Source organism: Alteromonas sp. HB246098 (assembly GCF_054890645.1).
Genome location: NZ_JBTZUG010000002.1, coordinates 288,358 through 457,575 on the forward strand (window position 1 = coordinate 288,358; position 169,218 = coordinate 457,575).

At 44.1% G+C, this 169,218-nt stretch carries 149 protein-coding genes, 8 tRNA genes and 1 rRNA gene; 105 read left to right on the forward strand and 53 right to left on the reverse strand.

Going from position 1 to position 169,218, the window contains the following annotated elements; translation table 11 throughout:
* Positions 1-486: 486 nt before the first annotated feature.
* The 3 genes from ACYTPF_RS07125 to glsB all read left to right on the forward strand — a co-directional run bounded on the left by ACYTPF_RS07125 (position 487) and on the right by glsB (position 4,233).
* Entirely contained in the window at positions 487-1,446 is a 960-nt protein-coding gene (locus ACYTPF_RS07125) for a chemotaxis protein CheV (RefSeq protein ID WP_461851718.1), read from the forward strand.
* A 223-nt stretch (positions 1,447-1,669) separates the two neighbouring features.
* Positions 1,670-3,148 carry an alkaline phosphatase gene (locus tag ACYTPF_RS07130; RefSeq protein WP_461851719.1) on the forward strand — a complete coding sequence of 493 codons (1,479 nt, stop codon included), beginning with the start codon at positions 1,670-1,672 and terminating at the stop codon, positions 3,146-3,148.
* A 176-nt stretch (positions 3,149-3,324) separates the two neighbouring features.
* Positions 3,325-4,233 (forward strand): glutaminase B, encoded by a 909-nt coding sequence (gene glsB / locus ACYTPF_RS07135; protein ID WP_179984083.1) that lies wholly within the window; start codon positions 3,325-3,327, stop codon positions 4,231-4,233.
* On the opposite strand, the gene ACYTPF_RS07140 is transcribed toward glsB, so the two are convergent.
* The 12 genes from ACYTPF_RS07140 to ACYTPF_RS07195 form a co-directional block, all read right to left on the reverse strand.
* Positions 4,230-5,666 carry a lipocalin-like domain-containing protein gene (locus ACYTPF_RS07140; RefSeq protein ID WP_461851720.1) on the reverse strand — a complete coding sequence of 479 codons (1,437 nt, stop codon included), beginning with the start codon at positions 5,664-5,666 and terminating at the stop codon, positions 4,230-4,232. The two genes, glsB and ACYTPF_RS07140, sit on opposite strands and share 4 nt — an antisense overlap.
* Complete coding sequence (locus tag ACYTPF_RS07145) at positions 5,663-8,662, reverse strand: FtsX-like permease family protein (protein WP_461851721.1); 3,000 nt, start codon at positions 8,660-8,662, stop codon at positions 5,663-5,665. The genes ACYTPF_RS07140 and ACYTPF_RS07145 overlap by 4 nt, the downstream gene beginning before the upstream one ends.
* 48 nt (positions 8,663-8,710) lie before the next feature.
* Positions 8,711-9,472 (reverse strand): ABC transporter ATP-binding protein, encoded by a 762-nt coding sequence (locus ACYTPF_RS07150; protein WP_461851722.1) that lies wholly within the window; start codon positions 9,470-9,472, stop codon positions 8,711-8,713.
* A gap of 384 nt (positions 9,473-9,856) precedes the next feature.
* Positions 9,857-10,558 (reverse strand): VC0807 family protein, encoded by a 702-nt coding sequence (locus ACYTPF_RS07155; protein WP_179984079.1) that lies wholly within the window; start codon positions 10,556-10,558, stop codon positions 9,857-9,859.
* Positions 10,559-10,604: 46 nt separating this feature from the next.
* Positions 10,605-11,144: a rhomboid family intramembrane serine protease gene (locus tag ACYTPF_RS07160; RefSeq protein ID WP_461851723.1), complete on the reverse strand. Its 540-nt coding sequence runs from the start codon at positions 11,142-11,144 to the stop codon at positions 10,605-10,607.
* 20 nt (positions 11,145-11,164) lie between these two features.
* Entirely contained in the window at positions 11,165-12,331 is a 1,167-nt protein-coding gene (locus ACYTPF_RS07165; protein ID WP_461851724.1) for a glutathionylspermidine synthase family protein, read from the reverse strand.
* Between the two features lie 2 nt (positions 12,332-12,333).
* Positions 12,334-12,939, reverse strand: coding sequence for a DUF1190 family protein (locus ACYTPF_RS07170; protein ID WP_461851811.1), 606 nt, complete (start codon positions 12,937-12,939; stop codon positions 12,334-12,336).
* 73 nt (positions 12,940-13,012) lie between these two features.
* Complete coding sequence (locus tag ACYTPF_RS07175) at positions 13,013-13,429, reverse strand: DUF350 domain-containing protein (protein ID WP_118493211.1); 417 nt, start codon at positions 13,427-13,429, stop codon at positions 13,013-13,015.
* A gap of 16 nt (positions 13,430-13,445) precedes the next feature.
* Entirely contained in the window at positions 13,446-14,099 is a 654-nt protein-coding gene (locus ACYTPF_RS07180) for a YjfK family protein (protein WP_461851725.1), read from the reverse strand.
* A gap of 11 nt (positions 14,100-14,110) precedes the next feature.
* Positions 14,111-15,166 carry a potassium channel family protein gene (locus tag ACYTPF_RS07185; RefSeq protein WP_179984074.1) on the reverse strand — a complete coding sequence of 352 codons (1,056 nt, stop codon included), beginning with the start codon at positions 15,164-15,166 and terminating at the stop codon, positions 14,111-14,113.
* Positions 15,167-15,314: 148 nt separating this feature from the next.
* The gene (locus tag ACYTPF_RS07190) at positions 15,315-15,995 is read right to left on the reverse strand and encodes a PspA/IM30 family protein (protein ID WP_461851726.1); all 681 of its coding nucleotides are present in this window, start codon (positions 15,993-15,995) and stop codon (positions 15,315-15,317) included.
* 24 nt (positions 15,996-16,019) lie between these two features.
* Positions 16,020-16,409, reverse strand: coding sequence for a DUF2170 family protein (locus ACYTPF_RS07195; protein WP_118493217.1), 390 nt, complete (start codon positions 16,407-16,409; stop codon positions 16,020-16,022).
* A gap of 291 nt (positions 16,410-16,700) precedes the next feature.
* On the opposite strand from ACYTPF_RS07195, the gene ACYTPF_RS07200 reads away from it, so the two are divergent.
* The 6 genes from ACYTPF_RS07200 to secF all read left to right on the forward strand — a co-directional run bounded on the left by ACYTPF_RS07200 (position 16,701) and on the right by secF (position 22,854).
* Positions 16,701-16,985 carry a DUF6471 domain-containing protein gene (locus tag ACYTPF_RS07200; RefSeq protein ID WP_269917425.1) on the forward strand — a complete coding sequence of 95 codons (285 nt, stop codon included), beginning with the start codon at positions 16,701-16,703 and terminating at the stop codon, positions 16,983-16,985.
* A gap of 322 nt (positions 16,986-17,307) precedes the next feature.
* The gene (gene queA / locus ACYTPF_RS07205; protein ID WP_461851727.1) at positions 17,308-18,354 is read left to right on the forward strand and encodes a tRNA preQ1(34) S-adenosylmethionine ribosyltransferase-isomerase QueA; all 1,047 of its coding nucleotides are present in this window, start codon (positions 17,308-17,310) and stop codon (positions 18,352-18,354) included.
* Between the two features lie 175 nt (positions 18,355-18,529).
* Entirely contained in the window at positions 18,530-19,642 is a 1,113-nt protein-coding gene (tgt, locus tag ACYTPF_RS07210; protein WP_118493223.1) for a tRNA guanosine(34) transglycosylase Tgt, read from the forward strand.
* Positions 19,643-19,666: 24 nt separating this feature from the next.
* The gene (gene yajC, locus ACYTPF_RS07215) at positions 19,667-20,002 is read left to right on the forward strand and encodes a preprotein translocase subunit YajC (protein WP_461851728.1); all 336 of its coding nucleotides are present in this window, start codon (positions 19,667-19,669) and stop codon (positions 20,000-20,002) included.
* 55 nt (positions 20,003-20,057) lie between these two features.
* Positions 20,058-21,902 (forward strand): protein translocase subunit SecD, encoded by a 1,845-nt coding sequence (secD, locus tag ACYTPF_RS07220; protein ID WP_461851729.1) that lies wholly within the window; start codon positions 20,058-20,060, stop codon positions 21,900-21,902.
* A 10-nt stretch (positions 21,903-21,912) separates the two neighbouring features.
* Positions 21,913-22,854, forward strand: a complete 942-nt coding sequence (gene secF / locus ACYTPF_RS07225; RefSeq protein WP_269917421.1) for a protein translocase subunit SecF — start codon at positions 21,913-21,915, stop codon at positions 22,852-22,854.
* Positions 22,855-22,928: 74 nt separating this feature from the next.
* Here secF and ACYTPF_RS07230 read toward each other — a convergent pair whose 3' ends face one another.
* Entirely contained in the window at positions 22,929-23,825 is an 897-nt protein-coding gene (locus ACYTPF_RS07230; protein WP_461851730.1) for a LytR/AlgR family response regulator transcription factor, read from the reverse strand.
* A gap of 100 nt (positions 23,826-23,925) precedes the next feature.
* Between ACYTPF_RS07230 and ACYTPF_RS07235 the strand changes: the two genes are divergently transcribed.
* Positions 23,926-25,212 (forward strand): acyltransferase family protein, encoded by a 1,287-nt coding sequence (locus ACYTPF_RS07235; protein WP_461851731.1) that lies wholly within the window; start codon positions 23,926-23,928, stop codon positions 25,210-25,212.
* A gap of 148 nt (positions 25,213-25,360) precedes the next feature.
* On the opposite strand, the gene suhB is transcribed toward ACYTPF_RS07235, so the two are convergent.
* The gene (gene suhB, locus ACYTPF_RS07240; protein WP_461851732.1) at positions 25,361-26,137 is read right to left on the reverse strand and encodes an inositol-1-monophosphatase; all 777 of its coding nucleotides are present in this window, start codon (positions 26,135-26,137) and stop codon (positions 25,361-25,363) included.
* A gap of 370 nt (positions 26,138-26,507) precedes the next feature.
* Here suhB and trmJ point away from each other — a divergent pair, with 370 nt between their 5' ends.
* The 22 genes from trmJ to der all read left to right on the forward strand — a co-directional run bounded on the left by trmJ (position 26,508) and on the right by der (position 49,787).
* Complete coding sequence (gene trmJ, locus ACYTPF_RS07245) at positions 26,508-27,257, forward strand: tRNA (cytosine(32)/uridine(32)-2'-O)-methyltransferase TrmJ (RefSeq protein WP_179984066.1); 750 nt, start codon at positions 26,508-26,510, stop codon at positions 27,255-27,257.
* Between the two features lie 6 nt (positions 27,258-27,263).
* Entirely contained in the window at positions 27,264-28,088 is an 825-nt protein-coding gene (cysE, locus tag ACYTPF_RS07250; RefSeq protein ID WP_461851733.1) for a serine O-acetyltransferase, read from the forward strand.
* 169 nt (positions 28,089-28,257) lie between these two features.
* Positions 28,258-29,712 carry a flavin-containing monooxygenase gene (locus ACYTPF_RS07255; protein ID WP_461851734.1) on the forward strand — a complete coding sequence of 485 codons (1,455 nt, stop codon included), beginning with the start codon at positions 28,258-28,260 and terminating at the stop codon, positions 29,710-29,712.
* A gap of 50 nt (positions 29,713-29,762) precedes the next feature.
* Complete coding sequence (locus ACYTPF_RS07260; protein WP_461851735.1) at positions 29,763-30,683, forward strand: alpha/beta fold hydrolase; 921 nt, start codon at positions 29,763-29,765, stop codon at positions 30,681-30,683.
* Positions 30,684-30,911: 228 nt separating this feature from the next.
* Positions 30,912-31,397, forward strand: coding sequence for a Fe-S cluster assembly transcriptional regulator IscR (gene iscR / locus ACYTPF_RS07265; RefSeq protein ID WP_179984062.1), 486 nt, complete (start codon positions 30,912-30,914; stop codon positions 31,395-31,397).
* Positions 31,398-31,415: 18 nt separating this feature from the next.
* The gene (locus tag ACYTPF_RS07270) at positions 31,416-32,582 is read left to right on the forward strand and encodes an IscS subfamily cysteine desulfurase (protein ID WP_461851736.1); all 1,167 of its coding nucleotides are present in this window, start codon (positions 31,416-31,418) and stop codon (positions 32,580-32,582) included.
* Between the two features lie 464 nt (positions 32,583-33,046).
* The gene (sufB, locus tag ACYTPF_RS07275; protein ID WP_269917414.1) at positions 33,047-34,483 is read left to right on the forward strand and encodes a Fe-S cluster assembly protein SufB; all 1,437 of its coding nucleotides are present in this window, start codon (positions 33,047-33,049) and stop codon (positions 34,481-34,483) included.
* Positions 34,484-34,486: 3 nt separating this feature from the next.
* Positions 34,487-35,248: a Fe-S cluster assembly ATPase SufC gene (gene sufC, locus ACYTPF_RS07280; protein ID WP_179984059.1), complete on the forward strand. Its 762-nt coding sequence runs from the start codon at positions 34,487-34,489 to the stop codon at positions 35,246-35,248.
* Positions 35,245-36,501, forward strand: a complete 1,257-nt coding sequence (sufD, locus tag ACYTPF_RS07285; protein ID WP_461851737.1) for a Fe-S cluster assembly protein SufD — start codon at positions 35,245-35,247, stop codon at positions 36,499-36,501. Before sufC ends, sufD begins: the two co-directional genes overlap by 4 nt.
* Complete coding sequence (locus ACYTPF_RS07290; RefSeq protein WP_461851738.1) at positions 36,498-37,715, forward strand: aminotransferase class V-fold PLP-dependent enzyme; 1,218 nt, start codon at positions 36,498-36,500, stop codon at positions 37,713-37,715. Before sufD ends, ACYTPF_RS07290 begins: the two co-directional genes overlap by 4 nt.
* Positions 37,716-37,724: 9 nt before the next feature.
* A complete protein-coding gene (locus tag ACYTPF_RS07295) occupies positions 37,725-38,081 on the forward strand; it encodes a HesB/IscA family protein (RefSeq protein ID WP_025255915.1) in 357 nt (118 codons plus the stop codon).
* Between the two features lie 51 nt (positions 38,082-38,132).
* The gene (sufT, locus tag ACYTPF_RS07300) at positions 38,133-38,666 is read left to right on the forward strand and encodes a putative Fe-S cluster assembly protein SufT (protein ID WP_179984056.1); all 534 of its coding nucleotides are present in this window, start codon (positions 38,133-38,135) and stop codon (positions 38,664-38,666) included.
* 54 nt (positions 38,667-38,720) lie between these two features.
* Complete coding sequence (locus tag ACYTPF_RS07305; RefSeq protein WP_461851739.1) at positions 38,721-39,131, forward strand: SufE family protein; 411 nt, start codon at positions 38,721-38,723, stop codon at positions 39,129-39,131.
* Positions 39,132-39,408: 277 nt separating this feature from the next.
* Positions 39,409-39,840, forward strand: coding sequence for a nucleoside-diphosphate kinase (gene ndk, locus ACYTPF_RS07310; RefSeq protein ID WP_012519000.1), 432 nt, complete (start codon positions 39,409-39,411; stop codon positions 39,838-39,840).
* 306 nt (positions 39,841-40,146) lie between these two features.
* On the forward strand, positions 40,147-41,265 hold the full coding sequence (gene rlmN, locus ACYTPF_RS07315) for a dual-specificity RNA methyltransferase RlmN (RefSeq protein WP_179984055.1): 1,119 nt from the start codon (positions 40,147-40,149) through the stop codon (positions 41,263-41,265).
* Positions 41,266-41,289: 24 nt separating this feature from the next.
* Positions 41,290-42,477: a type IV pilus biogenesis/stability protein PilW gene (gene pilW / locus ACYTPF_RS07320; protein ID WP_461851740.1), complete on the forward strand. Its 1,188-nt coding sequence runs from the start codon at positions 41,290-41,292 to the stop codon at positions 42,475-42,477.
* Between the two features lie 6 nt (positions 42,478-42,483).
* Positions 42,484-43,566 carry a RodZ domain-containing protein gene (locus ACYTPF_RS07325; RefSeq protein ID WP_461851741.1) on the forward strand — a complete coding sequence of 361 codons (1,083 nt, stop codon included), beginning with the start codon at positions 42,484-42,486 and terminating at the stop codon, positions 43,564-43,566.
* 8 nt (positions 43,567-43,574) lie between these two features.
* Positions 43,575-44,693, forward strand: a complete 1,119-nt coding sequence (gene ispG, locus ACYTPF_RS07330; RefSeq protein WP_461851742.1) for a flavodoxin-dependent (E)-4-hydroxy-3-methylbut-2-enyl-diphosphate synthase — start codon at positions 43,575-43,577, stop codon at positions 44,691-44,693.
* 82 nt (positions 44,694-44,775) lie between these two features.
* Complete coding sequence (hisS, locus tag ACYTPF_RS07335) at positions 44,776-46,059, forward strand: histidine--tRNA ligase (protein ID WP_461851743.1); 1,284 nt, start codon at positions 44,776-44,778, stop codon at positions 46,057-46,059.
* Between the two features lie 12 nt (positions 46,060-46,071).
* The gene (locus tag ACYTPF_RS07340; protein ID WP_461851744.1) at positions 46,072-46,692 is read left to right on the forward strand and encodes a YfgM family protein; all 621 of its coding nucleotides are present in this window, start codon (positions 46,072-46,074) and stop codon (positions 46,690-46,692) included.
* Between the two features lie 44 nt (positions 46,693-46,736).
* Positions 46,737-47,996: an outer membrane protein assembly factor BamB gene (gene bamB / locus ACYTPF_RS07345; protein WP_461851745.1), complete on the forward strand. Its 1,260-nt coding sequence runs from the start codon at positions 46,737-46,739 to the stop codon at positions 47,994-47,996.
* A 345-nt stretch (positions 47,997-48,341) separates the two neighbouring features.
* Positions 48,342-49,787 (forward strand): ribosome biogenesis GTPase Der, encoded by a 1,446-nt coding sequence (gene der, locus ACYTPF_RS07350; protein WP_461851746.1) that lies wholly within the window; start codon positions 48,342-48,344, stop codon positions 49,785-49,787.
* 458 nt (positions 49,788-50,245) lie between these two features.
* Here the strand turns inward: der and ACYTPF_RS07355 are convergent, their stop codons facing one another.
* Together ACYTPF_RS07355 and xseA are read right to left on the reverse strand one after the other, a co-directional pair.
* Positions 50,246-51,424 carry a hypothetical protein gene (locus ACYTPF_RS07355; RefSeq protein ID WP_461851747.1) on the reverse strand — a complete coding sequence of 393 codons (1,179 nt, stop codon included), beginning with the start codon at positions 51,422-51,424 and terminating at the stop codon, positions 50,246-50,248.
* Entirely contained in the window at positions 51,425-52,777 is a 1,353-nt protein-coding gene (gene xseA, locus ACYTPF_RS07360) for an exodeoxyribonuclease VII large subunit (RefSeq protein ID WP_461851748.1), read from the reverse strand.
* A 100-nt stretch (positions 52,778-52,877) separates the two neighbouring features.
* On the opposite strand from xseA, the gene guaB reads away from it, so the two are divergent.
* The 4 genes from guaB to ACYTPF_RS07380 all read left to right on the forward strand — a co-directional run bounded on the left by guaB (position 52,878) and on the right by ACYTPF_RS07380 (position 58,867).
* Entirely contained in the window at positions 52,878-54,347 is a 1,470-nt protein-coding gene (gene guaB / locus ACYTPF_RS07365; protein ID WP_461851749.1) for an IMP dehydrogenase, read from the forward strand.
* Positions 54,348-54,417: 70 nt separating this feature from the next.
* The gene (gene guaA, locus ACYTPF_RS07370; RefSeq protein WP_269917397.1) at positions 54,418-55,995 is read left to right on the forward strand and encodes a glutamine-hydrolyzing GMP synthase; all 1,578 of its coding nucleotides are present in this window, start codon (positions 54,418-54,420) and stop codon (positions 55,993-55,995) included.
* Between the two features lie 214 nt (positions 55,996-56,209).
* The gene (locus tag ACYTPF_RS07375) at positions 56,210-57,832 is read left to right on the forward strand and encodes a methyl-accepting chemotaxis protein (RefSeq protein WP_461851750.1); all 1,623 of its coding nucleotides are present in this window, start codon (positions 56,210-56,212) and stop codon (positions 57,830-57,832) included.
* 132 nt (positions 57,833-57,964) lie between these two features.
* On the forward strand, positions 57,965-58,867 hold the full coding sequence (locus ACYTPF_RS07380) for a histone deacetylase family protein (protein WP_461851751.1): 903 nt from the start codon (positions 57,965-57,967) through the stop codon (positions 58,865-58,867).
* A gap of 102 nt (positions 58,868-58,969) precedes the next feature.
* Here ACYTPF_RS07380 and ACYTPF_RS07385 read toward each other — a convergent pair whose 3' ends face one another.
* The 6 genes from ACYTPF_RS07385 to folD all read right to left on the reverse strand — a co-directional run bounded on the left by ACYTPF_RS07385 (position 58,970) and on the right by folD (position 65,318).
* Positions 58,970-59,986, reverse strand: a complete 1,017-nt coding sequence (locus tag ACYTPF_RS07385; protein WP_179984041.1) for a phospholipase A — start codon at positions 59,984-59,986, stop codon at positions 58,970-58,972.
* A 26-nt stretch (positions 59,987-60,012) separates the two neighbouring features.
* The gene (locus ACYTPF_RS07390; RefSeq protein ID WP_461851752.1) at positions 60,013-60,861 is read right to left on the reverse strand and encodes an MBL fold metallo-hydrolase; all 849 of its coding nucleotides are present in this window, start codon (positions 60,859-60,861) and stop codon (positions 60,013-60,015) included.
* 38 nt (positions 60,862-60,899) lie between these two features.
* Positions 60,900-62,618 (reverse strand): proline--tRNA ligase, encoded by a 1,719-nt coding sequence (locus tag ACYTPF_RS07395; RefSeq protein WP_461851753.1) that lies wholly within the window; start codon positions 62,616-62,618, stop codon positions 60,900-60,902.
* A gap of 193 nt (positions 62,619-62,811) precedes the next feature.
* Positions 62,812-63,531: a tRNA (N6-threonylcarbamoyladenosine(37)-N6)-methyltransferase TrmO gene (tsaA, locus tag ACYTPF_RS07400; protein WP_461851754.1), complete on the reverse strand. Its 720-nt coding sequence runs from the start codon at positions 63,529-63,531 to the stop codon at positions 62,812-62,814.
* 249 nt (positions 63,532-63,780) lie between these two features.
* The gene (locus ACYTPF_RS07405; RefSeq protein ID WP_461851755.1) at positions 63,781-64,359 is read right to left on the reverse strand and encodes a DUF1415 domain-containing protein; all 579 of its coding nucleotides are present in this window, start codon (positions 64,357-64,359) and stop codon (positions 63,781-63,783) included.
* A 104-nt stretch (positions 64,360-64,463) separates the two neighbouring features.
* Positions 64,464-65,318 carry a bifunctional methylenetetrahydrofolate dehydrogenase/methenyltetrahydrofolate cyclohydrolase FolD gene (gene folD, locus ACYTPF_RS07410; protein WP_118493308.1) on the reverse strand — a complete coding sequence of 285 codons (855 nt, stop codon included), beginning with the start codon at positions 65,316-65,318 and terminating at the stop codon, positions 64,464-64,466.
* Between the two features lie 496 nt (positions 65,319-65,814).
* On the opposite strand from folD, the gene ACYTPF_RS07415 reads away from it, so the two are divergent.
* From ACYTPF_RS07415 to ACYTPF_RS07480, 14 genes are all read left to right on the forward strand, one after another.
* Positions 65,815-65,891, forward strand: a tRNA-Pro gene (locus ACYTPF_RS07415).
* Positions 65,892-65,915: 24 nt separating this feature from the next.
* Positions 65,916-65,992: transfer RNA gene (locus ACYTPF_RS07420), tRNA-Arg, on the forward strand.
* Between the two features lie 89 nt (positions 65,993-66,081).
* A tRNA-His gene (locus ACYTPF_RS07425) sits at positions 66,082-66,157 on the forward strand.
* Between the two features lie 6 nt (positions 66,158-66,163).
* A tRNA-Leu gene (locus ACYTPF_RS07430) sits at positions 66,164-66,248 on the forward strand.
* Between the two features lie 42 nt (positions 66,249-66,290).
* A tRNA-Pro gene (locus ACYTPF_RS07435) sits at positions 66,291-66,367 on the forward strand.
* 167 nt (positions 66,368-66,534) lie between these two features.
* A tRNA-His gene (locus ACYTPF_RS07440) sits at positions 66,535-66,610 on the forward strand.
* Positions 66,611-66,616: 6 nt separating this feature from the next.
* Positions 66,617-66,701, forward strand: a tRNA-Leu gene (locus ACYTPF_RS07445).
* A 42-nt stretch (positions 66,702-66,743) separates the two neighbouring features.
* Positions 66,744-66,820, forward strand: a tRNA-Pro gene (locus ACYTPF_RS07450).
* Between the two features lie 360 nt (positions 66,821-67,180).
* Positions 67,181-68,485 carry a trigger factor gene (gene tig / locus ACYTPF_RS07455; RefSeq protein WP_118493310.1) on the forward strand — a complete coding sequence of 435 codons (1,305 nt, stop codon included), beginning with the start codon at positions 67,181-67,183 and terminating at the stop codon, positions 68,483-68,485.
* A 98-nt stretch (positions 68,486-68,583) separates the two neighbouring features.
* On the forward strand, positions 68,584-69,213 hold the full coding sequence (gene clpP / locus ACYTPF_RS07460) for an ATP-dependent Clp endopeptidase proteolytic subunit ClpP (protein ID WP_461851756.1): 630 nt from the start codon (positions 68,584-68,586) through the stop codon (positions 69,211-69,213).
* A 75-nt stretch (positions 69,214-69,288) separates the two neighbouring features.
* The gene (gene clpX / locus ACYTPF_RS07465) at positions 69,289-70,563 is read left to right on the forward strand and encodes an ATP-dependent protease ATP-binding subunit ClpX (RefSeq protein WP_269917387.1); all 1,275 of its coding nucleotides are present in this window, start codon (positions 69,289-69,291) and stop codon (positions 70,561-70,563) included.
* A 335-nt stretch (positions 70,564-70,898) separates the two neighbouring features.
* Positions 70,899-73,250, forward strand: a complete 2,352-nt coding sequence (gene lon / locus ACYTPF_RS07470; RefSeq protein ID WP_179984033.1) for an endopeptidase La — start codon at positions 70,899-70,901, stop codon at positions 73,248-73,250.
* Positions 73,251-73,571: 321 nt separating this feature from the next.
* Positions 73,572-73,844: a nucleoid-associated protein HU-beta gene (gene hupB, locus ACYTPF_RS07475; protein ID WP_012518978.1), complete on the forward strand. Its 273-nt coding sequence runs from the start codon at positions 73,572-73,574 to the stop codon at positions 73,842-73,844.
* A gap of 312 nt (positions 73,845-74,156) precedes the next feature.
* Positions 74,157-76,049 carry a SurA N-terminal domain-containing protein gene (locus ACYTPF_RS07480; protein WP_461851757.1) on the forward strand — a complete coding sequence of 631 codons (1,893 nt, stop codon included), beginning with the start codon at positions 74,157-74,159 and terminating at the stop codon, positions 76,047-76,049.
* Between the two features lie 218 nt (positions 76,050-76,267).
* Here ACYTPF_RS07480 and ACYTPF_RS07485 read toward each other — a convergent pair whose 3' ends face one another.
* Positions 76,268-76,438, reverse strand: coding sequence for a hypothetical protein (locus ACYTPF_RS07485; protein ID WP_014950143.1), 171 nt, complete (start codon positions 76,436-76,438; stop codon positions 76,268-76,270).
* 226 nt (positions 76,439-76,664) lie between these two features.
* Here ACYTPF_RS07485 and dapE point away from each other — a divergent pair, with 226 nt between their 5' ends.
* Positions 76,665-77,840, forward strand: a complete 1,176-nt coding sequence (dapE, locus tag ACYTPF_RS07490) for a succinyl-diaminopimelate desuccinylase (RefSeq protein ID WP_461851758.1) — start codon at positions 76,665-76,667, stop codon at positions 77,838-77,840.
* 70 nt (positions 77,841-77,910) lie between these two features.
* Here dapE and olsF read toward each other — a convergent pair whose 3' ends face one another.
* The 3 genes from olsF to ACYTPF_RS07505 all read right to left on the reverse strand — a co-directional run bounded on the left by olsF (position 77,911) and on the right by ACYTPF_RS07505 (position 81,625).
* Positions 77,911-79,629 (reverse strand): bifunctional ornithine lipid synthase OlsF, encoded by a 1,719-nt coding sequence (olsF, locus tag ACYTPF_RS07495; RefSeq protein WP_179984030.1) that lies wholly within the window; start codon positions 79,627-79,629, stop codon positions 77,911-77,913.
* A 194-nt stretch (positions 79,630-79,823) separates the two neighbouring features.
* Complete coding sequence (locus tag ACYTPF_RS07500) at positions 79,824-80,621, reverse strand: UDP-2,3-diacylglucosamine diphosphatase (RefSeq protein WP_461851759.1); 798 nt, start codon at positions 80,619-80,621, stop codon at positions 79,824-79,826.
* Positions 80,622-80,719: 98 nt separating this feature from the next.
* Entirely contained in the window at positions 80,720-81,625 is a 906-nt protein-coding gene (locus tag ACYTPF_RS07505; RefSeq protein ID WP_461851760.1) for a LysR family transcriptional regulator, read from the reverse strand.
* A gap of 104 nt (positions 81,626-81,729) precedes the next feature.
* On the opposite strand from ACYTPF_RS07505, the gene ACYTPF_RS07510 reads away from it, so the two are divergent.
* The 4 genes from ACYTPF_RS07510 to ACYTPF_RS07525 all read left to right on the forward strand — a co-directional run bounded on the left by ACYTPF_RS07510 (position 81,730) and on the right by ACYTPF_RS07525 (position 85,458).
* On the forward strand, positions 81,730-82,623 hold the full coding sequence (locus tag ACYTPF_RS07510; protein ID WP_461851761.1) for a bile acid:sodium symporter family protein: 894 nt from the start codon (positions 81,730-81,732) through the stop codon (positions 82,621-82,623).
* 20 nt (positions 82,624-82,643) lie between these two features.
* Positions 82,644-83,468, forward strand: a complete 825-nt coding sequence (locus ACYTPF_RS07515; protein ID WP_461851762.1) for an SDR family oxidoreductase — start codon at positions 82,644-82,646, stop codon at positions 83,466-83,468.
* 107 nt (positions 83,469-83,575) lie between these two features.
* Positions 83,576-84,706, forward strand: a complete 1,131-nt coding sequence (locus ACYTPF_RS07520; protein ID WP_461851763.1) for a phosphotransferase family protein — start codon at positions 83,576-83,578, stop codon at positions 84,704-84,706.
* On the forward strand, positions 84,706-85,458 hold the full coding sequence (locus ACYTPF_RS07525) for an SDR family oxidoreductase (RefSeq protein WP_179984023.1): 753 nt from the start codon (positions 84,706-84,708) through the stop codon (positions 85,456-85,458). Before ACYTPF_RS07520 ends, ACYTPF_RS07525 begins: the two co-directional genes overlap by 1 nt.
* A 173-nt stretch (positions 85,459-85,631) precedes the next feature.
* On the opposite strand, the gene rpsT is transcribed toward ACYTPF_RS07525, so the two are convergent.
* Positions 85,632-85,895: a 30S ribosomal protein S20 gene (rpsT, locus tag ACYTPF_RS07530; protein WP_461851764.1), complete on the reverse strand. Its 264-nt coding sequence runs from the start codon at positions 85,893-85,895 to the stop codon at positions 85,632-85,634.
* 447 nt (positions 85,896-86,342) lie between these two features.
* Between rpsT and murJ the strand changes: the two genes are divergently transcribed.
* From murJ to ACYTPF_RS07585, 11 genes are all read left to right on the forward strand, one after another.
* Positions 86,343-87,902, forward strand: a complete 1,560-nt coding sequence (murJ, locus tag ACYTPF_RS07535) for a murein biosynthesis integral membrane protein MurJ (protein WP_461851765.1) — start codon at positions 86,343-86,345, stop codon at positions 87,900-87,902.
* A gap of 116 nt (positions 87,903-88,018) precedes the next feature.
* Positions 88,019-88,939 (forward strand): bifunctional riboflavin kinase/FAD synthetase, encoded by a 921-nt coding sequence (ribF, locus tag ACYTPF_RS07540; protein ID WP_179984021.1) that lies wholly within the window; start codon positions 88,019-88,021, stop codon positions 88,937-88,939.
* A 269-nt stretch (positions 88,940-89,208) separates the two neighbouring features.
* Positions 89,209-92,028, forward strand: a complete 2,820-nt coding sequence (gene ileS / locus ACYTPF_RS07545; RefSeq protein WP_461851766.1) for an isoleucine--tRNA ligase — start codon at positions 89,209-89,211, stop codon at positions 92,026-92,028.
* Positions 92,021-92,569 (forward strand): signal peptidase II, encoded by a 549-nt coding sequence (gene lspA, locus ACYTPF_RS07550; protein ID WP_461851767.1) that lies wholly within the window; start codon positions 92,021-92,023, stop codon positions 92,567-92,569. Before ileS ends, lspA begins: the two co-directional genes overlap by 8 nt.
* A gap of 14 nt (positions 92,570-92,583) precedes the next feature.
* Positions 92,584-93,051: an FKBP-type peptidyl-prolyl cis-trans isomerase gene (gene fkpB / locus ACYTPF_RS07555; RefSeq protein ID WP_179984018.1), complete on the forward strand. Its 468-nt coding sequence runs from the start codon at positions 92,584-92,586 to the stop codon at positions 93,049-93,051.
* Positions 93,052-93,053: 2 nt separating this feature from the next.
* Positions 93,054-93,998: a 4-hydroxy-3-methylbut-2-enyl diphosphate reductase gene (ispH, locus tag ACYTPF_RS07560; RefSeq protein ID WP_461851768.1), complete on the forward strand. Its 945-nt coding sequence runs from the start codon at positions 93,054-93,056 to the stop codon at positions 93,996-93,998.
* A gap of 435 nt (positions 93,999-94,433) precedes the next feature.
* A complete protein-coding gene (gene pilV / locus ACYTPF_RS07565; protein ID WP_179984016.1) occupies positions 94,434-95,084 on the forward strand; it encodes a type IV pilus modification protein PilV in 651 nt (216 codons plus the stop codon).
* Entirely contained in the window at positions 95,081-95,938 is an 858-nt protein-coding gene (locus ACYTPF_RS07570) for a PilW family protein (RefSeq protein ID WP_179984015.1), read from the forward strand. The genes pilV and ACYTPF_RS07570 overlap by 4 nt, the downstream gene beginning before the upstream one ends.
* Positions 95,935-96,498, forward strand: coding sequence for a PilX N-terminal domain-containing pilus assembly protein (locus ACYTPF_RS07575; RefSeq protein WP_179984014.1), 564 nt, complete (start codon positions 95,935-95,937; stop codon positions 96,496-96,498). Before ACYTPF_RS07570 ends, ACYTPF_RS07575 begins: the two co-directional genes overlap by 4 nt.
* A gap of 8 nt (positions 96,499-96,506) precedes the next feature.
* Positions 96,507-100,574, forward strand: coding sequence for a PilC/PilY family type IV pilus protein (locus ACYTPF_RS07580; protein ID WP_461851769.1), 4,068 nt, complete (start codon positions 96,507-96,509; stop codon positions 100,572-100,574).
* 2 nt (positions 100,575-100,576) lie between these two features.
* Positions 100,577-101,041: a type IV pilin protein gene (locus ACYTPF_RS07585; RefSeq protein WP_179984013.1), complete on the forward strand. Its 465-nt coding sequence runs from the start codon at positions 100,577-100,579 to the stop codon at positions 101,039-101,041.
* Between the two features lie 48 nt (positions 101,042-101,089).
* Here ACYTPF_RS07585 and ACYTPF_RS07590 read toward each other — a convergent pair whose 3' ends face one another.
* From ACYTPF_RS07590 to ACYTPF_RS07605, 4 genes are read right to left on the reverse strand one after another with little or no spacing between them, the layout of a single operon-like run.
* Positions 101,090-101,431, reverse strand: coding sequence for a type II secretion system protein (locus ACYTPF_RS07590; protein ID WP_232091205.1), 342 nt, complete (start codon positions 101,429-101,431; stop codon positions 101,090-101,092).
* Positions 101,418-102,350, reverse strand: a complete 933-nt coding sequence (locus ACYTPF_RS07595) for a hypothetical protein (RefSeq protein WP_461851770.1) — start codon at positions 102,348-102,350, stop codon at positions 101,418-101,420. Before ACYTPF_RS07595 ends, ACYTPF_RS07590 begins: the two co-directional genes overlap by 14 nt.
* Positions 102,340-102,984: a potassium:proton antiporter gene (locus ACYTPF_RS07600; protein ID WP_461851771.1), complete on the reverse strand. Its 645-nt coding sequence runs from the start codon at positions 102,982-102,984 to the stop codon at positions 102,340-102,342. Before ACYTPF_RS07600 ends, ACYTPF_RS07595 begins: the two co-directional genes overlap by 11 nt.
* The gene (locus ACYTPF_RS07605; protein WP_461851772.1) at positions 102,978-103,532 is read right to left on the reverse strand and encodes a GspH/FimT family pseudopilin; all 555 of its coding nucleotides are present in this window, start codon (positions 103,530-103,532) and stop codon (positions 102,978-102,980) included. The genes ACYTPF_RS07600 and ACYTPF_RS07605 overlap by 7 nt, the downstream gene beginning before the upstream one ends.
* A gap of 78 nt (positions 103,533-103,610) precedes the next feature.
* On the opposite strand from ACYTPF_RS07605, the gene ACYTPF_RS07610 reads away from it, so the two are divergent.
* Complete coding sequence (locus ACYTPF_RS07610) at positions 103,611-104,003, forward strand: type IV pilin protein (RefSeq protein WP_179984011.1); 393 nt, start codon at positions 103,611-103,613, stop codon at positions 104,001-104,003.
* A gap of 72 nt (positions 104,004-104,075) precedes the next feature.
* Here ACYTPF_RS07610 and ACYTPF_RS07615 read toward each other — a convergent pair whose 3' ends face one another.
* A complete protein-coding gene (locus ACYTPF_RS07615) occupies positions 104,076-104,660 on the reverse strand; it encodes a GspH/FimT family pseudopilin (protein ID WP_461851773.1) in 585 nt (194 codons plus the stop codon).
* A 458-nt stretch (positions 104,661-105,118) separates the two neighbouring features.
* On the opposite strand from ACYTPF_RS07615, the gene nadE reads away from it, so the two are divergent.
* Positions 105,119-105,955 (forward strand): ammonia-dependent NAD(+) synthetase, encoded by an 837-nt coding sequence (gene nadE, locus ACYTPF_RS07620; protein WP_461851774.1) that lies wholly within the window; start codon positions 105,119-105,121, stop codon positions 105,953-105,955.
* Positions 105,956-105,957: 2 nt separating this feature from the next.
* On the forward strand, positions 105,958-106,296 hold the full coding sequence (locus ACYTPF_RS07625) for a P-II family nitrogen regulator (protein ID WP_012517511.1): 339 nt from the start codon (positions 105,958-105,960) through the stop codon (positions 106,294-106,296).
* 66 nt (positions 106,297-106,362) lie between these two features.
* On the opposite strand, the gene ACYTPF_RS07630 is transcribed toward ACYTPF_RS07625, so the two are convergent.
* Together ACYTPF_RS07630 and ygfZ are read right to left on the reverse strand one after the other, a co-directional pair.
* Positions 106,363-106,878 carry an FKBP-type peptidyl-prolyl cis-trans isomerase gene (locus ACYTPF_RS07630; RefSeq protein WP_461851775.1) on the reverse strand — a complete coding sequence of 172 codons (516 nt, stop codon included), beginning with the start codon at positions 106,876-106,878 and terminating at the stop codon, positions 106,363-106,365.
* A gap of 65 nt (positions 106,879-106,943) precedes the next feature.
* Positions 106,944-107,990 carry a CAF17-like 4Fe-4S cluster assembly/insertion protein YgfZ gene (ygfZ, locus tag ACYTPF_RS07635; protein ID WP_461851776.1) on the reverse strand — a complete coding sequence of 349 codons (1,047 nt, stop codon included), beginning with the start codon at positions 107,988-107,990 and terminating at the stop codon, positions 106,944-106,946.
* A 187-nt stretch (positions 107,991-108,177) separates the two neighbouring features.
* On the opposite strand from ygfZ, the gene ACYTPF_RS07640 reads away from it, so the two are divergent.
* The 3 genes from ACYTPF_RS07640 to ACYTPF_RS07650 are packed head-to-tail and all read left to right on the forward strand — an operon-like array spanning position 108,178 to position 109,838.
* Positions 108,178-108,429 (forward strand): FAD assembly factor SdhE, encoded by a 252-nt coding sequence (locus ACYTPF_RS07640; RefSeq protein WP_461851777.1) that lies wholly within the window; start codon positions 108,178-108,180, stop codon positions 108,427-108,429.
* Positions 108,430-108,478: 49 nt separating this feature from the next.
* A complete protein-coding gene (locus ACYTPF_RS07645) occupies positions 108,479-108,946 on the forward strand; it encodes a hypothetical protein (protein WP_461851778.1) in 468 nt (155 codons plus the stop codon).
* 13 nt (positions 108,947-108,959) lie between these two features.
* Complete coding sequence (locus ACYTPF_RS07650; protein WP_461851779.1) at positions 108,960-109,838, forward strand: MaoC family dehydratase; 879 nt, start codon at positions 108,960-108,962, stop codon at positions 109,836-109,838.
* Between the two features lie 238 nt (positions 109,839-110,076).
* Here ACYTPF_RS07650 and nadB read toward each other — a convergent pair whose 3' ends face one another.
* On the reverse strand, positions 110,077-111,762 hold the full coding sequence (gene nadB, locus ACYTPF_RS07655) for an L-aspartate oxidase (RefSeq protein WP_461851780.1): 1,686 nt from the start codon (positions 111,760-111,762) through the stop codon (positions 110,077-110,079).
* Between the two features lie 197 nt (positions 111,763-111,959).
* Between nadB and rpoE the strand changes: the two genes are divergently transcribed.
* The 10 genes from rpoE to ACYTPF_RS07705 all read left to right on the forward strand — a co-directional run bounded on the left by rpoE (position 111,960) and on the right by ACYTPF_RS07705 (position 121,349).
* Positions 111,960-112,538, forward strand: a complete 579-nt coding sequence (gene rpoE, locus ACYTPF_RS07660) for an RNA polymerase sigma factor RpoE (RefSeq protein ID WP_012518957.1) — start codon at positions 111,960-111,962, stop codon at positions 112,536-112,538.
* A gap of 99 nt (positions 112,539-112,637) precedes the next feature.
* Positions 112,638-113,216 (forward strand): sigma-E factor negative regulatory protein, encoded by a 579-nt coding sequence (locus ACYTPF_RS07665; RefSeq protein ID WP_461851781.1) that lies wholly within the window; start codon positions 112,638-112,640, stop codon positions 113,214-113,216.
* A 124-nt stretch (positions 113,217-113,340) separates the two neighbouring features.
* Complete coding sequence (locus ACYTPF_RS07670) at positions 113,341-114,510, forward strand: MucB/RseB C-terminal domain-containing protein (RefSeq protein WP_461851782.1); 1,170 nt, start codon at positions 113,341-113,343, stop codon at positions 114,508-114,510.
* A gap of 44 nt (positions 114,511-114,554) precedes the next feature.
* Complete coding sequence (locus ACYTPF_RS07675) at positions 114,555-115,004, forward strand: SoxR reducing system RseC family protein (RefSeq protein ID WP_461851783.1); 450 nt, start codon at positions 114,555-114,557, stop codon at positions 115,002-115,004.
* A gap of 292 nt (positions 115,005-115,296) precedes the next feature.
* Positions 115,297-117,093, forward strand: coding sequence for a translation elongation factor 4 (gene lepA, locus ACYTPF_RS07680; RefSeq protein WP_179984001.1), 1,797 nt, complete (start codon positions 115,297-115,299; stop codon positions 117,091-117,093).
* The gene (gene lepB, locus ACYTPF_RS07685) at positions 117,093-117,995 is read left to right on the forward strand and encodes a signal peptidase I (RefSeq protein WP_179984000.1); all 903 of its coding nucleotides are present in this window, start codon (positions 117,093-117,095) and stop codon (positions 117,993-117,995) included. The genes lepA and lepB overlap by 1 nt, the downstream gene beginning before the upstream one ends.
* Positions 117,995-118,681, forward strand: coding sequence for a ribonuclease III (gene rnc / locus ACYTPF_RS07690; protein WP_269917351.1), 687 nt, complete (start codon positions 117,995-117,997; stop codon positions 118,679-118,681). Before lepB ends, rnc begins: the two co-directional genes overlap by 1 nt.
* Before the next feature lie 19 nt (positions 118,682-118,700).
* Positions 118,701-119,612 carry a GTPase Era gene (gene era, locus ACYTPF_RS07695; RefSeq protein ID WP_179985237.1) on the forward strand — a complete coding sequence of 304 codons (912 nt, stop codon included), beginning with the start codon at positions 118,701-118,703 and terminating at the stop codon, positions 119,610-119,612.
* Between the two features lie 169 nt (positions 119,613-119,781).
* Positions 119,782-120,420: a pyridoxamine 5'-phosphate oxidase gene (gene pdxH / locus ACYTPF_RS07700; RefSeq protein WP_179983998.1), complete on the forward strand. Its 639-nt coding sequence runs from the start codon at positions 119,782-119,784 to the stop codon at positions 120,418-120,420.
* 101 nt (positions 120,421-120,521) lie between these two features.
* The gene (locus tag ACYTPF_RS07705; RefSeq protein ID WP_461851784.1) at positions 120,522-121,349 is read left to right on the forward strand and encodes a TatD family hydrolase; all 828 of its coding nucleotides are present in this window, start codon (positions 120,522-120,524) and stop codon (positions 121,347-121,349) included.
* Between the two features lie 37 nt (positions 121,350-121,386).
* On the opposite strand, the gene ACYTPF_RS07710 is transcribed toward ACYTPF_RS07705, so the two are convergent.
* Positions 121,387-122,082, reverse strand: a complete 696-nt coding sequence (locus ACYTPF_RS07710) for a hypothetical protein (RefSeq protein ID WP_461851785.1) — start codon at positions 122,080-122,082, stop codon at positions 121,387-121,389.
* A 138-nt stretch (positions 122,083-122,220) separates the two neighbouring features.
* Between ACYTPF_RS07710 and serB the strand changes: the two genes are divergently transcribed.
* Positions 122,221-123,204 (forward strand): phosphoserine phosphatase SerB, encoded by a 984-nt coding sequence (gene serB, locus ACYTPF_RS07715; protein WP_461851786.1) that lies wholly within the window; start codon positions 122,221-122,223, stop codon positions 123,202-123,204.
* 211 nt (positions 123,205-123,415) lie between these two features.
* On the opposite strand, the gene ACYTPF_RS07720 is transcribed toward serB, so the two are convergent.
* Entirely contained in the window at positions 123,416-125,941 is a 2,526-nt protein-coding gene (locus ACYTPF_RS07720) for a PilZ domain-containing protein (protein WP_461851787.1), read from the reverse strand.
* Between the two features lie 189 nt (positions 125,942-126,130).
* Here ACYTPF_RS07720 and radA point away from each other — a divergent pair, with 189 nt between their 5' ends.
* Positions 126,131-127,498: a DNA repair protein RadA gene (gene radA / locus ACYTPF_RS07725; protein ID WP_461851788.1), complete on the forward strand. Its 1,368-nt coding sequence runs from the start codon at positions 126,131-126,133 to the stop codon at positions 127,496-127,498.
* A 126-nt stretch (positions 127,499-127,624) separates the two neighbouring features.
* On the opposite strand, the gene ACYTPF_RS07730 is transcribed toward radA, so the two are convergent.
* Together ACYTPF_RS07730 and ettA are read right to left on the reverse strand one after the other, a co-directional pair.
* Positions 127,625-128,032 carry a PilZ domain-containing protein gene (locus tag ACYTPF_RS07730; protein WP_461851812.1) on the reverse strand — a complete coding sequence of 136 codons (408 nt, stop codon included), beginning with the start codon at positions 128,030-128,032 and terminating at the stop codon, positions 127,625-127,627.
* 148 nt (positions 128,033-128,180) lie between these two features.
* A complete protein-coding gene (gene ettA / locus ACYTPF_RS07735) occupies positions 128,181-129,848 on the reverse strand; it encodes an energy-dependent translational throttle protein EttA (RefSeq protein WP_075177085.1) in 1,668 nt (555 codons plus the stop codon).
* A gap of 300 nt (positions 129,849-130,148) precedes the next feature.
* On the opposite strand from ettA, the gene lpxD reads away from it, so the two are divergent.
* The 10 genes from lpxD (at position 130,149) to ACYTPF_RS07785 (ending at position 138,837) form a co-directional block, all read left to right on the forward strand.
* Complete coding sequence (gene lpxD, locus ACYTPF_RS07740; protein ID WP_461851789.1) at positions 130,149-131,177, forward strand: UDP-3-O-(3-hydroxymyristoyl)glucosamine N-acyltransferase; 1,029 nt, start codon at positions 130,149-130,151, stop codon at positions 131,175-131,177.
* Between the two features lie 154 nt (positions 131,178-131,331).
* On the forward strand, positions 131,332-132,588 hold the full coding sequence (gene glyA, locus ACYTPF_RS07745; protein ID WP_014950092.1) for a serine hydroxymethyltransferase: 1,257 nt from the start codon (positions 131,332-131,334) through the stop codon (positions 132,586-132,588).
* A gap of 98 nt (positions 132,589-132,686) precedes the next feature.
* Positions 132,687-133,136 carry a transcriptional regulator NrdR gene (gene nrdR, locus ACYTPF_RS07750; protein ID WP_012517538.1) on the forward strand — a complete coding sequence of 150 codons (450 nt, stop codon included), beginning with the start codon at positions 132,687-132,689 and terminating at the stop codon, positions 133,134-133,136.
* A gap of 50 nt (positions 133,137-133,186) precedes the next feature.
* A complete protein-coding gene (gene ribD, locus ACYTPF_RS07755; RefSeq protein ID WP_461851790.1) occupies positions 133,187-134,326 on the forward strand; it encodes a bifunctional diaminohydroxyphosphoribosylaminopyrimidine deaminase/5-amino-6-(5-phosphoribosylamino)uracil reductase RibD in 1,140 nt (379 codons plus the stop codon).
* A 20-nt stretch (positions 134,327-134,346) separates the two neighbouring features.
* Positions 134,347-135,009: a riboflavin synthase gene (locus ACYTPF_RS07760; protein WP_014950090.1), complete on the forward strand. Its 663-nt coding sequence runs from the start codon at positions 134,347-134,349 to the stop codon at positions 135,007-135,009.
* A gap of 20 nt (positions 135,010-135,029) precedes the next feature.
* The gene (gene ribBA / locus ACYTPF_RS07765; RefSeq protein WP_461851791.1) at positions 135,030-136,130 is read left to right on the forward strand and encodes a bifunctional 3,4-dihydroxy-2-butanone-4-phosphate synthase/GTP cyclohydrolase II; all 1,101 of its coding nucleotides are present in this window, start codon (positions 135,030-135,032) and stop codon (positions 136,128-136,130) included.
* A gap of 244 nt (positions 136,131-136,374) precedes the next feature.
* Complete coding sequence (gene ribH, locus ACYTPF_RS07770) at positions 136,375-136,848, forward strand: 6,7-dimethyl-8-ribityllumazine synthase (RefSeq protein ID WP_025255832.1); 474 nt, start codon at positions 136,375-136,377, stop codon at positions 136,846-136,848.
* Between the two features lie 12 nt (positions 136,849-136,860).
* Positions 136,861-137,283, forward strand: a complete 423-nt coding sequence (gene nusB, locus ACYTPF_RS07775; protein ID WP_014979773.1) for a transcription antitermination factor NusB — start codon at positions 136,861-136,863, stop codon at positions 137,281-137,283.
* Between the two features lie 49 nt (positions 137,284-137,332).
* Positions 137,333-138,298, forward strand: a complete 966-nt coding sequence (thiL, locus tag ACYTPF_RS07780; protein ID WP_461851792.1) for a thiamine-phosphate kinase — start codon at positions 137,333-137,335, stop codon at positions 138,296-138,298.
* Positions 138,299-138,336: 38 nt separating this feature from the next.
* Positions 138,337-138,837, forward strand: a complete 501-nt coding sequence (locus tag ACYTPF_RS07785; protein WP_179983984.1) for a phosphatidylglycerophosphatase A family protein — start codon at positions 138,337-138,339, stop codon at positions 138,835-138,837.
* A 235-nt stretch (positions 138,838-139,072) separates the two neighbouring features.
* On the opposite strand, the gene dxs is transcribed toward ACYTPF_RS07785, so the two are convergent.
* Genes dxs through ACYTPF_RS07800 form a run of 3 tightly spaced genes read right to left on the reverse strand, consistent with a single transcriptional unit; the run spans position 139,073 to position 142,148 of the window.
* Positions 139,073-140,953: a 1-deoxy-D-xylulose-5-phosphate synthase gene (dxs, locus tag ACYTPF_RS07790; RefSeq protein WP_461851793.1), complete on the reverse strand. Its 1,881-nt coding sequence runs from the start codon at positions 140,951-140,953 to the stop codon at positions 139,073-139,075.
* A gap of 32 nt (positions 140,954-140,985) precedes the next feature.
* Entirely contained in the window at positions 140,986-141,876 is an 891-nt protein-coding gene (locus ACYTPF_RS07795) for a farnesyl diphosphate synthase (RefSeq protein ID WP_461851794.1), read from the reverse strand.
* Positions 141,877-141,905: 29 nt separating this feature from the next.
* Positions 141,906-142,148 (reverse strand): exodeoxyribonuclease VII small subunit, encoded by a 243-nt coding sequence (locus ACYTPF_RS07800; protein ID WP_461851813.1) that lies wholly within the window; start codon positions 142,146-142,148, stop codon positions 141,906-141,908.
* 400 nt (positions 142,149-142,548) lie between these two features.
* Here ACYTPF_RS07800 and pomA point away from each other — a divergent pair, with 400 nt between their 5' ends.
* Positions 142,549-143,310 carry a flagellar motor protein PomA gene (pomA, locus tag ACYTPF_RS07805; RefSeq protein ID WP_012518934.1) on the forward strand — a complete coding sequence of 254 codons (762 nt, stop codon included), beginning with the start codon at positions 142,549-142,551 and terminating at the stop codon, positions 143,308-143,310.
* Positions 143,310-144,239, forward strand: a complete 930-nt coding sequence (locus ACYTPF_RS07810) for a flagellar motor protein MotB (protein ID WP_179983981.1) — start codon at positions 143,310-143,312, stop codon at positions 144,237-144,239. The genes pomA and ACYTPF_RS07810 overlap by 1 nt, the downstream gene beginning before the upstream one ends.
* 102 nt (positions 144,240-144,341) lie before the next feature.
* Here the strand turns inward: ACYTPF_RS07810 and ACYTPF_RS07815 are convergent, their stop codons facing one another.
* Genes ACYTPF_RS07815 through ACYTPF_RS07835 form a run of 5 tightly spaced genes read right to left on the reverse strand, consistent with a single transcriptional unit; the run spans position 144,342 to position 148,777 of the window.
* On the reverse strand, positions 144,342-145,598 hold the full coding sequence (locus tag ACYTPF_RS07815; protein WP_461851795.1) for a class I SAM-dependent methyltransferase: 1,257 nt from the start codon (positions 145,596-145,598) through the stop codon (positions 144,342-144,344).
* A 2-nt stretch (positions 145,599-145,600) separates the two neighbouring features.
* Positions 145,601-146,344, reverse strand: a complete 744-nt coding sequence (locus ACYTPF_RS07820; protein WP_179983979.1) for a DUF1365 domain-containing protein — start codon at positions 146,342-146,344, stop codon at positions 145,601-145,603.
* The gene (locus ACYTPF_RS07825; protein ID WP_461851796.1) at positions 146,341-147,606 is read right to left on the reverse strand and encodes an NAD(P)/FAD-dependent oxidoreductase; all 1,266 of its coding nucleotides are present in this window, start codon (positions 147,604-147,606) and stop codon (positions 146,341-146,343) included. The genes ACYTPF_RS07820 and ACYTPF_RS07825 overlap by 4 nt, the downstream gene beginning before the upstream one ends.
* An 11-nt stretch (positions 147,607-147,617) precedes the next feature.
* The gene (locus ACYTPF_RS07830; RefSeq protein WP_461851797.1) at positions 147,618-148,337 is read right to left on the reverse strand and encodes an SDR family NAD(P)-dependent oxidoreductase; all 720 of its coding nucleotides are present in this window, start codon (positions 148,335-148,337) and stop codon (positions 147,618-147,620) included.
* Positions 148,334-148,777 (reverse strand): nuclear transport factor 2 family protein, encoded by a 444-nt coding sequence (locus ACYTPF_RS07835; RefSeq protein WP_461851798.1) that lies wholly within the window; start codon positions 148,775-148,777, stop codon positions 148,334-148,336. The genes ACYTPF_RS07830 and ACYTPF_RS07835 overlap by 4 nt, the downstream gene beginning before the upstream one ends.
* 257 nt (positions 148,778-149,034) lie before the next feature.
* Between ACYTPF_RS07835 and ACYTPF_RS07840 the strand changes: the two genes are divergently transcribed.
* The 3 genes from ACYTPF_RS07840 (at position 149,035) to ACYTPF_RS07850 (ending at position 151,076) form a co-directional block, all read left to right on the forward strand.
* On the forward strand, positions 149,035-149,610 hold the full coding sequence (locus tag ACYTPF_RS07840; protein WP_179983975.1) for an LON peptidase substrate-binding domain-containing protein: 576 nt from the start codon (positions 149,035-149,037) through the stop codon (positions 149,608-149,610).
* A gap of 118 nt (positions 149,611-149,728) precedes the next feature.
* Positions 149,729-150,340 carry a sigma-70 family RNA polymerase sigma factor gene (locus tag ACYTPF_RS07845; protein WP_179983974.1) on the forward strand — a complete coding sequence of 204 codons (612 nt, stop codon included), beginning with the start codon at positions 149,729-149,731 and terminating at the stop codon, positions 150,338-150,340.
* Entirely contained in the window at positions 150,333-151,076 is a 744-nt protein-coding gene (locus tag ACYTPF_RS07850) for a ChrR family anti-sigma-E factor (protein WP_461851799.1), read from the forward strand. The genes ACYTPF_RS07845 and ACYTPF_RS07850 overlap by 8 nt, the downstream gene beginning before the upstream one ends.
* Before the next feature lie 127 nt (positions 151,077-151,203).
* Here the strand turns inward: ACYTPF_RS07850 and ACYTPF_RS07855 are convergent, their stop codons facing one another.
* Entirely contained in the window at positions 151,204-151,968 is a 765-nt protein-coding gene (locus ACYTPF_RS07855; protein ID WP_461851800.1) for an outer membrane protein assembly factor BamD, read from the reverse strand.
* Between the two features lie 185 nt (positions 151,969-152,153).
* Here ACYTPF_RS07855 and rluD point away from each other — a divergent pair, with 185 nt between their 5' ends.
* The 4 genes from rluD (at position 152,154) to dld (ending at position 158,570) form a co-directional block, all read left to right on the forward strand.
* Entirely contained in the window at positions 152,154-153,137 is a 984-nt protein-coding gene (gene rluD / locus ACYTPF_RS07860) for a 23S rRNA pseudouridine(1911/1915/1917) synthase RluD (RefSeq protein ID WP_461851801.1), read from the forward strand.
* Positions 153,138-153,149: 12 nt separating this feature from the next.
* On the forward strand, positions 153,150-153,905 hold the full coding sequence (gene pgeF / locus ACYTPF_RS07865; protein ID WP_461851802.1) for a peptidoglycan editing factor PgeF: 756 nt from the start codon (positions 153,150-153,152) through the stop codon (positions 153,903-153,905).
* 250 nt (positions 153,906-154,155) lie between these two features.
* Positions 154,156-156,732, forward strand: a complete 2,577-nt coding sequence (clpB, locus tag ACYTPF_RS07870; protein ID WP_269917330.1) for an ATP-dependent chaperone ClpB — start codon at positions 154,156-154,158, stop codon at positions 156,730-156,732.
* A gap of 134 nt (positions 156,733-156,866) precedes the next feature.
* Positions 156,867-158,570, forward strand: coding sequence for a D-lactate dehydrogenase (gene dld, locus ACYTPF_RS07875; protein ID WP_461851803.1), 1,704 nt, complete (start codon positions 156,867-156,869; stop codon positions 158,568-158,570).
* On the opposite strand, the gene ACYTPF_RS07880 is transcribed toward dld, so the two are convergent.
* The 5 genes from ACYTPF_RS07880 to xdp1 (ACYTPF_RS07900) all read right to left on the reverse strand — a co-directional run bounded on the left by ACYTPF_RS07880 (position 158,567) and on the right by xdp1 (ACYTPF_RS07900) (position 167,357).
* Entirely contained in the window at positions 158,567-161,353 is a 2,787-nt protein-coding gene (locus ACYTPF_RS07880) for a tetratricopeptide repeat protein (RefSeq protein WP_461851804.1), read from the reverse strand. The genes dld and ACYTPF_RS07880 overlap by 4 nt on opposite strands.
* A 105-nt stretch (positions 161,354-161,458) precedes the next feature.
* The gene (locus tag ACYTPF_RS07885; RefSeq protein WP_461851805.1) at positions 161,459-162,346 is read right to left on the reverse strand and encodes a PEP-CTERM sorting domain-containing protein; all 888 of its coding nucleotides are present in this window, start codon (positions 162,344-162,346) and stop codon (positions 161,459-161,461) included.
* 201 nt (positions 162,347-162,547) lie between these two features.
* Positions 162,548-165,361 carry an XrtA/PEP-CTERM system TPR-repeat protein PrsT gene (gene prsT, locus ACYTPF_RS07890; protein WP_461851806.1) on the reverse strand — a complete coding sequence of 938 codons (2,814 nt, stop codon included), beginning with the start codon at positions 165,359-165,361 and terminating at the stop codon, positions 162,548-162,550.
* A 105-nt stretch (positions 165,362-165,466) separates the two neighbouring features.
* Positions 165,467-166,261 (reverse strand): exosortase-dependent surface protein XDP1, encoded by a 795-nt coding sequence (gene xdp1 / locus ACYTPF_RS07895; protein WP_461851807.1) that lies wholly within the window; start codon positions 166,259-166,261, stop codon positions 165,467-165,469.
* Between the two features lie 160 nt (positions 166,262-166,421).
* Positions 166,422-167,357, reverse strand: coding sequence for an exosortase-dependent surface protein XDP1 (gene xdp1, locus ACYTPF_RS07900; protein ID WP_461851814.1), 936 nt, complete (start codon positions 167,355-167,357; stop codon positions 166,422-166,424).
* A gap of 387 nt (positions 167,358-167,744) precedes the next feature.
* Between xdp1 (ACYTPF_RS07900) and pssA the strand changes: the two genes are divergently transcribed.
* Positions 167,745-168,548: a CDP-diacylglycerol--serine O-phosphatidyltransferase gene (gene pssA / locus ACYTPF_RS07905; protein WP_136782349.1), complete on the forward strand. Its 804-nt coding sequence runs from the start codon at positions 167,745-167,747 to the stop codon at positions 168,546-168,548.
* 573 nt (positions 168,549-169,121) lie between these two features.
* Positions 169,122-169,218: ribosomal RNA gene (locus tag ACYTPF_RS07910) — 16S ribosomal RNA — on the forward strand; the annotation flags it as partial.

Here is a 169,218-nt window from a genome sequence, read left to right on the forward strand (position 1 = left end):
CACCGAATTTCTATCAAATTTAGAAAATAATAATTCAGTTGTTTGAAGAAATGAGGCGTACGAGCCTAGTCGTTTACCGCTAAAAAATTGAAAGAAGCCTTACGAGAACTGTGCGCGAAAGTAATTAGAAGAGGCACACTTGAAGTTGTTCGCCTATATTTAAGCTACCTTTTGTTGATAGTGATGTTTTGCGAGTGCATTTAGCTGAACCCTGCGCGCTTTCACGTAGTTGCGTAAAGTGGTTAGGATAAGGCGCAAACGCTAGCAAATAAAAGCTTACAAAACGTGAGGTTGCTGCGAAGAGTGTTTTACTGTTAAAGCATTAATTCTGTTGCTTTTTTCAGCTGTCTATTAGCTAAAAGGGTAATAGCTTTGTAATGAGGGTCGGGGTAACTTTAGCGATAAGTTATTGTAGCTAGGCTAAATTGATATAACGGTATTGATTCGGCTATAGGTCTTTGATTGTAAATTGAAAAAGTGGGCGTTATGAGTAACAGTGTATTGTCGTCGGTTGATCAGAGAACCAAGCTTGTAGGGGAAAACAGGCTTGAGCTTTTGATGTTTCGGCTTGGAACCCGCCACATCTTTGCCATGAACGTCTTTAAAATTAAAGAGGTTATTAACGTACCCAAACTCAACATTATGCCTGGCTCCCACAACAACCTCAAAGGTGTAATGAACTACCGCGGCAGCTCTATTCCAATTATAGACTTGCGTCAGGCAATAAAAATGCGCGGTGCAGCCACTGAAGCTACGGCTAAAAACGTAATTATCACTGAATACAATAGAAGTGTGCAGGGCTTTATTATTGGCGAAGTTAAAAACATCGTAAATACTTCCTGGGGTACCATACAGCCGCCCCCAAGCGGCATTGGTAAGTCTAACTATTTAACCGCCATAACTCAGGTGAATGTTGAGGGTAAACAAGAGCTGGTTGAGATAATTGATGTCGAAAAAGTGCTCGCGGAAATCATCGATTACGACACATCCATCTCCGAAGAAGTGTTAGATCAAGGTATTGTTAATCACTTTTTAGGTAAGAAAGTGTTGATAGTTGATGATTCCAGCACGGCAAGAAAACAAATTAAAGACACCTTAGAGCAGTTAGGTATCAGTATTATTGAGCGAAAGAACGGCGCAGAAGCCTTGGCGCTACTAAAACAGTGGGCCGATGAAGGTAAAAAACCTACCGATGAAATCTTGCTTATGTTCACTGATGCAGAAATGCCGGAAATGGACGGTTATAGGCTTACCTCAGAAGTACGAAACGACCCGCGTATGAGCAACCTGTTTATCGCATTAAACACCTCATTAAGTGGCAGTTTCAACGATGCTATGGTTGAAAAAGTAGGTTGTAATAGATTTATCTCTAAATTTCAGCCCGATATGCTTGTAGACGTGGCGCAGCAGCGCATGCGTGAATACCTTGCTGCTCAAAGCAAATAGATTTCCTTTCTTAAAAACCCTTCAATTAGACGAGGTGACTAAAATGGTCATCTCACCACAAGCTTATTTTATCCAAAAGCTTTGAGCATATTGTCTGCCTGATTTACACTATTACCTTTTATCGCTTTATAAACACTAATGAATCATTCGCGATAATATCGATTTTGCGGTAACTGCGGCTAATAACGTCAGCAGGTATCTTTACTTACTCAGGGAAGTTTAAATGATTAAACAATTTGTTCGCACATCATTGCTAAGTTGTGCGTCTATTGCTGTTCTTGCAAGCTGTGGTATCACTGAATCTAAGACTGAATCAGCAAACGTAAACAGTAGTCAAATCAAAGGCGTGCCGAAAAATATCATTATGGTTGTTGCCGACGGCATGGGGCCTGCCTACACAACCGCTTACCGTAATTATGTAGATGACCCGTCAACACCGGAAGTAGAGACGGTTGTATTTGACGATATTTTGGTGGGTAACGCGTCGACTTACCCCGCTCGTGTATCGGGTTATGTCACCGACTCAGCCGCTGCTGCAACAGCACTTGCTACCGGCGTGAAGTCATACAATGGTGCAATAGGTGTAGACGTTAATAAGCAGCCGGTAAACTCGGTGATGTACCATGCTAAGAGCAAAGGTATGCGAACTGGTTTGGCGGTTACATCTCAAATTGTTCACGCAACACCAGCATCATACATTGCGCACAACGAAAGCCGTAAGAACTACAACGAAATTGCTGAAGATTTCTTTGATGTGCGCGCAAACGGCGAGTTCGTGGCAGATGTAATGTTAGGTGGTGGCACTTCTTACTTTGAACGTGAAGACAGAGATATTTTGGCGCAGTTCATTGATGAGGGCTACGAATATGCCGATTCATACAACCGCTTGGCGTCGGTACCAGCAGGAAGTAATGTACTTGGCCTGTTTGCTCCTGTGGCGCTACCTGCGGTACTTGATGATAAGCGTAAAAACCGTCTTAAGTATTTAACTCAACATGCTATCAAGCACTTAGAAAACGACAACGGCTTTTTCCTTTTAGTTGAAGCAAGCCAGGTAGATTGGGCAGGCCACGCGAATGATATCGCTTCTGCCATGGCTGAAATGCACGACCTAGCGTTAACCATGGAATATCTGCGCGACTATGTAAAAGCTAACCCGGATACACTGGTTGTACTAACTGCTGATCATAGCACCGGCGGTTTAACAATTGGCGCAAATGGTGATTACCGCTGGAGCCCTGAACACCTTAAGTCTATGTCTGCCTCAGTAATGACGATAGCGCTGAATATGGCTAATGAAGAAAATCCTGGCGAGTATGTTGCGCAGAAGCTTGGGCTTTCGTTAAGCGAAGAAGAGTTAGCCACGTTAAATAGTGTATCGAATCAAGATGATGAAACGCGCTTTATGGCGGTGAAAACCTTCCTAGATTCAAAAACAAATACAGGGTGGACTACAGGCGGCCATACCGGTGTAGATGTTGAAGTGTTTGCTTTTGGCGCTGGCTATCAGTCGTTTATGGGGCAAATTGACAATACCGATATTGCTAAAACCATTTTCAGTTTTATTGATAAAAAACAGCCTATGAAAATCGATAATGACGCAAATGAAGTATCAAGAAAGGTGACCACCAACATTGAGCTTACGTCAGACGAAGATGATGACGGCTTATGCGATTTCAAAGAAGACTGGCGCTGTAACTAAACGTCGGGTAAACGGGCGAGCTAAGGCTTTTGTAGCAAGTGTAATATTGAAGCAACACATAGGCAATAGAACTTAACTAAAATGGAAGCGCCGGCGTTTTTTAAACAGGCGCTTTTCTTTTATTTACAAAAAAGATATTAGCAAAAAAGAGGTCAAACGAGAGAATGGAAAGCGAAATGCTATCGTTACTGCAGGATATTTATGACGAAGTCGAGCCTATGCTTGGCATGGGGAAAGTCGCAGACTATATCCCGGCGTTAGCCACGGTTAATCCTCGTCAGTTTGGTATTTCTATTTGCGATATCAATGGGCACATCACGTCTATTGGTGACGCTAGCGTTCCCTTTTCAATACAAAGCATCTCAAAAGTTTTTAACTTGGTTTTGTCCATCAATCACTACGGTGAAACCATGTGGGAGCGGGTCGGGTGTGAGCCATCTGGGCTGCCGTTCAACTCCTTAGTGCAGTTAGAATACGAACATGGTATTCCGCGCAACCCTTTTATTAACGCAGGCGCGCTGGTGGTAAGCGATATGGTGCAATCGCGCTTTGCATCACCTTTTATTGCCATGAGAGATTTTGTAAGACGGTTAAGCTGCAATGGGGAAATTATAGTTAATAAAGAAGTTGCTGATTCGGAGTTCGAACACCGTTCTCGTAACGCGGCAATGGCCTATTTGATGAAAGCCTATGGCAATTTTGAAAATGATGTCGAGGATGTGCTTCGTAATTACTTTCATAACTGCGCATTAGAAATGAGTTGTGAAGATTTAGCGCGATCTACGAGCTTTCTTGCTAACGCGGGCTTTTCAACCTGCGCGAATGAGCAGGTATTAACGCCTTACCAAACTAAGCAAGTGAATGCATTGCTTGCAACTAGCGGTATGTATGACGAAGCGGGCAGCTTTGCTTTTAAGGTGGGGTTGCCGGGCAAAAGTGGGGTAGGCGGTGGTATTGTTGCCGTGGTACCTGGTCGATTCACTATTTGCGTATTTTCTCCTGCTCTTAACAGCGTAGGGAACTCTCAGCTAGGCGTGGCGGCGCTAACTTCACTAAGTGAACGGATAAACTGGTCTATTTATTAGTAGCCCGTCAATTCCATAAAGCCGCTCCCCGAGTGGGAGCCCTCTACTTCAACTCGTCCCTCATAGTAGGGAAATAAACTGCTATTCCACTGTTTTTCTTTGAACGCGCTAACGGAAATATCAATATTTTTTGTCGGTAACTGTATGCGCCAAGAGGTGGGAACGGAACGCACTGAACTATCATGTTCGTTTCCCTGCTTGCCATCTTGTTTAATTAACTCATAGCCTATTGGCGTAATAGATAGGTTGGCTTGCTCGACGGTCTCTTTCATTCCATTTTTATTTATGAAGCTGGCCGTTGTGAATACTTCAGTGTTTTGAGTTTCGTTTTTCTCTTCGCGGTCAGTATTCGCATGCATTCGAAACGCCATAAGTTTGCTTCCGTCGTTTAAGTGCAGTGAAAACCAGTCCCATCCTAATGCCTCACTGTTGGCCAAATGGCTTGTCCATTCGTGATCAAACCAGCCTTTACCCTCAACCTTTATGTTATTGCCTTCTATATTCATTGTTCCCTTCGCATCGATGAAGGGCTGACTGTAATAGTAAGACCGAAGACGTTCGTCTTGCGTTTTTTTGCTATAGCCATTATCGCCTTGCTTTATAAAAAGGCCCGAAGTGTCTAAGTTGAGCGCAACCTTAACGGCTTTATTCATTGGAACTACTTCATTATTTAACTGTGTATTTGCAGGTAAAGCTCTATCAGCAGTACCGTTTCGAGAGCCATCCTTTCTAGGTAGCGCGCCTTCAGAAGGTTTGGAGGTTGCATTAGGTAGCTGATTTGTATCGCGTGTATGTTGTTGACCAAAAGCAAAGCTCAATGTGGAAGGAAACATGGCTCTTCTATCTGCCGTGGCTTTTGATACTGGCTCAGTCTGTGCTGCCTTCCATACCCAATCATCTATAACCGCAGTAAAGGGGGCTGGTTTGACGTAAGCGTTGCCTACGCCGCCATTCGCAAATCGCTCTTCAAAATAGTGGTGTTCTAGGGTGTGCAGTGAGGCATGTCCCATCCATTGTTGTCCGTTAGCCCAATTTCGCACGACTGGCTCATAAGTACTTTTACCGGAGGCTGCATCAGTATTGAATCGAAAAAGCGTATACTGCAAACCGAATTCCTGACCGTCTTCGCTACTTAATACAAAGGTTAGGTACCACCATTCTAATTGGAAGTCGGGGTGGCTTTTATGATCTTCAGGAAGCTCAACATACGTGTTTCTTTCTACTGAAGTAAAGGCATCGCTAGATTGCATCTCGCCAAAGAAACCACGAGGTGAAGAGGCTTTTGGCGACTCACTACTTTTGCTTTGCTCTTTTGTATTCAAACTGTCATTGCAGGCAGACAAGAATGAGCAAGTGAGAAAAAGCAATAAACAGCTAAATTTGCTGAAAGGCCAAGGAGAATAGTGGCTATTGCGATTTAATCTATACCTCATAGCTGCACTTCCTGTCTTAAGTCAATTTTGGGTTTGAGTTTCCCTAAAGGTAATAAAAGTACCAGTGAAACGATAAGCAGAGAAAGACCCACACTGGACAGAATAACGTCTACTTCAATTGAAAGAGGGTACACCCAGTTAAACGCGTATCGATTGACTAAATTTATAAAGACGTAAGCTAAGTAAATGCCAAAGGGTATGGCAAGCAGTGCTGAAACCAAACAAAGTAACAGGTACTGCATAAATAGCGATGTCTTAACTTTTAGCTGGCTCACCCCCAATGCTCTTAGCACAGACAGTTGCGCCGAACTGCCTATAGTCAAAACAGTAAGGGACACCGCGAAGGCAATGCCCGCAACGAGCAACGTCGTTATATTCAGGCCGTCGGTCAACACAAAGGTGCGGTCAAACGTATTCATGGAGGTATCTAAAAGCGCTTGCCTGCTATACAGGGTTATGTCGGCTTCATCTCCAATGTGAGCTTTTAGCTGTTGTGTGAGCTTATCTTTTTTGAAGGCAGCGTCGCTACTTGCCGTGACCTCTTGGTTGCCGGTTGGCTTGGGATATATAGCCAGTACGCCGGAAAATAAGCTATTTCTCACTGAAATGTTATTCTGGTTAAATAAAGGAAGTGGCGCTAATATCTGCCCATTAATATTGCCATAATCAGGATATATACCAAGCACTTTCCACTCAGGCCGTATTGAAAAAATTTTTGTATTTGAAGGTTCATCGGCAAAGTCGTCGGCAGAACTGGTTCTCGCCCCCTTAGCTTTGTTAGTTGCTGAATTCGTAGATTGGCTAACGTTTGAACTACTTTCACTTAACCCTTTTCGAAACCTTATATTAGCTATATTCAGCGTGTCGCCTAATTCTGCATTAAGCGCGAAGGCTAGTTGCTGATTAATAAATATTCCTTTCCCTTCCACAAACGCACGCCAAGCTGTACTAAGGTCGTTATTCATTACATTATCGAGGACCAGGCCCTTTTTACCTTTTTCATGAACAGGGTAACTACTAATAGAAACGTAAGTTGGGGTGGGGGTTATTACTTCATTTATTTTTTCTGTGCCGAATAAACTTATCACGTCACCCTCAGCTTTTAGCAAAGGCGTCACCGCCAGCGGTGATAGTGAATTGGCTGACAGTGATTCTACATTACTGAGTGGCGCGTCGGTATAAAGGTAGAAAGGCGCGTAAAGTCTTTGTTCTAACCATTGTTCCGTTGCACTTCTAAAGCTGTCGGTCATGGTATTCATGCCGATATTTGCTGTTAACGCGATAAAAAATGCGCAAACAGCAAGGCGTGTTTTACTAGACAGTAAATGCATATTAGCAATCACGTAATGAAATACGGGCCATTGTCTTGGCGCAAACGTGGTGAGTAGCTTTGCTACGATAGGTAGCCACAGAAGCACGAGTACGCAGCTGGTGAGGAGTAATAACGCGACAAAGAGTAGTGCAGATGCCGTAGAGGTAATAAAGGCTTCAGCAATAAATAGAAAAACCAAGGCAGCTGCTGATACAAGGCCTACAGTCCATTGCCGCATCATTTTCTTTTTAGCGGGCCGCACAGTTAACGAATTTGAAAGCTTAACTATAGAAGTTAAAGAGAAAACGACTAAGGACGTAAAAGTCGTTATTAACGCGAATCCAAAAATAAAAAGCAGGTTTACGTCAGGGGTAATGAATACGGCATTAAACAACGACGTGAAGGTACCGCTTATTACCGGTGATAACCATGACGCGGCTTGAAAGCCTATGAACATGCCAATTGGTATACTTATCATGCAGTAAACCATAAGTTCAGTAAAAAGAGCGCTACTTAAAACTCCTTTAGATATGCCAAGTTGGCGAAGCCTTATAACGTTAGGCAGCCGTGTGCGGTACATTAAGTTTAGCGCGTTCAGCACTATAAAAAGTGATACCACGCCCATAAGCGCACTCATTGCCCACAGGTTCAATCTAAAGCTATCCGGTAACGAGCCAGTATCATTGCCGCTGTCGTTACTTGATTGTTTAACCGCTACCCCAAGTAATGCTTCTATTGTTTCAAGATCTATTTCGGAAAGCGGCGAGAGAGCCACTAGGCCAGCGAGCGGTACAAAACTTTTTTGCTGCTTTGAAATATCATTAGCGTCAGGCTGGGTATTATCTTTGCTGAGGGCATTGTCTTTACTATCTTTACTATAAGAAGGGCTTATTCCTCCTTTATAAAAGTCATCAATAGAGACCAAAATCGTATCTTGCGGCACAAGACTACTTACATAAGCGTTAACCGTTGCTGGCCATTGCGGGGGATGCGTCGAGGCTTTATGGTTCTTATTTAGCGTATTGTGACAGCTTAGTTTGGCATTTGTAACAGGGTGAAGCAGCCCGTTTACAGAAAAGGAGGTCGTAGAATTAGCACGCAATATTCGAGCAGCAGAAGCTGGCTTACTTTCTCCAGCTCTCAAAGAAAGAGACGATAACAAAGGGTCTTCATCAGTAGCTCGAAAGGTACTTCCTAGAAGAGGCTGGGTATCAACGCCAAGCAACTTGAGGGCAATGGGTGTTGCTTCCTCACCACTGCATGAAAGGGTAATGCTGCTTTCAGATATAGCTATAAGCTGAGTAAAGCCATGCCTGCGAAGGATGGCATAATCTTCCTTTGTAAAGCCTTCATGAGTAAAGCGCTGATGCGCTGCCTGCTCTTTTACAGAGCGCTCATGTGCAGAGTACTCATGTGAAGAATGCTCATGTTTAACGCTGCCTTGTGAGTGTTTACCTTGTTCAAGCTGTGCATTGCTGCCGACCGGGGTGATGATACTGCCAGCCAAAAGCCCTTGATTCGACTGCAATAGTTCACCCTGTGTTGCGCCTTCGTTTATCAGCAAAACGGTAACAAGCCCGGCATTGGCCAAAACTATTGCGACCATAATGAGCAAGGGTTCCCACGGTCTATGCCTTGCCATAGCAAGAAGACTAGAGATACTCAGAAGTAATGTGCGCAACAAGGCAGCTTCTCACTCTTTAATGGCGTATTTGTAACAATATTCATATCGCTAAATATCTCTACCGTTACGCTTATTTACGTAAACTGGTGGTGAAACAGTGCCATGTATTACATTTCCAGACTCTATGCTTTCAGGCCTGACATCTTCTAATACGCCTTTATGCAGTCGCAAAACAGAATCCGCTTTTATCGCAACGTCTTGACTGTGGGTAACTACCACAAGGGAGGTGTTAGCTTGTTTACAGGTTTCAAAAAGTAAGTCTGACACTATTTCGCTAGTGGTCTCATCCAAGTTGCCGGTGGGTTCGTCGGCTAAAATAAGCGAGGGGCGATGTACGAGCGCTCGGGCTATGGCACAGCGCTGCTGTTCCCCTCCAGATAATTGGCTTAGCGGTTTTTGCGCTAAGGGTAGTATTCCAAGTTCATCCATTAACGCTAATTGATAGTCTTTATCAAAATTACCTTTTAGCTTTGCGGTAAAGGCAATGTTGTCCCATACGTTAAAGCAGTCGAACAAGTTAAAGCTTTGAAACACAATACCTAAATGCTGCTTGCGAAAATTATCGATATCCCTAGCTTTAGATGTATTATCGAGCTTGCTATAGCCAGCAATCGACAATCCGTTTACTGCAATGTCTCCGCCGTCGGGAGTCTCAAACCCAGCAATAAGCGACAGCAAGGTAGATTTACCGCAGCCAGACGCCCCCTGAATACTCACCGATTCACCTGTCTTTACGGTAAGGCTAAGGTTGTTTATAAGCTCAACCCCTGTCTTTGAAAAGGATTTCTTTAAGTCTTTTATTGTCAACATAGCTCAGGATTAAAGGTTCAGAGTTAGAGATTCAGGGTTAACACTACGGTGTTCAAAATACAGGGTTAAAGGCTCAATGCTATAGCGTAAAAATATGGGCCTAATCGTGGTGTCAATAATCATAGGGCACACAGTAGGTCGAATTTCAGGCTCTCGCGGCTAAAATATACTAAATGCCCATACACGCTAATAAAATTAATTGTTTTTCTATCTGAGAGTATACGTATAGTTCAGGATTTTTGGTTAAAAAACGAGAGGGGAATTCAATGTTCTATTGTTCCTAGGTGTCTTGTGACACCAGAAGGTGTCTTAACTTACGCCATGGGGCAGGGGCTTTGAACTAGAAATTAAAAAGGGGCTGTAAGCCCCTTCTAGTTTGTATCGTTACTGGTTAATGAAGTTATCGAGCTCTTCGCCAGTGATTTTCTTGATTTGTGCAAATAAATACCAAAGCGCGGCAATAAGTAAAATCATGCTCGGGATCACAATGACAGGGTAGCTAAGCGCTGTCATTCGACCCAGCTCTTCAGTGTAGGCCGTTGTGCCCGGTTCACTGACCAATATCATTTTTGCCAAAATATAATTAAGCGCTGAAGAGAGGAAAAACGAACTCGCGACAATATAAGAGCTTACCGCCACCTTCTTTTTAAACTCTGGCTGCTTTCCCTTGGCATCTAGTACCTGATTGAGGTGAGGCCAGTTTATGATCTGGTCGTTAAGAATAAGCATTTTTACCAAGGGTTTGTTAGTGTACTGGGTCACTAACACCGCTATACCGATAATGCCCGGAATGGCCGCTTCTTTTATCGCAATATACTCTGCTGGCAGTTTGAGTAAGCTAAACCCGCCAGTAAGTAACACGCTGATAATCCCAAGAACAGAAAAGCCGTTTACCTTTCCTGATTCTTTTAGGTCCCATAGACCGTAACCAATAGGGAAGCTAAGTGCGGCTACAATACTCCATGCTGGCCCTAGGTAATCTTCTGAACTTGCATAGCTCATCAATACCACAGGAATAACAATGTTAAACGCGAGGTTGCCGAAAAAGCCTTGATTCTTTTGAGTAGGTTCTTGTACTGCTGACATATCTTTTAATAACGTCTTATCTTAAAGTCAATTATACGGAAAGTAATTAGCGTGCCCAGTGCCATGCGGCAAATAAGCCGCCAATAAAGCCAAACAGATGATATTCAAAGGAAATAAATTTTGATGTGGGAAGTACACCAACCAGCATTCCACCATATAGTGCCGCAACCACAAGTGAAATAAGCAAATAACGAACTTTATTACTTCTAAAGCCAGCCAACACTAAAAAGCCGAAATAACCATATACCATTCCGCTTGCGCCTATATGTGTGGCGGTTCTACCAAACAGCCATACGCCTAAGCCGCCTATAAGCAGTGCACTTATCGTTGCGATGAGAAACGTACGTTTTCCCCATTGCATAGTAAGCCACATGAACAGCAAAAGAGGCACCAAGTTGGCCATCAAGTGCGTCGGTGTTCCATGAAGAAAAGGTGCTGTAAAGATATAAGGCAGACTTGATAGGGTACGAGGCACCACACCAAACTGATTAAGAGCATTGCCGGTAAGTAAATTTGCTACTTCTACTACGATTAAAAGTGCGCCCAACGTTAGCAGAACGCGAATTTGAAATGAAAGCGGCTTCATAAAATGGCCCCTTAAATAGATTACAAAATTATATGGGGAAGGTAGCGAGAAAGGTCCTGTGTGATCGCTGAGGCATCTTCTCTTACCGAAATACCCGCTGGCATGTCATCTACTAACCAACTACCTATAAGCGTATGATTACCTTCAAAAACGGGCAATGGTTCAAAAGCTTGAACAATAAAACCTTCTTCGCCGTAAGGGCCATCACTCAAAACGCTCTCAACACCACTTTCAATAATTGATACGTTGGCACCCTCTCTAGAAAATAGGGGCTTTTTAATCCACTTTCCGGACAAACTATTTGCGTTTATTTCGTCTGAAAAATAAGCGGGAAGTAGGTTAGGGTGGCCTTCAAACTTTTTCCAAAGCTGGGGAAGCAGCGCTTTATTTGAAATAATTGATTTCCACGCGGGCTCTAACCAATTTACTTGGGCGTCTTCTAATACGTCGCCAAACTCTTCGCGCAGCATAAATTCCCAAGGGTAAAGCTTAAAACAATCAGTAATAGGAGCATCTTGAAGATCAGTAAAAACGCCTGTGTCTGCTAATCCAATATCTTCGATAAACACAAAGTCAGCTATAAGCCCTGCTTCTTTAGCGCAGTCTTGAAGGTATTGCACAGTACCGCGGTCTTCAACGGTATCTTTACAGCACGCCATATGCAGTTGATTTATGTTGTAGTGCAAGGCAATTTCACGAAAGCGATGGACTAACTTTTCTTGCAAGCTGTTAAACTGATCGGCATGCAGAGTAAGTTTGCCTGCATCGACATTTTGCGAAAGCCACAGCCATTGCCAAAAACCGGATTCATACAAGCTGGTGGGCGTATCTGCATTATTTTCTAGCAGCTTAGCTGGCCCTTTGCCACTGTAGACAAGGTCAAGGCGAGAGTATAAACTTGGGTCTCTTTCGTTCCAGCTATTACGCACTAAATCCCAATGCTGCTCGGGGATGCAAAAGCGAGTAAGTAATTCCTCACTATTCACCACATCTTCGGTAACCGCCAGACACATTTGATGTAACTCGGCAGTGGGGTCTTCAATGTCGTTTTCAATTTGTGAGAGTGTGAATTGGTAGTAGGCACTTTCATCCCAGTACGGTTCGCCGTACATGGTGTGAAAATGGAAACCAAACTCATTGGCCAACTGCTGCCAGCCCTTACGAGGCTGGCAAGGCATTCTAAACATTCTTATCCGCCCCAGCCGCCTTTACGGCTGCTGCTACCCCAAGATGACTTAGCGCGCACACTGCTGCCAAACCCGCCTCGTTTCATAGTGCGGTTCACCGTTGGTTTTGGTTTGTAAACGCTTTTATTTACCCGGTAATTTCTTTTTCGAATATCGCCATCGAACACATAGCCGTCTGCCGTTATCCAGCGTGAACGAAACGGTGAGTTATATGAATAGGAAGTATATAAGGGTTGCGAGTAGTAGCGACTTGGTGAAAGTAAAGAGCTCACCATGTAGCCTGCCATGAAAGGCATGAAAAAGCTGCCGCTACTATTATTCACATATTGGCACTGGTTAGGGCCAAATTCATGTTCGCAGTCGTACTCAGAGCTAAAGCGCGGACTGGTGCGCATGGCCTCGTCCACCGCTGTCTGATAGGCAGCTTCACAGCGCTCTACCGCATCTGGGAAGTCTTGCTTACAATCTTCTAGCGATGTGTAAATAGTGGCATCTTCTTTTTCCCCGCCACAACCACTGAGGATGACGCTAGCCACGCCTAACGCTAAAGGCTTAACGTTAAAACCTTTACGCATACTATTAAGGTTAATGTGCTTAGTGCGCTTCATAACAGGCCGCTCACTTTGCTGGTTATCAACAATTTGACGTTCTATGTTGCTTTTATCAGTCATTGCTGCCCCCTTAATAGGTCATGCAAGCGGCGTTTAGTAAGCCTACGGCAATGGACATACTGGCCAGCATTACACCTGCAGAAACTTCATTATTGTTAATACGTTCTGCAATTTTAGGCATAAAGCTGAAACGTAATATGGCAAACGCCAAAGACTGAGCAACAACCGCAACGAGCGCCCAAATAGCAAAATCTACCACAGCAACAGAGTTTGAGGCCGCGCTGCCAAGCGCTATAGCAAAACCGATAATAGCCCCGCCAAATCCAATAGCTGCAGCTACATTTTTTTCTTCTTTTACCAGCTTCCATTCATCATGAGGTGTAACTAAGGCGTACACCAATTTGAAGATAAACAAGAAAACAATCGATAGGCCGAAGTACAGCGCAAAGTTATCCAGGCCGGCCAAAGAGTGCATAATGGTATCCATAGTTATTCCTTTTTTATTAACCGTTTATTGTGATGTCTGCAGGCTCAACATCGAAGCCTGTAGAAATCACTAAGCATCTGTCTAAATTGTTACCCACTTGTTTTTCTTCACCAACAACAAGCAAGGTCTCAACTCTATCGTTACTGATAGGACGTTCATACAACATCATAAACTGATCTGTTTTACTCACATCACCATCTTCTTCGTAGGTCGTTTCGGTTACCGCAACTGGCGGTGATTCGTCGCCCACAGCCCCCCATACACGAGTATATACCTTGCCTTCAAGTTCGTAGGTAGGCTGACTGATTACGCTCTTTAAACATTCATTCCACTGAGCTGTGTTGCCAATGGTTTTTGTCTCATAAAAGTACCAAAGTTTCACGTCAGTAATGTGGTTTTCTGATAGGCCACCATCGGTCACCACCTGTAAAAAGCCATCATCGTCAGTGTAAAAACGAAGCAGAGTGCCGCCAGTATCTAAGGGGGCTTCACCTACCGCTTGAATTAACTGAGAACGTGCAGCGCCTTCAATGGTTAACTCGGGCTCTAGTAGGGAAAGTTTTAAGTTATCTAACTCGAAAGAACCACCTAAATAAAGCCCCATTATTTCTGGCGACTTAGGTTCTGATTTCTTATTAGGTTCTGATTTTTTAAATAGTTTACTAAACATGTTTACGCCTCTTAATCAGCGTCCAGTGACGACCAGTTTATTGCATTAATGCGTCGCTCAGCGATGTAAAACAAGGTGTCACCTGGGTTTAACGTAGCGTCTAACGGTGGGTTCACCACCATTTCTTTCACAAGGCCATTGGGTGCATAACCGATAAAGATGGCGTCGTGTTTGCGCTTTAAATTGATAAATAACTTGGCAACGGAAATCGCTTGGCAACTTTGCGGTATTTTTACTGAAAATTGTGCTTGTCCTTCATCAATACTTAGCAAGTCGTGATGAAGCATACTGGAACCTGGATCAAATGCAGCTTTAACAAGCATTTCTATTGCAACACTAGGTGTGCATTCCACTTTAGGACAGTGGTCCTGAAGCAAATTTACTAAGCTGTCATCGTCGAAATAGGCCACTTGATGAGCATCAGGATTACGCTTGGTACAATAAAGCGCAGTAGTCATGGTGACATCATCTTGCGGGTTATCGATAACAATAGTTTTGGCAGAGCTTACACAAGCGCGGTCCATATCTTCGTCTTTGTTGAACGAATCTACTTTTACAAATTCAATGACGCCGGGCATGGGGTTGGTAATATCAGCTTTTACGCAAAGTACAATGTCAGGACGTTCAGACATTGCATCCCGTTCTTGAAGAATCAAGTCAAGCAGCATCATGGTGCGCTGCTCATTCCAACCAATCACCAAGATATGTTCATTAAGCATCAAGCTATTCATACCCAACAATCCTTTCTTCCACGTTAAAGAAACCCAAGCTGCAATTCGGCCAATTACCATGGCGAAAATACTCAAACCAAGCGGTATGACATAAAGCGCAACAACTAATTTTCCCGCTGGAGTGACGGGAGAGAGATCGCCATAACCTACCGTTGAAGCGGTGACCGCTAACCAGTAGACAAAATCGGTTTTAGCAATTAAGTCGTGTTCGCCTGCAGCGAAAAGAAGCCAATAGCTTGTTACTGCGTAAAACGCGGTCGCACCGACAATGGTGTACCAACGTGATTCTGCAAAATATTGCAGCATTATTTTTCGCAGTTTTATCCATGGAGACATAAAAGAAACAGCCCTTGTTATGCGTGCCCTTACTCTGCCTTGAAGTACTTGATTTGTCTAGGTTAGCGCTTTGCTTAACAGTAATTTACGCAGGAAATTATTGTAACAAGAATTAAAAATGGGAGCGCGTAGCTCCCATTTTTCTAACTTACTTGCCTAGAATTCGCGCTAGCTCGTCATCGGCCGAGGTTTTACCCCCTTTAATGCCTGCTTCGGCTAAGCGTTTTTCTAAATCGCTGCTCGATTCGTTGTTCGCTAACTCTTCTGCAGCTTGCAATTCAGCATTGCGCATCTTTTGCTTATCTTGAATACGTGACAGTGACTCTGTCGCCGTTTTCATTTTACTATTCGCACCCATGTGGCGTGAAGAAACCGCTACCTGCGCCTTCTGAACGCTTTCAGTGGCTTTTACCATATCCACTTGCTGCTCTAAGCGACGCAAGTTCGCTTTAGCTTGCTGAATATTATTAGCCAACTGCTTTTCAGACTGTTTGAACTGATCAAGGTAGGTTTGTTCTTGCTCACGTTCTTCTTTCAGCTCTGACACTTTCTGAGCACAGTCAAGAGCAAGCTGACGATCGTTATCTATCGCTTTACGCGCATGCTCTTCGTACTCGGCTATTGACGAGTTAAAGCTATCTACTTTTTGTTGAGAAAGTTTACATTTCGCCAAAATCTGCGTTCGTGCATGATCAGACTTGCGTAGTTCTTCTTTGGCTTCTCTGATTTCTTGTTCCAAAATTCGAATCGCCTGACTGTCTGCAACAGACTGCGCAGCTTCGGTAGCACCACCTTTTACTGCAGTAATTAGTTTTTTCCACACTGACATTCGCTTCTCCTTAAGAAGTAAATTTTAGTTAAGGTGTGTTTCGTAGGCATCTAAGAAAGATGCAACATTTTGAAACAAGGTTTCCACTTCAATAACAATACTTTCGGCTTTCGACTGGGCACTTAGTGCACCAAAGGCGGTGTAATATTCTTCGCCACCAATATTTGAAATACCTACCGTGGTTAGAGGAAACACCATATGGGTAGACAGTATTTCATGGTCAAGCGCAGGCTTATCTTTTACTTCCGACGCGGCGAACAAGAGACTTTCTACCAAAATTTGCTCACCGCTAATTGCAAGCCATGCATCAATGCCGTCTTGATTAGCAATAAGTAAGCAGTTTTCCTCATGTGTTACCACAAAGTCATCGTGCTCTTTAAATAAGGCTTCGATGCTTTCCAGTTCCCAGCTCATACCTTTCTCCTTTAGTTATTAAAGCGATAATGTTGAAAACGAATGTCGTATGCTCGGTGCTTTGTAACGCATTGCTTAGCTTACATCGGTGTTGAAACACAAAACCTAAAACCTAGCATTACCAAAAGAACAACCGCAGTTACTGTAACGACTATTTACGTCTTCGCCAATATCTTGACTTGCAGTGTAGACCTGTTGTGCCATAATCGTCAACATTAAATGCATGCTATAAGTGTAAAAAAGTGTGTTTTTGTAAAATATATATCACATTTGTGTGGTTTTGGAGGCTGGGTGAACACAGGAAATACGCAGAGTGCAAAGAATGCATGGCGACAAACGGTTGCAAGAGTCGTGAAATCTGAAATGTCTGTGCGCGGCGTAAAATATCAAGCGCTAAGCCAAAGGCTAGAAGAAGTTGGTGTGGATCAAAGCGCTGACAATTTAAGGAATAAAGTGAATAAAGGTATTATGGGGGCCGATTTATTGCTTCAGATTTTATACGTGCTTAAAGCTCGACCTTTAGATGCCGCGCTTTTAGAAGAAATCTTAACTGATCTTAGTGTTTCGAAAGAGTAGAATAGGGCAGATAAAAAAGTACCCAGCAAATGCCGGGTACGAACGATAAGGAATGTTATGGGAGAACATCATCACTATCTGGAGCAGATATTAATCGTTTAAGCATTTGCTCGCTAGTACAAAATTCAACTAGTGCGTATTTTGAACGATAAGTGGGTATTAATATCTATACTTATAGGCTGAGAGGTAGGATTTCTAAGACTTTGGTCGACATTGGTTTCTGTGAAATTCCGCAACTTTAGTATAGTTACCTCCTCTTGATATTGTGTTAAACCATAAAGAAAGCCACATAAATTGCGTTTAAATTAAGAATCTATTATCTATGAAACTATCTGAATTCAGCTTTTCGCTTCCGGAAAGCCTAATTGCAAAATATCCCACCGAAAACCGTTCAGCCAGTCGCCTTTTGCAGCTAGATGGTAAAACAGGCGAAGTACGCCACAGTATGTTTGCTGATATGGTCGAACTTTTAGATGAGGGCGACTTGCTGGTTTTCAATAATACCCGAGTTATTCCCGCACGACTTTTAGGTAAAAAAGAAACGGGCGGACAAGTAGAAGTGCTGATTGAACGCATTACCTCAGATAATACTGCCTTGGCGCATGTGCGCGCGAGTAAGGCACCTAAGCCGGGAACTAAGCTTATTCTTGAAGAAAAAGTAAACGTGACGGTTACTGGTCGAGACGAGGCGCTATTTATTTTGCAGTTTGACCACGATGAAACTGTGCTAACGCTGCTGGAAGCGCATGGGCATATGCCGCTACCTCCTTACATCGACCGTCCAGACGAAAACTCAGACAAAGAGCGCTATCAAACCGTTTACAATCAAAAGCCAGGTGCCGTAGCTGCACCTACAGCTGGGCTTCATTTCGATGACGCTATCTTAGAAGCGCTAAAAAAGAAGGGCGTTAACCTAGCGTTTGTTACCTTGCACGTTGGTGCCGGAACGTTTCAGCCTGTGCGCGTTGACAATATTCTAGAGCATAAAATGCACGCGGAGTTTGCCGAAGTCCCCCAAGAAGTCGTTGACGCTGTTCTAACCACAAAGGCCAACGGTAAACGGGTTATTGCAGTGGGTACAACCTCTGTACGCTCTTTGGAGTCAGCGGCAAAGGCAAGTGCAGAGCGCGGTGATGAAGAGGTTATTGCACCATTTAACGAAGATACTGAAATTTTTATCTATCCAGGCTTCGAATTTAAAGTTGTAGACGCCATGTTCACTAACTTTCACCTTCCAGAGTCTACGCTAATGATGCTAATTAGTGCATTTGCCGGTAAAGACAATGTGATGAATGCCTACCAAGAAGCGATAGGTAAAGAGTATCGATTCTTTAGCTATGGTGATTCTATGTTTATTGAGCGCTCCTGAGCACATTATAAGTCTACGCTTCTTAGCGCTTAGATTGGTGTTTTTCAGGCCTTTCTAGTTTTGTTACAGATAAACATAGATACGGGGCATGATCTCAGCCAAATTACTGGTATAATCGCCGCCAATTTATTTTTATACCCAGCGCAGAAGCGCGTAAAAGTGGGAATGCTTTCACATGCAATTTGAGTTGTTAAAAACCGAAGGCCGAGCACGTCGCGGTCGTTTGGTGTTTGAACGCGGTGTTGTCGAAACTCCAGCGTTCATGCCAGTAGGTACTTACGGTACTGTTAAGGGAATGACCCCTGAAGAACTAAAAGACAGCGGTGCACACATCTGTCTTGGAAATACTTTTCACCTAATGCTACGCCCTGGTACTGGCATTATACGCCAGCACGGCGATCTGCACGACTTTATGAATTGGGACAAGCCGATTCTCACTGACTCGGGCGGTTTCCAGGTATTTAGTTTGGGTGACTTGCGTAAAATTACCGAAGAAGGCGTAACGTTCCGCTCTCCAATTAATGGCGAAAAGATTTTGCTTACGCCTGAAAAGTCGATGGAAGTTCAGCGCGATTTGGGCTCTGACATCGTAATGATTTTTGACGAGTGCACGCCGTACCCTGCTACTGAGCAAGAAGCGCGGGTTTCAATGGAAATGTCGCTGCGCTGGGCAAAGCGCAGTAAAGAGGCACACGGCGACAACCCAGCGGCACTGTTTGGTATTATCCAAGGCGGTATGTACGAAGGGCTGCGCGATGTTTCACTTGCTGGCTTAGAAGCTATTGGCTTTGACGGCTACGCTATCGGCGGCCTTTCAGTAGGCGAGCCAAAAGAAGACATGATCCGCATTATCGACCACACTGCGCCAAAAATTCCAGAAGACAAGCCTCGCTATCTTATGGGCGTAGGTAAGCCAGAAGATTTAGTTGAGTCTGTGCGTCGCGGTATCGATATGTTTGACTGTGTTATGCCTACGCGTAATGCGCGAAACGGTCATTTGTTTGTGACAGAAGGCGTTATCAAAATTCGCAACGCGAAGCACAGAAATGATACCTCACCATTAGATGAGAATTGTGATTGCTACACTTGTAAAAACTATTCTCGCTCTTATTTACATCATTTGGACAAGTGTAACGAAATATTGGGTGCGCGCTTAAACACCATCCATAACCTTCGTTACTATCAGCGTGTTATGCAGGGTCTTCGCGATGCGATCGACGCAGGTACGCTTGACGAGTTTGTACAAGAATTTTATGAACAAAAAGGGTTGCCGGTTCCGGCACTATAACAACGATAATATTTGGGGAATTTTATGAGCCTATTTATCTCGAACGCTTACGCACAGTCTGCTGGTGCACCGCAAGATGGCGGCATGGAAATGATCATCATGCTAGCTGTATTCGGTTTAATCTTTTACTTCTTGCTTTACCGCCCACAGGCTAAGCGCGTGAAAGAGCATAAAAACCTAGTTTCTTCGCTAGGCAAAGGTGATGAAGTATTAACACAAGGTGGTTTGGTAGGAAAAATCACTAAAGTGTCAGAAGAAAAAGACTTCATTGAAGTTGCACTTAACGAATCAAACAACATCGTTGTTCAGAAGTCTTCAGTAACTGCTGTGCTGCCGAAAGGCACCATGAAGTCACTGTAAGTAACAATAGCCGGGGCCGGGACGCTTCCCGGTACTGGCACGAAAGGATTATCCAGTGCTAAACAAAAACTCTATTTGGAAAGTACTGAGTGCACTCATTGTGGTTGCAGTGTGTGCACTTTATGCGCTTCCTAACATTTACGGTGAAGACCACGCCGTACAAATCTCAGCAGGCCGTGACGCCGTGGTGACAGATGCCACTGTGGAACAAGTAAAAGCCGCGCTAAAAGAAAAAAATATCTCTCCCAAACGCGTAGAGTTTGAGAACGAACAAATATTAGTTCGCGTTTCTGATTCTGACACACAGCTTGTTACGCGTGAAACGTTAGAAAAAGTGCTTGGCGACGACTACTACGTGGCTATGAACCTCGCCCCAGACACGCCAGAGTGGCTTGAAGGGTTAGGTGGCGCGCCAATGAAGCTAGGTCTTGACCTTCGCGGTGGTGTGCACTTCTTGATGGAAGTGGATATGACGGAAGTGATTACCAAGTCTCTTGAAGATGCAGAAAGCGGCTTCCGTACTTCACTGCGTGAAGAAGGCATTCGTTATCGCGGTGTAAAACAGGTTGACGATCATATCGACATTACTTTTCGTGATGAAGACGCGTTAGACAAGGCTGAGTTCTTTTTGCGTAACCAAAGTCGCGACCTTACCTTTAACCAGGTGGACGACTTAACGCTTCGCGCTATTTTCGCTGAAAGTAAGCTTCAAGAAATTCGCGACAACGCGGTTAAGCAAAATATTACCATTATTCGTAACCGTGTTAACCAGCTTGGTGTTGCTGAGCCGCTGGTTCAAAAGCAAGGTGCTGACCGTATTGTTGTTCAGCTTCCTGGTATTCAAGACACTGCTCGTGCGAAAGAAATTCTTAATGCTACAGCAACACTAGAATTTCGCATGGTAGATCAGAAGAACGACATCCGTGATGCACTAAACGGCCGCGTTCCTCCTGGCTCTCAAGTGATTGAAGATCAGCAAGGCATTCCACAGCTGCTTGAAAAGCGTATTATGCTTACCGGTAGCCATATTATCGATGCTAATAGTGGTGTTGATGAATATGGTCTTCCAAACGTAAACATCTCGCTTGATTCTGAAGGCGGTAACAAAATGTCTCGCTCAACCCGTGGCAATATTGGTAAGCCAATGGCTACGGTCTTTATCGAGTACAAATCTACCGGTGAGAGAAATGATGACGGTAAGCTAGTATTTGAAAAGCATGAGCAAGTCATTTCAGTTGCCACTATTCGTGCACAACTGGGTAGCAAGTTCCAAATCACAGGTCTTGATTCACCAAAAGAAGCCCGTGACCTAGCTTTGCTACTTCGTGCTGGTGCACTGATTGCGCCAATTCAAATTGTTGAAGAGCGTACGGTTGGACCAAGCTTAGGTAAAGAAAACATTGAGCTGGGTATGCAGGCTATTATGTATGGTCTGGCAGCGGTGCTTGTTTTCATGTTGATTTACTACAAAGCGTTTGGTGTTGTAGCGAACATCGCACTTATTACTAACCTAGTCATGATTGTAGGCATTATGTCGATGATCCCAGGCGCAACGTTAACGTTACCAGGTATGGCGGGTATTGTACTGACCGTTGGTATGGCGGTAGACGCAAACGTGCTAATTTTCGAGCGTATTCGAGAAGAGCTTCGTGACGGTCGCAGTCCGCAACAAGCTATCCATCAAGGTTACGACAGCGCGTTCTCCACCATCTTGGATGCGAATATCACTACTTTCCTTGCTGGCCTAATTCTGTTTGCAGTGGGTACCGGCCCAATCAAAGGTTTCTCTATTACGCTAATGATTGGTATCGCAACGTCTATGTTTACCGCAATCCTAGTTACGCGCGTTATTGTTAACGCAGTATGGGGTGGTAAACGTCTTGAGAAATTAGCGATTTAAGGAGCGTAAAATGCAGTTATTAAAATTATCCGAAACCGTTAATTTCATGCGCCTTCGCATCCCTGCGATGGTGCTGTCGACAATTCTTATTATCGGCTCATTCGTTTCTTTAGGTGTAAATAGCCTTAACTGGGGTTTAGACTTCACAGGCGGTACGCTTATAGAAGTTGGCTATGAAGACGCGGCCGATTTAGAAGGCATTCGTGTTCAGCTTAATGAATCGAACTTCGAAGACGCCATAGTGCAAAATTTTGGCAGTAGCCAAGACGTATTGATTCGTATAGCGCCACGTGATGGTGTTAAAGCTGCGACTATTGGTGAGCAGGTACTTGCTGCTTTGCGCGCGGACGGTACAGCGGTTGATATGCGCCGTATCGAATTTGTGGGCCCTAACGTAGGTGAAGAGCTTACCGAGCAAGGTGGTTTAGCGATGTTAGTGGCACTACTGTGTATCTTGGTATACGTAGCCATGCGATTCGAATGGCGCTTTGCATTAGGCTCAGTATCAGCGCTAGCTCACGACGTTATACTTACGCTGGGTTTGTTTTCAGTACTTCAGATCGAGTTCGACCTAACAGTACTTGCAGCGGTACTAGCGGTAATTGGTTATTCACTTAACGATACCATCGTTGTGTGTGACCGTATTCGTGAGAACTTCCGCAAAATTCGTAAAGGTGAGCCTGTTGAGATTATCAATATCTCGCTAACGCAAACCCTAAACCGTACTATCATCACCTCATTAACCACGGTGTTGGTATTGGTTGCATTATTCTACAAGGGTGGTGCGCTTATTCACGGATTTGCAACAGCGTTGCTGTTTGGTGTAGTGGTAGGTACTTACTCATCGGTATACATCGCAAGTTCAGTAGCACTTGCATTGGGTATTAGTAAAGAAGACCTGATGCCACCACAAGTGGAAAAAGAAGGCGCAGATTTAGACCCTATGCCTTAGTTTTACACGCTTGAAACGTACAAAAACCGCATCTACGATGCGGTTTTTTTATGCTTTATCAAAAGTGGAATTTACTATTGATTGGGGGCTAATGCTTGTTTCAGATCATCTTTATATCGCCTGGAAAGCGCTACTGATTGACCGTTATTGAGCATTATTGTTCCATCCCCTGTTTCTTCATAACTTATAGACACAATGGCAGGTATTCGCACTGCGTGCGACCGGTGCACTCGCATAAAGCCTTGATGCGCTCCTTCTTTACAAAACCGGCCAAGGGTATAACGCAAGGGGTAAACGCCCACGTGAGTATGAAGGTTAATGTAGTTTCCTGAGGCTTCTACTCGCTGTATGTCAGTGACTTGAACTAAAAACTCCTTATTGAGCTTTTTCACTAATAAATAGTCGGGTAAGGTGCTGGCCACGTAGTCACTCGTTATCTGTGATGTGTCGCGTGTAATAGGTGATGCTTCACCAATTAAGCGTTGATAGCCAAACCGTGCAATATAGTAAAAAGTAATCAGAGTAATATAGCCCCATACATCCTTTCGATATTCGTAGATGAACTCATTGAGCCATATCCCAAAGTCATAATTGCGTTCAGAGAATAAATAGACGAGCTTTCGAAATGCTACCATTAATGATACATGGGCTACCGAAAATAAACTGGCGAAAGCAAAATGCCACCCAAGCCATGTCGCTCCCACTTTTACTTTCTGATCGAGTTTACGTATAGCGATAATTAATGGGATGACGAGCAAAGCGGTACTCAAAGCACTCGAGTATTCCCAAACGTACGGCTCCCAAAGTGCTACGCTGTTATTGTCGCTTCGAGAAAATTCAGTCCAACTAGACGCAGCATTGATCGAATTGTTTATAAACAAATAGGCTGCAAGCAAAACAAATGCAGCGTACTTATGTTTTGATTCAGAATCCCTAAGAAACTGACTCCATTTTTCATCCCAGTTATTCACCGCTTAACCCTTTTTACCTTAATTCTCGTCACTTAGGCGTTTGCTGTCGGACGTCTATCACATTAGATGCAGCATGTTAGTTAAGCACTATTGAATAGGAGTGAGGACATTGACGCAAGCATATGTTGATCAGGAAGCAACGTTTGTTAATAGAACTTCTAAGGGGGAGGCGAGAGAGACGGCCGTGGTCGAGAGTCCTGTCACTCAGCGTTATTTCGAGTTGGATGCGCTGCGTGTCATCGCATTTGGTGTACTCATTTTTTATCACATCGGAATGTATTACGTTTTAGAGTGGGGCTGGCATATAAAAAGCGACGTGCAATTTCCACTTTTACAAGATGTGATGATATTGACCAACCAATGGCGTATGTCTTTATTATTTTTGATCTCTGCCATGGTATTTACCGTCGTGCTGCGCCGCGCTTATGGCCAAACGACCTCTCGCTGGCGTGTATCTCTTTCACTACTGGGGAAGAGGGCGTTGCGGATATTAATTCCTCTTGTATTCGGTATGTTTGTTATCGTCGCGCCACAAGTTTATGTAGAGTGGACAGTAAGCGGAGCACTAGCCATGCCGTTTAGCGAGTTCTACGTTGCTTACATTAATCCAAACACTGACTTGTTTATCGACAAACAATCGGTAATTGGTTTACTGACGTGGAATCACCTTTGGTTTTTACCTTACCTTTTTGTGTATAGCGCTTTCATATTGCTGTTTTTCCCGCTTATCAGATTTGTGGAAGTAAGGGCGTTGAGAGTACTCGATAGTTTGGCGCTGTTTAGCGTGTTAGTGGTTGCAATCATGACTGCCATATGGCTGGAGCTACGAGCAGCATATCCCACGTCGCACGACTTGCTTGATGATTGGTATAGTCATGCAAAGTACTTTTTTGTGATGCTGGTAGGTATTGTGGTTGTGCTTAGACCCGCATTGTATGCTGCAATTATGAAATCCCGTCACGTAAGTTTAACCATTGGGATAGTACTTTACAGCGTCATAATTTTAGACCGTCACGACTTGCTAGGCCCTACAGGGCAGTTAATGGAGTCGTCGCCTGGATTTCGTGTTTTGGTTGGTGTAATCGTTGTACTTAATCACTGGGCATGGTTGGCAGCAATATTGGGGTTCGGTCGAAAATATTTGTCTAACCCGAGTAAGGTGGTGAGCTATTTGAACAAAGGCGTATTGCCCTACTATATGGTGCATCAAACGATAATTGTGGTGGCGGCGTTCTTTTTGAGCTCCCGTGTATCGTCGACACTCGGAGAATTTATTTTAATAACGCTAATAACCGTTGTGGGGTGCGCACTGACATACGAAGTCGCCAAGCGCTTTTTAATACTTAGATTTTTGTTTGGCCTAAAGTTAAACGAAAACTATAAGTGAGAAAAAGAAAAAGGCACTATGTCACGTCATTCGTGTCATAGCGCCTTTACTGTTTAACTGTGCTTGGTAAATCGGCTCAGTTTATGTGCTTACGAGCGATTTATATGAGCTGCTTCTTATTTAAGGTGCTTCTTACTTAAGGTGCTTCTTATTTCAGGTGCTTAACTAGGCCTTGAACAACCTTCACGCTACCAGCAACAATTTCGCCTTTGTGAAGTGGGTCGTTACCGCCTTTGAAATCTGTTACCAAACCGCCAGCTTCACGAACAATAAGCTCACCTGCTGCGACATCCCAAGATTTAATACCACGCTCCCAGTAACCGTCGTGACGGCCAGCCGCAACGTAAGCAAGGTCTAGCGCTGCACTACCTGCGCGGCGAATGTCACCCACTTCGTGGAAAATTTTGTTTAGGCTAAGTGCATACTCGCCAAACTGAGATTTGTTTTTGAAAGGTAGGCCAGTAGCAATAATGGTTTCAGTAAGGTCACGTGGTTTAGAAGCACGGATACGATAGCCATTTAGCTGTGCGCCTTGACCACGGCTCGCGGTAAATAATTCACTGCGAATTGGGTCGAAAACAACCGCTTGGTCTAGACGACCTTTGTGAAGAAGTGCAATTGAAACGGCAAAGTGAGGGATGCCTTTTACAAAGTTAGTGGTGCCATCTAGCGGATCGATAATCCACTGATAGTCTGTTTCTGTGCCCAGAACCTCACCCGCTTCTTCGCCTAGGAAGCAATGGTTCGGGTAAGACTGCTGAATTTTGGCAATAATTGCTTGTTCCGCTTCTTTATCAACTTGAGTAACGAAGTCGTTTAAGCCTTTTGACTCTGTCGCTACTTCATTATGTTTTTCAAAACCACGAACAATAACTGTTCCAGCCGCACGCGCAGCGCGCACCGCAATATTCAGCATAGGATGCATAGATAAACCACCAATTGTAAAAGACCAATGAAACAAACCAGCTGTATAAAAAATAGCTAGTTGTTTACGAAAACGGGCGGAGTCTACCAGAATCTATGCGCGTTGCAAATGAATTCCCACCAGCGAAACAATTAATGATATCCCGTATTTTTTACAGCGCTGATTAGAATTATCCTCAATAAGAGCCGTGGGGAAGGGGCAAACTGGCCGGTTCAAAAAATTATATAGCATGCAATGTAGCTTAAGGGGACGTGAGCTGCTCATAGCCTTCTATACTGCCGCTATGATAAACTTGAACTTATTTAAGATTGTAGGGTGATACGCGTTCGCGAATATCATCTAATTATAAAAGTACGTAGGTATCACACGCATGCTCGAAAATATTCGCATCATTTTGGTTAACACTTCTCACACTGGAAACATAGGCTCAACAGCGCGTGCTATGAAGACCATGGGCCTGAGTAGCCTTTATCTTGTTGATCCAGTAAATGAACCTGATGGTCAAGCGAGTGCCCTAGCAGCAGGTGCGGGCGATGTGCTGGCAAATGCTAAAATAGTAGGAACATTAGAAGAAGCTGTTAAAGACTGTGGCTTAGTGGTAGGAACGTCAGCGCGTTCGCGCACTCACTCGTGGCCTATGCTTGGCCCCCGTGACTGCGGAGAGAAGCTTGTACAGGAAGTAGAAAAGTACCCAGTAGCCTTGGTTTTCGGCCGTGAAAACAGTGGTTTGACGAATGAAGAATTGCAGCAATGTCACTTTCACATGTGCATTCCCGCTAACCCTGAATATAGCTCGCTTAACTTAGCGGCTGCAGTTCAAACACTGTGTTATGAAATTCGCATGGCGTATTTAAATCGCGAAACTTATCCAAGCGTTGAAGAAGAATACCCGCTAAATGACGATTTAGAGCGTTTTTATACCCATTTGGAAACAACGCTTGAAGGCACGTCTTTTATACGTAAAAGCCACCCAGGTGTGGTAATGACTAAGCTACGCCGCTTGTTTAACCGCGCACGTCCTGAATCTCAAGAGCTTAATATTTTACGCGGAATATTGGCGTCTATCGATAAATCGGTTAAAAGCGCTAACTCCACCGAAAATAAAGACGAGAAAGAGTAAGCAGTTATGTTTGCCCGTATTAAAGATGATGTAAAAGGCGTTTTTCACCGCGACCCTGCGGCTAGAAATACCTTTGAAGTATTAACCAACTATCCTGGCCTTCATGCTGTGTGGCTACATCGAATTAGCCACAAATTGTGGAAGGCAGAATGGAAATGGTTGGCACGCACATTATCAACGTTTAGTCGTTGGCTTACGGGCATTGAAATTCATCCAGGGGCAACGTTAGGACGACGGGTATTTATCGACCACGGTATGGGCGTCGTTATCGGTGAAACCGCCGAAATTGGCAATGATGTTACCCTATACCATGGGGTGACTCTTGGTGGTACTAGCTGGAAAGCCGGCAAGCGTCACCCAACCCTTAAAAACGGCGCAGTCGTGGGGGCGGGGGCTAAAGTCTTAGGGCCGGTTACCATTGGTGAAAATGCCAAAGTAGGGTCCAATTCTGTAGTTGTTAAAGATATTCCAGACGGCGCTACAGCAGTTGGCATTCCCGGTCGTATTATTATTTCTAAGCAAAAAGAGTCGAATGCCACGGTAAATCCTCAGCGCGATAAAATTGCTCAGAAATATGGTTTTGATGCCTATGCAGTCGCGCCAGATAACCCTGACCCAGTGGCTAATGCTATGGGAATTATGCTAGAGCACATGCATCAAATGGATACGAAAGTGGAAGAGATGTGCAAGGTCATTCAGTCATTGGGTGGCGATGTGTGTACCGATAATTTACACAACATCAGTGCTGAAGATTTCGCAGATACGGGCTTTGATTTAACAGAAACTCAAGAGCGCGAAAAAGCCCATTCATCCTTCGACCCAGCAATTTAAAGCTTAAGCCCTATTTAATTCTAATAGGGCTACAGATATTCTGCCTCTATACTGCAACAGTAACAGTAAATAAAAAGACTGCTTTTACAATGATTTAACATCTGTGTTGACTAGTGTAAGACTCCAACATACATTGTGGTAACGTTAGTTATGGCTTTTCAGGGATGTTATGGAGAGCGAGTTACCACTTTTAGACGTTTTGATCGTAGGAGCGGGTATTTCAGGTATTGGCTGTGCATATCACATTCAAAATAAATGCCCTGACTTGTCCTATTCGATTATTGAGGCCAGGGGCGATCTAGGCGGAACTTGGGATTTATTTAAGTATCCAGGAATACGGTCAGATTCCGATTTATTTACCTTTGGTTACGACTTCAAACCGTGGAAAGAGAAAAAAGCTATAGCTGATGGCGCGTCAATTAAAGCCTATGTTGATGAGACCGCTGCTGAAAATGGGATTAAGGAACATATACGCTTTTTGACACGTGTCGTGGATATAGACTGGCAAAGCGATAAGAAATATTGGCGAGTAACGTTATCGTCAGAAAAAGGCGGACAGCAAGAACAAATCGCTGCAAGATGGATATTTAACGCATCAGGTTATTACCGATATGACAAAGGTTATACCCCAAACTTTAAGGGGCAATCCCGCTTTAAAGGTCTAATCGTACACCCCCAGCATTGGCCCGAAGACCTAGAATACGAAAATAAACGCGTAGTGGTGATAGGTAGCGGTGCTACAGCGGTAACGCTAGTTCCCGCATTAGCAAAAAGCGCGTCGCACGTGACTATGCTGCAAAGAACGCCATCCTATATATTGCCTGTCCCCGTTGATGATCCGGTCGCAGAATATTTACATGCATGGTTTAGTGAAGATACAGCGGTTAAAGCTGCGCGTCGGTTTAATATAGCGAAACAGCGCTGGGTGTACGGGTTTTGTCAGCGCTTTCCGCATCGTGCGCGCAAAATAATACGCATTCTTAATGCAAAGATGCTACCAGCAGGGTACCCAGTAGATACTCACTTTAACCCACCTTATAACCCTTGGGAGCAGAGGCTTTGCGCAGTTCCAGGTGGTGATTTATTCGAATCAATTTCAAGTGGAAAAGCGTCTGTTGAAACGGATACGATAGATACATTTACCGAATCGGGAATTAAACTCAATTCGGGGCAGCATGTAGATGCCGATATTATAGTAACGGCAACCGGCTTAAATCTTCTGCCATTAGGTGGATTAGTTCCTAAAATAGATGGCAAAGCTGTTACGCTTTCAGAGTGCGTTACGTATAAGGGTATGCTGCTTAGTGGCGTGCCTAATTTTGCGATTGCGGTTGGTTATACATCTTCTTCATGGACCTTAAAAATAGGTTTGTTATGTGAGCATTTTACTCGTCTATTGAACTATATGAAGCAACAGGATTATGTAGCATGTATACCCGTTGCCACGCAGAATATGGAAACACAGCCGTTACTTAACTTCGGGGCCGGTTACATTCAACGTTCATTAGATAAGTTACCCCGACAAGGGATGCATTATCCCTGGTCTATGTCGTTTAATTATGCAGAAGATGTAAAGATTTTCCGAAAAGGGCGGGTAGACGATCCTGCTCTTAAATTCGAATAGAGTTTTGAGCGTTCTGCGATACCCTGTATTTACTAAACGAGAATATTTATATGAGCTTAGCCCAGCATAATGAGAAATTTGTAACGCTTAATAACGGTGATACATTCTGTTATGCCGAACATGGTAGTGAAAACAGTGAGACAATCGTACTTATTGTCGGATTGGGTCTTCAATTAGTTTACTGGCCAAAAGCACTAATAGAACGCTTAGTGGCCAGTGGTTTCCGTGTTATTTGCTTCGACAATCGCGATGCTGGAAAGTCGGTGCGCAGCAACACACCGCATCCTTCTCTCCTTCAGCAACTAAGAGGCAAGGCTCCTAAAGGGGCTTACGGGCTGGAGCGTATGGCTGAAGATACTGCCCAGCTTTTGGAGGCGCTAAATATCGAAAGCGCACATGTTGCTGGAATGTCTATGGGAGGGATGATTGCGCAAACTCTCGCGAGCCTTCATCCAGAAAAAGTGCAATCTATGACATCGATTTTCTCTACCACTGGAAGTCGAAAAGTCGGTCAACCGTCTTATTCAACGCTATGGCGTTTAGCAAGAGCAAAGGCACCAGCATGTGAAAATGATGCGGTTAGAAATTATGAAGCAATGATGACTCATATAGGTGATGCGGCAGCTGAAGATGCCATAAACCAATGGCACCAATATGCGAAATTAGCATGGCAGCGCAATGGTGGTAAGAGTGATGCAAAAGCCCTGTTTCGGCAAATTGGTGCAATCATGAAATCAGGTGATCGAACACCAATGCTTAGAAACGTTAAAACACCAACGTTAGTGATACACGGAGACGTCGACCACATGGTTCACCCAAGTGGTGGCGCTGCAACTGCTAAAGCTATATCTGGTGCTAAGCATCAGGTTCTGCGAGGGTTACGCCATCAAATTGATAATATTCAGTCACATCGAATAGCAGACAGTATTCTTGCTCATATCCACTTAAATGCTAATGGTAAGCGGGCATAATAAACGTGAATTTTTGCGTATGAAATATATATTCTTTGAAGAGCGCAATCATAAGTAAAAACACCGCTAAAAAATGCTTTGTGTTACAATGCATCAGAGCTTATATCTCTAATAAACAAAAGCGATTACACGCATCAATAATACCTGACTAAATTACTAGGTCTTATACTTGACCATTTTAGTCGGGTATGTGAAAATTCCCGCACTACAAAACGGCGGGAGAATTCAATGAAACTCACTTCAAAAGGGCGCTATGCGGTTACCGCAATGCTTGATGTCGCTTTGCATTCAAAGCGTGGTCCAGTGCCTCTTGCCGATATTTCAGAACGACAAGAAATTTCCTTATCTTATTTAGAGCAGCTTTTTTCTCGACTGCGTAAAGAGCAGCTAGTAGACAGTGTTCGCGGGCCCGGTGGCGGTTACCTATTAGGCCGCGAAGCGAGTGACATTGCAATAGGCGAAGTCATTCGCGCCGTCGACGAGTCTATTGATGCTACGCGGTGTCAAGGGCAAGCTGATTGCCAAGGCGGTGATCGTTGCTTAACCCATAGCTTGTGGCAAGACCTAAGCGACCGTATTGCCGCATTTTTGAACTCGATTACGCTTGGTGAATTAATGGCTAAGCGCGATGTGCAGGAAGTGGCCGGTCGTCAGGACGGTAATGCATCACTTCGTCATATCACTAAAGATATCGAAGTAAGTATTCAACTTTAAATTGGTATTGAGTAACGCATGGCTTTATCAACACCCATTTACTTAGATTACGCAGCAACGACCCCGGTAGACCCAAATGTGGCTGAGGCGATGGCAAAATGCTTAACGTTAGAAGGTAACTTTGGTAACCCGGCTTCTCGTAGCTATCGCTTCGGCTGGATGGCTGAAGAAGCGGTAGATGTTGCTAGAAATCAAATTAGCGACGCGCTGAATTGCGACCCTAGAGAGATTGTTTTTACCTCGGGCGCAACTGAGTCAAACAACCTCGCCATCAAAGGTATTGCGCAAGGCTATGCCGACAAAGGTAAGCATATTATTACCGTAAATACCGAGCACAAAGCGGTATTAGATACCTGTGAGTATTTACAGAGCCAGGGCTTTGAAGTTACGTATCTTGAAGTTCAGTCAAACGGGTTAATTGACTTAAAAGAGCTAGAAAACGCGTTGCGTGAAGACACTATTTTAGTATCGGTCATGCACGTTAATAACGAGCTTGGCGTTATTCAAGACATCAAAGCCATTGGGCAACTTTGTCGCGAAAAAGGCGTGTTTTTTCATGTGGATGGTGCGCAGAGTGTTGGCAAGATAGCGATTGATTTGGCTGAGCTTCCGATAGACTTACTGTCGATATCAGCCCATAAAATTTATGGCCCGAAAGGGATGGGGGCTTTATATGTGCGTCGTCGCCCTAAAATCAATTTAGTGGCACAGATTCATGGCGGTGGACACGAGCGCGGCATGCGTTCGGGTACCTTAGCCACCCATCAAATCGTGGGAATGGGTGAAGCTATTGCACTGGCGTCATCAAAAATGGAAGAGGACAGTACGCGCATCTTAAAACTGCGTGAATCGCTGTGGCAGGGTCTTCAACAGCTTGGTGATATTTACCTAAACGGGCATGCCACGCAGCGCATCCCCGGCATATTGAATGTGAGCTTTGCGGATGTAGATGGCGAAAGCTTGATGATGGGCTTAAATGACATTGCCGTATCTTCAGGGTCGGCGTGTACGTCAGCGAGTCTAGAGCCTTCTTATGTACTAAAAGCCATTGGCCGTAGTAATGAGCTGGCTCACGCAGGTATACGATTTAGTGTAGGGCGTTTTACGACCCAAGAAGACATTGATTACGTAGTAAACAAAGTCGTTGATGTAACCACGCGACTGCGACAAGCGGTTTTAGCATAAGCGCTAATAGTCGTTTAGCTAGGTGTTTGACTAAGCGCTAGAAACAGAGCTTAGTGTAGAGTCGGATCAACCATTAGAGCGCAGATTTGAGCAAGCGTTATTGCTTGGGACAATGCGTAGGTTGTGTTAACACATTCTATTGATTTTAGGGAATGTGGACGAAAATTAATGCGAGCTTGAAGGAAATTGAGCTTCAAGCAGCGTTTAGAACATGTGAGTGGCCATAAATTAATGGCTGAATATTTGAGTGAAATAGTCGGGTATTATATACTACGGCACCAAAATTTTAGGCTGTCCGCAATGTAACTGGCAGTTTCAGCAATTCTTTGGGGGCTAAACCCAGATAAATAAAGTTGTTGAAGTTGAAGATTTGCATAAATTACCAAGACCGTGGGGTGATTTATTTGCTAGTTAAGTAGAAAGCGCTGTGGCAGCAAATGCAGGCAAACAAGTGAGATCCCAACATGAGTGAACAGATCGAACAGGCGTTAGAAAGAAAGTACGATGCAGGTTTCTATTCAGAAATCGAATCTGAAACGTTTGAGAGCGGCCTGGACGAGTCGGTTATCCGCCGCATATCAGCAATGAAAAACGAGCCTGAATGGATGCTTGAATGGCGTTTGAAGTCTTACCATGCATGGCTAGAGATGGAAGAGCCAGACTGGGCGCACGTCGACTATCCAAAAATTGACTATCAAGCGATCTCTTACTACTCGGCACCAAAGAGTATGAAGGATAAACCTCAGTCGTTAGACGAGGTGGATCCAGAGTTACTGCGCACATACGAAAAGCTGGGTATTCCGCTACACGAACAAGAAATGCTGGCGGGCGTTGCTGTAGATGCGGTATTCGATTCGGTATCGGTAGTTACAACATTCCGTGAAAAGCTTGAAGAAGCAGGCGTTATTTTCTGCCCAATTTCTGAAGCAGTTCAGAAGTATCCTGATCTTGTTAAAAAATACATTGGCTCAGTAGTTCCGCGTACTGACAACTATTTCGCCGCGCTAAACAGCGCCGTATTTACTGATGGTTCATTTGTTTATATTCCAAAAGGTACACGTTGCCCAATGGAGCTTTCTACTTATTTCCGAATAAACGAAATGAACACAGGTCAGTTCGAGCGTACCTTAATCGTCGCTGATGAAGGCAGCTATGTAAGTTACCTTGAAGGTTGTACAGCGCCACAGCGTGACGAGAACCAGCTTCACGCAGCAGTGGTAGAGCTTGTTGCGATGGACGATGCCCAAATTAAGTACTCAACGGTACAAAACTGGTACCCAGGCGATGAGAACGGTAAAGGTGGCATTTACAACTTCGTTACTAAACGTGGTGTAGCGCATACCAATGCGAAAATATCTTGGACACAGGTTGAAACGGGCTCTGCGGTTACGTGGAAATACCCAAGCTGTGTTCTTAAAGGCGACAACAGTGTGGGTGAATTCTATTCAGTAGCGCTAACGCGCGGTCGTCAGCAGGCTGATACCGGTACTAAGATGATTCACGTGGGTAAAAATACCAAGTCGACCATCATCTCTAAAGGTATCTCAGCAGGGAACAGTAACAATGCTTATCGCGGTCTTGTTCAAATGGGCCCGCGCGCAGACGGTGCACGTAACTTTACCGAGTGTGACTCGCTACTTATCGGTGATAAATGCGGCGCGCACACATTCCCGTATATCGAAAGTCGTAATCCTTCAGCCATTGTTGAGCACGAAGCAACAACATCGAAGGTGAGTGACGAACAATTATTTTTGTGTCAGCAACGTGGCTTAGACACAGAGAAAGCCGTTTCTATGATTGTTAACGGTTTCTGTAAAGAAGTATTCAAAGAGCTGCCAATGGAATTTGCCGTAGAAGCCGGCAAGCTGCTCGAAATTAGTCTTGAAGGTTCAGTGGGGTAATCAATGCTTAGTATCAAGAATTTACATGCCAGCGTGGAAGAGAAAAACATCATTAAGGGTCTTAACCTTGAAGTTAAACCTGGTGAAGTACACGCTATCATGGGTCCCAACGGAGCCGGTAAAAGTACACTAGGTTACGTACTATCTGGCCGTGACGGTTATGAAGTAAGCGAAGGCGAAGCCAAGCTTAATGGCAAAGACCTACTTGAACTTGAAGTAGAAGAACGTGCCCGCGAAGGCCTTTTCCTTGCATTCCAATATCCAGTAGAAATTCCTGGCGTTAGCAATATGGAATTCATGAAAGAGTCGGTAAACGCTATGCGCGAAGAGCGTGGCGAAGAGCCTCTATCGGCTGCTGAGTTTCTTAAAAAAGCTAAAGAAGCCTGTAAGCAAGTTCAGCTTCCACTAGACTTCCTAAAGCGTGGTGTGAACGAAGGTTTCTCTGGTGGAGAGAAGAAGCGTAACGAAATCATGCAAATGATTTTGCTAGAGCCAAAGCTTTGCATTCTAGATGAATCTGATTCAGGCCTTGACGTTGACGCGTTACAGGTTGTTGCAGATGGCGTTAACAGCCAGCGCGACGGTGAGCGCAGCTTCATCGTTGTAACCCACTATCAGCGTCTTCTTGATTACATTAAGCCTGACTTTGTGCACATTCTTGCTGACGGCAAAATCGTGAAAAGCGGCGACGCTTCACTTGCACTAGAAGTAGAGAAGAGCGGTTATGCATTTTTAGGTAAAGCGTACGAGGAGGCTGAGGCATGAGTCAATGGCTAGAACAGGTCATTGATAGCGCACAGCGCGACGATTATTTATCGCCCGTGCGTCAACAGGCCTTAACACAGTTAAAAGCTGACGGCTGGCCAGCGCGCAGAAGCGAGAGCTGGCGTTTTACGCCGCTCACGCCTGTAGAAAAGCGTGAAGCGAAACAAGCTGTCCAAGCAGACAGCCTGCCAGTTCCAGCAATAGAAAACCTGAATGCTATCGACTTGATTTTCGTTGATGGTGTATTGGTAACGCAAGTAAACACCTTGAACGTGCCTGTTGGCATGACAATTACGTCGCTCAATACCGACGATACAGCTACGCAGCAAGCTATTAGCAGTGTTTACGGTCAAGTTAAGCCAACCCGTCATATGTTTGGTTTGGTTAATGACGCGCTTTGCCAACACGGTATATTTATTAGTGTTGAAGCCGGCGTAAAAATCGACACGCCAATTCGCATCGTGAACATGGCTTCACAAAATGTCGACGCTCATACGCGTGTAGTAGTGAAAGTAGCAGAAGGCGCAAGCGCGACTGTTATTGAGCAAGGTTTCGGTGATACTGAAAGCCTAACCACTGCGTTTGCTGAATATGATTTGGCGGATGATGCTCACCTAGAGCACTATCGTTTTGCCATGTTTACTGGCAAAGCCAAGCAACTAGGCGGTAGTCACTTTAAACTGCATAACCGCACTACGCTTAACAGCACTATGGTGGGCTACGGTAGTGAGCTATCTCGTTTAGACGTAGATATTCACCATGCTGGTGAATTTGCTGACGCGAAAATGAACGCTATTTATCTTCTGGCAGAAGGCGAGCTATTTGACCTTCACTCAACCATTGAGCACGCTATGCCAAATGGTACAACAGAAGAAAACGCGCGCGGTATAGTTGGCGATAAGGCCCGGGCGGTATTTAACGGTCGTATTCATATTCATCGCGACGCACAAAAAACACTCGCTGAGCTTAACAACCGCAATCTATTGCTATCTCGCCGAGGCGTTATTAATACTAAGCCTGAGCTAGAGATTTACGCCGATGACGTAAAATGTGCTCATGGTGCGACGGTGGCAGAGATTGAAGAAGAAGCCCTATACTACATGCTTACTCGTGGTATTCCGCGTAGTAAAGCACTGGTTATGCTGAACTTCGGTTTCATTCAAGAGCTTATTAACGATGTGCCAAACGTAGCGGTACGTGAGTGGCTTGCGCCTATCTTAAGCGAGCGTTTCGCCCAGATGGAGGTGAAATGAGTTTAGACGTTGCAGCACTTCGTGCCCAGTTTCCTATTTTATCGAAAACGGTAGACGGCAAACCGCTGGTATACCTCGATAACGCGGCAACAACACAAAAACCACAGGCGGTGATCGATGCCTTGGTAGATTTTTACACGGGTACGAACGCAAACGTGCACCGCGGAGCGCATCATTTATCAGATGAAGCCACGCGCCGCTACGAAAATGCACGTACCAGCGTTGCTACGTTTATTAACGCTAACGTTCGCGAAGAAGTCATTTGGACTGCCGGTACCACTGAAGCTATTAATATCGTCGCTAATGGTTTAAGTCAGCTACTTGCTGAAGGCGATGAAGTGATGGTGACCGAGCTGGAGCACCACGCTAACTTAGTTACTTGGCAGCAAGCTTGCCGCCGCTCGGGAGCAACGTTAAACGTTGTGCCTATTTTCGATAGTGGTGAGCTTGATGTTGAAGCATTTGACAGGTTGCTATCTAAAAACACTAAGCTGGTGGCTTTTCCCCATGTATCGAATGCGTTAGGTACAGTTAACCCAATTAAGGCACTTACTCAAAAAGCGAAAGCAGTTGGCGCATGGGTATTAGTAGATGGCGCTCAGGGCATTGCCCACGGCGGCGTTGACGTACAAGATATTGGTTGTGACTTTTACGCATTTTCAGGGCACAAACTTTTCGGTCCAACGGGCATAGGTTGCTTGTGGGGCAAAAAAGAAGTGCTTGAAACCTGGCCAGTATGGCAGGTAGGCGGTGAGATGATCAAAGATGTGACTTACCATGAAGCTACATGGGGTGCATTACCAAACCGCTTAGAAGCTGGCACGCCTAACATTGCTGGCGCCATAGGTATGGGTGCAGCAGTAGATTGGTTTAGTGCCCTTGATATTAATGCGCTGCACGCGCATGAGCAGAAGCTACTTGCCTACGCTACCGAGCAAGCAGAAGCGCTTGACGGCATGCGTATCATCGGTACTGCTCCTAAAAAAGTAGGGGTGCTCAGCTTCTTACTTGATGGCGCTCACCCCGCAGACGTTGGCTTTATTCTGGATAGGCAAGGCGTTGCAATTCGTACCGGCGATAACTGTGCACAGCCGTTAATGAAACGCTTTGGTATTCCGGGCACCGCCCGTGCGTCGTTCTCAATTTACAATACGCTTGAAGAAGTAGACAGCTTATTCGCTGCGCTTAAGAAAGCAAAAATGATGTTGGCCTAAGGAGGCATTATGAGTGTTGAAACTTTCGTACCTAGTACAAAGCTCATTACGCTAACTGACAGTGCCGTTAAGCATTTCGAAAGTAAGCTTAAAGACAAGCCTGGTCAGTTAATTCGTTTATCAACCAAAGTAAGCGGCTGCACGGGTTATGCTTACGTGCTTGATTTCGCTGATGGCGCACAAGCAGGGGATGAAATTGTAGAGATTTCTCCTATTGTAAATGTGGCTGTCGCAGCTGATGCAACAGACCTTTTGCGTAATACAGAAATTGATTACGTGACTGAAGGTGTGAATGGCATCATCAAGTACAACAACCCTAACGTGGTTGATGAATGTGGGTGCGGCGAAAGCTTCAACGTGGGCTAACGCCTGCGTACATCCCCCACAACCAGTATTACCAAGAGTACAAAGTCGTTTATGAAGCAAAAAATGGTGACCACCGAGCGTGAATGTAAGGCACGTTTGGTTCCTGCAGGCAATCCCACCGTTATACCCGAAGGTGAGTTTGTTAATATCACGCAAGAGCTAGGTGGTAATTACACCGTAACCTGGCGTGGTAATATGTACCGTATTGACGGTACCGACGCTGGTGCAATTGGCCGTAAAGCCATGACGCTAAGCTTTGACGCTCCCGAGGATGGGAACATCAGTGAGCAGCAAGTGTGGGATGCTTTAGAAACTATCTATGACCCAGAAATTCCAATTAACCTTGTATCGCTCGGCCTTATCTATAAGGTGGATATTGACCAAGCATCTGGTGCCGTAAATATCGATATGACACTTACAGCACCGGGCTGTGGCATGGGTCCAGTTTTAGTAGGTGATGTTGAATATCGCGTAGCTATGGTGCCTCATGTTAAAAACGTGAACGTGGAGTTGGTTTTCGACCCAGCTTGGTCACGAGACATGATGAGTGAAGAAGCACAGCTTGAAGCGGGTTTGTTCTTTTAAGCGGTTGATATACCGCCTACCTATAATTCTTTTTACACAATTACGGAAATTTCAATGCAACTACCTAGCAGTGACGAAATTATTGATGATTTAGCGTTCTTCGACGATTGGGAACAGCGTTATCAGTACATCATTGACTTAGGAAAATCTATTCCGGGTTTACCAGAAGATGCTAAGACGCCTGAACGTCTAGTAAAGGGATGCCAAAGTAGCGTGTGGTTGGTAGAGTCTTACGACGGTGCTAAAATCAATTTTGATGTTGACAGCGATGCCGTTATTGTTCAAGGGTTACTAGCGCTAGTACTTGCCGCCTATAATGACAAAACGCCAAAGGATATCTTAGCGTTTGATATCGACGGCTATTTTGAAGCGTTGGATCTCGAGCGTCATATCACCCCAACCCGAGGCAATGGTTTACGCGCTATAGTGGGTAAAATTCAAGAGCTTGCAAAAGCTAACGCCTAAAGCCTTATCGTTGGGTCAGTTAATCCAACTTCACGTTAACCTCCGATAGCATCCACAGTGAGTGCAGATATTATTGCTTTAAAATATCTGCCTTCGCACAATAATGTATACATTGTCATCATATTGTCATAGCTATTGGGTTAATCTGGCACTACATTACAAGTAAAAACAATACGTTACGCCTGATTTAAAAAGGCGCTGGTCAAGCCGTTATTAATTGCCTATAATTCGCGGCCAAAATTTAAAGATACATACACTATTTGTTTGGAGAGAGAACATGGCTCTTGAGCGTACTTTTTCGATTATCAAGCCTGATGCGGTAGCTAAAAACGTAATCGGTGCAATTTACAACCGTTTCGAATCTGCAGGTCTTCGCATTGTGGCATCTAAGATGATCCACATGAGCAAAGAGCAAGCAGAAGGCTTCTATGCAGAACACAAAGAGCGTCCTTTCTTCGGCGCACTTGTAGACTTCATGACGTCTGGTCCAGTTATGGTTCAAGTACTAGAAGGCGAAAACGCTGTTCTAGCTAACCGTGAAATCATGGGCGCAACTAACCCAGCTGATGCAGCTGCAGGTACACTGCGTTCAGACTACGCTGCGTCAATCGACGAAAACGCAGTTCACGGTTCTGACGCGCCTGAGTCAGCAGCACGTGAAATTGCTTACTTCTTCTCTGAAGAAGAAATCTGCCCACGTACTCGCTAAGATTACGTAGGTAGAAAGAATGGGGCCAAAAGGGCCCCGTTTTTTTTTTGAGCATGCTTTATGCTGCTTTTCTCGGGGCTCATTCAGGCAAGCTAAACCACGTTTCTCGCGCATTACCAAACTTAACGTTTCTCTGCGTTAAATCGACTTTTTCTCATATCTCATCTGTGGTAAAATCCGCACAAATTTTAATCAGCGTATTTCTTTTTCTTTAATGCCGGTCAAGGCATAAACGATTCGCTGGTTTTTACACCATATTCAGCAGTTAGAGGGGCATCCCTCGAAGGTAAAAGGGTCATCTTATTCATGGCAAAAACTAACTTATTAAACTTAAATCGCGAAGGCTTGCGCAATTTCTTCAAGGAAATGGGCGAGAAACCATTTCGTGCCGACCAGGTAATGAAATGGATTTACCAGCACGGCGTCAGCGATTTCGAGGAAATGAGTAACCTCAATAAAAACCTTCGCGCGATGCTGATTGAAAATTGCGAGATTAAAGCTCCTGAAATTGCTTACTTCCAAGAAGCGAGCGACGGTACTATTAAGTTCGCACTTACCCTTGAAGGTGGTCAGGAAGTTGAGTCTGTTTGGATCCCCGAAACTGATCGGGCGACGTTATGTGTATCGTCACAAGTGGGTTGTGCACTAGAGTGTACCTTCTGTTCAACGGCGCAACAGGGGTTCAACCGTAATCTAAGTGTGAGCGAAATTATTGGTCAGGTATGGCGCGTAGCTACCTTCCTTGGTCTTTCTAAAGACTCAAGCAAACGCCCAATCACCAATGTAGTGATGATGGGCATGGGTGAGCCGCTGCTTAATCTTAAAAACGTAGTGCCGGCCATGGACATTATGCTAGATGATTTTGGTTTCGGTCTATCTAAGCGCCGCGTTACGCTAAGTACTTCTGGTGTTGTACCTGCACTTGATATGCTGGGCGATCAGATTGATGTAGCACTTGCTATCTCGCTTCACGCGCCCACCGACGAACTGCGTAATGAAATTGTACCGGTTAATAAGAAATACAATATCGAAGCATTCTTAGCAGGGGTACGCCGCTACCTAGCTAAATCTAAAGCTAATCAAGGTCGCGTAACCGTTGAGTATGTAATGCTATCGAATATCAATGACAGCACTGAGCAGGCACATCAGCTGGCTAAGGTATTAAAAGATACCCCTAGTAAGATAAATTTAATACCTTTTAACCCATACCCAGGTTCGCCATACACTTGTTCTAGCAACTCACGTATCGACAGATTCTCAAAAGTGCTTATGGATTATGGGTTTACCACTGTTGTACGTAAAACCCGAGGCGATGATATTGACGCGGCGTGCGGTCAATTAGTGGGCGATGTAGTAGACAGAACGAAAAGATTGTTAAAAAAACAGGTGAAGGGCGAAGCAATTTCAGTAAAAATGGCCCAATAATCATTAAGATAATAGGGTAAGACTATGATTGCAGGATTGCGAACTTCACTTAGAATTGGATTATTAAGCGCGGTAATACTTACTGCTGGCTGTGTTAGCAACAGCCAACCAGGCATGTATGGTGGTGACTTTGACCACGAAGAAGCCGCCAGGACGCGGATGTCTCTTGGCCTTACTTACCTCCAAAATAATAATTACACGCAGGCGAAAAAGAACCTCGACAAGGCGCTTGCGTTTGACCCTCACTCTGCAGATGTTCAGTACGCTATGGCGTATTACTACCAGTTGGTAGGCGATAACCTGCGAGCAGAAGAGTATTACAAAACTGCCATTGAACTAGCGCCTGACGATGGGGATATTGCCAATAGCTATGGTGCGTTTAAGTGCCAAAATGGCGAATACGATAAAGCCAAGGCTTATTTCTTTAAGGCAATTAACAACCGTCTTTACGCAAACGCGGCGCAAACATACGAAAACCTAGCCTTGTGCGCGCAAAGCCAAGGGAAACTTGATCAAGCAATCGGCTACTTCAAGGACGCTTTACAGCACCAACCAGCACGAGGTAAGAGTCTATTCTTGTTAAGTGAACTGTATACAGTGTCAGAGCAGTGGGACCTAGCCGAAATAACACTTCAAAAATACCAACGTGTTGCCAAGGTTACACCGGATTCATTGTGGCTGGCTTATGAAATAGCTAAAGGCAAGAAAGATTTGGAAAAGGCGAAAGGGTATGGCGATATGTTGCTTTCTCTGTTCCCTGAAAGTGAACTTACGAAGCGATATTTGGTTCAGCGCGACTCGCTTCAAAAGAAAGTCGTAATAAAATCCAAGGCTTCTTCTCCTGAGAAAAAGGCAGTACAACCCGTTGTTGAGCAAGAATCTGAAAAAGCCGTTCAAAAGCAAACTGGCGAAAGTGCAAGTGAGCCGTTGGCTTCTAATACAACCGGGGTTGAACAATCAAGCGACACCCTAAGTGGTAAGCAAAAGCAGGTTGCCATGGTAGAAGCCGAAGATACAGAGCAAAATACTGAATTATCTGCGCCTGACGACAAATTCCATGTAGTAAAAGAGGGTGAAAACTTATATCGTATTTCTTTATTGCACAATATCAAAATGGCAACACTGCAAGCGTGGAATAACCTTGAAAATACTGGCGCTATTATTGCTGGTCAGACGCTTTGGTTAGTACCACCAGGTATGCAGGAGGAATAAGGTTTAATGGTGTCAGAAGAAAACGCGAATCAAGAAGTTACTTCGCAACAACAAGAAAATACGCCAAGTCCAGGGGCAATGCTTAAAGCACGTCGCGAAAAGCTAGGTTTGTCTCAGCAAGATATTGCCGATAAGTTGTTTCTAAAGGCTAAACAAATCAATGATTTAGAAAGTGATGTAATTGATGAGAACTCGTCAGTTACCTTTACTAAAGGCTACGTAAGAAATTATGCCAAACAATTGGGAATGAACTCCCATGAGGTTATTGAGGCATTTGAACGCTTCCACAACCAAACATCAGTACCTTCATCGGAAAAACTACAGAGTTTTTCAAAACGTGTCGCAAAACAGACACACGATGACCGCTGGATGATGGTTACCTATGCGATTTTACTTCTCATCATTGCTGGCGTTGTCGTGTGGTGGTATCAACAGCCAAGCGACGACACCGTTGCTGAACTGCCCTTAAATGAGGCCGTAAAGAGAGAGGCGGCAAACACGCCAATTTCTTCAAATGCCAGAACAGCAAATGGAAATTTAGGCGGTGCTGAAACTTTACAAGGTGAGTCGGCTAAAACACTATCAACGGGAAGTTCAGAGAAAGGCTCATCTCAAATCAATAATGTCTCAAATACAGGCTCTGATGACGCTGAATTGGCAGGCGCAAACAGCGATGTAAATGGGCAGGATAATGGTCTTAACCAAAATGGCGACCTTGACGATGGTGCCATTTCTGCTCCTGACAGTGCAGTTGATAGCAGTAACAATATTACTGCACTCGTAAAGGCGGCAGGTAGCGATAATGAAACATTAGCTGATACCGCTCTTAACACTCAAACTGAAGCTTCGCCTATCTCAATGGTTTTTACCTTTGACGATGACTGTTGGGTTAATATTAAAGACGCCTCGGGCGAAGCGATCGCCTACGGTGTAAAGCAAAAAGGGCGTGTAATGGAGATTGAAGGCGTTCCGCCTGTTGAAGTTACGCTCGGCGCACCGGATAATGTGCGCATATCAGTTAACGGCGAGGCTGTTGATATTTCTCCATATCAAAATGGTAGAACAGCTCGCTTTGTACTTCCTTTATAGGTAATTAGATGTTTGCAGAAAGCCCTATTAAGCGCCGAAAGTCTACGCGTATTAATGTAGGTAACGTTCCTATTGGTGATGGTGCTCCCATTGCTGTTCAATCTATGACAAATACCCGCACCACTGATGTGGCTGCGACTGTCGATCAAATAAACCGTATTGTTGCTGTGGGCGGCGAAATTGTTCGCGTATCGGTACCCACTATGGAAGCTGCTGAAGCCTTTAAAGAAATTAAGCAACAGGTAAGTGTACCACTTGTTGCAGACATTCATTTTGACTACCGCATTGCGCTTAAAGTAGCTGAATACGGCGTAGATTGTTTGCGGATAAACCCAGGTAATATTGGCAATATGGAGCGTGTACGTTCGGTTGTCGATTGCGCAAAAGATAAAAATATTCCTATCCGAATCGGTGTTAATGGCGGTTCTTTAGAAAAAGATTTACAAGAAAAGTATGGCGAGCCCACACCAGAAGCCCTTGTCGAGTCGGCTATGCGCCATGTGGACATTTTAGATAAACTCAATTTTGACCAGTTCAAAGTAAGCGTTAAAGCATCGGATGTATTTCTTGCTGTTGGCGCATATCGCTTGCTGGCGCAAAAAATAGATCAACCTCTGCACTTAGGTATTACCGAAGCTGGCGGCCAGCGTGCCGGCGCGGTTAAGAGTGCGGTTGGGCTAGGTATGCTTTTAGCTGAAGGTATTGGCGATACACTTCGTGTTTCGTTAGCGGCCGATCCAGTGGAAGAAATTAAAGTAGGCTTCGATATATTAAAGTCACTGCGTATCCGCTCACGGGGAATCAATTTCATTGCTTGCCCAAGCTGTTCTAGACAAGAGTTCGACGTTATCGGCACCGTAAACGCGCTAGAGCAACGATTAGAAGATATTCTTACCCCAATGGACGTGTCTATCATCGGTTGCGTGGTTAATGGTCCTGGCGAAGCCGAAGTGTCTGATCTAGGCCTTACTGGTGCGCGCAATATGAGCGGTCTTTACGAAGATGGAAAACGCGTAAAAGAGCGCCTTCCAAATGATGATTTGGTCGATAAGCTAGAAGCTAAAATTCGCGCCAAGGCATCGCGTATGAGTGAACAAAATAAAATTCAGGTATCAGTCAAAGACTAAGGCATTTTTTGTTCATTGTTGTTTACTCCCAAAGCCCCTATAATGCGGGGCTTTTCACTATTTAGCAGTATGAGAATTTCACGTGGCTAAGACTATTCAGGCAATTCGAGGCATGAATGACTGCCTACCGGAGATTTCCGGTACATGGCAGAAGGTAGAATCTGTACTTCGTCAAACGGTGGCGAGTTATGGTTACCAAGAAATACGCACACCCATCGTTGAAAGCACCGACTTATTCAAACGTTCTATCGGAGAAGTGACCGATATCGTTGAGAAAGAAATGTATACCTTCGAAGATAGAAATGGCGACAGTTTAACGCTGCGTCCAGAAGGTACGGCAAGTTGCGTGCGCGCGGGTAACGAACATGGTTTATTGTACAACCAGCAGCAACGCCTGTGGTACATGGGGCCCATGTTCAGACACGAACGCCCACAGAAAGGTCGCTATCGCCAGTTCCATCAGTTTGGTGTAGAAACCTACGGCATGGACGGCCCTGACATCGATTTAGAAGTTATTCTTCTTAGCGCACGTTTTTGGAAAGCGTTTGGTATCGAAAAGCATGTAAAGCTTCAAATAAATACGTTAGGTTCAAATGAAGCACGCGCTGCATATCGCGATACGCTGGTTGAATTCTTAAAAGCGCGTGCAGACCAGCTCGACGAAGATTCACTGCGTCGACTTGAAACTAATCCACTTCGTGTACTTGATTCAAAGAACCCTGACGTTCAGGCCGCTATAGCTGACGCGCCAGCGCTAATCGATCACCTAGATGAAGAATCTAAAGCTCACTTTGATACGCTGTGTTCGCGCTTAACCCAAGCAGGCATCGAGTTCGAAATAAATCCTCGCTTAGTACGCGGGTTAGATTATTACAACCGTACTGTGTTTGAATGGGTTACCGATAGCCTAGGTGCACAAGGTACAGTATGTGCTGGCGGTCGTTACGATGGCTTAGTAGAGCAGCTTGGCGGTAAAGCTACACCTGCGGTAGGCTTTGCTATGGGTATCGAACGTTTGGTACTGTTGCTGACTACACTAACCGAAGAAGGTCAGGATACGAGCTTCGCCGACGTATATGTAACGGCAATGGGTAATGAAGCGCAGTCTTATGCTATTGAAGTGGCAGAACACCTTCGAAATACCCTTCCTAACACTCGCATTATGATGCATTGTGGCGGCGGAAACTTTAAGAAACAGTTGAAACGTGCAGATAAAACCGGCGCACGTTTAGCGCTGCTTTTAGGTAATGATGAAATGCAGTCTCGCGAAGTGGGTGTTAAACCCCTACGCGACGGTCAAGAACAAATTACGGTCAGTTTTGATGCCTTATCTGATAAGGTTGCAGAGATGCTGAGCGCAAAATAAATAGAGGACATCATGGAACAGTTCGCAACAGAAGAACAACAAGTAGAAGCGATTAAGCGTTTTTGGAAAGAGCACGGTACAGCTATTATCGTCGGCGCTGCGCTAGGTTTAGGCGGCCTATGGGGCTGGAGAGCGTATTCTGAAGCTCAAATTGAAAATAAAGAAGCTGCATCGGTTGCGTATCAAAATGCGGTAGAAACATTTGGTACCGAGGGAAGTGACGCAAAAGTTAAGGCCTTCATCGAAGAAAATAAAGATAGTGGTTATGCTAGCATTGCCAGTCTTCTTGCAGCTAAGCAAGCGGTAGAAGCAGGCGATTTAGACGCTGCTGCTTCGCATCTAAATAGCGTGGTTACCTTTGCTGAAAACGATGAAATGAAGGTGTTAGCGTCGCTTCGTTTATCTCGGGTGCAAATTGAAATGAACCAGCTTGATGCGGCGTTGTCTACGCTTAGCAATGTTACTAACGACGCATTTGCAGCAGAGGTTTCTGAACTAAAAGGCGACGTGTATCAAAAACAAGGCAAGTTTGACGATGCTCGTTTAGCTTATTCAAATGCGTTAGAAAAAAATGCCAACAATCCGCTTTTACAAATGAAGTTAGATAACCTGTCGGTTTCTGCTGCACAGTAAGCGATGCCCACTGGGCTGGTGTAAATAATAAAGAGGTACGCAATTTGTTTCACAACACGTGTGGCCGTAAAGGTCGATTTGCTCGCACGATAGGTATGGCATTGGCAGTGTCTATCACAATGTCTGGCTGCTCTACTATTTCAGACTGGTTTGCAGATGAAGAAGAACTAGAAATTCGTCGTTTAAAGCCGATTGAAGCTAAGTTTACTCCTGAATTAGTGTGGAACCGTGATATTGGTGATGGCGTTGACCATTATTTCTCACGTCTACGCCCTGTATACGCTTACGACAAGCTTTTTGCTGCTGATCGCCATGGCGCCGTTGTTGCGATGGAGCCAGAAACAGGAAAGGTGTTGTGGCAAAAAGACTTCGCACAGTTTCGCTCTGAAGGCATGTTGAGTTCGATAACCAAGCTATGGCAAAGTGGTGAAACAGCGCGTATTGGCGGTATTTCTGTTGCAGATAGACATGTATTCATAGGTACCGAAAATGGTTACATAGCGGCAATGGACGCAGAAACGGGTGAGCTTGTATGGGAAGCTACGGTACCTGGAGAAATTCTTGCAGCCCCAGCTGCCGATGAAGGGATCCTCGTGGTCAACACAGGCGCTGGAAGTTTGTTTGGTTTTAATACCCGAACTGGCGAGCGAATGTGGAGACACGAGGGCGATACGCCCCCATTAACGCTTCGCGGTATCTCAGGCCCCATTGCTTCAAACGGCGGCGCTATCGTGGGTACCCCGACCGGTAAAATTCAAGTAAACCTTATTGAAACCGGTGTGCTCGCTTGGGAAACAGTAATTGGAACGCCTTCTGGCGCGACAGAACTTGAGCGTATTGTCGATATTGATACTACTCCAGTACTTTATGGCGGAACTATATACACCGTTTCTTATAACGGCACATTGGCCGCTGTAGAGCTTCGTTCAGGTCGGGTTATTTGGAAGCGTGAATACGCATCATTCCGCAATCTGAATATCGATGGCAACAGTATTTTTGTTGTAGACAATAACTCTAATGTTTATGCCCTTGATAGACGAAATGGCGTAGAGCTATGGTCTCAAGGACTGCTTAAACAGCGTTCGCTAACTGCAGCGACCCCGGTGGGCGAACATATTGTAGTGGGTGATAATTGGGGCTTCCTACACTGGATAGAACAAGAATCTGGTGAAGTAGTGGCTCGACTAGATGTGGGCGGCGACGATGAAGACGATGCTATTTTCGCAGCACCGCTGAATGTTGACGGTAATATTATTGCTGTAACAAGAAATGGCGAAGTAGTCTCGGTACGCGCGCCAAACTAGTACTTCATAATTTAATACATCCTTTTAAGGGCGTTTTAGGTGTGACCTAAAACGCCCTTTTTATTTATTATTCTATTCGTAGTTTTGCTTGAATATCTTTACCGTGGTGTAGAATCACTATACCTGCGGTAACACGCTGCGATTAGAAACATTTTAATTCTCGCTGAGTGGGCAATTATCTATGCGGATTGGTATTAGATAGTGAACAAGGTATAATGCGCCCATTCTTAAAAGCCTCATCACATATTCTTAATCGTTAGAGAATAAACTTCCCAAACGTTGCTTGATTACATGGTGTGTGTGGCTTGTGCTTTTTTAGCTTTCATGACCCTTAGGATCTGATAAATGTTACCCGTTGTTGCTTTGGTTGGCCGCCCTAATGTTGGCAAATCAACCTTGTTTAATCGCCTTACTAATACCCGTGATGCACTTGTTGCAGATTACCCTGGGTTAACTCGCGACCGTAAATACGGTCAAGCGAAGTTTGAAAAGCGCCAGTTCATTGTTGTTGATACCGGCGGTATTACAGGTGATGAAGAAGGCATTGATGCCGAAATGGCGCAGCAGTCTTTATTGGCGATCGAAGAAGCCGATGTGGTTTTATTTTTGGTTGATGCAAGAGCAGGAATGCTGCCCGCCGACCAAGGTATTGCTGATCACCTCAGGCGCATAAACAAGAAAGTATTTGTTGTAGCCAACAAAGTTGACGGTATTGACGGCGATAGTGAAAGCGCAGAATTTTACTCTTTAGGTTTAGGTGAGATAAAGCAAATTGCAGCGGCACATGGCCGTGGCGTAAGCCAGTTACTGCAGGATGCTCTGAAACCACTAGAAGCCGACTTCCCAGACATGGAAATTGTCGACGAAGTGCCAGATGAAGAAGAAGATGCCGAAGCTCAGCGTCAGCGTTTACAAGAGTTGCCTATTAAACTAGCTATTGTCGGCAAGCCAAACGTAGGTAAATCAACTCTAACAAACCGCATCTTAGGTGAAGAGCGAGTTGTTGTGTATGACATGCCGGGTACAACCCGTGACAGCGTTTACATCCCTATGGAAAGGGACGAGCGTGAATACATCCTTATAGACACTGCAGGTGTAAGAAAGCGCAGAAAGATCAGTGAAGCCGTAGAGAAGTTCTCTATTGTAAAAACCCTTCAAGCGATTGAAGAAGCAAACGTGGTGTTATTAGTCATTGATGCCAGAGAAGGTATTACTGATCAAGACTTAAGCTTACTGGGTTTTGTTTTGAATTCTGGGCGCTCGCTAGTTGTGGCAGTAAACAAGTGGGATGGGTTAAGCACAGACGTGAAAGACGACATAAAGCGTGAAATGGACCGTCGCTTGGGCTTTGTCGACTTTGCGCGTATCCATTTTATTTCAGCGCTTCACGGTTCTGGTGTGGGTAACCTATTCGAATCTGTGCAAGAAGCTTATATGAGTGCGACCAAACGTATTAATACTGCGTTGCTTACTCAAATTATGGAAATGGCACAGGACGACCATCAGCCACCGCTTGTTCGCGGTCGTCGGGTGAAAATGAAGTATGCTCATGCCGGTGGCTATAACCCGCCTGTTATTGTTATTCACGGCAATCAGGTGGATGACCTCCCAAGCTCTTATAAACGTTTCTTAATGAACTATTTCAGGAGAGCGCTAGAGATTATGGGCACGCCTATTAAGATTGAATTCAGAGAGGGTAATAACCCGTTCGAAGGTAAAAAAGCTAATCTGACCTTGGCGCAGCAGCGCAAACGTCGCCGTATGATGTCTTACTACAAAGACAAAAAGTAAGCTTCAAAAGCGTCTTAAATACTCAGGCGTTATTTCTCGTTCAGTTGAAGTAGCGCCTTTATTCTCTCCTTTTCTCACTCTCGTTGAGTCATAATTACAACTTAGTTGTAGACTTTACGCTGCCCTTTATTTTTAGACGTTTCACTTCTTCTCTCACAACAACGCCTCGCCCCTTTAAAATTAAAGCATTCTTTAGTTGGCAAGTGTTGGAGTCATTTTTGCAAGCTGATGTAATTCGATTTAGGGAAAATGCACTGTAGTTAACTGTATTTGGACGTCATTTTGTCAGTAGAAAAGTTATTTAAAAGCACCTCACCACTTCAAAAAAATCAAATATACAACTGGTTTGACAGATACAAACCTCAGGAACAGCAAAAAGTCTATATCCTTAGTAGTGAATTCGAAAAAAGACCAAAACGAAATTTATCGTTTACTAAACGTAATAGAGTGAAAAAAGCCTAGCGCTGACCTTCCAAGAGCAGGGTGCGAACCTTTTTCATCATTTCAGACTCTCGTGGTACTTTAACCCTAACGATCAACTGGTTGACAATAGTGTCTGAAAAATCAGGAGGGAAAGTGGTAGACACTTTAACTATCTTGTCCTGTTGTCTAAATACATAGGTTGTTGCGAAAATTGTTGGCGATGTTTCTGAATTTGCACTTAAACCTAGCCTCCACCCAGAAAGTTTATCGTTCACTGTATAAGGAGAGGCAGGACTGACTTGAGATAAAATTAAGTGCTGTAACTCTGCTGTAGCCGATGCTTTCTTAAAGTCGCTTTCTAATTCCTGTGGCAAAAGTTCGCTTTCATCTGAAGAAAGCTGCGCCAAAAATGGGTAGACGGTAACGTCGACCAAAGCGTCTTCGAAGTTTGAATGTATATAACGAGTGATTGCACCACTAAAAGGGTCCGAGTAAAGCTGGGTGTCTAGTTTAGTAAACTCGCCAACGGCATCTGGAACCTTGAGTGCTAAGTTGTAATTACTTGCTTCAAGGGCAGCAAACAAGAACTCGCTGGTAAATATTTGTTTATGCTTTACGTGTTCAAGCCAGCGAGATACCAGTAAACGTACAACATTTTCGGTGCTTTGCTTTTCAATAACATTGCTATTACTGGTTTCTATACCGCTATCAAACGCTGAAGAATCAATTTCAATGCCCCGCCACTGTAGCGTAAATTCCGCGAATTGCTTCGCATTTTGCTTGTGCACATTGGGCGCAGCACCCACGTTAGCAATAAGCAGTTCGTAGTCGTTTCCCTCAGCGTAGGGTAAGAGGTTGTTAAATTTTCCGGTTTCACTGAGTTCTTTGATGAAATTTTCTGGAGAAATAGCATCTTCTTGGCATAAAGTGCTGTCGCTTACGAAATCAGGTTCGAGGTTATTTGTTTCTCGCTGTTCATTACAGGTTTCAAGTAAATCTTCACTTGGGTAGGTAGAGAAAACAGCAACGCTTTGGTCTACTGAAGATGCCCATACGTGATTAGAAAAATCGACTATCAACAATAAGCAAAGGGGCAGCATAGGTACTGGCTTGGTGAAACTCTGAAGCAGTTTGCAAAACAAGACTCTGGCCCGCAGCTGCAAAGAATAAAATATGATGTTTTTTGCACTAACGGGCATAATATTAAAAGCCATCTATTGCCGCTGAATTTTCGTCACTGTACTGGTTATTTCACCGTCAGTCACTCGTGTTTTTATCTCATCACCTATTTCAACTTTTTCCACGCTATTCACCGCTGCTTTTTCGGTAAGCGTGATGCTGTAACCTCGGGCAAGTGTTGAAAGAGGGCTTACGGATTGTAAGAGGCCTACTTTACTGCCAAGTTCACTTTTCTTACCTTTAATAAGTGCATTTATACCTGAAATAAGCTTGGTATTCGCATAGTTAAGTTTATCTTTTGCTCGCGCTACCCTTGCCGACGGTGATTGATGGTTTAATCTAGACGCTAGCGTATGCAGTTGCTTCTCTGCTTTTGCTAAATCACTTTGCATTTTATGGGTCATGCGAAGCTGTAGCCGGTCTAACGTTTGCCACTGCGACTGTATACGACTTTGTGGGTGCAATGCATTTAAACGTTGTTTCTTTAAAGTGAGCTGCTGCTTATTAGTTTGAATGTACTGATGTACTGCTCGTGCTAAGCGTTGTTTTTGCTGACGCAACGTTTGGTAAAGAGCAGTAGAGTCCTGACTTAAAATTTCTGCGGCTGCGGATGGAGTAGGAGCGCGAACATCAGCTACGAAGTCGCTTATTGTGAAATCTACTTCATGACCCACGGCGCTAACAATGGGGAGGGAACTTGCGGCAACTTCCCTTGCTAGGCTCTCATCATTAAAACACCATAAGTCTTCTAATGAACCACCGCCTCGTGTAAGTAAAAGTACATCAACTTCGGCGCGTCTGTTAGCCGTTCTCAATGCATTTATAAGCTGTAGCGGTGCAGTTTCACCCTGAACCATTGAAGGGTAGACGACGACTTCGGTCTGTGGGCTTCTACGTTTTAATACACTCAATACATCGTGAAGCGCAGCGCCACTTGATGAGGTTATTACGCCGATGCGATTAATACGCTCAGGTAACGGGCGCTTATTAGCAGTATCGAACAAGCCTTCATTATTAAGTTTGAACTTTAAGGCTTCAAACGCTTGCTTAAGCGCGCCTTCACCGTCGCTTTCCATGTGCTCGACAACAAGTTGATAGTCGCCGCGCGCTTCGTAGAGGCCTACTGATGCGCGCACTAAAATTTTATCGCCCTCTTTAGGGCGAATACGAACGTTGCGATTTGCGCCTTTAAACATAGCCGCGCGCACTTGGGCTTTGTTGTCTTTCAGCGTGAAATACCAGTGTCCTGATGCTGCCGCAACGAAATTAGATATTTCAGCAGACAGCCAGATAAGGCCAATTTCGCCTTCCAATACGGTTCTGGCTAAGCGATTTAGCTTGGTAACTGTTAAAATTTGTCGAGACGTAGATGGCGAATTTGTAAACATAAAAAAAATCACTAGGTTTAATACATTTAGAGTTTACCTGAAAACTAAAAAACACTACAATTGCGCCGCAATTAACCCTCAACTGAATAGGTGTTGTTGCATGCTACGTATCATCCAAGAAGCCCTGACGTTCGACGATGTGTTGCTGGTTCCCGGCCACTCGACCGTCCTCCCTCACACTGCAAACTTACAAACCCGTCTAACCCGTGGTGTAACGTTAAATATTCCAATGGTGTCTGCTGCCATGGACACGGTTTCTGAAGCCCGCCTAGCGATTGCGCTAGCCCAAGAGGGTGGTATTGGTTTCATTCATAAAAACATGAAGCCTGAAGAGCAAGCTAAACACGTACGCGAAGTTAAAAAATACGAAAGCGGTGTGGTATCTGACCCGGTAACGGTAGATAAAGATGCGACTATCGGTGACGTTATATCACTTTCTAAACGCCTTGGTTACTCTGGCTTCCCAGTAACTGACAAAGACAATAACCTAATTGGTATTGTGACAGGCCGTGATCTTCGCTTTGAAAAGCGCTTAAACCTTCCTATTAGCAACGTAATGACCAAAAAGGATGATTTGGTTACCGTAAAAGAAGGTGCAAGCTCTGACGTAGTGCTAGATTTAATGCACGAACACCGCATTGAAAAAATTCTTGTTGTAGACGATGCGTTCAAGCTTACAGGTCTTATCACCGTTAAAGACTTCCAAAAAGCAGAAAACAAGCCTAATGCGTGTAAAGACTCACTAGGTCGTCTTCGCGTAGGAGCGGCGGTAAGCGTTGGTGCTGGTACTGATGAGCGTATCGCCTTACTTGTTGATGCAGGTGTAGATGTTCTACTAATCGATACTTCTCACGGTCATTCGCAAGGCGTTATTGACCGCGTTAAGAAAGTACGTGCTGACTATCCTGATGTACAAATTATTGCGGGTAACGTGGCTACAGGCGATGGTGCAAAAGCACTAGCCGACGCAGGCGTAGATGCAGTTAAAGTGGGTATTGGCCCTGGTTCAATTTGTACTACTCGTATTGTAACCGGTTGTGGTGTACCTCAAATTACCGCGGTATCTGACGCAGTAGAAGCATTAAAAGATACAGATATCCCTGTTATTGCTGACGGCGGTATTCGTTTTTCTGGAGACATCGCCAAGGCATTAGCTGCTGGAGCAAGCTGTGTGATGGTTGGCAGCATGCTTGCGGGTACTGAAGAAGCGCCAGGGGAAGTTGAGCTTTTCCAAGGTCGTTACTACAAGTCCTATCGCGGCATGGGGTCACTAGGTGCAATGGATCAAAGCCACGGTTCGTCAGACCGTTACTTCCAAGATTCTGATAACGCAGAAAAACTTGTACCAGAAGGTATTGAAGGCCGCGTAGCGTACAAAGGTCCAATTGCTAATATTATTCATCAGCAAATGGGCGGCTTGCGCTCAGCCATGGGCTTAACGGGCTGCGCAACGATTGAAGAGCTAAATACCAAGGCACAATTTGTGCGCGTAACTTCAGCCGGAATGGGCGAGAGCCACGTTCACGATGTAAGCATTACCAAAGAAGCGCCAAACTACCGTTTAGGTTAAGGCGACCGACGACTGCGAGGCTGGTAATACACCAGCCTTTGTTCTTTTATTTAACGGGTAAAAATAAAACATGACCACAGATATCCACGACCAACGCATACTTATTTTGGATTTTGGCTCGCAATACACGCAGTTGATAGCACGTCGTGTTCGCGAAATCGGCGTTTACTGCGAGCTTTGGGCTTGGGATGTGACCGAAGAGCAAATCCGCGAATTTAATCCTCAAGGAATTATCTTGTCTGGTGGCCCAGAGTCAGTAACAGAAGAAGGCTCACCGCGAGCACCTGAGTATGTGTTTGAAGCCGGTGTGCCCGTGCTAGGCGTGTGCTATGGCATGCAAACTATGGCGCACCAGTTAGGCGGTGGCGTACTGGGCTCAGACAAGCGTGAATTTGGTTATGCACAAGTAGAAGTGATTAAACCAAGCCCTCTGCTAGATAAAATTGAAGATGCTATTGGCGATAACGGTGCGGCACTTCTTGATGTATGGATGAGCCATGGCGATAAAGTAGCAGCTATTCCTGAAGGCTTTGAAACCATTGCGCAAACGGCTTCATGTCCGCATGCGGCAATGTATAACGAAGAAAAGCAATTCTACGGCGTACAATTCCACCCAGAAGTGACTCACACACGCCAAGGTATGCGTTTACTTACTCACTTTGTAATGGATGTTTGTAAGTGTGAAAAGCTGTGGACGGCTGGCGCAATTATTGACGATGCTATTGAGCGTATTAAAGAAAAAGTAGGTGACGAGCGCGTCATATTAGGTTTATCGGGAGGTGTAGACTCTTCAGTAACGGCTATGTTACTTCACCGTGCTATTGGCAAAAACCTTACCTGTGTATTTGTAGATAACGGATTGCTGCGCCTTAATGAAGCCGATCAGGTGATGGAAATGTTTGGTGACCACTTTGGTTTAAACATTATCCGTGTCGACGCTGAAGGCCGTTTCCTTGACCGCTTGAAAGGCATTGAAGATCCTGAGCTTAAGCGTAAAGCTATCGGTAACGAATTTGTTCGTGTATTCGATGAGGAAGCGAGCAAATTAGAGAACGCTAAATGGCTAGCACAGGGTACTATCTACCCAGACGTGATTGAGTCAGCGGGTTCAGCAACTGGTAAGGCGCACGTAATTAAGTCGCACCACAACGTGGGCGGTCTTCCTGAAGATATGGAACTGGGTCTTGTTGAGCCACTGCGTGAACTATTTAAAGATGAAGTCCGCAAAATAGGCCTTGAGCTAGGTTTACCATACGACATGCTTTACCGCCACCCGTTCCCTGGACCGGGTCTAGGTGTTCGTGTACTTGGTGAAATTAAGAAAGAATATTGCGACCTACTACGTCGCGCTGACGCTATCTTTATTGAAGAGCTATATGCAGCTGATTTGTACCAAAAAGTAAGCCAAGCGTTTACCGTATTCCTTCCAGTGCGCTCGGTTGGCGTAATGGGTGATGCGCGTAAATACGATTGGGTTGTAAGCCTTCGCGCAGTAGAGACCATCGACTTTATGACAGCTCACTGGGCTCACTTGCCATATGATTTCCTAGGTAAAGTGTCGAATCGCATTATCAATGAAATCGACGGCATTAGCCGTGTGGTTTACGACATCTCTGGTAAGCCACCTGCTACGATTGAGTGGGAATAATCGGGTGTAAATATACCAAAATGAAAAAAAAGAGCTTTCGGGCTCTTTTTTTGTATTTACCTTAGAAAGAATAAGTTAATAAGCAACCTGTCAGCACTGCGTATATTTTTATATATATTGATATGTTGCCTTATACCTAACTTGTAACCATACCGTCGTAAAACTATCATTTAATGGCGGTGTCCTCCTTCAAAATTATACTAAAGGTTAAGCCGTGTTCAATTACACAAGCATCAGTCGTTTGGTGATGACGCCCGTTCTCGCCAGTCTTTTCATTCTTGTATTACTCAATGGTGCTTCAATTTTGAAATCATTTTCTTTGCTTAGTGCATTTGATGAGCTAGAGAATACGCTGGTTCAAGCTGAGCGAGACGTCAATACAACGCTTAGTACGTTCAAAACACAAGTTCAAGAATGGAAGAATGTCTTGCTACGCGGACATAAAAAAGAAGATAGAGAAAAATATTGGGAACGATTCAAGCAGCGTGAAGCTGATATAACTCGTCAGTTCGACCTGATGCTTTCAAGTGATGTGGTAAGTGATAGCGTGAAGTCTGATATCAGGCAATTTAAAAAAGCGCATGCCGTGATGGCCGAAAAATATCGAGAAGGTTACAACGCGTTTGTTACCTCAGGGTATGATCCTAAAGTTGGCGATAGCTTTGTGCGCGGTATTGATAGGGAGCCCGCTAAGCTTTTATCAAGCATAGCATCGGAAATTGAAGCGGATTCAGCCAATGCAATAGCTGAGCTTAAAGCCAATACCCGCAGTATGCTTTGGATCATATTATTGGCCGCTGTTGCACTGTCTGTGCTTTCAGTTGTGTACGTTGTTGCTCGCCTGCGTTCTCAAGTTATCAAGCCAACGAAGGCTGTTGCTGCGTGTATATCGAACTTAGCTAATAGCCGCTATGACTATGCATTAACTTATACAAGTGAGCACGAACTAGGTATGTTGGCCGATTCCGCCCGCGCTTTGCAATACAAGTTAAAAGATTCGGTTTCACAGCTTCAACAGGCTGAGCGAGAAATGGAAAAAGCGTTTGGCACCCTGGGTAATGTTAGCCAATCTATTATGGAGGGCGCCAATGGACAACGTGATGCGTCGCGTTCGCTTGATAGCAGCACAGATAAACTGAAAGAGATTGTACAGAATTTAGTGGCTATTACTGACCAAGTTGCTGTAGCTACCAATAATTCTGAAAAGAACGTAGCAAGCTGTTACGCCACATTTGAAAGTGCTAACGCAGGCTTTAAACAGCTAGCTAAAACGGTAACCGAATCCAGTAATATTGTTTCTGAACTTCAAAGTCGAAGCACGAATATCCTTAAAGTGGTGAACGTCATTAATGAAATTGCCGACCAAACTAATTTGTTAGCACTTAACGCAGCAATTGAAGCTGCAAGGGCAGGTGAGCACGGGCGAGGGTTTGCGGTAGTAGCGGATGAAGTTCGGGCACTTGCAGCTAAAACGCAACAATCGACTAAAGAAATTAACGATATTTTGAGCAGCTTTGAGGCGGAAGCAAAAGGTGCGGTAGCGGCCATGTCATCGGGCAAGCAGTTATCTGATAACAACGCGGCAGAGGCCGCTACGGCACTTGAAACCCTCAATAATGTAGTGAGAGATATCCAAGAAACCGCGAGCGTAGTGGTGGCGCTTAACGAAGCGGCAGATGAGCAAGAAGCGGTGCTACAGCAGGTGGAAGCAATTATAAGCAACGTAGTGACATCGTCAGAAAAATATCATCAGCTTGCGCAGCGTGATGACATGTCTCGCTCAATGAAAAGTATGTCAGAAAACGTGGAAAAGGTGGTGAACAGTTTGACCCGCTAACTGTGCTTTGTCAGTATTAATCGCAGATGTGGAACTAAAATGTTTTGGAGTAAGCGTCAAGGTGGCTTTTAAAACCATGCCGCTTATTCCTTGTTCCATGAGCCATGTATTGAATAAGTTGCACTAAAAATAATGACCACGCCACTCGTTTTTCACCGCATATATAGCCAGTTAGACCTTCCCGAACGACACCGCTTTCCCATCGAAAAATATGTGGGTATTCGCGACGAGCTGGTAAGGCGTGGTGTTGATAAAGCGCGTTTTACTACCCCGTCACCCGTTGATTTATCTGTTCTTACGGCCTATTACGACTCAAGCTATGTCGATGCACTTACTACTGGCGCATTAGATAAAAAAGCTATGCGCCGTATAGGCTTTCCTTGGTCGCAGCAATTAATTGAACGTACCCGAACCGCCGTCGCAGGTACTTGTTTAACGGCAAACCTTGCATTAGAGCATGGCAAAGCCTTGAATTTAACTGGGGGGTATCATCACGCGTTTGCGGACTTTGGTTCTGGCTTTTGTCTTTTCAATGATTTGTATTTAGCGGCAAAAACCATGCAGCAAACATCATCTATTGATAATGTGCTCATTATCGATTTGGATGTGCACCAAGGAGACGGCACAGCCAAGCTTGCTGAAGATGATCGCGATATCTTTACCTTATCCATTCATGGTGAAAAAAACTTTCCATACAGAAAGCAGCATTCGGATATTGATATTGGGCTTGCCAAGGGGACGGAAGATGACGAGTATTTGTCTACGCTTGAAGAGGCGCTTACATTGGCTAATAGGCAGTTTCAACCCGATGCCATTATCTATGACGCGGGTGTGGATGTTCATGTGAACGACGATTTAGGGCATTTACATATATCCACCCAAGGTGTTTATGAAAGGGACAAGACTGTATTTGCTTTAGCTGACCGTTTAGGTGTGCCAATTGCGGCGGTCATTGGGGGAGGTTATCAAAGAGATATTGCTGCGCTGGTAGATGTGCATATTCAGCTTTATCGAGCTGCGGGTGTAATTGACTAGCTGCTGCGAGTATCTATTGAACAATGAAAAGCGCGCTCAAAACGTGTCGATAAAAAACAAATCGTTTTGAGGGCGCTTCGTAATTAAGCGTACTTATCTGTTTTACAAAAAGTGCAGCTGAAAACCAATACCGATGCGTTCTTGTGAACGGTTGTAGTCGATAAGAGAGTCGCCATAGCCATTGAAATACTGCAGCAGTAACTCATAGCGGTCAGATATCGGGTAGGTGAAATCTAGCTGAATACTGCCTTTGTTTTCGTCAAAATCCAGGTTGTTTCTCAGCAGCGCAAGTACTTTAAAAGCACCAATTTTTCTGCCGTAACCAAATTCCATTCTGCCGTAGTAGTCTTGAATGTCTGGGTTATCGTCTCCCGTCGGATCAAGCGGGTCTGCTTTTTCGTCTTCAGGAATACGATACCAAGTCTTAAAGTAATAAATATCGTCGTTGTCGCTGAACACTATTGACGCGAAAAGGCGGTTCCAACTGCGAGAGCGCAGACCACTTTGGCCGTTCGACATATGATTGAAACCGACTTGGAAGGTATTAAATTTGTAGCCAAGTACCGAATAATCAGCGGTTTCTTGCCAGAAAACTTCTGGCTCGTAATTGGTTTCGCGAAAGGGCTTTGACGCTTCACTATTATAAAGCTGCCAGAAAGAGGTTACCGTAAAGCCGAAGTACAAGCCGTCAAAGCCTGTATCTTCCATGTACAGGGGGAGCTTAGCGCTCACTTGAAACTTAGCTTCTTTATTATCTACGTTTTCTTCTGTTAACTCTTCATTGCCGAAAGTGTTAGGGTTAGAAACGTAAGTAATAGGAAGTAAATAATTTTGTCTATGCTGAGTAATAGCAAAAACGTTGTCTAGTGCTTCTTTATCACCTTCTAGGCGTTCATCTAGCGCGCTCTCTGTGGTTGTGTCACGTTTGATGATATCTATAACCTCAATACCACTTTCTTCTTGAGACCGCTGCTCATCTGCCTTTTCAACAACGCTTTCCTGTTCGCTGTTCTCGATAGGTGATGTTTGTTCGCTTACCACTTCTTGTGATTCTTGAGCGCATACTGACGTGCAAGCAGCAAACGCTGCCAATATTATTAAAGGCTTTAACACAGACACCTTAAATTCTCCGTTACAAGGGGTTGTTATATTTTATTGAAGTCCAACGTTTGGCCTTCTGAAGACGCAAATACATGTAAAGTAGACGCCGCCACTGTGACGTATTCATTACAATGTTTCACGACATCATCTATAGCGTCATCTGTGCGTTCTGGATCATGACTGTATAAAGCTAATTGCTTAACATGACTTGCCATAGCGAGTTTGACCGCTTCTTCAGCAACGGAATGACCCCACCCGTTTTTAGCAGGCATGTCTGTTAACATGTACTGTGCATCATGAATAAGCAAGTCTGCGCCGTTAGCAAACTTCGCAAAATCTAGAAAATCTGTTTCTTTTTTATAAGGAGGGTAGAGTTCGTTATCGGTGATATAAGCAACTTTGGCACCGTCGGCTTCAATACAATAGGCGCTACCGCTGCCTGGGTGGTTCATGGCCAAGCGGGTGATAGTCGCACTTCCAATAGTAAATGTATTCTCTGTTGCAGGATACTCAATAAGTCTTATGGAAGACTTTAACGCGTTTTTCGGAACGGGGAATAATGACCCTTCCATTTGTTTTAAAATTTGATCTGGTTCGTTGAGCTGAGTAAGACCCGGATAAATGTTTATTTCACGTGATTCTTGGTAAATAGGTGCGAAAAAAGGAAAACCTTGAATATGGTCCCAATGGTTGTGACTTAATAAAAGGTGAATAGGCGTTGTCTTTTTAATTAAGCGGTCGCCAAGTAAGCGAATACCAGTACCTGAGTCGAGAATGATATCAGTACCGTCCTCGAGCTCAACGTGAACGCATGCGGTGTTACCACCATAACGAACGTAAGCTGCCCCCGGAGTGGGTATTGACCCTCTTACGCCATAAAAAGTTAACCGCATACGCCCTCATCTACTTATCTAATGAGCAAGTTCAGGTTTTAGAGAGCGGCTACAAAGTCTTTTGCTGCGCTAAGGTCTAATAACTGTTTCTCGCCAGTACGTCTATTCTTATATTCAACCTGTTGATTATCCAGGTTTCTTTCACCAATAACAATGCTGTGAGGTATGCCAATTAATTCCATATCATTGAACATAACACCCGGGCGCTCTTTTCTGTCATCAAATAACACTTCTACGCCTAGTGCAATAAGCTCTTCGTATAGCGCTTCTGCAGCTTCTTTTATACGATGAGATTTATGCATATTCATTGGTATTAATGCAATTTTAAACGGCGCAATAGGATCTGGCCACTTTATGCCGAATTTATCGTGATTTTGTTCGATAGCAGCAGCAACAATGCGCGATACACCAATGCCGTAACAGCCCATGGTCAGCGTTTGATGCTTACCTGATTCACTTAGCACACCGCAGTTCATGGCTTCTGAATACTTGCTGCCAAGTTGGAAAATATGACCCACTTCGATACCGCGCTTAATATCAAGTATGCCTTTACCGTCTGGAGCCGCATCGCCAGCGACGACATTGCGAATATCTACACCAGTAATATCATCAGACCAATTTACGTTGATGTTCATTTTACCGCCAGCGCCAGAGCCTGTTGTAAAATCTGCTAGCGCTACAGCACTTGCATCCACGTAAGCTGGGATTGGAAGGTTAGTTGCGTCTGCAAAATAGGGTACTACACCAAGCACTTCTTTCGCTTTGTCGAATGACGCTTCAACCAGCGGGGTAGCAACACCTTCAATTTTCTCTGCTTTAATATCATTTAATTCGTGGTCAGCGCGCAGCACTAATGCAACCCAGTTGTCTGCTTGTACTTCTTCGCCTTTGTCATCTGTTGCGTTCGCCGCTTTTACCACAACAACTTTTACTGTATTGGTTATATCGGCATCGATACTTTTAAGTATTTTTTCGAAATCTTTGCCTTTTGCATCTTTCGTTTCTACAGAGGCACCGGTAGCTTGTGCTTTTTCTGGTGCCACAGCGGCGGCCATTTCAACGTTAGCCGCGTAGTCGCTGCCTGATGAGAATGCAATGGCGTCTTCACCAGAGTCAGCTAGCACGTGAAACTCATGAGAATGATTACCACCAATTGAGCCTGAATCGGCTATTACTGCTCTGTAATCAAGACCCATACGAGAGAAAATGTTGCAGTAAGCGTTATACATTTGCTGGTAAGTCTCTTCCAGGCAGCTTTCTTCTAAGTGAAAGCTATATGCATCTTTCATCGTAAACTCACGACCACGCATAATGCCGAAACGCGGGCGAACTTCGTCGCGGAATTTTGTCTGGATTTGATACAGGTTTAGTGGAAGTTGCTTGTAGCTGCTTATTTCATTGCGTACAAGGGCTGTAACCACTTCTTCGTGAGTTGGGCCTAATACAAAGTCGCGCTGGTGACGGTCTTTAACGCGAAGCAGTTCTGGGCCGTATTCTTCCCAGCGTCCTGACTCTTCCCATAGATCAGCAGGCTGAACAACGGGCATAAGCACTTCAATCGCGCCTGCTTTGTTCATTTCTTCACGAACAATATTGGCTACTTTATTAAGTACACGAAGACCTGACGGCAGCCACGTGTAAAGACCTGAGGCAAGCTTTCTGATCATACCAGCTCTCAGCATAAGCTGGTGGCTGATAACCTCTGCATCGGCAGGTGTTTCTTTCTGCGTGGCAAGCAAATATTGACTAGTGCGCATGTAAAGCAGGTATCCTGTTTTCAAAGTATTTATGACTGTGGGTGTGCTGGCCTTCTGCGATAAGTTGTACACATTATGCAATTTATGGAATTGTTGCTAAATGCTTTAACCAAAGAATGAGCATCACACGTTTGGCGGTATTCTAATTAACTGTGAGCCATTTCGCCACAGACTGTTTACACTAAAAGTGCAATTAACCTAAATGAATAAGCTCAGTTACCCATACCACACTATTTTTCACCTTAAAGCCTACATCAACATCGTATAGGGTAACGCGATAGGTTTTCTCGTCGTTATCTAACTTTTGTTTATAAGCTGGGCGAGGGTCTTGCGCCAGTACCGCCTTAACTAAAGAGGTAAAGTCGCTGTACTTTTTGTCTATTTCAGAAAGCGTTGGCTTAAGCGTATCTAAAAATTTCACATGGCGTTGGGGAATGGGGCTAATGTCGTCAAGCTTGTCGCTTGCGTGTTGGACACTATCTGCGTAACCAATATAAGGTTTGATATCGATAAGCGGCGTACCGTCTACTAAATCTACACCTTCTACCAGCAAGTGCGCTTTACCCTTATCTTGTACTAGCCCATTGTTTTTCACGACAGACATACCAATACTGTTCGGCCGATGTGTACTGCGAGTGGCTAAAACACCCATAGTGGCATTGCCGCCCAACCGAGGTGCCTTTACTGTATTTTTCCAACCGCGCTCAATGTTTTGATGAAAAATAAAAAGTAGCCACAGGTGACTATAACTTTCTATCCCTTTTAGCATGTGGATATCGTTAAACCCTTCTTCGAACGTTATTATCCCATGAGCTTTTGCTAAGTTAGGTTGCCTTGGGATGGCAAACTTTTGCTTGAAAGGCGTAGCGATACTCGCGATTGTCGATACGGTAAATGAAGTTGGCGTAGTCACGGGTCTGCTTCAACCTAATTAAAAATAATGTTTGCTGTCATATTACTCTCATACTTAACAGGTAATGTAAGGGTGCAAGTGAAAACTTGAACCAGATAAAATATTTTTTCGGTTCACGAATGAAATATTTATTTGGGTTCCCGGGAGTAATCCAACATTTTCAGCCTGCTCAGTTATTTCACTAGAACTTTTTCTGGTATCAGTTTATAAAACTTGTGTACTTAGCAAAGCAATTAAAACGCTCGTGTTTTACTGCGCAGGCTTATCTTTTTTTATTGCTTCTAATGCGTTCTCAAAGTAAGGGCAGCCAAGTGCCTGCGCCTTTTCAATGTTATGGCTGAATATCTTTTCCGCGTCCTCTTCTTTCTTCATATAGCGAGTAATGTCAGCTTCGCGGATTAAATGCAAGAGCGGGTAGGGGGAACGATTCGTGTAGTTTTCAGCATCGTTAAAATCGCTACCGTCAAACACATAGTCAGGGTGAAAACTCGCGAGTTGATAGGTGCCACTGTATCCCCAGTCATGCAACATATTATCGCCAATAGCTAGCACATCAAGGTACTCTTCAAAATCAGCAAGGTTTGGATTTGTCAGGGCAATTAGTGTGGTAGCGGTGCTCTCATTCTCTTCCAAATGGCGAAGTTCGTCGTACAAAGATTGAATAACGTCCCCTGCATCTCCTGCTACTACTTTATAACGAATTTGATTTGGCGTTCTTACATAGCGCGCAAAGGGGCAAAAATTGTGTTTTATCACAATATCATCAACCCACTTAAGCGTTGCATCAATTACGTGTTGTTCGCACAACGGAGATGTTGGTTCTGCCATAGAGAAGTTTTTCAATTTAGGTCTGTATTCAAAAAGAGGGGAGTATAAAGCAAAAAGGCAGAAATATAATTTCTGCCTTTAAAATTTGATTAAGCCTTAGTGCTTTAAGAATGAAACTTAACGTACGCCTCAAGCGTGTTTTCTATCAAACTTGCCACTGTCATAGGACCAACACCGCCAGGTACAGGTGTTATCCAGCCTGCACGCTCTTTGGCTTTTTCAAAATCAACATCGCCTATTAATGAGCCATCATTAAGACGGTTAATGCCCACATCAATCACAATCGCCCCAGGCTTAACCCAGTCGCCAGGTATAAAGTTAGGCTTACCGACAGCTACAACAAGTAAGTCTGCACGCTGAACGTGGCTTTTAAGGTCTTGGGTAAACTTGTGGCAGGTAGTAACAGTACAACCGGCCAACAATAATTCAAGACTCATAGGGCGGCCCACAATATTCGACGCTCCGACAATAACCGCATCTAAACCCTTAACAGGGCGTTTAGTAGACTCGATCATGGTCATGATGCCCTTAGGCGTACATGGTCGTAAAGCGGGAATACGTTGAGCAAGGCGACCGATGTTATAGGGGTGGAAGCCATCGACATCTTTATGCGGGTGAATACGCTCTAACACTTTCTCTGCGTTGAGACCGGCAGGTAGTGGTAGTTGAACCAAAATGCCGTCTATCTCTTTATCTTCGTTTAGCTCGTCCACTAAGTTAAGCAAGGTTTCTTCCGTAGTGTCGGAAGGTAGATCGAAAGAGCGAGAAACGAAACCTACCTCTTCACAGGCTTTACGCTTATTTGAAACGTAAACTTGAGAAGCGGCATCACTGCCTACAAGGACAACGGCAAGACCTGGCTGTCTTTTACCTGCCTGAGTAAGTGATTCAACATAGGATGTTACGTGTTGGCGAACTTGCTTGGCAATTAATTTGCCGTCAATAAGATGGGCGGTCATAGTCTTGTACGATTCTTATAAGGTTGGGTGGTCAACAAGTGTCCTATATTGTTTCATAAAATAGGGGGAATACTCTAGCAATTATTAGATAGTAGTTATCGGTCGTAACCGAACATCAAATAAGTTGAACTTAACCGAATAGCGCGTGTAACTGAGTAACCGCTCAACATAAAAGAAGTAACGAGAGACCAGCAACGTCAAAAAGTAGTTTACGTGATGATAAACAAAGTCCTTTTCTTTAAGCTAGGTTGCCCGGTCCAGGTTGAGCCAATAACTTTTCTTGCAATAGCAATATGGCAAACCCGTTTACGGGTTACTACGCGTAATTAAAAGCCGTGAAATATAGGCAGAATTGTACAAAAAAACATGATAATGAGTGCTTTGTGAGCGGTTGGTGATTTTATTTAAAAAAGTGTTTGACGAGGTGGGGGGATGTCAGTAATATTCGCACCCCGTAACGGCACAGAGGCTTACGCATCTTGGTCGATACGACAGTCGGTGAGTGGCGCAGCTTGGTAGCGCACTTGTTTTGGGTACAAGGGGTCGCAGGTTCAAATCCTGTCTCACCGACCACTTTTTGCAGCGAAGATTCGCCAAGCGCCCGTAGCTCAGCTGGATAGAGCAACGGCCTTCTAAGCCGTGGGTCGCAGGTTCGAATCCTGCCGGGCGCGCCATGCGAGTCAGGTAGGTCCTGATAGCAAGGCTGAATTTTTATATCTACACTGCTAGTATAAAGCTTGTAGATTGTGCAACACACCCTATGGTGGGCGTAGCTCAGTTGGTAGAGCCCCGGATTGTGATTCCGGTTGTCGTGGGTTCAAGTCCCATCGTCCACCCCACTTTTAGCGGAAGTGGTGGAATTGGTAGACACGCTGGATTTAGGTTCCAGTGCTTCACGGCGTGAGAGTTCAAGTCTCTCCTTCCGCACCATATTTTCAAGCTTTTTTAAAAGCTTAAATTAAGCATTCCTGTCGGTGAGTGGCGCAGCTTGGTAGCGCACTTGTTTTGGGTACAAGGGGTCGCAGGTTCAAATCCTGTCTCACCGACCATTTATGCTTATTTGACCTAGCAATAACTCGCAGCTCAGCGAATAAATCAAAGAGTGTTGAAGGTTAAGGTCAAATCAGACTATCGAGCAACAAAGTAAGATCCTGACAGTTCGATAGATGTTTATGTGTTTATCAGTTCGCACGTAAACAAATACAGGATTACTGTGGTGGGCGTAGCTCAGTTGGTAGAGCCCCGGATTGTGATTCCGGTTGTCGTGGGTTCAAGTCCCATCGTCCACCCCACTTCTTGCGGAAGTGGTGGAATTGGTAGACACGCTGGATTTAGGTTCCAGTGCTTCACGGCGTGAGAGTTCAAGTCTCTCCTTCCGCACCATATTTCTAAGCTTATATAAAGCTTGGATATATACATTTCTATCGGTGAGTGGCGCAGCTTGGTAGCGCACTTGTTTTGGGTACAAGGGGTCGCAGGTTCAAATCCTGTCTCACCGACCATTATCTCTTATTCTCTGATCTTCTATCTTTCCTAAATAGCGTCTTAAACCGCTAGTCAATGTCGTTTTTCAATCTATTTTTCTTACTAGTTTCGCAATTTGTTTAAAATGCGTTCAATTGGTTGTTACAAACTTGTGTTTCCCTCTCGACTCTTGTGGTGTGCGGCTGTATACTACCGCGTCTTTTTTTAACCAGTACGTTTGTTTCAGGTTGGCTTTGTGGCACGATTTTGTGTCCTAACTTTGATTTTATAAACGTCGAATAACGACCTTCTACCCCGGAGTGATATGCAATCAATGCATGACGGGAGAGGGGATTGAGAACAAAACGCCTGTAGAGGCGTATAGTTGAGGTAACATAATGCAAGTTTCAGTCGAGACGACCCAGGGTTTAGAACGCCGTCTTACTATCACCGTTCCATCTGACACGGTTGATTCAGCAGTTAAGTCACGCCTACAGCAGTTGGCAAAAACACAACGCATCAACGGCTTCCGTCCAGGTAAAGTTCCTGTAAGCGTAATCAAAAAGCGTTTCGGCCAGGCAGTTCGCCAAGAAGTTGCTGGCGATGTTATGCAGCAAAACTTCTACCAAGCAGTCATTCAAGAAAAGATTCAGCCTGCTGGTATGCCAAAGTTTGAACTGACTAAAGACGAAGACGGTCAGGACCTAGAATTTGTGGCATCTTTCGAAGTTTACCCAGAAGTAGAAGTGAAAGGTGTTAGCGATATCGAAATCGAAAAGCCAGTAGTAGAAATTACTGACAAAGATCTTGATAACATGATGGAAACGCTTCAAAAGCAGCACGCGTCTTGGAAAGAAGTTAAGCGTAAAGCGAAGAAAGACGACAAAGTTATCATCGACTTCGTTGGTTCTATCGACGGTGAAGAGTTCGAAGGCGGAAAAGCAGAAGATTTCGCTCTAGAACTTGGTAAAGACCGCATGATCCCAGGTTTCGAGAAGCCACTAGTTGGCGCGAAAGCGGGTGAAGAAGTAACTATCGAAGTTACTTTCCCAGAAGATTACCACGCTGAAAACCTAAAAGGTAAAGACGCAGTTTTCCAAGCAACAGTTAAGAAAGTAGAAGGTCTAGACCTTCCAAAAGTTGACGAAGAGTTTGCTAAGCTATTCGGTGTTGAAGAAGGCGGCGTGGACGCACTTAAAGCTGAAGTTCGCAAGAACATGCAGCGTGAGCTAGACCAAACGCTTAAAGCACAAGTTAAAGAAGACGTAATTTCTAAGCTTGTTGAAGCTAACGAGATTGATATTCCTCAAGCGCTTATCGATCAAGAAGTAAACGCGCTACGCGAGCAAGCGAAGCAACGTTTCAGCCAACAAGGCGGTGGCCAGAATCTTCCAGACCTACCTGCAGAACTGTTTACTGACAACGCTAAGCGTCGCGTATCTATTGGTCTACTTCTAGGTGAAGTAATCAAAGAAAACGAACTAAAAGCAGACGAAGCTAAAGTTAACGAGATGATCGAAACTGCAGCTTCTGCGTATGAAGATCCACAAGAGGTTGTTGACTACTACAACAACAATCAAGAGCTTATGCAGCAAATGCAAAATGTTGCGCTAGAAGAACAAGCGATTGAGTGGGTTCTTGAGCAAGCAAAAGTTACTGAAGTAACTAAAGCTTTTGACGAGGTTATGAACAAACAGGCGTAAATTTTTACTGTCTGATTGACAATACTTGTCAGCAACTGCTTAAATGCTCGGAGCCTTCCGAGCATTTTTGTTTTTAACGCTAGATAATCAAGGTAGCTATGACTAATACCCCGTTTGACCCAATGAATGCACTTGTTCCTATGGTTGTTGAGCAAACCTCAAAAGGTGAGCGCTCATACGACATTTACTCTCGTCTTTTAAAAGAAAACGTAATTTTCTTGGTAGGGCAAGTTGAAGATCACATGGCCAACCTCATCGTTGCTCAAATGTTGTTCTTAGAAGCTGAAAACCCAGAGAAAGATATTTTCCTATACATCAACTCGCCGGGCGGGTCTGTGACTGCTGGTATGGCAATCTATGACACAATGAGATTTATCAAGCCAGACGTGAGCACAGTGTGTATGGGCCAAGCTGCGAGCATGGGCGCATTTCTACTATCTGCAGGAGCAAAAGGTAAGCGTTATTGTCTACCTAACTCTCGCGTTATGATTCACCAACCCCTTGGTGGTTTCCAAGGTCAGGCATCTGATTTTGAAATACATGCGAAAGAAATTCTGTCTATTAAAGAGAAGTTGAATCGCCTAATGGCAGACCATACTGGTCAAGACTATGAAAAAGTCGCGCGCGACACAGACCGTGATAACTTTTTAAGCGCAAGCGAGGCAAAAGATTACGGCCTGGTTGACCAAGTTTTAGCAAATCGATCTGACGTAGCCGGAACTAAGTAGTATAGTTATAGATGACCCGAGCCAGTGCATAGCACGAATTTGGTTTTCGGCTCGGGTAAGGCAGAGGCAAAAGTAATGAGTGATAAGCAAAGCGGTGACGGTGATAACAAGCTACTGTACTGTTCGTTTTGTGGCAAAAGCCAACACGAAGTAAGAAAGTTAATAGCAGGCCCGTCGGTATTTATTTGCGACGAGTGTGTTGAGTTATGTAACGATATCATTCGCGAAGAAATTAAGGAAATCGCGCCTAAGCAAAAGCAGGACGCTTTACCTAAACCAACTGAAATTCATGCTCATCTTGACGATTATGTTATCGGCCAAGAACATGCGAAGAAGGTGCTATCAGTAGCGGTTTATAACCACTACAAGCGTTTGCGCAATGGCGATGTTCACGAAGGCGTAGAACTAGGCAAAAGTAACATTCTGTTAATTGGCCCTACAGGTAGTGGTAAAACACTATTAGCAGAAACACTTGCACGTTTACTTGACGTGCCATTCACAATGGCTGACGCAACCACGCTAACGGAAGCTGGCTACGTGGGTGAAGATGTTGAGAATATTATTCAAAAACTACTTCAGAAGTGTGATTACGACGTTGAGAAAGCGCAGCGCGGTATTGTTTACATTGACGAAATCGACAAAATTTCTCGTAAATCTGACAATCCATCAATTACCCGTGACGTATCGGGTGAAGGTGTTCAACAAGCTCTTCTTAAGTTGATTGAAGGTACGGTTGCGTCGGTTCCTCCGCAAGGTGGACGTAAGCATCCTCAGCAAGAGTTCTTGCAAGTTGATACTTCTAAAATACTGTTTATCTGTGGTGGTGCATTTGCTGGCCTTGATAAGGTTATCGAGCAGCGCGCACAGAAAGACACAGGTATTGGATTTGGTGCAACGGTTAAGTCGAAAGATAACAGCAAGCAAATTAGCGAGCTATTCAAGCAAGTTGAGCCTGAAGATTTAGTGAAATATGGTTTGATACCAGAATTCATTGGTCGTTTACCGGTAGTGACAAGTCTTGAAGAATTGAATGAAGAAGCGTTAATTCAAATTCTGCGCGAGCCAAAGAATGCAATTACCAAACAATACGGTGCATTGTTCTCAATGGAAGATGTAGAACTTGAATTCCGTGATGATGCGTTAAATGCTATTGCGAAAAAAGCAATGGAGCGCAAAACCGGTGCTCGTGGCCTTCGCTCAATTGTAGAAGCCGTTCTACTTGATACCATGTACGACCTTCCTTCTATGGAAGACGTTAGCAAAGTTGTTATCGACGAAACGGTTATTCGTGGTGAATCGAAGCCTATTTTGATTTACGACAGTAATGAGAAAAAGGCGGCGTCTGAATAGACGTTAGCTAATCATGAAAAAGGTCCTGCGGGACCTTTTTTTGTATGTATCGGTAGATAATGGTTCGTAAGCAATCTTGTGATAACTGACAATAACTAATTCGCTGATACGGTTAATATTTAAGCGGGTAAGAGTGGTAAAGCTATCCTTTCTACTAGAATTTTTAGTTTTGTATTGCCATTCGGTGCAAAATCGATAATGGTTATATTAAGGTCGACAGGCCCCAGAGCAGGGAAGGTAAGGTTAAGGAATTAACACACTTTAATAAGTTTCGATTGAACTTTGCTCTTGCATCCCCATATAAAAATGACATTTCAAACTAATTGAGAACAAGTATGACAGTTGAGCGTGAAAATCGCATTGAAATTCCTGTGCTTGCCTTGCGGGACGTGGTTGTTTACCCGCATATGGTCATACCCCTATTTGTTGGGCGTGAGAAATCAATCCGTTGCCTAGAAGCGGCAATGGATAATGACAAACAAATTTTTCTAGTAGCACAAAAAGACGCGGGCGTTGATGAGCCTGAAGCAGACGATATTTACACTGTAGGTACCATTGCTACTATTCTGCAGCTTTTAAAGCTTCCTGACGGTACTGTAAAAGTACTTGTAGAAGGTAGCGTACGTGGTGAAATTGAAAGCTATAAACAGTCAGACCCTTTCTTTGTCGCTAACGTTGATAAGTTAGAAGATGAAGGCATTGATGAGAGTGAGCAAGAAGTCTTGATTCGCTCTGCAGTGTCGCAGTTTGAAGGCTATGTGAAACTGAATAAAAAAATCCCACCAGAAGTGTTGACTTCACTTAATGGGATTGAAGATGCGGCGCGCCTAGCAGATACCATGGCTGCGCACATGCCTCTTAAGCTTACTGAGAAGCAAAAAGTGCTAGAAATGCAGGGTGTTAATGAGCGCCTTGAATATTTGATGGCACTGATGGAAGGCGAAATTGATTTGCTGCAGGTGGAAAAGAAAATTCGCACCCGCGTTAAAAAGCAAATGGAAAAAAGCCAGCGCGAATATTATTTGAATGAGCAAATGAAAGCCATTCAAAAAGAATTGGGTGAGCTAGACGATGCGCCTGATGAGTTCGAGGCTCTTTCTAAGAAAATAGCTGACGCGAAAATGCCTAAAGAGGCTGAAGATAAAGCGAAAGCTGAACTTCAAAAGCTTAAAATGATGTCACCGATGTCAGCAGAAGCTACTGTGCTTCGAAGCTACATTGAATGGCTTACAAATGTTCCGTGGAATAAGCGTTCGCCAGTGAAGAAAGATCTTTCTCGGGCTGAAGGCGTGCTTAACGAAGACCACTACGGTCTTGAAAAAGTAAAAGAACGTATTCTTGAGTATTTGGCGGTTCAACAGCGCGTTAAGAAGCTTAAAGGCCCGATTCTCTGTCTTGTTGGGCCTCCTGGTGTGGGTAAAACTTCGCTTGGCCAATCTATCGCAAAAGCGACGGGACGTAAGTATGTACGTATGGCCCTAGGCGGCGTGCGAGACGAGGCCGAAATACGTGGTCACCGTCGTACTTACATTGGTTCATTGCCAGGTAAGCTCGTACAAAAAATGGCGAAAGTAGGGGTTAAAAACCCGCTGTTCCTACTTGACGAAATCGACAAGATGTCATCAGACATGCGAGGTGACCCTGCGTCAGCCTTGCTAGAGGTACTAGACCCTGAGCAGAACAACAGCTTCAGCGACCATTATTTAGAAGTGGATTACGATCTATCTGACGTGATGTTCGTCGCAACCTCTAACAGCATGAATATTCCTGGTCCGTTGCTTGACCGTATGGAAGTTATTCGCCTATCTGGTTACACCGAAGATGAAAAGCTTAATATTGCGAAGAACCACTTAATTGGTAAGCAAATGGAGCGCAATGGTCTTAAAGCGAAAGAGCTTGAGATTACAGATTCTGCTGTCATTGGCATGATTCGTTACTACACGCGCGAAGCAGGTGTTAGAAGCTTAGAGCGTGAAGTGTCAAAGGTATGCCGTAAAGCGGTTAAAGATATTTTACTTACGAAGAGCAAAGACAAGGTCATTGTTACTCAAGATAATCTTAAAGATTATCTTGGCGTTCAGCGCTTTGACTACGGTAAAGCCGACAAAGACAATCAAATCGGTCAAGTTACCGGTTTAGCTTGGACCCAAGTTGGTGGCGACTTACTAACTATCGAAACCACATCGGTTCCAGGTAAAGGCAAAATGACGTCCACAGGCTCTTTGGGCGATGTTATGCAGGAGTCAATCAAAGCAGCGATGACAGTGGTGAGAAGCCGTGCTGAAAAGCTTCGCATTAATGATGACTTTTATGAGAAGCGTGATATTCATGTGCACGTTCCTGAAGGTGCAACACCGAAGGATGGCCCAAGTGCCGGTATTGCAATGTGTACCGCTTTAGTATCTTCACTAACAGGTAACCCTGTGAAATGTGATGTTGCCATGACGGGTGAAATTACGCTTCGCGGTGAAGTACTTGCTATTGGTGGTCTAAAAGAAAAGTTACTTGCAGCACACCGTGGTGGTATTAAAACGGTAGTTATTCCAAAGGATAACGAGCGTGATTTGGAAGAAATTCCAGACAATGTGAAAAAAGATTTATCAATTCACCCAGTTAAATGGATTGATGATGTTCTTGATATTGCGCTTCAGGAACCTGTTGAAAGTTTCGAAGTGGTTAAAAAGTAACTTACACGTTTGGCTGCATACCTTTATTTTTAAAGGCGTGCAGCCTTGTTTTTGCTATAAAAATGCAATAATTGACTAAATTATGCGCATTAGACGAAAGAAAAGCTTATTTTTTTGAAAATAGGGCTTTCATGTCGCAAAAGTTGTGTTACCTTTAAGTGGTATTCGCTTGAAGCCTTGCCACAAAAGGGATTGCAGCGATTCATTTAAAAAGTTAATTATTTGTGACTGAAGCTTGATGTTAACGATCAAGCTTGCTATAACGTTCAAGCAAAATCGTTTTGGACAAACAGTATAATAACAATCGAAGGGGATCTAATTGTGAACAAGTCTCAACTTATCGACCAAATCGCTGCTGGTGCAGACATTTCTAAAGCAGCTGCTGGCCGCGCTCTTGACGCATTCACTGACTCAGTAACTGCGGCGCTAAAAGACGGCGACCAAGTTGCACTAGTAGGCTTTGGTACTTTCTCAGTTCGCGAACGTTCAGCTCGCAGTGGTCGTAACCCACAAACTGGTGAGACTATTCAGATTTCAGCAGCGAAAGTTCCATCTTTCAAAGCTGGTAAAGCACTGAAAGACGCTTGTAACTAAGCAAAAAAATTATAGAAAAAGGCGATGGCTAGTCCATCGCCTTTTTTATTTCTAAAGCAAAGAATTCAATATTGGGGTCAGAGTAACGACTCTGACCCCAATATTTTAAGAGTAAGAATTTCCCCTTTAGGCATGCCGATTTTCATACATGTCAGTGAAGCGCTTTAACTTGACGAAAGTCATTACAAATAGTGTGTTTTGACGTTTATATTCGGCTGCATTGGGTTATAATCATCGCTTATTTTACCTTGAGCTCGCCAGCAGGTGATAGATAAGGGTAATTGTAGTAAGCAACGGAGTTGAAGAACAATCATGCTAGAAAGAATCAGAGAAGGTTCTCAAGGCCCTTGGGCGATGGCGATTATTGCGCTTATCGTTTTAAGTTTCGTATTCGCAGGTGTTGGTAGTTACCTAACATCATCAGGTACTACAGCAGTAGCAACTGTCAACGGCGAAGAAATTTCGGCACAAGAACTAGAACGTGCATACCAAAACCAGCGTGCACAAATGGAGTCACAGTACGGCGAAAGCATCGCGCAGCTTTTCTCTAGCGAACAATATCTCGCAGATTTTAGAAAAAATGTACTGGACAGACTTATTGCTGAAAAGCTGATTCAGCAACAAGCTACCGATATGGGCTTGCGTGTAAGCGATGAACAGATTCGTGAAACGATAGTGCAAATGCCAGAATTTCAATTTGGTGGTCAGTTTGATAACGAGCGTTTCCAAGCTATTCTCCGCCAAAATGGTTTTCAAGTTGCAGACTTCCGCGATTACCTAAGAACGCAGATGACTCAGAATCAGTTGGCGGCAGCGTTAACGAATTCTTCATTTTCTCTAGATGGCGAAGTGCAACGAGCTAATGCTCTTCAACGCCAAACTCGTGATGCAAAATACGTATTAGTGAGCTCTGACGAGTTTGCTAGTTCTATCGAAGTAACAGACGCTGATGTAGAAGCCTTCTACAACAATAATATTGCCTCTTTCGATACTGAAGAGCAGGTGAAACTGGCTTATGTAAAACTAAGCGTTGAAGACCTTAAAGGTCGCGTTTCTGTAGATGAAGAAGCAGTACGTACTTATTACGACAATAACCTGGGAAGCTACGGCACTGAAGAAGAACGCCGAGTTTCACATATTCTTATCGAAACAGGTGATGATCGAGATGCTGCGAAAGCAAAAGCAGAGTCATTAAAAACTCAGCTTGATAATGGTGCTGACTTTGCAGTCCTTGCTGAAGAAAACTCTGATGACACCTTCTCGGCTGAGAACGGCGGTGACCTAGATTTCATTACACCTGAAATGATGGACCCAGCGTTCGATGAAGCTGCCTTTGCTTTAGAAAATGTAGGTGATGTATCTAACGTTGTTGAGACCGAGTTTGGCTTTCACATTATTAAGTTAACAGACATCAAAGAAGCGCAAGTAAAATCATTTGATGAAGTGGCTAGCGAAATTCGCGACACCCTTCTTTACGATGCGGCGATGGAAAAGTACTTTGAGCTTCAAAATACCCTAGCTGAGATTGCGTTTGAGGTGCCAGATACACTTGAAGACGCAGCTAATGCTGTAGATCTACCTATACAAGAGTCTGTGCTTTTCAGCCGAAATACGGCGCCTGCAGAACTAAGCTTCCCTGGTTTGCTGGATATTGCTTTCTCATCAGAGCTAGTTGAAGAAGGTCTTAACAGCGACATCATAGAACTTGATGACGAAACAGTTGTTGTTGCACGTGTTATTGAGCATCAACCACAACGTACTCAGTCACTAGATGAAGTTCGCGAAGGAATTGAAGCGTCGGTAAAAGCGGAAAAAGCGAAAGAAGCAGCAGAAGCTTGGGCCTTCGACATTGCACAGAAAGTACGAGCAGAGGAAAGTGTTGAAAGCGAACTAGCAGAAAAATCTGTAGCTTGGGAAACGGCAGCAGCAGTGCCAAGATCTGGCGGTACACTAGCACGCGCATTGGTTGACACGCTTTTCTCACTGGGTCTTGAAGGTGAAGATAAGGTTGACGTAGCAGCAACAGTTAACGGCGATGTTGCAGTTGTTATGCTAGAAGGCGTGAATGCTGCACCTGAACTTGAAACCGAGCTAGGTGAAAACCTGAAACAACGCCTTGCGCAAGTACAAGGTCAACGGGTTTATCAGCAGTACATCGATGCGCTTCGCGCAAATGCTGACGTGACTATTTCTGAGTCATTGTAAGTAGAATTGAGCCACTCAATAGATAGGTGGCAACAATAAAATAAATGATAAAAAGCCAGCTTAAATAAGAGCTGGCTTTTTTGATCGGCTTTATTATTTCGCCTGATGGCCGTTTAACTGGAACAGCAGCGTAATTAACACCTCGGTAATATTACTTACTAATCCCTTGGGCTATATTAGATTTGCACATAGGTAGCAATTCTATAAGTAAAAAAGAGCTAATTTGTTAAAAACAACATGAGTGTATAAAACGCCGCAATGACGCCAGATAGCACGAATATGTAAAGGAAACCTTGCTTGCCTTGTTCAAGGGTATACTTGTTTGCCTGCAAATAACCAAACCAAAGTAATGACAAGATAAGGGGTATTAAAACAATTATTTTTAACACGATGACGCCTTCTTTTAAGTTGTACTCTATTTATAACAATGTGAGTAGCTATAAACAAACATTAGGTGGCCAGTGGAAACTTTCATACACCTGCAGTAGTCTCTTTTTCTTCCATCCACGCAATACGGGCTTTGGCTTTACTGTCATGGCTTTGTCGCAAATCTGTTATTAGCGTGTCACTTTAAATTTGTGTAATAGACTCATGTTTCTAAATTGGGTTACGTGAATGTCAATTCAGCCTTTACCTTCTTTAGCGCCAGCGCGCAGTATTCACTTCGCCGAAGTATTAATGGCAAGAGAGTCTATCACTCCAATGGATGCGGGTTGTCAAAGCTATCTAATCTACAAGCTTGAAAAACTTGGTTTCACATGTGAGAAACATAAGATAAATGGCGTTAAAAACCTCATTGCCAGATGGGGGCAAGGGCCTATTCATCTAGCGTTTAGTGGCCACACTGATGTAGTGCCTCCAGGTCCTATCGATAAATGGAAATCACCGCCATTTAGCCCGGTTATAAGTGAAAATAAACTTTACGGGCGCGGCGCTGCCGATATGAAAACGGGCATTGCAGCTATGCTAGCAGCAACAGAGCGAACCATTGCCTCTTTAGATCCTAGCAATATGTCTTTCTGGTGGTTAATTACCAGTGACGAAGAAGGTGAAGCTGAATGGGGTTCAAAGTGGATAGCTGAATATTTGTCGTCTAAAAATGTCCAGCTTGATATGTGTTTAGTAGGCGAGCCTTCTGCATCTACAAGAACCGGTGATACGATAAAAATAGGCCGTAGAGGCTCACTTTCTGGCACTATTCACATTACTGGCAAACAAGGCCATGTGGCTTACCCAAAGACCGCGGTTAATGCTATTCATAAAGCAAGTAGTGTGGTTAATGCACTAACTCACTATCCATTTGATACGGGAAGCGATGACTTTCCTGGCACTACACTTCAAATAACACACATGGATACAGGAAGCTTCACTGATAACATAGTGCCTAGCTCAGTACGGATAGAGTTCAATGTTAGGTATTCGTGGCAGTTCAATCAAAACAGCCTGTCTTTACTACTACGCGATATTATCAAGAATATCGATGTACAGGCTCAAATTAGCTTTTCAAGGCCTTGCGAAACGTATTTAAGCAGCCCCAATAATGATGCAGAAAAGTGCCTCATTAACTGTGTTGAGAAAGCTATTAAGGGGGCTACCGGTCGTTATCCGGTAATAAGTACATCTGGCGGAACATCAGATGGGCGCTTTTTTGCGAGTGAGCGTACTCAGGTTGTTGAAGTAGGCGTGCCTAACACCACCATTCATCAGGTAAACGAACACATTCACTTATCGGATTTACTTACACTTGAAGATATCTATACGGATATTCTTAAAAATATTGGCGGTAGGTAATTGATACAGATATTCGTAGTAAATGAAAGAAGGGGGCGTATGTAATACGCTCCCTTATACAGTTTTAAGTTCAAGCCGTGGCTTTAAGTTGAATATCGGTCAAATAGCGTTTGCGTTTCTTCTCGGTAAGGCTTTGCATATCAACCACTACCAAGCCATCAATACAGTCGTTAAAATCTGGGTCGACATTGAATCCAAGGAACGCCACACCACCATCTTTAGCCACTTCGGAATATTGCTTATACAACGTAGGCACGTTAACGCCCATGTTAGCTAGTAGATGCTTTAACTGCGTAAATTCGGCCTTATAATCGCTACCTGTGAACTGATGCAAGGAATCTTGCGCCATTTGATAAGGGCGTTTACAGGTCGCTTCCCCGAACTTCGCAGGAAAATACGTAGTGTAGAATTGTACCAGTAGATCTTTAGCGGGCTCAGGATAGGTATTGCTTAGGGATACCGCACCAAAAAGGTACCGGTATTTAGGGTAACGACCTAAAAATGCCCCGATACCAAACCACAAATAATCTAAGCTGCGTTTGCCCCAGTAGCGAGGCTGTACAAAGCTTCGTCCTAACTCTAAGCCTTGCTTAAATAGTCTTTCGTTGTTTTTACTGTAATTAAATAAAGTTGCTGAGTAGAGTCCGGTAGGATGGTCGGGTGCGGTCAAAAGTTCTGCATCACCAAAACGATAAGCGCCCACGATTTCTAAATCGCTGTCATCCCAAAGTACAAGATGATAATAATAAGAGTCGTATTGGTCGATGTCTCTGCGCTTGTTAGTGCCTTCGCCCACTGCGCGAAATGCCACCTCTCGTAAGCGTCCTATCTCACGCATAATAGGCGAGCAGCTTTTGTGCTGATACAAGTAAATAGATTTTCCATCACCTGTTTCTCCTAGATGCTCACATTCTCGCATAGCTCGAGCCAGTTCTTTTCTGTCTTCTGGAGGAGCTATAGAAGCCTGTGTTTCGAATACGCCTTTTTTATTGTTCCCTATTCGATATAAATGGCGCTTGAACAGCTTTACCTGCTCTTTCAACGGAATAGACGTTTGCTGGTATGCTTCAAAAGGGATGAGTTCACCTATGCGCATGGGCAAGTGCTTTTTGCGTTGTTTAAACATCTCTTTTACCAGCAGGGCAGTGGCGAGTGGCTTGTATACCATGGACACGCCATAAAAAAGTGGGCTATTTTTAGCATCAATATAAACTGGTAATATTGGCGCTTTCGCCTGCTTCGCAATACGTAAAAAACCTGTGTGCCACCTGGTGTCACGAACGCCTTGCGGGCGCAAACGAGAGACTTCGCCTGCGGGAAAAATAAGTATGGCACCATCACTATTTAGATGAGATTGAATTGCGGTCAAATGCTGCTTTGGTGTACCGCCTTGCATGTTGTTAACCGGTAGCAGCATTTCGTGAAGCGGCTCGATTGCCATAAGCATTTCGTTAGCGACCACTTTCAAATCGTGACGCACTTCACTTACTAGCTTAATTAAGGCAAGAGCGTCAAGCGAGCCAATTGGATGGTTGGCAATGATCACCACTTTGCCTTCACTAGGAATTCGCTCTTTTTCTACATCGCGGGTGGAATAGCTGATATTAAAGTATTCCAATACTTGTTCGACAAAATCAATATCTTCATAGTGAGGGTAGGTTTCACCAAACTCTGTAATTTCACGTTCATGGAGTAGGTGTCTTAATACGAAAGACAGCGATTTAAACAGAATAGGGTTGTTCGCTACTTGAGGATAATGCTTGTTCAGTACGTCGTTTACAGTAAACATAGAACCTGTTTCTCTTTCGGTTTTGGCGAACAATAGCAAGACAATATGACGCTTTTTACACACTTTGATGGCAGTTATTTGACAGTGTTAAAAAGATGTTATGAGTGCTGGCTCGACAAGTTAGTTACGCGCAGATGCGTGCAGTAAAAGCATTAGAGGGGGCTATAAGTGCCCCCCTTTAAAAGATGCGGTAACTATGCTGCTTTTGAACGAGACGTTTTGGCTGCAATAGATGTTACTGTGGCTGACTCCAATGAATCGAGGTAATGGATAAGGGATAAATTACCATCCATGTCTTCAGACAATGCACTGCAATTCTCAACCCAGTCGCCATCATTAATGTAGTGAATGCTGTTTTCAAAACTACTTTCAGGGTGATGAATATGTCCGCAAACTACGCCATCCAATCCCATTTCTTCTGCGCGCTTACAGCATGCCTCTCGATAGCGAGCAATAGCTTCATTCGCACCTTTAATGTGCTTTTTGATATAACCTGCCAATGACCAGTATTCACGTTTTCGCCACGCCCTCAAGCGGTTAAACTCGCGATTTAAAAAGAGCAATAGGTCGTAACCTTTATCGCCAATCCACGCATGGAATTTGCCCATGGTTACATCGCCATCGAACTGATCGCCATGTAAAACCAAGTAACGCTTCCCTTGTGCAGTGGTGTGCACCAGTTCTCGCTCTATTTCTATATCACCGAAAGCCATGCCAGAGTATGACTGAATTGGCTCATCGTGGTTGCCAGGCAAGTAAACCACTCGCGTTCCTTCCTGGCTCATTTGCATAAACTTATGCATAACTTGATTATGGGCTTTTGGCCATCGAAATTGTCTGGTCATTTGCCACATATCAACAATGTCGCCCACCAAATATAAGGTGTCTACTGTGATGCTATCTAGAAAGGAAAGTAAGTATTCAGCTTTGCAATCACGGTTTCCCAAGTGAATATCTGAAAGCCAAAGTGTTCGATAGTGTGTCTTTTTCATAGCGGTTTTCCAAAGCGATGCCTTGGACCGTCACTATAGGTCTGCAAATTGACACTACCGTGACGCTTGCTTGACCATTGTGTTACACAAAGGCCTTTTTATAGTCCCAATTTATTTGCTACTTCTAAAAGCTTCTCCCGCATCCAAATATTTACTAAATCTTCATCCGCATTTTTGTGCCAGTACATGTGCACGGGAAGAGGAGGTACTTCAAACGGAAGTGGCAAAGTCTCGATATTACGTTTGTTGTTAAATTGCTGTGCAAAGCGTGCTGGCATAGTCAACAAAAGGTCACACTGACTCACTACATTAACAGCGGCAAAGTAGTGCTCACATTGTAAGGATATTTTTCGATGCAAATTGTGTTGAGCAAGGGCGAGATCAACAGTGTCTAGTTTAGAATCTTTTAAAGACACAAATGCATGCTGTGCAACTGAGTAGTTTTCAATACTGGGGTTGTCTAGGTAGCTATTTGTTGGCGCGCATACTACCACAAAGGTTTCTTCGCAGATAAATTGTGAACGTATCTCACTGCTGGTGGGAACAAGAGCATCAATTACGATATCAATTTCTTTGTTAGAAAGAGCTGGCGCAAGTTCGGGCCAAGTTACCTGTCTACTATTTACCGTGATATTGGGGGTGTTTTGAACAAGTTCAGGAATTAACGTTGGAAAAAATATAGATTCTAAAATATCACGCATTCCAAGGTTAACTGTGCGTGGTTTATCACCTATGTCAAAGTCCACTTTGCCTTTTAACGTATTTTCAAGGGTTTCAATTGATGTAACGACCGACGTAATGATGCCTTGGCAGAACGGGGTAGGAATAACTTGTCGCCCATGGCGCGTAAACAATGGGTCATCAAATTTTTCTCGTAGCCTACTGAGCGCATGACTTACCGCAGGCTGAGTAATATGCAGCGCATTGGCGGCTCTAGTAATGCTGCCGTGCTCATAGACCGCACGTAGCACTACGAATAAATTAAAATCTATTTTTCCATGCATAATATTTATGGGTTCGCATAATAAGCCATCATTTTTATTTATTGATAAACAGGGTACACTGGCTTAAATGTTAATAAAAGGTTTCTTTTGTAAGGGGCGTGTGCATGCAGGCATCTGTACTTACCGAGGTGTTGTTACCTCTCGCTTTGGCATTTGTTATGTTTGGCATGGGGTTAACCCTAACCCCTGCTGACTTTGCCCGATTGCTGAAAGCGCCTAGGGCGGTAATAACAGGCTTTATAGGCCAAATTGTGTTATTACCTTTGTTAGCCTTAGGTTTATGCATTGCGTTTGGGGTGCCCGACTATATTGCCGTGGGAGTAATGGTTTTGGCTGCATGCCCTGGCGGTACTACCAGTAATTTAATCAGCCATATTGCCAAAGCCAATCTAGCCCTTTCGGTTAGCTTAACCGCAATTTCAACCATCGCCTGCGTGTTCACAACGCCATTTATTATTCAATTTGCTCTTAACTACTTTGTAAAAGAAAACGCGCCTGAGTTTTCTATTATACAAACGGTGACAGGGCTAGTAGGTATATCAATATTCCCAGTGATAATTGGTATGGCTATTCGCCATTTTAAAAGTGGCTTCGCTATGAAAACAGAAAACTTTTTTCGACAGTTTTCGATGTACTTTATGTTGCTTATGATTATCGGAGTGCTTGTCTCAGAGAGAGATAACCTAGCTACATCTTTCGAAAGTGCCTTTCTAGTTTGTTTAGCGTTAAACCTTTTATCAGTATTGTTAGGGTTGGTACTTGCCAAGATCTCTGCATTGGCATTTAAAGACTCTCTTACCCTTGCTATTGAAATAGGCGTGCAAAACGCGGCACTCGCCATGCTCATATGTATTACCTTTTTACAAGCGCCTGACTATGCCATTGCCCCTGGTGTTTACGGTATAGCAATGTACATCGGTCCTGCCTTATTAGCGCTGTGGGCAAAACAAAATGCAAAGATAGCTGTGAAAACAACGCCAAAAGTACTCGTGAAATAATAATAATTAGGAAACACATAATGCGTATATTGATTACCGGTGGAGCTACCGGCTTAGGTCAGGCCATTGCCCTAAAATGGGCGGAAAAATGGGTAAGCAAAGATATAAGTATTTGCATTGCAGACATTAACCAAGAGAGGGGAGATGAAACGGTAGATATGCTTTCTGCACAAGGTGTAAATGCGTTTTATGTACACTGCGATATAACCTCCGATAGTGACGTTAAAGCCCTAGCGCAAACTATCGAAACTCGTTGGGGCGGCGTGGACTATGTGTTTAATAACGCTGGGGTCGCTACGGGCGGTAGTCTTTTAGACGAGACTATCGAGCAGTGGCAATGGGTATTCGATATTAACGTGTTAGGCATGGTGAGAGTGAGTCGTGCGCTATTACCGTTAATGCGCAAGCAATGCAGTGGTTACTTTATTAACGTTGCCTCGCAAGCAGGGCTTACGCCTATTCCTTATATGGGAAGCTATAACTCAGTTAAAGCCGCTGTAGTATCGTTTTCTGAAACAATGAAGTTGGAACTGGCACCAGACAATATAAACGTTAGTGTGGTATGCCCCAGTTTCTTCAAAACAAATTTAGATGAGTCGATGAGAAGCAGCAACCCAGCGTCGCATAAGATGATCAACAAGTTTTTCGCTAAGGCAGATATGACTAAAGAAGAGGTAGCAGAGTCAATATTTCAACAAGTCAGTCAAGGGAAATTCCTTATCCTCACTCATAAGTTAGGCAAACGGGCGTTCTTATTGAAAAAGTTGTTACCCACTCAGCGCTATATAAGCAATATGCTCAATCAAACTAGAACGATGAAACGAGCAATGGAAAAGCACAATTAAAGAATAAAGTTAAAGAGTAAAGAAAGACAAAATTTGTTTCGAATAAATGCTTACCAATAACCGGCTTTAAATAAGCGTTTAGCACAAGAGTAAAAGAAGAACGATATATGCAACAACAGGTAGTAGATAAAGCGGATAGCGTGCGAGCAGGCGAAGAGTTAGACGTCAGCGCTGTGCACGAATGGCTTAAGGAAAACAGTAGTGCCTCAAATCCATCATTGAAGGCCAAGATACAAAGCAGCGATAGTTTGCCTAAAGTAACCCAGTATTCCGGTGGCGCTTCCAATTGGACGTATTGCTTGGACTATCAAAACAGTGAGCAAGACGACAGCCAACAAACCTCGTTAATTTTACGCAGAGCACCCGCAGGTACAAAAGCTAAAGGGGCCCACGATATGGGGCGAGAGTTCCGATTACAGCACGCCTTAAAGCCTGTTTATCGTTATGTTCCAGAGATGCTTGGGCTTTGCGAAGATGAAAGCATAATTGGCACTGAGTTCTACGTGATGGAGAAGTTTACCGGTGTGATACCCCGCAAGAACTTACCTAAAGGCTTAAACACCACCGAACAGCAAACCAAACAGCTCTGCACTAATGTACTTGATAGCTTGATTGAGCTTCACAAGGTTGATTACCAAAAAGCGGGGCTTGAGCACTTAGGGAAAGGTGCTGGCTATATAGAACGTCAAATAAGCGGGTGGAGCGAGCGCTATAGTAAAGCGAAAACCTGGAATGTCCCCTCGGGTAAAAAAATCATGCGTTGGCTAGAGAATAACATGCCTGACCAAGAACGCATTTGTATTACGCATAATGACTTCAGGTTCGATAATGTGGTGTTAAAGCCGGACAACTACACCCAAATTATCGGCGTTCTTGATTGGGAGTTAGCTACGTTGGGTGACCCACTTATGGACTTAGGTAATACCTTGGCGTATTGGGTGCAAGCTGATGATGATTTTTTAGCACAATCTACACGTCGTCAGCCAACTCACTTGCTGGGAATGCTAACACGTAAGCAAGTTGTGGCGTATTACTGTAAGGAAATGGAGATAGATGTTGAAGATTTTGCTTTTTATGAGGTTTACGGGCTTTTCCGTTTAGCTGGTATTGCACAGCAAATTTACTATCGCTATCACCACAAGCAAACCAATAATCCAGCGTTCAAAAACTTTTGGATCTTCATTCATTACTTAATGTGGCGTTGTAATAAGGCCATTAAAGCATCAGGAAAACGATAATGACAACAAGACGCAATATTCTGATAACGGGCGCGAGTTCTGGTTTAGGCAAAGGAATGGCGATTGAGTTTGCCAAACAGGGCTGTAACTTAGCGCTATGTGCAAGGCGCTTTGAGAACTTAGAAAAACTGAAAGACGAATTACTTTCAATTAATCCAAATATTGACGTGTATATTCGCTCGCTTGATGTAAATGATCACGATGCGGTTTTTGAAGTGTTCGACGCATTCAAAGCTGACATGGGAACCCTAGATAGAGTTATTGTGAATGCAGGAATGGGAAAGGGCGCGTCAATTGGCACAGGGTATTTCCATGCCAATAAGCAAACGGCGGTAACTAACTTTGTGTCGGCGCTAGCGCAATGTGAAGCGGCAATGGCTATTTTCAAAGCACAAAACAGTGGGCATTTAGTGACAATTTCATCTATAAGTGCTGTACGCGGGTTTAGACGAGCTATGACTGTTTACGCCGCTACGAAGGCAGGCCTAACGTCTATGACAGAAGGTATTCGAATGGATGTAATGAATACGCCGATTAAAGTCACCTGCATTCATCCTGGTTTTATTCGCAGTGAGATAAATGAAAAAGTTGAGAAGGTGCCGTTTATTGTTGATACCGATGTGGGCTGTCGCGCTATGGTCAACGCAATCAATAAAGAAAAAGCGAATGCGTTTGTGCCAAGCTGGCCTTGGGCAATTCTTCACTGGATCATGCGTATTGCACCGGCAAGCTCAATAAGAAAAATGAGCTGATAAGCGGATAGCTGGGATGTGAACACACCGCAAAGACTGTAACAGAGCTCGCCTAGTGGTGGGCTTTATGTCTTTAAGTCTAAATTTGAAATCAGTAACCCATGCTAATTAGCGTCGATTACAGATACAAAAAAAGCGCCGAAGGGCGCTTTTTTAACTACTAATCGTAAAGATTAACCTAGTGCTTTAATCTGTGCAGCTAGACGGCTCTTATGACGAGCAGCTTTGTTCTTGTGAATCAAGCCTTTAGTAGCCATTCTGTCAAGTACTGGAGTAGCAGCAGTAAGTGCAGCTTGTGCCGCTTCTTTGTCACCGCTTGCAATTGCAGCGCTAACTTTCTTGATGCTTGTACGAGTCATTGAACGACGGCTAGCGTTGTGCTGACGACGCTTTTCGGCTTGGATTGCACGCTTCTTAGCAGACTTAATGTTAGCCAAGGTGTAACTCCCAAAATAAATTCATGTCAAAAACGAGGGTGCGGATTGTGCCTACCAAACGCCCAAATGTCAAACGATTTAAAACTTAAATCGTTCCGCGTTAAAACGCGCAAGCTATTGAACACAAAGTATGCTCAACACGTTGCACATTCTTTGCGACATTTCTCTGCGACATTTTTTGAAAGAGAACCTTAACGGAATTCTTTCAGGACATTTAAGCGATAGACATGCATAAACAACAGCACCCCATATCGGGCGCGGATTATAGCAAGAAAGTTTATAAAGGTGCACAACTATTTTGAATAAATCGTTTCGTAGACCATAGGCTTTCGCTATTATGGCTCGCTCGCAACTTGTTGTTGTCGCTTTACGCGTAGCAGACGTCTTTAATGACTCTTAAAAACTGTTTGCTGTTCAGCCTATTTTTACCTTTATTGGAAGTGTGACGTGTCACGGAAGTTAATAAAATCTGGTCTTATCGTCAGTATTATGACCTTGTTATCGCGGGTGTTGGGCCTAGTACGCGACGTTGTTGTTGCCAAGCTTATGGGCGATGGGGCAGCCGCTGACGTATTTTTCTTTGCTAACAAAATTCCTAATTTTCTTCGTCGTCTATTCGCTGAAGGCGCATTTGCGCAAGCGTTTATTCCGGTATTAACCGAAGTTCATGAAAACGACGATAAAAAGCAGCTAAGAGAATTTGTTGCGAAAGTTAGCGGTACGTTAGGCGCTATCGTGTTTGTGGTATCTATTATTGGCGTTGTTGCATCACCTGTTTTGGCTGCCCTCTTTGGTACCGGTTGGTTTATGGCATGGCTTGAAGGCGATGAAGCTGGCGACAAGTTTGTGCTTGCATCAACCATGCTAAAAATCACCTTTCCTTACTTAGCATTTATCTCCTTAACAGGGTTGGCTGGTGCAATACTCAATACTCTCAACAAATTTGCCGTTGCAGCCTTCACTCCTGTTTTACTAAATGTATGTATTATTACGTGTGCGATATATTTAGCACCTGAATTGGAACAGCCTGCATACGCTCTCGCTTGGGGAGTGTTTATTGGCGGTATTGTGCAGTTCTTGTTTCAACTACCGTTCTTGTTCAGAGCTGGACTTTTAGTTAAGCCGAAGTGGGGCTGGCACGACGAAAATGTGGTTAAAGTGCGAACCCTTATGATCCCCGCATTATTCGGTGTGTCAGTAGGACAGATTAACCTGCTGTTTGATACCTTTATCGCCAGCTTTTTAGTTACCGGTTCAATAAGCTGGTTGTACTATTCAGACAGACTACTTGAGTTTCCTTTAGGGCTGTTTGGTATCGCCATTGCTACAGTTATTTTACCTACGCTGTCTAGAAATCATGTAAGCAATAACCCTAAAGCGTTTGCTGCGAATATCGACTGGGCGTTTCGCATGGTGTGTTTGTTAGGCATTCCGGCAGCAGTAGGGCTCGGCGTAATGGCAAGGCCTATTTTAACCGTTATATTCCAACGCGGTGCATTTACTGCAGAAACGGCCATTATGGCTTCTTACTCGCTTACTGCGTACTCATTTGGCTTGCTCAGCTTTATGCTGGTTAAGATTCTTGCTCCAGGTTTTTACTCCCGACAAGACACTAAAACGCCGGTGAAATTTGGTATCTGGTGTATGGTCGCTAACATGGTGTTTAACGTAGTCCTTGCTATACCTTTTGGATATGTAGGGTTAGCTATTGCGACTAGCATGTCAGCTACGCTAAACGCTGCTTTGCTCTATATAACGCTTCACCGTCAAGGAGTATTTGCGCTTAGTCGTACATCGGTTCTGTTTATAGCGCGCGTGGTACTCTCAAGTGCTGCCATGGGCGGGCTTATCTACTATCGAGACCAAGGCTTAGCCTTCTTTGATTTATCGCTTTCTGCCCAAATGTTAGAGGTAGGGATAACCATTTCGCTATCGGTGATATTATTTATGACATCTATGGTTGTTCTAGGCATGCGTCCGAGGCACTTTAGAAGCGGTGGCGAGTAATTTTTAATTACGGTAACCCGACAGCGCGGGAATAGTGCGCGTGCTTGGTATTGTGCTCGTGGTCGGCTATAATCGCGAGCTTTGAATTTCTAGCAGTTAAAAGGTAGTGGCTAACAGTGGAATTTATCCGCGGGCTAAACAATGTAAAACCGCACCACAAAGGGTGTGTGCTCACTATCGGCAAGTTTGACGGCGTACACCGTGGTCATCAGGCTGTGCTGGCGAATGTGCTTGAGAAAGCGAAATCGCTATCACTTCCAGCCACCGTGATGGTGTTTGAACCGCAACCTGAAGAAGTTTTTATGCCTGATAAGGCCCCAGCGCGTATCAGCCCTCTTCGTGAAAAATACGAATTGCTGCGCCAACAAGGTGTGGACAGACTGCTTGCTGTACGCTTTAACGCAGAGTTTGCAAAACAAAGTGCCGACACTTTTGTCCACGACCTACTGGTAGACAAATTAGGTGTTAAATTCCTAGTTGTTGGTGATGACTTCCGTTTTGGCAATGGTCGTAAAGGTGACTTCGAGATGCTTGAAGCGGCGGGTCGTCAGTACGGCTTCGATGTAGTAAGTACCCATAGTTTTACTATGCACGCTCATCGAATAAGCTCAACTGCGGTTCGAGAAGCGCTAGCTGACAGTGATTTCGGACTATCTACCGAAATGTTAGGCCGCCCCTTCGCTATTCACGGCAGGGTTGTGCACGGTGAGAAAAAAGGCCGTACCATTGGCTTTCCGACCGCTAACGTAATGCTTAAACGCCAGAAAACACCCATTCACGGCGTGTTTGCGGTGCGTGTTGATGTAGATGGCAAGCACTTTAACGGTGTTGCTAACATTGGTACTCGTCCCACTGTAAACGGGGTACGAAACCAACTTGAAGTTCACATTTTTGACTTGTCATCTGACCTATACGGTAAGCCCATTACGGTGTTTCCCATGGCGAAAATAAGAGATGAAATTAAATTTGATTCTTTCGAGGCGTTGAAAGATCAAATTCAAGCGGATGCGGCGCAAGCGCGTCTGTTATTAGCATAGTTAAACGTGATAAAGTCAAAAGACGTTTGTGCGCGTATTAGTTTCATTGTGCTCGACTTTTTAACCGTTGATCCTTGTTTGTGGAACGTGCAAGTGCATCATGGTGCTAGAACATATTTCGTCGGCCTCGCGTTAGTGGGGGCGACACCCAGTTTTACGTTGAATTTTTCAAATTCAGCGTTTTAATTTGAACATCGCAAAATGAATATCGCCTTCACAATGTTTTCGTGCATTGGGTGAACATTAAGGTAACCGGATAATACAATTTTATGAGTGATTACAAAGCCACACTGAACCTTCCAGAAACTGCGTTTCCGATGCGCGGTAACCTTGCTCAGCGCGAGCCAAAAATGCTTAAAGACTGGCAGGAAAAAGGGGTATACAGCAAGATCCGTGAAGCGAAAAAAGGTAAAAAACCGTTTATTCTTCACGATGGCCCTCCATATGCAAATGGCGATATTCACATTGGTCACGCGGTTAATAAAATTCTTAAAGACATTATTGTAAAGTCTAAAAACCTTTCCGACTTCGACTCTCCGTATGTTCCTGGTTGGGATTGTCACGGTCTGCCAATCGAGTTGATGGTAGAAAAGAAAGTTGGTAAGCCGGGTAAGAAAGTTACAGCAGCTGAGTTTCGTCAAAAATGTCGCGAATATGCGCAAAAGCAAATTGACGGCCAAATGGCCGACTTTAAACGCTTAGGTGTATTTGGTGAATGGGATAACCCATATAAAACCATGGACTTCAAATCTGAAGCCGACATCATTCGTGCATTAAGTAAAATTGTTGATTCTGGTCATTTGGAAAAAGGGTTTAAGCCTGTTCATTGGTGTACAGACTGTGGTTCAGCGCTTGCTGAAGCAGAGGTTGAATACAAAGACAAAGTTTCTCCGGCTATCGACGTTAAGTTCCCAGTAGCTGATGTTGCTGCAATTGCAGAAGCGTTCGGCGTATCTGAAAGCGACTTAACCTCACACAAAGCGGGCGTTGTTATTTGGACCACTACACCGTGGACGCTACCTGCCAACCGTGCAATTAGCTTACACCCTGAACTTACCTACGCAATTGTTGAGGTTCAGCCGTCAAACGAATGGTTAGTGGTAGCGCAGGACCTGCTTGAAAGCTGTATGAATCGTTACGGCGTAGAAGATTTCCGTGAAGTGGCAACCTGTACTGGCGAAGCACTAGATAAGCTTAAAGTGAATCATCCATTCTTAGACCTTGAAGTACCGCTAATTTTAGGCGAACACGTTACTACAGAGTCTGGTACTGGCTGTGTTCACACTGCACCTGCTCATGGTGTTGACGACTTCAACGTTGGCAAACAATACGATATCGAAGTGTACAATCCGGTAGGTAATAATGGTGTGTACCTTGAAAACACGCCTCTATTTGCAGGTAAGTTTGTATTTAAAGCTAACGATGAAATTATTGAAACGGTAAAAGAGAAGGGCAACCTTGTCTTGAACGTGAAATACGAGCATAGCTACCCACACTGCTGGCGCCACAAAACGCCAATTATTTTCCGCGCTACGCCTCAGTGGTTTGTTAGCATGGATAAGAAAGGCCTTCGCGCTGAATCACTTGAACAAATTAAGCAAACCAAGTGGATCCCAGATTGGGGCCAAAACCGCATTGAAAAAATGGTTGAAGGTCGTCCAGACTGGTGTATCTCTCGTCAACGTACGTGGGGCGTGCCTATTCCTTTGTACGTGCATAAACTTACCGGTGAGATTCACCCTGAGTCTGCGGCATTGATGGAAAAAGTGGCGCAAGAAGTTGAAGCGAAAGGCATACAAGCGTGGTGGGATCTAGATGATGCAGCACTGCTTGGTAGCGAGTTAGACAACTACGAGAAAGTAACTGATACCCTAGATGTATGGTTTGACTCAGGCGTAACTCACTACTTTGTGGTAGACCGTCGCGATGATATCCCGGCCTCTGCCGATTTATATCTTGAAGGTTCTGACCAGCACCGCGGTTGGTTTATGTCTTCGCTTATGTCATCAACTGCCATGCACGGTCACGCGCCTTATAAAGAAGTGCTAACACACGGCTTTACGGTAGATGCCCACGGCAGAAAAATGTCGAAGTCGGTAGGTAATGTTGTGGCGCCTCAGGAAGTGACTAACAAATTAGGCGCAGACATCCTTCGTCTATGGGTAGCGTCTACTGACTATCGCGGCGAGATTGCGGTATCGGATGAAATCTTAAAACGCGCTGCAGACGGCTATCGCCGCGTACGTAATACGGCACGCTTCCTTCTTGCTAACCTTAACGGTTTTGACGTTAAAGATGCAGTTGCAGAAGATGATATGGTTGCTCTTGACCGCTGGATTGTTGCTCGTGCCAAGGCGCTTCAAGAAGAGCTTATCGAAGCGTATGAAAAGTATGACCTACTAGTAGTGTCACAGAAGCTTACGCACTTTTGTTCAATTGAACTGGGGTCATTCTATTTAGACGTCATTAAAGACCGTCAATATACAGCCAAAGCAGATGGCTTGGCCCGTCGCTCATGCCAAACGGCCATGTACCACATCATTGAAGCATTGGTTCGTTGGATGGCGCCTATCACCAGCTTTACTGCTCAAGAAATTTGGGAAACGCTACCAGGTGAGCGTAGTGAGTTTGTATTTACTGAAACTTGGTACGAAGGGTTTAATAACTTCACGCAAAGCGATACGTTTAATGATGCCCTATGGCATCAAGTGCTAAGCGTAAAAGACGCGGCAAACCAAGCGATGGAACAGGCGCGTAAAGATGGCGAACTGGGTGGTTCACTAGAAGCGAGCATTTCGCTTTATGCTACCGAGTCGTTGTACAACGTACTAGCAAAACTTGAAGACGAGCTACGCTTCGTACTTATTACATCGGGCGTTACGCTAACCAAAGTCGACAATGCTCCGTCTGATGCGAAAGCTACAGACGTTGAAGGTCTATGGCTAAGCGTTGATAAAGCAAGTGGCGAAAAATGCGTGCGCTGTTGGCATCACCGTGAAGATGTTGGTTCACATGAAGGTCACGAAGAGCTATGTGGTCGCTGTGTGACAAACATCGATGGAGACGGAGAAGAGCGTCACTATGCTTAAGCTTTTTCGCGAAACGGGGTTGCGTTTCTTATGGATAAGCGCAGTTGCGTTTATCCTCGACCAATGGAGTAAGTATACGGTTATCGACAGCATGTCGCTGTATCAGTCGATACAGGTACTGCCGTTTTTTAACTTTACTTACGTGCACAACTACGGAGCCGCATTTAGCTTTTTAGAAAATGCGGGTGGTTGGCAGCGCTGGTTCTTCACTGCCATTGCTGTTGTAGTAAGTGTAGTGATTTTGTGGTGGCTGAAACAGTCACCTCGTTCGCAAAAAATGCTGCCGGTTGCATTTGCCTTTATCTTAGGTGGTGCACTAGGAAACGTTTACGACCGTTTAGTTCATGGTTATGTCATCGACTTCTTAGATTTTTACGTAAACAATTATCACTGGCCCGCCTTCAATATTGCCGACAGCGCCATATTTATAGGTGCGGCTTTACTTATCATCGACATGTTTAAAAATGGCGATAAAAGAAGTGAAGAAAAAAGCGCAAACGTGCAAGCAAGCAGCGCGAAAAGTAGCGAAACCATTAAGTAGTATTCGGAAAGGTTATGACAGATTCTTTAGTAATAGGCGCAGATAGCGAAGTTATTCTTCACTTCGATTTGAAACTTGAAGACGGCTCTGCTGCAGACAGTACTCGTGTAAATAACAAACCTGCAAAAATGGTTATGGGTGACGGCAGCCTAACACCGAATTTTGAAGCGTGTTTACTTGGGCTCGCAAAGGGTGACAAAAAGTCTTTCACATTAGGCCCTGAAGATGCGTTTGGTCAGTCTGACCCGAACAATATTCACTACATGGATAGAAGCCGCTTCGGTGCTGACTTACAAGTAGAAGAAGGCATGATTCTAGCCTTTGCACAGCCAGATGGTTCTGAAATTCCGGGGATTATCCGAAGTGCTGCCGGCGATTCAGTAACGGTAGACTTCAATCATCCGTTAGCAGGTCAAACGGTTATTTTCGATGTAGAAATCATTGATGTTAAGCCTGGCGCCTCAGCACAAGGTGGACACTAGTTATGCAGATTCATTTAGCTAACCCTCGCGGCTTCTGTGCGGGCGTAGACAGAGCTATCACAATAGTTGAGCGAGCGCTTGAAATGTTTGAGCCGCCAATTTATGTGCGCCACGAAGTGGTACACAATAAGTTCGTCGTAGACGGTCTGCGCGAGCGCGGTGCGCTGTTTGTGGATGAACTACACGAAGTGCCAGACGACAGCATAGTAATATTTTCTGCCCATGGCGTATCGCAAGCGGTAAGAAAAGAAGCAGAAAGTCGTGGTCTCAAGGTCTTTGACGCCACGTGCCCCTTGGTTACTAAAGTACATATGGAAGTTACTCGTGCTAGCAAAACAGGTACTGAGTGCATCTTGATTGGTCATGCTGGTCACCCTGAAGTAGAGGGCACCATGGGTCAGTATAGCAATGAAGAAGGCGGTATCTATTTAGTTGAATCTGAAGCTGATGTTGCGACGCTTGAAGTTAAAGACCCTGCAAATCTTTATTATTGCAGCCAAACTACGCTGTCTGTTGATGATACCGCTGATGTTATTGATGCACTTCGCGCTAAGTTTCCTAAAATCAACGGCCCTAGAAAAGACGATATTTGCTATGCAACACAAAATCGCCAAGACGCGGTGCGCGACCTAGCCCAAGATTGTCAGGTATTACTGGTTGTTGGTGCACAGAATAGCTCAAACTCTAACCGTCTTCGCGAACTGGCTGAAAAAATTGGCGCAAAAGCCTATTTGATTGCTGACGCTAATTGTATTCAAGAGGAATGGCTAGAAGACGTAGAGCATATTGGCGTTACCGCAGGTGCTTCTGCCCCTGAAGTCTTGGTGCAAGGTGTAGTAAATAAGCTTAAAGCATGGGGCGCAGTTTCGGCTTCTGAGCGTTCCGGGCGCGAAGAGAACGTAGAATTTGCTGTTCCTAAAGAATTGAGAGTTAAGCAAGTCGTTTAAACTCGCTACATTTTCAAAATAAAAAAACACCGCACTTTGTTGCGGTGTTTTTTTATGCTTTTGTCTACTGGAAATTCAATGACTTGCGGATAGATAATGATACCTTAAATTAAAATGAGGTTTAGCGACTAAAAAAATTTAGCTACTTGTACAAGGTACCCAGTCAGTTTTATTTTTGTTGGAAGTGAAGCTTCAATACTACAGTAGCGTGCACGCTGGTCGTGTAAAGTCTGAGACTTTAATTACGATACTGTGAAGTATTCGTGCGGCAGGGCCGAGGAAGTCAGCGTAACATGAATAGCCAGTTTGTGACCTTTTAGGTAGCTAAAAATTATACGTTTTGATAACCAATAATACCCAGCGTAATGCGCTTTTGTCTTACTATACTAAATTGGTGATAACACCCGTTCTTACGTTTCGAATTTGGCAAAAGTGATGAGAGTTAAAAAGGTGGCGAGAAACCAAGTGAAAGGAAGCACAATCTGCACCCAACGCGGTGTAGGTCTAATAGAGATTTTGATTACTCTATTTATATTGGCGGTAGGATTACTGGGCGTTGCTGCACTCCAGTTTACCGGTTCGTTTGCTAATAAAGATGCCATAAGCCGGACCCAAGCGGAAATGGTTGCCGCACAAGTAGCAGAGCGATTACGTGCCGCTGCACGTCCTGCAACGGTGGGCGATGGCATGGTGGCGAACAACGACTATTTCACAGACACAACCTATAATTTTTCAGGTTTAAGTTGCTCAAATACCTCTCAGCCCTATTATGGCTGCTGCCTAACAAGACCCGCCAACATTCCTAACTGTGAAGGGCAAGCCTGTAGTGAAGTGCAAATGGCCAAGTATGATGGCTGGGCGCTTTCATGCTCTGCAGTGCAGACAAATCCACAAACTACAGTTTCAGTAACCTGTGATGACAATAACGCCGCTGACACTTACAGTTGTAGCCCGGGTTCACGTGTGGAAATTTTGCTAATGTGGCCCGTGTCATCCTCCGGCAACCAGCAATATAATTTGAATTCGCGATGTAACGAAGCCGAAGGTGACAGCAATGGGTGTGTGTTTAAGGACGTCACGCTATGAATAGCTATCGTCAACGAACACAATACGGCTTTTCACTCGTTGAGTTAATGATTACTTTGACTCTAGGTCTGATTATTTCAGGTGCGGTTATTCAGGTTTTAGTCAGTTCAAGCGTTACCAATAAAGTTAATCAAGCGGTGGCTCAAGTTCAAGAATCTGGGCGCTTCATTATGGCCCGTTTGTCGGCGGAGTTTTACGAAGTTGGCCGTTATGACCAAATTGTCGCAGATGTCGATACATCTGTTGATATTGTCGCTGAAGCTGCTTATGTCGAAAATCATCCAGTTGCTTTGCCCGGTGACTTTTCCACTAATAACACGTTAGGTAGCGTACAGACCACCAGCGGTGGTAGCGATAAACTCGTAGTAAGCCTTTTGAATCACGAAGATTGTACAGGTAACGCACATGGCTATGCTGGACGCGAATTCCACGTTGTTAATCATTATTTTGTGAGCGGCAGTGCACTAAAATGTACCGGTTATGATGGGCGCGTTTTACTTGGTATTAAGTCGCAAACGGTTGACCCTATTACAGTCACATTGCTAGATAACGTGGAAAGTTTTCAAGTGCAGTTTGGCGTGTCAGACGTGATCACAAGTTCTAATGGTCAGGCCGTCACTTACGTAACTGCCGATGCTATCGATAACCTAAGAGCCCTCAATCAACAAGTGGTGTCATTGCGATGGGCCATTATGCTTAAAAGCTACCAAAATGAAGTGCGACAAACCCAAGCACAAAAATATGCGCTTTTAAATGAGGCGTCTAAAACAATGACGACCGACCATTATTATCAAGTCTTTTCTAAGACCTTGGCCCTAAGAAATATGAAAAATTTTGTCAGGAGTTCGAAATGAAACAGCAAGGCTTAGTCATGGTATTTGCACTACTTGTTTTGCTGTCTATCACGGTTTTAGGCGTAAGCGCTGTAACCAGCAGTTTGTCTCAATCGAAGATGGCCGTGTCTATGCAGCAAAGTGGATTAGCGTTCGACGCGGCTGAAGCTGCAATTGCGGGTGTTTTTTTCGAATCCGAAGATGAGGCCTTGCTCACTGACCCAGCAAAAACGGATCCACTTTCAGAAGCAAGGCAAGGCACTATTTTCAATCCTGAAGCAGACTCTATGAGCTGTTTCGACGAAAATCAATGGACTGATAGATACATGACTGAAGGCGGCTTAACTATCGGTGATAGGCATATTACAGACGGTACATATCAAAATGAGGCGTCTTCAAAAAGCTGGTCGCGCACGGCATTTATTCGTGAACAAGCTTGCCGAGGTTCTAGCAATGTAATCGGTGGAAGTAATGTTAACTGCCACGTATTTATTATTAGAGGCTGCGGAAAAGTTGCGGGTAAGTCCACAGTGGTAGCTAACAGCTTAGCTGCATCCGTTTTTGGCCCGGCTTCACAATAGGTATTATGATGAAAAAAATAACAAATTACCTTGCTTCAATTACGCTGTTTAGCTGTATTGGCTTTTCTGCCTTTGGCGATGACCTTGATATTTATTTAGGCAATGCCAGCAGTGCGGTTACCTATAACCCAAATGTACTCTTTATAATGGACTCATCGGGAAGTATGGGGTCTTATGATAACACCAGTCAGACCAGAATGCTCCGGGTACAAAATGCGCTGAAAGACGCGTTGCGCTCTGCCACAAATATTAATGCTGGTCTGATGCGATTTTCTGATTATGGCGGGCCAATCCTATATCCTATACGTAATATTGATGAGGCTGTGCGTCCTGAAATTATTGTTTCAACAAACGACGATGATCATGATGCCCATGAAATAAACGGTAATGTGACTACAGACAGCAACGACTTGATATTAAGTAGTGGCACCCAAACGGTAACTTCTGGCCTGCGCTTTACCGATTTAAACATACCGCAAGGGGCTACCATCGTTAGTGCTAATATTCGCCTTACTTCTGAAAGGTTTAATATTGCAGGTACTTCTCTTGTCATTTCAGCAGAAGCATCTGCATCTAGCACCGAGTTTTCTTCAAGCAGAGATAATCTTAGCGAACGGACCAAAACAAGCGCCAATGTCGAATGGTTGACTGACAATAGTTTTCCCGCCTCAGGTGAAGTCATTACCACGCCAGACATTAGCGCTGTAATACAAGAAGTTGTGGACTTATCTGCTTGGTGTGGCGGAAAAGACTTAAATATCCTGATTGAAGGTTCAAGTTCGGACAGCGCTAGTGGTCGAGAGGCAAGAGCGAGTGATTTAGGACAAAGCGGTGCGCCACAATTAGTTGTATCTTACGATGACTCTACCGCGACGGGGTGTGTGCAAGGTGAGGGCATTTATCAAGTTGGTAACTCTAAAGATAACTCTGAAGAAGCGACCAATGGTTATCCTAACACAGGAAGTGAGCTCACGTTTCACCCATCATACAACGACTACATAGGGGTAAGGTTCAGAAACGTAAATATTCCGCAAGGCGCTGAAATAACAGAGGCGTACCTCGAGTTTACGGCCTACAGTACTGTAACTTATGGCAACCCTAGTATGCGTATACGCGGTGTCGCGGACGATGATGCAGCAGACTTTCATCCAAACCAACGCTATCGCTTGCGAAATCTGCCAAAAACCTCAGGCATTACGTGGTCAATGCCTGACTTTTACAACAACAACAATTATCGCACGCCGAATATAAGCAGTATCGTCAAACAAATCGTCGACCGCTCTGGTTGGCGGTCAGGTAATGATATGGCGTTTGTGATGGACGATTTTGTGTCTTATCGAGGAGCGCACACCTATAACTCACCGTCTAAAGCGCCCAAATTGATTGTGAAGTTTAATGGTGCCGCCACGCCAGGCGCAACAGCATCAGTGCGCGAACACTTAGTAAGTAAGATTGATGAGCTAAGTGCCAATGGCTTTACTCCTATCGTAGATACCTTGTTAGAAGCCACAAATTACTATGGCGGTCGAAGTGTAGATTATGGCCGCAAACGTGGTGAGAACGGAGTTAACAATTCCGTTAGAAAAAGTACCAGAGTAAGCCATCGTAGCTCTTATATAGGTGCAGACTCTATTTTACCGTTTGGATGTTCAGAAGATAATCTATCTGACAGCGATTGCGTTACAGAGCAAATTCCCACTCCCGCGACCTATATTTCGCCGGTATCTGACTTACAGTGTCAAACCAATAATCACATCGTTTTGTTATCTGACGGTGAAGCAAATAACAACCATAGTGTGTCTAAAATTCAAACGCTGCTAGGTAAAAACTGTACGGGTAGTGGCGGCGAAAAGTGCGGCCTTGACTTGGTTAAAAACATCAGCGATACGTCTACATCGGTTATTGGGCCAAGAGTTATAACGCACACGATAGGTTTCGCGGCGAATAATACTGCTAATAATTTCCTCAACCAACTCGCGCTGCAAAGCGGTGGTGGCTTCTATCAAGCGGACAACAGCACTGATTTGCTTGAAGCTTTCAATACTATTTTACGCTCTGTAAAAGACGTGAATGCCACGTTCGTTTCCCCCGGTGTTGCCGTAAACCAGTTAAACCGTCTTACCCACAGAGATGAGCTTTATTTTGCGCTGTTTAAGCCTAGCGAAGGCGCGATTTGGCCTGGCAACTTAAAGCGCTACAGATTGAGTGGAGACGAAATTCTCGATAAGAACAGTCACAGTGCTGTGGATAGCGAAACCGGGTTCTTTGCTGAGAATTCTCATAGCTATTGGTCAACACTCGCTGACGGCAGTGAGGTGAGCGAAGGTGGAGCCGCAAGTCGTATGGGTACAAACCGCAACATCTATGTTTTTGACGGAACGGGGTCTATTGTCGATGAGGACAATGAACTTCATGAAGATAACTCTGATATTACGAATGAAGATCTTGCTATCCAAAATGAGACCGACGCGGATGAGCTAAGAGAGGCTATCTTAAAATGGGCACGAGGTGTTGATGTAAAAGACAGCAATGGAAATGGCAGTACGAGTGACTACAGAACCCAAATGGGCGACCCCATTCATTCACAGCCTATCATTGTGAATTATGGTACTAACGATTCGGCCATTTTTGTCGCGACTAACCAAGGAATGCTTCATTCATTTGATACAGAAACCGGCGAAGAAAACTTTGCCATCATGCCAAAAGAGCTGCTACAAAATTTACATCACTTCTACAAAGATACTCCGTCGCTAAACCATGAGTATGGACTAGATGGCGATATGGTTCTGCGTACAGTGGATAACAAAATGTATCTTTATGTTGGCATGCGTAGAGGTGGCCGCAACTATTACGTCTTTGACGTTACTGCGAAAAACTCGCCTAAGCTTAAGTATCAACTTACTGGCGGAGAAGGTGATTTAACTAAGTTAGGTCAAACGTGGTCGAGACCAACTATCACAAAAGTAAATATGGGCGGTGAAGTTAAAAACGTGATGATTGTTGGAGGCGGTTATGATGACGCTCAAGATGATCGTGCGATACGAGCCAACGACGCAGTTGGTAATGCCGTCTACATGTTTGATGCTGATACGGGAAGCCTACTTTGGCACGCCAGTAATGAAGATTCTGATCTTGATTTAACCCATATGACTTATAGTATCCCGGGGCGCATTTCTGTCATCGATAGGGATAATGATGGTGAAGCTGACCACATGTATGTTGCTGATACAGGGGGCCAACTATTTCGTCTGGATATTTATAATGGAGAGTCTGGTTCTGACTTTATAAAAGGTGCACGTATTGCCGATTTCGGTGGCGATACTGAAGAAACCAATCGCCGTTTTTACTATGGGCCGGATGTCACAGAAATCGCATTAGGTGATGAATTGTATTATGCCGTTGCGTTGGGGAGTGGCTGGCGTGCATCTCCACTAGATACCGTAGTGGAAGATAACTTCTACATGCTTAAAGATAGCGGAGTATTCAAACGCGATGAAAACGGCAAGTACACGTACATGACTACAGTGACCGAAAATAAAATGTACAACGCTACCAGTCACGCGCTAAATAGCAGTGATGAAAGCGAGCGAGCTCTTGCGGCAGCAGAGTTCGCCAATAAAGATGGCTGGTATTTAAACCTAACAACAAATGGCGAGAAAGTGCTGTCGTCTCCGCTTATAATCGACTACAAAGTATTCTTTACCACCTATGTTCCGGCTGCAAGCAGTACCAGCGCCTGTGCACCGCCTACCGGAAACAGTCGTGCATATCTTGTTAGCATGTTTAATGGCAATGCTGTTACAGATGTGAATAACGACGGTGATGTGAATGGTGATGATCGCGTTGCTGAGTTGAAGCAAACCGGTATTGCACCTGAAACCAAAATACTTATTGAAGATATTGTTAGCCCGGTTGTATGTTTAGGTACTGAGTGTGTGTCTGCGGTAATAGAGGTCGATGAGGACGGCAATGACGAAGCTTGTAACAGTGCTTTTGAGTGCTTAGCTGAAAACATTTACGGGCGATTTGAACGTATACAACGCGGTAGCTGGCATTCAGAAACTGAAAGGGAATAATCATGGAAGCAAAAAAACACGCTCAGGGCTTTTCACTTATTGAACTCATGATAGTGGTGGCTATCGTAGGCATAATCGCGGCTATTGCTTATCCGTCTTATCAGGGAGTTATTGCTGATGGGTATCGCGGTACCGGTCAGGCTGACTTGTTAGGTCTAGCGTCAGCGATGGAGCGTCATCATAGTGGTTCTTTTAGCTACAAAGGTGCAGGCGCAAGCGGAGGCGATACCGGAGCGCCTTCTATTTTTGCAACACACTCACCTTCATCAGAGCCAACGGCTAATCGTCGTTATAATCTGACTATCCAATCTGCAGGAGTGACTGATTACGAATTGAGAGCGACCCCTGTATCGGGAACTGGTCAAGCCGCAGATGGTACCCTTTACTACTTCAGCGATGGAAGAAAAGGGTGGGACAAAAATAATAATGGCTCTCTTGAAACCGATGAATATTGCTGGTCTTGTTAAGGATTAGCTGATTCACCTCATTATTGCACCTTAGCAAACTATAATACGCTAAGGTGTGATTGTCGGAATACCAAACACGGCTATATCCTCCCAACGCTGATCTACGCTATCTTGTGTGAGTGCCAATCTTGTAGTATTTAAATGTTTTGTTTGTTCGTCTTGTGACTTTAACGTTGCCTGCCAAAGCACTCGTGTTTTAATATCGCTTGAAAGTAGGTAAGCACTAGAGGTCATAAAAATTAAAAGCGCTATGAGTACCTCTATTAACACTCCACCTCTATTCGCACCACTATAGTTTGAGCAAAGACGATTATCATCAGGTGTGATTCTACGCATTATCGCCAATACGCTTTTGAATTCTTTTTGTTGGGGCTTTTTAATTGATGTCATACCAGGTTCCAGGAACGGGAATTATTTTCGCTATATGAGTGCTAGCCTGTAGGTTGCTAAGTACTTGCGCTGAAGGCGTCAAAAGGCCATAAATTTGCTGTTGTAACTGTGTATTAGACACGAATGCACCCTTAATTGAACTGGAATGTGTCAGGTGAAGTTCATGAGTAGCTGTAGTCGTTGAGAGCATGATGATCAGCCCAAAGAAGTGAGTATTCGCACTTATAGTAAGATCTCCATCTACCACTATTAACAAGGCAGGCGCTGAACTTGATGTATGAGTTAGATCACTATGGCTTAAAACGCAGTCACCATTTATCCAATAGACTGTGGCATTCTCCAAGTTGTAGCAATGAGAAGCTGTCGCGCTGTTGGGAAAAAATGCTGGACTTAGCTCGGCTTCACTTCGATTGAATAGCCAATGAGTGAGCTGGTTATCCCATGAAAATAGCTGTGATGTGGTGGGCAATCTAAGAAGGGCAGGGTAACGAAGAAAATTAACTTTATATTGAATGTTTTCTGCATTGTGAGAAACGTTCACTTCGTACTGAGTGAGAGACTGCTGACCAACACCCGTTAGGCTTTCTTGATTAACTGTGGTTGATAGAAAGGGCTGATTTGTCGTGGTTAGCACCGTTGAAATACTTTCCGTTCTAAGCGCTGTCGCCACTTCTTTGAGATGTTGTTTTAATTGTATTCGAGAGCTTACCGTCTCTTGCCTGATTTTCTGTATGGCATAGTACTGCTGAACGCTTTGCGAGGTAACTATAGTCGTAAACGTCACGACACTTAGAAGAATAGCGACAATCGAGAGGAGTGCCATACCTTCATGCTTCGCTTTTGAAAAGTAAGGCTTACACGTAAATGTTGGTGTGTATGAGGTAATAGACTTCTGTTTCACTATCTCTTTATTTCTCATTGGTCGCCTCCACCACAAATGTTTTGCTGACAACAAGGCTGGGGTCTATCACACTTTGCAGACTTAATTTAATTTCATAAGCGGCACCCCAGCTGCTGTTGTGCAGTACCATTGCGGCAAATTGAGTTACTTCGACAGTATTTGGGTCGGTTAAATCAAACCATCCCCCTTGCGTACAGGTTTTTCCTCCAACCCTGTATTCGATTGCCTTATCGTGTAGTCGATATCCAAACATTTCGTCTTGCGCTGTAGAAATAACGCCACTGCGATTTTTATCGTAGGAAAACGTGATGCAGCTATTTGCTGTTTCACCAGTTTGTTGACCAAGGCTCACGTTAGCCACTGTTTGAGGGGTACTCGCAAGGGTTATAAAAGGCGTAAGCGTGCTGCTATTTTCAATAAACCCAGCTCTGCTCAAATGTCGTGAAATAGTATCTTGGAGTGCTCGGGCGTCTTCTTCTATTGCGGTAGCATGTTGTAGTGAAGATAAACTAACGTAAGACTGCACATTATAAGTCGTTATCGCTGCTATCAGTATGCCCGATAAAGTGCAGGCTACCATAAGCTCTGTAATACTATAGCCGCCAGTTTTATTTGTACTAAAATCGTTCAATGTTTTTGGAAAAGCTAGCACAGCGTAATACCTGTAATGCGTTGTTCGCTACACAACTTCACACGACCCAGCGGGCTGACCGTGACTTTGGCAGCAAAATGGTCACTGGAAAGCTCAAATGTGGTGGCACTGCCGAAATTAACTGTACCCTGTTGATTGAAAGCTACGGTTTTGTCTTTTGCGTTTAACGTGGTTAGCTTTGAATTCCATTTTGCTGGAAGCTCCCAAAACGCGGCGTCATTTAACGCACAGTTCTGGTATGTTGAACAGGTGCAGTTTTCATCGTTACTGATTATTACGCAGTTTGCATTTTCGAATTTTGCGATGAGGTAATAGGGCTTTTTTTGGGTAAGTGCATAAATACGTGCTTGCTTAGCTGAGTTGGCTAATTGCGACGCGAAATGTTTAAAATCGTTTCGCTCTAGCCACGTTTGAAATGACGGAATCGCGCTTACCGACAATATACTTGTAATACTTATCACGATAAGTAATTCAATGAGCGACATACCTATTGCGCGCATATACCCATTATCTTCTCTTTTTTTATTTCTTCGTCCAGGAAAAGCCATGCGTAAGTCCAGTAATAGTGCCCGTGCTAAATTGATAGGCTTAATGTACTGAAAAACACAATGAGAGAAAGCTGTACCATGGAAGGGAATAGCGTTGGTTTAAACAATCGAATTTCTAACACAGGATTTACGCTAGTTGAGGTATTGGCTGTGCTCGCTATCGTTAGTGTATTAAGTTTAGCAACTACAACAGCGATAATTTCAAGTTGGCAATTAAGCCAAGTAAATCAAGTTAAAGCGTACTTGTTATCAATACAGTCAATGCAGTCGAGAAGTTGGTTAGAGTCAGGTGTCTACCTACCGTTGACTGCTCTGCCTCAAGCCAATATCGATAAAGTCAGCATTGCACAGACGATGAGTCAAAGTGGTGGATATGAAGTGGCAGCTACGCTATTTTTTAAAAAGCAAAATGACAGTTGTAGGGTTTTAAAAATTAGTGAAACCTCGTTGGCCCCGAAAGAATGCTGGTAATAGCGTTTTCAACCCAGCTTACTAACTGCGTATACTAACTTCGGGTGGGAAGTGGGGGGGAAGCAACTACGGCTATGAACTACAAGATAGCGCATCACCATCTAAATCTTCTTTTTCACCATCGTCGTCACTGTCTACAGCTATCGAAATTCGACCGTATAGCGACAGTAATAGGGCAGAGGCATAGTCTGCATCGTTATCTTTGGGGCACAGCGTAATTGTTGCAGCCGTATCGATTGCGCCTTGCTCGTCAAAGATTAAGCTTCCTGTTACACCGTAGATAGCGTTTGCGGAGTTAAGCGGATCGCTTGCAACAATAAGTGCCTCGTTATTGTCACGACTACCATTACCGTTTTTGTCCACAAATACCATTTTCGCCTTTTTCCAGCTGCTTGTGCAGGCGGTGTAATTTTCTGTTGGACACAAAACAACACTTGCTTGTTCGTCTACCGCGGTAAACCTGGCCCGCTGCACCACGGCACTTAAATTATTTATATCTGAGGTAATTCTATTTTTGATAAGAACACTTTGTATACTGGGCGCAACAGTAGTGAGAATAATCGCCAGTACAGCAACGGCGACCAACATCTCCAGCAGTGTAAGACCTTTTTGTTTAACAAAGGCTTTTGGATATTTTTTTAATCTTGTTCTTATCATTGTGAGACTGTTATTTTCCAAACTTTTTAAATCATTAACTAATGAATTGCGCCATACAAACCGCAGGTAAAGCTATTGCTTTTAGGGAGTCTGAGCCTTCAGAGCTTGCCTTGAGCAAGAAACTAATTCACCTTCAATTTACTTTCTTATTCTATCTTCGATGTAATGATACTACGCGATAAATATGCATTACTCGCCTATTTTTTAGGGTAAACTAAAATACACTAGCAAAGGTATGTTTTACCGTGATATCGCATAGTTGACCATACGCCTTACGGTTAACTGTTTCGCACAACCCATGCCTACGCTCAAAAATAATAAAATATACATCCGATGCGTTTTCTTTTGCACTGTAAGTGCAAGGTAAATCAAATAGATGCGAGGATATCACTAACATCTGAAGTGATATTGTCGTAGAATCGAGTTCCAGGACGCCTCAAAAATACGTGGATATTACAATGCAAAAACAAGCAGTTATTGATGAAATGAAAGTGCTGCCTGAAATTGACGTCGAATATGAAGTTGCACGTCGAGTATCTTTTATCAAAAAGCAGTTGCTTACCTCAGGTTTGAATTCGCTGGTATTAGGTATTAGTGGGGGAATTGATTCATGTACTTTGGGTCGATTAGCACAGTTAGCGGTGAACGAGCTAAATGACGAACATCATGAAAATTATCAGTTCATTGCGGTTCGCTTACCTTATGACACCCAAGCTGACGAAGAAGATGCACAAAAATCTATCGATTTTATTCAGCCCTCACATTCGCTAGCGGTGAACGTTAAACCAGGTGCAGACGCAATTCACGCCTCTACTTCACAAGCGCTTGCTATTGCCAACCTTCTTCCTGAAAGCGATGCGAAGCAGGACTTCGTTAAAGGCAACGTCAAAGCGCGTACTCGTATGGTTATTCAGTATGAAATTGCGGGAATGGTTGATGGGCTTGTTCTCGGTACAGACCATTCGGCTGAAAATATTACAGGGTTTTATACTAAGTACGGTGACGGAGCGTGTGATCTAGCGCCTTTATTTGGTCTAAGTAAGCGCCAAGTGCGTGCAGTGGCAGCCCATTTAGGTGCACCGCACAATGTAATCACTAAAGCCCCAACCGCTGATTTAGAAAGCCTTTCGCCACAAAAAGCTGACGAGCAAGCGCTGGGCATGTCCTACGACCAAATCGATGACTTTTTGGAAGGCAAGCCTGTTTCTGCAGAAGTGGAAGAGAAATTGCTCTATATTTATGAGCGTACACAACACAAACGTGTACCAATTCCAACAATTTACGATGAGTTGTAGTCATGAAAAAAATTGAAGCTATCATTAAACCGTTCAAAATGGACGACGTTAGGGAAGCGCTAGCTGAAGTCGGTATCGCAGGGATGACAGTATCAGAAGTGAAGGGGTTTGGCCGCCAGAAAGGTCATACCGAGCTTTATCGCGGTGCTGAATACCAAGTTGACTTCCTACCTAAAATCAAAATTGAGCTTGTGTTAGATGATGACCGCGTTGAACAAGCGGTAGAAGCCATTCAGTCATCTGCTAAAACGGGCAAAATAGGTGACGGCAAAATTTTCGTTTACAGCGTTGAAAGTGCTGTGCGTATTCGTACCGGTGAACAAAACGAAGACGCAATATAATTTAACCGTATTCTTCGAAAATAAAAAGGGAGCCTTTGGCTCCCTTTTTGATACGTTCAACACAACTTAGTGCTTATCTTCCGAGCATTCGCCTGTTTTCGGGTCGCAACAGCTGCTTTCTTCCTGATGCACATGACCGTGCTCAAGCTCTTCTTGCGTCGCTTCACGCACGTCTACAACCGTTACATCGAACGTCAACGGAATACCTGCTAGCGGGTGGTTACCGTCAACAACAACTTCTTCGTCAGTTGTTTCGATAATGATTACAGACTGCTCACCTTGCGGAGTAGTGGCGCGGAAAGACATACCAACTTCAACATCCATACCGTCGAACATTGAACGAGGTACGGTTTGAACAAGTTCGTCAGAACGTTCACCGTAAGCCTTCTCAGGGTTTACAGAAACGTTGAAGCTATCATCTTTCGATTTACCGATAAGAGCATCTTCTAGTCCTTCAATTAAGAAGCGACGGCCTAGAAGTACAACTAGCGGCGATTTACCTTCTGAAGAGTCTAGCGTTGTGCCGTCTTCGGTAGATACGGTGTAGTGTAGCGTTACAACGCTGTCAGAAGTAATTGTCATAACAAATCCTATCTTGGCCCTATGATTAAAAAAAGGGCAATAAATTTAATGCAGCAGTAAACTGCTTATCGACGTTTTTTCACAATATTGCTTGCTTGTTGCTCAATACTGTACGGCAAGCTATTAGGGTAACAGGTAATGGCGTTGTTATCAGCCAGTCTGTGCAAATCTTCGGGGGTAGTGTCGTTATTTAACACAGCAATAAACCAGGTTTCGTTATCGAGCGACGCAACATTGAGTACTTTGCCCGCTATACGCCAATTTTCACCTAATTGCTTTTCAAGGCTATCGCCAGGTTTGATATCTACTTTTTCTTCAAGCTTGAAGCTATAGGCGGCACGTTTGTTTTTGCCCAAAAAGCGTGTTCGTGCAACCACTTCTTGCCCCATATAACAGCCCTTATCAAAGTCGATACCGTTAAGCGCATGTACGTTAATCATTTGTGGTACATATTCCGCTACAGCTTCACCTTGTACTAAGGCGTGTACGCTCTCAATCTGAATGGCGTCAAACACAACGTGGGAATAACACTCCACAGTTTTTGTCTCAATTAACGCATTTAATTGCTTTGTGCCGTTTTCATCTAAAAGAACAACAATGCCTTTGCGAGTAGTGTTGGCTACAAATGCCACGCCATGCTCACTTTCTATTTTCGGCAGCATACCTTTGTCTGCAGTATCGCCGTCAACGAGTTGTGCGACTTTATCACTCGAAAAAAGTTGCTCTAGTAGGGCTTTAACCTCATCAGATTTTGCTGCATCAAGTGAAATGAAGTGAGCGCTGTACGCCTGCGAATCGTCAACAATATCGACCTTAGAAAATACGCCATACTTATTGAGCTGGGCTAACGAATGGCTGCCCGCATCGTCATTTGTAAGCAGCAATAATTTGTTTAAGTGGCGGGTCACGTACCCCGTAGCCCACGTCTTGCCTTTATTGTCACAATGCGCAAAATGCCTTGCCGTATTTGCATCAAGTTTATTGATATTGACCGTGATTTGACCTTGAAGGTAGCTGTCAGCCTGTTCTCCTACCAATGAAATAGTCATGGTGTTTGAAAGCTTGGCCATAAACTCATGAGGAAGATCTTGTAATGCTGCGATAGATGTCATATTCACCACTGTAAAGTTCGCTGTATGTACTCAAGGTATGGTAAAACCAGCAATATTCAAGGGTAGTACACACTAATGTGTGCAGATTAAGTTCTATTTAGTTTGCCTATCAGACCAAAAGAGCAGTGATCCCCAGCCGCAGGGCATGGTATTATTGATGGCGAATAAAAAACGGTATAAAAGACATATGTTTGAACCAAAAAGACTAGCCCGATTAAAGTGGGCCTGCCGCAGAGGCATGCTAGAGTTAGATGTACTATTGCTTCCTTTCGTGGAAGAAGCCTTTGACTCACTAAGTTATGAAGACCAAGAAATATTTGAACGTTTACTTACCAGTGATGACCCTGATTTGTTTGCTTGGATAATGGGACATCAAAAGTGCCAAGATCCTGAATTAGCCGCCATGGTGGCGACTATTGTTAATCGTGTCAAAGTATAGAGTTAGCATAAAGCACAATAGATTTAGAAAAGTATTTGGGGAATTATGCGTGGCCGTTTGCCTTATGGCAGCACTATGCAGCCTTCCTCAATACCTATGGTCTTGGCTGGGCTTCACTGCGGAATTAGTGGGCATAGTTGCCGTGGCTACGTTAATGATAGTCTGGCGTCTTTATGACGCGTTTAGTAACAATATTTCTACTACTCAATATGCACTCTCTTTGACCAGCGATGGTATTATTCGCGCTATTGACGATAGTGCGCTTCTTTTAGAACCATCAAGCACGACCATGCCCAGTGTGTTAACCGATGCTTTATCCGATGGCACATCGATGAAGATTCATCAGTCTTCCCAGTTATTTACTTGGGGAATGTGCATTAACGTGTTGCGCCATAAACGGCATTGGTTCGAAAAAGGTCATAACCATTTGACGTGGGTCTTAAAAGGTGAGTGCTGCGAGGCAGACTACCGCAGGTTGGCAAGAGCCATTATCTTCGCAAGAAAAGCGACGCCCTAAAGGAATTTAACAGATGTTTCGTGAGTATACTAAAGCGTTATTCAAACGCGTTGACGCCAGGCAACTTATGCAGTTTAAGCCGCCTACGTTGCCGCAGCGCATATACACAAAAACGCTCAATGTCGATAACGTGCACTATGCTTCTTTTTGTCAAGAAGTTGATTGGCCGGCGAATGAGCATGCTCATCCTCTTTATTTGCAAATGCTTTCGTTGCCGTTACAGATGCAGTGCTTGCTAGACAAACAAAGCCCATTTCCTTTACTCGGTTTGATTCACGCTGCGAACAAGGTGTTTGTGCTAGAGCATTGTGATTTAAGCGAGCCATTTGAATGTCGAGTGCGCTTTCACGACGTGAGACCCCATAGCCGCGGGTGGGAAGTGGACGTTATGCTAGAAGCACTTCAGTCGGGGAATCTGGTCTATAGGGCCATAAGTAGCTATTTGGTGAAAGTTAAAGCCGTACATGTTGCACCGCTTGGCCCAAAAAACGACCTAAGTGACGAATGTAGCCTTGAAGATAGAGCGCTAATTGCTGACATTAATGCATCGGCAAATACCGGACGACGCTACGCTAAGCTTTCTGGCGACTATAACCCTATTCACTTGTCTGCTATATCCGCCAAAGCCTTTGGGTTCAAACAGCCCATAGCACATGGGATGTGGACCTTATCTTGTGCGGTGTCAGCGTTTGTAAGTCACCAAGAGAACAGTCAATCTATAACCGTGAAAGAAGTAAATTGTCGCTTTAAAAAGCCAGTTTTCTTGCCTAATAACATTCATATTCAGCAACACTGTAAAACGGATACTAGTGCGCTGTTAGACGTAACCGATAGTGACGATAGCCTTGTACATTTATCAGCGAGCGTGGCGTTTAATCAGTGTGGTATTTAATCAAAAAAAGCTTTAAAAGAAGATAGCCCTGAATTGAATCCAGGGTTAAGAAAAGGCATCTGAAAGAGTGATTGAGAGAGCATACAAGTATGCTCTCTTTTTTGTTTGGGCGTTTATAAATAGCACTGTTTGCTTGCAAGTGCTGTATTTTTAAAGCATCCGTTCGCACTAGCTGGCGTTTTTAATTTGAACGTAAACCTTAAATTAGCCCTACATAGCAAGCGTGTATCGCTATGTTTTAGTCGCCGCTAGAAAAGCTGTCTTGGGTTATTAATAAACCTACGTCAGAACCCGACAATTGCTTTCTTGGTGTAAGAATTGTGGGGGCTGGATTGTCCAATTGTTCAGGATGGTCCAAGTTGAAATGTAGCCCTCTGCTTTCTTTTCGTTCCATCGCGCATCGCACAATGAGTTCTGCAACCGTAACGAGGTTTCGAAGCTCTAGCAGGTTATTACTTACTCTGAAGTGTGAGTAATACTCAGTAATTTCTTGCTCTAACAGTTTGATACGGCGCATGGCCCGTTCAAGGCGCTTGTCAGTGCGTACAATACCTACGTAGTCCCACATGAATAGTCTAAGTTCGTGCCAGTTATGTTGAATGATAACTTCTTCATCTGAGTTTGATACCTGACTTTCATCCCACGGCGCTATAGCCTCTTCACATTCTGCACTGTGAAGGTTTTTAATTATATCGTCTGCAGCGGCGCTGGCGAACACCACGCATTCAAGTAGAGAATTAGAAGCCATACGGTTAGCGCCGTGTAGACCTGTGTAGGCAACTTCGCCAATTGCGTAGACATTATTTAAATCGGTCTTAGCATTAAAGTCTGTCATTACCCCGCCACAGCTATAATGCGCAGCCGGTACTACTGGAATAGGCTCGCGGGTAATATCTATACCAAGAGAGCGGCACTTGCGATAAATATTAGGGAAGTGCTTAACGATAAAATCAGCAGGCTTGTGACTAATATCTAAATACATACAGTCAGCACCTAAACGCTTCATTTCATAGTCAATAGCCCGGGCTACTACGTCACGAGGCGCCAAATCGCCTCGTTCGTCAAATTTGTGCATAAAGCGGGTGCCATCAGCGTGGCAGAGGTTTGCTCCTTCACCGCGTAGTGCTTCAGTAATCAAGAAATTACGTGCCTGCGGGTGGAATAAACAGGTTGGGTGGAATTGGTTAAACTCCATATTCGCTACACGGCAGCCTGCGCGCCATGCCATAGCAATTCCGTCACCGCTTGATACATCAGGGTTAGATGTATATTGATAGACTTTGCTGCCACCGCCAGTGGCCAACGCTACGAAAGGCGCGCGTATGACTTCCACGTGTTCTTGTTGTCTATTCCAAACGTAGGCACCTACAACACTTTTTTTCTCTTCTTTTGAAGGAATAAGGTCAATAGCATTGTAGCGCTCGAAAACGTGGATATTCGGATGTGTCGATACCGCGTCATTTAATGTAATCTGAAGTGCCTCACCTGTGGCGTCAGCGGCATGAAGAATACGGCGATGGCTGTGCCCACCTTCGCGGGTAAGGTGAAAGCGTTCCTCGCCAGATTCGCTTTTTTCTGTATCAAAGGGTACGCCGTAACCGATAAGCCATTCAAGGCATGCCTTTGCTCGCTCCGCAGTAAACCTCACGGCAGGCTCTTCACAAAGTCCTGCGCCTGCTGCTAACGTATCTGTTACGTGAGCATCTATGGAGTCTTGTTCATCGAATACGGCAGCTATACCACCTTGTGCATAGCGGGTAGAGCCTTCATTGCGATCACTTTTACTTAGTACAATAACCTGGCAATGGTCGGCGAGCTTAAGCGCCAAGCTTAATCCCGCCGCGCCACTACCAATAATCAATACATCACAACGGTGTTCTATTGCATTTGAAGTGGAAGTTAGTGAAGACGATGCAGATTTCATGTATTTTTATATCAATTCAAACGAGCAAAGGTCCGGCAAGTCTAAAGGATGAGTAGCAAAACACAATCATTCTTGTCTGCTGACCTAAGCATTTTTTAAAAAATTTAATGCTTTTACAGAACTTTTGTAAAAAGAGCGCGTCTATACACATGCTTGTTAGAGCTATTGTGTAGTTGAAGTAGGGAGTAATGGCTCGAATGAGCGAGCAGATAACCGACCAACAACTGGTCGAAAAAGTACAGCGTGGCGATAAAAATGCGTTCAACTTGTTGGTAACTCGTTATCAACACAAAGTAATGCATCTCGTTTCTCGCTATGTGAAAAATACCGGTGATGTAGCTGATGTAACGCAAGAAGCGTTTATTAAAGCATACCGCGCCTTACCTAATTTTCGTGGCGACAGTGCATTTTATACTTGGCTTTATCGCATTGCGGTGAACAGTGCCAAGAACTATCTTGTATCTCAAGGTCGCAAACCACCTGCAAGCGATGTAGATGCCGATGAAGCGGATTTTTACGAAGGAAGTGACGCTTTAAAAGAGCAATCCACCCCTGAGCGAAGCCTGCTATCTGAGGAAATCGAAGAAACCCTCTTCAAGGTGGTTGAAAAGCTACCAGACGATTTGCGAATGGCAATTACATTACGTGAAATTGAAGGGTTGAGCTATGAAGAAATCGCCAACGTAATGTCTTGTCCTGTTGGTACGGTAAGGTCCCGTATTTTTAGGGCTCGAGAGGCGATTGATAAAGTTATTCAACCGTTGTTAGAAAATTAAAAAGAAATAAAATCAAAAAAAGATGAACTTTCTTTTTTCCACGATGACTAACAGCTGTGTTAGGGTAGTTAATGATCACTTTGATCTGGAAATGAATATATGACGCAACAGCAAGAAAAATTGTCCGCATTCATGGATGGTGAGATAGAAGGCAATGAAATCATCGACGCTATTAAGCAAGATGAAGCGCTTCAAGCCAAATGGCAACGTTACCACGTGTATCGCGGTGCAATGCGAAAAGAGGCAAGCGTAGCCCCTCAGTTGGATATCACAGCAAGCGTAGCAGCTGCGCTTGAAAATGAACCGGCGATAGTCGCACCTAAACGCTCGCGTTGGCAGTCAATTCCATTAATTGGCAGTGTCGTTCCTTTTGCGAAGCAGTCAGGTCAGTTTGCGGTGGCAGCGTCTGTGGCGGTGGCAGTTATTTTTGGTGTTCAATACACCAATCAAGAAGCGCCAACCGAGCCATTTATGACAGCGCCAACAATTGCGCCTCAAGGGGGATTGTCTCCAGTGAGTTTGGAGCAGACCCGAACTTTACCGCGTAACGATATGAATGAAATGCTTGAGAAAAAGCGCAAAATAAATGCGCTGATTGCCGACCACGAACAGCAAATAAAACTCAAGCAAGCGCAAGAAGAAAGTGAAAGCGAGACAAGCGAGCCAGAGCGCCCATAGATTATCGTTGAGCTATTAAAAATGAGTTGAAATGTGTGTTCGCACTTAAGTGCGATTAAGATGCATTTCATATTTTAACCATACCAGCATATACTGCTGGTATGTTTGTTTTAAGGCGGGAATAATGCGCTGTAGTTCTATCCTTGCACTTCTTTTCATTTCGGGCGGGGCTATCAATCCCACGTTTTCTCATGCAACGGCACCCAGCGAAGTGGCGATTTCTTCTGGTGCAAAAGTTCAAGCGAATAGCGATATTGATGCTAAATCAGAAGATAACGCTGGTAATAGCACAAACGCTCCAAAAGAGGAAGGTGCTGGAAAGGAAGATGGCTTTCAAATACAAGCTGAAGAAAGTCGTAATGAGGCAAACACATCTACTTCACGTACGCCACAGCTTCAGTCAGCGAATCAGTGGCTGGCCGAACTTCAAAACATTATCACCAACGCCAATTTTCAAGTGTCTTTTGTGCAAACTGTCGCAGGAAAGGAAACGGTTCCTTACCTGTGGCGTCATGGGATAATGGAGGATGGTTCTGAACTAGAGCAATTAAACCTTCAAAATGGGCCCGGTCGCGAGCTTATTCGCGTTAATGATGTAGTGAGCGTATTTGAACCAGACGTTCAACCTTACAGCTTACGGTCAAAGCATATAAATGGTCCAATTCCTAGTGCATTGCTTTACCACCCAGAACAACTCAGTTCAGCCTATGAGTTTGTCGCCGTGGGTCGAGCGCGAGTAGCAGGACGTTCGGCACAGCAAATTCGTATAGTTAGCCGAGATAACACACGGTTCGGCTATCAACTGTGGCTCGATGAGTCCTCTGGCATGTTGCTAAAGCTGAATATGCTTGATTTGCAAGGGGCATTGTTAGAGCAAATTCAAGTTACCGCTTTTGCCATATCGCCTGAACCTTCGGAATACTTTTCGCGAATAAACTCAGCATCTTTACCAGCGCCTATGGCTTTGAGTAATACGCCAAGTCGGGCACATAAGTGGGATGTCACATATTTGCCAGCGGGAATGCGAGAAATAAAGCAAGATACAAGACGCTTAGCATTAACAGGGCAGGTCGTAGAATATAAACTTTTTTCGGATGGTCTAGTGGACGTATCTGTTTATGTTCAGCCAGCCAAAGATGCGCTCGGCGAAACCCTTGCGTTACGAAACGAAGTTAGCACCTTTTTAACGCTAACCGACGGGAAGGCCCAAGTGACGGTAGTGGGGGAGATTCCACTGCAGACTGCTAATGCTATTGCTACGTCTTTACGACCTGTTGCTAATAAAGGGCAATAGAGAGTTAAGGTCAAGCAGTACTAAAACACGGTAAAAAGACAAGTATGATTAAAGAAACCGCCACTGTAGTTGCCGTAGATGGTGATACGGTAACAGTTGAAGCGGCCATTAAATCCACCTGTAATGCATGCCAGGCCCAAAGTGATTGTGGCACCGGTGTCATCTCCCGTGCAATTGCACCTAAAACCCAGCAATTGACCTTACGCACGCCTATGCCTGTTCAAGTGGGTCAGCAGGTGACTGTGGGTATACCCGAAGCGGGTATTTTAAGCGCTTCGGCTTTCTTATATTTGCTACCGCTTATTGCTTTTATTGGCGCGTATTCAGTTTTTATATCACTGCTTAGCTCAACAGGTTTTAGTCATGAATTGTGGGCTCTAGGACCGAGTGCTTTGGTTACTTTCATAACATATAAGCTTATTGCTCATAAATTACATCGAGTTGAGCGCACGAAATATCAACCTGTTTTATTAGGCCAGCAAGGCCTGAATTGAGTGAAGTGCCTGCTTATAAGTGGGTTTTGTCTTTTTGATGTGTTCATTTAATCTGTAGAGGCCCAAATTAGCAGAGCTTCACGTGTTTTAAGCTTCTGAGCAAGAGAGCAAAGTCACGCCAAGTTGCCACTTTTATGCGCTTTGCGTTCTATTTGTATTAAAATTTCCGCCATGCCAATTCGCTTTTCGTGCTAGAAATGGGTAAAATCCGCTCGCGCTGCGTGTAAGCCTGAACCCAAGGCAAGCAGCATTTTTTGTTTAATGAATTTTTCTGCAGGTAATTTCCAGCATTATGCAACAATCGCACATTCGTAACTTCAGTATTATCGCCCACATTGACCACGGTAAGTCTACGCTATCAGACCGTCTAATCCAGCACTGTGGAGGGCTAACCGATCGCGAAATGGCCGAGCAGGTTCTCGACTCAATGGATCTGGAAAAAGAGCGCGGTATTACCATTAAAGCGCAAAGCGTGACACTGAACTATGAAGCGCGCGATGGTGAAACCTATCAGCTAAACTTCATTGATACGCCAGGACACGTTGACTTCACTTACGAGGTTTCTCGTTCATTGGCAGCTTGTGAAGGTGCACTACTTGTTGTTGATGCCGGGCAGGGCGTTGAAGCGCAGACGCTAGCAAACTGCTACACCGCTATCGAGATGGACATGGAAGTGGTGCCGGTGTTAAACAAAATCGACTTGCCGCAGGCTGAACCAGACCGTGTTGCAGAAGAAATTGAAGACATTGTCGGTATTGATGCACTTGATGCTGTGCGCTGCTCAGCGAAAACAGGTATTGGTATTGAAGATGTACTTGAAGTCATCGTAAATAAAATTCCACCACCAGAAGGTGACCGCGAAGCGCCACTTAAAGCGTTGATCATCGATTCGTGGTTCGACAACTACCAAGGCGTTGTTTCATTAGTACGAATCGTTGAAGGTCAGCTTAGCAAGAAAGACAAAATCCAGATAATGTCTAACGGACAAACTCACCAAGTAGATAAAATTGGTGTGTTTACGCCTAAGCCATTAGATACAGGCACATTGAGAGCCGGTGAAGTTGGTTTTATCATTGCCGGTATTAAAGACATTCAAGGTGCACCAGTAGGTGATACCATTACTTTGGCTCGCGAGCCAGCTGAAGCTATGCTGCCAGGCTTTAAAAAGGTTAAACCTCAGGTTTATGCCGGTATTTTCCCAATAAGCTCAGATGACTACGAAGACTTCCGCGATGCCCTTGCTAAACTAAGTCTGAACGACGCTTCACTATTCTATGAGCCAGAAAGCTCAGCAGCGCTTGGCTTTGGTTTTAGAATCGGTTTCCTTGGCATGCTGCACATGGAAATTATCCAAGAGCGTTTAGAGCGTGAATATGATCTTGGCCTTATTACCACAGCGCCTACGGTAATTTACGAAGTTGAAACAACCAAAGGCGAGACGCTTACCGTAGATAGCCCAGCTAAACTGCCGCCGGTAAATGATATAGCAGAAATTCGTGAGCCTATGGTTGAAGCTAACATTCTTGTTCCTCAAGAATACTTAGGTAACGTAATTACGCTTTGCGTTGAAAAGCGCGGTATGCAAACCAACATGACATACCACGGCAAGCAAGTAGCAGTAACTTACGAGCTGCCGATGGCCGAAGTAGTGCTTGATTTCTTTGACCGTTTAAAATCTACCAGCCGTGGGTTTGCGTCTCTTGACTACAACTTTAAGCGTTTCCAAAGCTCAGATATGGTGCGCGTAGATATTCTGATTAATGGTGAGCGTGTGGATGCACTTGCAGTCATCACTCACAGAGAAAACTCTCAGGGTCGTGGTCGTGAATTGGTAGAGAAGCTTCGCGAGCTTATCCCACGCCAGATGTTCGATATCGCTATTCAGGCGGCCATTGGTAACCATATTGTTGCAAGAAGTACGGTGAAGCAGCTGCGCAAAAACGTAATCGCGAAATGTTACGGCGGTGACGTAAGCCGTAAGAAGAAGCTACTTCAAAAGCAAAAAGAAGGTAAAAAGCGAATGAAGCAAGTGGGTAATGTTGAATTGCCACAAGATGCGTTCCTTGCAGTACTTAAGGTGGGCAAATAATGGCAAATTATTTCTCCTTAATTTTGGTGGCGCTCACCTTAATAACAGGATTAGTCTGGCTAGTGGATAGCCTGGTGTTTGCTCCGAAGCGAAAAGCGCGTTTACAGGCTGCAGCGACTGCAGAAGGTGCGGGCTATGGAGAAGACCCTCAGCTGCCGTACTTGGTTGACACCTCACAACAGATATTCCCTGTTATTGCTTTCGTTTTGGTATTACGCTCGTTTTTATATGAGCCGTTCCAGATTCCATCAGGTTCAATGATGCCTACGTTATTGGTGGGTGACTTCATTTTAGTTGAGAAGTTTGCGTACGGCGTAAAAGACCCTGTTTTCAGAAGTAAGTTAATTGAAACGGGTGTGCCAGAACGCGGCGATGTGGTGGTTTTCAAATACCCTGAAGAACCGTCAATCGACTACATCAAGCGCGTAATTGGTTTGCCGGGCGATACCGTGGTTTATCAAAATAAGCAGGTTTACATCAAACCTAAGTGTGAATCTGGTAGCAATTGTCCAAAATTAAAAGCAGTCCCATTAACGTTCCAAGAGCGCGGTGAGTTTGTGCAAGACATGGCGCAACTTATGCGCTATACCGAAGATCTTGGTACAGTAGAGCATGATATTCTACGCCATCCCGTTCGTGAAATTTCACCGGTTAACTTTTACACCCAGCCGGGAACACGAAGTAACGAGTGGATAGTTCCAGAAGGTCAGTATTTCGTATTGGGCGATAATCGCGATAATAGCCGCGATAGTCGTTTCTGGGGTTTTGTCCCGGATGCAAACTTGGTTGGGAAAGCCGTAGCAATTTGGATTTCTTTTGAGTTTGAGCGAAGCCCTTCAGACTTTCTTCCTACGTGGGTTCCAACAGGTATTCGATTTGAGCGTGCAGGTGGCATTCATTAATGCAGGGAATTGATAAATATCGTCGCCTTTATAAGGCGATAGGCTATACATTTACCAATGAGGCGTTATTGGAACAAGCGCTCACTCACCGCAGTGCAGCCAAACAGCACAATGAGCGCTTGGAGTTTCTGGGCGACGCTATTTTAGGCATGATTGTGGGAGAAACACTGTTTAAGCGTTTTCCAACAGTACCTGAAGGCAAGCTTACCCGTATGCGCTCTACATTGGTTAAAGGCGAGACGTTGGCTGAACTCGCTAAAGAAGCTAGCGTGGGTGAACTACTCAACTTGGGGCCAGGTGAGCTTAAAAGTGGCGGTCACCGCAGAAGCTCGATTTTGGCTGACGCAGTTGAAGCTATCTTAGGTGCTATCTATCTTGACTCAGGTATGGACGAAGTCCGTGGCGTTATCGACCGTTTGTGGGAGACTCGTATAAACAAGCTCGACCCTAATGCCCACCCTAAAGATAGTAAAACACGTCTTCAGGAATTTCTGCAAGGTCGCAAGCAGGCACTGCCAACGTACGAGGTGCTGTCTATTTCCGGTAAAGACCATGCCCAAACATTCGAAGTGAGCTGCAAGGTGGAAAGTCTACCAAAAGCAGTAGTGGCGTCTGGCAATAGCCGTCGTAAAGCAGAACAAGAAGCTGCTCGTTTAACATTGGAGAAGCTTGATGACAACGCATGATGAGCCGAATTTGCCAGAGATGCCAGATATTCAAACTCGCTGTGGCCTAGTTGCCATAGTCGGGCGCCCTAACGTGGGCAAGTCGACGCTACTTAACCGTTTACTAGGTCAAAAGGTAAGTATTACCTCACGTAAGCCTCAGACCACGCGTCACCGTATTCTAGGTATAGATACTGATGGCGACTATCAAGCGATTTACGTTGATACACCAGGGCTTCACCAAGACGAAAAACGCGCGATTAATCGCTACATGAACCGCGCCGCGTCTAGCTCATTAGCTGAAGTTGGCCTTGTGCTGTTTGTCGTGGAAGGTGATCGCTTTAATGCTGAAGATGAAATGGTATTAAGTAAAGTTAAGCAGGCAAACCTTCCTTGCTACCTTATCGTAAACAAAATGGATAAGGTGGAAGATAAAGAAAACTTTATGGTTCACCTACAAAAGCTTGGTGAGAAACACCCGTTTGAGCACATGATCCCTATCAGCGCTAAACAGGGCAAAATGGTAGACGATATTAGAGACTTAGTGGCTAAGTCGTTACCTAAGAGTGAATTTTTCTTCCCAGAAGACTATATCACTGACCGTTCAAGTCGCTTTATGGCTGCTGAAATCATCCGTGAAAAGCTGATGCGCTTTACTGGCGATGAGTTGCCTTACTCTACTACGGTAGAAATTGAGCAGTTCAAAATGACAGACAATGGTGTTTATCGTATTAGTGGCTTAATTTTGGTTGAGCGCGAAACGCAAAAACGCATGATCATTGGTAAAGGCGGTAAGCATTTGAAAACCATTGGTGAGCAAGCGCGTAAAGATATGGAAAACTTGTTCGACAATAAAGTATTTTTGGAACTCTGGGTTAAAGTGAAACAAGGCTGGGCAGACGATGAGCGCGCTTTGCGTTCACTAGGCTACGGTGACGACAGCAACTTTTAGCCTATATCGTTGTTAGCATTAGTACGTTGAGCCTTGTTCTAATGCTAATTAGCGCTTAATTCTAAAGTGCTTTTGGTGAACATGAAGTCAGAAGCATTCGCGTAAAGGTATGCACAAGCACTTACAATAAGCACTGGCACGTATAGTAATCTCTTTTCAGGAGCGGTATATGGCAATTTCAGATATGCGCAGACAGTACTCGAAAGGCAGTTTGAGCGAGACTGATATTACTTCAAGCCCATTTATTTTGTTCGATAAATGGCTGAAAGACGCCATTGAAGCTGGTATCCCCGATCCTACTGCGATGACGGTTGCCACCGTTGACGCTAGCGGTCAACCTTCTCAACGTATTGTTCTGTTAAAAGATGTCAGTGAAGAAGGCTTTGTATTTTTCACAAATCTCGGCAGTCGAAAAGCGCAAGAACTTTCGGTTAACCCAAAAGTATCCTGTCACTTCCCATGGTTTTTTATGGAGCGCCAAGTTCGCGTCTGTGGCAGTGTTGAAAAGCTTTCTGTTTCTGAAAATGCAGCCTATTTCTTCTCTCGCCCTAAAGACAGTCAGTTGGCAGCCTACGCGTCTAAACAAAGCAAGCCAATTGGCAGTAGAGAGCTTTTGCTTACCCAATTTAAGCAACTGAAAGATAAGTTTGCGAACAAAGAACTTCCTGTACCGGACTTTTGGGGAGGCTTTCGCATTGTGCCTCATCAAATTGAATTTTGGCAGGGCGGAGAAGATAGGCTTCACGACCGTTTTGAGTATAACAAAACCGAAGATGGTGCATGGGCAACACAGCGCTTAATGCCGTAAAAGCGCATATTGACTGCATAGGGTAGCGAGTCTTATGCAGCCGCTAGACATTTTAAGTACCTAGCATTTGATTGAGCGTAAAGCGAGAAAGGAGCAACGCCATGATTGATAGTCATTGCCACCTCGACTTACTTGCATCAAAAGTAGACCTTCATACTTCGCTGGAAAGTGCCAAGGCCGCTGGGCTTACTCGCATAATGGCACCAAGTATTAACCCACGGTCTTGGAAAGCGCTTCAAGCGCTTAGTGAGCAGCACAGCAGCCTTTTGCCTATCGATACCGCGCTAGGTCTTCATCCCTATTTTTTGACCGATAGCAACCAAGATAATACAGCTTCGACCACTGACTTACCTGAGCAGGCAATTGATGAAAATCTTGGGCAGCTTGAAGCCGCTGCTGCCACTTTACACCCTTCGGTAAAAGCGGTGGGAGAAACCGGTATTGATGGGCACATAAGTGTGTCATTAACGCTTCAAAAGAAAGTGCTACATGCCCATTTGAAACTCGCCGATACAAAAGCGCTCCCTGTTATTCTGCATCACCGAAAAAGTCATCATTTACTACTTGAAGCTTTCAAGCAAGCTAAGTATCAAGGTATTGGGGTAGTGCATGCTTTTTCTGGCAGTGTGGAGGCGGCTAAAGCCTATATTGAGCGAGGCTTTTACTTAGGAATAGGTGGTACCATAACCTATGAAAGAGCACGAAAGACGCGAGACACCCTGAAGTATCTGCTAGAAAACCATTTCGATAAGATACTACTAGAGACTGATGCCCCTGATATGCCCATGTACGGCAGGCAGGGTGCGCCTAATGAACCACAGTATCTATCTGATGTTGTTGACGTTATACACGAGCTTTTCGCTATATCGCCTAAACAAATAATATCTATTACAACACAAAACTATTTACGCTTGTTTGAAACAGTTTAGAATTGTGAGCTCGTGTAAAAGTATCGTGAACACCTGCTTACGTATCTTTGTTCTTTCTCATAGATTCGATGGCTTGTATAAACCAAGGGCGAGACTTATAAAACGCCCGCGTCAGGTAAATGCCTAACATTAAAGCCAAAAACACTAAAATACACGCAATTAACGCCAGTTGATAACGCAGGGCAAGGGGACTTTCTAATATCGCCTGCGTATCCATATGAATGTTCACATAGCCTAAAACATTATCATTGTCGTCGGTGATCACGCCTACATAGGTTAGCGGCGTCACGCCTTGGGACTGGCTCATCGACACAACGCTATCTATTTGAGGTAAAGGCGCAATGTACCTTCCGTCTTTATCAAACACTGATAGAGCAAGAATATGCGGCTCGTTAACCAAAACGGTGGCGACACCTTCAATGTAGTTTCGTTGGGCAAGGGTACTCGATAGCGTCGAGTCAGCTCTTACTTCGGTTCCCTGGTTGCCTGCTTGATCAGCTTCAAATGCGGTGCGAAGTAGTTTAGCGTACTGCCTTGCGATGCTCTCCCCAGAAAAACGAGTCTGTACCGTTAGCCAGTCACTTTGGTATTGCTGCAGCAAAAGTATCAATACAATCACCAGCGCAAACACCGTACTTACAATCAGCGTATGAAATAGTCTTTTCAACGCCGTGTAAAGTGAGTGCGAATTGCTTTTTGATTGTGAAGGGGCTTTGCTCAGCACGTTTAACAATGCGTAATTCCATAATTGCTATGAGTTGCCTAACAGTAGGTGAAATCTAAATAATTTTAAAGGGGATATTTTATTAGTTAGCCTAATTGGTTAGCATTAGAGCATCATTTGCCAATCACCACAGATTCTGTGTGCGTTATGAAAGACATATTCACCATCGAAATCAATAATGACGATATTCATCTAGCTTCATACCTGGCAAACATTGTCAGCAGCGAGCACAATACAAAAGCGTATTCGCATACGCTAACTGTAATCGGACAAGCTATAACCCCGTATTTATTAAAAGGCGTATTAGATAAACTCAAAAACGTATTTTCGCCAGTAAGTGCTGCGTTTCATCATTTGCATCAGCAAATGGGAGATGATGCTATCGAAATAAGAGGGCAGGTAATTAATGCAAAGCCTGAGCAAATAAAGTCTCTACTTGGTGATGTCAGTGATGCTTACAACCTTGATGTTGGACTGCAAACCTCGCGACCGTCTTTGTCTGAACCTGGTCTTCTGGTAATGGATATGGACAGCACCGTTATTGCCATAGAATGTATTGATGAAATAGCAAAACTGGCTGGTGTTGGTGAACAGGTTGCCGAAGTGACAGCAAGAGCAATGCGCGGAGAAATTGCCTTTAACGATAGCTTGACGCATAGGGTGGCGTGTTTAGAGGGGGTACCCATTGACCACCTAAATCAAATTCGTGACAGCATTCCTATTATGCCTGGTATTCAGACACTGCTTAAACATTTAAAAGCAAATAACTGGAAACTCGCTATTGCATCAGGTGGCTTTACTTTCTTTGCTGACCACTTAAAAGCGAGGCTGGGACTGGACTATGCGATATCAAACACGCTTTCGGTAAAAGACGGGCACTTAACAGGGAAAGTGGAAGGCGAAATTATTAATGCTGATGTAAAAGCACGCACGGTAAAAGCGCTGTCTGAAAAGTGGCAAATACCATCGGGCCAAACTGTTGCCATGGGCGATGGGGCGAACGACTTGGTGATGATGGCTGAATCAGCCTTAGGCGTTGCGTGTCACGGCAAACCTTTAGTGAATGAGAAAGCGGACGTAGCCGTACGTGTTGGTAGTCTGCACAGTCTTCTTTATTTCTTAGATAAATAGACGCTAAAGGAACTGGAAAGGGAACAGCCATTCCTGCATTCCCACGCTTTGCTAGGAAACTTACCAGCGCCTTCGGAATGCACAATTATCTGTACGCACTGGTATGTAGGCGCCAGTTATTAAAAAATTGGCGCTTAAATAAATCAGAGGTCTGAGCTTAGTTTTTTCTAAACGCAGGCCTGAATATGTACGTAAAAATACTGCCTCTTACTTACGCGTTGTTAACCATGGCTTTAGGTTGTACTGCACTTTTTAGCGTTTTATTCGCCGTAATGTCTTGCATAGTAAAACCATATCTTATGAGCACCTCGTCCGTGACATCGACAAGATGGGAACAGGCAGCAATACTCCACATTTTCTTTTCTAACTCACGAGCTCTGTGCATGGCGTACATGGTGACGTAGTTAATTTCTGTTTGCAGCATGGTCAAGTCAGGCTTGCCAGTTGTGGTCAGCATAACGTGTATAGCGACAAACTGGCCGCGCACCATGGCTTCTCTGATAAATGCTCGGCGTTGTTCATTGCTTTCAAACTTATGTGAGTAACGAGGAATGATCGCCATTCGCGGCTCTTTTTGAGACGCATCGAAAGATATGAATAGCTCTTGTCGTAAGGGCATGTTTTCAAGCTTAACTGCTTTGATACCACTTTGTACGAAAGGAGAGTCTTGCTTTCTATCTCTAAACAAAAATTCCAAATTTACTTTACCTCGCTCTGCGTATTGCGTGGTAAGGGTAGTGATGCGTTCGTCTTGTTTTCCAACTATACAGGCCTGCGGAGTATAGCGCACACCTTCTTTACTCATCAGGAAAGATAAGGAGGTCGCATTTCTTGCGTTTATACAACGCAGTGCTTGGCCCATGCCCTCTACTTCTTCTTCATCGTTATCGACTTTAAGATTGGCCTTGTTCTTTTTAATTAATTCTTCAAAAAAGTTGCGAGCGCTTTTGCCCTCTTCGCCAGTAGCTGTCTTTAGGTGAAGGATATTCTTCTCGACATTATGATAAATAATTTCATACTGAAGGTGCATTACGTCAAAGTTGTTCGCTATTTCCTGAAGCCGAGGAAAGGCAACTTCTACTCTTCCTTCCAAACTACCCTTATAATCTTTTGCGAGCTCAACACGAAGACCTAATCCGTGTACTGAGATGTCTTCGCTGATCCCTCGATGGACCGTCGATTCGCCATTAAACCTTGCTTCAATTTGCGTTCTTAGCTGGTAGCGGCTTTCAATGCGCTGCTCTTCGTACTTAAAACGTACAATATGAATGTTAGATGCTGCACGATTCCTTGGGTGACCGAAAATCCTTAAATGCGAAAGGTTGTCGCGATTAAACTTAAGTTCGTTGTACGTCTCTTGCCCTGTTACTGAGGTCACGTCTGTAACATGAGCCAGATAACGCAGGTTTTTAAGCTTTGACATCAAGCGAGCAGAAGGCGGTGTATTAAGCTTTTTAACTTTATTGCCAACAGAGTCTGGGATAGAAAGCGGAATATGCGCCTGCTCTGGGTCCATGTCTGTCAGAGTTATTTTAAACACTCGCCAACTCGCTTTTCTTGAGCCGAAACCCAAAAATACACGGGATAAGACCTCTTTCTGCAGTAACTCTTCATAAGAGGCTGAATAAAAATAAACTTTATCTGTGTGCAAATGGGTAAAGCTGAAGACGAATATTTCACGAACTTCATCAGATTTGTTTAGTAACCGAGTAAGTCTTTCTTGCGATAGCAAGAAATTAAGACGACAATTTTCTTCTTCGTCTTGCCAATACTGTACCGTTTCTCGGTTTACTTCATTTACCATCGCATAGCGAGGCACTAAAGTTTCGTTGACGACATCGATAAAAACAGGAAGCGTAGGGCTACGAGGTGAAAAATATTGTTCACAGGTTTTACTGGTTATCGCTTCGATGGTGTTCGTCATATTCACTTTATAGCGGCGTTTATTGCCGTGGATAAAGCTTTCTAGGAACTTATCGAATGCTGGGCTTGGATGAGTCTTATCGCGCTGTAAGGCTAAATAGTTAACATCATTTTTCGTAATGATTTTTACTAGTTTGTAAGCAATGCCATTTTTTTTATCCATGGCAAACTCGCTTTCAAGCCCCCTGAAATAAATAAAGAGCGTTTCACCTTTTTTGAAAAAGGCGTCTTTAGACAATTTTATCTGAAGGCCTTCAAGAGAAATATCTACGCTTAAGCCTCGCACAGAGCGGTTCTCAGTGTTAAATATTTCTACGGCAACCGCGAAGTTCATGCGCTCTGTATTGCGCTGCCTGTAATCGAGAAGGTTTACGGTAGGAACTTTGAACTGTTCTAAAACGGCTGAACGCTTTTTAAGTTCTGGGTTTTCTTTATCAGCTCTTTCTTGTGCGAGTTCTTTTTCACGCATTAACCGAAAGTTGTTTTCAGTGTTTTGAACGGCTTCGTATACACCGTAGGTGTAGCGGCCGAATACGCGCAGTTGTTCTTCAAACTTATCAACAGCCACGTCGTCCATGTAGTGGCTACGTCCTTCGTGGACATATTTCTTGCACTTGCCATCTACGTGACCGCGCAAATCTATAGTACGCATACAAGGTTTAGCTAAACGCTTCACTTCCATTTTAATAAGAAAGCGCTTTTCTTTAGGTACGTCAGAAGCAGTTTGAAGCAATACTTGGTTAAATTCAGGCTCATTAACCATGGGCTTTAGCTGTTCAATAATATCAGCATATTGCTTTAAATCTTGACTCATGAATGCGCAACTTTGTTGTTAAGTATCAATTATTTTAGTTGTTATCGGCAAATCAGCAAAACTCATTAATCCCTGAATTTTTATGCTTTGGAAGTATATTCCTGAATGAAAACTGACCGTGGGTTTGTGCTTAATTCACCGTTATTAAGTGTTAGAATACTCTTTTTAAGCAATGGATAAAACTGGAATATGGCAAAACGTAAAACTGCTTATGTGTGTTCTGACTGCGGGGCCGAGTTCCCACGTTGGCAAGGACAATGCTCTGAGTGTAAAGCGTGGAACACGATAAGTGAGTTTGTGGTAGCGAGTGCCAAAAGTGTAGCTCGACAAACTACTTCAGGGTATGCAGGGCAAACCGCAGCCAAAATCGAGACGCTAAACGCAATAGATTTAGAATCACTGCCACGATTTTCGTCAACGTTTAAGGAACTAGATAGAGTGCTTGGCGGAGGAATAGTCCCTGGTGCCGCTATGTTAATTGGTGGTTCACCTGGCGCCGGAAAAAGTACACTTTTGCTACAGGTAATGTGTCAGATGGCGAAAAGCGAAACCGCCCTTTATGTTACCGGGGAAGAGTCTCTCCAACAGGTGGCAATGCGTGCCAAGCGTTTAAACCTCCCTGACGATAAGCTGATGATGTTAGCCGAAACTAACGTGGAAACCATCTGCGATTTAGCGCTTACGAAAAAGCCTAAAATTATGGTTATCGACTCTATTCAGGTTATGCATGTGTCAGATGTTCAATCTGCACCGGGCAGCGTATCCCAGGTAAGAGAAAGCGCGGCTTATTTAACGCGCTTTGCCAAACAAAATCACATTGCCATGTTTATTGTTGGCCACGTAACGAAAGACGGAAACTTAGCGGGCCCTAAAGTACTTGAGCACTGTATCGATAGTTCTATGATGCTGGAAGGGGAAAGTGACGGTCGTTACCGTACGTTGCGCAGCCACAAAAACCGCTTCGGTGCAGTCAACGAGCTGGGTGTATTTGCCATGACGGAAAAAGGCTTGAAAGAGGTCAGTAATCCTTCAGCTATTTTCTTAAGCCGAGGTGAAAATGAAACGCCTGGGTCTAGCGTTATGGTCATTTGGGAAGGCACCCGGCCGTTACTTGTGGAAATACAAGCGCTGGTGGATTATTCACAGATGTCTAACCCAAGACGGATAGCTGTGGGTCTAGATCAAAATCGTTTGTCCATGCTGTTAGCAGTACTTCACCGGCACGGTAATGTACAAATGAACGACCAAGACGTATTTGTGAACGTAGTTGGCGGTGTACGAGTCTCTGAAACCAGTGCTGACTTGGCGTTATTACTGGCGATGATTTCCAGCTTCAGAAACCGTTCATTACCGCGCGACTTGATTGTGTTTGGTGAAGTAGGCCTTGCAGGTGAAATTCGTCCGGTTCCCAATGGAACAGAGCGCATAATAGAAGCGGCAAAGCATGGTTTTAAACGAGCTATAGTGCCTAAAGCCAATGCCCCTAAACAAGCTATAAATGGCATGAAAGTCGTGCCCGTGGCTCGGCTTTCTGAAGCGTTAGATGCCTTGGAATAAAGCGAAATGCATTAACGTTAAAGCTGTAGGGAACGCGCAAGAAAACTTGTGAAGTACGTCATTTTGCGCAGTTTGAGGGTGGAGCCTTTTCTGAAGCTCTGCAGAGACTAGTCGTATTTTTTTGTTTTAATTTGGCGCTTGATAAACCGCATTAACCAGCGCATTAAGATCTTTCTCTTCAATACTAGCATCATCGCTGTTTAGTAAGATTAAACGGCGAAGGGCGCTTATGCTTTCCACATCCATACGCTCTACTTTACACCCCAACGAAACTAGCTTCTGTCTGCTGTCCGCGTGGCGATATAACTGTGAGATTGAAAGGGTGATAACTGGGCTGTCTTCATTTGCTTGGAAGGTAGCAACATAAGGTTCATGGCTGTCGAAAGGTAAGTTTGACAATGCGGTTTCCGTTGCTTGTAGTTTTATGCCCTGCAGAGACACGTCACTAACTACTACATCGATACTATTGTCGTTATGTGCCAGTTTGCCGTTTACATTCAGCGGGACTCGTTGGAATTGACGCTTATCTGTCATCACTCAAATACCTAATTATCATTGACGACCTCAGTATTGGCTAATTTTCTCCCGTTCGCAACGTAAAGCAAACAAATAAAAAAAGCCGCTATCGATGACAGCGGCTTTCGGCCTTTTAAGGTAAGGAAATCTTTATCCCCAATTCCCTTTATTTAGACATGCGCTTGTATTTGAGGCGATGGGGTTCAACCACATCTTGCCCAAACTCCTGCTTCAACCAGCTTTCGTAGTCAGAGTAGTTACCTTCGAAGAAGTTAATGTTACCTTCATCGCGGTAATCCATGATGTGCGTTGCCACGCGGTCTAGGAACCAACGGTCGTGCGAGATAACCATGGCGCAGCCAGGGAATTCGAGCAACGCATTCTCTAGTGCGCGAAGGGTTTCAACGTCTAGGTCGTTGGTTGGCTCATCCAGCAGCAACACGTTGCCGCCCGCTTTAAGCAGTTTTGCAAGGTGAACACGGTTGCGCTCACCACCTGACAGGTCTTTGATGAACTTCTGCTGATCGGTGCCTTTGAAGTTAAAGCGGCTGCAGTAGGCGCGGCTGTTAATTTCAAAGTTACCAATGCGAATGATATCTTGCTCGTCAGAAATTTCTTTCCACACGGTGTTGTTTTCGTTCATGTGGTCGCGGAACTGTTCTACCGCAGCAATTTGAACGGTTTCACCTAAATCGATGGTGCCTGAATCAGGTTTCTCAGCACCAGTAAGCATTCTGAACAAGGTTGATTTACCCGCGCCGTTAGGGCCAACGATACCTACAATGGCACCCTTTGGTACTTTAAACGTTAAGTCGTCGATAAGCACGCGATCGCCATACGACTTTTTAAGGTTGCTTACTTCAATAACCTTGTCACCTAAGCGTTCACCTGGTGGAATGAAAAGCTCATTGGTTTCATTACGCTTTTGGTAATCGCTGGTAGATAGTTCTTCAAAGCGGGCCATACGAGCTTTACTTTTAGCATGACGACCTTTCGGGTTTGAGCGTACCCACTCAAGTTCCTGTTTCATGCTCTTCATACGTGCCGTTTCGGTACGCTCTTCTTGCTCAAGTCGGTTTTCTTTTTGCTCCAACCAAGAAGAGTAGTTACCTTCCCACGGAATACCTTCACCACGGTCAAGTTCTAAAATCCAACCTGCAACGTTATCAAGGAAGTATCTATCGTGGGTAATAGCGACTACCGTACCTTCATAATCGTGAAGGAAACGCTCTAGCCATGCGACTGATTCTGCGTCTAAGTGGTTAGTGGGTTCGTCTAGAAGCAACATTTCAGGCTTTTCTAGAAGTAGGCGGCACAGCGCTACACGGCGGCGTTCACCACCAGATAGTTTGCTAACGTCCGCATCCCACGCTGGAAGGCGAAGGGCATCAGCAGCACGCTCTAATGCATTTTCTAAGTTGTGGCCATCTTTGGCTTGAATAATAGCTTCTAACTCGCCCTGCTCTTTAGCAAGGGCGTCAAAATCAGCGTCTGCTTCTGCATAAGCTGCATATACTTCATCTAGGCGAGTTAATGCGTGTTTAACGTCGGCGACGGCTTCTTCTATATTGCCGCGAACATCTTTTGTTTCATCAAGCTGAGGCTCTTGTGGAAGGTAGCCCACTTTTAAGCCCGGTTGAGGACGCGCTTCACCTTCGATGTCGGTATCTACGCCGGCCATAATGCGAAGTAAGGTAGATTTACCTGCACCGTTTAGACCTAGCACACCAATTTTGGCGCCTGGGAAAAAGCTAAGTGAGATATTTTTTAGAATGTGTCTATTAGGTGGGACGATTTTGCCCACGCGATGCATACTGTAAACGTATTGCGCCATGCTCTATCCTCGCTGAATAAGCGGTGAAAAATAAAAAAGTGATTGTGGTCTATTCTACTCGTAACAGGGTAGTTTGTGCCAGTTACTTACGCTTAGTGTATTTGTGCTTGGCGATATTTTAATCACTCATGCCAAAAAGATCGATTTATGCATCGGTTGGCGAGTTGATTTAAGGTAAACTTGTTTTTATAAGCATGAGTAAACATGGGCTTTAGGGTGAGCTACTGATCTAGTAAAAAGCAATAAAGAACCCAAAGCGATAGACTCAATACTATTCATATTTCTGAACAGGCAATTAAGATGACCGCTATGAATAAACGCATATATAGTCTGGATGAGCTCGCCAAACATGTAAGTGGGGAAGTGCAGGGCGATGGAAACATTACTATTTCTGCAGTAGGTACGTTATCCGGTGCAGCATCGCACCAAATTTCGTTTCTAACAAATCCTAAATACAAGCCGCAGTTAAAAGATACTCAGGCTGGTGCGGTAATTCTGCACAAAAACTTAAAAGATGATAGCCCAGTTCCAGCGTTGGTTGTGGCAAACCCTCATGCAGCGTTCGCCCTTATCGCTCAGTTGTTTGATACTACTCCAGCGGTAGCGACAGGTATTGCTGAGACAGCGGTTATTGCGCCATCTGCCCGCATCGGCAGTGATGTATCGCTAGGCCACAATGTAATCATTGAAGATAATGTGGTGTTGGGCGATAGAGTTACTGTAGGCGCGAATACGGTTATTCGTAGAGGTACCCATATTGGTGAAGGCTGCACCATTCACCCGAACGTAACTATCTATCATGACGTTGTGATTGGTAAGCGCGTGACAATTCATAGCCAAACAGTTATTGGTGCGGCAGGCTTTGGTTACGCAAACGATAAAGGCGTTTGGATCCCTATTCCACAAACAGGGTCGGTTCGCATTGGTGACGACAGTCAGATTGGCGCAAGCAGCAGCATTGACCGCGGAGCCATGGAAGATACGATTTTGGGCACTAACGTTATTATCGATAACCAGGTACAAATTGGCCACAACTGTATTATTGGTGATCACTCTTGTATTTGCGGCGCTACAGGAATTGCTGGTAGCTGTCATATCGGCAAGCACGTTATTATCGGTGGTGGAGTGGGCATTAATGGCCACATTAGCATTTGCGATAATGTTCAGGTGACTGGCTATACCATGATTGTACAAGATATCATTGAACCGGGTGTTTATTCTTCTGGCCAGCCAGCACAAACCAACCGTGACTGGCGCAAGAATACGGTTCGCCTTGCCAAAATTGGTAGTTTATTTGACCGTGTTAAAGCCCTAGAAAAACAGGTCTGATCTCGCGCTGGCGCAGGTATTTCGTTAAACCTGCGCCATTTATATTAATTTGGTCACAAAGCGGTATACAAGCCCCCGAAAATGACTAGAATATGGCTCGAATTTGAGCAATCAGTGCGTAACGCCATATAAAAACCGCAGTTAAGGAGCCCCCATGTTTTCTCGCGAAATGAATATAGCCGACTTCGATCCTGAATTAGCCGATGCAATGTCTAAAGAGGTTGAGCGTCAAGAACATCACATAGAGCTAATTGCCTCTGAGAACTACTGTAGCCCACGTGTAATGGAAGCACAGGGTTCGCAGCTTACTAACAAGTACGCGGAAGGCTACCCAGGCAAGCGTTACTACGGTGGTTGTGAGCACGTAGACGTTGTTGAACAACTTGCTATCGATCGTGCAAAAGCACTATTCGGTGCAGACTACGCGAACGTTCAACCGCACGCTGGTTCACAAGCTAACTCTGCCGTATTCATGGCACTACTTGACGCAGGCGATACGGTATTGGGAATGAGCCTTTCTGAAGGTGGTCACCTTACTCACGGTTCACACGTAAACTTCTCTGGTAAAACCTACAATGCTGTTCAGTATGGTCTGAACAAAGAAACGGGTGAAATCGATTACGCTCAGGTTGAGGCACTTGCTAAAGAGCACAAGCCGAAAATGATTATCGGTGGTTTCTCTGCGTATTCTGGCATTGTTGATTGGGCAAAATTCCGTGAAATCGCTGATAGCGTTGGCGCTTACTTGCTCGTAGATATGGCGCACGTAGCAGGTCTTGTAGCAGCAGGCGTTTATCCAAACCCGCTTCCTCATGCTCACGTGGTAACAACGACTACTCATAAAACGCTAGCGGGTCCACGTAGTGGTCTTATCCTATCTTCATGTGGCGATGAAGCGATTTACAAAAAGCTAAACAGCTCGGTATTCCCAGGCAACCAAGGTGGCCCTCTTTGCCACGTGATCGCAGCTAAAGCGGTTGCATTCAAAGAAGCACTACAGCCAGAATTTAAAGTGTATCAGCAGCAGGTTGTTGCAAATGCGAAAGCTATGGTTTCTGTAATGCAAGAGCGCGGTTATAACATCGTTTCTGGCGGTACTGACAACCACTTGTTCCTTCTTGACCTTATCGACAAGGACATTACCGGTAAAGATGCTGACGCAGCACTTGGTGCCGCAAATATTACGGTAAACAAAAACTCAGTGCCAAATGACCCGCGTTCACCATTTGTAACCAGCGGTCTTCGTATTGGTAGCCCAGCGATTACTCGCCGTGGTTTCAAAGAAGAACAAGCTAAGCAAGTTGCAACATGGATTTGCGACATTCTAGATAACATGGGCGATGAGTCTGTTATCAAACGTGTTCAAGACGAAGTGGTTGCACTTTGCGCACAATTCCCTGTTTATAAATAAATAGGTTTGTGTTTTATTGCGTACTTTGGTACTAATGCTGGACTAACTAGTCTAGATTCAATTTAGATACCTAAGTACGCAATATTTAAGGATTATTCATGTTTTGCCCGTTTTGTTCAGAACAAGAAACAAAAGTCATTGATTCTCGTTTGGTTGCAGAAGGGCAACAGGTGCGTAGACGCCGTGAATGTATGGTGTGTCACGAGCGCTTCACGACCTTTGAAAGTGCCGAACTCGTGATGCCTCGCGTTATTAAACGCGATGGTTCTCGTGAACCGTTTAACGAAGATAAACTTCGTGCAGGCTTGCAACGCGCACTCGAAAAGCGCCCTGTGAGCACAGAAAAAGTTGAACAATGTATCCTCTCACTTAAGTCACAGTTGCGCGCAACCGGTGAACGCGAAGTGAGCAGTGAACTGCTCGGCAACCTAATTATGAAAGCCCTCAAAGAACTCGATAAAGTTGCTTATGTCCGGTTCGCCTCCGTTTATCGCTCTTTCGAAGATATTCGTGAATTCGGAGAAGAGATTGCACGATTAGGAGATTAAGTCGGCGACCTCTCAAACATCAGGCACTTAGGGCTACAACAGGAATCCAAGTGAACCACGATACGGTTAAAAACGATTATTTTTGGATGGCAAAAGCCATTCAGCTTGCCCAACAAGGGCGTTTTACCACTTCTCCTAACCCTCGCGTAGGCTGTGTAATTGTTGACGAAAACAATCAATTGCTCGGTCAGGGATATCACATTCAAGCTGGTACACCCCATGCCGAAGTGCATGCATTAAGACATGCATCTAACGCACGTCCGCAAGGCGCAAAGGGCGCGACTGCATACGTTACACTTGAACCTTGTAGTCATTTTGGTCGCACACCGCCTTGCGCTGTTGCCTTGGTAGAAGCAAAGGTAGCGCGTGTTGTTATTGCTATGACCGACCCGAATCCAAACGTATGCGGTAACGGTATTAGCATTCTGCAGGAAGCAGGCATCGAAGTGGTAAGCGAAGTGATGGCTGCTGAGGCCGCAGCGCTAAACCCCGGGTTTATTAAACGCATGCTTACTGGTAAGCCCTTTGTTCGCGTGAAATTAGGCATTAGCCTAGATGGAAAAATAGCCCTTCAAAATGGGGTGAGTCAGTGGATTACTGGTGCAGAAGCAAGGCGGGATGTGCAACAGTATCGTGCACAAAGTTGCGTGGTGCTCACAGGCTCAGGTACGGTGAAAGCCGATAACCCTAGTTTGTTGGTTAGAGAACAAGAAGCACAGTTCACTAATTATCCTCTGGAACACATTCGTCAACCTGCCCGTGTTGTTATCGATGGCAAAAGTAAGCTTAGTAGAGACTACACACTTTTTAACGACGGCAATATTACGTTCACGGCGACGTCACAGGCTCACCCAGACACCGCTACTCAGCACTATCTCCAACTGGACGAAAAAGACGGTAAACTCAATTTACATTCACTTATGTCAGCACTAGGCGATAAGCAATATAATGAAGTGTGGGTGGAAGCAGGCCCAGGCCTTGCCGGTGCATTATTGCAAGAAGGGCTGGTGGATGAACTTATTTGCTACCAAGCGCCTAAGCTTTTAGGTGATAAGGGAGTCAGTATGGTTAATTTACCCGCGTTCACGTCGCTAAATGAATGTATTTCGCTTTCGCTTATTGAAAATCGTCAAGTGGGTAACGATATTAAGCTTATCTTCCGTCCTGATGTTAGCAACACCCGTGGTTAACGCGATTAAAGAGGAACTTTATGTTTACAGGAATTATTCAAGCGCTAGGTACAATCAAGAAGCTTGATAACCGTGGCAACGATATTCGACTTACCGTTTCATCGCCTACGCTTGATATGTCTGATGTCGCACTCGGCGACAGTATTGCGACCAATGGTGTTTGCTTAACAGTTACTGATATGGGCCCCGATTATTATTGTGCAGATGTGTCGGCAGAGACCATCAAATTAACAGGCTTTGCACATTACAGCGCAGGCTCTACGGTGAATCTTGAGAAAGCGATGCGTCCAAGCGACCGTTTAGGTGGTCATATCGTTTCCGGTCACGTTGATGGTGTAGGCGAGGTTACACAAATCATTAAGCACTCAGACTACGTAGAGTTCTGGGTAAAAGCGCCAGAAGCCTTGGCTAAATATATTGCGCATAAAGGTAGTATCACCGTTGATGGTATCAGCTTAACTGTTAACGAAGTTAATGGCGCAGAATTTATGCTTTGGATCATTCCTCATACATTGCAAGAAACCATTATGGGGAGCTATAAGGTGGGCACAGCGGTGAACTTAGAGGTTGATGTTATTGCGCGCTATTTAGAGCGATTGATGCTGGGCGACAAAGCCGCCGAGCCAAAAAGCAAAGGCATTGACATGGCATTTCTTGCCGAGAACGGATTTTTAAGAAAATAACCCTACAAGAAGCACACAACATGGCATTTAACACTACACAAGAAATTATTGAAGACATTCGCCAAGGTAAAATGGTTATCTTGATGGATGACGAAGACAGGGAAAATGAAGGCGATCTGATAATGGCGGCAGAGCATGTGACGCCTGAAGCCATTAACTTTATGGTAACCCACGCTCGCGGTTTAGTGTGTTTACCCATGACGCAAGAGCGCTGTCGCACCCTGAATCTTCCGCTTATGGTGGATAAAAACGAGGCACAGTTTTCTACCAACTTCACTGTGTCTATTGAAGCGGCAACCGGCGTGACCACAGGCATTTCGGCGGCAGATCGCGCAACGACCATTAAAGCTGCTGTAGCGAAAGACGCGAAAGCGACAGACATTGTGCAGCCGGGTCATATTTTTCCGCTAATTGCTAAAGACGGTGGCGTGTTAAACCGCGCAGGTCACACTGAAGCCGGTGTAGATTTACCGCGTTTGGCAGGGTTAGAGCCTGCTGGGGTTATTGTAGAAATCCTCAATGAAGACGGCACGATGGCCCGTCGTCCAGAACTAGAAAAGTTTGCTGAAAAACATAATCTTAAAATCGGCACCATTGCTGATTTAATTGAATATCGCAATCTCAACGAAACCACCATTCAAAAGGTCGCTCAATGCAATATGCCAACCGAGTATGGTGATTTCGAGCTTCACACGTTTAAAGACAGCATCGACAACCAACTTCATTTCGCACTTAAAAAAGGCGAAATTAAAGAAGATGAGCCGACACTTGTACGTGTACACCTTCACAATACGTTTAGTGATCTTCTTGGGTCTACCCGCGGTATTCAACGCTCAATGACGTTGGCAGATGGCATGCGCAAAATTTCACAAGAAGGTGGTGTGCTAGTGCTATTAGGCAAAGAAGAGCATATTGAGAGCCAAGTACGCCGCTTTGCAGCAGAAGATAGAGGCGAACGCCCAGCTGGCGCTGACTGGCAGGGGTCGTCACGCACTATTGGTGTGGGTAGCCAAATTCTTGCCTCTATGGGCGTTCACAAAATGCGTCTTCTTAGTAAGCCAATTAAATATCATGCACTTTCAGGCTACGGCCTTGAAGTTGTAGAGTACGTGCACGACTAGCTCTGGGGTATTGGCCACAGTGAAAGTGGAGAGGGAATGCTCGTCGCAAACACGCGGTGAATACATCCCTGTACGCTCCGCCACCGCATCCATGCGGTGGAGGGTTTGCGACGCGCATTCCCTCACCACATTTTGTTAAGCATAAAGTGGCCGTTTACGAATAGTTGAAGTTAAAGAAACAATCGATTTAGTTTGGGCGCAGTTATGGTATACTTCGCGCCGTTTTTTCTCGAGGAATGAATCCATGCAGGTAATTGAAGGTAATATCAGAGCAACCGGTAAGAAGTTTGCTATCGTTGTATCACGCTTTAATAGCTTTGTTGTTGAAAGCTTACTGGAAGGCGCATTAGACACACTAGAGCGTCACGGTGAAGTAAGCGATGACGATATCACGGTAGTACGTGTACCTGGAGCTTACGAGTTACCTGTAATTGCTAAGAAATTAGCTGAGAAGAAGTCATTTGACGCCATCATCGCTCTTGGTGCAGTTATTCGTGGCGGCACGCCACACTTTGATTTTGTAGCAGGCGAGAGCAATAAAGGTCTTGCGCAAGTATCACTTGAATACGGCGTACCTGTATCATTTGGCGTAATCACAACAGATTCAATTGAACAAGCTATCGAGCGTTCGGGAACCAAAGCGGGCAATAAGGGTGCAGAAGCTGCACTTGGCGCGCTAGAAATGGTTAACGTTATCGATGCTGTTGAAAAGCTTTAAGGTAAACATTAAGTGAAAGTTTCAGCTCGTCGTAAAGCCCGTGAACTCGCCCTGCAAGGTGTGTATTCATGGCAAATGAGTCACAACGATATTCAGCAGGTTGAACTGGCGCTAGCCACCAGTAACGACATGCAAAAGGTAGATATGGCCTATTTTCAAGCCTTGCTTCGCGGTGTTGCACACAATGCAAGCAACCTTGATGCAACCATTAAACCTTACCTTGGCCGTTTGCCTGAAGAGTTAGACGCTATTGAAAAAGCGATCTTGCGCATTGCGACGCTGGAACTGACTGAGCGCATTGACGTACCGTACCGCGTAATCATTAATGAAGCGATTGAGCTTGCTAAAGCATTTGGTGCTGAAGAGAGCCACAAGTTCATTAATGGCGCACTGGATAAAGCAGTGCGCACATTGCGCAAAGACGAGCGCGACTAACCTTACCGTGGCGGCATGGATTGCCGCTAAAAGGGTTTAAAAAATTACCGTGAAAGAATTTGATCTTATCGGCCGCTACTTTTCAAATAGTGGCCACAAACGCAAAGACGTTGTTATTGGTATTGGTGATGACTGTGCTGTAACAACGGTTCCTGAAAACCAACAACTTGCCGTTACCACAGATACCCTGGTTGCAGGTGTACATTTCTTAAAAGACGCACCAGCTAAGTCTGTTGCTTACAAGACAGTGGCTGTAAACTTAAGCGACCTTGCTGCAATGGGCGCAGAACCCGCGTGGATTAGCTTATCTCTATCGCTGCCAGAAGTAGACGAAGCTTGGCTAGATGACTTTGTTTCGGGCCTTTACGAGCTAACTCAGTACTATTCTGTACAGCTTATCGGTGGCGATACGGTTAAAGGCCCAATGGCGTTTACCATTACGGCTCAAGGCTTTATACCGCCTGGCTCCGAACTAACGCGCAGCGGCGCTAAGCCAGGTGACTGGCTTTATGTCACCGGAACACTAGGTGATGCAGGAGCGGGCTTAGATATTCTGCAAAAAAATCTCAGCGTAAGTGGTGAAGCGAAAGACGTTTTGGTGAATCGCCATTACTTCCCAACCCCTCGTGTTGCTGTGGGTACGGCGATTCGTCGTATTGCAACGTCTTGCATTGATATCTCTGATGGCTTGATTTCAGATTTAGGGCACATTTTAAAAGCGTCTAATTGCGGTGCGAATGTTCATGTAGAGCGTTTACCGCTATCACGAGCACTAACAAGTGCAGTCACACCTGAACAAGCTATTGAATATGCACTATCCGCTGGCGATGACTACGAACTTATTTTCACTGTAAGTGAAGAGCAGCGCGGTAGCCTTGAAACTTCGTTGGCAAGTACGAATGTGAAAGCCACGTGTATTGGCCAATTGACCGGGCATAGCGGTACACTTTCGTTGCTAAAAGATAACGAAAAGTATACGCCAGCTAATGCATCTGGCTACGAGCACGCCTTTTAGGCAAATCACATTTTACAATAGTAAATAAAGGAAGAAGCATGCAGGCGGAATATCGCGCTAGAGTGAGTATGAAAAACCCTGTTCATTTTCTCGCACTCGGTTTTGGTAGCGGGCTTGTTCCTTTTATGCCAGGTACATTTGGCTCGCTTGCTGCACTACCGCTACTTGTAGCGTGCAGCAAGATCTCGGTGGTTTCCTTCATCGCGCTTACGCTGATATTTTCAGTGGTAGGTATCTATCTGTGTGGCAAGACTGCAGACGATATGCAGGTACACGACCACGGCTCTATAGTGTGGGATGAAATAGCGGGCATGTTTATCACCTTTCTATTTGTACCTATCTCAGCGTCATCTTTACTCGTGGGCTTTGTTCTGTTCAGACTTTTCGACATCTTAAAGCCTTGGCCAATAGGTATTATCGACAAGCGCTTACACGGCGGTACAGGCATTATGCTGGATGATATTCTTGCTGGAGCCATGGCGTGTGGCTGTTTACATTTATTAATGGTGTTCTGGCCTGCAGCGCTGGCGTTGTTCTAGCTAAAAGTAAAGATTCAGGGCCGCTCTCATAGATAGGCGACAGAGAACGATTAGGCAATGAAAAGTTAGGCAGTGAGAAATCAGGCAATGAAAACTCAGGTAATAAAGAGTCAGGCAATAGCGAAAATACATAACGAAAAAGCCCGCAGTTTGCGGGCTTTTTGATCTCAGGCTTAAACGAAAAGCATAGTAGTCGCTTTTACTAAGCTAGTTTTATAACGAATTAGATAACTGATTAGCTAGCTGTAAACCTATTTGCAGCAGCAATAATACCTTCAGCATCTAAGCCGTGCTCTTTGTACATTTCCTGTTGCGTACCTTGCAGAATAAAGCTATCAGGCAGACCTAACATTTTGACTGCCTTTAGTACGCCGTTTTGCTGCAAGTGTTCTAGTACGGCACTACCAGCTCCACCCATAATACAGCCGTCTTCTAACGTTATAAGGGCGCTGTGTTCACTGGCTGCTTTTAAAACGGCATCGCCATCTAGTGGTTTTATAAAGCGCATGTCGATAACCGTTGCATCAATAGCTTCTGCTGCTTCTAGTGCATAGGGCAATAAACAGCCGAAGTTCAAAATAGCAACGCTTTCAGATTTATCTTTAGAGGTTTCTCGACAGGTACGTGATTTACCTATTTCAAGTGCCGTCATCGCCTCATCTGGTGTAACCCCCATGCCTGCACCACGAGGGTAGCGCACTGCAGCTGGCTTTTGTAGCTTATGGCCTGTAAAGAGCATTTGACGACATTCATTTTCGTCTGACGGTGCCATAACGACCATATTTGGAATGCAGCGAAGGAAAGCAATATCAAACGCGCCTTGGTGAGTAGGGCCATCGGCGCCCACAATACCCGCTCTGTCTATAGCAAATAATACCGGCAAATCTTGTATTGCCACATCGTGGATAAGCTGATCGTATGCGCGCTGAAGGAACGATGAATAAATCGCAACAACCGCGTTCATACCATCTTTGGCAAGACCGGCACCAAAGGTCACAGCATGCTGTTCGGCAATGGCAACATCGAAGTACTGTTCGGGAAAACGCTGAGAAAACTCAACCATACCAGAACCTTCACGCATAGCAGGTGTCACAGCCATTAATTTTGGGTCTTGCGCGGCCATATCACATAGCCATTTTCCAAAAATAGCAGAGTAGGTTGGGGCAGAGGGCTTCGACTTTGGCAGAGCGTTATCTGCTGGGTTAAATTTTGGCACCGCGTGAAACTTAATTGGGTCTTCTTCAGCAACGGCATAGCCCTTACCTTTCTTTGTCACAACATGTAAAAGCTGAGGACCTTCAAAGTTACGCATATTGCGAAGGGTATCGACTACAGCGTTCACATCGTGACCATCGATAGGACCAATATAATTAAAGCCTAGTTCTTCAAATATGGTCCCTGGAACGACCATGCCTTTTAGGTGCTCTTCTGCACGGCTAGCGAACTCCTTAATAGGTGGTACATTGCTTAACAGCTTTTTGCCGCCATCCCGAATTGAATTGAAAAAATTACCCGTTAGCAAGCGGGCTAGGTGGCTGTTTAACGCCCCTACGTTTTCAGATATGGACATTTCGTTGTCGTTAAGTACAACCACCATATCTTTTTTGATGTCACCTGCGTGGTTAAGGGCTTCAAACGCCATACCTGCGGTCATTGCGCCATCGCCGATAACGGCAACCACTTTGCGATCTTCACTTTCTTTTTCTGCCGCTACGGCCATGCCCAGCGCCGCGCTAATCGATGTAGAAGAATGACCCACAGCAAAGGTGTCATAGTCGCTCTCAGGCGGCCACGGGAAAGGGTGCAGACCATTCTTTTGACGGATGGTACTCATGCGCTCTGCACGGCCAGTAAGAATCTTATGAGGATAGGCTTGATGCCCTACGTCCCACAATAAACGGTCAAAAGGTGTGTTGTACACATAATGTAACGCGACGGTCAGCTCTACTGTGCCTAAGCCCGAAGCGAAGTGACCACTTGTTTGGCTTACACTATTGAGTAAATACTCACGTAATTCATCGGCGAGCTCGCGTAATTTATCCTGGGGCAGTTGCCTCAATTTTTCAGGTGTTTGCGCAAGCGCAAGCGTTGGGTAATGTTGGAGATCTAAACTCATGTACTTATTATCTTTTTCAACATGGCGCGTGGCTAATGGTCGCGTTTTACCAAAAGCTCGCTAAACGCAATTAAACTGTCAGTATTGTAGGGTAAACGCGTCAATGCTTGAAGTGCATTATTGTGAAGCATTTCTAATTCTTGTTTAGCGCCAGCCATTCCAAGCTTGGCGGGAAACGTGTTTTTACCCAATGCTTCATCCGACCCTGCCGGTTTACCTAACTTCTCGCTGCTGCCTTCAACGTCTAAAATGTCGTCTTGAACTTGAAAAGCTAGCCCGATATTGGCGGCATAAGCCATTAAGTCAGTTTTAGTTTGTGGCAATAAGCCTTCACTGACAATAGCAACCATTTCAACACAGGCTTTTAGCAATGCTCCGGTTTTTAATCTATGGAGCTGTTTTAGTTCTTCTAACGAGATGGCCTCACCTGTACTGGCCAAATCAATTGCCTGGCCACCACACATTCCTACATATCCTGCACTTTTAGCAAGTACAGACAACAGTTGTCCGCGCTTGGTTTCGGCAAATACGCTTAAAGGAGCATCAGCTAGTACAGTAAATGCAAGAGATTGCAGAGCATCCCCCGCTAAAATAGCCGTAGCTTCATCGAAGGCGATATGACAAGTTGGCATTCCACGACGTAAATCATCATCGTCCATGGCTGGTAAATCGTCATGAACTAACGAGTAGGCGTGCACGCACTCAATAGCCATGCTTATAGCCATCTGATCTTTTTTAGGCACGTCTAGCGTGTTTCCTACAACCTGTACTAGTAGAGGACGCATACGCTTACCACCCGCAAGCAATGCGTGACGCATCGCATCTTTAAGGCGCGGTGCGTAATCGGGTAAATCATCAATTAAGGTAAGAAGGGATGCATCAGTTTGCTGTTTTACTTGCTGATGCAAAGCAGAAAAATTCATAGGTCGCCTGTAAGTTAAAAATGAACGTTTTACGGCTGTTCACTTTCAGGAAGAGTTTGAAGCGTTTCTTCGCCTTGTTCACTAAGCAGTATTTTTACTTTTTGCTCGGCGTTTTCAAGTGATTGCTGGCCTTGACGAGATAATGCTATACCTCGTTCAAATTTTTCCAGTGCTTTATCAAGCGGCAGATCACCGTTTTCCATTTCGTTAACGATAGCTTCTAGTTCTAATAAAGTTTCTTCAAAAGACGCTGATGCTTTTTCTGTCGTCATAAAAACACTCAATACATTGGCCAAAATACGTGTACCGCGCACATTAACCGAGGGCCGCACAAGGGTCAAATGGTTTGTCCGTATATCGCCTATATCACAGTAATATAGCTTTTTTTTCATGCAGTTGACCACGTTGAATATGAAGATATTGTGCTATATTCGAAATAAGTGACTACATTACTTTAAATAAACAAGTGTATGCGTGTTCTGATAGATAAGCGAACCCTATAAGCATGGTAGATAGATAGAAAACCTTTAAACAAGGTTTTTTAAAGTCACACTTAATAAAAAACAAATAAATATGATATTTTTCAATAATGTCGTTTTAGTATTTTTATCTGTTGCCGATAGAATATTTGTACATTAACAGCACTGACTGCGCATAAATGGGGAAGAGTGAGTGGATTTAGCAACCGTCATAGGTATGTTGGGCGCCATTGGTTTCATAGTTATGGCTATGATTCTAGGCGGCAGCTTAGGCATGTTCATCGACGTCCAATCGATATTGATCGTGTTTGGTGGGACTTTGTTTGTTGTCTTGTCACAATTTACTTTAGGTCAATTCTTCGGTGCGGGTAAGATTGCTGGTAAAGCATTCATGTTTAAGATTGAATCGCCAGAAGAGCTTATTGAGAAAATCGTAGAGATGGCGGATGCGGCGCGAAAAGGTGGCTTTTTGGCTTTAGAGGAAGCGGAAATCTCAAATGAGTTCATGCAAAAAGGCGTAGATATGCTGGTTGATGGCCACGATATTGAGGTGGTTAGAGAGACGCTTGCTAAAGATATTTCTATGACGTCAGAGCGACATGATTTCGGCGCCTCGTTTTTTAAAGGTATGGGCGATATTGCACCCGCCATGGGTATGATCGGCACCTTGATTGGTTTGGTTGCCATGCTATCGAACATGGATGACCCGAAAGCTATCGGCCCCGCGATGGCGGTAGCACTACTCACAACGCTTTATGGTGCCTTTTTCGCCAACGTTATCTGTTTGCCAATAGCATTCAAGCTGTCTGTGCGAGCGGGGGAAGAAAAGCTAAATCAGAGCCTTGTTCTAGATGGTATTGTCGGTATAGCTGACGGTCAAAACCCGCGAGTTATTGAAGGCGTATTGAAAAACTACCTGGCGGCGAGTAAACGCGGAAGCGCAGAGGAAGAGTAATGGCAGAAGAAGAATGCCCAAAATGCCCCCCCGAGGGGCTTCCAGCTTGGATGGGAACCTTCGCAGACTTGATGTCACTGCTAATGTGCTTCTTTGTACTTCTGCTTTCATTTTCAGAGATGGATGTACTTAAATTTAAGCAGATTGCGGGTTCGATGAAGTTCGCTTTCGGTGTACAAAACAAAATCGAAGTAAAAGATATTCCAAAGGGTACCAGTGTAATAGCTATGGAGTTTCGACCTGGTAAGCCTGATCCTACGCCAATTGAATCTATACAACAGCAAACCAACGAAATGACACAGCAGATGCTAGAGTTTCAGGCAGGAAACGAGGACTCGGCCGGCGGAAGGCAAAAGCAGCGTGGCGAACAACGCGGCGGTCAGTCTCAACAAACGGCTACTGAGTCATCTTCATCTGCTGAGCAAAGCACTGATCAATCTCAAATGGCTGAGTTGATGAAAAAGGTGGCCCAACAATTGGAAAAGCAAATTTTAGATGGCTCGGTTGAGATGGAGTCGCTGGGGCAACAGCTTACCATTCGTATTCGCGAGAATGGCTCCTTCTCAGCAGGGTCTGCTTTCTTGCAGCCACAATTTCAGCCCGTATTAAGAAAAATTGGTTCATTGTTAGCGGATGTGCCTGGTGAAATTGAGATTTCTGGCCATAGTGACGGACAGCATATTGCCAATGAGCTTTATCGCTCGAACTGGGATTTGTCGTCACAACGCGCCGTCGCGGTGGCCGAAGCCATGCGTACAGCACCTGGGTTTGATGAAAGCCGTATGTCTGTTGTAGGCAAAGCAGATACTAATCCTATTGTCGAAAATGCCACGACTGCAAGTGATAGAGCTAAGAATCGCCGAGTGGAGATTAATATTAACCAAGGTAAACCAATGATATCCAAACCTATATCAGTGGTAGACGATTAAGCGTTACTCCTTTGAAATGCAATATCCACAAAAAAACGGTGCCATATGGCACCGCTTTTTTGGTTTCAAATTGCTTACTGGATATTCACACAACAACGAGAATCAAACTCTAGCCAATTCCTCTCTGTATTGAGGTTTAGATATAACAAGTTGTACAGTACTTATAGTTCTTTCTAGAAAGCCACCTTCGCAGTATTTCAGGTAGTAGGTCCACATACGCATAAAGCGTTCGTCGTAACCATCATTTAATAATTCATCTTTCGCCGCGATAAATGCTTCATACCAGTGGTTAAGGGTTTTTGCATAGTCCACACCAATATCGTGTAAATCACGGATCATCATGTTCGTGTATTTTTTAAGATGGGCATTTAGCTGGTATTGCGATGGTAAAAAGCCACCCGGGAAAATGTATTTCTGTATGAAGTCTACGCTGTTTGAGTAGCTATCATAACGTCTATCGTCAATGGTTATCGACTGAAGCAACATAAGGCCGTCGTCTTTTAAAAGAGAAGCACATTTTTCGAAAAAGTTACCTAAATACTGTTTGCCAACCGCTTCAATCATTTCAATGGAAACCAGCTTGTCGTATTTACCGTCAAGTAGACGATAATCTTTTTTAAGTAACGTAATTTTACTTTCTAGACCTTCTCGTGCAATCCAGTCCTTTGCCCAAGCGTGCTGTTCTTCTGAAATGGTGGTTGTTGTTACGTTGCAGCCGTAATGTTTTGCCGCAAAAACAGCTAGGCCGCCCCAGCCAGTGCCTATTTCTAAAAGGTGGTCTGCTTCAGAAAGTTGTAATTTGTCACAAATGGCTTTTAATTTGTAATTCTGCGCGTCGTTTAACGTTGCATTTGCATCTGGGTATATTGCTGAAGAATACATCATTGTTGGATCAAGAAAGCGGGTGTAAAGCTTATTGCCCAAGTCATAATGCGCTTCAATGTTCTTTTTAGCTTGGTCTTTTGTGTTTCGACGCGCAAAATGTTGAATTTTATTGATAGGCATGGTCAGCCACTTGAACTTATTTTCCCACTCATCTAGGGTGGGTAAGTTCCGTGCGAAAATCCTTACTACGGCTGTTACATCGTCACTGTCCCATAACCCTTCCATGTACGCCTCGCCAGCCCCCACACTGCCGCCAAGTAACAACTGTCGATAGGCTTGCACATCTTTGATATTTACCGTAGCGCGCAGGTCGCTTTCGTCTGTGCCGAAACGCGCAACAACATCGCCGTTTTCTTGGATAGTTAAGCGTCCAAATGGAAGCTGATTTAAACACTTCAAAAATAGTGTTCTACAAGTTTTATCTACAAAAGAGACCTCTGAGGTGGTCAGTAGTACAGATTCACCGAAAGACATTGTTATTGTTCCTGACTCTTTTCTGGGTGTGTATATAGTGGCGTTCGTTTTAGCAATAGCTTAAGCGCGTGCCAATAAATTCCGGCCACGGTTTTTATTGTCATACTGGGTATACGTTTAAGTGCAGCAGATAGATTCGCATTATCTAAAGTAAATTTGGTCAAATTAATCCCAGCGCTAAATTCTTTGTCTTCTCTTACGCAATCCATCGCTAAAGAAAGTCTAGACGAAGGCTGGGAAATCGACCATTTATAGGTCATATCCATAGGGTTAAAAGGCGACACGTGAAAAGCCTTAGGCGTATCGGCTTGGCTGTCTAGGTTTACAAGATAGTGATGGCGCTCATTCCAAGGAGTATTGCTAACCTCGGCAAGCATATGGGTGTATTTACCCTCTGCGTTGCGAAGGTAATAAAAATTCACCGGGCTAAAATAAAGCCCCCACATGCGTAATTGGCCAAGCATAAAAACGTCGCCGCTTAGCGCCTTACCATCATTTAATTCGGTCATTCTTTGCAACACGGCTTGTTTCAAAGGAATAGAAGCGTCGCCTAAATAGTCTTCTCGCTTGAATCGAACTCGTGCTTTGGAATGCGCGCTAAAATACTTCAGCGTATCCGATAGCTCGTTAAGTTCGTCGCTTTCAAGCTTTAACCAAAACAGATAAATGTCGTAGTCAAACTTGTGTTGGGTAGGCTTGAAACGTTGATGGTATACCTTGCCCTTATATATCGCGCTTTCTATCACAGGGCTTCACCAAAACGAGCACAAACGTCTAGTGCACTGGTAACGCCGTCTTCATGGAAACCGTTGTACCAGTAGGCACCACAGAAATGTAAGTTATCTACTCCGCAAATCTCATTTCTTCGTGACTGCGCTTCAACCATGTTGGCACTATACTGCGGGTGCGCGTATTGGTAGCTTCGCAAAATACTCTTTTCGTCGATTTCAGGCGTATTATTCAGCGTTACACAATAAGTATTCTCTGCTTCTAATCGCTGGAGAATGTTCATATTGTAGGTGACAGAAGCGGGGCGGGCTTCCTCGCTTGCGTCTTCTTTTAAGCTGTAATTCCAACTAGCCCACGCCAACTTTCTTTTAGGTAATTGGTCAGTGTCTTTGTGCATTACTACATCATTTTCCGCATAGGGAATATTGCCTAGAATATCTTTGTGCAGTGAAGTAGGAGAATGAATCATTTTTAGCGCTTGGTCACTGTGACACGCAAACACGACATGATCGAAGGTCGCAGTTGTACCAGATGAATCGGTAACTTCCCACTTATCATCGTTTTTGGCCACAGAAACCACAGCCGTAGATAATTTAATTTTAGACTCAAATGGCGCAATCAGTGGGGGGATATATTGGCTAGAGCCACCTTTAATCGTGTACCACTGTGGTCGGTCAGTAATATTGAGCAGGCCATGGTTATTAAAAAACTGCAGGAAGAAGGTTAACGGAAACTTCCTCGTCTGTTCGAGGCTACTAGACCAAATTGCTGCGCACATAGGTAGTATATAGTAGCGCGCGAAATCGTCGCTTAGCCCTAATTCTTTAATAATATCTTCCAGCGTTAACGAAGACGTATCGCGCTTATCAGCCACCATGGCTTTACACGCTTTATTGAACGTCAGTATGTCTTTAACAATGCGCCAAAACTTAGGTCGAAGAATGTTACGTCGCTGTGCAAATAAGCTGTTTAAGTTATTACCGTTGTATTCTAGGTTTGCTTTTTTACTCATAACAGAGAAGCTCATCTCTGTTGGTTGGTAGTCAACGTTTAGCTGAGTAATAAGCTTTATGAAGTTCGGGTAAGTCCAGTCATTAAAGACGATAAAACCCGTATCAATATGATGTGTCTGGCCGTTATCATCGATTTTCTTTGTTGCCGTGTGACCGCCAATGTAGTCATTAGCTTCGTAAACTGTGATGTCATGCTGTCTATTTAAAAGGTGTGCGCAGGTCAACCCTGAAATACCTGTGCCTATTATGGCAATCTTATTATTCATTCTTACTTCTCTTATTGTTTTTTTCGCATGGCCACGGATAAGCGCTTTTGAAGTGGCGTCGGCAATATGTGCATTAATCGCAGAATAAACCCAAAGAAGCGAGGAAAGAAAACGGTTTGCTTATTACTTTCTATTCCTTTTAGCATGGCCTCAGCGGCTTCTTCAGCGCTAATTTTCATCGGCATTTCAAAGTCGTTCTTGTCGGTTAAAGGTGTTTCAACGAAACCGGGCGATACTGCCTGTACTTTCACACCTCTATGGTGAAGATCGACTTCTAAAGACTTCGTAAAATAATGAAGGGCAGCTTTACTAGAACCATAAGCTTGCGTGCGTGTGAAAGGTAATAGACGGGCCATACTGTCGACTATCACTAGCTTGTCGCCATCTTTTAATCTCGGGAGAAGCGCATCAACACAGTGGACTACTCCGAAAAAATTAGGCTCGAAAACGCGGCGGAACATGTCTGGTTCGAAATCTTCAAGGTCGACATACTCACAAGTACCAGCATTAAGTACAGCAATATCGAACTTAACATTTGCTAATGCTCGCTTTGTATCTTCCATATCTGACACATCAAACTGACAAGCGCTAATATTACTATGTTTGCTAAGCTCATCGAGGGCATCTTGGTTTCGTCCACAGGCAATGACATTATACCCATTATCTGCACACTTGATTGCTAATGCCTTACCTATTCCAGATGTTGCGCCAGTAATTAAGATACTCTTCATTTTGCCAGCTTCCCTTTTATCTTTTTGATTATAAAACCTAAGATAGGTACGTGCTCGTAAACCATTTCGCCCAAGTCGTAATAATCTTTGTGGTAAATGATGATGTCATCGGCAACGCCAAGTTGCGTTGTACCGTCTAACGTTATCTTTTTAGTCTTGTTTTTGAGGACGAGGGTCATTGTCCAGTTTATGACGTGAGTCACCTCGGATTGACATTGGTTATTTTGTACAGAGCACTGGAAAATGTTTGCTATATCGAACTTGCACGTTTCGGCCTGGGTAAGAAGGTTAGAAAAGTAGCTTTTAACTTCGTCTATTCCGTTATGCACAGTGATGGGATCGATAAATGTAATATCGCTGGCATAGATGTCTTCCAAGTCATCTGGAGATATCTGACATATATCTGTGTAAATTTTACAAAAGCGCGCGATTACATCCATATAGCATCCTTCACGTTAAAATATTAGGTACCGATTGACAGATAAGTTGTGACTTTCTTTTAATCTCTCGACCATTTTTTGATTATCGATTGCAAGTCTCTGATATCAAATCTGTTAGTATTTTTATACAAAATCTAAATTACATTAATTGCTGAACTTAAGATCATGTTTTTCAGTTTATCTGTGAAAAATTTTCCCATTCGATCCTATTTGTACTCGGTCGCGTAAGTATTTTCGTGTTTTCGGAAGTGTTGAGTATGAGTGTAGAACGTTTTCCCTTATTTCCTTTATCTGCGCATCTTTTGCCTGAAGGCAGAATGGCGTTGCGTATTTTTGAGCCTAGGTATGTGCGTATGGTTAAGCAGGCATGTGCCGAAAATAAAGGCTTTGTGATGTGTATGCTAAATGCAAACGGTGACAAAGATTCAAATGAACATATCCATAAAATAGGGACATACGCACAGGTTGTTGACTTTGATATGCTCGACGATGGGTTGCTTGGCATAAAGGTTGCTGGTTCTCACTTAGTTGAGGTAAGTAGTATTGAAGTCGAAAAAGACGGTCTTCGCACTGGAAGTTGTAAGGTGTTAGCGCCTTGGAAATGCGATTTGGCCCCTCAACAAATAGCGCCTATGGACGAGCGGCTTAAAGAAATATTTGGAAATTACGAAGAACTGGCGTCGTTATACGACTCACCAAAATTTGATTGTCCCAACTGGGTATTAAATAGATGGTTGGAGTTACTGCCAGTGGATGGCTCGCAAAAACAGCATTTTTTAGCACAAAGAGAATGTACTAGTTTGGTAAATTATCTTTCTGCACTGATTGCCTAGTTTTGAGAGTTGAAGTTGACATTACAAATTCGTAATCCAATATTTGCGTTTTTCGCAAACGTTTTAAGTCAGAACGTCGTAGAATGATACAACCAAAACGGAAAAGCGGACGAATCTTATGTTAGTTGGAATTCCTTTGGAACAAAGCAACAGCACAATCAAACCTAAAGAATGTGCTACTGAAATGTCTGATTACCTAGTGGCGGTTGCTGACGCCAGATGCAAACGCTCCTTTGCTAGAGTATTTAATTACTTCGCACCTCGCTTACGTTCATATGCTTTAAAACAAATGGGTAATGAAGCGTTAGCTATGGAGCTTGTGCAAGATACTATGTCAAATGTTTGGCAAAAAGCGCACCTTTTCAACGCTGAGAAAGGGTCTCCATCGACATGGATATTCACAATTGCGCGTAACATACGCTTTGATATGTTGCGTAAGTTGCAGAACCGAAAAGAAGACGTATGCTCTGATGACCTGTGGCCAGTGCTTTGTGAGCAAACTGCAGATGCTAATGAGGCGCCACTTGACGAGCAAGTTACTTTAGAGCAAATTGGTCACTTGTTTGAATCACTGCCGGTAAAACAAAAAGCGGTAGTTGAAGCTATCTACATTGATGGCAAGTCTCAACAGGAAGTTGCCGATGAACTTTCCATTCCGTTAGGAACGGTAAAGTCACGCACGCGTTTGGCGCTTCAACGATTAAAGGTCATGTTAAACGATAATGATTAGGTTTCATCCCAGTGCCCAACAACTTAAAGATTTCGTTGAGGGCACGCTGTCACCTGCTATATCTTTAATGGTTTCAGCACATTGTGATATGTGTCCGAAATGCCAACGATTTGTTGAGATTGAGACAGAAAGCTTAGCTGCACAAATGGTGTCATCTGTAAGCGAAAATGCTTTCGCGACTTCTGATGCTTCCCTTCAGTTTGGCGATATGTTTTCACAAATTACACAACTCCCACAAACCGCTGACGGCAGTGTCGAAACTGCTGGTGTTTCTGAGTATCGAGAATCTTTTAAAAAGCCTCTTGCACCATCTAAATCAGAAAAATTAAATACTATTGAATTGGATGGCAGGACGTTTACTTTGCCTAGAACCCTTCACCGGTATATCGACAAGACCGGGAACTGGTCTAGTTTAGTCGGTAAGCTATGGCAGGCCCCAGTTGATTTAGGTAATCAGGGTGTAGCCAATTTTATATTTATGGGCGGTGGCGGTAGTGTGCCAGAGCATACTCACCGAGGAACCGAATACACGCTAGTTATTGATGGTGAATTTAGCGATGGACTTAGCCGCTATGATACCGGCGACTTTATTTTCATGGATGGTGAAAAGACCCATACGCCCAAAGCTGAAGGAAAAGAAGGTTGCTTAGTATTTAGCATTGTAGATCAGCCATTACACTTTACTTCCGGTTTAGCGAGACTATTAAATCCATTTAGCCATCTCTTCTTCCGCTAAGGTTTAAAACGGTTGCTTGTCTGCTTCTTTGCTTACAATCGCTAAATAACAAAAAACGCACTTAAGTGCGTTTTTTCGTTTTAACTATTAATGTTCTATAGTCGTTCGCGCTTCGAACTTGCTTCGACTAGCTAATAAACTCGCTATCCGGATAGTTAAGTCTAAGTGTCTTCATGGCGTTATCACGAAGCTCAGTTAGACCAAGCTGTTCGTAGCTTGAAACCATAATTTCCAGGGCTTGTTGGACCTGCGTAGTGTTCGGGAAGTGCTCAATAACATAGCGACCACGGTTGGCAGCAGCAACATACGCCTCCCTTCTCATGTAGAAACGTGCAATTGCAATTTCATAACGCGCCAAGCGGTCTTTAATATGAACCATACGCTGCTTCGCATCAGCCGCATACTTGCTATCAGGATACTGCTGAATCAAACGACGAAAGTCTTCAAACGCTGCGCGAGATTTTGATGGGTCTCTATCCGTACGATCGATGTTCATTAACTCTTGGAATAGGTTACTGTCTGATTCCATGTTAGTTAAACCACGCATGTAATATGCGTAGTCAACATCCGAATGATTAGGGTTAAGACGGATAAATCTGTCGATGGTGGCAAGTGTTTCTTCATTCTTACCCGACTTGTAGTAGCTGTAAATAAGATCTAGCTGGACTTGGTGAGACAGTGGTCCGAACGGGTAGCGGGAATCTAGCGCACTTAACGTTTGAGCAGCAGCGCTAAAGTTACCGACTTCCATGCTTTGCTTTGCTCTGTCATACAGTTGCTGTGCACCCATGTTAGCTAAAACGGCTTTCTCTTCTTTATCTGAAGAACTACATCCTGCGACAGATACCATAGCGCCCAATAAAACGGGAGCCAGTAGACGAAATGATTTCATAATAATTCTATTTTCCTGCTAAACAGTTTAATACTTCGCTGTCTAAGCTCATGTGTTAAACAACAACACTTTAATTGCATTCTAACGTACTAACGACGAGAAAAACCATACAAAAACGTAAACAAGGAAGTGTACAGCGTGAATACTTGTTATAATACCTTTTTTTAGACGTAATCAATGGTGTTATGACACAGTCGCCGAACACAATACAATTAGAAGCTTCAACGGAAGCTGCGCATTTTGGTTTACGCTTAGATCAGGTTTTGGCTGATTTGTTCCCTGAATATTCTCGTTCTAAGTTAAAAACTTGGATTCAAGACGGGAATGTTGCGGTAAATGGTGAAGTAATCACCGTTCCACGACACAAAATGCAAATGGATGAACTCATAACTGTACTAGCCGAAATGGACGTGCAGGTAACAAGTGTTGCGCAAGACATTGCGCTAGATATTGTTTACGAAGATGAGCATATTTTAGTTATAAATAAACCTGCTGATTTGGTCGTGCATCCAGGTGCGGGAAATCCAAGCGGTACAGTGCTTAATGCATTGCTAAATCACTATCCTGAAATTGACAAAGTTCCCCGAGCAGGCATTGTCCACCGTCTTGACAAAGACACTACGGGTCTGATGGTAGTAGCAAAAACAATACCTGCGCAAACGCACCTTGTGGATCAGCTACAGCGCCGTGAGATGAGCCGTGAATATGAAGCCATCGCTTTAGGTACTATGGTTGCGGGTGGTATTGTAGATGAACCTATCGGCAGGCATGCCACAAAGCGCACGCACATGGCGGTTCGCGAAATGGGTAAACCAGCAGTAACGCATTATCGCGTTATTGAAAAGTTCCGCGCTTATACTCACTTGCGTTTGAAGCTTGAAACCGGTCGTACGCACCAAATCCGCGTGCATATGGCGCATATAAAGCATCCGCTGTTAGGCGATCAGGTGTACGGCGGGCGTCCGCGTTTACCTAAAGGTGCGTCTGAGGAATTTATTGCTGCACTTCGCGGATTCCAGCGCCAAGCGTTACATGCCGCTCAGCTATCGCTATTCCATCCTGAGACCGAAGAGTGGATGACCTGGAAGGCACCTCTGCCTCAAGATATGCAAGACTTGCTTAAGGCGGTGAAGAAAGACTCTGCAGACAACCCGCAAGATATGCTTTAAGCAGATGACACTATGACATTTTCAGCTGCAAATTCACCTATTACGTCATCGTTGGATTTAATCAGTCCGGCATGGTCATGCCCCTCTAACATTGTCGCATATACAACGACAAGATTGGGGGGCGGTAGTATGGGGGATTTTGCAGGTCTAAATGTTGGTGCACACGTGGGGGATGACCTTTTATTAGTTAAAGCCAATAGAAGCCTGATCCCACACAGCGAAAAGATAACGTGGCTAGAGCAAGTACACGGTAATCGCGTGGTGTCACTGCCAAGCGTGGATACCACTGCGGATGCAGCCTACTCTTCTTCCAAGTCACACTTTTGTGCGGTGATGACCGCAGACTGTGTGCCCATCTTGTTGTGTGATGAAAGTGGTGAACAAGTAGCTGCAGTGCATGCCGGCTGGAAAGGTCTTGAAACAAACATTATCGCCAATGCCGTTGGACACTTTAGCTGTAATGCTAATAAGCTCATAGCGTGGATAGGACCTGCAATTAGCGGCGCTTGCTATGAAGTAGATGCACAGTTGGCAAGTAAATTTAGCCACATAGATGGCGCTATTGCCAATAGTACTAATAAAGGGAAGTACTTATTAGATTTACCTCTAGTAGCACAGATGCAATTGCAGCAAGTTGACGTTGAAGACATTACGCAAAGTAATCTGTGTACTTACACTGACGAGCGACGCTTCTATTCGCATCGAAGAGCTACTCACCAAAACAAACGCACAACTGGGCGAATGGTTAGCGTAATAGGTATGCTTTAGATACCCAACCCTAAGGGCAGTAGTTCTTAATCCCATCATTTATTTGCGCTACATCAAAATTCCTACAGTATTTGTTATCTTTTTGGCTAACTTTTCAATCTCGTACTTGAATCGCAATTGAGCAGCCTACATAACTAGAACATAAAGAATACCATTCCGCACAGATCATTACCCACTCGGCGAGAGTTAAAATGTTCGTAATCGCGGCGTGTTATCGCAGGTATAGTTGTTTATTCATTAGGTTGAGATTATGAGACTAGATAGATTTACCAGTAAATTTCAGCTCGCGATATCCGATGCTCAATCACTCGCATTGGGGCGAGACCATCAATATATTGAACCTGTCCATCTAATGACCGCCATGCTAAACCAGCAAGGTGGGTCAGTTCGACCTTTACTTGACCAAGCAAACATCAATGTCAATGCGCTTCGCTCTGCATTGAGTCAGGCTATTGAACGCCTACCTCGAATAGAAGGTATTGGTGGCGATGTTCAGTTGAGTAAGGATAGTGGTATTCTGCTGAACCTTTGCGACAAAATAGCTCAGCAGCGAAAAGACGAATATATAACGTCGGAAATCTTCGTGTTAGCTGCCCTTGAAGATAAAGGGCGATTAGGTGAAATTCTTAAAAGTTTGAATATCACCAAAGACGCCATTGAAGGCGCTATCGATGATATGCGTGGCGGACAGAAGGTGACAGACCCTAACGCTGAAGACGTGCGCCAGGCCCTTGAAAAGTACACCACAGACTTAACTGAGCGAGCGGAGCAAGGCAAGCTCGACCCGGTAATTGGGCGTGATGACGAAATTCGACGTACCGTTCAGGTGCTACAGCGCAGAACCAAAAACAACCCCGTGCTTATTGGTGAGCCAGGTGTGGGTAAAACGGCCATTGTTGAAGGGCTAGCGCAGCGCATCATTAACGGCGAAGTGCCTGAAGGTTTGAAGAACAAGCGCGTTCTTGCCTTAGATATGGGCGCGTTAGTGGCGGGAGCTAAATACCGTGGTGAGTTTGAAGAACGTTTAAAGGCCGTTCTTAACGAACTAGCTAAAGAAGAAGGCCGCGTAATTTTATTCGTTGACGAACTGCACACTATGGTGGGGGCAGGGAAGGGCGATGGCGCCATGGACGCCGGGAATATGCTCAAACCAGCACTGGCACGCGGTGAGCTTCACTGTGTGGGAGCAACCACTTTAGACGAATATCGTCAGTACATTGAAAAAGACGCTGCGCTTGAGCGTCGTTTCCAAAAAGTATTGGTTGAAGAGCCTAGCGTAGAAGACACCATTGCTATTCTTCGAGGCTTAAAAGAGCGTTATGAACTCCATCACTCGGTAGATATTACTGACCCTGCTATTGTCGCAGCGGCAAGTTTGTCGCATCGTTATATTAGTGACCGTCAATTGCCTGATAAAGCCATCGACCTTATTGATGAAGCGGCCTCTAGCATCCGTTTGCAAATAGACTCTAAGCCAGAGGATATGGACCGTTTGGAGCGCAGGATTATTCAGCTTAAGTTGGAAGAGCAAGCGCTTGCTAAAGAAACAGATGATGCGAGCCATAAGCGCCTTGAAATGATTGAACTTGAGCGCGAGCAGGCAGAAACCAAGTATGCAGAGCTTGAAAAAGTGTGGGTGGATGAAAAAGATGCCATGCAGGGCACCCAAACTATCAAAGGGGAGCTTGAACAAGCAAAGCTAGATTTAGAAATTGCCCGTCGAGCATCTGATTTGAATCGTATGTCGGAACTTCAGTACGGCCGTATCCCTGAGCTTGAAGCAAAGTTAGAGCAAGCGGCTGAAAATGAGACCCGAGAGACCACGTTGCTTAAAAACAAAGTAACAGACATTGAAATTGCTGATGTTCTCTCTCGATGGACAGGTATTCCGGTAGCGAGAATGCTTGAAGGCGAGCGCGAGAAGCTGTTGCGCATGGAAGATGTGCTTCACAAGCGGGTTGTTGGACAAGAAGAAGCCGTTGAAGCAGTCTCAAATGCTATTCGCCGTTCACGGGCGGGGCTTGCCGATCCAAACCGTCCTATTGGCTCTTTCTTATTTTTAGGACCAACTGGTGTGGGTAAGACGGAGTTGTGTAAAGCTTTGGCTGGCTTCATGTTCGACACTGAAGACGCCATGGTGCGTATCGATATGTCTGAGTTTATGGAAAAACACTCGGTAGCACGCTTAGTCGGGGCGCCTCCTGGCTATGTTGGCTATGAGGAAGGTGGCTACCTAACCGAAGCGGTACGTCGCAAACCTTACTCGGTTATTTTATTGGATGAGGTTGAAAAGGCACATCCAGACGTATTTAACATTCTGCTTCAAGTGTTGGATGACGGCCGTTTAACTGATGGCCAAGGTCGCACGGTAGACTTTAAAAATACCGTGGTGATCATGACGTCTAATTTAGGCTCAGACATCATTCAAGATAAACACAACGAAAGTCAGTATGACGATATGAAAGCGTCGGTAATGAACGTTGTAGGGCAGCATTTTAGACCTGAATTTATTAACCGCGTCGATGATATAGTGGTATTCCATCCGTTAGGTAAAGAGCAAATTAAGTCTATTGCTAAAATTCAGCTTGCTTCCTTAAGAGCACGACTAGCGGAAAAAGGTTACAAACTTACTCTTTCTGCTGCGGCAATGGATAAGTTAGCAGACGCAGGTTTCGACCCTGTGTTTGGTGCACGGCCACTTAAGCGAGCGATACAAGTGCAGGTGGAAAATCCACTCGCACAGCAACTGCTGGCAGGTGAATTAATACCGGAATCAACCATTCGTATTGATGCTGACGAAAGCGGTCTATTTGTAGTAAGCAGTTAATCAGCAAACCAAACCTTTAATTTGGAGGCACTGGAGACAGTGCCTTTTTTTATTGCTTTATTATTGCCATGGCACTGTATTTTCCTTTAGTTTACTTGCTAGAGCAATTTCAGCATGAGTGTTAGGAGTCATACATGGAAACAGCCCCAATTATTAACGCATTTAAACGCGTACTAGGGGAAAGCAACCTTGCCGTTGGAAAACGTGAGACTGAGCATTACAGAAAAGGGTGGCGCTCGGGCGAAGGTGAGGCATTGGCCGTACTGTTTCCAAACACGCTAATGCAATATTGGGAAGTGCTTAAGGTTTGCGTTGAATATAACTGCATCATCATTATGCAGGCAGCCAAAACCGGGTTAACGGAAGGTTCTACACCAAGCGGAGACGATTACGATAGACCTGTGGTAGTTATTAACACCCTAGCAATGGATGATATCGTTCTAATAAATGATGGTAGGCAGGTATTGAGTTTTCCTGGGGCAACCTTGTTTAAGGTTGAAAAAATGTTAAAGCCCCTTAGCCGCGCGCCACATTCGGTGATTGGCTCGTCCTGTTTGGGGGCGTCTATCGTTGGTGGTGTAGCAAATAATTCTGGCGGCGCATTGGTTAAACGAGGCCCCGCTTATACGGAGTTGTCGCTATTCGCTCAAGTAGATGCTAACGGTGACTTAAAGCTGGTGAATCACTTAGGGATAGACTTGGGTGAAACACCTGAAGAAATTATCGGTAATCTCGCATCAGGCAACTTTCCAAAGTCACTCCCAGAAACGAGTGAAAAAGCGTCAGCTAGTGACTATGAAGAACTCGTTCGAGATGTAAATGCTAGTTCGCCTAGTCGCTTCAATGCTGACCCATCAAGACTATATGAAGCCAGCGGTTGCGCGGGTAAAATTGCCGTTTTTGCCGTTCGCTTAGATACATTCGAAGTACCAAAAAAAGAACAAACGTTTTATATCGGTACAAACGATGCTGGTGTACTTACCCGTATACGCAGAGACATTTTGTCGACGTTTGAAAATATTCCTGAAGTAGGTGAATACCTGCATAGAGAAATGTTTGATATTGCAGATGTGTATGGCAAAGACACGATATTGAGTATTGAACGTTTGGGTACAGATTCACTACCTAAAATGTTTGCACTTAAAGGGCGGGTGGATGCTGTGCTTAACAAACTGCCTTTTATGCCTCGTTACCTAAGTGACAGAGTTATGCAGTTTGGGAGTCAGTTTTTCTCTGACCAGATCCCCGCAAGTTTAAGAGCCTTTCGTGACAAGTACGAACACCACCTTATCCTTAAAATGAGCGACGGCGGTATTGAAGAGGCAAAGGCACTTTTAGCCAAACTTTTTACTGAAGAGAAGCTAGATGGTGACTACATTACCTGTAATGAAGAGGAGGCGGCTAAAGCCTTTTTACTTCGCTTCGCAGCGGCAGGTGCCGCGGTGCGTTATCAAATGATGCATCACAAACAAGTAGGGGATATTTTGGCGTTAGATATTGCCCTGCGCCGCAATGACAAGTTTTGGGTAGAAGAATTGCCTGAGCACATAGCCAAACATGTTGAAAAGCCGCTTTATTACGGGCATTTCTTTTGCCATGTTTTCCATCAAGATTACATACTAAAAAAGGGCAGCGACGCTCACAAAGTCAAAGCAGACATGTTGGCACTATTAGATAGCCGAGGCGCCAAATATCCTGCCGAGCATAATGTTGGGCATTTGTATAAAGCAGAGAGTACTTTACAGCAGTTTTACAGAGAGCTAGACCCTACCAATACCTTTAACCCAGGCATTGGTAAGATGGAGAAGCACAAACGCAATTGTTCGTGCTGTCTTTAAAGTGACTCTAATAATCGCTTAGCCTCTATGCGACTATCAAATGGAGTGTCTGAAGCGAGTGCATTGCTTAGCTCAATCTTAGCCTGTGTGTTCTTTCCTTGCTTCGCCAGTACCGCGCCTAAATGATACATTATGTTGGGGTCTACGGCGTTAAAGGAATATGCTTTTCGTAAAAAAGGCAAAGCTTCCTCATAATTCCCTTGTTGAGCAAGAAGCCAACCGTAGGTGTCTAATATTTGCGGAGAATTAGGTGAAATTCTGCGTGCCTCTTTGGCATAAGATACCGCTTTTTCTAAGTCTTTAGATGCCTCAATACTTGCGAGGTTATTAAAAACTGTTGCTTTGTCGAAGAGATTTTCTACATTAACTAACTCTTTATATAGCGGTCTGGCTTTGTCATAGGCTTTTTCCACAACATAAAAATCTGCTAAAAGTCTTTTGTGAAAGTATGCATTATCGTTGTTCTTTAAATAGGTAGAAACAAGATTTTCAAATTTGGAGCGCATACTCTTCGATAACGCGCTTTTGTAGAGGTAAGCGGCGTTTATAGAAGACTGAGGGTTCAGTTTAAAAGCTTGAGTATAGGCATCAAAAGCCAGTTCTTTCTCATTAATCGCTTTATAATAGTTCCCTGCTAAAATGTGTACGTCTGCGCTATTAGGGGCTCTTAATTGCAACGCCTTTATATTTTTTTCTAAACCATTTAGTTGGTCTGATTTCAATTGAAGCTTAGCTTTTTCTAACGCGATAGTAATACTTTCTGGAGCTAAATTTTCGGCTTCACTAAGGGATTTTTCCGCTCCTTTAAGGTCACCGGCAGCTATTTGCATTTGACTTAATCGTACTAGATGGCGAGGATTGTCGTTCCACATCCCATATAAAATATTTAACGCAGATTGCGCTTTTTCGAACTCTCCTAGTTGGCTCAAGATATTCGCTTTTGCAACTAATGCTTTTTGATCTAGACGGTTTGTCTTAAGGAGATTATCTACTTCCGTTAATGCTTTTTGTAGCTCTTCAGATTGAAGGTAGATATCCAGTAGTAACCCTGATATGGCAATATTGCCTTGATTGACAGCTCTCGCATCTTCCAAAATAGTTACAGCTTCATTGGGGTTTCCTGCTTTGAACAGCGCTTCAGCTAAAAGTACTGAGTAAGAAATAGAGGAGTCGACTTCGTATAGATCCCTAGCTATTGTTAGCGCTTCTGAATATTCCCCTAGTTCAAGTAATATTTCTGCATGCAAGGCAAGGCCTTCTCTATGAAAGCTATTGCTGTTTACGACACTCTCAGTGAGTGCCTTTGCTTCTACAGCGCGCCCCGACTTTAAAAGAGCTTGTGCTTCAATTAACTTCACCTTGGTTATGTCAGGGGAGTGTTTGTATAAATCATTTATGTCACTAAGCGCATCAGTATAGGCAGCAGTCTGCATCTTCAGCTGTATACCAAGCAATATAAGTGTTTCGTCCTCAGTTTCACTGAATGTACGTTCAAATATCATTAGTGCATCGTTAAACCGCTGTCGCTCCATAAGAGACTGGATACGCACAAAATCAAACGTTGCTTGTTTTCCATGGATAGCCTCAGCTTGTTGCAAAACCTTATCGCATTTGAAACTTCGATTATTTTCTATGTACAGATTGCAAAGCGTCACACTTAACGGGATGTTACTAACAACCATGTTTTGACGTCTGTCTAATAATGTCAGCGCTTCTTTCGGCGTCTCTAATTTAATGTAAGTATCTGCCAAAAGTGCTAGTGCTTTCATGCTATTTGAATTGAAGGATAGATAACTCGATAGCGCTTTAGCAGCGACCTCGTAGTCTTGGTTCAGATAAGAGGCAAAAGCATTCACGAATTGCAGCTCATCGCTACTTTGCATGATTTCTTCGGGCAATAATGTAAGAGAAGCAAGTAATTCGTCAAAAACCTGCTTGGCAAGTTCTGATTGATTGTTGCGCGCGCGAAGTTGCCCTAAGAGTAATTTTGCGTATGGATCCCCAGGAGTTTTATTAACAACTTTCTGGGCTATATCCAGGGCTTTTGCATAATCTCTATTCTCCATATAAGTACTGGAAAGAGAACGCATAATAATAGGGTTTGACTCAGATAGTTCATGTGCTTTTTCAAATAGAGAAATTGCCAAAGGAATCTTTTTATGGCGATACGCTAATTGCCCTTGCAGATGAAGTGTTTGTGCGGTTTCACCATACATCTCCAAAGCCATTTGCATGTAATTTTTAGCCTTATCATATTCACCAATATGGAGATAATGCGAAGCATAACTTTGTAACATTCGAAGACTATTTGGCTGAATTTTATTAGCTTTGTTGAGAAACTCGATGGCCTTTTTAGGAGAAGCTGATTGTTCTTGCGCACTGCTTTGAATTAAATATATTTCGAACGCCACGTCTTTCTTAAATAGAGAAGTGTCAATATCCAAAATTCTATCGTAGCTTTTAAGAACGAGTAGAGATCTCGCAATACTTACAGCGGTAAGATTGCTATCAGCACCTAATTGTTCTGCTTCATATAATTCTTCAAGGGCAGGATTGAAGAAACCTTTAGCGTAAAGAAGTTTACCCATTAAAATTTTAGAGGGCACATGGTTTCCGTTTTCAGCTAGGGCATTTTTTAAATGTATATAAGCGCTATCAATATCGTCTAGTGACATAGACTCTAAAGCCGATTCGTAATATCTCTCTTCTTTTTCAACAGCCAGTGTGTTAAACGAAAAACAAGACAGGATAAGAGCAACTGTAGCGAAACGACTATAAAGCATGTAGCAACCAATAATAGAAAACAAGTAGTTTAGTTTACGGTGAAAATTTTATAGTACAAACAAAAACGACGCTTTTCAGCGCCGTTGTACTATACAAAAAACATGTTATTTTTTAGAACGACGTCGAATCATAAATGCGCCTGCGCCCAGAAACAAAGCGATTCCAGCAGGCTCAGAAACTTCAGTCGTTTTTACAATTAGATTGTTTATTGCACCAGAGCCAGGTAGGTTAACAACTAGTTTAGTCACGTTCGTGTAAAGTGATTCTAACTCGGTGGCAACAAAGTCTTTTCGCGCATATTGGTTATTGCCAGGTGCCAATACCTGGGTACTACCCGAAGTGCCATCCGCATAGAAAAAGTAGATAAGATTTTGTGGTGACGTCGTATCGGTGCGCTCGACCCCTTCAACGTCGAAGAAGTCTAAATTCAGGACATCTACAGGACCGTTTGTGAAGTCAAATACGAAAAAACCACCTGGGCGGGTACCTTCATCGTCTGGGTTAGAGCAGAACGTTGTGCTACAACTTTGTTCGTTAAGAATAAGCGCGTTACCAGGTCGAGTCCACAAACCGCCACCAGTACCAACTGCATCTCTTATATCAGTATAATAACTTTTATAGTCTGTAAGCCTGTCGTATTTATCTCCAGAAATTGCGCCTTGCCATTTTCCATTAACTTTATCGAACTCCAAGTCTGGGTCGCGAGTGTTATTTGCCTGCGTATTAAAAGCTGCTTGCCTGCCACTGAAGTCAGCGTTAGCTGAATCGTTACACACCCCGTTTACACGGTCTGTGCCTTGTGCAGCTGCTCCATCAGTATTACAGCTAGATATTAAAACGCCCCAATCGGCGTATTCATCATCTATAACCTGACCGTTATTTATCTTGTTATAATTAGCATCTAAGTCAAAATCCAATACTCTAACGGTTGCCAGCGCATTTGCCGACGAGATGCACATACCAATACATAATAACTGCTTAAACGACAACATCTAAGTGGGTCTCCCTTTTTATTTGTCTATATTAAGCAGGAATTAGGCCAGTCTATAAGCTGTTGATATTAGAGGTTTTGTGGCGTTTTGCTTTTTTGAACGTAAAGAAAACTGACAAATAATAAAAGGCCTTTTATACCTTAGGCCTAGAGCTTGAACTTAGGTCTAAGGCTAATTAATGAGACTACGTAAAAGTCACGATCACAACTGCTCTAATAGTGCTCGGGCCTCAGGGCGTTTAAAGAAAGGTCGTTCTACATTTACTGCATACTCTAGCTCTTTCTTCGCTTCCTCAATTCTATTCAATTTTGCTAGCGTGTACCCCAAATGATAGCGAATGTTGGGGTCATTAGCGTCCCTTGCGAAAGCGTCTCTAAGCATTTTAAGACTACCCTCATAATCTCCCTGTAGCGCTTTAATGTGTCCAAATGTGTCTAGTATTTTAGAAGAGTTAGGCTGTAGCCCATAAGCTTGTCGCGCATAGTTTTTCGCGGTAATTAGCGATTTTTCAATATGCATGATAGCTAAGCGATTAAAGGCTTCAGCTGGATTAAGTAGGTTGGGCTCTTCAATAAGTTCTTTATAGAGTGCTGTTGATTCCTCGAACTCTTGTATAAAGAAAAGGTACTGAGCCAGCAGATTTTTCGCCAGCAGGTTATTTTCATTTTCACGAACAAGTTTTCGCGCGGTTTTCAAAAAAACATCAACAAATTGTTCGTTTAATGCGTAGTTGTAGATTGCAATAAATGCCTGTGCAAAAGCAGCATCTACGTCTAGTGCTTTTTCAAAAGCGTCAATTGCGCTTTCATCATTACCCTTATTCGCAGCTAATCTTCCCTTCAGAAAGTGATAGACCGGATTTTCTTGCTGGTTTGCTGGAATGGTCGCTAATAGCGACTGTGCGTTATCGTTTTTCTGTAAATCTAACAATAAGCTGGTATAGCGCAAAGTTACAAAAGTACTCGTGTTGGCTATGTCGTGTGCGCGAGCCATGGCGTTTAACGCGCCCTCGCTATCACCAATGTTTCGGGCTTGGTCGGCATAGGCAATTAATTTACCCGCGTCGTCGTTAATAAAGTTTCTTACAATGCTTAGCGTTTTTTCCGCATCTGCACGCTGATTATTCCCTAACTGAAGCGCAGCTTTGCGAAGGAGGTAGTCAGCATTGTCGAAATCATCTTTTATAAGCAAATCTAAATGATACAGTGCGTTCTTGATGTCGCCTTGTTGCTGGTATAAAGATGAAATGCGCTCTCTAGCACCGATATTCGAAGGATCGAGCGTTAATATATCGAGGTAAATTTGCTTCGCGTCTTCTACGGCGCCCGCTTTGGTTAAATTAAACGCCTTTAGCATTAAAGTTTCGTTATGCTGAGGGGACAAAGCAAGTAGCTCTTCTACAAGTTGGTTAGATTTATCTACATTCCCTAAACGACTCTCTGTAGCTGCTAAATTGAATTTTGCTGGAAAGAGGGTAGGGTTCTGTGCCAGCGCCTTTTCAATATTGGTTTTAGCTTCTTCTAACTGACCTTGTCTAATCAAGATGCCGGCTTTAAGGTTATATACTTCAGCTTCATCAGGAAAAAGCTTACTCAGTAAATTTGCACCCTTCAGCGCATTATCGAATTGCTGCGCCTGTAAATTCATTAATGAATAAGTGAATAGAAAACCTGCGTTATCTTTGTAGTTAGGTAAATTGTTTTCTAGGATCGAAAGTGCGTCGTCCTGTTTTCCCCTCGCTGCCATCAATTTGATTTTAAAAAGCTGAAGCTTATTTTCATTTGGGTATTTATATTCAAGGTTCTGCAGCAGTCGTTCAGCTTTAAAGGCTTTGTTTTGGCGAATAAATAAGTCACCTAGAAGAAGTGCCGAGTCAGGGTCTTCCATTAACGCATCTTGATGGCGTTCAAGTAGGGCAAGCGCTTGTTTATCTTGCTGTGTCGCCATATAGACCTGGCTTAGCATCAATACTGCCTGTAAATCATCAGGCTCTTGTTGCAAATAGCTATTAAAATCTTTTGCGGCCGTTTCCATGTTGTTGTTAAAGAAGTTTGTTAAACCGCTTATATATAGCAACATAGGCTGCGAAGTTATGAGCTCAGGGTCAAGCTGTGCCATAAAATCATTAAGCTCTTTTAGCTTTTCGTTATCAATAGCTTGTTGGTTGTCTCTGCTTTGCAACCAGCTATTAAGTAAAATGGCCAAAGGATCGTTAGGCGTGTCTTCAATGATCTCATCAACGAATAGCTTTGCTTTATCGTAGTCTTTCGCTTCTAAATACAAGTCAACTAGATTACGCAGGGCAATAGGGTCGTCTCGGTTAAAGGTTAGGGCTTTTTGTAAATGTGCAGTTGCCGCATCGGTATTTCCCTGTCGATAAGCCAGTTGTCCTTTCAAACGCCACGTTATTGCGTTCTCTGGTTCCAATGACATAGCTTTATTGATAAGAGAGCTTGCTTTAGATAAATCTTCGTTTTGAAGGGCAATAGACGCTAGACCATTAATGGCAGGTACGAAGTCTGGCGAACGGGAAACGATGCTGTTGTAGTCGCGTAAGGAGCACTGCTCATCTTCTAATCTAATACACGCGGTTGCACGAATCATTAACCATTCGCGTTCTGAGTCACCCGACAGCTTGTTCAAATCTGAAAAGTCTACAATCTCCTTATATCTGTTTAAGAAAAGCCAAGTGTTGCCCAGCGGCTCTGCCAGAAGGTTAATATCGGCACCCATTTCTAGCGCTTCCACAAATTCCATTTCGGCTGCAGTTAAGTAGCCGTTTATAAGCAATATCTCGCCCATTAATATTTTAGCAGCTAGGTTTTCAGGATCTTTCTGTAAGCTGTTTTTAAGGTGGATATAGGCTTCATCGTACTCGTTTTGGTTAAACGCTGTGAGCGCTTTTTCGTAATCTTCCGATGTAGTAGCAAAACTGTTTAAAGTGATTAGTGAAGAGGCAACTGCAGAGACAACAGCGCGTTTTACAATACGCTTTTTATTATTAAAAAAATCCATATAAACCTTCGAAATTTAGCCTAGCCACTGGCTTAAAAATAGCATAAAAAAAGGTGGCCTAAGCCACCTTTTAAAGATACGTGTTTTCTAAGCGTTTTTAAACAATTAAACTCGGCGCTTACGTCTATAAAGAACAAGACCTAAACCTAAGCTCATTAATGCAAGGGCGCCTGGTTCGCTTACTTGTGTAGGAGGGAGCGTTGTCGTGGTACCGAGTTCTAAGTTCAGTGCTTGTAATTTAAAGCCAAACCCGTCGAACTTTTCAGCAGAGCTATCAAAATAAGTATTATACGCACCAATAAGCCAGTATTTGGCTGAATTAAGCCCTGTAAACTTTGATTCGTAACTACCTGAACGACTAGAAATACCACTGTGAGCGACTGCGCCAGACACGGTGAATCCGGCTACATTTCTCCATGTGCTGTTACTTGATTGAAAACTTGTTATGTCGCTAAGGCCAGCTACAGTAACCTTTCTTTCATCATTATAACCATACACTCGATTGAAATTGGCTGCATTTAAAACTACGTCGGTGTCAAAGCTAAGCAAAATCATATCGAAATCGCCGCCACCGGAAAAGTTATCAATGTAATGCAAGTCACCATCATCATTGTTGGTTAAGGTCAATCCGCCTTGCCAATTAGTAATTTTGTGGATTTGCTCAATATAATTATCGCGATTGCCGCCTGTGTCTGACCAAGCCGTTAAACCTACTTTAACTTCAACGTCATCTATAAAAATGGATGTTGAGCTTTGCGCTGCGTCGAGGGTTTGAGAAAGATTATAAGAACCGTTCTTATCGACAAGGTCGTAATTGTATTCGCTTATAGCAGAATCTTTTGCTTGAACTGTAAAACTATAGGCTACTGTAAATACCAATAAAAATTTTGATAACTTCATACATTTATACTTCAAAAAACTTACTACTAAGTTTTTTATGCATAAAAGAGGCCAAGGTTTAAGTGTTTGTTTTAATGGTATTATTTTTACTACAAAATAACATGCAGTAAAAAAAACTGACAGGTTGTACCACCTGTCAGTGATCTAAAGTCTAATTTTCTTAAATGGCTTTATTACGGCGCCACATGACGAATAGAGAGCAAGCCATTAACAAGCCGATAGTACCAGGCTCAGACACTCCTGTAGTGTCCGGTGTTCCTGTCGTTTCTGTAATTGAGAAACCAACATTAGCAAGTTTGAAAGCATCGTTGCCAATGTACCCACCAATATTGCCAAATACTGTGTTGTATGCCCCTACGAGCCAATATTGCGCAGATTCAGTGAATGCGAAATCTGCACGGTGTTCTAGGTAGTCGCAGTTCTCGATATCGTAAGATGCAGAAGTAAGCGCGTCTGCAACAATATCACTCCATGTATTTACACCAGAGGTCAAAGCAGAGGTGTCATTTAAGGCAGCTACTGAAACTTGACTATCATTACTGCTATATAACCATGAAAAGCTCGCGCCAGTTAGCGTCACTGCAGAGTCAAATGAAAGCAGTACAAAGTCGTAATCACGCTCAACATTTGTCACTCCGCTTTTATAAGCAGCTTTACTACCTTCATAATAATAGTTTAGGTTGTCGATAGCATGGTCAGAACTACCGTTATAGTAAGCTTCGTCATTATTGGTAACTCCATAAGCCCAAGTATTTGAGATTTTTTGTAGGCTAGCGGCAACCACTGTTTCGCCAGTCACATTATTAGTATCTGAAAATGCGGACAAAGAAATGTTTACGCCATCAATCTCCACAGGAGAGTTATCAGGGTTAACACTATTGTAAACACCATCGTCGACTAGATCATAGGTATACTCACCAAGCGGCGAGTTACACTGTTTACTCTGGGTGTTGCTGCTACCCGATGAGCCGCAGTAAGAGTAATCGTGCTTTTTATAATAGGTAGCAAATGCAGAATTGGCGCTCAGCGTCGATACTAACGCTATCGAAAGCAATAGCAAGGTCTTGGAAGAAAGGGTTTTGTCTAGTAATCGCATCATTACTTTCCTATTTAAAAAGCGCATAGCGCTTCAAGTACAATCCTTCCAAGCGTTGTACTATTTATATACACACACTTTTTCGAAAAGTACTTAGTTTCAACATGGAGTTGTATGATATATAAACGGTGACCTGTTTAAGGTATGTGACCGTATACCTAGTTATTACTGCTTGGCGAGGTAAGTAAGGTAGCAGGTTCTAAATTATTAGCCTTTGTGCGTTGTCCTTATTTGATAAAGTGGACTCATCTAAATGTATTGCAAAGCTTTTTGAATATGTCATCGCAGAAATTTATGTATGGAAGCTGGCTGTATCTTTACTTTGCTATGCCTTCTTGCATATCTATGAAATAATTAACTCAATTACATGTAGAAGTACGAGGACATATGTCTGAACAAAAACGTAAAGGGATATACTTACTTCCCAACTTATTAACAACAGCAGGTTTGTTTTCTGGTTTCTTTGCTGTTGTATCATCAATGAACGGCCGCTTTGAAGCTGCAGCGGTTGCTATATTTGTCGCGATGATTTTTGATGGACTGGACGGACGCGTAGCTCGAATGACAAATACGCAAAGTGATTTCGGCGCAGAGTATGACTCTATGGCCGATATGGTCTCTTTTGGTATGGCACCTGCGCTTGTTGCTTATAATTGGGGATTAACAGAACTAGGCAAGTTAGGTTGGTTAGCTGCATTTGTATATGTAGCCGGTGCAGCATTGCGTCTAGCTCGCTTCAATACACAGGTTGGCATCGCTGATAAGCGTTTCTTCCAAGGTCTTGCTAGTCCAGCGGCAGCGGCAGTTGTATCCGGTCTTGTTTGGGTTGGTGTCGAGTATGATGCAGTAGGGACTGACTACGGATTAATTGTGGCCGCAGTAACTGGTTTAGCTGGCTTACTTATGGTGAGTAACTTTAAGTATAATTCTTTCAAAGAAGTTAACTGGCATGGCAAGGTTCCATTCGTTGGCCTTCTATTAGTGCTTTTAATATTCGTTGTTGTTGCAACAGAGCCAGCGCTTGTACTATTTTTAGTATTTGCTTTGTATGCACTGGCAGGGCCTATCAATACTTTCCGCACGGTAGAGAAAGTGACTTTAGATGACGTGGTAGGCGATCACGAAGAAGACGCGGACTTCAATGCTGATAAAAAGAACCAAAGCGAAAGTGAAGACGTTTCTAAGCAGTAAGTAGGCAGTTCTAGTCTTTATGAAAAGAAGGAAAATCTCTTTTAGTATTATTAAACAGAGCTCTTTTCCATAATTCTGCCTGCATAATAAACGAATAGAGTGAAAAGCGACCGAATGGTCGCTTTTTTTGTATTTATTTAAAATAAGTGTTGACGTGAGCGCTCATTTCCCTAAAATGCGCATCCGCTTCGGGGGAAAAGCAAAGCAGCAACCCTCTTGAAGTAAGTCTCTACTACCTATATAGGCCAGTAAAGACGGGAGTTTAGAAGAAACGCTTCAGAAAATAAATTTTCAAAAAGTGTTGACAACGAAAACTTGCAGCGTATAATGCGCACCTCACTCGAGCAGGGTGAGTCACTGAGAAGCAATGGCTTCTAGTGAATTGCGACGACCAAGGTTGTCCAATAGCAAGGTAAACGAATCAACTGAGAGTAATGTTGGTCCTCCTTGCGCAGAAGTCACGACAAAAAGCGTCATGATTCTGCACGATGTTCTTTAACAATTTAGACAAGACAATCTGTGTGGGCACTCGTTAAGAGTGTCACATAACGACGATTCATATTTCGATATATTTAATTGAAGAGTTTGATCATGGCTCAGATTGAACGCTGGCGGCAGGCCTAACACATGCAAGTCGAACGGTAACATTTCTAGCTTGCTAGAAGATGAT

Bases quoted from the DNA above. Each gene is read 5' to 3' on its own strand.
- ACYTPF_RS07125 (WP_461851718.1), top strand. From the start codon at position 487: ATGAGTAACAGTGTATTGTCGTCGGTTGATCAGAGAACCAAGCTTGTA.
- ACYTPF_RS07130 (WP_461851719.1), top strand. From the start codon at position 1,670: ATGATTAAACAATTTGTTCGCACATCATTGCTAAGTTGTGCGTCTATT.
- glsB (WP_179984083.1), top strand. From the start codon at position 3,325: ATGCTATCGTTACTGCAGGATATTTATGACGAAGTCGAGCCTATGCTT.
- ACYTPF_RS07140 (WP_461851720.1), bottom strand. From the start codon at position 5,666: ATGAGGTATAGATTAAATCGCAATAGCCACTATTCTCCTTGGCCTTTC.
- ACYTPF_RS07150 (WP_461851722.1), bottom strand. From the start codon at position 9,472: ATGTTGACAATAAAAGACTTAAAGAAATCCTTTTCAAAGACAGGGGTT.
- ACYTPF_RS07155 (WP_179984079.1), bottom strand. From the start codon at position 10,558: ATGTCAGCAGTACAAGAACCTACTCAAAAGAATCAAGGCTTTTTCGGC.
- ACYTPF_RS07160 (WP_461851723.1), bottom strand. From the start codon at position 11,144: ATGAAGCCGCTTTCATTTCAAATTCGCGTTCTGCTAACGTTGGGCGCA.
- ACYTPF_RS07165 (WP_461851724.1), bottom strand. From the start codon at position 12,331: ATGTTTAGAATGCCTTGCCAGCCTCGTAAGGGCTGGCAGCAGTTGGCC.
- ACYTPF_RS07170 (WP_461851811.1), bottom strand. From the start codon at position 12,939: ATGAAGCGCACTAAGCACATTAACCTTAATAGTATGCGTAAAGGTTTT.
- ACYTPF_RS07175 (WP_118493211.1), bottom strand. From the start codon at position 13,429: ATGGATACCATTATGCACTCTTTGGCCGGCCTGGATAACTTTGCGCTG.
- ACYTPF_RS07180 (WP_461851725.1), bottom strand. From the start codon at position 14,099: ATGTTTAGTAAACTATTTAAAAAATCAGAACCTAATAAGAAATCAGAA.
- ACYTPF_RS07185 (WP_179984074.1), bottom strand. From the start codon at position 15,166: ATGTCTCCATGGATAAAACTGCGAAAAATAATGCTGCAATATTTTGCA.
- ACYTPF_RS07190 (WP_461851726.1), bottom strand. From the start codon at position 15,995: ATGTCAGTGTGGAAAAAACTAATTACTGCAGTAAAAGGTGGTGCTACC.
- ACYTPF_RS07195 (WP_118493217.1), bottom strand. From the start codon at position 16,409: ATGAGCTGGGAACTGGAAAGCATCGAAGCCTTATTTAAAGAGCACGAT.
- queA (WP_461851727.1), top strand. From the start codon at position 17,308: ATGAAACTATCTGAATTCAGCTTTTCGCTTCCGGAAAGCCTAATTGCA.
- tgt (WP_118493223.1), top strand. From the start codon at position 18,530: ATGCAATTTGAGTTGTTAAAAACCGAAGGCCGAGCACGTCGCGGTCGT.
- yajC (WP_461851728.1), top strand. From the start codon at position 19,667: ATGAGCCTATTTATCTCGAACGCTTACGCACAGTCTGCTGGTGCACCG.
- secF (WP_269917421.1), top strand. From the start codon at position 21,913: ATGCAGTTATTAAAATTATCCGAAACCGTTAATTTCATGCGCCTTCGC.
- suhB (WP_461851732.1), bottom strand. From the start codon at position 26,137: ATGCATCCTATGCTGAATATTGCGGTGCGCGCTGCGCGTGCGGCTGGA.
- trmJ (WP_179984066.1), top strand. From the start codon at position 26,508: ATGCTCGAAAATATTCGCATCATTTTGGTTAACACTTCTCACACTGGA.
- cysE (WP_461851733.1), top strand. From the start codon at position 27,264: ATGTTTGCCCGTATTAAAGATGATGTAAAAGGCGTTTTTCACCGCGAC.
- ACYTPF_RS07255 (WP_461851734.1), top strand. From the start codon at position 28,258: ATGGAGAGCGAGTTACCACTTTTAGACGTTTTGATCGTAGGAGCGGGT.
- ACYTPF_RS07260 (WP_461851735.1), top strand. From the start codon at position 29,763: ATGAGCTTAGCCCAGCATAATGAGAAATTTGTAACGCTTAATAACGGT.
- iscR (WP_179984062.1), top strand. From the start codon at position 30,912: ATGAAACTCACTTCAAAAGGGCGCTATGCGGTTACCGCAATGCTTGAT.
- ACYTPF_RS07270 (WP_461851736.1), top strand. From the start codon at position 31,416: ATGGCTTTATCAACACCCATTTACTTAGATTACGCAGCAACGACCCCG.
- sufB (WP_269917414.1), top strand. From the start codon at position 33,047: ATGAGTGAACAGATCGAACAGGCGTTAGAAAGAAAGTACGATGCAGGT.
- sufC (WP_179984059.1), top strand. From the start codon at position 34,487: ATGCTTAGTATCAAGAATTTACATGCCAGCGTGGAAGAGAAAAACATC.
- sufD (WP_461851737.1), top strand. From the start codon at position 35,245: ATGAGTCAATGGCTAGAACAGGTCATTGATAGCGCACAGCGCGACGAT.
- ACYTPF_RS07290 (WP_461851738.1), top strand. From the start codon at position 36,498: ATGAGTTTAGACGTTGCAGCACTTCGTGCCCAGTTTCCTATTTTATCG.
- ACYTPF_RS07295 (WP_025255915.1), top strand. From the start codon at position 37,725: ATGAGTGTTGAAACTTTCGTACCTAGTACAAAGCTCATTACGCTAACT.
- sufT (WP_179984056.1), top strand. From the start codon at position 38,133: ATGAAGCAAAAAATGGTGACCACCGAGCGTGAATGTAAGGCACGTTTG.
- ACYTPF_RS07305 (WP_461851739.1), top strand. From the start codon at position 38,721: ATGCAACTACCTAGCAGTGACGAAATTATTGATGATTTAGCGTTCTTC.
- ndk (WP_012519000.1), top strand. From the start codon at position 39,409: ATGGCTCTTGAGCGTACTTTTTCGATTATCAAGCCTGATGCGGTAGCT.
- rlmN (WP_179984055.1), top strand. From the start codon at position 40,147: ATGGCAAAAACTAACTTATTAAACTTAAATCGCGAAGGCTTGCGCAAT.
- pilW (WP_461851740.1), top strand. From the start codon at position 41,290: ATGATTGCAGGATTGCGAACTTCACTTAGAATTGGATTATTAAGCGCG.
- ACYTPF_RS07325 (WP_461851741.1), top strand. From the start codon at position 42,484: ATGGTGTCAGAAGAAAACGCGAATCAAGAAGTTACTTCGCAACAACAA.
- ispG (WP_461851742.1), top strand. From the start codon at position 43,575: ATGTTTGCAGAAAGCCCTATTAAGCGCCGAAAGTCTACGCGTATTAAT.
- ACYTPF_RS07340 (WP_461851744.1), top strand. From the start codon at position 46,072: ATGGAACAGTTCGCAACAGAAGAACAACAAGTAGAAGCGATTAAGCGT.
- der (WP_461851746.1), top strand. From the start codon at position 48,342: ATGTTACCCGTTGTTGCTTTGGTTGGCCGCCCTAATGTTGGCAAATCA.
- ACYTPF_RS07355 (WP_461851747.1), bottom strand. From the start codon at position 51,424: ATGGCTTTTAATATTATGCCCGTTAGTGCAAAAAACATCATATTTTAT.
- xseA (WP_461851748.1), bottom strand. From the start codon at position 52,777: ATGTTTACAAATTCGCCATCTACGTCTCGACAAATTTTAACAGTTACC.
- guaB (WP_461851749.1), top strand. From the start codon at position 52,878: ATGCTACGTATCATCCAAGAAGCCCTGACGTTCGACGATGTGTTGCTG.
- guaA (WP_269917397.1), top strand. From the start codon at position 54,418: ATGACCACAGATATCCACGACCAACGCATACTTATTTTGGATTTTGGC.
- ACYTPF_RS07380 (WP_461851751.1), top strand. From the start codon at position 57,965: ATGACCACGCCACTCGTTTTTCACCGCATATATAGCCAGTTAGACCTT.
- ACYTPF_RS07390 (WP_461851752.1), bottom strand. From the start codon at position 60,861: ATGCGGTTAACTTTTTATGGCGTAAGAGGGTCAATACCCACTCCGGGG.
- ACYTPF_RS07395 (WP_461851753.1), bottom strand. From the start codon at position 62,618: ATGCGCACTAGTCAATATTTGCTTGCCACGCAGAAAGAAACACCTGCC.
- ACYTPF_RS07405 (WP_461851755.1), bottom strand. From the start codon at position 64,359: ATGGCAGAACCAACATCTCCGTTGTGCGAACAACACGTAATTGATGCA.
- folD (WP_118493308.1), bottom strand. From the start codon at position 65,318: ATGACCGCCCATCTTATTGACGGCAAATTAATTGCCAAGCAAGTTCGC.
- tig (WP_118493310.1), top strand. From the start codon at position 67,181: ATGCAAGTTTCAGTCGAGACGACCCAGGGTTTAGAACGCCGTCTTACT.
- clpP (WP_461851756.1), top strand. From the start codon at position 68,584: ATGACTAATACCCCGTTTGACCCAATGAATGCACTTGTTCCTATGGTT.
- clpX (WP_269917387.1), top strand. From the start codon at position 69,289: ATGAGTGATAAGCAAAGCGGTGACGGTGATAACAAGCTACTGTACTGT.
- lon (WP_179984033.1), top strand. From the start codon at position 70,899: ATGACAGTTGAGCGTGAAAATCGCATTGAAATTCCTGTGCTTGCCTTG.
- ACYTPF_RS07480 (WP_461851757.1), top strand. From the start codon at position 74,157: ATGCTAGAAAGAATCAGAGAAGGTTCTCAAGGCCCTTGGGCGATGGCG.
- dapE (WP_461851758.1), top strand. From the start codon at position 76,665: ATGTCAATTCAGCCTTTACCTTCTTTAGCGCCAGCGCGCAGTATTCAC.
- olsF (WP_179984030.1), bottom strand. From the start codon at position 79,629: ATGTTTACTGTAAACGACGTACTGAACAAGCATTATCCTCAAGTAGCG.
- ACYTPF_RS07500 (WP_461851759.1), bottom strand. From the start codon at position 80,621: ATGAAAAAGACACACTATCGAACACTTTGGCTTTCAGATATTCACTTG.
- ACYTPF_RS07505 (WP_461851760.1), bottom strand. From the start codon at position 81,625: ATGCATGGAAAAATAGATTTTAATTTATTCGTAGTGCTACGTGCGGTC.
- ACYTPF_RS07510 (WP_461851761.1), top strand. From the start codon at position 81,730: ATGCAGGCATCTGTACTTACCGAGGTGTTGTTACCTCTCGCTTTGGCA.
- ACYTPF_RS07515 (WP_461851762.1), top strand. From the start codon at position 82,644: ATGCGTATATTGATTACCGGTGGAGCTACCGGCTTAGGTCAGGCCATT.
- ACYTPF_RS07520 (WP_461851763.1), top strand. From the start codon at position 83,576: ATGCAACAACAGGTAGTAGATAAAGCGGATAGCGTGCGAGCAGGCGAA.
- ACYTPF_RS07525 (WP_179984023.1), top strand. From the start codon at position 84,706: ATGACAACAAGACGCAATATTCTGATAACGGGCGCGAGTTCTGGTTTA.
- ileS (WP_461851766.1), top strand. From the start codon at position 89,209: ATGAGTGATTACAAAGCCACACTGAACCTTCCAGAAACTGCGTTTCCG.
- lspA (WP_461851767.1), top strand. From the start codon at position 92,021: ATGCTTAAGCTTTTTCGCGAAACGGGGTTGCGTTTCTTATGGATAAGC.
- fkpB (WP_179984018.1), top strand. From the start codon at position 92,584: ATGACAGATTCTTTAGTAATAGGCGCAGATAGCGAAGTTATTCTTCAC.
- ispH (WP_461851768.1), top strand. From the start codon at position 93,054: ATGCAGATTCATTTAGCTAACCCTCGCGGCTTCTGTGCGGGCGTAGAC.
- pilV (WP_179984016.1), top strand. From the start codon at position 94,434: ATGAGAGTTAAAAAGGTGGCGAGAAACCAAGTGAAAGGAAGCACAATC.
- ACYTPF_RS07570 (WP_179984015.1), top strand. From the start codon at position 95,081: ATGAATAGCTATCGTCAACGAACACAATACGGCTTTTCACTCGTTGAG.
- ACYTPF_RS07575 (WP_179984014.1), top strand. From the start codon at position 95,935: ATGAAACAGCAAGGCTTAGTCATGGTATTTGCACTACTTGTTTTGCTG.
- ACYTPF_RS07580 (WP_461851769.1), top strand. From the start codon at position 96,507: ATGAAAAAAATAACAAATTACCTTGCTTCAATTACGCTGTTTAGCTGT.
- ACYTPF_RS07585 (WP_179984013.1), top strand. From the start codon at position 100,577: ATGGAAGCAAAAAAACACGCTCAGGGCTTTTCACTTATTGAACTCATG.
- ACYTPF_RS07590 (WP_232091205.1), bottom strand. From the start codon at position 101,431: ATGACATCAATTAAAAAGCCCCAACAAAAAGAATTCAAAAGCGTATTG.
- ACYTPF_RS07595 (WP_461851770.1), bottom strand. From the start codon at position 102,350: ATGAGAAATAAAGAGATAGTGAAACAGAAGTCTATTACCTCATACACA.
- ACYTPF_RS07605 (WP_461851772.1), bottom strand. From the start codon at position 103,532: ATGGCTTTTCCTGGACGAAGAAATAAAAAAAGAGAAGATAATGGGTAT.
- ACYTPF_RS07610 (WP_179984011.1), top strand. From the start codon at position 103,611: ATGGAAGGGAATAGCGTTGGTTTAAACAATCGAATTTCTAACACAGGA.
- ACYTPF_RS07615 (WP_461851773.1), bottom strand. From the start codon at position 104,660: ATGATAAGAACAAGATTAAAAAAATATCCAAAAGCCTTTGTTAAACAA.
- nadE (WP_461851774.1), top strand. From the start codon at position 105,119: ATGCAAAAACAAGCAGTTATTGATGAAATGAAAGTGCTGCCTGAAATT.
- ACYTPF_RS07625 (WP_012517511.1), top strand. From the start codon at position 105,958: ATGAAAAAAATTGAAGCTATCATTAAACCGTTCAAAATGGACGACGTT.
- ACYTPF_RS07630 (WP_461851775.1), bottom strand. From the start codon at position 106,878: ATGACAATTACTTCTGACAGCGTTGTAACGCTACACTACACCGTATCT.
- ygfZ (WP_461851776.1), bottom strand. From the start codon at position 107,990: ATGACATCTATCGCAGCATTACAAGATCTTCCTCATGAGTTTATGGCC.
- ACYTPF_RS07640 (WP_461851777.1), top strand. From the start codon at position 108,178: ATGTTTGAACCAAAAAGACTAGCCCGATTAAAGTGGGCCTGCCGCAGA.
- ACYTPF_RS07650 (WP_461851779.1), top strand. From the start codon at position 108,960: ATGTTTCGTGAGTATACTAAAGCGTTATTCAAACGCGTTGACGCCAGG.
- nadB (WP_461851780.1), bottom strand. From the start codon at position 111,762: ATGAAATCTGCATCGTCTTCACTAACTTCCACTTCAAATGCAATAGAA.
- rpoE (WP_012518957.1), top strand. From the start codon at position 111,960: ATGAGCGAGCAGATAACCGACCAACAACTGGTCGAAAAAGTACAGCGT.
- ACYTPF_RS07665 (WP_461851781.1), top strand. From the start codon at position 112,638: ATGACGCAACAGCAAGAAAAATTGTCCGCATTCATGGATGGTGAGATA.
- ACYTPF_RS07670 (WP_461851782.1), top strand. From the start codon at position 113,341: ATGCGCTGTAGTTCTATCCTTGCACTTCTTTTCATTTCGGGCGGGGCT.
- ACYTPF_RS07675 (WP_461851783.1), top strand. From the start codon at position 114,555: ATGATTAAAGAAACCGCCACTGTAGTTGCCGTAGATGGTGATACGGTA.
- lepA (WP_179984001.1), top strand. From the start codon at position 115,297: ATGCAACAATCGCACATTCGTAACTTCAGTATTATCGCCCACATTGAC.
- lepB (WP_179984000.1), top strand. From the start codon at position 117,093: ATGGCAAATTATTTCTCCTTAATTTTGGTGGCGCTCACCTTAATAACA.
- rnc (WP_269917351.1), top strand. From the start codon at position 117,995: ATGCAGGGAATTGATAAATATCGTCGCCTTTATAAGGCGATAGGCTAT.
- era (WP_179985237.1), top strand. From the start codon at position 118,701: ATGCCAGATATTCAAACTCGCTGTGGCCTAGTTGCCATAGTCGGGCGC.
- pdxH (WP_179983998.1), top strand. From the start codon at position 119,782: ATGGCAATTTCAGATATGCGCAGACAGTACTCGAAAGGCAGTTTGAGC.
- ACYTPF_RS07705 (WP_461851784.1), top strand. From the start codon at position 120,522: ATGATTGATAGTCATTGCCACCTCGACTTACTTGCATCAAAAGTAGAC.
- serB (WP_461851786.1), top strand. From the start codon at position 122,221: ATGAAAGACATATTCACCATCGAAATCAATAATGACGATATTCATCTA.
- ACYTPF_RS07720 (WP_461851787.1), bottom strand. From the start codon at position 125,941: ATGAGTCAAGATTTAAAGCAATATGCTGATATTATTGAACAGCTAAAG.
- radA (WP_461851788.1), top strand. From the start codon at position 126,131: ATGGCAAAACGTAAAACTGCTTATGTGTGTTCTGACTGCGGGGCCGAG.
- ACYTPF_RS07730 (WP_461851812.1), bottom strand. From the start codon at position 128,032: ATGACAGATAAGCGTCAATTCCAACGAGTCCCGCTGAATGTAAACGGC.
- ettA (WP_075177085.1), bottom strand. From the start codon at position 129,848: ATGGCGCAATACGTTTACAGTATGCATCGCGTGGGCAAAATCGTCCCA.
- lpxD (WP_461851789.1), top strand. From the start codon at position 130,149: ATGACCGCTATGAATAAACGCATATATAGTCTGGATGAGCTCGCCAAA.
- glyA (WP_014950092.1), top strand. From the start codon at position 131,332: ATGTTTTCTCGCGAAATGAATATAGCCGACTTCGATCCTGAATTAGCC.
- nrdR (WP_012517538.1), top strand. From the start codon at position 132,687: ATGTTTTGCCCGTTTTGTTCAGAACAAGAAACAAAAGTCATTGATTCT.
- ACYTPF_RS07760 (WP_014950090.1), top strand. From the start codon at position 134,347: ATGTTTACAGGAATTATTCAAGCGCTAGGTACAATCAAGAAGCTTGAT.
- ribBA (WP_461851791.1), top strand. From the start codon at position 135,030: ATGGCATTTAACACTACACAAGAAATTATTGAAGACATTCGCCAAGGT.
- ribH (WP_025255832.1), top strand. From the start codon at position 136,375: ATGCAGGTAATTGAAGGTAATATCAGAGCAACCGGTAAGAAGTTTGCT.
- ACYTPF_RS07785 (WP_179983984.1), top strand. From the start codon at position 138,337: ATGCAGGCGGAATATCGCGCTAGAGTGAGTATGAAAAACCCTGTTCAT.
- dxs (WP_461851793.1), bottom strand. From the start codon at position 140,953: ATGAGTTTAGATCTCCAACATTACCCAACGCTTGCGCTTGCGCAAACA.
- ACYTPF_RS07795 (WP_461851794.1), bottom strand. From the start codon at position 141,876: ATGAATTTTTCTGCTTTGCATCAGCAAGTAAAACAGCAAACTGATGCA.
- ACYTPF_RS07800 (WP_461851813.1), bottom strand. From the start codon at position 142,148: ATGACGACAGAAAAAGCATCAGCGTCTTTTGAAGAAACTTTATTAGAA.
- ACYTPF_RS07810 (WP_179983981.1), top strand. From the start codon at position 143,310: ATGGCAGAAGAAGAATGCCCAAAATGCCCCCCCGAGGGGCTTCCAGCT.
- ACYTPF_RS07815 (WP_461851795.1), bottom strand. From the start codon at position 145,598: ATGTCTTTCGGTGAATCTGTACTACTGACCACCTCAGAGGTCTCTTTT.
- ACYTPF_RS07825 (WP_461851796.1), bottom strand. From the start codon at position 147,606: ATGAATAATAAGATTGCCATAATAGGCACAGGTATTTCAGGGTTGACC.
- ACYTPF_RS07830 (WP_461851797.1), bottom strand. From the start codon at position 148,337: ATGAAGAGTATCTTAATTACTGGCGCAACATCTGGAATAGGTAAGGCA.
- ACYTPF_RS07835 (WP_461851798.1), bottom strand. From the start codon at position 148,777: ATGGATGTAATCGCGCGCTTTTGTAAAATTTACACAGATATATGTCAG.
- ACYTPF_RS07840 (WP_179983975.1), top strand. From the start codon at position 149,035: ATGAGTGTAGAACGTTTTCCCTTATTTCCTTTATCTGCGCATCTTTTG.
- ACYTPF_RS07845 (WP_179983974.1), top strand. From the start codon at position 149,729: ATGTTAGTTGGAATTCCTTTGGAACAAAGCAACAGCACAATCAAACCT.
- ACYTPF_RS07850 (WP_461851799.1), top strand. From the start codon at position 150,333: ATGATTAGGTTTCATCCCAGTGCCCAACAACTTAAAGATTTCGTTGAG.
- ACYTPF_RS07855 (WP_461851800.1), bottom strand. From the start codon at position 151,968: ATGAAATCATTTCGTCTACTGGCTCCCGTTTTATTGGGCGCTATGGTA.
- rluD (WP_461851801.1), top strand. From the start codon at position 152,154: ATGACACAGTCGCCGAACACAATACAATTAGAAGCTTCAACGGAAGCT.
- pgeF (WP_461851802.1), top strand. From the start codon at position 153,150: ATGACATTTTCAGCTGCAAATTCACCTATTACGTCATCGTTGGATTTA.
- clpB (WP_269917330.1), top strand. From the start codon at position 154,156: ATGAGACTAGATAGATTTACCAGTAAATTTCAGCTCGCGATATCCGAT.
- dld (WP_461851803.1), top strand. From the start codon at position 156,867: ATGGAAACAGCCCCAATTATTAACGCATTTAAACGCGTACTAGGGGAA.
- ACYTPF_RS07880 (WP_461851804.1), bottom strand. From the start codon at position 161,353: ATGCTTTATAGTCGTTTCGCTACAGTTGCTCTTATCCTGTCTTGTTTT.
- ACYTPF_RS07885 (WP_461851805.1), bottom strand. From the start codon at position 162,346: ATGTTGTCGTTTAAGCAGTTATTATGTATTGGTATGTGCATCTCGTCG.
- prsT (WP_461851806.1), bottom strand. From the start codon at position 165,361: ATGGATTTTTTTAATAATAAAAAGCGTATTGTAAAACGCGCTGTTGTC.
- xdp1 (WP_461851807.1), bottom strand. From the start codon at position 166,261: ATGAAGTTATCAAAATTTTTATTGGTATTTACAGTAGCCTATAGTTTT.
- xdp1 (WP_461851814.1), bottom strand. From the start codon at position 167,357: ATGCGATTACTAGACAAAACCCTTTCTTCCAAGACCTTGCTATTGCTT.
- pssA (WP_136782349.1), top strand. From the start codon at position 167,745: ATGTCTGAACAAAAACGTAAAGGGATATACTTACTTCCCAACTTATTA.